The sequence below is a fragment of the Bordetella flabilis genome, assembly GCF_001676725.1.
Lineage (GTDB): Bacteria > Pseudomonadota > Gammaproteobacteria > Burkholderiales > Burkholderiaceae_B > Bordetella_C > Bordetella_C flabilis.
Genome location: NZ_CP016172.1, coordinates 5,578,922 through 5,806,948, shown reverse-complemented (window position 1 = coordinate 5,806,948; position 228,027 = coordinate 5,578,922). Strand labels below are relative to the sequence as shown.

General features: G+C 64.8%; 205 protein-coding genes and 4 tRNA genes (1 of these 209 running past the window's edge). 141 read left to right on the top strand and 68 right to left on the bottom strand.

Going from position 1 to position 228,027, the window contains the following annotated elements; all coding sequences use genetic code 11:
• Positions 1-1,243 precede the first annotated feature (1,243 nt).
• Entirely contained in the window at positions 1,244-2,410 is a 1,167-nt protein-coding gene (locus BAU07_RS25910; protein WP_066664299.1) for a pyridoxal phosphate-dependent aminotransferase, read from the bottom strand.
• 351 nt (positions 2,411-2,761) lie between these two features.
• Between BAU07_RS25910 and BAU07_RS25905 the strand changes: the two genes are divergently transcribed.
• The 7 genes from BAU07_RS25905 (at position 2,762) to BAU07_RS25875 (ending at position 11,553) form a co-directional block, all read left to right on the top strand.
• Positions 2,762-2,968, top strand: coding sequence for a cold-shock protein (locus BAU07_RS25905; RefSeq protein WP_066664296.1), 207 nt, complete (start codon positions 2,762-2,764; stop codon positions 2,966-2,968).
• Positions 2,969-5,379: 2,411 nt separating this feature from the next.
• Entirely contained in the window at positions 5,380-7,296 is a 1,917-nt protein-coding gene (gene mnmG, locus BAU07_RS25900) for a tRNA uridine-5-carboxymethylaminomethyl(34) synthesis enzyme MnmG (RefSeq protein WP_066664293.1), read from the top strand.
• Entirely contained in the window at positions 7,293-7,967 is a 675-nt protein-coding gene (gene rsmG, locus BAU07_RS25895) for a 16S rRNA (guanine(527)-N(7))-methyltransferase RsmG (protein WP_066664289.1), read from the top strand. Before mnmG ends, rsmG begins: the two co-directional genes overlap by 4 nt.
• Positions 7,968-7,979: 12 nt before the next feature.
• Complete coding sequence (locus BAU07_RS25890; protein WP_066664286.1) at positions 7,980-8,780, top strand: ParA family protein; 801 nt, start codon at positions 7,980-7,982, stop codon at positions 8,778-8,780.
• Between the two features lie 28 nt (positions 8,781-8,808).
• The gene (locus BAU07_RS25885) at positions 8,809-9,585 is read left to right on the top strand and encodes a GNAT family N-acetyltransferase (protein WP_232338211.1); all 777 of its coding nucleotides are present in this window, start codon (positions 8,809-8,811) and stop codon (positions 9,583-9,585) included.
• Positions 9,586-9,617: 32 nt separating this feature from the next.
• Positions 9,618-10,538 (top strand): ParB/RepB/Spo0J family partition protein, encoded by a 921-nt coding sequence (locus BAU07_RS25880; protein WP_066664280.1) that lies wholly within the window; start codon positions 9,618-9,620, stop codon positions 10,536-10,538.
• Positions 10,531-11,553 (top strand): asparaginase, encoded by a 1,023-nt coding sequence (locus tag BAU07_RS25875; protein WP_066665759.1) that lies wholly within the window; start codon positions 10,531-10,533, stop codon positions 11,551-11,553. The genes BAU07_RS25880 and BAU07_RS25875 overlap by 8 nt, the downstream gene beginning before the upstream one ends.
• 157 nt (positions 11,554-11,710) lie before the next feature.
• On the opposite strand, the gene BAU07_RS25870 is transcribed toward BAU07_RS25875, so the two are convergent.
• Complete coding sequence (locus tag BAU07_RS25870; protein ID WP_232338210.1) at positions 11,711-12,463, bottom strand: DeoR/GlpR family DNA-binding transcription regulator; 753 nt, start codon at positions 12,461-12,463, stop codon at positions 11,711-11,713.
• 172 nt (positions 12,464-12,635) lie between these two features.
• On the opposite strand from BAU07_RS25870, the gene BAU07_RS25865 reads away from it, so the two are divergent.
• The 16 genes from BAU07_RS25865 (at position 12,636) to rpoC (ending at position 31,190) form a co-directional block, all read left to right on the top strand.
• Positions 12,636-14,021, top strand: coding sequence for a glutamine synthetase family protein (locus tag BAU07_RS25865; protein ID WP_066664273.1), 1,386 nt, complete (start codon positions 12,636-12,638; stop codon positions 14,019-14,021).
• Positions 14,022-14,063: 42 nt separating this feature from the next.
• Complete coding sequence (locus BAU07_RS25860; protein ID WP_066664270.1) at positions 14,064-15,452, top strand: aldehyde dehydrogenase family protein; 1,389 nt, start codon at positions 14,064-14,066, stop codon at positions 15,450-15,452.
• A 64-nt stretch (positions 15,453-15,516) separates the two neighbouring features.
• Complete coding sequence (locus tag BAU07_RS25855; protein WP_066665758.1) at positions 15,517-16,707, top strand: iron-containing alcohol dehydrogenase; 1,191 nt, start codon at positions 15,517-15,519, stop codon at positions 16,705-16,707.
• Positions 16,708-16,811: 104 nt separating this feature from the next.
• Positions 16,812-16,898 (top strand) — tRNA-Tyr (locus tag BAU07_RS25850).
• 270 nt (positions 16,899-17,168) lie between these two features.
• A tRNA-Gly gene (locus tag BAU07_RS25845) sits at positions 17,169-17,242 on the top strand.
• 115 nt (positions 17,243-17,357) lie between these two features.
• Positions 17,358-17,432: transfer RNA gene (locus BAU07_RS25840), tRNA-Thr, on the top strand.
• 52 nt (positions 17,433-17,484) lie between these two features.
• Entirely contained in the window at positions 17,485-18,675 is a 1,191-nt protein-coding gene (gene tuf, locus BAU07_RS25835) for an elongation factor Tu (protein WP_066664267.1), read from the top strand.
• 452 nt (positions 18,676-19,127) lie between these two features.
• Positions 19,128-19,203, top strand: a tRNA-Trp gene (locus BAU07_RS25830).
• 72 nt (positions 19,204-19,275) lie between these two features.
• Positions 19,276-19,656, top strand: a complete 381-nt coding sequence (secE, locus tag BAU07_RS25825) for a preprotein translocase subunit SecE (protein WP_066665750.1) — start codon at positions 19,276-19,278, stop codon at positions 19,654-19,656.
• A 10-nt stretch (positions 19,657-19,666) separates the two neighbouring features.
• Complete coding sequence (gene nusG / locus BAU07_RS25820; RefSeq protein ID WP_066664264.1) at positions 19,667-20,191, top strand: transcription termination/antitermination protein NusG; 525 nt, start codon at positions 19,667-19,669, stop codon at positions 20,189-20,191.
• Positions 20,192-20,261: 70 nt separating this feature from the next.
• On the top strand, positions 20,262-20,693 hold the full coding sequence (rplK, locus tag BAU07_RS25815; RefSeq protein ID WP_066664261.1) for a 50S ribosomal protein L11: 432 nt from the start codon (positions 20,262-20,264) through the stop codon (positions 20,691-20,693).
• A gap of 2 nt (positions 20,694-20,695) precedes the next feature.
• Positions 20,696-21,400, top strand: coding sequence for a 50S ribosomal protein L1 (rplA, locus tag BAU07_RS25810; RefSeq protein ID WP_066664260.1), 705 nt, complete (start codon positions 20,696-20,698; stop codon positions 21,398-21,400).
• A gap of 277 nt (positions 21,401-21,677) precedes the next feature.
• Positions 21,678-22,202 carry a 50S ribosomal protein L10 gene (rplJ, locus tag BAU07_RS25805; protein ID WP_066664257.1) on the top strand — a complete coding sequence of 175 codons (525 nt, stop codon included), beginning with the start codon at positions 21,678-21,680 and terminating at the stop codon, positions 22,200-22,202.
• A gap of 76 nt (positions 22,203-22,278) precedes the next feature.
• Positions 22,279-22,659, top strand: coding sequence for a 50S ribosomal protein L7/L12 (gene rplL / locus BAU07_RS25800; RefSeq protein ID WP_066664252.1), 381 nt, complete (start codon positions 22,279-22,281; stop codon positions 22,657-22,659).
• Positions 22,660-22,830: 171 nt separating this feature from the next.
• Complete coding sequence (gene rpoB / locus BAU07_RS25795; protein ID WP_066664249.1) at positions 22,831-26,943, top strand: DNA-directed RNA polymerase subunit beta; 4,113 nt, start codon at positions 22,831-22,833, stop codon at positions 26,941-26,943.
• On the top strand, positions 26,943-31,190 hold the full coding sequence (rpoC, locus tag BAU07_RS25790) for a DNA-directed RNA polymerase subunit beta' (protein WP_066664247.1): 4,248 nt from the start codon (positions 26,943-26,945) through the stop codon (positions 31,188-31,190). The genes rpoB and rpoC overlap by 1 nt, the downstream gene beginning before the upstream one ends.
• A 120-nt stretch (positions 31,191-31,310) precedes the next feature.
• Here the strand turns inward: rpoC and BAU07_RS25785 are convergent, their stop codons facing one another.
• The 3 genes from BAU07_RS25785 to BAU07_RS25770 form a co-directional block, all read right to left on the bottom strand.
• Positions 31,311-32,858, bottom strand: coding sequence for a hypothetical protein (locus tag BAU07_RS25785; RefSeq protein WP_157122454.1), 1,548 nt, complete (start codon positions 32,856-32,858; stop codon positions 31,311-31,313).
• Between the two features lie 236 nt (positions 32,859-33,094).
• Positions 33,095-33,556: an MEKHLA domain-containing protein gene (locus tag BAU07_RS25775; protein ID WP_066665746.1), complete on the bottom strand. Its 462-nt coding sequence runs from the start codon at positions 33,554-33,556 to the stop codon at positions 33,095-33,097.
• Between the two features lie 32 nt (positions 33,557-33,588).
• Positions 33,589-33,984 (bottom strand): TssQ family T6SS-associated lipoprotein, encoded by a 396-nt coding sequence (locus BAU07_RS25770; RefSeq protein WP_066664240.1) that lies wholly within the window; start codon positions 33,982-33,984, stop codon positions 33,589-33,591.
• A gap of 251 nt (positions 33,985-34,235) precedes the next feature.
• On the opposite strand from BAU07_RS25770, the gene BAU07_RS25765 reads away from it, so the two are divergent.
• Both BAU07_RS25765 and BAU07_RS25760 read left to right on the top strand, forming a co-directional pair.
• The gene (locus tag BAU07_RS25765) at positions 34,236-35,132 is read left to right on the top strand and encodes an NAD(P)-dependent oxidoreductase (RefSeq protein ID WP_066664237.1); all 897 of its coding nucleotides are present in this window, start codon (positions 34,236-34,238) and stop codon (positions 35,130-35,132) included.
• Between the two features lie 132 nt (positions 35,133-35,264).
• Positions 35,265-36,233 (top strand): Bug family tripartite tricarboxylate transporter substrate binding protein, encoded by a 969-nt coding sequence (locus BAU07_RS25760; protein WP_066664234.1) that lies wholly within the window; start codon positions 35,265-35,267, stop codon positions 36,231-36,233.
• A 79-nt stretch (positions 36,234-36,312) separates the two neighbouring features.
• Here BAU07_RS25760 and BAU07_RS25755 read toward each other — a convergent pair whose 3' ends face one another.
• On the bottom strand, positions 36,313-37,056 hold the full coding sequence (locus BAU07_RS25755) for a GntR family transcriptional regulator (protein WP_066664232.1): 744 nt from the start codon (positions 37,054-37,056) through the stop codon (positions 36,313-36,315).
• Positions 37,057-37,260: 204 nt separating this feature from the next.
• Between BAU07_RS25755 and BAU07_RS25750 the strand changes: the two genes are divergently transcribed.
• The 4 genes from BAU07_RS25750 to BAU07_RS25735 all read left to right on the top strand — a co-directional run bounded on the left by BAU07_RS25750 (position 37,261) and on the right by BAU07_RS25735 (position 43,232).
• A complete protein-coding gene (locus tag BAU07_RS25750; RefSeq protein WP_066664229.1) occupies positions 37,261-39,627 on the top strand; it encodes a type VI secretion system Vgr family protein in 2,367 nt (788 codons plus the stop codon).
• A gap of 36 nt (positions 39,628-39,663) precedes the next feature.
• Complete coding sequence (locus BAU07_RS27430; protein WP_066664219.1) at positions 39,664-40,068, top strand: hypothetical protein; 405 nt, start codon at positions 39,664-39,666, stop codon at positions 40,066-40,068.
• Between the two features lie 118 nt (positions 40,069-40,186).
• On the top strand, positions 40,187-42,826 hold the full coding sequence (locus BAU07_RS25740; protein ID WP_066664217.1) for a DUF2169 family type VI secretion system accessory protein: 2,640 nt from the start codon (positions 40,187-40,189) through the stop codon (positions 42,824-42,826).
• Positions 42,827-42,839: 13 nt separating this feature from the next.
• The gene (locus tag BAU07_RS25735) at positions 42,840-43,232 is read left to right on the top strand and encodes a DUF4150 domain-containing protein (protein ID WP_066664215.1); all 393 of its coding nucleotides are present in this window, start codon (positions 42,840-42,842) and stop codon (positions 43,230-43,232) included.
• A gap of 83 nt (positions 43,233-43,315) precedes the next feature.
• Here BAU07_RS25735 and BAU07_RS25730 read toward each other — a convergent pair whose 3' ends face one another.
• Positions 43,316-44,041 carry an FHA domain-containing protein gene (locus BAU07_RS25730; RefSeq protein WP_066664214.1) on the bottom strand — a complete coding sequence of 242 codons (726 nt, stop codon included), beginning with the start codon at positions 44,039-44,041 and terminating at the stop codon, positions 43,316-43,318.
• A gap of 452 nt (positions 44,042-44,493) precedes the next feature.
• Between BAU07_RS25730 and BAU07_RS25725 the strand changes: the two genes are divergently transcribed.
• The 17 genes from BAU07_RS25725 (at position 44,494) to BAU07_RS25645 (ending at position 57,605) form a co-directional block, all read left to right on the top strand.
• Complete coding sequence (locus tag BAU07_RS25725) at positions 44,494-45,780, top strand: serine/threonine-protein kinase (RefSeq protein ID WP_157122452.1); 1,287 nt, start codon at positions 44,494-44,496, stop codon at positions 45,778-45,780.
• Positions 45,781-46,125: 345 nt separating this feature from the next.
• Complete coding sequence (gene rpsL, locus BAU07_RS25720) at positions 46,126-46,503, top strand: 30S ribosomal protein S12 (RefSeq protein WP_066641807.1); 378 nt, start codon at positions 46,126-46,128, stop codon at positions 46,501-46,503.
• Between the two features lie 153 nt (positions 46,504-46,656).
• Positions 46,657-47,127, top strand: coding sequence for a 30S ribosomal protein S7 (gene rpsG, locus BAU07_RS25715; RefSeq protein WP_066664213.1), 471 nt, complete (start codon positions 46,657-46,659; stop codon positions 47,125-47,127).
• 20 nt (positions 47,128-47,147) lie between these two features.
• Complete coding sequence (gene fusA / locus BAU07_RS25710) at positions 47,148-49,253, top strand: elongation factor G (RefSeq protein ID WP_066664210.1); 2,106 nt, start codon at positions 47,148-47,150, stop codon at positions 49,251-49,253.
• A 75-nt stretch (positions 49,254-49,328) separates the two neighbouring features.
• The gene (tuf, locus tag BAU07_RS25705) at positions 49,329-50,519 is read left to right on the top strand and encodes an elongation factor Tu (protein WP_066664207.1); all 1,191 of its coding nucleotides are present in this window, start codon (positions 49,329-49,331) and stop codon (positions 50,517-50,519) included.
• A 66-nt stretch (positions 50,520-50,585) separates the two neighbouring features.
• On the top strand, positions 50,586-50,897 hold the full coding sequence (rpsJ, locus tag BAU07_RS25700) for a 30S ribosomal protein S10 (RefSeq protein ID WP_066357409.1): 312 nt from the start codon (positions 50,586-50,588) through the stop codon (positions 50,895-50,897).
• A 369-nt stretch (positions 50,898-51,266) separates the two neighbouring features.
• Entirely contained in the window at positions 51,267-51,956 is a 690-nt protein-coding gene (rplC, locus tag BAU07_RS25695) for a 50S ribosomal protein L3 (RefSeq protein ID WP_066664205.1), read from the top strand.
• A 3-nt stretch (positions 51,957-51,959) separates the two neighbouring features.
• Positions 51,960-52,577 (top strand): 50S ribosomal protein L4, encoded by a 618-nt coding sequence (gene rplD / locus BAU07_RS25690; protein WP_066664202.1) that lies wholly within the window; start codon positions 51,960-51,962, stop codon positions 52,575-52,577.
• On the top strand, positions 52,574-52,870 hold the full coding sequence (rplW, locus tag BAU07_RS25685; protein ID WP_066664199.1) for a 50S ribosomal protein L23: 297 nt from the start codon (positions 52,574-52,576) through the stop codon (positions 52,868-52,870). Before rplD ends, rplW begins: the two co-directional genes overlap by 4 nt.
• A complete protein-coding gene (rplB, locus tag BAU07_RS25680; protein WP_066664196.1) occupies positions 52,871-53,698 on the top strand; it encodes a 50S ribosomal protein L2 in 828 nt (275 codons plus the stop codon).
• 12 nt (positions 53,699-53,710) lie between these two features.
• Complete coding sequence (rpsS, locus tag BAU07_RS25675; protein ID WP_066664193.1) at positions 53,711-53,986, top strand: 30S ribosomal protein S19; 276 nt, start codon at positions 53,711-53,713, stop codon at positions 53,984-53,986.
• A gap of 3 nt (positions 53,987-53,989) precedes the next feature.
• Positions 53,990-54,319, top strand: a complete 330-nt coding sequence (gene rplV / locus BAU07_RS25670; RefSeq protein WP_066664190.1) for a 50S ribosomal protein L22 — start codon at positions 53,990-53,992, stop codon at positions 54,317-54,319.
• Positions 54,320-54,328: 9 nt separating this feature from the next.
• Positions 54,329-55,120, top strand: a complete 792-nt coding sequence (gene rpsC / locus BAU07_RS25665) for a 30S ribosomal protein S3 (protein ID WP_066664187.1) — start codon at positions 54,329-54,331, stop codon at positions 55,118-55,120.
• A 2-nt stretch (positions 55,121-55,122) separates the two neighbouring features.
• A complete protein-coding gene (rplP, locus tag BAU07_RS25660) occupies positions 55,123-55,539 on the top strand; it encodes a 50S ribosomal protein L16 (RefSeq protein WP_066664184.1) in 417 nt (138 codons plus the stop codon).
• A 10-nt stretch (positions 55,540-55,549) separates the two neighbouring features.
• On the top strand, positions 55,550-55,741 hold the full coding sequence (rpmC, locus tag BAU07_RS25655; protein WP_066664182.1) for a 50S ribosomal protein L29: 192 nt from the start codon (positions 55,550-55,552) through the stop codon (positions 55,739-55,741).
• 2 nt (positions 55,742-55,743) lie between these two features.
• Positions 55,744-56,025 (top strand): 30S ribosomal protein S17, encoded by a 282-nt coding sequence (gene rpsQ / locus BAU07_RS25650; RefSeq protein WP_066664180.1) that lies wholly within the window; start codon positions 55,744-55,746, stop codon positions 56,023-56,025.
• 593 nt (positions 56,026-56,618) lie between these two features.
• Entirely contained in the window at positions 56,619-57,605 is a 987-nt protein-coding gene (locus tag BAU07_RS25645; protein WP_066664177.1) for a hypothetical protein, read from the top strand.
• Positions 57,606-57,826: 221 nt separating this feature from the next.
• On the opposite strand, the gene BAU07_RS25640 is transcribed toward BAU07_RS25645, so the two are convergent.
• Positions 57,827-59,254: an NAD-dependent succinate-semialdehyde dehydrogenase gene (locus BAU07_RS25640; protein WP_066664171.1), complete on the bottom strand. Its 1,428-nt coding sequence runs from the start codon at positions 59,252-59,254 to the stop codon at positions 57,827-57,829.
• 254 nt (positions 59,255-59,508) lie between these two features.
• Between BAU07_RS25640 and BAU07_RS25635 the strand changes: the two genes are divergently transcribed.
• The 22 genes from BAU07_RS25635 to BAU07_RS25530 all read left to right on the top strand — a co-directional run bounded on the left by BAU07_RS25635 (position 59,509) and on the right by BAU07_RS25530 (position 72,871).
• Complete coding sequence (locus tag BAU07_RS25635; protein ID WP_084025997.1) at positions 59,509-60,264, top strand: aspartyl/asparaginyl beta-hydroxylase domain-containing protein; 756 nt, start codon at positions 59,509-59,511, stop codon at positions 60,262-60,264.
• 408 nt (positions 60,265-60,672) lie between these two features.
• A complete protein-coding gene (gene rplN, locus BAU07_RS25630) occupies positions 60,673-61,050 on the top strand; it encodes a 50S ribosomal protein L14 (protein WP_066664168.1) in 378 nt (125 codons plus the stop codon).
• A 10-nt stretch (positions 61,051-61,060) separates the two neighbouring features.
• Complete coding sequence (gene rplX / locus BAU07_RS25625; RefSeq protein WP_066664165.1) at positions 61,061-61,381, top strand: 50S ribosomal protein L24; 321 nt, start codon at positions 61,061-61,063, stop codon at positions 61,379-61,381.
• Between the two features lie 12 nt (positions 61,382-61,393).
• Complete coding sequence (gene rplE, locus BAU07_RS25620) at positions 61,394-61,933, top strand: 50S ribosomal protein L5 (protein ID WP_066664162.1); 540 nt, start codon at positions 61,394-61,396, stop codon at positions 61,931-61,933.
• An 11-nt stretch (positions 61,934-61,944) separates the two neighbouring features.
• The gene (gene rpsN / locus BAU07_RS25615; protein ID WP_066664157.1) at positions 61,945-62,250 is read left to right on the top strand and encodes a 30S ribosomal protein S14; all 306 of its coding nucleotides are present in this window, start codon (positions 61,945-61,947) and stop codon (positions 62,248-62,250) included.
• 10 nt (positions 62,251-62,260) lie between these two features.
• Entirely contained in the window at positions 62,261-62,656 is a 396-nt protein-coding gene (rpsH, locus tag BAU07_RS25610) for a 30S ribosomal protein S8 (protein ID WP_066664155.1), read from the top strand.
• 10 nt (positions 62,657-62,666) lie between these two features.
• Complete coding sequence (gene rplF / locus BAU07_RS25605) at positions 62,667-63,200, top strand: 50S ribosomal protein L6 (RefSeq protein ID WP_066664153.1); 534 nt, start codon at positions 62,667-62,669, stop codon at positions 63,198-63,200.
• A 21-nt stretch (positions 63,201-63,221) separates the two neighbouring features.
• Entirely contained in the window at positions 63,222-63,581 is a 360-nt protein-coding gene (rplR, locus tag BAU07_RS25600) for a 50S ribosomal protein L18 (protein ID WP_066664143.1), read from the top strand.
• A 15-nt stretch (positions 63,582-63,596) separates the two neighbouring features.
• Positions 63,597-64,118: a 30S ribosomal protein S5 gene (rpsE, locus tag BAU07_RS25595; protein WP_066664136.1), complete on the top strand. Its 522-nt coding sequence runs from the start codon at positions 63,597-63,599 to the stop codon at positions 64,116-64,118.
• Positions 64,119-64,121: 3 nt separating this feature from the next.
• A complete protein-coding gene (gene rpmD, locus BAU07_RS25590; RefSeq protein WP_066664134.1) occupies positions 64,122-64,307 on the top strand; it encodes a 50S ribosomal protein L30 in 186 nt (61 codons plus the stop codon).
• Positions 64,308-64,316: 9 nt separating this feature from the next.
• Positions 64,317-64,757: a 50S ribosomal protein L15 gene (rplO, locus tag BAU07_RS25585; RefSeq protein WP_066664132.1), complete on the top strand. Its 441-nt coding sequence runs from the start codon at positions 64,317-64,319 to the stop codon at positions 64,755-64,757.
• Between the two features lie 13 nt (positions 64,758-64,770).
• A complete protein-coding gene (secY, locus tag BAU07_RS25580) occupies positions 64,771-66,102 on the top strand; it encodes a preprotein translocase subunit SecY (protein ID WP_066664130.1) in 1,332 nt (443 codons plus the stop codon).
• An 8-nt stretch (positions 66,103-66,110) separates the two neighbouring features.
• Positions 66,111-66,329 carry a translation initiation factor IF-1 gene (infA, locus tag BAU07_RS25575; protein ID WP_066664128.1) on the top strand — a complete coding sequence of 73 codons (219 nt, stop codon included), beginning with the start codon at positions 66,111-66,113 and terminating at the stop codon, positions 66,327-66,329.
• A gap of 33 nt (positions 66,330-66,362) precedes the next feature.
• Positions 66,363-66,476 (top strand): 50S ribosomal protein L36, encoded by a 114-nt coding sequence (gene rpmJ / locus BAU07_RS25570; RefSeq protein WP_066357345.1) that lies wholly within the window; start codon positions 66,363-66,365, stop codon positions 66,474-66,476.
• Positions 66,477-66,516: 40 nt separating this feature from the next.
• Positions 66,517-66,882, top strand: a complete 366-nt coding sequence (rpsM, locus tag BAU07_RS25565) for a 30S ribosomal protein S13 (protein WP_066664125.1) — start codon at positions 66,517-66,519, stop codon at positions 66,880-66,882.
• 15 nt (positions 66,883-66,897) lie between these two features.
• Positions 66,898-67,299, top strand: a complete 402-nt coding sequence (gene rpsK, locus BAU07_RS25560) for a 30S ribosomal protein S11 (protein ID WP_006216516.1) — start codon at positions 66,898-66,900, stop codon at positions 67,297-67,299.
• 11 nt (positions 67,300-67,310) lie between these two features.
• Positions 67,311-67,934: a 30S ribosomal protein S4 gene (gene rpsD / locus BAU07_RS25555; RefSeq protein WP_066664123.1), complete on the top strand. Its 624-nt coding sequence runs from the start codon at positions 67,311-67,313 to the stop codon at positions 67,932-67,934.
• A gap of 234 nt (positions 67,935-68,168) precedes the next feature.
• The gene (locus BAU07_RS25550; protein WP_066664122.1) at positions 68,169-69,155 is read left to right on the top strand and encodes a DNA-directed RNA polymerase subunit alpha; all 987 of its coding nucleotides are present in this window, start codon (positions 68,169-68,171) and stop codon (positions 69,153-69,155) included.
• Between the two features lie 140 nt (positions 69,156-69,295).
• The gene (gene rplQ, locus BAU07_RS25545) at positions 69,296-69,691 is read left to right on the top strand and encodes a 50S ribosomal protein L17 (RefSeq protein ID WP_066664120.1); all 396 of its coding nucleotides are present in this window, start codon (positions 69,296-69,298) and stop codon (positions 69,689-69,691) included.
• 161 nt (positions 69,692-69,852) lie between these two features.
• The gene (gene cutA / locus BAU07_RS25540) at positions 69,853-70,197 is read left to right on the top strand and encodes a divalent-cation tolerance protein CutA (protein ID WP_066664118.1); all 345 of its coding nucleotides are present in this window, start codon (positions 69,853-69,855) and stop codon (positions 70,195-70,197) included.
• Between the two features lie 9 nt (positions 70,198-70,206).
• Positions 70,207-72,288, top strand: a complete 2,082-nt coding sequence (gene dsbD / locus BAU07_RS25535) for a protein-disulfide reductase DsbD (RefSeq protein WP_084025996.1) — start codon at positions 70,207-70,209, stop codon at positions 72,286-72,288.
• Positions 72,289-72,568: 280 nt separating this feature from the next.
• The gene (locus BAU07_RS25530; RefSeq protein ID WP_157122448.1) at positions 72,569-72,871 is read left to right on the top strand and encodes a hypothetical protein; all 303 of its coding nucleotides are present in this window, start codon (positions 72,569-72,571) and stop codon (positions 72,869-72,871) included.
• Between the two features lie 84 nt (positions 72,872-72,955).
• On the opposite strand, the gene hemB is transcribed toward BAU07_RS25530, so the two are convergent.
• Together hemB and yihA are read right to left on the bottom strand one after the other, a co-directional pair.
• A complete protein-coding gene (gene hemB, locus BAU07_RS25525; RefSeq protein WP_066664106.1) occupies positions 72,956-73,981 on the bottom strand; it encodes a porphobilinogen synthase in 1,026 nt (341 codons plus the stop codon).
• Positions 73,978-74,601, bottom strand: a complete 624-nt coding sequence (yihA, locus tag BAU07_RS25520; RefSeq protein ID WP_066664104.1) for a ribosome biogenesis GTP-binding protein YihA/YsxC — start codon at positions 74,599-74,601, stop codon at positions 73,978-73,980. The genes hemB and yihA overlap by 4 nt, the downstream gene beginning before the upstream one ends.
• Before the next feature lie 216 nt (positions 74,602-74,817).
• On the opposite strand from yihA, the gene BAU07_RS25515 reads away from it, so the two are divergent.
• The 3 genes from BAU07_RS25515 (at position 74,818) to ccsB (ending at position 79,035) form a co-directional block, all read left to right on the top strand.
• Entirely contained in the window at positions 74,818-75,519 is a 702-nt protein-coding gene (locus BAU07_RS25515) for a c-type cytochrome (RefSeq protein WP_198168852.1), read from the top strand.
• An 85-nt stretch (positions 75,520-75,604) separates the two neighbouring features.
• Positions 75,605-77,683, top strand: a complete 2,079-nt coding sequence (locus BAU07_RS25510) for a cytochrome c biogenesis protein ResB (protein ID WP_066664102.1) — start codon at positions 75,605-75,607, stop codon at positions 77,681-77,683.
• Between the two features lie 8 nt (positions 77,684-77,691).
• The gene (ccsB, locus tag BAU07_RS25505) at positions 77,692-79,035 is read left to right on the top strand and encodes a c-type cytochrome biogenesis protein CcsB (protein ID WP_066664100.1); all 1,344 of its coding nucleotides are present in this window, start codon (positions 77,692-77,694) and stop codon (positions 79,033-79,035) included.
• 127 nt (positions 79,036-79,162) lie between these two features.
• Here the strand turns inward: ccsB and lysA are convergent, their stop codons facing one another.
• Together lysA and lptM are read right to left on the bottom strand one after the other, a co-directional pair.
• On the bottom strand, positions 79,163-80,455 hold the full coding sequence (gene lysA, locus BAU07_RS25500) for a diaminopimelate decarboxylase (protein ID WP_066664098.1): 1,293 nt from the start codon (positions 80,453-80,455) through the stop codon (positions 79,163-79,165).
• Positions 80,452-80,679: an LPS translocon maturation chaperone LptM gene (gene lptM / locus BAU07_RS25495; RefSeq protein WP_066664097.1), complete on the bottom strand. Its 228-nt coding sequence runs from the start codon at positions 80,677-80,679 to the stop codon at positions 80,452-80,454. Before lptM ends, lysA begins: the two co-directional genes overlap by 4 nt.
• Positions 80,680-80,710: 31 nt before the next feature.
• Here lptM and cyaY point away from each other — a divergent pair, with 31 nt between their 5' ends.
• On the top strand, positions 80,711-81,040 hold the full coding sequence (gene cyaY / locus BAU07_RS25490; RefSeq protein WP_066664093.1) for an iron donor protein CyaY: 330 nt from the start codon (positions 80,711-80,713) through the stop codon (positions 81,038-81,040).
• A 43-nt stretch (positions 81,041-81,083) separates the two neighbouring features.
• On the opposite strand, the gene BAU07_RS25485 is transcribed toward cyaY, so the two are convergent.
• On the bottom strand, positions 81,084-83,525 hold the full coding sequence (locus BAU07_RS25485) for a penicillin-binding protein 1A (protein ID WP_066664091.1): 2,442 nt from the start codon (positions 83,523-83,525) through the stop codon (positions 81,084-81,086).
• 113 nt (positions 83,526-83,638) lie between these two features.
• Here BAU07_RS25485 and BAU07_RS25480 point away from each other — a divergent pair, with 113 nt between their 5' ends.
• Genes BAU07_RS25480 through BAU07_RS25470 form a run of 3 tightly spaced genes read left to right on the top strand, consistent with a single transcriptional unit; the run spans position 83,639 to position 86,509 of the window.
• On the top strand, positions 83,639-84,265 hold the full coding sequence (locus BAU07_RS25480; protein ID WP_066664081.1) for a shikimate kinase: 627 nt from the start codon (positions 83,639-83,641) through the stop codon (positions 84,263-84,265).
• Complete coding sequence (gene aroB / locus BAU07_RS25475) at positions 84,262-85,338, top strand: 3-dehydroquinate synthase (protein ID WP_066664078.1); 1,077 nt, start codon at positions 84,262-84,264, stop codon at positions 85,336-85,338. Before BAU07_RS25480 ends, aroB begins: the two co-directional genes overlap by 4 nt.
• Positions 85,339-85,381: 43 nt before the next feature.
• Positions 85,382-86,509 (top strand): deoxyguanosinetriphosphate triphosphohydrolase, encoded by a 1,128-nt coding sequence (locus BAU07_RS25470; protein ID WP_066664075.1) that lies wholly within the window; start codon positions 85,382-85,384, stop codon positions 86,507-86,509.
• Positions 86,510-86,580: 71 nt separating this feature from the next.
• On the opposite strand, the gene BAU07_RS25465 is transcribed toward BAU07_RS25470, so the two are convergent.
• Positions 86,581-87,243, bottom strand: a complete 663-nt coding sequence (locus tag BAU07_RS25465) for a glutathione S-transferase family protein (protein ID WP_066665741.1) — start codon at positions 87,241-87,243, stop codon at positions 86,581-86,583.
• A 29-nt stretch (positions 87,244-87,272) separates the two neighbouring features.
• Complete coding sequence (uvrA, locus tag BAU07_RS25460) at positions 87,273-90,170, bottom strand: excinuclease ABC subunit UvrA (protein ID WP_066664072.1); 2,898 nt, start codon at positions 90,168-90,170, stop codon at positions 87,273-87,275.
• Between the two features lie 110 nt (positions 90,171-90,280).
• On the opposite strand from uvrA, the gene BAU07_RS25455 reads away from it, so the two are divergent.
• Together BAU07_RS25455 and ssb are read left to right on the top strand one after the other, a co-directional pair.
• Positions 90,281-91,465: an MFS transporter gene (locus BAU07_RS25455; RefSeq protein WP_066664070.1), complete on the top strand. Its 1,185-nt coding sequence runs from the start codon at positions 90,281-90,283 to the stop codon at positions 91,463-91,465.
• 303 nt (positions 91,466-91,768) lie between these two features.
• Positions 91,769-92,290, top strand: a complete 522-nt coding sequence (ssb, locus tag BAU07_RS25450; protein ID WP_066664068.1) for a single-stranded DNA-binding protein — start codon at positions 91,769-91,771, stop codon at positions 92,288-92,290.
• A gap of 220 nt (positions 92,291-92,510) precedes the next feature.
• On the opposite strand, the gene BAU07_RS25445 is transcribed toward ssb, so the two are convergent.
• Positions 92,511-93,434: a LysR family transcriptional regulator gene (locus tag BAU07_RS25445; RefSeq protein WP_066664066.1), complete on the bottom strand. Its 924-nt coding sequence runs from the start codon at positions 93,432-93,434 to the stop codon at positions 92,511-92,513.
• 334 nt (positions 93,435-93,768) lie between these two features.
• Here BAU07_RS25445 and BAU07_RS25440 point away from each other — a divergent pair, with 334 nt between their 5' ends.
• The 5 genes from BAU07_RS25440 (at position 93,769) to BAU07_RS25420 (ending at position 105,422) form a co-directional block, all read left to right on the top strand.
• Positions 93,769-96,975 carry an efflux RND transporter permease subunit gene (locus BAU07_RS25440; RefSeq protein WP_066664058.1) on the top strand — a complete coding sequence of 1,069 codons (3,207 nt, stop codon included), beginning with the start codon at positions 93,769-93,771 and terminating at the stop codon, positions 96,973-96,975.
• A complete protein-coding gene (locus BAU07_RS25435; RefSeq protein WP_084025995.1) occupies positions 96,972-98,066 on the top strand; it encodes an NADH:flavin oxidoreductase in 1,095 nt (364 codons plus the stop codon). Before BAU07_RS25440 ends, BAU07_RS25435 begins: the two co-directional genes overlap by 4 nt.
• A gap of 82 nt (positions 98,067-98,148) precedes the next feature.
• On the top strand, positions 98,149-99,024 hold the full coding sequence (gene yghU / locus BAU07_RS25430) for a glutathione-dependent disulfide-bond oxidoreductase (protein ID WP_066664052.1): 876 nt from the start codon (positions 98,149-98,151) through the stop codon (positions 99,022-99,024).
• 671 nt (positions 99,025-99,695) lie between these two features.
• Entirely contained in the window at positions 99,696-100,565 is an 870-nt protein-coding gene (locus tag BAU07_RS25425; RefSeq protein WP_066664049.1) for a hypothetical protein, read from the top strand.
• Positions 100,566-101,417: 852 nt separating this feature from the next.
• The gene (locus BAU07_RS25420) at positions 101,418-105,422 is read left to right on the top strand and encodes an NEL-type E3 ubiquitin ligase domain-containing protein (protein WP_198168851.1); all 4,005 of its coding nucleotides are present in this window, start codon (positions 101,418-101,420) and stop codon (positions 105,420-105,422) included.
• On the opposite strand, the gene BAU07_RS25415 is transcribed toward BAU07_RS25420, so the two are convergent.
• Positions 105,414-105,938 carry a DUF2569 family protein gene (locus tag BAU07_RS25415; protein WP_157122446.1) on the bottom strand — a complete coding sequence of 175 codons (525 nt, stop codon included), beginning with the start codon at positions 105,936-105,938 and terminating at the stop codon, positions 105,414-105,416. The genes BAU07_RS25420 and BAU07_RS25415 overlap by 9 nt on opposite strands.
• Before the next feature lie 322 nt (positions 105,939-106,260).
• Between BAU07_RS25415 and BAU07_RS25410 the strand changes: the two genes are divergently transcribed.
• Together BAU07_RS25410 and BAU07_RS25405 are read left to right on the top strand one after the other, a co-directional pair.
• Positions 106,261-106,614, top strand: a complete 354-nt coding sequence (locus BAU07_RS25410; RefSeq protein ID WP_066664041.1) for a helix-turn-helix domain-containing protein — start codon at positions 106,261-106,263, stop codon at positions 106,612-106,614.
• Positions 106,614-108,020 carry a HipA domain-containing protein gene (locus BAU07_RS25405; RefSeq protein WP_066664040.1) on the top strand — a complete coding sequence of 469 codons (1,407 nt, stop codon included), beginning with the start codon at positions 106,614-106,616 and terminating at the stop codon, positions 108,018-108,020. Before BAU07_RS25410 ends, BAU07_RS25405 begins: the two co-directional genes overlap by 1 nt.
• 62 nt (positions 108,021-108,082) lie before the next feature.
• On the opposite strand, the gene BAU07_RS25400 is transcribed toward BAU07_RS25405, so the two are convergent.
• From BAU07_RS25400 to BAU07_RS25380, 5 genes are all read right to left on the bottom strand, one after another.
• Positions 108,083-109,399: an NAD(P)/FAD-dependent oxidoreductase gene (locus BAU07_RS25400; RefSeq protein ID WP_066664038.1), complete on the bottom strand. Its 1,317-nt coding sequence runs from the start codon at positions 109,397-109,399 to the stop codon at positions 108,083-108,085.
• 27 nt (positions 109,400-109,426) lie between these two features.
• The gene (locus tag BAU07_RS25395; RefSeq protein ID WP_066664035.1) at positions 109,427-110,218 is read right to left on the bottom strand and encodes an ABC transporter ATP-binding protein; all 792 of its coding nucleotides are present in this window, start codon (positions 110,216-110,218) and stop codon (positions 109,427-109,429) included.
• A complete protein-coding gene (locus BAU07_RS25390; protein WP_066664032.1) occupies positions 110,206-110,976 on the bottom strand; it encodes an ABC transporter permease in 771 nt (256 codons plus the stop codon). Before BAU07_RS25390 ends, BAU07_RS25395 begins: the two co-directional genes overlap by 13 nt.
• 64 nt (positions 110,977-111,040) lie before the next feature.
• Complete coding sequence (locus BAU07_RS25385) at positions 111,041-112,042, bottom strand: ABC transporter substrate-binding protein (RefSeq protein ID WP_066664031.1); 1,002 nt, start codon at positions 112,040-112,042, stop codon at positions 111,041-111,043.
• Positions 112,043-112,068: 26 nt separating this feature from the next.
• Positions 112,069-113,040, bottom strand: coding sequence for a LysR family transcriptional regulator (locus tag BAU07_RS25380; protein ID WP_066664030.1), 972 nt, complete (start codon positions 113,038-113,040; stop codon positions 112,069-112,071).
• A gap of 218 nt (positions 113,041-113,258) precedes the next feature.
• On the opposite strand from BAU07_RS25380, the gene BAU07_RS25375 reads away from it, so the two are divergent.
• On the top strand, positions 113,259-113,654 hold the full coding sequence (locus BAU07_RS25375) for an MAPEG family protein (protein ID WP_066664029.1): 396 nt from the start codon (positions 113,259-113,261) through the stop codon (positions 113,652-113,654).
• Between the two features lie 122 nt (positions 113,655-113,776).
• On the opposite strand, the gene BAU07_RS25370 is transcribed toward BAU07_RS25375, so the two are convergent.
• From BAU07_RS25370 to BAU07_RS27000, 5 genes are all read right to left on the bottom strand, one after another.
• Positions 113,777-114,451 carry an antibiotic biosynthesis monooxygenase family protein gene (locus BAU07_RS25370; protein ID WP_066664027.1) on the bottom strand — a complete coding sequence of 225 codons (675 nt, stop codon included), beginning with the start codon at positions 114,449-114,451 and terminating at the stop codon, positions 113,777-113,779.
• A gap of 70 nt (positions 114,452-114,521) precedes the next feature.
• On the bottom strand, positions 114,522-115,436 hold the full coding sequence (locus tag BAU07_RS25365) for a LysR family transcriptional regulator (RefSeq protein ID WP_066664026.1): 915 nt from the start codon (positions 115,434-115,436) through the stop codon (positions 114,522-114,524).
• Between the two features lie 81 nt (positions 115,437-115,517).
• Positions 115,518-116,249 (bottom strand): maleate cis-trans isomerase family protein, encoded by a 732-nt coding sequence (locus BAU07_RS25360; RefSeq protein WP_084025992.1) that lies wholly within the window; start codon positions 116,247-116,249, stop codon positions 115,518-115,520.
• Entirely contained in the window at positions 116,249-117,226 is a 978-nt protein-coding gene (locus BAU07_RS25355) for an ABC transporter substrate-binding protein (protein WP_066664024.1), read from the bottom strand. The genes BAU07_RS25360 and BAU07_RS25355 overlap by 1 nt, the downstream gene beginning before the upstream one ends.
• An 82-nt stretch (positions 117,227-117,308) precedes the next feature.
• Complete coding sequence (locus tag BAU07_RS27000) at positions 117,309-117,482, bottom strand: hypothetical protein (protein WP_198168850.1); 174 nt, start codon at positions 117,480-117,482, stop codon at positions 117,309-117,311.
• Between the two features lie 56 nt (positions 117,483-117,538).
• Here BAU07_RS27000 and BAU07_RS27290 point away from each other — a divergent pair, with 56 nt between their 5' ends.
• Both BAU07_RS27290 and BAU07_RS25350 read left to right on the top strand, forming a co-directional pair.
• Positions 117,539-117,706, top strand: coding sequence for a type 2 periplasmic-binding domain-containing protein (locus BAU07_RS27290; RefSeq protein ID WP_157122443.1), 168 nt, complete (start codon positions 117,539-117,541; stop codon positions 117,704-117,706).
• A 301-nt stretch (positions 117,707-118,007) separates the two neighbouring features.
• Positions 118,008-118,874 carry a Bug family tripartite tricarboxylate transporter substrate binding protein gene (locus tag BAU07_RS25350; protein ID WP_335617542.1) on the top strand — a complete coding sequence of 289 codons (867 nt, stop codon included), beginning with the start codon at positions 118,008-118,010 and terminating at the stop codon, positions 118,872-118,874.
• Here BAU07_RS25350 and BAU07_RS25345 read toward each other — a convergent pair.
• Complete coding sequence (locus tag BAU07_RS25345) at positions 118,865-119,791, bottom strand: LysR substrate-binding domain-containing protein (RefSeq protein WP_066664019.1); 927 nt, start codon at positions 119,789-119,791, stop codon at positions 118,865-118,867. The genes BAU07_RS25350 and BAU07_RS25345 overlap by 10 nt on opposite strands.
• Before the next feature lie 149 nt (positions 119,792-119,940).
• On the opposite strand from BAU07_RS25345, the gene purU reads away from it, so the two are divergent.
• The 9 genes from purU (at position 119,941) to BAU07_RS25300 (ending at position 131,228) form a co-directional block, all read left to right on the top strand.
• Positions 119,941-120,786, top strand: coding sequence for a formyltetrahydrofolate deformylase (purU, locus tag BAU07_RS25340; protein WP_066664017.1), 846 nt, complete (start codon positions 119,941-119,943; stop codon positions 120,784-120,786).
• Entirely contained in the window at positions 120,761-121,699 is a 939-nt protein-coding gene (locus tag BAU07_RS25335; RefSeq protein WP_084025989.1) for a bifunctional 5,10-methylenetetrahydrofolate dehydrogenase/5,10-methenyltetrahydrofolate cyclohydrolase, read from the top strand. Before purU ends, BAU07_RS25335 begins: the two co-directional genes overlap by 26 nt.
• Positions 121,696-122,940, top strand: a complete 1,245-nt coding sequence (locus BAU07_RS25330; RefSeq protein WP_066664014.1) for a sarcosine oxidase subunit beta family protein — start codon at positions 121,696-121,698, stop codon at positions 122,938-122,940. The genes BAU07_RS25335 and BAU07_RS25330 overlap by 4 nt, the downstream gene beginning before the upstream one ends.
• Positions 122,941-122,952: 12 nt before the next feature.
• Positions 122,953-123,252: a sarcosine oxidase subunit delta gene (locus tag BAU07_RS25325; RefSeq protein WP_066664012.1), complete on the top strand. Its 300-nt coding sequence runs from the start codon at positions 122,953-122,955 to the stop codon at positions 123,250-123,252.
• Positions 123,249-126,260 carry a sarcosine oxidase subunit alpha family protein gene (locus tag BAU07_RS25320; RefSeq protein WP_066664010.1) on the top strand — a complete coding sequence of 1,004 codons (3,012 nt, stop codon included), beginning with the start codon at positions 123,249-123,251 and terminating at the stop codon, positions 126,258-126,260. Before BAU07_RS25325 ends, BAU07_RS25320 begins: the two co-directional genes overlap by 4 nt.
• Positions 126,250-126,876 (top strand): sarcosine oxidase subunit gamma, encoded by a 627-nt coding sequence (locus BAU07_RS25315; RefSeq protein ID WP_066664008.1) that lies wholly within the window; start codon positions 126,250-126,252, stop codon positions 126,874-126,876. The genes BAU07_RS25320 and BAU07_RS25315 overlap by 11 nt, the downstream gene beginning before the upstream one ends.
• A gap of 17 nt (positions 126,877-126,893) precedes the next feature.
• Positions 126,894-128,660 carry a gamma-glutamyltransferase family protein gene (locus tag BAU07_RS25310; RefSeq protein ID WP_084025988.1) on the top strand — a complete coding sequence of 589 codons (1,767 nt, stop codon included), beginning with the start codon at positions 126,894-126,896 and terminating at the stop codon, positions 128,658-128,660.
• Positions 128,660-130,066: an L-serine ammonia-lyase gene (locus BAU07_RS25305; RefSeq protein WP_066664005.1), complete on the top strand. Its 1,407-nt coding sequence runs from the start codon at positions 128,660-128,662 to the stop codon at positions 130,064-130,066. Before BAU07_RS25310 ends, BAU07_RS25305 begins: the two co-directional genes overlap by 1 nt.
• A gap of 130 nt (positions 130,067-130,196) precedes the next feature.
• The gene (locus BAU07_RS25300; RefSeq protein ID WP_232338208.1) at positions 130,197-131,228 is read left to right on the top strand and encodes a proline racemase family protein; all 1,032 of its coding nucleotides are present in this window, start codon (positions 130,197-130,199) and stop codon (positions 131,226-131,228) included.
• A gap of 10 nt (positions 131,229-131,238) precedes the next feature.
• Here BAU07_RS25300 and BAU07_RS25295 read toward each other — a convergent pair whose 3' ends face one another.
• On the bottom strand, positions 131,239-132,255 hold the full coding sequence (locus tag BAU07_RS25295) for a GlxA family transcriptional regulator (RefSeq protein WP_066665737.1): 1,017 nt from the start codon (positions 132,253-132,255) through the stop codon (positions 131,239-131,241).
• Positions 132,256-132,414: 159 nt separating this feature from the next.
• On the opposite strand from BAU07_RS25295, the gene BAU07_RS25290 reads away from it, so the two are divergent.
• The 7 genes from BAU07_RS25290 to BAU07_RS25250 all read left to right on the top strand — a co-directional run bounded on the left by BAU07_RS25290 (position 132,415) and on the right by BAU07_RS25250 (position 140,539).
• Positions 132,415-133,386 (top strand): Bug family tripartite tricarboxylate transporter substrate binding protein, encoded by a 972-nt coding sequence (locus BAU07_RS25290; RefSeq protein WP_066664000.1) that lies wholly within the window; start codon positions 132,415-132,417, stop codon positions 133,384-133,386.
• Positions 133,387-133,568: 182 nt separating this feature from the next.
• Positions 133,569-133,763 carry a hypothetical protein gene (locus tag BAU07_RS25285; RefSeq protein ID WP_066663998.1) on the top strand — a complete coding sequence of 65 codons (195 nt, stop codon included), beginning with the start codon at positions 133,569-133,571 and terminating at the stop codon, positions 133,761-133,763.
• Positions 133,764-134,576: 813 nt separating this feature from the next.
• Positions 134,577-135,320: an SDR family NAD(P)-dependent oxidoreductase gene (locus tag BAU07_RS25275; protein ID WP_066663994.1), complete on the top strand. Its 744-nt coding sequence runs from the start codon at positions 134,577-134,579 to the stop codon at positions 135,318-135,320.
• Positions 135,321-135,463: 143 nt separating this feature from the next.
• Complete coding sequence (locus BAU07_RS25270; protein ID WP_198168848.1) at positions 135,464-136,426, top strand: branched-chain amino acid ABC transporter permease; 963 nt, start codon at positions 135,464-135,466, stop codon at positions 136,424-136,426.
• The gene (locus BAU07_RS27625; RefSeq protein ID WP_232338207.1) at positions 136,423-138,510 is read left to right on the top strand and encodes a branched-chain amino acid ABC transporter ATP-binding protein/permease; all 2,088 of its coding nucleotides are present in this window, start codon (positions 136,423-136,425) and stop codon (positions 138,508-138,510) included. The genes BAU07_RS25270 and BAU07_RS27625 overlap by 4 nt, the downstream gene beginning before the upstream one ends.
• On the top strand, positions 138,503-139,210 hold the full coding sequence (locus BAU07_RS25255; protein WP_066663993.1) for an ABC transporter ATP-binding protein: 708 nt from the start codon (positions 138,503-138,505) through the stop codon (positions 139,208-139,210). The genes BAU07_RS27625 and BAU07_RS25255 overlap by 8 nt, the downstream gene beginning before the upstream one ends.
• A 105-nt stretch (positions 139,211-139,315) precedes the next feature.
• The gene (locus BAU07_RS25250; RefSeq protein ID WP_066663992.1) at positions 139,316-140,539 is read left to right on the top strand and encodes an ABC transporter substrate-binding protein; all 1,224 of its coding nucleotides are present in this window, start codon (positions 139,316-139,318) and stop codon (positions 140,537-140,539) included.
• 195 nt (positions 140,540-140,734) lie between these two features.
• Here BAU07_RS25250 and BAU07_RS25245 read toward each other — a convergent pair whose 3' ends face one another.
• The 3 genes from BAU07_RS25245 to BAU07_RS25235 all read right to left on the bottom strand — a co-directional run bounded on the left by BAU07_RS25245 (position 140,735) and on the right by BAU07_RS25235 (position 144,032).
• On the bottom strand, positions 140,735-141,457 hold the full coding sequence (locus BAU07_RS25245; RefSeq protein WP_066663990.1) for a GntR family transcriptional regulator: 723 nt from the start codon (positions 141,455-141,457) through the stop codon (positions 140,735-140,737).
• A 113-nt stretch (positions 141,458-141,570) separates the two neighbouring features.
• The gene (locus BAU07_RS25240) at positions 141,571-143,049 is read right to left on the bottom strand and encodes an aldehyde dehydrogenase (protein ID WP_066663988.1); all 1,479 of its coding nucleotides are present in this window, start codon (positions 143,047-143,049) and stop codon (positions 141,571-141,573) included.
• 20 nt (positions 143,050-143,069) lie between these two features.
• The gene (locus tag BAU07_RS25235) at positions 143,070-144,032 is read right to left on the bottom strand and encodes a Bug family tripartite tricarboxylate transporter substrate binding protein (RefSeq protein WP_066665734.1); all 963 of its coding nucleotides are present in this window, start codon (positions 144,030-144,032) and stop codon (positions 143,070-143,072) included.
• A gap of 377 nt (positions 144,033-144,409) precedes the next feature.
• Here BAU07_RS25235 and BAU07_RS25230 point away from each other — a divergent pair, with 377 nt between their 5' ends.
• From BAU07_RS25230 to BAU07_RS25210, 5 genes are all read left to right on the top strand, one after another.
• Positions 144,410-144,805 carry a carboxymuconolactone decarboxylase family protein gene (locus BAU07_RS25230; protein ID WP_066663986.1) on the top strand — a complete coding sequence of 132 codons (396 nt, stop codon included), beginning with the start codon at positions 144,410-144,412 and terminating at the stop codon, positions 144,803-144,805.
• Between the two features lie 68 nt (positions 144,806-144,873).
• On the top strand, positions 144,874-145,275 hold the full coding sequence (locus BAU07_RS25225) for a cupin domain-containing protein (RefSeq protein WP_066663985.1): 402 nt from the start codon (positions 144,874-144,876) through the stop codon (positions 145,273-145,275).
• An 88-nt stretch (positions 145,276-145,363) separates the two neighbouring features.
• Complete coding sequence (locus BAU07_RS25220) at positions 145,364-146,305, top strand: LysR family transcriptional regulator (RefSeq protein ID WP_066663980.1); 942 nt, start codon at positions 145,364-145,366, stop codon at positions 146,303-146,305.
• A 735-nt stretch (positions 146,306-147,040) separates the two neighbouring features.
• Positions 147,041-147,322 (top strand): hypothetical protein, encoded by a 282-nt coding sequence (locus BAU07_RS25215; protein WP_066663977.1) that lies wholly within the window; start codon positions 147,041-147,043, stop codon positions 147,320-147,322.
• A 293-nt stretch (positions 147,323-147,615) separates the two neighbouring features.
• Positions 147,616-148,584 carry a hypothetical protein gene (locus tag BAU07_RS25210; protein WP_066663974.1) on the top strand — a complete coding sequence of 323 codons (969 nt, stop codon included), beginning with the start codon at positions 147,616-147,618 and terminating at the stop codon, positions 148,582-148,584.
• 134 nt (positions 148,585-148,718) lie between these two features.
• Here the strand turns inward: BAU07_RS25210 and BAU07_RS25205 are convergent, their stop codons facing one another.
• The 4 genes from BAU07_RS25205 to BAU07_RS25190 all read right to left on the bottom strand — a co-directional run bounded on the left by BAU07_RS25205 (position 148,719) and on the right by BAU07_RS25190 (position 153,252).
• On the bottom strand, positions 148,719-149,630 hold the full coding sequence (locus tag BAU07_RS25205) for an NAD(P)-dependent oxidoreductase (protein ID WP_066663971.1): 912 nt from the start codon (positions 149,628-149,630) through the stop codon (positions 148,719-148,721).
• 94 nt (positions 149,631-149,724) lie between these two features.
• Positions 149,725-150,693: a Bug family tripartite tricarboxylate transporter substrate binding protein gene (locus BAU07_RS25200; RefSeq protein ID WP_066663969.1), complete on the bottom strand. Its 969-nt coding sequence runs from the start codon at positions 150,691-150,693 to the stop codon at positions 149,725-149,727.
• A gap of 155 nt (positions 150,694-150,848) precedes the next feature.
• Positions 150,849-152,216 (bottom strand): MmgE/PrpD family protein, encoded by a 1,368-nt coding sequence (locus BAU07_RS25195; RefSeq protein WP_066663967.1) that lies wholly within the window; start codon positions 152,214-152,216, stop codon positions 150,849-150,851.
• A gap of 40 nt (positions 152,217-152,256) precedes the next feature.
• A complete protein-coding gene (locus BAU07_RS25190) occupies positions 152,257-153,252 on the bottom strand; it encodes a Bug family tripartite tricarboxylate transporter substrate binding protein (RefSeq protein WP_066663965.1) in 996 nt (331 codons plus the stop codon).
• Positions 153,253-153,418: 166 nt separating this feature from the next.
• On the opposite strand from BAU07_RS25190, the gene BAU07_RS27285 reads away from it, so the two are divergent.
• Positions 153,419-154,312 carry a LysR substrate-binding domain-containing protein gene (locus tag BAU07_RS27285; RefSeq protein WP_066663962.1) on the top strand — a complete coding sequence of 298 codons (894 nt, stop codon included), beginning with the start codon at positions 153,419-153,421 and terminating at the stop codon, positions 154,310-154,312.
• A gap of 22 nt (positions 154,313-154,334) precedes the next feature.
• On the opposite strand, the gene BAU07_RS25180 is transcribed toward BAU07_RS27285, so the two are convergent.
• A complete protein-coding gene (locus BAU07_RS25180) occupies positions 154,335-155,180 on the bottom strand; it encodes an IclR family transcriptional regulator (RefSeq protein WP_066663960.1) in 846 nt (281 codons plus the stop codon).
• Between the two features lie 197 nt (positions 155,181-155,377).
• Between BAU07_RS25180 and BAU07_RS25175 the strand changes: the two genes are divergently transcribed.
• From BAU07_RS25175 to BAU07_RS25135, 9 genes are all read left to right on the top strand, one after another.
• Positions 155,378-156,448 carry an ABC transporter ATP-binding protein gene (locus tag BAU07_RS25175; RefSeq protein WP_066663958.1) on the top strand — a complete coding sequence of 357 codons (1,071 nt, stop codon included), beginning with the start codon at positions 155,378-155,380 and terminating at the stop codon, positions 156,446-156,448.
• A complete protein-coding gene (locus BAU07_RS25170; RefSeq protein WP_084026116.1) occupies positions 156,445-157,344 on the top strand; it encodes an ABC transporter permease in 900 nt (299 codons plus the stop codon). Before BAU07_RS25175 ends, BAU07_RS25170 begins: the two co-directional genes overlap by 4 nt.
• Positions 157,345-157,372: 28 nt before the next feature.
• Entirely contained in the window at positions 157,373-158,167 is a 795-nt protein-coding gene (locus BAU07_RS25165; RefSeq protein ID WP_066663956.1) for an ABC transporter permease, read from the top strand.
• Positions 158,168-158,189: 22 nt separating this feature from the next.
• Complete coding sequence (locus tag BAU07_RS25160; RefSeq protein ID WP_066665730.1) at positions 158,190-158,483, top strand: (2Fe-2S)-binding protein; 294 nt, start codon at positions 158,190-158,192, stop codon at positions 158,481-158,483.
• Positions 158,480-159,988 carry an FAD/NAD(P)-dependent oxidoreductase gene (locus tag BAU07_RS25155; protein WP_066663954.1) on the top strand — a complete coding sequence of 503 codons (1,509 nt, stop codon included), beginning with the start codon at positions 158,480-158,482 and terminating at the stop codon, positions 159,986-159,988. Before BAU07_RS25160 ends, BAU07_RS25155 begins: the two co-directional genes overlap by 4 nt.
• Positions 159,985-161,157: an NAD(P)/FAD-dependent oxidoreductase gene (locus BAU07_RS25150; protein WP_066663953.1), complete on the top strand. Its 1,173-nt coding sequence runs from the start codon at positions 159,985-159,987 to the stop codon at positions 161,155-161,157. Before BAU07_RS25155 ends, BAU07_RS25150 begins: the two co-directional genes overlap by 4 nt.
• Complete coding sequence (locus BAU07_RS25145) at positions 161,157-162,227, top strand: ABC transporter substrate-binding protein (RefSeq protein ID WP_066665728.1); 1,071 nt, start codon at positions 161,157-161,159, stop codon at positions 162,225-162,227. The genes BAU07_RS25150 and BAU07_RS25145 overlap by 1 nt, the downstream gene beginning before the upstream one ends.
• A gap of 25 nt (positions 162,228-162,252) precedes the next feature.
• A complete protein-coding gene (locus BAU07_RS25140) occupies positions 162,253-163,032 on the top strand; it encodes an SDR family NAD(P)-dependent oxidoreductase (RefSeq protein WP_066663951.1) in 780 nt (259 codons plus the stop codon).
• Positions 163,033-163,150: 118 nt separating this feature from the next.
• Positions 163,151-163,828, top strand: a complete 678-nt coding sequence (locus tag BAU07_RS25135) for an RraA family protein (RefSeq protein ID WP_066663949.1) — start codon at positions 163,151-163,153, stop codon at positions 163,826-163,828.
• A 16-nt stretch (positions 163,829-163,844) separates the two neighbouring features.
• Here BAU07_RS25135 and panB read toward each other — a convergent pair whose 3' ends face one another.
• Positions 163,845-164,687: a 3-methyl-2-oxobutanoate hydroxymethyltransferase gene (gene panB, locus BAU07_RS25130; RefSeq protein ID WP_066663947.1), complete on the bottom strand. Its 843-nt coding sequence runs from the start codon at positions 164,685-164,687 to the stop codon at positions 163,845-163,847.
• A 228-nt stretch (positions 164,688-164,915) separates the two neighbouring features.
• Between panB and BAU07_RS25125 the strand changes: the two genes are divergently transcribed.
• Entirely contained in the window at positions 164,916-167,465 is a 2,550-nt protein-coding gene (locus BAU07_RS25125) for an NEL-type E3 ubiquitin ligase domain-containing protein (RefSeq protein ID WP_066663944.1), read from the top strand.
• Here the strand turns inward: BAU07_RS25125 and BAU07_RS25120 are convergent.
• The 4 genes from BAU07_RS25120 to BAU07_RS25110 all read right to left on the bottom strand — a co-directional run bounded on the left by BAU07_RS25120 (position 167,429) and on the right by BAU07_RS25110 (position 170,921).
• Positions 167,429-169,162 (bottom strand): GMC family oxidoreductase, encoded by a 1,734-nt coding sequence (locus tag BAU07_RS25120; RefSeq protein ID WP_084026115.1) that lies wholly within the window; start codon positions 169,160-169,162, stop codon positions 167,429-167,431. The two genes, BAU07_RS25125 and BAU07_RS25120, sit on opposite strands and share 37 nt — an antisense overlap.
• A gap of 59 nt (positions 169,163-169,221) precedes the next feature.
• Positions 169,222-170,148: a 4-hydroxy-tetrahydrodipicolinate synthase gene (dapA, locus tag BAU07_RS25115; protein WP_066665723.1), complete on the bottom strand. Its 927-nt coding sequence runs from the start codon at positions 170,146-170,148 to the stop codon at positions 169,222-169,224.
• Between the two features lie 121 nt (positions 170,149-170,269).
• Positions 170,270-170,392 (bottom strand): hypothetical protein, encoded by a 123-nt coding sequence (locus BAU07_RS27685; protein ID WP_257739323.1) that lies wholly within the window; start codon positions 170,390-170,392, stop codon positions 170,270-170,272.
• Positions 170,393-170,432: 40 nt separating this feature from the next.
• Complete coding sequence (locus BAU07_RS25110; protein ID WP_066663942.1) at positions 170,433-170,921, bottom strand: GAF domain-containing protein; 489 nt, start codon at positions 170,919-170,921, stop codon at positions 170,433-170,435.
• A 403-nt stretch (positions 170,922-171,324) separates the two neighbouring features.
• Here BAU07_RS25110 and BAU07_RS25105 point away from each other — a divergent pair, with 403 nt between their 5' ends.
• Together BAU07_RS25105 and ubiA are read left to right on the top strand one after the other, a co-directional pair.
• Positions 171,325-172,530: an aminotransferase-like domain-containing protein gene (locus tag BAU07_RS25105; protein WP_066663939.1), complete on the top strand. Its 1,206-nt coding sequence runs from the start codon at positions 171,325-171,327 to the stop codon at positions 172,528-172,530.
• A gap of 11 nt (positions 172,531-172,541) precedes the next feature.
• Entirely contained in the window at positions 172,542-173,471 is a 930-nt protein-coding gene (gene ubiA, locus BAU07_RS25100; protein ID WP_066663937.1) for a 4-hydroxybenzoate octaprenyltransferase, read from the top strand.
• A gap of 33 nt (positions 173,472-173,504) precedes the next feature.
• On the opposite strand, the gene BAU07_RS25095 is transcribed toward ubiA, so the two are convergent.
• The 13 genes from BAU07_RS25095 to BAU07_RS25035 all read right to left on the bottom strand — a co-directional run bounded on the left by BAU07_RS25095 (position 173,505) and on the right by BAU07_RS25035 (position 187,703).
• A complete protein-coding gene (locus tag BAU07_RS25095; RefSeq protein WP_084025986.1) occupies positions 173,505-175,010 on the bottom strand; it encodes a DUF1254 domain-containing protein in 1,506 nt (501 codons plus the stop codon).
• Between the two features lie 124 nt (positions 175,011-175,134).
• Positions 175,135-177,519, bottom strand: coding sequence for an NEL-type E3 ubiquitin ligase domain-containing protein (locus tag BAU07_RS25090; RefSeq protein ID WP_157122439.1), 2,385 nt, complete (start codon positions 177,517-177,519; stop codon positions 175,135-175,137).
• Positions 177,520-177,595: 76 nt separating this feature from the next.
• A complete protein-coding gene (locus tag BAU07_RS25085; RefSeq protein ID WP_084025985.1) occupies positions 177,596-178,318 on the bottom strand; it encodes a TetR/AcrR family transcriptional regulator in 723 nt (240 codons plus the stop codon).
• 129 nt (positions 178,319-178,447) lie between these two features.
• Positions 178,448-179,668: an FAD-dependent monooxygenase gene (locus tag BAU07_RS25080; protein ID WP_066663931.1), complete on the bottom strand. Its 1,221-nt coding sequence runs from the start codon at positions 179,666-179,668 to the stop codon at positions 178,448-178,450.
• Between the two features lie 76 nt (positions 179,669-179,744).
• Complete coding sequence (locus BAU07_RS25075) at positions 179,745-180,401, bottom strand: isochorismatase family protein (RefSeq protein ID WP_066663927.1); 657 nt, start codon at positions 180,399-180,401, stop codon at positions 179,745-179,747.
• A gap of 56 nt (positions 180,402-180,457) precedes the next feature.
• Positions 180,458-181,504 carry a 2,5-dihydroxypyridine 5,6-dioxygenase NicX family protein gene (locus tag BAU07_RS25070; protein ID WP_066663924.1) on the bottom strand — a complete coding sequence of 349 codons (1,047 nt, stop codon included), beginning with the start codon at positions 181,502-181,504 and terminating at the stop codon, positions 180,458-180,460.
• A 3-nt stretch (positions 181,505-181,507) separates the two neighbouring features.
• Positions 181,508-182,401: an alpha/beta fold hydrolase gene (locus BAU07_RS25065; RefSeq protein ID WP_269465834.1), complete on the bottom strand. Its 894-nt coding sequence runs from the start codon at positions 182,399-182,401 to the stop codon at positions 181,508-181,510.
• A gap of 9 nt (positions 182,402-182,410) precedes the next feature.
• The gene (locus tag BAU07_RS25060; RefSeq protein ID WP_066663920.1) at positions 182,411-183,163 is read right to left on the bottom strand and encodes a maleate cis-trans isomerase family protein; all 753 of its coding nucleotides are present in this window, start codon (positions 183,161-183,163) and stop codon (positions 182,411-182,413) included.
• A 35-nt stretch (positions 183,164-183,198) separates the two neighbouring features.
• Positions 183,199-183,918 (bottom strand): ABC transporter ATP-binding protein, encoded by a 720-nt coding sequence (locus BAU07_RS25055; protein ID WP_066663913.1) that lies wholly within the window; start codon positions 183,916-183,918, stop codon positions 183,199-183,201.
• On the bottom strand, positions 183,915-184,673 hold the full coding sequence (locus BAU07_RS25050) for an ABC transporter ATP-binding protein (protein ID WP_157122438.1): 759 nt from the start codon (positions 184,671-184,673) through the stop codon (positions 183,915-183,917). The genes BAU07_RS25055 and BAU07_RS25050 overlap by 4 nt, the downstream gene beginning before the upstream one ends.
• Positions 184,666-185,628: a branched-chain amino acid ABC transporter permease gene (locus tag BAU07_RS25045; protein WP_232338206.1), complete on the bottom strand. Its 963-nt coding sequence runs from the start codon at positions 185,626-185,628 to the stop codon at positions 184,666-184,668. The genes BAU07_RS25050 and BAU07_RS25045 overlap by 8 nt, the downstream gene beginning before the upstream one ends.
• Complete coding sequence (locus BAU07_RS25040; protein WP_232338205.1) at positions 185,625-186,500, bottom strand: branched-chain amino acid ABC transporter permease; 876 nt, start codon at positions 186,498-186,500, stop codon at positions 185,625-185,627. The genes BAU07_RS25045 and BAU07_RS25040 overlap by 4 nt, the downstream gene beginning before the upstream one ends.
• A gap of 69 nt (positions 186,501-186,569) precedes the next feature.
• Positions 186,570-187,703, bottom strand: a complete 1,134-nt coding sequence (locus BAU07_RS25035; protein WP_066663902.1) for an ABC transporter substrate-binding protein — start codon at positions 187,701-187,703, stop codon at positions 186,570-186,572.
• A 606-nt stretch (positions 187,704-188,309) separates the two neighbouring features.
• On the opposite strand from BAU07_RS25035, the gene BAU07_RS25030 reads away from it, so the two are divergent.
• Positions 188,310-193,571 carry an autotransporter outer membrane beta-barrel domain-containing protein gene (locus BAU07_RS25030; protein WP_066663900.1) on the top strand — a complete coding sequence of 1,754 codons (5,262 nt, stop codon included), beginning with the start codon at positions 188,310-188,312 and terminating at the stop codon, positions 193,569-193,571.
• Between the two features lie 36 nt (positions 193,572-193,607).
• Here BAU07_RS25030 and BAU07_RS25025 read toward each other — a convergent pair whose 3' ends face one another.
• The 9 genes from BAU07_RS25025 to BAU07_RS24985 all read right to left on the bottom strand — a co-directional run bounded on the left by BAU07_RS25025 (position 193,608) and on the right by BAU07_RS24985 (position 202,600).
• Complete coding sequence (locus tag BAU07_RS25025) at positions 193,608-194,609, bottom strand: HpcH/HpaI aldolase/citrate lyase family protein (protein WP_066663898.1); 1,002 nt, start codon at positions 194,607-194,609, stop codon at positions 193,608-193,610.
• Positions 194,606-195,523, bottom strand: a complete 918-nt coding sequence (locus tag BAU07_RS25020; protein ID WP_198168847.1) for an HpcH/HpaI aldolase/citrate lyase family protein — start codon at positions 195,521-195,523, stop codon at positions 194,606-194,608. Before BAU07_RS25020 ends, BAU07_RS25025 begins: the two co-directional genes overlap by 4 nt.
• Positions 195,516-196,304: an ABC transporter ATP-binding protein gene (locus BAU07_RS25015; RefSeq protein ID WP_066663895.1), complete on the bottom strand. Its 789-nt coding sequence runs from the start codon at positions 196,302-196,304 to the stop codon at positions 195,516-195,518. The genes BAU07_RS25020 and BAU07_RS25015 overlap by 8 nt, the downstream gene beginning before the upstream one ends.
• 38 nt (positions 196,305-196,342) lie before the next feature.
• Positions 196,343-197,536, bottom strand: a complete 1,194-nt coding sequence (locus BAU07_RS25010) for an amino acid ABC transporter substrate-binding protein (RefSeq protein ID WP_066663894.1) — start codon at positions 197,534-197,536, stop codon at positions 196,343-196,345.
• 81 nt (positions 197,537-197,617) lie between these two features.
• Positions 197,618-198,325: an ABC transporter ATP-binding protein gene (locus BAU07_RS25005; RefSeq protein ID WP_066663893.1), complete on the bottom strand. Its 708-nt coding sequence runs from the start codon at positions 198,323-198,325 to the stop codon at positions 197,618-197,620.
• Positions 198,322-199,332, bottom strand: a complete 1,011-nt coding sequence (locus BAU07_RS25000; RefSeq protein WP_066663892.1) for a branched-chain amino acid ABC transporter permease — start codon at positions 199,330-199,332, stop codon at positions 198,322-198,324. Before BAU07_RS25000 ends, BAU07_RS25005 begins: the two co-directional genes overlap by 4 nt.
• Positions 199,329-200,192: a branched-chain amino acid ABC transporter permease gene (locus BAU07_RS24995; RefSeq protein ID WP_066663889.1), complete on the bottom strand. Its 864-nt coding sequence runs from the start codon at positions 200,190-200,192 to the stop codon at positions 199,329-199,331. Before BAU07_RS24995 ends, BAU07_RS25000 begins: the two co-directional genes overlap by 4 nt.
• Positions 200,193-200,362: 170 nt before the next feature.
• A complete protein-coding gene (locus BAU07_RS24990) occupies positions 200,363-201,577 on the bottom strand; it encodes a CaiB/BaiF CoA transferase family protein (RefSeq protein WP_066663887.1) in 1,215 nt (404 codons plus the stop codon).
• A 138-nt stretch (positions 201,578-201,715) separates the two neighbouring features.
• A complete protein-coding gene (locus tag BAU07_RS24985; protein ID WP_066663885.1) occupies positions 201,716-202,600 on the bottom strand; it encodes an HpcH/HpaI aldolase/citrate lyase family protein in 885 nt (294 codons plus the stop codon).
• 122 nt (positions 202,601-202,722) lie between these two features.
• On the opposite strand from BAU07_RS24985, the gene BAU07_RS24980 reads away from it, so the two are divergent.
• Positions 202,723-203,511, top strand: a complete 789-nt coding sequence (locus BAU07_RS24980) for a GntR family transcriptional regulator (RefSeq protein WP_066663883.1) — start codon at positions 202,723-202,725, stop codon at positions 203,509-203,511.
• A 15-nt stretch (positions 203,512-203,526) separates the two neighbouring features.
• Here BAU07_RS24980 and BAU07_RS24975 read toward each other — a convergent pair whose 3' ends face one another.
• Positions 203,527-204,480, bottom strand: coding sequence for a hydroxymethylglutaryl-CoA lyase (locus tag BAU07_RS24975; protein ID WP_066663880.1), 954 nt, complete (start codon positions 204,478-204,480; stop codon positions 203,527-203,529).
• A gap of 12 nt (positions 204,481-204,492) precedes the next feature.
• On the bottom strand, positions 204,493-205,731 hold the full coding sequence (locus BAU07_RS24970; RefSeq protein WP_084025982.1) for a CaiB/BaiF CoA transferase family protein: 1,239 nt from the start codon (positions 205,729-205,731) through the stop codon (positions 204,493-204,495).
• Positions 205,732-205,957: 226 nt separating this feature from the next.
• Here BAU07_RS24970 and BAU07_RS24965 point away from each other — a divergent pair, with 226 nt between their 5' ends.
• From BAU07_RS24965 to BAU07_RS24930, 8 genes are all read left to right on the top strand, one after another.
• A complete protein-coding gene (locus tag BAU07_RS24965; RefSeq protein WP_066663878.1) occupies positions 205,958-207,223 on the top strand; it encodes a putative Na+/H+ antiporter in 1,266 nt (421 codons plus the stop codon).
• Between the two features lie 213 nt (positions 207,224-207,436).
• On the top strand, positions 207,437-207,814 hold the full coding sequence (locus BAU07_RS24960) for an FmdB family zinc ribbon protein (RefSeq protein WP_066663877.1): 378 nt from the start codon (positions 207,437-207,439) through the stop codon (positions 207,812-207,814).
• A 15-nt stretch (positions 207,815-207,829) separates the two neighbouring features.
• Positions 207,830-208,498 (top strand): DUF502 domain-containing protein, encoded by a 669-nt coding sequence (locus BAU07_RS24955; RefSeq protein ID WP_198168949.1) that lies wholly within the window; start codon positions 207,830-207,832, stop codon positions 208,496-208,498.
• Between the two features lie 95 nt (positions 208,499-208,593).
• Positions 208,594-210,381 (top strand): aspartate--tRNA ligase, encoded by a 1,788-nt coding sequence (gene aspS / locus BAU07_RS24950; RefSeq protein ID WP_066663875.1) that lies wholly within the window; start codon positions 208,594-208,596, stop codon positions 210,379-210,381.
• Positions 210,382-210,400: 19 nt separating this feature from the next.
• The gene (locus tag BAU07_RS24945; RefSeq protein WP_066663872.1) at positions 210,401-211,261 is read left to right on the top strand and encodes an endonuclease/exonuclease/phosphatase family protein; all 861 of its coding nucleotides are present in this window, start codon (positions 210,401-210,403) and stop codon (positions 211,259-211,261) included.
• Entirely contained in the window at positions 211,258-212,478 is a 1,221-nt protein-coding gene (clsB, locus tag BAU07_RS24940) for a cardiolipin synthase ClsB (RefSeq protein ID WP_066663869.1), read from the top strand. The genes BAU07_RS24945 and clsB overlap by 4 nt, the downstream gene beginning before the upstream one ends.
• A 144-nt stretch (positions 212,479-212,622) precedes the next feature.
• On the top strand, positions 212,623-214,977 hold the full coding sequence (locus BAU07_RS24935) for a 3-hydroxyacyl-CoA dehydrogenase/enoyl-CoA hydratase family protein (protein ID WP_066665715.1): 2,355 nt from the start codon (positions 212,623-212,625) through the stop codon (positions 214,975-214,977).
• A 143-nt stretch (positions 214,978-215,120) separates the two neighbouring features.
• Entirely contained in the window at positions 215,121-216,320 is a 1,200-nt protein-coding gene (locus BAU07_RS24930; RefSeq protein ID WP_066663867.1) for an acetyl-CoA C-acyltransferase, read from the top strand.
• Between the two features lie 150 nt (positions 216,321-216,470).
• Here the strand turns inward: BAU07_RS24930 and BAU07_RS24925 are convergent, their stop codons facing one another.
• Together BAU07_RS24925 and BAU07_RS24920 are read right to left on the bottom strand one after the other, a co-directional pair.
• Positions 216,471-217,352, bottom strand: a complete 882-nt coding sequence (locus BAU07_RS24925; protein WP_066663864.1) for a DMT family transporter — start codon at positions 217,350-217,352, stop codon at positions 216,471-216,473.
• A gap of 108 nt (positions 217,353-217,460) precedes the next feature.
• Positions 217,461-218,030: an SRPBCC family protein gene (locus BAU07_RS24920; protein ID WP_066663856.1), complete on the bottom strand. Its 570-nt coding sequence runs from the start codon at positions 218,028-218,030 to the stop codon at positions 217,461-217,463.
• A gap of 576 nt (positions 218,031-218,606) precedes the next feature.
• Here BAU07_RS24920 and BAU07_RS24915 point away from each other — a divergent pair.
• The 10 genes from BAU07_RS24915 to BAU07_RS24870 all read left to right on the top strand — a co-directional run.
• Positions 218,607-219,713 (top strand): MraY family glycosyltransferase, encoded by a 1,107-nt coding sequence (locus tag BAU07_RS24915; protein ID WP_066663849.1) that lies wholly within the window; start codon positions 218,607-218,609, stop codon positions 219,711-219,713.
• Positions 219,710-220,708, top strand: coding sequence for a glycosyltransferase family 2 protein (locus BAU07_RS24910; RefSeq protein WP_232338204.1), 999 nt, complete (start codon positions 219,710-219,712; stop codon positions 220,706-220,708). Before BAU07_RS24915 ends, BAU07_RS24910 begins: the two co-directional genes overlap by 4 nt.
• A 2-nt stretch (positions 220,709-220,710) precedes the next feature.
• Positions 220,711-221,781, top strand: coding sequence for a dTDP-glucose 4,6-dehydratase (gene rfbB / locus BAU07_RS24905; protein ID WP_066663847.1), 1,071 nt, complete (start codon positions 220,711-220,713; stop codon positions 221,779-221,781).
• Positions 221,778-222,677 (top strand): dTDP-4-dehydrorhamnose reductase, encoded by a 900-nt coding sequence (gene rfbD, locus BAU07_RS24900; protein ID WP_066663845.1) that lies wholly within the window; start codon positions 221,778-221,780, stop codon positions 222,675-222,677. Before rfbB ends, rfbD begins: the two co-directional genes overlap by 4 nt.
• An 8-nt stretch (positions 222,678-222,685) precedes the next feature.
• The gene (rfbA, locus tag BAU07_RS24895) at positions 222,686-223,576 is read left to right on the top strand and encodes a glucose-1-phosphate thymidylyltransferase RfbA (RefSeq protein ID WP_066663843.1); all 891 of its coding nucleotides are present in this window, start codon (positions 222,686-222,688) and stop codon (positions 223,574-223,576) included.
• Complete coding sequence (gene rfbC, locus BAU07_RS24890) at positions 223,573-224,118, top strand: dTDP-4-dehydrorhamnose 3,5-epimerase (RefSeq protein WP_066663842.1); 546 nt, start codon at positions 223,573-223,575, stop codon at positions 224,116-224,118. Before rfbA ends, rfbC begins: the two co-directional genes overlap by 4 nt.
• A 64-nt stretch (positions 224,119-224,182) precedes the next feature.
• Positions 224,183-225,196 (top strand): glycosyltransferase family 2 protein, encoded by a 1,014-nt coding sequence (locus tag BAU07_RS26985; RefSeq protein WP_084025979.1) that lies wholly within the window; start codon positions 224,183-224,185, stop codon positions 225,194-225,196.
• Between the two features lie 193 nt (positions 225,197-225,389).
• A complete protein-coding gene (locus tag BAU07_RS24880; RefSeq protein ID WP_232338203.1) occupies positions 225,390-226,412 on the top strand; it encodes a glycosyltransferase family 4 protein in 1,023 nt (340 codons plus the stop codon).
• A gap of 4 nt (positions 226,413-226,416) precedes the next feature.
• Positions 226,417-227,481: a rhamnan synthesis F family protein gene (locus BAU07_RS24875; RefSeq protein WP_084025978.1), complete on the top strand. Its 1,065-nt coding sequence runs from the start codon at positions 226,417-226,419 to the stop codon at positions 227,479-227,481.
• A 51-nt stretch (positions 227,482-227,532) separates the two neighbouring features.
• A protein-coding gene (locus tag BAU07_RS24870) for an ABC transporter permease (RefSeq protein WP_066663833.1) crosses the window boundary here: on the top strand, positions 227,533-228,027 show its 5' portion. 324 nt of this gene lie beyond the right edge of the window; the window shows 495 of its 819 coding nt (coding positions 1-495); it begins with the start codon at positions 227,533-227,535; its stop codon lies off the right edge, out of view.

Genomic DNA, 228,027 nt, shown 5'->3' with positions numbered 1-228,027 from the left:
GTATACCGGGACGAGGCCTCGGCACGGCTTGCGGCGGCGCGCATCCATGCCGAACCGGTATGCCATCCATATCCGGCCGCTGCGATCCTCCTGTGGACAGCCTCTATGACGTGGGATTGTGCACACCCTGTGGACCCAATGGGTATAAGACCGGCCCCGGCAGCCTCGCGCGAAAGTTGCTCATGGTGGCGCGTACCCCCAAACAGAGTTGGTACACATGCGAAAAACCTCGCAAGGCCTTGATGACGCGCGATTTTGCCGGGTTATGCCACTTGTCCACAGTCCTTATCCATTACCAGTCTTTTTATATAGAAAAGAAGACGTGAAAACATCAATAAGCCATCGGCGCGCGCGCCTTTGGATTGGCGAATCCCGGGCGCGCACGGGCGCCTCTTGGGAGCGGAGATTCCGATACGCCGGCCCCCAGGAAGCGTTTTGCGGCCCCAGGAGGGCCGAACAGCCCCGAACAGGGGTGCGGATAGGCGATGGTCGTCCGGAGCCGCCCAGGAGGCTCAGAGGCTGTTGAGCGACAGACGACGCGTGTTGTGCTGGCGCGGTCGGTTCTTCGGAGCGGCGCGTCGTTGCCACGGACTTCGGAGTTCCTGCACATCGCTTGGGGTACGTCATGCAGGAATACTCCGGCTCGCCTCACGGTCCCCGTTGCCATTCGCTGCGCTCTCCGTCCCTTTGACACGTCGTCAGCGAAGTCCGATGGACTGTATGGTCCCGGGTCGAGTAGGCGCCAGAAAAGCGCCCAGGAGCTGTCCGCGCTGTTTGATGGACCGTGGCAGTCCAGCGATGTCGGGATGCTGCTTCGGAGGAGGAGCCTGTCTCCATTGGCGTTCTGCGGTGATTGGGAAACCGGCAGATGGCGCGCCAGCTTGTTTTTCACTTCTTCTTTTCTATATAAAAAGAGTGGTAATGATTAGGACTGTGGATAACTGCACAACGTCAAAATTGCGAGGCCGGCCTTGGGCTTAGGCTCGATACGGCTTGTGCATTAAGTCTGTTCTCGTGGATACACCAAACTGGACAAGTTCTCCGCGCCGGCGTTTTCGGGCTCTTGTTCCGGACGCATCCACACACTATGCACAACCGGCTGCCCAGCGCTTATGCACAGGGGCCAGTGCCATGGTCCGCCGCGTCCGAGCCCCGTATCGAGCTTGCCATTCCAACCTGAAATAAAAAGGGACAGCTATATGCTGTCCCTTTGAGGCCGCTCAGGATGCGGGTATACAGCGGGCTATACGCTGCGCAATCGTTCAAGCGCCTGGTCCAATGTCTCGTCGCGCTTTGCAAAGCAGAAGCGGATGAGCTTGTGGTTGGAGTCAGGTGCGTCGGGTGCGCCATAGAAAGCCGATATGGGAATTACCGTGACGCCGTGTGTGGTCGTCAGCCACCTCGCGAACTCTGCCTCTGGCCGGTCGGAGATCGCGCTGTAGTCGGCCATCATGAAGAACGTACCGGGGCTGGGCAGCGCGCGGAAGCGCGTCGACGCGAGGCCATCGCGCAGCCGGTCCCGCTTCGCTTGGTAAAAAGCCGGTAGCTCCAGGTACGGTCGCGGGTCTTGCATATATTCGGCGAATGCGAACTGCATGGGGGAAGACACGGTGAACACCATGAACTGGTGCACCTTGCGCAGTTCCGCCGTCAAGTGACGTGGCGCGCAGCAATAGCCGATCTTCCATCCGGTGGTGTGGTAAGTCTTGCCAAAGGACGAAATGACGAAGGCGTGTTCGGCGAGCAACGGTCTGCGGGCCAGGCTGGCGTGCGGTTGGCCGTCGAACACGATGTGTTCGTACACCTCGTCCGACACCAGCAATATTCCCGTATCGCGTACGATTTTCTCCAGCGCATCCAGATCCTTTTCGCCCAGGATCACGCCAGTGGGGTTATGCGGGAAATTCAGCATCAGCAGGCGCGTCTTCGGCGTGATGGCGTCGCGCACGCGCTGCCAATCGATACGGTAGTAAGGATCCTCTGCCGTGGGCGCGCGCAGCGGTACCGGCACAGCAGTGCCTCCGGCGAGACGGATGGCCGGTAAATAGGAGTCGTAGCAGGGTTCGATGACGACGACTTCGTCGCCGCTGTCGACGGCGGCAAGTATGGTGGCCATCAGCGCTTCGGTCGCGCCGCTGGTGACCGTGATCTCCGTTTCGGGGTCGTATGCGTGGCCGTATAGTTCGCGCGTCTTGGCGGCAATGGCTTGCCTCAATGGCGCCACGCCAGGCATATAGGGGTATTGGTTGTGCCCCTGAGCCATGGCCTTGGAAACGAGATCAAGCAGCGCGGGAGCGGGGTCGAAGTCCGGAAAACCCTGCCCCAGATTGATGGCCTTGTGTTCGAGCGCGAGGCGGCTCATGACGGTGAAGATAGTGGTACCGACGTCAGGCAGCTTGGAGCGGATCATATTGCGTGCTTAGGGTTTACGGTCGAGGGTGTGAAAGTATCCCACCATCCTGTGCCCTGCTGTCGTGCCATGTCTGCCCATGCACCCGATTAATTAGGGACGTAACGTTATCGACGCAAACTTGTGAGCCAAGTTAAAAAAAAACGACATACGGGTAAACAACTATTTGTCCGCGGATCGGCGGCTGAGTATGCTCTTTTCGCTGTTGTATTCAAGTCAGCGCTGTCTCGTTTCGCTTCAGACCACCGGCTCGCACCGCGTTGCTGGGCACTGTGGATCCCCACACGGTTCGCCTCAGCGTCCTTGAATCACACCGCGCATAGCTTTGTGTTTTTATAGGACGCTATACAAATGGTTCAGAAGGGCAAGGTGAAGTGGTTCAACGCCGATAAGGGTTATGGGTTTATTACCCCCGAGGCCGGTGGCGTCGACGTCTTCGCGCATTTCTCGGCAATCCAGGGGCGCGGATACCGTAGCTTGAACGAAGGCCAGGATGTGGAGTTCGAAGTGAAGGACGGCCCCAAAGGTCCGCAAGCCGCCGAAATCCGGCCGCTCTAAGCGCTTAAACCTATACCGTTATTGCTCGGGTGGCAGACGCCGCCCTTTCCGCCCCAGTGGCCCTGCCCGGCTATTGGGGCGTTCTGTTTGGCCTTGGATAATTCTGTGGATAATCACTGGACAGTATGGGAAAACCGTGCGTCTGGGATGGCCAGATCAGGGCGACGCCCTTGATGTCGGCCTCGCCCCCCGAAGGTTATACACAGCACCGCTTGACATTACTTAGCATCGCGTTTGCACCGGTGATGACCCGCCCGCTCGTGGACGCGTAGTTCTTATATCTCCCTTGTAAAACTGCCGCGGTGAACGGGCGTTTTATTGTAGTTTTGGCATGCCCTTACAGGCTGCTCCACACGGGATGCTCGCTGCGTAGCGAGCGGCTGGGCGAATGTTGTTCACAACTCTATCCCCAGTTTCTGGCGTCCTGCGATTCTCATATGAGAGAAGCGGCGTGCCTGTGGATATATCCCCTCTTCGGTAGTACCGGGTGCGCCCCAGGGGCTGATATATGTCGCGACGCGCGGCAATCGGGCAACACGCTCGACATCCGCTCTGTGGCGGGATGCCCATCTGTAGGCCGTGCGTCCTAGGGCTAAGGTGTGAGAGGGTTTCACGTGGAACGTTTCCCATCCCGACAGGTCTGATCGAATTGACGCACGCCTTGCTTTGCGCGTAGATCCTGGGGTCAGGCGCCGGCGAAGAATCAAGCTAGCGTCGTGCGGGTGTGCGGCCCGTGATTTCAGTGCCAAGGCGAGGTTGGTCGCCCGAAGCTTGCAGCGCGTGATGTGATTCGTGATGGAATGCTATCGTTGAGGCGTTCGGGACCTGCCTATTGGAAGCTGGCTGACCACGACGGTTGAGCCGGCGTCCGGGGTACTACCCGGCACCCCATGTCCGTCTCCACTGAATCGTACCGCCGGCTGGGCGGCGACGCAGCGAGACAGCGCGTTCTTCCGAAGCGGCAAGGTATCGTTCGAAGTCTGCAGAGTTTCGAACTACACACTGCGGAGCGTGCTCTCTTAACCTTCCTGGCTCGAAAACGGCGAGCGTGCGTGCCGGAGCATTGTTTAGGAGCTTGGGGCATACGCGAACAACTGTAGTTTCTGTGGCCATGGCCCGATCGGAGAATCCTCAGTAGCTCCCCGTGCCTGCGCGATGCGAACCTTGGCCGTCAGAGGATCCGACCATACTCGCCACGGTTTCGTATACAGCGGTGCTGCAAGGCGGAGACCTGCAATCCCTTATCTTTCAGCTGGGTTACGAGAAATACTCTCCTTGGCCTTGGGCTTGGGACCACGCTCGTCGTCGGCCGCGTATAGCCTGTTCGGGGTTGGAATTGGCCTCGAATGGACCTGCTTGCCACACCCGCAACGGTCGCAAGGCGGCGTTCGCCCCGGCCTTCGCCGAAACCGCTGCGGTTGGCCTTTCAAGAAAAGTCGACTGTCTATGGTCTTGCGTGTATGCCTTGGTGGGGTTGTTGCTTTGGGCTGCGAATTGCCTGGATGCTGCCGGAGTATCCCGCCCCTCTCTGGACGATCCACCTCCACACCGCGGCTATGCCCGGCGGGTCACATAGCAAATTCAGTGGTGCCGGTTCCACGGCTGGTAGGCGTTCTCCGGAGCCGTGTCAGGTCGTTGAATTGAGGTGGCCTTGCAGCGGTTGGTACGTTCCACGTGAAACAATGCCACTGTTATTGAATGTGGCGTCAGAGCATCGTTCTTGCAGAGCCTTTGTCTACAGGTGGCCGGCCTGTTCCACGTGGAACATCAAGCCCAGTGGCAGAAGCTGTCTCGCAGTCGGCCCACCGTGGCGCTGAGCAATGGCGGCAATCGCAGCCTGACTGAGAGAACATTTCCCGTTGCACCGCCGTTAGCCGACACCGAGCAGTGCCTTAAGGAGCCACGGCTACCACCATGGCGTGCTCAGGCTCGTACGCCTCTGGTGATTTCGGAGGGAGAGTCTTCACGGAGACGGGATGGAGCGCCCGCCTCCATTCTTTGACCAGGTACATGCAGTCGTCGTACGGAAGTGCTGACCGAACGCCCGAGGTGACCTTGGGACGGCAATCCGAAGCAACGTACGTCTTGTCTCTGGATACGTAGTCTCCATATGCGATGCGATGATATGGTGGGGTAAGGCCCCCAATGGCCATACACTGCTTAGCGCTTTCCGCCGGCGTCACTCCGGCCAGGTTTCATGCCTTTGCCGCTCGCTGTGAGGGCGCGCGTTTGGCAGCCGGCGGCGCACTGGGCTCGGCAATGCTCAAGGGCGATGTTTCACGTGGAACATCGTGCTCGGTTCAAGCTATTGCTGAATTACCAACATCCGACCCCTCGCTGTTTCACGTGAAACACCCGTGTGCCGGCCAACCTTTATAATCCCGACTCAAGCTCTTTTTCCTGCATATCCCATGGATTATCCCCGCGAGTTCGACGTCATTGTGGTGGGCGGTGGCCACGCCGGCACCGAGGCAGCCCTGGCGTCCGCGCGCATCGGCGCCCGCACTCTCTTGCTTACCCACAACATCGAGACCCTGGGACAGATGTCCTGCAATCCCTCCATCGGGGGTATTGGCAAGGGACATCTGGTCAAGGAAATAGATGCCCTGGGTGGCGCGATGGCGCTGGCCACGGATGAGGCGGGAATCCAGTTCCGCATATTGAATGCCTCCAAGGGTCCAGCGGTACGGGCGACGCGTGCGCAGGCCGACCGTGTTCTATACCGGAAGGCCATACGTTCCAGGCTCGAAAATCAACCGAACCTGTGGATATTCCAACAAGCCGTGGATGACCTGATGGTGGAAGGAGACCGCGTGGTCGGTGCGGTCACCCAGATCGGTCTCCGATTCCGCGCACGCAAGGTCGTGCTCACGGCCGGAACTTTCCTGAACGGGTTGATCCATGTGGGCCTGCAAAACTACTCGGCTGGCCGTGCCGGAGATCCTCCCGCCACCTCGCTGGGACAAAGACTCAAAGAGCTGAAGCTGCCGCAGGGTCGCCTGAAGACGGGCACCCCGCCCCGTATCGATGGCCGAACCATCGACTACAGCGTATTGGAGGAGCAGCCTGGCGACCTCGATCCGGTTCCGGTATTTTCGTTCATGGGTAGCGCGGCACTGCATCCTCGGCAACTGCCTTGCTGGATCACCCATACCAATGCCCGCACCCACGAGATCATTCTCGGCGGCCTGGACCGTTCGCCGATGTATAGCGGCGTTATCGAGGGTGTCGGTCCGCGCTATTGTCCGTCGATCGAGGACAAGATTCATCGATTCGCGGATAAGGCGTCACACCAGGTTTTCCTCGAACCGGAAGGGCTGGATACCCACGAGGTCTATCCCAACGGCGTTTCCACCAGCCTGCCGTTCGACGTACAGCTCGATCTCATCCATTCCTTGCCCGGCCTGGAGCACGCACATATTCTGCGTCCCGGCTATGCCATCGAATATGACTACTTCGATCCACGTGGATTACGTACGTCGCTCGAAACGCGCGCGATTTCCGGTCTTTACTTCGCTGGACAGATCAACGGAACTACCGGTTACGAGGAAGCCGCCGCCCAGGGCCTCTTGGCAGGGCTGAATGCCGGACTTGCCGCCCTGGACCGCGAAGGCTGGACACCGCGGCGCGATGAGGCATACCTGGGCGTATTGGTCGATGACTTGATCACGCGGGGTGTGACGGAGCCGTATCGCATGTTCACCTCGCGTGCGGAGTATCGGTTGAGTCTGCGCGAAGACAATGCAGATATGCGTTTGACTGAAATCGGCCGCAAATTAGGCTTGGTCGATGATAGGCGTTGGGAAGCTTTCGAACGCAAGCGCGATATCGTTGAAAACGAAATCCAGCGCTTGCGCGCGACGTGGGTCACGCCACGCGTTCTACCTCCGGAAGTTGCGGAGCCGCTACTGGGCCAGCAGATAGAGCGTGAGTACTCACTAGCGGACCTGTTGAAGCGTCCCAACGTGAGTTATCGTTCCCTGATGGACGCCGCGCTGCCGGATGGCACACCCGTCGCCGGTCCGGGCCTGGACGACCCCGAGGCGGCTCAGCAGGTCGAAATCCAGGTGAAATACGCCGGCTACATCGCCCGCCAGCAGGACGAAGTGCAGAAGCACATGGCACACGAAAGCCAGGCCATTCCCGACGACCTGGACTACGACACGGTCCTGAGCCTGTCTTTCGAAGTGCGGCAGAAGCTCAAGACCCATCGGCCCGGAACCATAGGGCAGGCGGCGCGGATATCGGGCATCACGCCTGCAGCGATTTCCTTGCTCCTCATACATCTCAAGCGCCTGCACTACGGCTCGCGCAAACGCGCGGCATGAAGCCGCAGCAGGCCCCGCCCCACGGCCCCGAGGACGCGCGGCTTCGGCGTGCGTGCGCGGCGCTGTCGCTCGCCGTCACGAACGATCAGGCCGACAAGCTGTTGGCCTACCTTGCGCTGTTGCAGCGCTGGAACCGCACGTACAACCTCACCGCCATACGCGACGCCGGCCAGATGCTGGTGCAACATGTCTTCGACAGCCTGGCCGTGGTGAACCCGCTGGATGCCGCCATGCCGGCCCAGGGCCGGCTCTACGATATCGGGGCGGGCGCCGGGCTGCCCGGTGTGATCCTGGCGATCATGCGGCCCGAGTGGGAGGTGACCTGCATCGACGCCGTGGACAAGAAAACCGCCTTCATACGGCAGGCTGCCGCGACCCTCAAGTTGCGCAATCTCACGGCCGAACACGCACGGGTGGAACAATTGCCGCCAGGGGGCTGCAATGTCGTCACCTCGCGCGCATTCGCCGCGCTGGACGACTTCGCCCGCCTGGCAGGACAGCACGTGGCGCCAGATGGTACCCTCGTCGCCCTGAAGGGCAAGGTTCCGGACGACGAGATCGCCCAGCTGCATGCCGCGGGCCGGTGGCAAGTCGCCCGGATAGACCCCATAGACGTGCCCGAGCTGGACGCGCAGCGATGCCTCGTCTGGATGCGCCGCGCCGGCGCGTAGTCAAGGAAATCCATGAACCAAACAGTGCCCCGCAAATCCGCCCGTGTTTTTTGCATCGCGAACCAGAAGGGCGGTGTCGGCAAAACCACTACCGCCATCAACCTGGCGGCGGGCCTGGCCACGCACGACAAGCGCGTACTGCTGGTGGACCTGGATCCGCAAGGCAATGCGACCATGGGCAGCGGCATCGACAAGGCCGGCCTGCAATCGAATCTTTACCAGGTACTTATCGGCGACGTCACCATCGCCGAAGCGCGTGTGCGGTCCGAAGTGGGCGGCTATGACGTATTGCCGGCCAACCGCGAACTCGCGGGCGCGGAGATCGACCTGGTGCAGATGGAGGCTCGCGAACGGCAACTGCGGACGGCCCTGGAAACGGTCATGGAGGAATACGACTTCATCCTGATCGACTGCCCGCCAACGCTGTCGTTGCTCACCTTGAACGGCTTGGCCGCGGCGCATGGTGTCATCATTCCCATGCAGTGCGAATACTTCGCCCTCGAAGGATTATCCGACCTGGTCAATACCATCAAGCGCGTGCATCACAACATCAATCCGCAGCTGCGCGTCATCGGTTTGCTGCGCGTGATGTTCGATCCGCGCATGACGCTGCAGCAGCAGGTTTCGGCACAGCTGGAAGCGCATTTCGGCGACAAGGTGTTCGCCACGGTCGTGCCGCGCAATGTGCGTCTGGCCGAGGCGCCTAGCTACGGGATGCCGGGCGTGGTGTACGACCGCACATCGCGCGGCGCACAGGCTTATATTTCGTTCGGCGCGGAGATGATCGAACGGGTCAAGGCGTTGGCCGACTGAAGCCATGCAGAGCCACGCATCGGCGAAGATGGAATCCGTCTCCTTGGCCGCGGCAGCCTTGTCGGCTCGTGTCGAGGAAGCCGCGCTGAACGCGACCGTGGTGCGCGAGCAGATGCTCTATGACGGCTGGCTGGTACGGTGGGCCCCGGCCAAGGCCCGGCGGGCGCGCAGCATCAATGTGATCGGCCCTGCCCGACGCGAGCTGGACGAAAAGCTGCGCTTCTGCGCGGGCGTCTATGCGCGCGCCGCGCAGCCGCTCATCTTCAGGCTGACTTCGGCCGGACCCGATGACGCCTTGGACGGCCAACTCGCGGCACGCGGATTCCAACGCACCGACGAAACCTGCGTCATGGCCCAGTCCCTGCCGCAGCCCGCTCCCGCTCCGGCGCGTCAGACGCTACGATACGAACAAGCCGATCCCGCGCGGTTCGCGCGGGTAACAGGGACGTTGCGCGACTATGCGCCCGAGCATGTCGCCGAGCATGCGCAGCGTCTCGCCTCTATTGCCGTGCCCTGCGTCCGTCTGCTGGCAAGCGACGAAACGGGTGCCTGCGTGGCTGCGGGCATGGCGGTGATGGACGGCGATCTCGTCGGCATATTCGACGTGGTGGTGCGCGAAAACGTACGGCGGCGCGGCTATGCGCGCCAGTTGGCGGACCGGCTCCTGGGCATCGGCCGCGACGCCGGCGCGCGTACCGCCTACCTGCAAGTCGAATACGCCAATACGGCAGCACGGTCGCTGTACGCGACGCTGGGTTTCGTCGATCAGTACGCGTACTGGTATCGGACGCATCAACATAACTGAGCGGCCCGCAAGGGCACGCTGGGAAACTATATATGGCCACCAAGAAACCGAAAGGACTGGGACGCGGACTGGACGCGCTGCTGGGCGCGGATATGCCCGCCATCGAAACGCTGGGCAAGTCCGCGCCGAAAGAGGACGGTCCGCCCAATGTCCTGCCGGTATCCAGGATGCGCGCCGGCAAATACCAGCCGCGCACCCGCATGGACGAGGGCGCGCTGAACGAACTGGCAGAGTCCATACGCACGCAGGGCATCATGCAGCCCATCCTGGTGCGGGCACTGGGCGACAACGCCTCCGGCCAATATGAAATCATCGCGGGTGAACGCCGTTTCCGGGCGGCGCAGCTCGCCGGGCTGAAAGAGGTTCCCGTGCTCGTGCGCGATGTTCCCGATGAGAAAGCCGCCGTGATGGCGCTCATCGAGAACATCCAGCGCGAAGACCTGAACCCGCTCGAAGAGGCGCAGGGCGTCCGCCGGCTGTTGGATGAGTTCGGCCTGACCCATGAGCAGGCGGCGCAGGCGATCGGGCGATCGCGCTCGGCGACCAGCAATCTGCTGCGTCTGCTCAATCTTGCACCGGCCGTGCAAACAATGCTGCTGGCTGGCGACATCGACATGGGGCACGCCAGGGCATTGCTGGCGGTGGACGGCGCCACGCAGATACAGCTGGCAAACCAGATCATCGCCAAGCGACTTTCGGTGCGCGATGCGGAAAAGCTGGTGACCAAGACCGCCAAGGAAAGCGAAACCACGCTGCGCAGCAAGAAAGGCCTGAACGGCTCGCGCGACGTCGCGCGGCTGGAGGAAGCCATGTCGGATTTTCTTGGCACACGGGTGAGCCTGAAGGTGGGCGCACGCGAACGCGGGCAGATCATCATCGACTTCCACGGTTGGGAACACCTGAACGCCTTGCTGGAAAAGCAGGGGCTGTCGGGCGTATTGGATGATGCCTGAGGCAGAACGCACCGCATCGCGCCTGCCGCGCATCGCCGTTCTGGCAACCGGCGGCACCATTGCCGGCACGTCGACGCCGGGCGACGGTACGAGCTATGCCGCCGGGGCCTTCGGCATCGACCAGCTGCTGGCGGCCGTGCCGGGATTGGCGGCGATCGCCACCTTGCAAGCCGAGCAGATCGCCAGCGTGGGCAGCCAGGACATGCGACACGATATATGGCATGCCCTGGCAACGCGCGTGGCGGCGTTGTGCGAAGACGAACAGGTCGACGGTATCGTGATCACCCACGGTACCGATACGATCGAAGAGACGGCGTATTTCCTCGACCTTGTCATTCCTCCAGGCAAGCCCTTGGTCCTGACGGGCGCCATGCGACCCGCCACCGCGTTGGGGGCCGACGGTCCGGCCAATCTGTACGCCGCCGTGGCACTGGCCGGACATGCCAGTGCACGCGATCGCGGCGCGCTTGTCCTGATGAACGAACACATTCATGACGCCCTCCGCGTGCAAAAAATCGCGGCCTCGGGCCTGGCCGCCTTTGCTTCGCCCGATCGTGGCATTGCGGGGGTCATGGAAGGTGACATGCCGCTGTTCTACCAACCGCCGCGTTCGCACGGCGGCGTATGGGGAGCGCGGCCGCGCATGCCATTGGCAGAGCCCGCGCAATGGCCGCGCGTGGGCGTCCTGCATGCGCATGCCGATATGCAGGCCGACGTGGCCGAATTCATGGCGGCTCGTTACCAGGGCGTGGTGCTGGCCGGCGTCGGCAACGGCAATGCCAGCGCCGCGGCGATGCGCGCGCTCGCGGACGCAGCCGCGCGGGGCGTGGCCGTCGTGCGTGCTTCGCGCACGGGACGCGGATATGTCGGACGCGGCGTCGAAGTGGACGACGATGAACTTGGCTTTATCGCCGCGGCCGCACTAAGCCCCCAGAAAGCACGCGTACTGCTGATGCTGGCGCTCATGTCCACCAACGACCGCGCGACGCTGCAGTCCTGGTTCGACGCGCAGTAGCGATCAAGCCGTGTGCGGCGCACCGGGCAGCCTGTGCCCTGCCGGGTCCATGACTCGCAGCCCGCTATGCCAGGCTCAGCCTGGAGGATCGGCTGCGCTACGACGATGACGCGCAAACCGGCTTCAGCGACAGGCGCCGCGCTGCTCGCGACCGCTGCTACGCCAGTACCACGTTGCCCACCGCGGCCGCCAGGCCGTCATAGCCTTCCGTGGCCTCGGCTTTGCGGTTTGTCACCAGCGTGGTCACACGATCGGCGGCGCAGTACGAAACCCTGCCGCTGCGTCCTATCCGTTCATCGTCGGCCAGCACGATGACGCGATGCGCATTGGCCGCCATGGCGCGCCCCGCTTCCGCGCGTTCCAGTTCGCCATGGGTCGCGCCATGCCGGGCTTCCACCCAGCTAGGGAAGAGCAGGGCCGCATCGACGGTGTAGCGGTGGATTTCGTTGATTGCCTGGTCTCCCAGCGTGGCGGCCAGCGGACCGTACGCCACGCCGCCCAGCACCACGGCCCGATTGCCATGCGCGGCATGCTGCGTACTGGCGCAGACCCGCATCGCGGCCTCGAACGAATTGGTGATCAAGGTCAGGCCGTGCAGCACAGTCAGCGCATCCGCCATGTGCAGCGCCATGTCGCCGGCTTCCATGAACAGCGTCTGCCCGTTCGACAGCAAGCCGGCCGCGGCACGCGTAATGGCGCGGGGGTGACGTCCATCGCCGCGCGGCGCCAGCGAAACCGGTTGCGCCAGCGGCGTCGCATCCGCCGGGTCGGTGGACGTCGCGCCGCCGTGCGTACGGCGCAAAGCACCCGTCTCTTCCAGGGCGATGAGATCCCGTCGTACCGTCTCGCGAGAAACGCCCAGTTCACTGGCGATACGGTCTGTCGACACGCTGTGCAGGGCCGCGAGCATCTTCCTTATCCTTTGGTACCGCTCTTCCTGCCACATGGTCGTTCGCTGCCTCCGCGTCGCGCGCTATGTTTGCAAACTTGAGCCAAGGTGTCTAGACTCGATTGGACGACGCGCCGGGCTCCATGCCCGCCGACGCTTAGCGGTTTTGACTCAACGTAAAGGTGGTCGGGCCATGCAAGCAGAAGGGGTGAGAACAGCGGACGATGCCGCGCGGCTGGTGCAGGCCAGCCCACTGACGCATATCAAGGTGGGCTTGTCGGATATCGATGGGCTGATGCTCGGCAAGTACCTGCGCAAGGATAAGTTCCTTTCCGCGCTGACGTCGGGTCTGGCGTTCTGCGACGTAGTTTTCGGCTGGGATATCGACGACCAGCTTTACGACAACGGCAAGTACACCGGCTGGCATACTGCCTATCCGGATGCCCAGGTGCAGATCGATCCCGCTTCCTGCCGGCGGTTGCCATTGGAAAAAGGCCCCGGCGGGCAGGACATGCTGCTCTTCCTCGCTGATTTCACGGGTCCGGCCGCTGAAGTCTGTCCGCGCCGACTGCTTCATCGCGTCATCGACCGCGCGCAGGGCATGGGTTACGACGCCTTCGCCGCGCTCGAGTATGAATTCTTCATGTTCCGGGAAACGCCGCAATCGGTGCGCGAGAAAGGCTATCGCAACCTGCAGACCTGGACCGAAGGCAACTTCGGCTATTCCATGCTGCGCAGCACCGTCAACGGCGACTTCTATCGGCAATTGCTGGATCTCTGCGAACGCATGGACATGCCGATCGAAGGGCTGCATACCGAGACCGGCCCCGGCGTACTCGAGGCCGCGCTCGGTGTGGACGGCGCGGCCGCCGCGGCGGACAAGGGATTCCTGTTCAAGACCTTTGCGAAAGCGCTGGCGCAGCAGAATGGATTGATGGCCACCTTCATGGCGAAATGGTCGCCGAGGCATTCCGGGCAGAGCGGCCATATCCATGTATCGCTGCGCGATCGCGCCACCGGGAAATCGGCTTTTCATGATGCCGAGCAGCCGCACGGGATGAGCGCCACGCAAGCGGCCTTCCTGGCCGGCGTGCAGCGTTATATGCCGGAATTCATGGCGATGTACGCGCAGACCATCAATAGCTACTCGCGGCTCGTGCCGGGGTTCTGGGCGCCACTGGACGCGACCTGGGGCGTGGAAAACCGCACGACCGCCATACGGCTCATTCCCGGCACGGACAAATCGCAGCGCGTCGAAGTACGCATCGGATCGGCCGACGCCAATCCCTATCTCGCGCTCGCGGCCGCACTGGCGTCCGGCTTGTATGGCATCGAAAAGGATTTGCGCCCGGAGCAGCCTGTACAGGGCAACGCTTACGAGCAGCGCTTTCCCGAGGCGCTCAAGCTGCCGACCACTTTGTGGGAAGCGGCCCAGCGCCTGAAGGGGTCCGAGGCCGCGCGCGGGCTGTTCGGCGATGCCTTCGTGGAGCACTACGCCGCCACGCGCGAATGGGAAGAACGCATGTTCCGCCGCCATGTGACCGACTGGGAACTGGCGCGCTATTTCGAGATCATCTGACTCGACGTCATTGCAGTCTCGCGTATCCCGGAGCCGGCCCGTATGTCACAGGAATTCATCACCATCAGCCCCATAGACGGCCGCGAAGCCGTGCGCAGGCCATACGCGAACGAGCAACAGATCCAGGCGATACTGCATCAGGCGTGCGCGGCGCAACGGCAATGGCAGGACGTCGACGTCCTTGAACGTGCCCGCGTGCTGACACAGGCGGTGGAGCGATTCGTCGCCGCCAAATCCGACATCGCGCAGGCCATCACGACGCAGATGGGACGGCCCAGCCGTCACGCGCCGCTCGAAGTGGACGGCTTCGCCGCACGCGCCCGGCATATGATCGCAATCGCACCCTATGCCCTGCAGCCGGTGGCCGCGGCGCCCGGCAGCGACCGCGAGCGGTTCATCCGGCGCGAGCCCATCGGCGTCACGCTGACGATCGCACCCTGGAACTACCCATTGCTCACCGCCGTCAACAGCATCGTTCCCGCGCTGATGGCGGGCAACGCGGTGATCCTGAAGCACTCCGAGCAAACGCCATTGTGCGCCGAGCTCATGCACACGGCATTCATGGAAGCGGGCCTGCCTGCCGGCGTTTTTTCGTACGTGCATGCCGATCATGCCACCACGCAGCGGCTGGTGCGCGCGCCGGAGGTCGGTTTCGTATCCTTTACCGGCTCGGTCCGCGGCGGGCGTGCCGTGGAAGAGAGCGCGGCGGGCCGGTTCATCGGGGTCGGCCTGGAGCTGGGCGGCAACGATCCCGCATACGTCCGCGGAGACGCCGATATCGAGGCTGCTGCGGAATCCCTGGTGGACGGCGCATTCTTCAATGCCGGCCAGTCGTGTTGCGGCATACAGCGCATTTATGTGGCGCGGCGCGTGCACGATGCCTTCATCGAACAGGCGGCGGTGCTGACCAACCGCTATGTGCTGGGCGATCCCCGCGACCCCGCCACGACGTTGGGACCGGTAGTTCGTGCGGCTGCCGCGCAGGGTGTGCGAGAGGTGGTGGAACAGGCGGTGCGCCAGGGCGCGCGCAATGTCGCCGATGCCGCCTATTTCCCGGCGGCGCGCGCGGGCAGCGCCTATGTCGCGCCGGCCTTGCTCACCCACGTCGACCACACCATGCGCATCATGCGCGACGAATGCTTCGGACCCGTCGTGGGCGTGATGCCGGTCGACAGCGATGATGAAGCGGTGTCGCTGATGAACGACAGCCCGTATGGCCTGACCGCCGCGGTCTACACGCGCGATCGAGAGGCCGCCATCGGCATCGGCCAGCGAGTACACACCGGCACGTTCTTCATGAACCGCTGCGACTACCTGGATCCCGGTCTGGCATGGACAGGTGTCAAGGACAGCGGACGCGGTGTGTCGCTATCCGTGCTGGGCTACGAACAATTGACCCGCCCGAAATCCTTCCATCTGCGCATGGCCTGAGCGACGCGCGTTGCCTGCTGTCATGTCCGGCATGGCAGGCGCCGCCGCCCACGAGGAAACCATCATGGACCTGCCTCACGTGAACTGGAACTATCCGACCGCCATCAAGGTGGGGCCCGGGCGGATATCCGAACTGCCCGAACACTGCGCCGCGCTCGGCATGAAGCGGCCACTGATCGTCACGGACCCCGGTATCGCGGCGCTGCCGATGGTGGAGCAGGCCGCGACGGCCTGTCGCGCCGCCGGCCTGGGTTGCAGTGTGTTCCACGAAATCAAGGGCAATCCGACGGGACGCAATGTCGAGGCCGGCGTGGCGGCCTATCGCCGTGGTGGCCATGACGGCGTGGTCGCCTTCGGCGGCGGGTCCGCGCTGGATGCTGGCAAGGCCATCGCACTCATGGTTGGGCAGGACAGGCCACTATGGGACTTCGAAGACGTCGGCGACAACCATATGCGCGTAAAGGTCGAAGGTATGGCGCCCGTGGTGGCCATACCCACCACGGCCGGGACCGGCTCCGAAGTGGGACGGGTGGCCGTCATCATGGATGAGGACGCGCGGCTGAAGCGGCTGATCTTCCATCCCCGCGTGTTGCCGGCCATTGTGATCCTGGATGCGACGCTTACGACCGGACTGCCCCCCTCGGTCACCGCCGCCACCGGCATGGACGCACTGTCCCACTGCCTGGAAGCCTATTGTTCTCCGTTTCATCACCCGATGGCGGCAGGCATCGCGCTGGAGGGCATGCGCCTGGTCAATCATTATCTGCCCCGCGCCGTGGCGGACGCCGGCGACCTGGCGGCGCGCCACCATATGCTGGTGGCGTCCTGTATGGGGGCGACGGCGTTCCAGAAGGGACTGGGCGCCATGCACGCGCTGGCGCATCCCCTGGGCGCGCTCTACGACGCGCACCACGGGCTGCTCAATGCCGTCCTGATGCCATACGTGGTGCAGGCCAACGCGCATGCCCTGCAGGCCCCGCTGGCAGCGCTGGCGCGGTACCTGGCCTTGCCCGGCGCCTCGGCCGAGGGCGTACAGGCCTGGATCCTGGAACTGCGTGAACGCATCGGCATTCCGCACACGCTCGCCGATATCGGCCTGCATGACGGCGACGCCGACCTGGTGGGCCGCATGGCGCAAGCCGACCCTTCGGCGGGGACCAACCCGGTGGCTTTCGACGCGGCGCAGTACGCGGCCATCTTCCGTGCCGCCATCGCGGGCCGGGCGGATGCGCGCGTTGCCCCCGATCCACGCTGACCAGTCGGACCGGACCAGTACCGCCGCCGGTCCCCTTGGCCCATTTCTTGCGGGGCCAATTTGACATCGGTTTCGAAAGTCACCATAATTTCAAGTTCTCCGCTGGAGGGGTGCCCGAGTGGTTAAAGGGGGCAGACTGTAAATCTGTTGGCCTTGCGCCTACATTGGTTCGAATCCAATCCCCTCCACCAGAGACCGCGCCAGGACCGGTCTCCCTGACAGGTGACGGTCCCGTCGGATCATTCAGTCGATTCTTCGTTCGCGCAGTGATTGACGCAGCAGTAGCCAGGCCGGTGCCCGGTCGCGCAAGCGGCAGGCACTTCTCCAAAATCCAGGCGCAGTTGGCCTGGATTTGCAGTGTCTGGGGGTATGCATCGATCGCGCAGGTCGAATCTGGCGGTATGCCGCGGGCGGTAGACGCGAGTCTGATGTAGGCGGGGCAGGATGGGAAACGGTACGCCGCGGGTGTAGCTCAATGGTAGAGCAGAAGCCTTCCAAGCTTACGACGAGGGTTCGATTCCCTTCACCCGCTCCAGGTTATAACGGATGCGCAACAGCGGGACGCGCATCTCGCAGGACAAGGTGTCAGGTCGTGCCAGGCACGGCGGGCGCCAGGTAGTACGGCAGGAAGCAGTAAGCCAAGATTTACCGCCCATGTGGCTCAGTGGTAGAGCACTCCCTTGGTAAGGGAGAGGTCACGCGTTCGATCCGCGTCATGGGCACCACGCATTTGTCTTCACTTCGAGTCAGATCCGCACATCCAGTCAGGAGTCAGCCATGGCAAAAGGCAAGTTTGAACGTACCAAGCCGCACGTGAACGTGGGTACGATCGGTCACGTGGACCACGGCAAAACGACGTTGACGGCGGCGATCACGACGGTGCTGTCGACGAAGTTCGGTGGCGAAGCCAAGGGCTACGACCAGATCGATGCGGCGCCGGAAGAGAAGGCGCGGGGGATCACGATCAACACGGCGCACGTGGAGTACGAGACGCAGAACCGTCACTACGCGCACGTGGACTGCCCGGGTCACGCGGATTATGTGAAGAACATGATCACGGGCGCGGCGCAGATGGACGGTGCGATCCTGGTGGTGTCGGCCGCTGACGGCCCGATGCCGCAGACGCGCGAACACATTCTGCTGAGCCGCCAGGTTGGCGTGCCGTACATCATCGTGTTCCTGAACAAGGCGGACATGGTGGACGACGCCGAGCTGCTGGAGCTGGTGGAGATGGAAGTGCGCGAGCTGCTGAGCAAGTACGATTTTCCGGGCGATGACACGCCGATCGTTAAGTGTTCGGCCAAGCTGGCGCTGGAAGGCGACAAGGGCGAGCTGGGCGAGCAGGCGATTCTGAAGCTGGCCGAGGCGCTGGACACGTACATTCCGACGACGGAGCGCGCGGTTGATGGGACGTTCCTGATGCCTGTGGAAGACGTGTTCTCGATGTCGGGCCGTGGCACGGTGGTGACCGGTCGTATCGAGCGTGGCGTGGTCAAGGTTGGCGAGGAAATCGAAATTGTCGGGATCAAGCCGACGCTGAAGACGACCTGCACGGGCGTGGAAATGTTCCGCAAGCTGCTGGACCAGGGCCAGGCCGGTGACAACGTGGGTATTTTGCTGCGCGGGACCAAGCGTGAAGAAGTCGAGCGTGGCCAGGTGCTGGCCAAGCCGGGTTCGATCACGCCGCACACGGACTTTGACGCCGAGGTCTACATTCTGTCCAAGGAAGAAGGCGGCCGTCATACGCCGTTCTTCAACGGCTATCGCCCGCAGTTCTACTTCCGCACGACGGACGTGACGGGGACGATCGAGCTGCCCAAGGACAAGGAAATGGTCCTGCCGGGTGACAACGTGTCGATGGTGGTCAAGCTGCTGGCGCCGATCGCCATGGAAGAAGGCCTGCGCTTCGCGATCCGCGAAGGCGGCCGTACCGTGGGCGCCGGCGTCGTCGCCAAGATCCTCAAGTAATCCACGCCGCCGCGGCGGGGTCCCCCGGGATCCCGCCAAGATTTCTCTGTACAAAGCGGCGAGAAAAGTAGTATTATGGATGGTTCCGCAAGGTTCCATCCTTCGTTTTTGGGCTCGTGCCGCGCCGCCGTCCTCTTGGACCCGATTTCTGGCTCAGTATCAAAGTGCTGGGTCGAAGCCAGGTCAAACTGCCAGGCCGACTGCGAAACGACTGGCCCCGGCATAACGCCGGGTTTGGTCAAGTCAGGCTCAGGCAAGTGGCGAGCAGGGAATCGAGCGAGGCGAGTAGGTTCCAGCCACCAGGCTGCCCGTTCGTAAGCCGACAGGCTGTCGGAAGGGGTGGACCCGGACCGGTTGAAACCCGCTTTTGGGCTTCATAGCCTGACCAGGAAGCGAGGGTAAAGGGTCTCTAGCGGTCGTATGCAAGTAAAGATACGGTCGTGCGTGACTAGAGGGGTATAGCTCAATTGGCAGAGCGTCGGTCTCCAAAACCGAAGGTTGTAGGTTCGATTCCTACTGCCCCTGCCAACCCGCATTCCTCTACCTGGCCTGCCGGAAATCATCGCAAGCTGCGCGTTCATGGCGGGCTTGCTGCGCAAAATGTCTAATACCAGCGTCGAAACCGTAACCAGTACCGCCGATCGTGTAAAGCTCGGTTTGGCGGTGCTTGTCATCATTGCTGGCATCGTTGGCTTCTCCGTGCTCAGCACCCAGCCCATGGCCGCCCGGATCGGGGTATTCGTGGGCGGGCTCGTCCTTGCCGCCGTCATCGCGTGGTTCAGCGAGCCGGGCCGGCGCACGTTGAGCTTTGCCAACGAGTCCTACAACGAAGTCAAGCGTGTCTCCTGGCCCACCCGCAAGGAAACGACCCAGATGACGGGGATCGTTTTCGCGTTCGTGGCCATCATGGGCATCTTCATGTGGGTGCTCGACAAGGGGATCGAATGGATCATCTACGGCCTGCTGCTGGGCTGGAAATAAGGGACGGCGAATGAGCAAACGTTGGTATGTCGTCCATGTGTATTCCGGCATGGAGAAAAGCGTCCACAAGGCACTGCTCGAACGTATCGAGCGCGCCGGCCTGCAAACGTCCTTCGGCGAAATCCTCGTGCCTTCCGAGGAAGTCGTCGAAATGAAGGGCGGCCAGAAGTCGATTTCGGAACGTCGCATTTTCCCGGGCTATGTCCTGGTCGAGATGGAGTTGACGGACGAAACCTGGCACCTGGTCAAGAACACCAACCGCGTCACCGGCTTCCTGGGTGGCTCGGGCAACCGGCCGACCCCGATCTCGGATAAAGAGGTCGAGAACATCCGCAACCAGGGCGTCGAGAAGCCTCGTCCCAAGGTGCTGTTCGAGGTCGGCGAAATGGTTCGCGTCAAGGAAGGTCCGTTCGCAGACTTCAACGGCAACGTCGAAGAAGTGAACTACGAGAAAAGCAAGGTGCACGTGTCGGTCACCATTTTCGGCCGCGCGACACCCGTCGAACTCGATTTCAGCCAGGTCGAAAAGACCTGATCCCGTAGTCCTCAACACCCCGGGGAGCCCGCCGCGTGCGGTGGGCGTTTGAACCCGCAAGGAGCAAAGCATGGCGAAGAAGATCGTCGGCTTTATCAAGCTGCAAGTGCCGGCTGGTAAGGCGAATCCCTCTCCCCCGATCGGTCCGGCGCTGGGTCAGCGCGGTCTGAACATCATGGAATTCTGCAAGGCGTTCAACGCCAAGACGCAGGGTATGGAGCCCGGCCTGCCGATTCCCGTGGTCATCACGGCGTTCGCGGACAAGAGCTTCACCTTCATCATGAAGACCCCGCCCGCGACGGTCCTCATCAAGAAGGCCGCCGGCGTGCAGAAGGGTTCGCCCAAGCCGCATACCGACAAGGTCGGTACGCTGACGCGCGCCCAGGCCGAGGAAATCGCCAAGACCAAGGAACCCGACCTGACGGCGGGGGATCTGGACGCCGCGGTGCGCACCATCGCTGGCAGCGCCCGCAGCATGGGCATCACGGTTGAGGGGATCTGATCATGACAAAACTGTCCAAGCGTACCGCCGCCCTGCGGGAAAAAATCGACCGTACCAAGCTGTACCCGGTCGCCGAGGCCCTCAGCCTCATCAAGGAAACCGCCACCGCCAAGTTTGACGAATCCGTCGACGTGGCTGTGCAGCTGGGCATCGACCCGAAGAAGTCGGACCAACTGGTCCGCGGTTCGGTCGTGCTGCCCGCCGGCACCGGCAAGAGCGTGCGTGTGGCCGTGTTCGCCCAGGGCGACAAGGCCGAGGCCGCCAAGGCCGCCGGCGCCGATATCGTCGGCCTGGAAGACCTGGCAGACAGCATCAAGGCCGGTCAAATGAATTTCGACGTGGTCATCGCGTCCCCCGACACCATGCGTGTCGTCGGCGCCCTGGGCCAGATCCTGGGCCCCCGCGGCCTGATGCCGAACCCTAAGGTCGGCACGGTCACGCCCGACGTGGTCACCGCGGTGAAGAACGCCAAGGCTGGCCAGGTGCAATACCGTACCGACAAGGCCGGTATCGTGCATGCCACCATCGGCCGCGCCTCTTTCGGCGTGGAGCAGTTGCAAACCAACCTGTCCGCGCTGGTCGACGCCCTGCAAAAGGCGCGTCCTGCCGCTGCCAAGGGCGTGTACCTGCGCAAGCTCGCCGTGTCGTCCACGATGGGTGGCGGTGCGCGCGTCGAACTCGCTTCGCTCACGACGCCTGCTGCCTGATCGGGGCGTCGCGAGCAAACAGAACTTTGGGCTGCGTCCGGTTTTTTACGGACGTTGCTGTCAAAGACCGCTGGAGCAAGTCGCCGATATCCGGGTGTCTCCGCAAGGAAATGCCATCCCATCGGCGCCGCGCTTAATCCCGAAGCCTTTCCGGTTCGGATCCAGCGTAGACGGCGTCCCATGGAAGATTTCTTTTCTGAAGAACTCGACCAGGCGCCGCATTCGGTTGACGTTTCGGAATCCCTTCCAGAACGTCTTTTGATGGAGTGTTCAAACCGTGAGTCTCAATCGCCAAGAGAAAGCGGTGGTAATCGAGGAAGTCTCGGCGCAAGTCGCCAAGGCCCAATCGATTGTTATCGCCGAGTACCGTGGTCTGGACGTCGCCTCCGTCACCGTACTGCGCAAGAATGCGCGTCAATCGGGCGTGTACCTGCGGGTTCTCAAGAACTCGCTGGCTCGTCGCGCTGTAAACGGCACGGCTTTCGAGTCGCTGTCCAAGCAGCTTACCGGTCCGCTGATCTACGGTATCAGCGCTGATCCGGTTGCGTCGGCCAAGGTGCTCGCTGATTTCGCCAAAACCAACGACAAGCTGGTCATCAAGGGGGGCTCGCTGCCCAACAACCTGTTGAACCAGGAAGGCGTGAAGGCCCTGGCCTCCCTGCCCTCCCGCGAAGAGTTGCTGGCGAAACTGCTGGGCACCATGCAGGCCCCGATTGCGCAATTTGCCCGTACGCTCAACGAAGTTCCGACCAAGTTCGCCCGCGGCCTCGCTGCCGTGCGCGACCAGAAGGCGGCGGCCTAGGCCCCCGTTTTCACGGACTTCGCTGTACGACGAGCGACACCGAACCTGGCATTACCCTATCTGGAGTTCTTAGAAAATGGCACTTAACAAAGCTGAAATCCTTGACGCCATCGCTGGCCTGACCGTTCTCGAACTGTCGGAACTGATCAAGGATCTGGAAGAGAAGTTTGGCGTGTCGGCTGCTGCCGCCGCCGTGGCCGTGGCTGCCCCCGCCGCCGGTGGCGCTGCCGCGCCCGCCGAAGAGCAGACCGAATTCAACGTCATGCTGCTCGAAGCTGGCGCGAACAAGGTCAGCGTCATCAAGGCCGTGCGCGAGCTGACCGGTCTGGGTCTGAAGGAAGCCAAGGACCTGGTCGACGGTGCTCCGAAGGCCGTGAAGGAAGCCGTTGCCAAGGCTGACGCCGAAGCTGCGAAGAAGAAGCTGGAAGAAGCTGGCGCCAAGGTCGAAGTCAAGTAAAACCTTCTGCCAGTTGCCCGGGGACAGCGAAGTCTGCAGTCCCCGGGCTTTTGCGTTTCCAGGAAACCCTAGTTGGAAGTGGGGTTCAGTGGGGTTTCCTGGAGTCGTATCAGAATCCGTATCACCCCGGGCCGTGGTTGACGGCCCATGCAACCTCGAGTCGGAGTGCTCATGCCTTACTCGTACACCGAAAAAAAGCGCATCCGCAAAAGCTTCGCGAAGCGTGAGGACGTACAGAACGTCCCCTTCCTGCTGGCGACGCAGCTTCAATCCTACCTAACTTTTCTGCAGGCGGATACGCCTGCGTCGCAGCGAGCCAACGATGGTCTGCAAGCGGCGTTCACGTCGATCTTCCCCATCGTCAGCCACAACGGAATGGCGCGTCTCGAATTCGTCAGCTATGTGCTGGGCGAGCCGGTGTTCGATGTCAAGGAATGTCAGCAGCGCGGCCTGACCTATGCGTCGCCTCTGCGTGCCAAGGTGCGCCTGGTCCTGCTCGATCGCGAAGTCAGCAAGCCGACCGTCAAGGAAGTGAAGGAGCAGGAAGTCTACATGGGCGAAATTCCGCTCATGACGGGCACGGGCTCCTTCGTCATCAATGGCACCGAGCGCGTCATCGTATCGCAGTTGCACCGTTCGCCGGGCGTATTCTTCGAACATGATCGCGGCAAGACGCACAGCTCCGGAAAACTGTTGTTTTCCGCGCGCGTGATTCCTTACCGCGGCTCCTGGCTGGATTTCGAATTCGATCCGAAGGACGTGCTGTTCTTCCGCGTCGACCGTCGCCGCAAGATGCCGGTCACCATTCTGCTCAAGGCCATCGGCATGACGCCGGAATCGATCCTGGCCGAGTTCTTCGACTTCGATCGATTCGAGCTCAAGAGCGAAGGCGCGATGATGGAATTCATCCCCGAGCGCTGGAAGGGTGAAATGGCCCGTTTCGACATCACCGACCGCTCCGGCAAGGTGATCGTCGAGAAGGACAAGCGCATCAACGCGAAGCACCTGCGCGACCTGGCCGCGGGCGGCATCGAGCGCATCTCCGTGCCCGAGGAGTTCCTGTACGGCCGCGTGCTGTCCAAGAACATCGTCGACGCCGACACCGGCGAAGTCGTCGCGCACGCGAACGATGAAATTACCGAAAGCGTGCTGAGCGCGCTGCGGGCCGCCAACGTCAGCGAATTCCATACGCTGTACACCAACGACCTGGACCGTGGTCCGTACATTTCGCAGACCCTGCGCACCGACGAAACCGCCGACCAGATGGCCGCGCGCGTGGCGATCTATCGCATGATGCGTCCTGGCGAGCCGCCGACCGAGGAAGCGGTCGAAGCCCTGTTCCAGCGCCTGTTCTACAGCGAGGAAACGTACGACCTGTCGCGCGTCGGCCGCATGAAGGTCAACAGCCGCCTGGGCCGGGGTGATGACATCACCGGTCCCATGACGCTGACCAATGACGACATCCTGGCCACCATCAAGGTGCTGGTCGAGCTGCGTAACGGTCGCGGCCAGATCGACGATATCGACCACCTGGGCAATCGCCGCGTGCGCTGCGTGGGCGAACTGGCCGAAAACCAGTTCCGCGCCGGCCTGGTGCGCGTCGAACGCGCCGTCAAGGAACGTCTGGGCCAGGCCGAGACGGAAAACCTGATGCCGCACGACCTGATCAACTCCAAGCCGATTTCCGCGGCGATCAAGGAGTTCTTCGGTTCCAGCCAGCTGTCGCAGTTCATGGACCAGACCAACCCGCTGTCCGAGATCACGCACAAGCGCCGCGTCTCGGCACTGGGACCGGGCGGCCTGACGCGCGAACGCGCGGGCTTCGAAGTGCGCGACGTGCATCCCACGCACTACGGTCGCGTGTGCCCGATCGAAACGCCGGAAGGTCCGAACATCGGTCTGATCAACTCCATGGCGCTGTACGCGCGCCTGAACGAGTACGGCTTCCTGGAGACGCCCTATCGCAAGGTGATCGACGGCAAGGTCAGCGACCAGATCGACTACCTGTCGGCTATCGAGGAAAGCCACTACGTCATCGCGCAGGCGAACGCGGCGCTGGACGAGGAAGGCCGTTTCGTCGACGACCTGGTGGCCTGCCGCGAAGCGGGCGAAACCATGCTGACCTCGCCCAGCAACGTGCACTACATGGACGTTGCTCCGTCGCAGATCGTGTCGGTCGCTGCCTCGCTGATTCCGTTCCTGGAGCACGATGACGCCAACCGCGCGCTGATGGGCGCCAACATGCAGCGCCAGGCCGTGCCTTGCCTGCGTCCCGAAAAGCCGCTGGTGGGCACGGGTATCGAACGCACCGTTGCGGTCGACTCGGGCACCACCGTGCAGGCGCTGCGCGGCGGCGTGGTGGACCACGTCGATGCGGACCGCATCGTGATCCGCGTCAACGACGACGAGAACGTCGCCGGCGAAGTGGGCGTGGACATCTACAACCTGATCAAGTACACGCGTTCGAACCAGAACACGAACATCAACCAGCGTCCCATCGTCCGTCGCGGCGACCAGGTCGCCAAGGGCGATGTGCTGGCCGACGGCGCGTCGACGGACCTGGGCGAACTCGCCCTGGGCCAGAACATGCTGATCGCGTTCATGCCCTGGAACGGCTACAACTTCGAAGACTCGATCCTGATCTCCGAGCGCGTCGTGGCCGATGACCGCTATACCTCCATCCACATCGAGGAACTCACGGTCGTCGCCCGCGATACCAAGCTGGGACCGGAGGAAATCACGCGCGACATCAGCAACCTGGCCGAGACGCAGCTGAACCGCCTGGACGATTCCGGCATTACGTATATCGGCGCCGAAGTCGGCCCCGATGACGTGCTGGTCGGCAAGGTCACGCCGAAGGGCGAGACCCAGCTGACGCCTGAAGAAAAGCTGCTGCGCGCGATCTTCGGCGAGAAGGCGTCGGACGTGAAGGACACCTCGCTGCGCGTGCCCTCGGGCATGACCGGCACGGTGATCGACGTCCAGGTCTTCACCCGTGAAGGCATCGTGCGCGACAAGCGCGCCCAGTCCATCATCGACGATGAACTGCGCCGCTATCGCCAGGACCTGAACGACCAGCTGCGCATCGTCGAGAACGACCAGTTCGATCGTATCGAAAAGATGCTGATCAACAAGCCGGTCAACGGCGGTCCGCGCAAGCTGGCCAAGGGCGCGACCATCACCAAGGCCTATCTGGCCGACCTGGATCGCTGGCAGTGGTTCGACATCCGCCTGGCCGATGAACAGCACGCCCTCGTGCTGGAACAGGCCAAGGAGTCGCTCGAACAGAAGCGCCACCAGTTCGACCTGGCCTTCGAGGAAAAGCGCAAGAAGCTGACGCAGGGCGACGAACTGCCGCCGGGCGTGCTGAAGATGATCAAGGTGTACCTGGCCGTCAAGCGTCGCCTGCAGCCTGGCGACAAGATGGCCGGTCGTCACGGCAACAAGGGCGTGGTGTCGCGCATCACGCCGGTGGAAGACATGCCGCACATGGCCGACGGTACGCCGGTGGACATTGTGCTGAACCCGCTGGGCGTGCCTTCCCGGATGAACGTCGGGCAGGTGCTCGAAGTCCACCTGGGCTGGGCTGCCAAGGGCGTGGGCCAGCGCATCGGCGACATGTTGCGCGATGAGCGCACCGCCCAGGCCAAGTCGCTGCGCAACTATCTGGAAAAGGTCTACAACACGACCGGGACCGGCGCACGCGTGGCTGACCTGACCGATGAGGAAGTCATCGAGATGGCGCGCAACCTCAAGGAAGGCGTGCCCTTCGCGACCCCGGTGTTCGACGGCGCGACGGAAGACGAAATCGGCAAGATGCTGGAGCTGGCCTATCCCGACGATGTCGCCAAGCGCATGCAGCTTACCGATTCGCGCACGCAGGCGTGGCTGTTCGACGGCCGTACCGGCGAGAAATTCGAGCGCCCGGTCACCGTCGGCTACATGCACTACCTGAAGCTGCACCACCTGGTCGACGACAAGATGCACGCCCGTTCGACCGGCCCGTACTCGCTCGTTACCCAGCAACCGCTGGGCGGCAAGGCGCAGTTCGGCGGCCAGCGTTTCGGGGAAATGGAAGTGTGGGCACTCGAAGCCTATGGCGCTTCCTACACCCTGCAGGAGATGTTGACGGTCAAGTCCGACGACATCACCGGCCGGACCAAGGTTTACGAGAACATCGTCAAGGGCGACCACGTCATCGATGCCGGCATGCCGGAGTCCTTCAACGTGCTGGTCAAGGAGATCCGTTCGTTGGCCCTGGACATGGATTTGGAGCGTAACTAATGAAAGCGCTACTCGACCTCTTCAAGCAAGTCTCGCAAGACGAGCAGTTCGATGCCATCAAGATCGGCATCGCCTCGCCCGAGAAAATCCGTTCGTGGTCTTACGGCGAAGTCCGCAAGCCCGAAACCATCAACTACCGCACCTTCAAGCCGGAGCGCGATGGCCTGTTCTGCTCGAAGATCTTCGGGCCGATCAAGGACTACGAGTGCCTGTGCGGCAAGTACAAGCGCCTGAAGCATCGCGGCGTCATCTGCGAAAAGTGCGGCGTTGAAGTCACGGTCGCCAAGGTGCGCCGCGAGCGCATGGGCCATATCGAACTGGCCAGCCCCGTCGCGCACATCTGGTTCCTGAAGAGCCTGCCGTCCCGCCTGGGCATGGTGCTCGACATGACGCTGCGCGACATCGAGCGCGTGCTGTACTTCGAAGCCTGGTGCGTCATCGAACCTGGCATGACGCCGCTCAAGCGCGGCCAGATCATGTCGGACGACGACTTCCTGGCCAAGACCGAGGAATACGGTGACGACTTCCGCGCCCTGATGGGTGCGGAAGCCGTGCGCGAGCTGCTGCGCACCATCGACATCGACCGCGAAGTGGAAACGCTGCGTGGCGAATTGAAGGCCACCGGTTCGGAAGCCAAGATCAAGAAGATCTCCAAGCGCCTGAAGGTGCTGGAAGGCTTCCAGAAGTCCGGCATCAAGCCGGAATGGATGGTCATGGAAGTGCTGCCCGTGCTGCCGCCGGACCTGCGTCCGCTGGTGCCGCTGGACGGCGGCCGCTTCGCGACCTCCGACCTGAACGACCTGTACCGCCGCGTCATCAACCGGAACAACCGCCTCAAGCGCCTGCTCGAACTGAAGGCGCCGGAAATCATCCTGCGCAACGAAAAGCGCATGTTGCAGGAAGCCGTCGACTCGCTGCTGGACAACGGCCGCCGCGGCAAGGCCATGACGGGCGCCAACAAGCGCCAGCTCAAGTCCCTGGCAGACATGATCAAGGGCAAGAGCGGCCGCTTCCGCCAGAACCTGCTGGGCAAGCGCGTCGACTATTCCGGCCGTTCGGTCATCGTGGTGGGTCCTCAGCTCAAGCTGCACCAGTGCGGCCTGCCCAAGCTGATGGCGCTGGAACTGTTCAAGCCGTTCATCTTCAATCGACTGGAGATGATGGGCCTGGCCACGACCATCAAGGCCGCGAAGAAGCTCGTCGAAAGCCAGGAACCCGTCGTGTGGGACATCCTGGAAGAAGTGATCCGCGAACACCCGGTCATGCTGAACCGCGCGCCGACGCTGCACCGCCTGGGCATCCAGGCCTTCGAACCGGTGCTGATCGAAGGCAAGGCGATCCAGCTGCATCCGCTCGTCTGCGCGGCGTTCAACGCCGACTTCGACGGTGACCAGATGGCCGTCCACGTTCCGCTGTCGCTGGAAGCGCAGTTGGAAGCCCGCACGCTGATGCTGGCTTCGAACAACGTGCTGTTCCCCGCCAACGGCGAACCGTCGATCGTGCCGTCCCAGGACATCGTGCTGGGTCTGTACTACACGACTCGCGAACGCATCAACGGACGCGGCGAAGGCATCTTCTTCACCGATGTCGCCGAAGTGCAGCGCGCCTACGACAACGGCGAAGTCGAACTGCAAAGCCGCATTACCGTGCGCCTGAAGGAGTTCGAGAAAGACGAGCAAGGCGAATGGCAGCCGGTCGTGCGTCGCTACGAGACCACGGTGGGCCGCGCCCTGCTGTCCGAGATCCTGCCCAAGGGCCTGCCCTTCACCGTCCTGAACAAGGCGCTGAAGAAGAAGGAAATCTCGCGCCTGATCAACCAGTCGTTCCGTCGCTGCGGCCTGCGCGATACGGTGATTTTTGCCGACAAGCTGATGCAGTCGGGCTTCCGCCTCGCTACGCGCGGCGGCATCTCGATCGCCATGGACGACATGCTGATTCCGTCGGCCAAGGAAGGCATCCTGGCCGAAGCCAGCAAGGAAGTGAAGGAGATCGACAAGCAGTATTCGTCGGGTCTGGTCACGTCGCAGGAGCGCTACAACAACGTCGTGGACATCTGGGGCAAGGCTGGCGACAAGGTCGGCAAGGCCATGATGGAACAGCTCGCGACCGAGCCGGTCACCAACCGGCACGGCGAGGAAGTGCGCCAGGAGTCCTTCAACTCCATCTACATGATGGCCGACTCGGGCGCCCGTGGTTCCGCCGCCCAGATCCGCCAGCTGGCGGGCATGCGTGGCCTGATGGCCAAGCCGGATGGCTCCATCATCGAAACGCCCATCACGGCGAACTTCCGCGAAGGCCTGAACGTACTGCAGTACTTCATCTCGACGCACGGTGCGCGCAAGGGCCTGGCCGATACCGCGCTGAAGACCGCGAACTCCGGCTACCTGACGCGTCGCCTGGTCGATGTGACGCAGGACCTGGTCATCATCGAAAACGACTGCGGCACTTCGCAGGGCTACTCGATGAAGGCCCTGGTGGAAGGCGGCGAAGTCATCGAACCGTTGCGCGACCGTATCCTCGGTCGTGTGGCGGCGGTGGACATCGTCAATCCGGACACCCAGGAAACCGCGATCGACGCCGGCACGCTGCTGGACGAAGACCTGGTCGACATGATCGACCGCATCGGCGTGGACGAGGTCAAGGTGCGTACGCCGCTGACCTGCGAAACGCGTCATGGCCTGTGCGCGCACTGCTACGGTCGCGACCTGGGCCGCGGCTACATGGTCAACGTGGGCGAAGCCGTCGGCGTCATCGCGGCCCAGTCCATCGGGGAACCGGGCACGCAGCTCACGATGCGGACCTTCCACATCGGTGGTGCGGCCTCGCGTTCGGCGCTGGCCAGCGCGGTGGAAACCAAGTCCAACGGTACGGTCGGTTTCGCCAGCACCATGCGCTACGTCACCAACGCCAAGGGCGAACGAGTGGCGATCTCGCGTTCGGGTGAAATCGCGATCTACGACGACAACGGACGCGAGCGCGAACGTCACAAGATCCCGTACGGCGCGACCGTGCTGGTCGGCGATGGCGAAGGCGTCAAGGCCGGCGCCCGCCTGGCGACCTGGGACCCGCTGACCCGTCCGATCGTTTCCGAGTACGCCGGCCAGGTGCGCTTCGAAAACATCGAGGAAGGCGTTACCGTCGCCAAGCAGGTGGACGAAGTCACCGGCCTGTCGACGCTGGTCGTGATCACGCCCAAGACGCGCGGCGGCAAGATCGTCATGCGTCCGCAGATCAAGCTCATCAACGAGACCGGCGAGGAAGTGAAGATCGCCGGCACCGACCACTCGGTGAACATCTCGTTCCCGGTGGGTGCGCTGATCACGGTGCGTGACGGCCAGCAGGTGGCGGTCGGCGAAGTGCTGGCCCGTATCCCGCAGGAATCGCAGAAGACCCGCGACATCACGGGCGGTCTGCCGCGCGTGGCCGAGCTCTTCGAAGCCCGTTCGCCCAAGGACGCCGGCATGCTGGCCGACGTCACGGGTACGGTCTCGTTCGGCAAGGACACCAAGGGCAAGCAGCGTCTGGTCATCACCGACCTGGAAGGCGTCAGCCACGAATTCCTGATTCCTAAGGAAAAGCAGGTGCTGGTGCACGACGGCCAGGTGGTGAACAAGGGCGAGATGATCGTGGACGGCCCGGCCGACCCGCACGACATCCTGCGCTTGCAGGGCATCGAGAAGCTGGCGACCTATATCGTCGACGAGGTCCAGGACGTCTATCGCCTGCAGGGCGTGAAGATCAACGACAAGCATATCGAGGTGATCGTCCGCCAGATGCTGCGTCGCGTGAACATCGTCGATGCCGGTGATGCGGAGTTCATCCCGGGTGAACAGGTCGAGCGTTCGGAGCTGCTGAACGAAAACGATCGCGTGGTTGACGAAGGCAAGCGTCCGGCCATCTACGACAACGTGCTTCTCGGTATCACCAAGGCTTCGCTGTCGACAGACTCGTTCATCTCGGCTGCTTCGTTCCAGGAAACCACGCGGGTCCTCACCGAAGCCGCCATCATGGGCAAGCGGGACGACCTGCGCGGGCTGAAGGAAAACGTCATCGTTGGCCGACTGATCCCGGCGGGTACCGGCCTGGCCTATCACCTTGCCCGCAAGGACAAGGAAGCGCTGGAAGCGGCCGAACGCGAAGCCGCGCGCCAGCTGGCCAATCCTTTCGAGGAGCCGGCTGTCACGATAGGTTCGGACCACGAAGGCGAAAGCGCGCCGGAGGCCAGCGAAGGACCGATCGCCGAGTAAGGCACCCCCTGACCGGACACGACTGCAATGCGGTCGTGTCCCGGTACCGACCCACCTGTGTGGGCTGCATTCAAACCCGGACATACGTCCGTGCTTGGGTCGGCCGCCAGGTGGGTTTTTTTATCGCTGGTGCCGGAACGCGCCTTTCAGGGTGCGGGTATCCGGCGCGATGCGCGCGGTATAGGTAAGGGAAACCGGTTGGTCGGCGAAACCGGGGTCCAGCTGCGTGGTCACCGACACGTCGAAATCGCCGTTCGCGTGTGGCGTGATGTTCAAGGACATGCGTTTCAGCGTCTGCATGCCGAACCTTGCCGTGTAATGGGATGCCAGCGCGGGGTCCGGAGGTGGCGACTGCGGCACGGACTCGGTACGCCGCCGGGCGAGCAGCCGGGCCAGGATGCGCGCCGCCTGCATGCTGATGCCTTCCATCGCGGGGAAGCCGGGGCCGGCTTGCGGCCGGGGCATGGGTACGCCGCGGGCACGGCTGCGGCGCACCGAATCGATGGCCTGCTGTACCTGCCTGCGTCGAGCGCTGGTCAATGCTGGCAGGTGCGCTTCGAAGGCGTCGAGCTGCGCGGGGTCCAGCACGCCGGTGTACGGGCGCACGTCCACACTGCCGTCTCCGGCAAGGGCTTTGGCAAACAGCACGGCCACTTGGCCGGAAAGGGCCGCGCTGCCGGACACGGACTGTCCCTGCATGGCCGTCGCTCCCTGCAGCAGCTCCTTCAGCACCGCCTGCACGACCAGCGCCGGAGGGCGAGCGGTTTCCAGGCCGTCCTTGAAGGCCAGTCGCGCCCGGACCACCAGACGTGACCGCATGCACGCGTCGACGGCGTCCTTGAGGGCACGCGCACAGGCCTGGGCGCCGCCATCCGGCGCCGAGATCGCGACACTGGTATGGCCGCCGGAATGCGGAGGAAGGGCTGGCCATGTCCGGACGGAGGGCCCCGCCAGCGCCGCCGCGATGGCGGCAAGTTCTTCGTTTGCCAGCCTGCCGATCAGGCCGCCGAGAAAGCGCGCGGGATGTTCGCCGTGCCGTTCGCGCCGGCTGACCGCAGTGGCCAGCGCGCGCAGCGCCGGATCCAGTTCTGTTCTGGACGGAGTGCTATGCAAGAGCAATGCGATTACCGCGCGGAACGGTCGTTCGCGTATCGCGATCTCCTGCTCGATGGCGTCCCGTGCGTACGCGACGATGGCGTCGCCGTGCGGGTCCGGTACCGCGGCCTGAGGCAGGCGCTGCCGCAGCGCCAGCAGGTCGGTGAAGCTGAATGCCTCCAAGGGTGGCCGGTATGCCACCGCATCGGCATTCGGGTGCAGCGTGGCCAGGCGCCCGCCGGCAGCGCCGTATGCTTGCTCGGCCTGCAGCAGGCTGGCCAGCGCGGCGATCGCGCGGGGGCCGTACACGTGGTCCGGCTCCAGCATGGTCTTCAGGAACCGCTCGTAGCCATCGTCCAGGCAACGTCGCGCCTGCCGCAAGGGCGCGCCGGCGCGAGGCAGGGCGGGTTGCATCGCCGCCCGGAACAGGCGCTTTACACCTCCCATGACGCTGCCTTTGAGCCGACTCCCGGCCGAGGCGGGCGGCCTGATCGGGGACTCGGCCGTTGTCGTGAACCGTTTGCTGCCCACCTTGCCGATGGCCGGGGACGGCGGGACTGAGGGGTTTGTCATGGTCGGGTTACCGTACCGTCGCGTTGCCGGCACCCGAAGATGGCGGGTGGCGGTAGGGGTCGCCGAGGATGCCGGCGACCAGCGCGGGATTGCTGCGAGGTAGGCCCGAGTCTATGCAGGCGGGTCGATGTCGTCTGTCGGCGTCCTTCCCATACGGTGGGCGGCCCGCGCGGGTGTCCGCGTGGGAATATTCCTCGTCGCTGGCTGGACAGGCGCGCCGGCGCACCTGCTTGTGCTCAAAGGTCGGCGGTGCGCGGGATGATCACCGCCTGGCCGTGCAGCATGCCGCTATCGTCGCGCAACTGCCACAAGGTGGCCTGCTCGATCATGAAGCGTTTGCCCGACTTGGTAATGCGCACGCCGCGATAACCCTCTTCGTAGCCAATGCGTTGCACGCGCTCCAGGAAGCGCTGCCGTTCCTCGCGGTTGGGCGCCTCGGCCGACAGCCGGGACGGCAGGCGTGTGATCTCGTCCCAGGAATATTCGAAGCGGCGCTGCGCGGCCTTGTTGCCGTAGATGAAGCGCGGATCGGCATCGGTGTTGTGCGCGAGCACGGCAAAGGGGGCTTCCTCGTACAGCCAGTGGCTGGCAGCCTCGGCGGGCAGAGGTTCAGCGACCAGCGGACGGCCCAGAAGGCGAGCATAGCTGCCGGCCAGCAGCTGAAAAAAAGCCGGATCTGCGTACAACGGTAAATCCACGTCCAGGTCCTTCCATGAAGCGGGCGCGCCGGTCAACGTCCTTGGGCGGCCTTGGCCCGCTGGAAGGCAGGGCCCCACAGCGGATGCCCGATCTCCGCCGGCGCGAGTTCGAATTTCGGGTCGACCTGAAGAATGCGCGCGAAGTCTTCTTCGCACAAGACCCGGTAGCCGGCCACGCAATAGCTGAAAGCCTGCAGTTTCCAGGCCTCGACGCGAACCTGTGCAGGCGCTTCGGCCAGCGCGTCGGATGTCGCCACGCCGCGGATCACATCGCCGTACTTGCCGGCCAGGTAGGCCTGCCGGACCTGGGCCAAGGCATCCAGGGCGGCTTGGCTGGGCGGGCCGGACGGGGTGGCGGCCGGCGGCGTCGTGCAAGCGGCCAGGACGGCGGCCAGGGAGAGCGCGGCGAGGCGGAATGGAACGGTCATGTCGTAGATCCCAGTGAAGTGCGCCACGGCGGCCGTGGGTGTGTAAAACGCGACATATTGTGTCTTGCCCCTTGGGCGCAGACAAGGCGTGATTCGATGCTCTATTGTCGCCCCCTGGCGTTGCAGGGTAGAGACGCAGCGCCTGGCCTCGCAATGTATAAATTTTGTATCTCCTATAAGGGTTACACCCGGTGGCGAGCTCGGAGTGCGCGGGGATATAAAACGGATTGTTTTATTAATGTACTTTTGACATGAAAATCGCCCTCATTGGATGTGGAGAGGTAGGCCAGTGCTACGCGGCGGCCTGGCGCAAGGCGGGGCATGCGATCTACGCCATCTGTGAAATCCGCCAGGACCCTGACATGCAGGCCCTCGCCCGCGGCTTTGGCGCCGCCTTGCATGCGGCGCCGGGCGCCTGGCTGGCCGACGCCGATATCGTCGTCTCGGCTGTCTACGGCCATGCCGCACGCGGGGTGGCGGAACAGGCGCTGCCTTACCTGCGCGCGGACGCGCTGTACGCGGACTTCACCACCGCGGGCGCGGCCGACATGCGTGCGGCCGCGACCGTCGCGGCCGGCGACGGCATACCTTTCGCCGACGTGGCGATCATGGGCGCCATTGCGCTATTGGGCGATCGCACACCGCTGCTGTGCGCGGGAACGGGCGCCGAAGCCGCCGCCGCCTTCGCACGCGACAGCGGCGCCCCGGCGCGTGCCATTGCCGGCCAGGCCGGCGACGCGGTGCGCCTGAAGCTGCTGCGCAGCATCATGACCAAGGGCATGGAAAGCCTGACCGTCGAATGCCTGGTGGCCGCCGAAAGCATGGGCCTGCGTGATGCGCTGTACGAGGTGCTGGCCGATATCGATCGCACGCCCCTGACGACGTTCATGGACTCGTTCCTGCGCTCGCACGTCCTGCACGCGCCGCGCCGCCTGGCCGAGGTGCGCGAGGCGCGCGAGCAACTGATCGACGCGGGCCTGCAGCCCCTGGTCCTCGACGGCGTGGAACGCCTGTTCGCCCGTACGACGCATGGCATCGAAGCCGCTCATGCAGCCGGCGCGCGGCTCGACCTCCCGGACACCGTTCCCGCGCGGCTGGAATGGCTGGCGACGCTGGCCAGCGGAAAATCTGGGCGGGCATCCGCGTAGGGCTGCCCTGGAGCTGCGATGATCCCGACTTCAGGTTCCGGCGGGGCTGGCCAGTCCGGGTCCATGCACTGGATGTCGAAGCGTCCCAACCAAGTACAGAAACAAGTACAGAAACGCACAGTGAGGAAGACAATGCGCGCATTCAAACGGATGGCCGCCACCGCGGCGCTGCTGGCCTGCACGGCGACCGCCGGCGCGGCCGACCTCGGGAGCGGCCCCATCACTTTCATCTCGCCGTTCCCGCCTGGCGGCGGTACGGACACATTGACGCGCATGGTCGGTACAGCCATCGGCCAGGACACTGGCTGGAATATCGTCGTGGAAAACAAGCCTGGCGCCGGCGGCAACCTGGCGCTGGACGCGACGGCGCGCGCGAGGCCGGATGGCCACACGCTGGTCATGGCGCAGACCGACAACATCGTCCTCAATCCCTGGCTGTACAACAAGCTGCCCTACGACACCTTCAAGGACTTCAAGCCCGTCGGTCTTGTCGCATCCTCGCCCAGCGTGTTCGTCGTGCTGCCTGACTCGCCGTACAAGACCGTGGATGATGTGGTCCAGGCGGCCAAGGCGAAACCCGGGCGTGTGTCGCTGGGCATTCCGGGCATCGGCGGCAGCGGCGATCTCATCGGCTATCTGTGGCGCAAGGCGGCGGGCATCGAGCTTATGCATGTCCCGTATCGTGGCTGGGCGCAGGCTTTCCCCGACCTGATGAGCCACCGCATCGATCTCTACACCGGCTCGGTCGCATCCCTGTTGCCGCAGATCCGCGGCGGCAAGGTTCGCGCCCTGGCCGTTGTGGCCGAAGAGCGCTCGCCCGCGTTGCCTGACGTACCGACCTTCGCGGAGAGCGGTTTCAAGTCCATCACGCAAACCATCTGGTGGGGCCTGATGGCGCCGGGCCAGACCCCTGACGATATCGTCGCTCAACTGAACACCGCCCTGAACCGCACGCTGGACAAGCCCGAGGTCACGCAGAAGCTGCAGGATGCCGGCTATAGCGTAATGAAGGGGACGCCGCAGGATCTGGCCAGGCGCTATCGCGCCGACTACGAAACCTTCGGCAAGGTGGTGCAGGAAGCGGGCATTCCCAAGCAGTAAGGCGTGGACAGGCGCATGCGGATTGCCCGGCCCGGCTATTGCGGCGAGGCATGCGGCCGTAGATGGAGCGCCGGGCCCGTCAGGTCATCGGCGCGTCACTATCGGCGGGAGCGCCCGGGTGCGCCGGCGTATTGCGCTGTCTGCGGAAAAGCAGGTGCGTGGCGGTCAGGTGCAAGCGCATCGCGGCTTCCGCGCAGGCCGGGTCGCTGGCCCGCAGGGCCGCGATGATCTGCCGGTGATGCTCCACGCTGCGTAGCATGTCCTCGCGCGTGTAGAAATAGAACGAGCCGATGGTGATCGGCATATCGAGCAGGTTGTCCACCAGCGCGCGCACGCGCGCCGACTGCGCGGCCTCGATCAGCGCATGGTGGAAACGATTGTTGTAGTACTGAATCCGGGCCACGCGGTCGTCGCCGGCGGACTCGGCCAACGGGCCCGACTCGTCCAAGCCGCCCGGCTGCTGCGGGTCATACGACTCGACTGCCTCGAGCATTCCCTGGTTCAGGTCTTCCAGGGCATCGATCTGCGCGGGCGTCGCCTGCACGGCGGCCACGCGTGCGGCGTAAGGCTCCAATAGCAAGCGCAGCTCGAAGGCCTCGTTGATGTCGCGATCCGACCATCCAAGCACAACCGTGCCGCGCCGGCCGTCGCGCTTGACCAGGCCCTCTGCGGCGAGACGTCCGATGGCATTGCGCACGGGCGTACGGCTGACCGCCAGTTCGCTGGCGATGTGCTCCTCGCGCAGGCGCTGACCGGGCAGGAAGGCGCCTGACATGAGGCGGCGGCGGAGTTCCCCGTACACCAGATCGCGGGCGCTGGGCATGGTCGTCGGCTCGTGAACGCGTCGTGAAGTGGCCGACTATACCGGAACGCACGGCCCAGGCTCCCAGAGGTAAAAAATGATAAGGATTGTTAATGAAACACCGCTGACATTCCCGGCTCCTAGCATCACCGGTCCAAAGCCATCCATGGCTTGAACCAGGACCGGGGTCGCCGCGCATGGCGGTGCGGTCCGTTGGGAGTCGGAATGGATCGTACCGTTATTGCCCATACGCCCCTTCCCGGGGACACGCTGCGTTTTCGTTCCATGGCCGGAACGGAAGCGTTGTCGGAGTTGTTCGAGTTCGAGGTGACGCTGTTGGCCGACACCTATGCGCTCGATATGAGGCAGCTCCTGGGCAAGCCGCTGACGCTGGAAATCGCCGCCGTCGCCGGCCCGCGTTATCTGAACGGCCAGATCGCCCGCTGCACCCTGGTGGGCCGCGAGAGTGCGACCTCGCGCGACTACATCTACCGTGCCACCGTGCGGCCCTGGCTTTGGTACCTGACACAGACGTCGGACAGCAAGATATTCCAGAACAAAAGCGTCCCCGACGTGCTCAAGGAGGTATTGCGCGACTACGCCTTCCCGGTGGAATGGCGCTTGTCCGGCACGTACCGGCGCTGGGAATATTGCGTGCAGTACCAGGAAACCGACTTCGCCTTCATCAGCCGGCTGATGGAACACGAGGGCATCTATTACTGGTTTCGCCATGAGCAGGGCCGGCACACCCTGGTGCTGACCGACGACATCATGCAGCACGACGCCTGCCCCGGATGCGAAGCGCTCCCCTACTACGGGCCGGACCGCGTCACGGTGCCACGCGAGGAATATGTCAGCGCGTGGGAGCCCGCGCAGCAGATCACCCCGAGCGGCTTTGCAACCAGCGACTTCGACTTCAAGCGGCCGGCGGCCAGCCTGGACGCCAGGCGGATGAATCCCGGCGCCTACGACGACGGCAAGCTTGAGATGTATGAATGGCTGGGCGGCTATTCCGATCCGGACCAGGGCGAGCACTACACCCGTGTCCGGCTGGAGGATCTGCAGTGCCGCCAGGAGCAGGTGGCAGGCCGCTGCAATGCGCGGGCCATCGCCCCGGGTTATCGCCTGCAACTGCGCAACCATCCCCGCGCGAGCGAGAACCGCGACTACCTGATCGTCGCGGCGCGCTACCACATACGCGAAGCGGGCTATGCCACGGGCGTGTCCGAACCGCTGGTGTTCGACGTCGCATTCACTGCCTTGCCGTCCAGCGTGCAGTTCCGCGCGCCGCGTACTACGCCACCCGCCTACACGCACGGTCCGCAGACCGCCACGGTCGTCGGTAAGGAAGGCCAGCAGATCTGGGTGGACCAGTATGGGCGTATCAAGGTCCAGTTCCATTGGGACCGGTACGGCCAGAAGAACGAAAACAGCTCATGCTGGGTGCGTGTGTCCAGCCCCTGGGCAAGCGGCGGCTTCGGCGGCCTGCAACTGCCGCGCCGCGGCGACGAAGTGGTGGTGGACTTCATTGGCGGCCATCCCGACCGGCCCATCGTCATCGGCCGGGTGTTCAACGGCGCCAACATGCCACCCTGGGATTTGCCGGCCAACGCCACGCAAAGTGGCTTTCTGTCGCGTTCGCAGGATGGCACGCCCGTCACCGCCAATGCCTTCGTATTCGAAGACAAGCCGGGCCAGGAAGAGATCTGGGTGCATGCGGAGCGCAATATGCGCACCGAGGTCGAGGCCGACGAACAGCGTACGGTCGAAGGCAGCCGCGCGACGACCATCGGTGTCGACGACACGACCCTGATCGGCGGCGCGCGCGTGACCCATGTGCAGGGTACCGACCTGCTGACGGTCGGCAAGACCCGCGAGGTCACCGTAACCAACGACGAGACCTATACCGTCAACGGTGCCCGCATCCTGCATGTGTCGGGCGGTATGACCACCGAGAAGTTCGACCAGGGCCTGGATACCACCATCGCGGCCGGCGGCGAGCGCCGCAACGTGACGGGCGCCTTCATCGAAACGCTGAACGACGGCGAAGAGGTGCAGGTGACGTCCGGAGACGCGTTGCACCAGGTGCAGACCGGATCACTGACGGAGAAGGCGCAAGGCCAGGTCCACGTCGAATCCGTGGGGGCGGGCATGGACCTGAAGGCGCAGGGCCAGGTCACGATGGCGTCGACGGCCGCCGGCATGGATGCGACGGCGGCCAACCAGATCACGATGACTTCGTCCAGCGCCGGTATCGACATCACCGCGCCGCAGCCCATCACCATTACCAGCGACACGGACGTGGTGCTCAATGGCAAGCAGGTCAAGGACCTGTCGACGAAAAGCTGGCTCAAGGCCACGCCGTTCGGCCTGAACCTGACCGTGGCGCAGGCCACGATGGGACTGGCCAACGCCGCGATCTGGCGCTCCAACCTGGGGGTGACCATCTCCAAGGTCGACCTGACCACCGTCAAGATGGACATCTTCGCGACCGCAACCAAGATGGGCGCGGTCGAGTACCGCAACACAGGCCTCACGACCGAAACCGCGGGCGCCAAAAGCCTGCTCACCGGCCTGTTCACCATCATCTGACCGTACGGCAGGACCGACACGGGAGGCGCGACAACAATGGGCATCATGGAACGCTGGGGATTGCCTGACTGGGCGGGGTGGTCGATCGCGGTCGCGATCGTGATCGCGGCGGAAGCCGCCCTGGCCATATATTCGGTATGGCGGCACAACGACCGCAAGGCCCAGGCGGCGCGCGCGCAGCATGCCATCCAACGCAATGGAATGCCCGCCACCGCGCGTATCCTGCAGTCGCTCGATACCGGCGCGCGGCTCGGGGCGGAGCAATACTTCATCTGGAAGCTGCGGCTGTCCGTGCACCCGATGGCGGCCACGCCGTTCGAAACGGAAATCAGCGTGCCGCTATCGCCGACGCGTTTCGGTGACTTCTCCGAAGGCCGCGACATCCGGGTCCGCATGGACGTGCGAACGCGCGAAGTGGTCGTGGACCAGCACACGGAATGATGCGCGCAGGCGGTCGTCCAATGGTCCGGCGTTTGTCGTCGCAGTGCCGGAAACGGCAGGCGATGGTGGCGCGGACAGCACAACCCCGGATTGGGGTCGAACTACTTCAGGCGGTTGCATGCGTGTCGTAAAACCCGCCAGGCTCAGCCTGCTGATGCGGCCGTATCGCTGGCAAGGCGTCGATATGCTGGGTACCGCCGTGCTCGCCATGGCAACACTGGACGCGCAGCCTGTACTTTTGACCGAGCAGGCGCTGTGGCAGCTCGCGGCCGAAGAGGCTGGCGGTCTGCTGGACCTCGGTATCCCGAAGCCGTGCCCGGAGTTCCTGGTCAGCGGCCAGGGCTATACCGCCCATCAGGCCGACAAGACCGCTTGCGCGGTGCGCGCGCACGTCGGGGGCCTGGAGAAATCGCTGCTGGTATTCGGCGATCGGTACTGGCTGGACGGGCATGCCACGGCGCCGGCCCCTTTCGATGCGATGCGCGTGGATTGGCGGCACGCACGCGGCGGTCCGCAATGCGCCGAAAATCCGCTGGGCATCGGCAGCGCGCCACGGCGGATCAACGGCATGGATGTCGTGCCCTTGCCCAACGTGGAGTCGCCGAGGCAGCGCATATCCAGGCCGGATGCCAATACGCCGCCGGCCGGCTTCGACGCCATTCCTCCGGACTGGCCGCAACGCATGGCGCGCATGGGGTCCGCCTACGGGCAGGCCTGGCTGGAGCAGTCTTTTCCGGGATTCCCGGCGGATATGGACCTCCGCTTCTTCAATGCGGCGCCCGAGGACCAGTGGTGGAGCGAACGGCGGGAGGTCCCCGCGCGGGCCGCTTACGAAATCCATAACATGCATCCGCATCGTGCCGTGCAGCACGGGCATCTTCCGGACTGGCGCGCACGCTGTTTCGCCAGCCGCCATTCCGGCGGTGCGCTGGAGGAGATCGACCTGCGGCTGACCACCGTGTGGTTCTTTCCGCATCGCGATCGCGTCGCGATGATCTGGCATGGCGCGCTGCGCATCCAGGAAGACGATGCGGCCGATATCGCGCATCTGATGCCGGCGATCGAACTCTCCGGAGAACATCGCGACAAGGGGCACTACGACAACGTATTGCGCCGCCGTGTGCATACGCGTGAGGGCGCCTTGCATGCGTTGCGGGAGTCGGATCTCGTCGCGGCAGCACTTTACGAACGGGCGCCGGATGCCGCGCTGCCGGATGTCATGGCGCGGCCCGCCGCGAGCAACATGCTTGCGGGCGCGGCACGCCGGCGCGACGCGCATCGGGCGACGCTGGCTGCGGAGGGCCTGGACCCGGACCTGTATCTGCCCGCGTTGCAAGCCGACGAGGGTCCACCGCCTGTCCAGGACCTGGCCGCGCGACTGGAATGGCTGGAGCGCGAGCGCGCGCAGGGTGAGGCGCTGCTGGCGCGCGGCCGCGCCGAATTGCTGGCCGATGCGGATATGCGCGCCTTCGCGGTGCGCGCGGACATCGATCTGGATGCGGTCGCGCAGGCCAGGCAGGGCGCAACCCCCAGCGGCTTCGACGTGCGTACGCTCAGGCGCCAGCTGCGTGACTACGATGCCCACGCCGCCATGATGACGGCGCCCGCAGGCGGATCTGCGGGTGATCCCAGGACGCCGGCACGCCCGGGATTGCATGACCGGTTCAGTGCGTCGCTCGACCGCATGTACCTGCTGTCTGCGCACACCAACGATCGGCCGTCCGGGCTTGCGCCGCATCGCGCGCAGCGCACGCGCCGCCGCGTCGCCGCGCGCTATCAGCGCGACCGCGACTTCAGCGGCGCAAGCCTGGTCGGCGCGGACCTGTCGGGCATGGATCTGCGCGGCAGTTGTTTTCGCGGGGCGTCGCTGGAAGGCGCGACGCTGGATGGCGCGTGCCTGGATGACTGTGACTTCACGCAAGCCGTACTGGCACGCGCGTCGATGAAGCGCGGGTCCCTCGCGCGTGCGCGCCTCGTGCAGTCCAGCCTCGCCCAGGCCAGGCTCGAAGGCGTCGAGATGGCTGGCGCGGCGCTGCAAGAAACGCAATTGGAAGGCGCGCATTTTCTTGCATGTTCATTCGCCGGCGCCGCACTGCGGCGACCGCGCATGAATGAAAGCCGCTTCGAGGCGTGCGATTTCCAGGCGACGTCGTGGGCCGACGTGCTGGCGGTTCGCGCCACGTTTCATGACAGCGGTTTCGAGGATGCCGTTTTCGATGGCTGCGGCTGGATGGAATGCGCCTTCGCATCGCTGGCGCTGCGTCGTGCGCGGCTGACGCGCTGCGCCTTCATCAATACGCGCTGCGCCGGAATGGATTTTTCGCATGCGCGGCTGGAGGCCTCCTCTTTTTCCAGCGGCACGGCGCTCGAAGCGGTGGTGTTCGAAGGGGCCGAGTTGCGGCACTGTGGCATGCGCGGGGTGAAGCTGGACGGCGGCCGCTTCTCCCACGCACGGCTGTACGGCAGCGATTTTTCCGAATGCACGTTCGTCGATGCGCGTCTGGACCATATCGAGGCCGCCGAAAGCCTGTTCACGCGCGCCGATTTCAACGGCGCGTCGCTGCGCGGCGCCAACCTCGTCAACGCCATTCTGACGAAGGCGGTTTTCACGCGTGCCGACCTGGGCGAGGCCAACCTGTTCCGCGCCGATCTCGGCCAGGCCCTTCTGGACGATACGACGGCGATGCACGGAGCCTATACCGCCGGCGCCAAGCTATGGCCGCGACGGCGCGCGCCTGTCCCGGACGCAACGCAATGACCTGGAGCACATCATGTTCGCGAACTGCCAATTGATGGGTGTCGACCTGGCCTTTCCCGACGTCTGCAAGACGCCGCCGGCAGCCATGGCGCCCCTTCCATACCCCAACATCGCCGTGGGGCCGACGGCCATTCCAAACGCCTGGAACATTCTGTTCATGGCCGCACCCGCGCATAACATGGCCACGCTTACGCCCATTACCAACGGCGACACGCCAGGGGCGGGCGGCGGGCTGCTGTCGCAGACTTTCATGAGCCAGTCACGCCACCTCACCGGCGCGTTCACTGTCTTGATCCGTGGCACACCAGCGACGCGCTTGACCAGCCTGACGCTGCAGAATCGCGTCAACGCCCTGGGCATGCGTATCGTGCCGAGCCAATTCAAAGTATTGATGCTGGCGCCCTGATCGAGCACGGCAGCCAGCAACCGTGTAGGCGTGCCGTTGTGGCATACGGCAAGGGCGCTGCGCCGGACGTGCCGGCGCGGAGTTCAGCGGCGTATTTTCGGCGGCGGCAACGGGTTGCCATACTCCGGCGTGTCGTCGCGCATGGGCGCATCCCGCCAGGCAGGACTGTCGGAGCGGAGCGCGTCCGCAATGGCGCCGGTGCGTCGGCTCGCCAGTGGGTCTTCGGCGGGCAGCATGGCGGGAGTCGGGTCGGACAGAGGCTGATGCGTCGCTTCACCGGTATGCGGGAACAGCGCCAAGGGGTCGCGTGGCAATCCATCGCCGTGCCAGTCCGCCACGGGCAGCTGTGTCAGCGGATCGTCGGGATTACGCACCGCCGCGCTTTCCATGTCAAAGGGATGCATGGTCAGGTCGGAGACACTGGCCACCGGCAATGTGCCGGGGCCGATCAGGTCGCCGAACACATCGGACGTGGAACATGCCGCGCCATCGCCCGTCGCTTCGTCGTGGGCCTGCAGAACGTAATTGCCGATCGTCACCTTGTCGCCATGGCGCAAGCGGGCGTCGTCGCGGCGGCGCAGGGGCTGGCCGTTGACGGTCACCGCTGCCATCTCGCTGAGGTTCGCCAGGTGCCAGCCGTTATCGTCCTGCCTGACCACCGCTTGTACGCGGCACAGCGGCGGCTGCGTATCGGGCAGGATCATCCGGTTGTGCTGGCCACGGCCTATGGTGCCGCCAGGGGCTTGGAAGGTGGCTTCCAATGGGTGGGTCGGCTGGTTGTCGGTGCGACCGATCAAGGCGAGCTTCATGGCGTCGGGCCTCCGCAGCAGAGTGGCAGGACTTGGGCAAAGCGTGATGCCTGGCGCCCGCGACCCGGCCGGCAGGACGGAATGGACGCCGCCGACGATGATAGTGAAGGAGATCCACGCATGGGCGTCGTGCTGCGTCTAATCGTTGCAAAACATAACTGAATCGCTCATCCTGCGGTGGCCGCGGGGCCCGTCTGAGGGCTTCCGTCCCTCGGCGCCCATGCGGGAACGCATGATGTCATTGGGCGACAGCGGATGTAAAAAGTACGCCGGAGCGTGTCAGCACGTTCACTTCATGCTTCAATTCATTTCATACGAAAATTTTGGCAGCCGGGGCCCGATACGGCCGAAGCGCCTGATATGCGCGCCGGCACGCCATGCCAGATCGTTGCGTGCTGCGCCGAAGCGCACACCGGCGGGAGATGCAGTGAATGGGATTCGGAGTCAAGACGATGTCTGTATCCAGGGCGTTCGTGCCTGAGGTCGGCCACCCGGCACCCGAGCCGTTCGGGTACAGGCCTTTGGCCGCGATCGCCGCGGCCGCCGCGGGAGGCGTGCCCCAGAAACGGATCGGACGTGTGCTGGCGGAACTGGCGCCCGGCCTGATCGCCGTGCATCAGCAGGGCAAGGTCCATGGGGCCATCTCCGTGCAGACCGTCGGCCTGGACGAGTTCGGCCATGCCCACCTGCTGGTGCCGGCCCTGTACCCGGATCACTCCGGCGCGATGGAGCCGGCGTCCTGCTTTGCCGCGGCAGAGCAGTTCGATCCGGAGCCGGCAAGCGCCTGCGGCCCGTGGACCGATGTCTATGCGCTGAGCGCAGTCGCCTGCTCGCTGATCAGTGGCTCGCCGCCGCCTCATGCGCTGGCGCGGCGCGCGCAGGACAACTACGTGCCGCTCGCCATCCGCAGGCCGAAGGGCTATGACGAAGCCTTCCTGGGGGCGGTGGACCGCGGCTTGTCCATGACCCCGGCGCAACGTCCGCAATCGATCGCCGACCTGTATACGGCCCTCGGCGTTCCCTATGCGGCCGAGGTCGGCGTGGCGCCCTTGGCGCCCAGCGACAAGGCCTTCGTACCGGCCGCCAATGACGGGGTCCGGCAAGGTGGTGCGGGCATGGAGCGCCGGCGCCGCGCGGCCGGCGTGCTGGCGGTGGTCGCCGGCGTCGTCGCGGTGGCAGGCGTCTGGGCCTGGATGAACGGCGACGATGCGCCCGAGGACGCTGGATCGAGCCCCATCGTGATGGCTTCCCGCCCATCCACGGGGCCGGGCAATCCGGCCGTTCCCCGCATCGGCCACCCGGCCGCGTTGCCGGTGGCCCCGGCTGGCCAGGGCGTGCCGGGCGTTCCCGCCGTCCCCGTGCCTGGTACGGCGACCGCTCCGTTGCCCGGGCCGGCGCCGGGCGCAGGGGTAAGCGCCGGCGGCATGCCGGCGAGTCCCCCTTCCGGCGCCGCACCCCTGCAGGAAGGGGCGAACGGCGGCGTGGCGGAGAATGCGCCGGCGACCGCGCCCGCCAAGCCGGCGCGGCCAGTCGCCGTCACCGTGAACCTCGATGTGCGCCCGTGGGGCGAAATCTTCGTCGACGGCAAATCGCGCGGTGTCAGTCCGCCGTTGAAGACGCTGTCGCTGCCCGCCGGGCGGCACACGGTGGTGGTGCGCAACGCCGACCTGCCGGCGTACCGAGTGGTCGTGGACCTGAAGCCGGGCCAGCCCCTGACCCTGCGGCACGTATTCCAGTAGCGCCCTGGGGGTTTCCCCGGATAAAGCCTTTGACAGTGGCACGGAACTGCGCTAAATTCATGGGCTTACTGATTTATCCGCGCGCAAGCCGGCCAGATCACGCTCAAGTTGTCGCAGGCAATGATTCGCAGGCGATGATGTTCGAGCAGTGATCCTGGGTTACCGGGTTGTGCGCTTTATTTGTCTGCAAGACCCGCTCTTTTACGTATACGTTTGAGGCGGTTTTGCGCGAACTGCCTCCCCTGCGAGCCGCGGCCACAGCCCGCCGGAGCGGAGGGTCAGCTAGTACCAAAGTACATAGTACGGAAGTACTTACCGTAGTACGTAAAAGGGATTCCAAAGGTCATGCCTACCATCAGCCAGCTCGTGCGCAAGCCGCGCGAAGTCAGCATCGTGAAGAGCAAGAGCCCCGCGCTCGAAAACTGCCCTCAGCGACGCGGCGTGTGCACCCGTGTGTACACCACCACCCCCAAGAAGCCTAACTCCGCCTTGCGTAAAGTGGCCAAGGTTCGCCTGACCAACGGCTACGAAGTCATTTCGTACATCGGCGGCGAAGGCCACAACCTGCAGGAACACTCTGTCGTGCTGGTGCGCGGCGGCCGTGTGAAGGATCTGCCCGGTGTGCGCTACCACATCGTTCGCGGTTCCCTCGACCTGCAAGGCGTGAAGGATCGCAAGCAGGCTCGTTCGAAGTACGGCGCCAAGCGCCCGAAGAAGGCCTGATCGACGCGTCGTCGATTTCACCGGCGAGCGTCCGCGCTCGCCATCCGTGCAGCCGCGCCCGGTCTGGCGCGGCACGTAAGTGGCCTTCCCCCTGGATGGCCGTGGCCGCGGCGACAGTCGCGGTTCAACTGAACTGACACAAGGAAGCAAGCAATGCCCCGTCGTCGCGAAGTCCCCAAGCGCGAGATACTGCCCGATCCCAAGTTCGGCAGCGTCGAGCTCGCCAAGTTCATGAACGTTGTGATGCTGGACGGCAAGAAGGCCGTCGCCGAGCGCATCGTCTACGGTGCGCTGGAGCAGGTCCAGACCAAGACCGGCAAGGATCCGATCGAAGTCTTTGGTACCGCCATCAACAACATCAAGCCCATCGTCGAAGTGAAGAGCCGCCGTGTCGGCGGCGCGAACTACCAGGTGCCGGTTGAAGTGCGCCCCGTGCGCCGCCTGGCCCTGGCCATGCGCTGGCTGCGCGAAGCCGCCAAGAAGCGTGGCGAAAAGTCGATGGATCTGCGTCTGGCCGGCGAGTTGATCGATGCGTCCGAAGGTCGCGGCGCCGCGATGAAGAAACGTGAAGACACCCACAAGATGGCCGAAGCCAACAAGGCCTTCAGCCACTTCCGCTGGTAATTAAAGGATTTCAAGCAATCATGGCTCGCAAAACCCCCATCGAGCGCTATCGCAATATCGGCATCTCTGCGCACATCGATGCAGGGAAGACCACCACGACCGAACGCATCCTGTTCTACACCGGCGTCAATCACAAGATTGGCGAAGTCCACGATGGCGCTGCCACCATGGACTGGATGGAACAGGAGCAGGAGCGCGGCATCACGATCACGTCGGCCGCGACGACGGCGTTCTGGCGCGGCATGGCCGGCAATTATCCCGAGCACCGCATCAACATCATCGACACCCCGGGACACGTGGACTTCACCATCGAAGTCGAACGGTCCATGCGCGTGCTCGACGGTGCCTGCATGGTGTACTGCGCGGTGGGTGGTGTGCAGCCGCAATCCGAGACCGTATGGCGCCAGGCCAACAAGTACGGCGTGCCGCGTCTGGCCTTCGTCAACAAGATGGACCGTACCGGCGCGAACTTCTTCAAGGTCTATGACCAGCTGAAGACGCGCCTGCGCGCCAATCCCGTACCCATCGTCATCCCGATCGGCGCCGAGGACACCTTCACGGGTGTGGTCGACCTGGTCAAGATGAAGGCCATCCTGTGGGATGACGCCAGCCAGGGCACGAAGTTCGACTACGTCGACATTCCGGCCGAGCTGGAAGCGTCGGCGCAGGAATGGCGCGAAAAGCTGGTCGAGTCGGCCGCCGAGTCGTCGGAAGAGCTCATGAACAAGTACCTCGAAGAGGGCGAGCTCACCGAGGAAGAAATCACCCAGGGCATCCGCACCCGTACCATCGCCGGCGAAATCCAGCCGATGCTGTGCGGCACGGCGTTCAAGAACAAGGGCGTGCAGCGCATGCTGGACGCCGTCATCGACTACCTGCCTTCCCCGGTGGACATTCCCCCGGTCGACGGGCAGGACGACGATGGCAATGCGATCACCCGCAAGGCCGACGACGGCGAAAAGTTCTCCGCACTGGCATTCAAGCTGATGAGCGACCCGTTCGTCGGGCAGCTGACCTTCGTGCGCGTGTATTCGGGCGTGCTGAAGTCGGGCGATACCGTCTATAACCCCATCAAGGGCAAGAAGGAACGTATCGGCCGCCTGCTGCAGATGCACGCGAACAACCGCGAGGAAATCAAGGAAGTGTTGGCCGGCGACATCGCCGCCGTGGTGGGCCTGAAAGAAGTCACCACCGGCGAAACGCTGTGCGACGTCGATTCCCCCATCCTGCTGGAACGCATGGAGTTCCCCGAGCCCGTGATTTCGCAGGCCGTGGAGCCCAAGTCCAAGAGCGATCAGGAAAAGATGGGCCTGGCGCTGTCGCGCCTGGCCCAGGAAGATCCGTCGTTCCGCGTGCGTACCGACGAAGAGTCCGGCCAGACCATCATTTCCGGCATGGGCGAGCTGCACCTGGAAATCCTGGTCGACCGCATGAAGCGCGAATTCGGCGTGGAAGCCAACGTTGGCAAGCCGCAGGTGGCATACCGCGAAACCATCCGCAAGAGCTGCGACGAAGCCGAAGGCAAGTTCGTCAAGCAGTCCGGCGGTCGTGGCCAGTACGGTCACGTGGTCATCAAGCTGGAGCCGCTGGCCCCGGGCGGCGCGGGCTTCGAGTTCGTGGACGCCATCAAGGGCGGCGTGGTGCCGCGCGAATACATCCCGGCGGTCGAAAAGGGTATCGTCGACAGCCTGCCCTCCGGCATCCTGGCTGGCTACCCGGTGGTGGACGTCAAGGCAACGCTGTTCTTCGGCTCCTACCATGACGTGGACTCGAACGAAAACGCCTTCCGCATGGCCGCTTCGATGGCCTTCAAGGAAGGCATGCGCCGGGCCAGCCCGGTGCTGCTGGAACCGATGATGCACGTCGAAGTCGAAACCCCGGAAGACTATGCCGGCACGGTGATGGGCGACCTGTCGTCCCGTCGCGGGATGGTCCAGGGCATGGACGATATCCCCGGGGGTGGCAAGGTCATCAAGGCCGAAGTTCCGCTGGCCGAGATGTTCGGTTATTCCACCAGCCTGCGGTCGCAGACCCAGGGCCGCGCCACGTACACGATGGAGTTCAAGCAATACGCCGAAGCTCCGAAGAACGTGGCCGACGAGGTCATTGCAGCCCGTACCAAGTAAATCATCCGCGACGCCCTGGCTATGCCAGGACGTCGCACACCACAGTTTCCTTGAAAGTTCAAAGGATGGAAGATCATGGCAAAAGGCAAGTTTGAACGTACCAAGCCGCACGTGAACGTGGGTACGATCGGTCACGTGGACCACGGCAAAACGACGTTGACGGCGGCGATCACGACGGTGCTGTCGACGAAGTTCGGTGGCGAAGCCAAGGGCTACGACCAGATCGACGCGGCGCCGGAAGAGAAGGCGCGGGGGATCACGATCAACACGGCGCACGTGGAGTACGAGACGCAGAACCGTCACTACGCGCACGTGGACTGCCCGGGTCACGCGGATTATGTGAAGAACATGATCACGGGCGCGGCGCAGATGGACGGTGCGATCCTGGTGGTGTCGGCCGCTGACGGCCCGATGCCGCAGACGCGCGAACACATTCTGCTGAGCCGCCAGGTTGGCGTGCCGTACATCATCGTGTTCCTGAACAAGGCGGACATGGTGGACGACGCCGAGCTGCTGGAGCTGGTGGAGATGGAAGTGCGCGAGCTGCTGAGCAAGTACGATTTTCCGGGCGATGACACGCCGATCGTCAAGGGTTCGGCCAAGCTGGCGCTGGAAGGCGACAAGGGCGAGCTGGGCGAGCAGGCGATTCTGAAGCTGGCCGAGGCGCTGGACACGTACATTCCGACGCCGGAGCGCGCGGTTGATGGGACGTTCCTGATGCCTGTGGAAGACGTGTTCTCGATCTCGGGCCGTGGCACGGTGGTGACCGGTCGTATCGAGCGTGGCGTGGTCAAGGTTGGCGAGGAAATCGAAATTGTCGGGATCAAGCCGACGCTGAAGACGACCTGCACGGGCGTGGAAATGTTCCGCAAGCTGCTGGACCAGGGCCAGGCCGGTGACAACGTGGGTATTTTGCTGCGCGGGACCAAGCGTGAAGAAGTCGAGCGTGGCCAGGTGCTGGCCAAGCCGGGTTCGATCACGCCGCACACGGACTTTGACGCCGAGGTCTACATTCTGTCCAAGGAAGAAGGCGGCCGTCATACGCCGTTCTTCAACGGCTATCGCCCGCAGTTCTACTTCCGCACGACGGACGTGACGGGGACGATCGAGCTGCCCAAGGACAAGGAAATGGTCCTGCCGGGTGACAACGTGTCGATGGTGGTCAAGCTGCTGGCGCCGATCGCCATGGAAGAAGGCCTGCGCTTCGCGATCCGCGAAGGCGGCCGTACCGTGGGCGCCGGCGTCGTCGCCAAGATCCTCAAGTAATCCACGCCGCCGCGGGGCGGCACCGCCTGCACGGTGCGCCCCGTTCCTCGTTCTTTAGGAAACACCATGAAAAACCAGAAGATCCGTATCCGCTTGAAGGCGTTCGACTACAAGCTGATCGATCAGTCGGCTGCTGAAATCGTCGATACCGCCAAGCGTACCGGTGCGGTCGTGCGTGGTCCGGTCCCGCTGCCTACGCGTATCCGTCGTTATGACGTCCTGCGTTCGCCGCACGTCAACAAGACGTCGCGTGACCAGTTCGAAATCCGTACCCATCAGCGCCTGATGGACATCGTCGATCCCACCGACAAGACCGTCGACGCGCTGATGCGCCTGGACCTGGCCGCCGGCGTGGACGTCGAAATCGCGCTGGAGTAGGCGTACACGTTGCCGGCGTCTTCCGTGTGAAGGGCGCCCGGCGATCACGCCGGCGTTGCCGGCGTCGCGCAAATGCAATGACCGCAGTTCTCATGGGCTGCGGTCATTGCATTTGTGGCTCGCGCCATGCTATAGTGCAAAGCTTGCCATTTTGGTTTGCCCGATGCCTGGACGGTTATGTAATGTCCGGGCGCGAAGTGTCCGGGTGCCGCCATGTGGCGAGAATGCTGAATTTGAAGTGCCTGCCTGGTGATTCCATGCCCGACGCAATTTGTGGCATGGGCCTGCCAGAGCAGCAAATAACTGTAGGGCAAGCCGTTACCTTGCCTGATTAGCCCCGACCAATCGCAGTCGGGAATGGAGAAAACGATGTCGAATTCGACACCCACGCCCGCCGCGTATCGGCTCGGGCTGGTGGGTCGCAAGGTCGGCATGACCCGCATTTTCACCGAAGACGGCGTGTCCGTCCCGGTGACCGTGCTGGACGTGTCCAACAACCGTGTGACCCAGGTCAAGTCTCTGGAAGCCGACGGCTACGCCGCGGTCCAGGTGGCTTACGGCACGCGCCGTCCCTCGCGCGTGGCCAAGGCTCAAACCGGCCACTATGCAAAAGCCGGCGTCGAAGCCGGTAGCATCCTCAAGGAATTCCGTCTCGACCCCGCCCGTGCCGCCGAATTCGCGGCCGGCAGCGTGATCGGCGTGGAAAGCCTGTTCGAAGTCGGCCAGCAGGTCGATGTCACCGGCACCACGATCGGTAAGGGTTTCGCCGGTACGATCAAGCGCCACCACTTCGGTTCGCAGCGTGCTTCGCACGGTAACTCGCGTTCGCACCGCGTGCCTGGCTCCATTGGCCAGGCGCAGGATCCGGGCCGCATCTTCCCGGGTAAGCGCATGTCCGGTCACCTGGGCGACGTCACGCGTACGGCCCAGAACCTGGACGTCGTGCGGGTCGATGCTGAGCGCGGCCTGTTGCTGGTCAAGGGCGCTGTTCCCGGCCACAAGGGCGGGGATGTCGTCGTGCGTCCGGCCATCAAGGCCCCCGCCAAGAAGGGGGCATAAGCCATGGAACTCAAGCTCCTGAATGACCAAGGTCAAGCCGCCACGTTCAGCGCGCCCGACACCGTTTTCGGCCGCGACTACAACGAAGCGCTGATCCACCAGATCGTCGTGGCTTTCCAGGCCAATGCCCGTAGCGGCAACCGTGCCCAGAAGGATCGTGCCGAAGTCAAGCACTCCACCAAGAAGCCCTGGCGCCAGAAGGGTACTGGCCGTGCGCGTGCCGGTATGACCTCGTCGCCGCTGTGGCGTGGGGGTGGTCGGATTTTCCCGAACTCGCCCGAAGAGAACTTCAGCCAGAAGGTCAACAAGAAGATGTACCGTGCCGGGATCCGTTCGATCCTGTCGCAGTTGGCCCGCGAAGATCGTATCGCCGTCGTCGACGCCTTCACGCTGGATACGCCCAAGACCAAGCTGGCCGCGGCCAAGCTGAAGGACCTGGGCCTGGATTCGGTGCTGATCATCACCGACAGCGTCGATGAAAATGTTTACCTCGCCACCCGCAACCTGCCGCACGTTGCCGTGGTCGAACCGCGTTATGCCGATCCGCTGTCGTTGATCCACTATCGCAAGGTGTTGATCACCAAGCCGGCCATCGCGCAACTCGAGGAGATGCTGGGATGAACCGCGAACGCTTGATGCAGGTGCTCCTGGCTCCGGTCGTGACCGAAAAGGCCACGTTCGTCGCCGAGAAAAATCAGCAAGTCGCTTTCCGCGTGGTCGACACGGCCACCAAGCCGGAAATCAAGGCTGCCGTCGAACTGCTCTTCAACGTGCAGGTCGAATCCGTGCAGGTCCTCAATCGCAAAGGCAAAGTCAAGCGCTTTGGCCGCTTCATGGGCCGTCGTCGCAACGAGCGCAAGGCCTATGTCTCGCTGGCCGAAGGGCAGGAAATCGACTTTGCGGAGGTGAAGTAAATGGCCCTCGTAAAAGTTAAACCGACCTCCGCGGGCCGCCGCGGCATGGTGAAGGTGGTCAGCCCGAATCTGCACAAGGGCGCCCCCCTGGCCTCGCTGCTCGAAAAGAAGAAGCGTGGTTCCGGCCGCAACAACAACGGCCACATCACCGTCCGCCATCGTGGCGGTGGTCACAAGCAGCACTACCGTATCGTCGACTTCCGTCGCGACAAGGACGGCATCCCGGCCAAGGTCGAGCGCCTGGAATACGACCCCAACCGTACGGCGCACCTGGCACTGTTGTGCTACGCCGACGGCGAACGTCGCTACATCATTGCGCCGCGTGGCCTGGAAGTGGGCGCGTCGCTGGTGTCGGGTATCGAGGCGCCGATCCGCGCCGGCAATACGCTGCCGATCCGCAACATCCCGGTCGGTACGACGATCCACTGCATCGAGATGCTGCCGGGCAAGGGCGCCCAGATGGCGCGCTCGGCCGGTGCGTCGGCCGTGTTGCTGGCTCGTGAAGGCACGTACGCCCAGGTGCGCCTGCGCTCCGGCGAGGTGCGCCGCGTTCACATCGAATGCCGCGCCACGATCGGTGAAGTCGGCAATGAAGAACACAGCCTGCGCCAGATCGGCAAGGCCGGTGCAATGCGTTGGCGCGGTGTCCGCCCGACGGTTCGTGGCGTGGCCATGAACCCGGTCGATCACCCGCACGGTGGTGGTGAAGGCCGCACCGGTGAAGCACGCGAACCGGTCAGCCCTTGGGGCACTCCGTCGAAGGGTTACAAGACCCGTCGCAACAAGCGGACGAACAACATGATCGTCCAACGGCGCAAGCGCAAGTAAGAGGCGAACACTATGTCACGTTCGATCAAGAAAGGCCCGTTTGTCGATTCGCACCTGATCAAGAAGGTCGATACGGCGACTGCGGTCAAAGACAAGAAGCCGATCAAGACCTGGTCGCGCCGTTCCACGATCCTGCCCGAGTTCATCGGGCTGACGATCGCTGTGCACAACGGCCGTCAGCACGTTCCCGTTTATATCAACGAGAACATGGTCGGTCACAAACTGGGCGAGTTCGCGCTGACCCGTACGTTCAAGGGCCACGCGGCGGACAAAAAGGCCAAGAGGTAAGCGATGGAAACGACTGCCATTATCCGTGGTGTTCACATCTCGGCTCAGAAGACCCGTCTGGTCGCGGACCTGATCCGCGGCAAGTCGGTGGCGCAAGCCCTGAACATCCTTACCTTCTCCCCGAAGAAGGCCGCCGGCATCCTGAAAAAGGCTGTCGAGTCCGCCATCGCCAACGCCGAGCACAACGACGGTGCCGATATCGACGAGCTGAAGATCACCACGATTTACGTGGACAAAGCCGAGTCGCTGAAGCGCTTCTCCGCTCGCGCCAAGGGCCGCGGCAATCGTATCGAGAAGCAGACTTGCCATATCACGGTCAAGGTCGGCGCCTAAGGAGTCACGATGGGTCAGAAAATTCACCCCACTGGGTTCCGCCTTGCGGTCACCCGTAACTGGTCCTCGCGTTGGTACGCTGATGACAAGGCCTTCAGCGGTATGCTGGCCGAAGACATCCGTGTTCGCGAGTACCTGAAGAAGAAGCTCAAGAGCGCGTCCGTCGGCCGTGTGGTCATCGAGCGTCCCGCCAAGAATGCCCGCATCACGGTGTACTCGGCGCGTCCGGGCGTGGTCATCGGCAAGCGCGGCGAGGATATCGAAAACCTGAAGGCCGATCTGCAGCGTCTGATGGGCGTGCCCGTGCACGTCAATATCGAGGAAATCCGCAAGCCGGAAACCGACGCGCAACTGATCGCCGATTCGATTTCGCAGCAGCTGGAAAAGCGGATCATGTTCCGCCGCGCCATGAAGCGCGCCATGCAGAACGCCATGCGTCTGGGTGCCCAGGGCATCAAGATCATGAGCTCGGGCCGCCTGAACGGCATCGAAATTGCCCGTACCGAGTGGTATCGCGAAGGCCGTGTGCCGCTGCACACGCTGAAGGCGAACATCGACTACGGCACTTCCGAAGCCCACACCACCTACGGTGTGATCGGCATCAAGGTCTGGGTCTACAAGGGCGATATGCTGGCCAACGGCGAACTGCCGCCCGAGACCGCGACGCCTCGCGAAGAAGAGCGTCGCCCCCGTCGCGCCCCGCGCGGTGACCGTCCTGATGGCGGTCGTCCCGGACGCCCCGGCGGTCGTGGCCGCGGTCCCCGCAAGGCGGATGCAGCCCCGGCGCCTGAAGGAGAATAACCATGCTGCAACCCGCACGCAGAAAGTATCGCAAAGAGCAGAAAGGCCGTAATACCGGCCTGGCCACGCGCGGCACCAACGTGTCGTTCGGCGAGTATGGGCTGAAGGCGACCGGTCGCGGCCGCCTGACCGCTCGCCAGATCGAAGCCGCCCGTCGTGCCATCAACCGCCACATCAAGCGTGGTGGTCGCATCTGGATCCGTATCTTCCCGGACAAGCCGATTTCCCAGAAACCTGCGGAAGTCCGTATGGGTAACGGCAAGGGCAACCCGGAATATTGGGTCGCCGAAATCCAGCCCGGCAAGGTGCTGTATGAAATGGAAGGGGTCAGTGAAGAGCTCGCTCGCGAAGCTTTCCGCCTGGCCGCCGCCAAGCTGCCGATCTCGACGACGTTCGTCGCGCGTCATATCGGTGCTTAAGGAGTCCTAAATGAAAGCCAGCGAACTCCGTTCGAAAGATGACGCCGAGCTGCGCAAAGAGCTCGAAAGCCTGCTCCGGGCCCAATTCGGCTTGCGCATGCAGAAGGCCACGCAGCAACTTGCCAACCACAGCCAGCTGCGCAACGTGCGCCGCGACATCGCGCGCGTCCGTACCTTGCTGACCGAGAAGGCAGGGAAATGATCATGAGCGAAACGCAAAACACCCAACAAGCCAAGCGTCAGCGTACGCTGGTCGGCAAGGTCGTCAGCAACAAGATGGACAAGACCGTTGTCGTTCTCGTCGAACGACGCGTGAAGCACCCCATCTACGGCAAGATCGTCATGCGCTCGAACAAGTACAAGGCGCACGACGAGACCAACCAGATCAACGAAGGCGACACCGTGGAAATCGCGGAAGGCCGTCCGATCTCCCGCTCGAAGTCGTGGAGCGTGGTGCGTCTGGTCGAAGCCGCTCGTATCATCTGATCGCAATGGCGGCCGCGCTCCGTGTGCGGCTTGCAGGGTGATACCGGCCTGGTGCCGGAACCTCACCCGGGCGTGTCCCAGTTACGACGGGCCGCCGTGCCGCTGCAGCAAAAAGCCGAGGCTACCCGCCTTGGCTTTTTTTTGCTTGTGCATGGGGGACCGCGCCACGCATCGGCGCAACCGCCCATGGGAACCGCAATCCCGCAGTTCGTACCAAGGAAAATTCCCACGCATGGCTTTCAGGATGCCACCGCATCCCCCGGCCCGCATGGCTTGCACACAACGCTTGTTCCAGGGAGTGCCTTGTGCTGACTGCTTCGCCCGATCCAACTCGCGGCCTACCCGAGGCCGGCCTCAACTCGGGTTCCGGGCCAGGTCCCAAATTCCGCGCCCAGGCCGCCAGCCCGCGTGCGGCCGGACGCGGACGGTTCCCATCGACTCCCCGGGCGATCCCGAGCAAGGTGCGGCCCGGCGTCCCGCGCGCCGTTCCACTGCCGCCGCCCCGCCCCAGTGTGGCGCCGCTCGTAGCGCCCGGGCACCCGGCGCACGCGGACGCCCGGGGCTTCGATTACATCATTCCGCACGAAACGCGGATGGGGCGCACGCCCTATATCGATGTCGATGGTGTGCAGCGGCATCCCAACGGCCGCATATCGCAGTCGGAAACGGTGTGGACGGCGCTGCAGGTGCTCTGCGCCGCGCAACGGGCGCCTGTGCCACCGGGCGGCGACAGTCCGCTATCGTCGTATCTGGACATCGAGGTGGAGCCCGTCGGGAACCCGATATTCCCGCCTCCGGCCGAGTATGGGGACTTCCTGCGCAACCATGCGGCGCGGGCCAAGGCGGCGCTTGAAGCGGAGTTCGCCGTGTTGGAGCGTTCCGCAACATTGCGCCAGTTGATCCGGTTTGCGGTTCATGCGGGGCGCCTCGGCACGGACGCGGACCATCGCTGGACGCTACGCGTTGTCCCGCCGGCGGGTTTTCGGGACGGCCTTTCCGTGTTCCGCGCGGACTTCGTTCCGGACAAGGTGCAGCGGGCGCTGATCGTGCCGTCGATCGAAAGCCCGTTGATCGCCGGACGCTATTTTCTGGCCGCGGAAGGTGCCGTTACGGCCGTGGGAGCGAGTTGCGCCACCATGCATGCCATCATTTCGATACTTGCCGGGATCGAGCCGCGCAAGCATGCCGCCTGGATGGACGGCGCCGGGGGTATCGATCCGCGGCGGATACGGGAATGGGGAGCGGGGGAGCGCGGTGCGGTCGCGTATCTGGTGCAGCGGATGGTACGGGAGCTATTTCCCAGCGGGGCACCGTGGCTGTCGGCCTTGCCGTTCGGGGACAGCAACCTCGCCAGCGGGCCGCATCCTCGCCTGGGGCTGGGCCGCCTGAACGACGAAACCCGGCGTGCCTTGAACGACATCGGCGGCGTGAACGGGGTGGCGCGCTATGTCAGATGGCAGGATGAATATCTGGAGGGCCGCTGTCCGCTTGCCGAACCCCTGCCGGCTCCCGGTTCGGCATCCGCTCCGGCGGACGCTCCCACACCGGCGCCCCGCCGCAAGCCCGGGGCAGGCCAGTAATCGCGGCCAGGCTGCTCGGCGCGCGCCGTGTCCATATCCAAGCCCATACAGACCCATATCCGGACCCACACCCGACGCCGCTGACCCTGCGCGCACTGCCCGAGCGCGCGTTTGGTTGCCTGCCGCCGTGTCGGAGCTCGTGCGCGCCGACATGAAGAAAAATCGGCCAACACGGCGAGCCGCCGCGTTGGCCGATATGGGCAGGGCGTTTCCAGGCCCGCTCAGATATGCGTGATGAACTTGGTCACCAGGTAGCCGTCGAAGGTCTCGGTGCCGCCTTCGCTGCCGATGCCGCTGTCCTTGACCCCCCCAAACGGCGTTTCCGCCAGGGCGCTGCCGAAATGGTTGATGTTCACCATCCCGGCCTCCAGCGCATTGGAGACCTTGGTCGCCGTTTTCAGCGAATTGGTGAATACATAGGACGAGAGGCCGAAGGGCAGGCTGTTCGCGCGCTTGAGCACGTCGTCGGTGTCCGTGAAGGGCACGACGGGCGCCAGGGGGCCGAAGGGCTCTTCCGTCATCAGCATGGAGTCCTCGGGCAGGTCCGTGATGACCGTGGGCGCGAAGAAGTGGCCGGCGCGCTCCAGCGGCGCACCGCCCAGCACGACCTTGGCGCCCTTCTCGCGTGCGTCCTCGACGAAGCGCGTCATGCTGGGCACGCGGCGCTCGTGGGCCAGCGGCCCCATCTCCGTACCGGCCTCCAGGCCGTTGCCGACCTTGATGTTCTTCAGCACGTCGGTGAACTTGGCCAGGAACTTGTCATACGCGCCCTTCTGCACGTAGAAGCGCGTCGGTGAGACGCAAACCTGGCCGGCGTTGCGGATCTTGAAGCGCGCCAGCATTTCGGCAGCGCGATCGATATCCGCGTCGTCGAATACCAGCACGGGCGAGTGTCCGCCCAGCTCCATCGTGCAGCGCTTCATGTGCGCGCCCGCCAGGGCGGCCAGGTGCTTGCCGACCGGCACGGATCCGGTGAACGACACTTTGCGCACGATCGGCGAGCGGATCAGGTACTCCGAGATCTTGGGCGGCTCGCCCCAGACGATATTCAGGCAGCCCGGCGGCAGGCCGGCGTCATGGAACATGCGGGCGATGGCCATCACGGCGCTGGGAGAATCCTCCGGGCCCTTCAGGATGATGGTGCAGCCTGCGCCCAGCGCCGCGGCCACCTTGCGGATCGCCTGGTTATAGGGGAAGTTCCAGGGCGTGAAGGCGGCGCATACGCCGATGGGCTCGCGCACGACGAACTGCCGGACGTCGGGGTTGCGCGGCGGAATCACGCGGCCGTAGATGCGGCGGCATTCTTCGGCATGCCATTCCGCATGTTCGGAGCAACTGACGATCTCGGCCACGGCCTCGGCCAGGGGCTTGCCCTGGTCCATGGTCATGTTGCGGCCGATTTCCTGGGCGCGTTCACGCGACAGCTCCGCCACCTTGCGGAGGATGCGGGAACGTTCCATCGGCGAGGTACGGCGCCACGATTCGAAGGCGCGTTGCGCGGCCTGCAGGGCGCGGTCCAGGTCCGCTTCCGTCGCGTGCGGCAACTGGCCCAGCACTTCCAGAGTGGCCGGGTTGGTGATGTCCTGCGTCTTGCGGCCGTCGCCGGACAGGAATTCACCGTCGATATACAACGCCAACTGTTCGTACATGCTCGTGTCCCTCGTTGGAAAATTGGATCGTGGCCGTAGCCTCGACCGCCAGTCTAACGCCTGCCGGGGCCGGGCGAAACGCCGGAAGGCCGCGCGTCCAGGTCGGGCAGGCGACGGCGCTGGCGCTGGCGCACAAAGCGCCGGACACCGCGTCGCGCTATTATCCTCCCGGGCCTGGAACCTTGCCGGGTGGCGGCAGTCAATACCGGGCATGCAAGGCAGCTCCATCGATCGATCCGATACCCGCGACGAAATTGCAACCCCTCGACTCCCTCCCGCTGAAAACCGACCAGACTCTGTTTTCGCGTATCTTTTTCGGCGCCATCGACGCCTTGCGCAACGGCATCGCGCGGGCCTCGCTGGTCGGGGACCGTCCCATCTTCGATAACGCGGCGTTTCCCTGGGTCCCGGCCCTGGAAGCCCAGGCGGACGCCATCCGCGCCGAGCTGGACGAGGTCCTGCGCGAGCGGGAAAAGCTGCCCGCCTTCCATGAGCTGTCCCCCGACGTGGGCACGATCACGCGTGACAGCCAGTGGAAAACCTTCGTATTCATGGGTTATGGCATGCGCTCGGAACGCAACCTGGCCCGCTGCCCCGCCACGGCACGCGCCATAGGCGGCATCCCGGGGCTGCGCACCGCCTTCTTTTCCATCCTGGAGCCCGGCAAGCGCATACCGATGCACCGCGGCCCCTATAACGGCGTGCTGCGCCTTCACCTGGCGCTGGTCGTGCCGCGGGAACGGGAGCGTTGCTGGATCGAGGTGGACGGCCGGCGCCACGTCTGGGAAGAAGGCAAGGCAGTCGTCTTCGACGACCTGTACCCGCACCAGGTCCACAACGATACCGACCAGCTGCGCGCGGTGCTCTTCATTGACTTCGAGCGCCCCTGCAGGGCGCCCATGCGCTGGATCAACCGCCTGATCCTCGCGCTGGCGCCGCTGACGCCGGAGATCCGGCGCTCCAAGGCAAACCACGATATGTGGGAAAAAGGCTACTACGGGGCCGATTGAAGTTTCCCCTTGCGCGGGTTGCCCCAAGGCGATAGAATAGCCAGCTTTCCCAAAGAATCTCTTTGGCGAATCGCCCGGATTGCGACCGTACTTCAGAGTAGTGGTGTACGCGTCAGTCCATCGTGCAGCTTTCCGCATCGAGTGCGGGGGTGTGCAAGGTAGTGCGGGTGTTCGGCGAATGGGAATCGGTGGGAAGAATCCGCAGGATATCAACCCTGGTTCGCGCAGTGCGATCCAGATTCGGGCGGCCGCGGCAGGCGGTTCGGTCGGGTCGGTTCACTAGGCAGACCGGGGTATCAAACCCTTACGGGACCAAAACTGACGGAAAGGGCAGTACCGCTTGCCCCCATCGCGGCAACCCGCAGGGGTCGGTACCAAGCTTTCCGTTAAGTTGGAACAGGAAAAATCATGATCCAAATGCAGACCACGCTGGACGTGGCCGACAACACCGGTGCGCGCCGAGTGCGGTGCATCAAGGTGCTCGGCGGTTCCAAGCGCCGTTATGCCGGCATCGGCGACATCATCAAAGTCAGCGTCCTGGACGCCGCGCCGCGCGGACGCGTCAAGAAGGGCGAAATCTACAACGCCGTGGTGGTGCGTACCGCCAGCGGCGTACGCCGCCCGGACGGCTCGCTCATCCGTTTTCCTGGCAAAAACGGAAATGCCGCCGTTCTGCTGAATGCCAAGCTTGAACCGATCGGTACCCGCATCTTCGGACCCGTGACGCGCGAACTGCGTACCGAGCAGTTCATGAAGATCGTGTCGCTGGCGCCCGAAACGCTGTAAGGAGCCCTCGATGAACAACATCCGCAAAGGTGACGAAGTCATCGTCCTGACCGGTCGCGACAGGAAGCGTCGCGGCACGGTGCTGCAGGTCGTGAGCGCCGACTATGTGCTCGTTGAAGGCGTGAACGTCGTCAAGAAGCACACCAAGCCGAACCCCATGGCGAACAATCCCGGCGGCATCGTCGAAAAGACGATGCCCATCCACATCTCGAACGTCGCGCTGTTCAACCCGGCAACGGGCAAGGGCGACCGCGTGGGCGTCAAGGAAGCCGACGGCCGCAAGGTTCGCGTCTTCCGTTCCAATGGTGCCGAAGTCGGCGCCAAGGCGTAAGGAGCGAAGGACATGAGTCGTTTGCAAGACATCTACCGCAACAAGATCGTCGGCGATCTGAAGACCCAGTTCGGGTACAAGAGCCCGATGGAAGTGCCGCGGATCACGAAGATCACGCTGAATATGGGCGTGTCCGAAGCCGTGGCCGACAAAAAGGTCATCGAGCATGCCGTGTCGGATCTGACCAAGATCGCTGGCCAGAAGCCCGTGATCACCAAGACGCGCAAGGCTATCGCCGGTTTCAAGATCCGCGAGAACTATCCGATCGGCTGCATGGTCACGCTGCGCGGCGTCAAGATGTACGAATTCCTGGATCGTCTCGTGGCGGTGGCCTTCCCCCGCGTGCGTGACTTCCGCGGGGTGTCGGGTCGCGCCTTCGATGGCCGCGGCAACTACAACATCGGGGTGAAAGAGCAGATCATTTTCCCCGAAATCGAGTACGACAAGATCGACGCGCTGCGTGGGCTGAACATCAGCATCACGACCACTGCCAAGACCGACGAAGAAGCCAAGGCGCTGTTGACCGCCTTCAGCTTCCCGTTTCGTAATTAAGGGACGATGACGTGGCCAAACTCTCACTCATCAATCGCGACATCAAGCGCGCCAAGCTGGCTGACAAATATGCTGCGAAGCGCGTCGCACTGAAGGCGATCATCGACGATCAGTCGAAGACCGACGAAGAACGTTACCAAGCTCGGCTCAAGCTGCAACAGCTGCCGCGCAACGCCAATCCCACCCGCCAGCGCAATCGCTGCGCGGTCACGGGACGTGCGCGTGGCGTGTTCAGCAAGTTCGGCCTGACGCGCCACAAACTTCGCGAAATGGCGATGAAGGGTGAAATCCCCGGCATCACCAAGGCCAGCTGGTAGGAGAACGAATATGAGCATGAGCGATCCGATCGCCGATATGCTGACCCGCATCCGGAATGCGCAGCAAGTTGACAAAGTCACGGTGACCATGCCGTCCTCGAAGCTGAAGGCGGCCATTGCCTCCGTGCTGAAGGACGAGGGCTACATCGATGGCTTCGAGATCAAGGGCAGCCAGGCCAAGCCTGAGCTCGAGATCTCCCTGAAGTACTACGCGGGCCGTCCGGTCATCGAGCGCATCGAACGCGTCTCGCGCCCCGGTCTGCGGATCTACAAGGGCCGTACCAGCATCCCCGAGGTCATGAATGGCCTGGGCGTGGCCATCGTGTCGACTTCGCGCGGCGTGATGACCGACCGCAAGGCTCGCGCCACCGGCGTGGGCGGCGAAGTCCTGTGCTACGTGGCCTAAGGAGAGTCGAATGTCACGTATTGCCAAATACCCGGTCGAAGTGCCGAAGAATGTCGAAGTGACCCTGGCCGAAGACCAGATCACCGTGAAGGGCCCGCTCGGTACGCTGAGCCAGGCGCTGACGGGCGACGTCACGGTCAAGCTCGACGAAGGCAAACTCACGTTTGTCGCCGCGAACGAAAGCCGTCATGCGAACGCCATGTCGGGCACCGTGCGCGCGCTGGTCGCCAACATGGTGACGGGCGTCAGCAAGGGTTTCGAACGCAAGCTGAACCTGGTGGGCGTGGGTTACCGCGCCCAGGTGCAAGGCGACGTCGTCAACCTTCAACTTGGTTTCTCCCACGACCTTAAGCACAAGCTGCGCCCCGGGATCAAGGCGGAATGCCCGACCCAGACGGAAATCATCATCCGTGGCGCCAGCAAGCAGGTTGTTGGTCAAGAGGCGGCCGAAATCCGCGCCTACCGCAAACCCGAACCCTACAAGGGCAAGGGCGTGCGCTATGCGGACGAACGCGTCGTCATCAAAGAAACCAAGAAGAAGTAACGGCGGACGCAAGGACGAATCATGGACAAGAAAACATCCCGTTTGCGTCGTGCGGTTCCCACCCGCCGGAAGATCAACGAACTGCGCGTTCATCGCCTGTCGGTCTTCCGCTCGAACCTGCACATCTACGCGAACATCATTTCGCCGGAAGGCGATCGCGTGCTGGTCAGCGCTTCCACCGTCGAGCCCGAAGTGCGTACGCAGCTGGCCGGCCAATCGGGCGGCAACAAAGCTGCCGCGGAAATCGTCGGCAAGCGCGTGGCTGAAAAGGCCAAGGCCGCCGGTATCGAACTGGTCGCCTTCGATCGCTCGGGCTTCCGTTACCATGGCCGCGTGAAGGCGCTGGCCGATGCCGCGCGTGAAGCCGGCCTCAAGTTCTAAGCGAGGATCAGTCAAATGGCTAAACCACAAGGCAAAGGCGCCGTGGAAAAAGAGAACGACGACGGCCTGCGCGAAAAAATGATCGCGGTAAACCGCGTCAGCAAGGTGGTAAAGGGTGGTCGCACCATGAGCTTTGCCGCCTTGACCGTGGTCGGTGACGGCGATGGCCGTATCGGCATGGGCAAGGGCAAGGCGCGTGAAGTGCCGGTGTCGGTGCAGAAGGCGATGGAACAGGCCCGCCGCGGCCTGTTCAAGGTTGCCCTGAAGAACGGCACGCTGTATCACACCGTGGTGGGCAAGCATGGCGCCTCCACCGTGATGATCTCGCCCGCTCCTGAAGGTACCGGCGTGATCGCTGGCGGCCCGATGCGCGCCATTTTCGAGGTGATGGGCGTTCGCAACGTGGTTGCGAAGAGCCTGGGCTCGAGCAATCCGTACAACATGGTTCGCGCCACGCTGAACGGCCTGCGCGCCTCCATGACCCCGTCGGAAGTTGCCGCCAAGCGTGGCAAGACCGTCGAAGAGATCTTGGGGTAAATCATGGCTCAGAAGCAGATCAAAGTCACCCTGGTGCGCTCGGTCATTGGTACCAAGCAATCCCACCGCGACACCGTGCGCGGCCTGGGCCTGCGTCGTATCAACAGCACGAGCATCCTGCAGGATACGCCCGAGGTGCGCGGCATGATCCGTAAAGTGGATTATCTCGTCACCGTCACGGAAGTCTAAGGAATCGCGATGTCGGATATTCAACTCAACTCGCTGAAGCCCGCCGAAGGCGCCAAGCATGCCAAGCGCCGTGTCGGCCGCGGCATCGGCTCGGGCCTGGGCAAGACCGCCGGTCGCGGTCACAAGGGCCAGAAATCGCGTTCGGGCGGCTTCCACAAGGTCGGTTTCGAAGGCGGTCAGATGCCGCTGCAGCGTCGCCTGCCCAAGCGTGGGTTCACCCCGCTCGGCCAGCACCTGTATGCGGAAGTCCGCCTGTCCGACCTGCAGAAGGTCCCGGTCGACGAAATCGACGTGCAAGTGCTCAAGCAGGCCGGCGTGGTCGGCCAGCAGGTTCGTTACGCCAAGGTCATCAAGTCTGGTGAACTGTCGCGCAAGGTGGTGCTCAAAGGCATTACCGCGACGGCGGGCGCTCGCGCCGCCATCGAAGCCGCGGGCGGCTCGCTCGCTTGACGTGAGGTGAAGATTGGCTAACGCACAGGCACTGGGCAAGACCGGCACGCGATACGGCGATCTGAAGCGCCGTTTCGTGTTCCTCGTGCTCGCCCTGGTGGTGTACCGCCTGGGCACCCATATTCCCGTTCCGGGCATCAATCCGGACGCGCTTGCTGATCTGTTCCAACAGAATCAGGGCGGGATCCTGGGCCTGTTCAACATGTTCTCGGGCGGAGCGCTGTCGCGTTTCTCCATCTTCGCCCTCGGGATCATGCCGTACATCTCGGCATCCATCATCATGCAGCTGATGTCGGTGGTCGTTCCATCGCTCGAAGCGCTGAAGAAGGAAGGCGAGGCCGGCCGCCGCAAGATCACGCAGTACACGCGCTACGGCACGGTCGTGCTGGCGCTGGTGCAGGCGGTGGGTATTTCGGTGGCGCTGGAATCGCAGCCGGGCCTGGTGACGGACCCCGGCATGTTGTTCCGTTTCACCACGGTCGTGACGCTGTTGACCGGCACCATGTTCATCATGTGGCTGGGCGAGCAGATCACCGAACGGGGATTGGGCAATGGTATTTCCATCCTGATCTTCGCCGGTATCGTGGCGGGGCTGCCCTCGGCGTTGGCGGGCTTGCTGGACCTGGTGCGGACGAACTCGATGTCGGTGCTGTCGGCCCTGTTCATCGTGGCCCTGGTGGTGGTGGTGACGGCGTTCGTCGTGTTTGTCGAGCGCGGTCAGCGCAAGATCACGGTGAACTACGCCAAGCGCCAGGTGGGGAACAAGGTCTACGGCGGCCAGAGCTCGCATCTGCCGCTCAAGCTGAACATGGCCGGCGTGATTCCGCCCATCTTCGCTTCGTCGATCATCCTGTTCCCGGCGACGATCACCAGCTGGTTCTCCAGCAGCGAGCACATGCGCTGGCTGGGTGACCTGGCCGCGGCGCTGTCGCCGCGCCAGCCGCTGTACATCACCTTGTATTCGGCCGCGATCATTTTCTTCTGCTTTTTCTATACGGCCCTGGTGTTCAACAGCCGCGAAACTGCAGACAACCTGAAGAAGAGCGGTGCCTTCGTTCCAGGCATCCGCCCCGGCGAGCAGACCGCACGCTATATCGACAAGATATTGATGCGCCTGACGCTGGCGGGAGCGTTGTACATCACGCTGGTGTGCCTGTTCCCCGAGTTTCTGGTCATGCGTTGGAACGTGCCGTTCTATTTCGGCGGTACGTCGCTGTTGATTATTGTCGTGGTGACAATGGACTTCATGGCTCAGGTCCAGGCCTACATGATGTCCCACCAGTACGATTCACTGCTCAAGAAGGCGAACTTCAAGGGCTCGAACTCGAACCTGCCGATGCGTTAGCGAAGAGAATGTCAAAGGACGACGTCATACAGATGCAAGGCGAGGTTGTGGAGAACCTGCCCAACGCGACGTTTCGCGTCAAGCTCGAAAATGGCCACATGGTTCTTGGCCATATATCCGGCAAGATGCGCATGCATTACATCCGGATCCTGCCGGGCGACAAGGTCACAGTGGAGCTCACGCCCTATGATCTGTCGCGAGCCAGGATCGTCTTCCGCGCGAAGTAAGCGGGCGGTTTACGGAATAACAGGGAGTCACCCATGAAAGTATTGGCATCGGTTAAGCGGATCTGCCGCAACTGCAAAATCATCAAACGCCACGGCGTGGTGCGGGTCATCTGCACCGACCCGCGGCACAAGCAGCGTCAGGGCTGAGCGCCAGCCATAACGCAACAGATTTATTCAAGGAATAGTCATGGCCCGTATTGCTGGCATTAATATCCCGCCGCATCAGCACGCCGAGATCGGCCTGACCGCCATTTTTGGTATCGGTCGTACGCGCGCCCGCAAGATTTGCGAAGCTGCTAATGTGCCGCTGTCCAAAAAGGTCAAGGATCTCACCGACGCCGAGCTGGAGCGTATCCGCGAACACGTCGGTGTGTTCACCGTCGAAGGTGATCTGCGTCGCGAGGTTCAACTGTCGATCAAGCGCTTGATCGACCTGGGAACCTATCGTGGCATGCGTCATAAGCGCGGTTTGCCCGTGCGCGGCCAGCGCACCCGCACCAACGCCCGTACCCGCAAGGGTCCGCGTCGTGCTGCGGCGTCCCTGAAGAAATAATCGAGGAACAGGATTATGGCGAAAGCTTCCACCAGCGGCGCCTCACGCGTGCGCAAAAAGGTAAAGAAGAACGTTTCGGACGGCATCGCGCACGTCCACGCGTCCTTCAACAACACCATCATCACCATTACCGATCGCCAGGGCAACGCCTTGTCCTGGGCGACCTCGGGTGGTGCGGGCTTCAAGGGTTCGCGCAAGTCGACTCCGTTCGCGGCTCAGGTTGCCGCCGAAACGGCCGGCCGCGTCGCGCTGGAATACGGCATCAAGACCCTGGAAGTGCGCATCAAGGGACCCGGCCCCGGCCGTGAGTCGTCGGTGCGTGCGTTGAATGCGTTGGGCATCAAGATTTCGAGCATTGCCGATATCACGCCCGTTCCGCACAACGGCTGCCGTCCGCCCAAGCGTCGTCGTATTTAAGGGGAATCCTCGTGGCACGTTATATTGGACCCAAATGCAAGCTCTCGCGGCGCGAGGGCACCGACCTGTTTCTGAAGAGCGCTCGCCGTTCGCTGGATTCCAAGTGCAAGCTGGACTCCAAGCCCGGCCAGCATGGCCGTACCTCGGGCGCTCGCACGTCCGACTACGGTCTGCAGCTGCGTGAGAAGCAGAAACTCAAGCGTATGTACGGCGTGCTGGAAAAGCAGTTCCGCAAGTACTTCCAGGAAGCCGACCGCCTGCGTGGCAACACCGGCGAAAAGCTGATCCAGCTGCTGGAATCGCGCCTGGACAACGTGGTGTATCGCATGGGCTTCGGCTCCACGCGTGCCGAAGCGCGCCAGCTCGTCAGCCACCGCGCCATCGAGCTGAACGGCCATACCGCCGACATCGCTTCGATGCTGGTCAAGGCCGGCGACGTCATCACGGTTCGCGAGAAGGCCAAGAAGCAAGGCCGTATCCGCGAATCGCTGGATCTGGCGACCAGCATCGGCCTGCCGCAGTGGGTCGAAGTCGACACCAGCAAGATGGCCGGTGTCTTCAAGCAGGCCCCCGATCGCGCCGACGTCGCTCGCGACATCAACGAATCGATGGTCGTGGAACTGTACTCGCGCTGATAAGGTCGCGCTGCGGCGACGCAGCGCTGCCGGCGCGACGCGCATTCCCGCGTTCGTCCGTATTGCCCGTTCGATCGACCCGCAAACGTCCTTCCGGACGCTGCGGGTCTACGGGTTTTTGAAAGTGGTGCTTTTCGTGGGGCAAGTCCTGCGGAAGAACCGCCATATTCCATATCCACTTCCATCAGCCTTATCGGTGTAACGAGCCGAGGGTATTGAAAAGGAAACAAGGCAATGTCCACTCAAGGTTTTCTGAAACCGCGCTCCATCGAAGTCGAGCCCGTTGGGACCCACCATGCGAAGATCGTCATGGAGCCCTTCGAGCGCGGTTACGGCCATACGCTGGGCAACGCCCTGCGCCGCATCCTGCTCTCGTCCATGACGGGGTATGCGCCGACCGAAGTACAGATGACCGGTGTGGTCCACGAATACTCCACCATTCCGGGCGTGCGCGAGGATGTCGTCGACATCCTGCTGAACCTGAAAGGTGTGGTCTTCAAGCTGCACAATCGCGATGAAGTCACCCTGGTGCTGCGCAAGCAGGGCGAAGGCGCGGTGCTGGCCAGCGATATCGAACTGCCCCACGACGTCGAGATCATCAATCCGAATCACACGCTGTGCAACCTGACGGAAGCCGGCAAGATCGAGATGCAGATCAAGGTCGAGAAGGGGCGCGGCTATGTGCCGGGCAATGTGCGCGCGCTGTCGGAAGACCGCACGCATACCATCGGCCGCATCGTCCTGGACGCGTCCTTCAGCCCCGTGCGCCGCGTCAGCTATGCCGTGGAAAGCGCGCGTGTTGAACAGCGCACCGACCTGGACAAGCTGGTGCTGGACATCGAGACCAACGGCGTGATCTCGCCCGAGGAAGCCGTGCGGCAAGCCGCGCGCATCCTGATGGACCAGATCTCCGTGTTCGCCGCGCTGGAAGGTGCGGGCGATTCGTACGAAGCCCCGGTCCGCGGCACGCCGCAGATCGACCCGGTGCTGCTGCGTCCGGTGGACGACCTGGAGCTGACGGTGCGTTCGGCCAACTGCCTGAAGGCCGAAAACATCTACTATATCGGCGACCTGATCCAGCGTACCGAGAACGAATTGCTGAAGACGCCCAACCTGGGCCGCAAGTCCTTGAACGAAATCAAGGAAGTCCTGGCGGCGCGCGGCCTGACGCTCGGCATGAAGCTGGAGAGCTGGCCGCCCCTGGGCCTGGAACGTCCCTGATCGTTTGTTGTTTCGTACAGGCGGGACCGCAAGGGCGGTCCTGCTTCCCGCACCGGACCGCGACATGCCTGCATGCCGATAGAAGATCCGGATAACCCGGCAGCCGCAAGGCCGTCTTTAGATTCAAAAAGGAAGTCGTTATGCGTCACGGTAATGGTTTGCGCAAGCTCAACCGCACCAGCAGCCACCGTCTTGCCATGTTCCGCAACATGGCTGTTTCGCTGATCACTCACGAAGCAATCAAGACCACGCTGCCCAAGGCGAAAGAACTGCGCCGCGTCATCGAGCCCCTGATCACGCTGGGCAAAGAGCCCACGCTGGCGAACAAGCGGCTGGCATTCGCCCGTCTGCGCGATCGCGACGCCGTGGTCAAGCTGTTTGCCGAAATCGGCCCGCGCTACGCTGCCCGCAACGGCGGCTACACCCGTGTGCTGAAGATGGGTTTCCGTCAGGGCGACAACGCTCCCATGGCCTTCATGGAGCTGGTGGACCGTCCCGAAGTCGCGGAAACGGAAGCGGAAGGCTCCGCCGAGTAAAACCGGCTGGTGTCTGCACGACAAAGGGCGAGCCTGGCGGCTCGCCTTTTGTTTTTGCGGCGCGCCACGTCATGCCACGCCGCGGCGGCCGGGCCGCGCCAGCCGATAAAATGCAGTCGTGGCCATGACCGGCGCCGGCCGGCCCCAGTGAACAGGAGAGTGTGATGTCCGACGACGATATAGTGCTGGTGATCAGCAATGCACCCGATCTTCTGTTGGCCAAGCGCATTGCGCACGTGGTGGTCGAGGACGGGCTTGCCGCGTGCGTGAACCTCGGTGCGCCGATGCTGTCTATCTACACCTGGAAGGGCGAGGTTGAAGGCGCGGAAGAGGTGCCCATGTGGTTCAAGACCACGGCGGCGCGCATGGACGCGTTGATGGAGGCGATCACCCGCCTTCATCCTTATGAAGTACCGGAGATCATCGCGGTGCCGATAATCGGCGCCGCCCAGCCGTATCGCGACTGGGTGCGTGAGCAAACTGCCTTGCGCGAGACCGGCCATTGAGGGGTACCCATGCGGTTTGCGTTGACCAGGGCTAGTCACGGATGCGCCGTCCGCTCACGGACGCGGACGCGGCTTATGCTATGGCTCTGGCTGATGCTGGCAAGCCTGGCCATGCCCTTGCAGGCCGCGCGCGCCGCCGACGACTTCCTGCCGCCGGAGCAGGCTTTTGTTTTTTCGGCCACGATGGCGTCGCCAAATACCCTCCGCATCGACTACCAGGTGGCGCGGGGCTATTACATGTATCGGGAGCGGTTCGCCTTCGCCGTGCAGCCCGAGGGCGCGGTGACGCTCGGCGAGGCGGTCTTCCCGCCAGGCGAGGTGAAGTACGACCCGACCTTCGAAAAAAATATGGAGGTCTATCACCGTCCCCTTTCGATACAACTGCCCTTGGGCCCGGGCGCCGGGACCTTCACCCTCGCGGTGACGGGCCAGGGCTGCGCCGACAAGGGCGTGTGCTATCCGCCCATGACTCACACGGTGGCGCTGCGCGCGGTGGCGGGGGGCTACCAGATCGCCGGAACGCAGCCGGGCGGCTTCTCCGCCGCACCGTCGAGCGGCACCGGTCTTGGGCTGACGTCGGCCAGCGGCAGTGCGGCTCTTGCCTCGTCCGCCGGGCCCGGCTCGGCCAGCGCAGCGCCGGGCGCTACCACGTCCGGCGGCCTCGCCGCCCTGGCGCGCAGCGACGATGTGGGCCTGGCGGGGGCCATCGCCGGGATGGGCTTGCTGAAGACCGCGGCGGTATTCCTGGTGCTGGGCGTGTTGCTGTCCCTGACGCCTTGCGTCCTGCCCATGATTCCCATCCTGTCGTCGCTGGTCGTTGGAGGCCACGCGCATGGTGGACCGTCGCGGCGCCGTGGCCTGGGCCTGGCGGCCGCGTATGTGCTGGGCATGTCGATCATCTACACGGCGCTTGGCGTGGCCGCCGGGTTGAGCGGCGCCGGCCTGGCTGCGTGGCTGCAGACGCCCTGGATACTGATGCTGTTCGCGGCCCTGCTGGCCGCGCTGTCGCTGGCGATGTTCGACGTGTATACCTTCCAGGCGCCGGCCTGGCTGCAGAGCGGCCTGTCGGCGCGGGCGGGGCGTATTCCGGGCGGCCGGGCCACGGGGGCGTTCCTGATGGGGGCGGTGTCCGCGCTGATCGTCGGGCCGTGCGTGGCGGCGCCGCTGGCCGGGGCGTTGCTGTATATCTCGCAGACGGGCGATGTGATGCTGGGCGCCGTGGCGTTGTTTGTGATGGCGTGGGGCATGGGCGTTCCCCTGCTGGTGGTTGGGGCGTCGGCGGGCAGCGTGCTGCCGCGGGCAGGGGCGTGGATGGATGGGGTCAAGCGGCTGTTCGGCATGTTGCTGCTGGGCACTGCATGGTGGATGTTGATCCCCTTGCTGCCCGTCTGGGTCCAGATGGTGGGTTGGGGCTTTCTTGCCATTGTCGGCGCGGTGATGTTGCGCGCCTTCGAAGCGCTGCCGGCCGGGGGCGGGGCGGGAAGAATGTTCGCCAAGGGCCTGGGGCTGCTGCTGGCCCTGGTCGCAGTCATCTGGGTGGTGGGCGCCGCCAGCGGTGGCCGCGACGTATGGCGGCCGCTGTCGCACCTGGCGCAAGGCGACGCACGCTACGTCGTGGCGGGTGCCAGCGGGCTACCCGCCAGCGCCGGTGCGGGACCGGCGCTGGCGGGCGCGCGTGGCGATATCCCGGCGGCGACGGCCCACGGCCTTGCCTTCGCGCCGGTGCGATCGGTGGCCGAGCTGGATGCCATGCTGGCCAATGCCGACCGCCCGGTTCTGCTGGATTTCTATGCGGACTGGTGCGTGTCCTGCCGCGAGATGGAGCAGTTCACCTTCACCGATCCGGCAGTGGCGGCACGCATGTCCGGCATGCTGCTGTTGCGTGCCGACGTGACGGCGAATAACGCCGACGATCGCGCGCTGCTGAAGCGGTTCCGTCTTTTCGGGCCGCCCGGCATCATGTTCTTCAGTGCCGGAGGCCGCGAGCTGAGCGATATCCGCGTGATCGGTTTCCAGGACGCAGGGCGGTTCGTCGAATCGCTGGATCGGGTCGCGCGCGCTTCCCCGGCCGGAGACGGTGGGCCGAAATAGCGTTGCCGTGCGGGCATGGCTCGCGCATGAGGCTTTTCTGGTAGCGGCGGCAAGACGGGCTCGCTATCTTGCGGGGCTTTCGAGGTTCGAATGATGTGCCGGCCATCGGTCGCATACGGACAGCGAGACGCACACAGCCACACCGCATCCAGGAGCCCTTTTGCGCCGAGTCAGCACGCCCACTTCCCACCGGGTCGCTTTCGACCTGACTCGCAACACCGTACATCCCGTGGCGGGCCGGAGCGAGTATGACCGCACGGCGTTTCCGGGGCGGCCGCCCTTGCCGACCGCGCCGCCCGAAACCTTGCGGGACCATGTGGCGGGTCTCATCTACATTGCCGGCGATCTTGCCGACAAGGCGGCGGATCCCCGCCTTGCCCACAGGCCCGGCCTCAAGGAAAAAGCGGATCGCGCACGCGACCAGGCCTGGGAGTATCTCCGGAGGGTCGAGCCGAGGATGCTGGCAAGCCCCAATCCCGCGTTGAGGAAAGACGCCGAGGACTTCACCAAGCGCCTTATCGAAGTGGACCGTAAACTGCGCGGGCGCAAAGGCGCGTCGATATGGACAAGCTGCTGGCGCTAGCAGCAGGCCCGCCAGCGATCCACGGCCAGCCCCCCGAAACCAGCGCGGGAAACGGTAGCCTCGAAGAAGCCGGCCCCCCGGACGCTAGCCCTTCTGCTCCTGCCCCTTGAGCAACTGTGCCGCCTCGATGGCGAAATAGGTCAGCACGCCGTCCGCGCCGGCGCGCTTGAAGCCCAGCAGCGATTCCATCATCACCTTGTCGTGGTCCAGCCATCCATTGGCCGCGGCGGCCTTCAGCATGGCGTATTCGCCGCTGACCTGGTAGGCGAAGGTCGGTACGCGGAAAGCGTCCTTGACCCGCCGCAGGACGTCCAGATAGGGCATGCCGGGCTTGACCATCACCATGTCGGCGCCTTCGTTCAGGTCGGCGGCGACTTCGCGCAGCGCCTCGTCGATGTTGCCCGGATCCATCTGGTACGCGGCCTTGTTCGACTTGCCCAGGTTGGATGCCGAGCCGACCGCGTCGCGGAACGGGCCGTAGAAGGCGCTGGCGTACTTGGCCGAGTACGCCATGATGCGCGTATGGATGTGCTGGGCGTCTTCCAGGCCCTGGCGGATGGCGCCGATACGGCCATCCATCATGTCGCTCGGCGCGACGATATCGACGCCGGCGTGCGATTGCACCAGGGCCTGCTTGGTAAGGATCTCCACCGTCGGTTCATTCAGCACATAGCCGGACTCGTCGATGAGCCCGTCCTGTCCATGGCTGGTGTACGGATCCAGGGCCACGTCGGTCAGGATGCCCAGCTCCGGAAAGCGTTTCTTGAGCTCCGTCACCACGCGCGGGATCAGGCCGTCCGGGTTGGTCGCCTCGATACCGTCGGGCGTTTTCAGCGCGGCATCGATAACGGGAAACAGCGCCATCACGGGGATTCCCAGGCTGACACAGCTTTCCGCCACCGGCAGCAGCGTATCCAGCGAATAGCGCACCACGCCGGGCAGCGACGAAACCGGCTGGCGCAGGCCCTTGCCTTCGGCGACGAAGACCGGATAAATGAGATCGTTGGCCGTCAGCGTGTTCTCCCGCACCAGGCGGCGCGTGAAATCGTCACGGCGCAGGCGACGCGGACGGGAAGCGGGAAAACCGGCGGATACGATGTAAGGGTTCATGGGACTACCTTGGGTGAGATCCAGTTTTCGATATGCTCGCCGGCCTCTTCCAGGCCGATGCGGTTGGGCGCCGAGAAGGGCACAGTATGCAGCGCGCCGATGTCCGCCAATTCTTTCTTGACCGCGAATACCGCCCGCATGCGCTGTCCGTAGGGCAGCTTGTCGGCCTTGGTCAGCAAGGCCAGCACCGGCCGGCCGGTGGGAGCGATGAAGTCCACGAGCCGGCGATCGAGGTCCGTCACGCCGCGCCGGATGTCCACCAGCAGCACGACGCCGACCAGCGACGTGCGTGTGGCCAGGTAGCCGCCCAGCAGCTCCGCCCATTTGTCGCGCTCGTCGTGGCTGATGGCCGCGTAGCCGTAGCCCGGCAGGTCCACCAGGAAGCCCATGGGCCGCTCGGGATCATAAGGGTCCGGCAGGCCGAACATATTGATCAGCCGCGTGCGTCCCGGCGTCTTGCTGGAGAAGGCCAGCCGGCGCTGGTTGGTCAGGACATTGATGGCGGTGGACTTGCCCGAGTTGGACCGGCCCACGAAACAGACTTCCGGCGCACCGGGGGCGGGCAGCTGGTCTATGCGGGCTGCCGAAACGAAGAAGGAGGCGCGATGAAGGAGGGACACGGGAGAGGGGTCAAGGAGGGCTGTGGGCCCTATTGTATAATCCGGCGTTTGCAAGGGTGGGCGCCAGCCCCCTCGGTGTAGCACGCCGCGTCGCATCACCAATCTCGGAAAACACCGCGGAACACCGACAGGTGGCAGGCGAATGGAAAACATAGGCAAATCATAAGCGGCGCGCATCGAGCGCCGTGTATCGATGCTGCGAACGTCGAGGTTTTCATGAAGCGTGTGCTGTCCCGGATGTTGGTAGTAGGCGGGTTGATGCTGGGTACGACCGCCGTTTTCCCCAGTTTCGCGGCCGATGCAACGGCGCCCGCGGCCAAGCCGGACGCGGCCAAGGGCGAACAGCTCTACACCAATGGCGATCCCTCGCGCGGCGTCCTGGCCTGTGTCAGCTGTCATGGGGCGGGCGGCAATAGCACCATCCCCGCCAATCCGAATATCGCTGCCCAGCCGCACGAATACCTTGCCAAGCAATTGAGCGACTTCCAGCTCAAGGAAGGCGCCAAGGTACCCGTTCGTAGCGGACCGGAAGGCAACCCCACGCCGATGACCGCCATCGTCCAGCAGCTCACGCCGCAGGACATGGCCAACGTCGCGTTGTACCTGTCCACCCAGCAGTTGAAGGAGCCCGCCACCGCCGGGCAGAAATCGCTGGTCGAACGCGGCGAACGTATCTGGCGCGCCGGCCTGGCCGATCGCCAGGTGCCCGCCTGCGCCAGCTGCCACGCCGCCAACGGGGCCGGTATCCCGGCCCAGTATCCGCGCCTGTCGGGCCAGTTTCCTTCGTATATCCAGGAACAACTGGTCCTCTTCCAGAACGGGTATCGCAACAACAGCGAACCCATGCACAGCATTGCCAGTCGCATGACCGCCGACGACATCAAGGCCGTCTCGGACTACGCCGCGGGCTTGCGCTGACCGAAACCGCCGGTCCCGAACCATCCCGGGATCGCACTGTCTGAAGGAAGGGGGCCGTCGGGTTCATCGGCGACCCCCTTTTCGTATGCATCCGAACCAGCCGTCCCACCGCCATTCCCTGCGCACCCTGCCCGCCGACGCTTTCGAGCTGATGGGTTCCATGCGCTTTGCCGTCAGCCTGCTGATGTTCATCTGCGTGGCGAGCATCGTCGGGACGGTGTTGGTGCAGAACCAGTCGTCGTCGGCCTATATCGACCAGTTCGGCCCCTTCTGGTACGCCGTCTTCGATAAATTCTCGCTCTGGCACGTCTACAACAGCTGGTGGTTCCTGCTGATCATGACCTTCCTGGTGGTCTCCACCGGGGTATGCCTGACGCGCAACGCGCCGAAGATGCTGCGGGACGCCGTATCGTTCCGCGAATACGTGCGCGTATCCAGCCTGCGCGCCTTTCCGCAACGCGTGGAGTTCGACAACGCCGCGCCGGCCGCCGACACCGCCGGGCGCGTCCGCGAACTGTTGAAGCGGCAAGGCTACGCGCTGAAGGAACGCCAGGACGGCGACGGCGTGCTGCTGGCTGCGAAAAAGGGAAGCGCCAACCGGCTGGGCTATGTGTTCGCGCATACCGCGATGATCGTGATCTGCGTGGGCGGCCTGCTCGATAGCGAGATGCTGGTGCGGCTGCAAGTCTGGCTGGGGGGCAAGCATCCCATCGTGGAGAACATGCTTATAAGCGAGGTTCCCCCCAGCGGCCGGCTTTCGATGAACAACCCCAGCTTCCGGTCCAGCATGATGATCCCGGAAGGGGGGCGCGCCAACAACGCGGTGGTGATGGTAGGCGACGGCGCGCTGGTGCAGCCGATTCCCTTCACCCTGACCCTGAAGAAGTTCATCGTCGACTATTACTCTACCGGCATGCCGAGCCGTTTCGCCAGCGAAGTCGAAGTGCGCGATCCCGACACCGGCAAGACCTTCGACCAGACCATCGAGGTGAACGAGCCGCTGCGCTACAAGGGCGTGACCGTGTACCAGTCCAGCTTCGATGATGGCGGCAGCACGGTCAAGCTGCTGGGCTACCCCTTGAAGGGCGCGAGCGCGCAGCCCTTCAGCGTGTCGGGCACGGTTGGCAAGGCGGCCGAAGAGGGCAAGGACGTGCCGGCGGATGTCCGCGACCTGCGCGTGGACATCACGGCGCTGCGACCCATCAATGTCGAGGACCTTTCCGGCGGCACGCCGCAGGCGCCGCGCGACTTCGCGCAGGACGTGGCCTCGGTGGCGGGCAGCGCGGCAGGCAAGAAGAACGAGCACCTGCGCAATGTGGGACCCAGCGTCGAATACCGCCTGGTCGATGCCAGCGGCCAGTCCCATGAGTTCCGCAACTACATGCTGCCCGTGGTCCTGGACGGCTTCCCGGTGTTCCTGGCCGGGGTGCGCAACAACGCCGGCGAGAACTATCGCTACCTGCGCCTGCCGGCGGACGACGACAACTCCGTGGCCGAATTCATGCGTGTGCGGGCCTTGCTGGCCGACCCGCAGGCCAGGGTGGAAGCCGCGCGCCGTTTCGCCGACAAGAACGCGGCGCCAGGCACCGACCGCCAGCCCCTGCAGACGGCGGCGGAGCGCGCCCTGCAGACGTTTTCGGAAGGCGGCCTGCAGGCCGTGGCCGGTTTCCTGCAAAGCAATGCGCCGCCCTCCGAGCTGGAACGCGCCGCCGATATCGTGGTGCGCCTGATCGGCGCGACGGTTGCCGAACTGCGCGTCATGGAGCGCGAGCGCGCCGGCCTGGCGCCGCTGCCCGTGGACGGCGAGGCCGGCGAACGCGCCGCGGTCTGGTCGCGGGTGGCCGTGGCGGCGCTGTCCGACCTGGCCATGTACCCGGCACCGGTTTTCTATTCGCTGGCGGATTTCAAGCAAGTGCAGGCCAGCGTGTTCCAGGTCAGCCGCACGCCCGGCAAGCGCATTGTCTACCTGGGCTGCCTGCTGCTGATCCTTGGCGTGTTCAGCATGTTCTATATCCGCGACCGGCGAGTGTGGGTGTGGGTCGCGCCGGGGCCGCAGGGCCAGGGCAGTACGGTACACGCGGCCATGACGTCGCAGCGGCGTACACTGGACTTCCATCGTGAATTCGAAAGACTCCAAGCGGCGCTGCTGCGCCTGAAGCAGTGAGGTAGCACATGTCCCAATCCGCACTATCCTCCTCGTCGCACGATACGCTCTGGGAGCAGGACATCGCCGAAAGCGGCGACGCGCGTATCCGGCGCGGCCGCCCCGACTGGACGGACGCGGTGTTCTTCCTGCTGCTGGCCGCGGGCGCCGGCTACGCGCTGACTCGCTTCGCCGGGTCCATGGACTATTACGAGAAGCTGATCCTGGGCGGCGCCGTGGTGGTGTTGACGTGGCTGGGGTGGCTGTGGCGCCCGCTGCGCCGGTTGATGATTGCCGTGGCGCTGGCCGCCGGCCTGGCCGTAATGCTGTACGGGCAGGACCTGGCGCGCGCCGAGCAGGTGTTTTTCCTGAAGTACCTGCTGTCGTCGCAGTCGGCCATTCTGTGGATGTCCGCGCTGTTCGTCCTGGCGACGGCCTGTTATTGGCTGGGCCTGTTCAGCCCGACGGCGGCCTGGCTGGGTACGGCGCTGACCTGGGCCGCGGTCTTCGCCGGCGTGACCGGCATGCTGGTGCGGTGGCGCGAAAGCCACATGATGGGCCCCGACCTGGGCCATATCCCGGTCAGCAACCTGTACGAAGTCTTCGTGCTGTTCTCGCTGATCACCGCCCTGTTCTACCTGTACTACGAGCGCCGCTACGCCACGCGCGCGCTAGGCGGCTTCGTCCTGCTGATCATCTCGTCCGCCGTGATGTTCCTGCTGTGGTACGCCTTCACCCGCGACGCCGCGCAGATCCAGCCGCTGGTGCCGGCGCTGAAAAGCTGGTGGATGAAGCTGCACGTGCCGGCCAATTTCATTGGATACGGCACCTTTTCGCTGGCGGCCATGGTCGGCTTCGCCTACCTGGTGAAGGAGCACGGCGAAACCACGTCCTGGCGAAAATTGACGCCGCTGTTCGTGCTGGGCGTGCTGCTCTGCGCGGAGCCCATGGTGTTCCGTACGGGCGGCCTGTCGGCGGCCTGGATGCTGTACTTCGGCGTGGGCGCCGTCATCGTCGGCGCCATTCTGCTGGGCCGGCGCCGGGTCGCCGCCGCGCTGCCGCCGCTGGCCGTGCTGGACGACATCATGTACCGCGCGATTTCCATCGGCTTCGCGTTTTTCACGGTCGCGACGATACTGGGCGCGCTGTGGGCGGCCGACGCCTGGGGCGCCTACTGGCAGTGGGACCCCAAGGAGACCTGGGCCCTGATCGTCTGGCTGAACTATGCCGCCTGGCTGCACATGCGGCTGATCAAGGGCCTGCGCGGCGCCATGGCGGCTTACTGGGCGCTGGTCGGGCTGCTGGTCACCGGTTTCGCTTTCCTGGGGGTGAACATGTTCCTGTCCGGCCTGCACTCGTACGGACAGCTGTAGCGGCGTAGGCGCGCTTTGAGCGCGCCTTCGTCCCTGCCATAGGGAAAAAAGGCGCTTCGGCGCCTTTTCCTTTCATGGCTTGGAGGGGCGGCGGCCTTGCAACGGCGAAGCGTCCGGCCGCACCGCGTCAAGGCAGCGTGGATTCCCCGCGCAGCAGGTCCGTCACCGTTTCGCGCTGGCGGATCACGTGGTACTGGGCGCCGTCGACCATGACCTCGGCCGCGCGTGGACGGGTGTTGTAGTTGCTTGCCATCACCATGCCGTAGGCGCCGGCGGATTCCACGGCCAGGACATCACCGCGCTCGATGGCCAGCGCGCGGCCCTTGGCCAGCCAGTCGCCGCTTTCGCAGACCGGGCCGACCACATCGTATTCGAGCGGCACGCCGTCACGCGGGCTGACGGGCAGAACCCCATGCCAGGCGTCGTACAAGGTCGGACGCAGCAAGTCGTTCATGGCTGCGTCCACGATGGCGAAGTTGCGTGCTTCCGCATGCTTCAGGAACTGCACCGTCGTGAGCAGCACGCCTGCATTGCCGACCATCGAACGCCCCGGCTCCAGGATGAGCTTCAGATGGTCCAGGCCGCGGGCCTGGAGCCGCGCATAGACCTGGTCGAGCAAGGTGGCCGGCGCGAGCGGCGTTTCGTCGGTGTAGCGGATGCCCAGCCCGCCGCCCAGGTCCAGATGCTCGATCTCGATATCGCTGGCCTTCAGGGTGTCGATCAGGGCCAGCAACTTATCCAGCGCGTCCAGATAGGGCGCGACTTCGGTGATCTGCGAACCGATGTGGCAATCGACGCCGGTCAGCCGCAGACCGGGCAGCGCGCCGGCGGACTGGTACACCCGCAACGCATCGGCGATGGCGATGCCGAATTTGTTCTCTTTCAACCCCGTGGAAATATAGGGATGCGCGCCCGCGTCGACGTCCGGATTGACGCGCAGCGACACATTGGCCTGTTTGCCGATGGACACCGCCACGTCGGAAAGCAAATGCAGCTCGGCTTCCGATTCCACGTTGAAGCACTTTACGCCGGCGTCCAGGGCCTGGCGTATTTCCCAGGCCTGCTTGCCGACGCCGGAGAAAACGATCTTGGCCGGGTCACCGCCCACGGCCAGTACGCGCTGCAGCTCCCCGCCCGATACGATGTCGAAGCCGGCGCCCAGGCGCGCGAATTCTTTCAGCACCGCCAGGTTGGAATTGGCCTTCATGCCGTAGCACACCAGGATGTCGCGGCTGCCGATGGCGTCGCGATACGAAGCCCAGGCGGCCTGCAGCGCGGCGCGCGAATAGACGTACAGGGGCGTGCCGAGCCGTTCGGCCAGCAATTGCAGCGGGACGCCTTCCGCGTACAGCGCGCCGTCCTGGAAATGGAAATGCGGGTGGCCGGCCGGCAGGGCGGCCCCGGATAGGGAGGGCGTCATTGTTGGGAGGCGGACGGCGGATAATCGGGATAGGCGGTGGTGATGTGGACACCGGGCGCCGCGCCGAAGCTGAGCGGGGCGATCACCTTGGGCAGGCGGTCGGAATCGGCCGGCCCCGTCGGCAGGTAGAGCGGGCCTTTGTACCCGCATGCCGCCAGCGACGCGGTGCTCGCCAGCGTAGCTACAATGCGAAGAGCGGTACGGCTGAATGCCGGATAGGACACTGGGAACTCCGTAATTCTTGCAGACTGGATTATGAACGAAACCGAATTCCTTGCGTTGGCGGGGCAGGTACTGGACCGCATCGAAAGCCAGGCGGACGACTGGGCGGGGTCGCTCGACGTCGACGTGGAGGCCAGCCGCAGCGGCAACGTGCTGACGCTGGTCTTCGAGGACGACACGCACGTCGTCGTCAACAGCCAGGCCGCCATGAAGGAAATGTGGGTGGCGGCGCGCAGCGGCGGCTTCCATTACCGCTACGATGGCCAGCAATGGCTCGACACCCGCGGCGGGCCGGCGTTGCCGGACGCCTTGTCGCAGATCTGTTCGGACGCGGCCGGCGTACCGATCAAAGTACAGGTATAGCGCCGCAGCGGTGCAAGCGCGCGGGCCCGGCCCGCGCGGCGCCTTACTGCCCCGGGACCGAACCTTCGCCGAAACTCGTCCCCGCGGGGCGGCGGTTCGGATCCCCGTCGTTGTTCGACGTGCGCAGGGCGTTCAACAGATCGCCCAGGCCGTCCGGCGCGGGCAGGCCCAGGCGGGCAACGGCCTGGCCGGGCGGGAATTCGGCGAAATAGTAGTCGCCGCCCTCGGCGATCAGGCCATCCGGCTTGGGCCGCTGCTTCTGTTCCGGCACGCCTTTCAGCATGTCCTGCATATAGTTCAACCAGATCGGCATCGCCACGCCGCCGCCGGTTTCGCGCGCGCCGAGCGAGCGTGGCTGGTCATAACCCAGCCAGGCCGTCGCGACCAGGCTCGGCGTATAGCCCGAGAACCAGGCGTCGACGGACTCATTGGTGGTGCCCGTCTTGCCGGCGATGTCGTTGCGCTTCAGGACAACGCGGGCGCGTGCGGCGGTGCCATAGGTGGCGACACCGCGCAGCATGTCGTCCATGATGAACGCCGTGCGGGGGTCGATGGCGCGCGCCGCCGAGTCGCCCGCGATCAGCGGTTTGGCCTGCATGATGATCTTGCCGCTGCCGTCGGTGACGCGGTCGATCAGGTACGGCGTGATGCGGTAGCCGCCGTTCGCGAAGACGGCGTAGGCGCCGGCCAGCTGCATCGGCGTCACTGACCCCGCTCCCAGCGCCAAAGGCAGGACCGCCGGCTGGCGCGACTTGTCGAAACCGAAACGGGTCAGATAGTCCTGCGCATACTGCGGCCCGATGGCCTGGATGATGCGGATGGAGACCATGTTCTTGGACTTGTACAGCGCCTGCCGCATGGTGAGCATGGGCTCGTACTCGTTGCCGTAGTTCTTGGGGTTCCAGGCCTTGGAGCCCGTCTGGGCGGCGCTGAGCGAAAACGGCTGGTCGGAGATCTGCGTGGCCGGCGTCAGGCCGCGCTCCAGGGAAGCGGCGTACACGAAGGGCTTGATATTCGACCCCGGCTGGCGCCAGGCCTGCGTCACGCGGTTGAAATTGCCGCGATAGAAGTCGAAGCCGCCGACCATCGCGCGGATGCCGCCATCCTGCGGCGACAGCGACACGAAGGCCGCCTGCACCGACGGCATGTTGATGACTTCCCAGTCGTTGGCGCCGAGCTTGTGGATGTACACCACGGATCCGCGGCGGATGCGCAGATCGTCCTTGGCCTTGGGATTGAGCGCACGGGCGACGATGGACAGCGTTTTCTTGTCGTTGATGGTGATGACTTCGCGCGAGCTGCGCACCAGCTTGATTTCGGTGGGGCTGGCCGACAGCACCACGGCCACCAGCAGGTCGTCGCTGTCGGAATACTTGTCCAGCACGCCATCGAGCAGTTCGTCCAGGGCCTGGGGGTCTTTTTCGATCCCGGCCGGCAGGTCGAGCTGGGCTTCCGGCCCCGGATAGGGCGCGCGGCGCGTGTATTCCAGAACCCCCTCGCGCACGGCGCGATACGCGGATTCCTGGTCCTTCGACTGCACCGTGGTGTAGATGTTCAGGCCGCGCGAATAGACATTGTCCTGGTAGACGCCGTACAACAGCTGGCGCGCCAGTTCGGCGACATATTCGCCGTGGATGGCATAGCCGCCCGCCGGCGTGCCTTCCGCCGACTTGATGACGATGGGCTGGGCCATCGCCTGCTGGTATTCCGTGTCGGTCAGATAGCCCAGGCTGCGCATCCGCCCCAGCACGTAGTGCTGGCGCAATTCGGCGCGCGGCAGGTTCGACATGGGATTGAAGCGGGAAGGGGCCTTGGGGATGCCCGCCAGCATGGCGGCTTCGGCCGGTGTGATCTGCGAGAGCGGCTTGCCGAAATACGTGCGGGAGGCAGCCGCGAAACCGTAGGCCCGATGACCCAGATAAATCTGGTTCATGTACAGCTCGAGGATCTGGTCCTTGCCGAGGCTGGCCTCGATCTTGAACGTGAGCAGCAGTTCGTAGAACTTGCGGGTGTAGGTTTTTTCGGAGGACAGGTAGAAGTTGCGGGCCACCTGCATGGTGATGGTGCTGGCGCCCTGAGACTTCGACATATTGACCAGGTTGGTCAGGCTGGCACGCACCACGCCCATCCAGTCGATGCCGCCATGCTGGTAGAAACGATCGTCCTCGGCCGCCAGCACGGCGGATTTCATGACATCCGGGATCTCGTTGAAGCGCAGCACATTGCGCCGCTCGTCGCCGAATTCACCGATGAGCACCTTGTCGGCGGTGTACACCCGCAGCGGAATGCGCGGACGGTAGTCCGTCATGGCGTGCAGGTCGGGCAGATTGGGCCAGGCGAGCGCGAGCGCCATCCCTCCCAGCAGCAGTCCGCACAGGACCAGACCACCGCAAAAGATGCCTAGCTTGACGAAAAAACGGAAAAAGGGGGAGCCGCTCGAATCGGGCTTTTCTTTCTTCGACGGGGGAGTCTGGGGCTTACTCATCGCCGCGATTTTACGGGCAACTGGGCACGCGGCCTGCGCCGGGGGCCCGGTTTCTGTAACAGCGTGGTTCAGTGTGGCGCCCCGGCAACTGATCCGGATGGGATAATACGCAAATGAACGCGCCCCGACCCGATTGTGCGGCCGCCATGCCAGCCGCCGAACGTGAATCCGATGCCTGCGCCCCCGTATGCGCGCCGCAGCGGGTCACCCTGCCTTACGACACGCCCATCTTCCTGGTGGGCATGATGGGGGCCGGCAAGACGACCATCGGCCGTTCGCTGGCACGCGTGCTGGGCCGCGAATTTGTCGACCTGGATCACGAACTGGAATCCCGCTGCGGGGTACGCGTGCCGGTGATCTTCGAGATCGAAGGGGAAGCCGGATTCCGCAAGCGCGAATCGACCGCGCTGGCGCATTGCGCGGCGCGCCGCGGCATCGTGCTGGCCACCGGCGGGGGTGCCATCCTGGCGCCCGAGAACCGCGCCGTGCTGCGCGAACAGGGCATCGTCGTCTACCTGCGCGCCAGTGTCGACGAGCTGTATCGCCGCACCTGCCGCGACCGCAACCGGCCGCTGCTCGCCACCGCTGATCCCCGCGGGACCCTGCGGGACCTGCTGACGCTGCGCGAACCGCTCTATCGCGAAGTCGCGCACCTGACCATGGAAACCGGCTGCACGCCCATCAGCACGCTGGTCAAGCACCTTCTGCCCAAACTGCAAGCCTACGAGAAGCAAGCATGAATCTTGTCGATGTCGATGTGCCCGGCGCACGCTACCCCATACGCATTGCACCGGGAAGGCTCGACCATTTGAACGAGGCCGTGCCCGCCGACGCCACCACGATCGGGCTGGTGACCAATCCCACCGTGGCGGCGCTTTACGGCGATCGGGCCGAGCGCGCGCTGGCGGCGACAGGGCGCCGGGTGGTGCGCATCGAACTGCCCGACGGCGAGGCGCACAAGGACCTGGAGACGCTGAACCGGATCTTCGACACGCTGCTGTCCAGCGGCTTCGACCGCCGCTCGGTGCTGGTGGCGCTGGGCGGCGGCGTGATCGGCGACATGACGGGATTCGCCGCGGCCGTCTATATGCGCGGTATCCGCTTCGTGCAGGTGCCTACGACGCTGCTGGCTCAGGTGGATTCATCGGTTGGCGGCAAGACGGGCGTGAACCATCCGCTGGGCAAGAACATGATCGGCGCTTTCCACCAGCCCGTGGCGGTGGAGATCGACACGGACGTGCTGGCCACCCTGCCGCCGCGCGAGGTATCGGCGGGGCTGGCCGAGGTCATCAAGTACGGCATGATCCTGGACGAGCCGTTCTGGGCCTGGTGCGAGGACCATGCCGCGCAACTGCGCGCCCTGGATCCCGAGACCCTGGGCCACGCCATCCGCGTGTCCTGCGAACTGAAGGCGCAGGTGGTTGCCAAGGACGAGCGCGAATCGGGCCTGCGTGCCATCCTTAACCTGGGCCACACCTTCGGTCATGCCATCGAGTCCGGCCTGGGGTATGGACAATGGCTGCACGGCGAAGCGGTCGGCTGCGGCATGGTGCAGGCCGCCGAACTGTCCGCGGAAGTGGTGGGCTTTCCGCACGCCGATGTGGAACGCGTCAGGAAGCTGGTCGCGGCCATCGGCTGCCCCACCACGGCGCCCGACCTCGGCGTCGAACGCTGGCTGGCCCTGATGCGGGTGGACAAAAAAGCGGAGGGCGGCGAGATCCGCTTCGTGATGACGCCACGTATCGGCCACGCCATCACCGGCGGCGCGCCGGAAGACGCGGTGCGCCGGGTGCTGGCCCGCACCGTCGGCTGAAGCACGCCGGGGCCCGTCCGAACCAAGGAGAAAGCGGTCCGTCATGGAAGAACTCGCATCGTACGCCGTGCATTCCGCGCGCAGCCAGGGCCGCGCGCATGCGGAAGCGCCGCCGCAGAACCGCACCGAATTCCAGCGCGATCGCGATCGCATCATCCATTGCGGCGCCTTCCGCCGCCTGGAGTACAAGACCCAGGTCTTCATCAACCATGAAGGCGATCTCTTCAGGACGCGGCTGACCCATAGCCTGGAAGTCGCGCAGATCGCCCGCACGGTGGCGCGCAGCCTGCGCGTGAACGAGGAACTGACCGAAGCGATATCCCTGGCCCACGACCTGGGACACACCCCCTTCGGCCATGCCGGGCAGGACGAGTTGAATGCCTGCATGCACGAGCTGGCGCCGCGCGCCGGGGGCTTCGAGCACAATCTGCAGAGCCTGCGCGTGGTGGACGAGCTGGAAGAGCGCTACGCCGCCTTCAACGGCCTGAACCTGTGCTTCGAAACGCGGGAAGGCATACTCAAGCACTGCTCGCTGGCGCACGCCCGCCAACTGGGGCCCGTGGCCGAACGCTTCCTGCGCAAGCGCCGTCCTTCGCTTGAAGCGCAGGTGGCCAACCTGGCCGACGAAGTGGCCTATAACAATCACGATATCGACGACGGCTTGCGCTCCGGCCTGCTGACGGTGGAGCAACTGCAGGAAATCGACATGTTCGCCCGCCACCATGCGGACGTGGTGCGCGCGCATCCCGACGTCGCGCCCCGGCGCCTGCTGGCCGAGACGATACGGCGCATGATCAATACGTTGATCGTCGACCTGACCGCCACCACGGCGGCGCGCATCGCGCAGTACCGGCCGCAGACGGTGGACGACGTGCGCGATGCGCCGCCCCTGGTCGGTTTCTCCGAAGGCATACGCGCCGAGGCGGACGAGCTGAAGCGTTTTCTCTTCGAAAACCTGTATCGGCACTTCCGCGTACTGCGCATGACGACCAAGGCGCGCCGCATCGTGCGCGACCTGTTCACCGCGTTTCTATCCGATCCGCGCCTGCTGCCGCCGGATTACCAGCGCCGTTTCGACGGCGGCCAGGCGCGCGCCATCGCCGACTACATCGCCGGCATGACCGACCGCTACGCCATACGGGAACACAGGCGGCTGTTCGATATGTCGTGAGCGCCGCGGCGTGAGCCGCGGTGTCGGCCGATGCTTCAGCGGATTACCTGGCTGCTGCTTCAGCCGATGTTTCAACGGTGCGTGCGGTACGGCTCGTCCTCCGGGACGAAGATGTGTTCTTCCTTGGCTTCCCGCATCCACGCCTGCATCGCGGGCAAGGACTGCACGGCCTCCATATAGTCCCGCACCGGACCCGCCGCCGCCACGCCGTACGTCACGAAGCGCGACACGACCGGCGCGAAGAACGCATCGGCGACGCTGAACGCGCCGAACAGGAAGGGTCCGCCGCTGCCGAACTCGGCGCGCGTGTCCTGCCAGATCGCCTGTACGCGCGAGATATCCTGCTGCGCTTCAGCCGGCACGGCAATGCCCGGCAGATGGGCCTCGATGTTCATCGGCAGGGCATTGCGCAGATGCGGAAAGCCGCTGTGCATCTGCGCCGCCAGCGAACGCGCGCGGGCGCGCGCCCGGCTATCGGCCGGCCAGAGCTGCGCTTGCGGATTCCGTTCGGCGACGTACTCGCAGATCGCCAGCGAATCCCAGACCGCGAAGTCGCCATCGAGCAGCACGGGCACCGTGCCGGATGGCGTAAGCGGCGCCAGGCGCTCGACGAAGGCCGGGCTGAACAGGGTCAGCTTTTCCTCGCGGAACGGAATGCCGGCGGCGCTCAGCGCCAGCCAGGCCCGCAAGGACCACGACGAGTAATTCTTGTTGCCGATCAACAGGGTATACATCATTGCTCCACGTTCGTCCGGTATCCGTTTTACTTTGCCTTCTTGCGCAGCGCTGCGGGCGGGTCCTCGTCCGCCAGGCGCGCTTGCAGCACGCGTTGCAGGTAGCGGCCGGTATGGCTTTCGACCACGCCTGCAACCGTTTCGGGAGTGCCCTCGGCGACCACGCGGCCGCCGCCATCACCGCCTTCGGGTCCCATGTCGACGATCCAGTCGGCGGTCTTGATGACATCCAGATTGTGCTCGATGACCAGCACCGTATTGCCGGCTTCCACCAGCTGGTTCAGGACCTCGAGCAGCAATTCGATATCGCGGAAATGCAGGCCCGTGGTGGGTTCGTCAAGGATATACAGCGTGCGGCCGGTGCTGCGGCGCGACAACTCAAGCGAGAGCTTCACGCGTTGCGCCTCGCCGCCCGACAGGGTGGTGGCGCTCTGCCCCAGGCGCAGGTACGACAGGCCCACGTCCATCAGCGTGTGCAGCTTGCGCGAGATGGCCGGCACCGAGTCGAAATACTCCAGGGCCTGCTCGACAGTCAGGTCCAGCACCTCGCTGATGTTGCGGCCGCGATAGCGGATCTCCAGCGTTTCGCGGTTGTAGCGCTTGCCCTGGCACACGTCGCAGGGTACGTACATGTCGGGCAGGAAGTGCATCTCCACTTTCACCACGCCATCGCCCTGGCAGGCCTCGCAGCGGCCGCCCTTGACGTTGAAGCTGAAGCGGCCCGGGTCGTAGCCGCGCGTGCGGGCTTCCGGCACGCCGGCGAACAATTCGCGGATGGGCGTGAACAGGCCGGTATAGGTCGCCGGGTTGCTGCGCGGCGTGCGGCCGATGGCGCTCTGGTCGACCGTGATGATCTTGTCGAAATGCTCCAGGCCTTCCAACGCCACATACGGCGCCGGCTCGCTCTGCGCATGGTGCAACTGGCGCGACACGGCCACCGCCAGGGTGTCGTTGACCAGCGTCGACTTGCCGGAACCCGACACGCCCGTCACGCACACCAGGCGGCCGGCAGGGATGCGCAGGTCCACGTCCTTAAGGTTATTGCCGCTGGCGCCGCGCACCACCAGCCAGGGCAGGCTGTCCTCGACCGGCCGGCGCTGCGGCAGTGCGATGGCGCGGCGGCCGCTCAGGTACTGGCCGGTCAGCGAATGCGGATCTTCCTGCACCTGCGCCGGCGTGCCCTGCGCGACCACCTGGCCGCCGTGCTCGCCCGCGCCCGGCCCCATATCCACCACCCAATCGGCAGACCGGATCATGTCCTCGTCGTGCTCGACCACGATGACGCTGTTGCCCAGGTCGCGCAGGTGCTGCAGCGTGCCGATGAGCCTGTCGTTGTCGCGCTGGTGCAGCCCGATGGAGGGTTCATCCAGCACATACATCACGCCCGTGAGCCCCGAGCCGATCTGGCTGGCCAAGCGGATACGCTGCGCTTCGCCGCCGGAAATCGTGTCCGCGCTGCGGTCCAGCGACAGATAGTTCAACCCCACGTTGTTCAGGAAACTCAGCCGTGCCTCGATCTCGCGCACGATGCGCTGGGCGATCTCCTGCTTGGCGCCGGCCAGGGTCAGGTCCTGGAACCAGTCCAGGCAGTCGGACAGCGGCATGCCTTCCACCTCGTAGATCGCCAGGCCGCGGCGTTCGCTCTCGTCGCGCTTCTCCGTGCCGATCAGCACGTGGCGCGCTTCGGCGCGCAGGCGCGATCCCTTGCAGTCCGGGCAGCTCTTGATATTGCGGTACTTGCCCAGCTCTTCGCGCACGGTGGCCGAATCGGTTTCCTTCCAGCGGCGCTCCAGGTTCGGAATCACCCCTTCGAAAACGTGCCGCTTCACCGTGCTGCGGCCTTTCTCGTTCAAATAGACGAAGGCGATTTCCTCGTCGCCCGAGCCGTAAAGCACCTTGTTGCGCAGCGACTCCGGCAGGCTTTCGAAGGGCGCCTCGATATCGAAATCGTAGTGCGCCGCCAGGCTGGTCAGCAGGGAATGCGTGAAGGCATTGCGGCGGTCCCAGCCGCGGATCGCGCCGGCCGCCAGGCTGAGCTCCGGAAACTGCACCACGCGCTTGGGATCGAAGAACCCCACCTGGCCGATACCGTCGCAGGTCGGGCAGGCGCCCATCGGATTGTTGAAGCTGAACAGGCGCGGCTCCAGTTCCGGGAGGCTATGGCTGCACACCGGGCAGGCGTAGCGGCTGGAGAAGACCTGCTCGCGCTCCGCATCCATGTCCAGGGCCACCACGCGGCCGTCGGCCAGCGTCAGCGCCGTCTCGAAGCTTTCCGCCAGGCGTTGTCCGCTTTCCGGGCGCACCCGCAGGCGGTCGATCACCACGTCGATGTCGTGCTTTTCCGTTTTCTTCAGCGGCGGCATATTGTCGAGTTCGACCATCTGCCCATCCACGCGCAGGCGCACATAGCCCTGCGCCTGCAGGCTGGCGCATTCGTCCTCGAAACTGCCCTTGCGGCCACGCGCCAGCGGCGCCAGGATGGCCAGCCGCGTATCGGCGGACCAGCCCAGCACGGCATCCACCATCTGGCTGACGCTCTGCGCCTGCAAGGGCAGGCCGTGGTCCGGGCAATACGGCGTGCCCACGCGGGCGAACAGCAGGCGCAGGTAGTCGTGGATCTCGGTGATGGTGCCCACCGTCGAGCGCGGGTTGTGGCCCGCGGCTTTCTGCTCGATGGAAATCGCCGGCGACAGGCCCTCTATGAGGTCGACATCCGGCTTGTCCATCAGTTGCAGGAACTGGCGCGCATAAGCCGACAGGCTTTCAACGTATCGACGTTGGCCTTCGGCGTACAAGGTGTCGAAGGCCAGGGAGGACTTGCCCGAACCGGACAGGCCGGTCATGACGACCAGCTTCTGCCGGGGCAGATCCAGCGAGACGTTTTTGAGATTGTGGGTGCGTGCACCCCGAATGCGTATCGCTTCCATCGGGTTTAAGCAGTTCCAAAGGCCAACTTGGTACTATAGCGCGCCGAATTCCTTCCCGTACGGGGCATGCCAGGCGCGCGCCCAACCCCGCACCCACACGACATCCCCGCATGCCGTCCCAACCCAGACTTCAGCTCACCCCCACCGAACGTCGTACCAGCATCGCCTTGGCGGGTTTGTTTGCCTGCCGCATGCTGGGGCTTTTCCTGCTTTTGCCCGTCTTTGCCGTGGCGGCGCACGGTTTGCCGGGCGGCACGGACCCGGCCAAGGTCGGGCTCGCCATGGGCATATACGGGCTGACGCAGGCCTTTTTGCAGATTCCCTTCGGCCTGGCGTCGGACCGCTGGGGCCGCCGTCCCGTGGTGCTGTTCGGGCTGGTGCTGTTCGTGATCGGCAGCGTGATCTGCGCGTTGTCGCCGGATGTCTTCTGGATCACCATCGGGCGCGCGGTGCAGGGGGCAGGGGCCATTTCCGCCGCCGTCACGGCCTGGCTGGCGGATGCCACGCGGGACGAGGTGCGCACGCGCGCCATGGCCATGGTCGGCGCGTCCATCGGCGTGTCCTTTGCCGTATCGCTGGTCGCCGCGCCCGTGCTGGTGGGCTGGTGGGGCCTGCCGGGACTGTTCTGGACCATTGCGTGCCTGGGCCTGCTGAGCCTGGCCGTCGCGCGCTGGTGGGTGCCGGTGGCGCCGCACGGGGGCGACCGCGACATGCGGGGCGCCAGGCCCATGCAGGTGCTGCTGCATGGCGACCTGCTGCGGCTGAATTTCGGGGTGTTTTGCCTGCACCTGATCCAGGTATCGCTGTTCGTCGTCGTCCCGGCGATGCTGGCCCGGCTGCGTGGGTTGAACGCGGATCAGCTGTGGGAAGTTTATCTGCCGGTGATCGTGGCGTCGTTCGTCTTCATGGTGCCGGTGGTGTTCGTGGCAGAGAAGCGGCGCGCGCATCGCGGGGCGCTGCGGGCCGCCGTGGCGGGGTTGATCGTGGTGCTGGGGCTGATGGCCTGGGGCCAGGCAAGCTTCGAGGCCATGGTGATCCTGCTGACCGGGTTTTTCGTGATGTTCAATGTGCTGGAGGCGCTGCAGCCGTCGCTGGTGTCGCGGGTGGCGCCTGCCGGGTACAAGGGGCTGGCGCTGGGGTTCTATAACACCTCGCAGGCGGCGGGATTGTTCTGCGGCGGCGCGGTGGGGGGTGTGCTGGCGGCGCATGCCGGGCCGGGTGCGGTGTTTCTGGCGGTGGCGGGGTTGTCGGTGCTGTGGCTGGCGACCAGTTGGGGCATGAAGCCCTTGCCTTGAGGGGCGCGGTTGGCGGCGGTCCGGATCTGGCCGGCGGATCGGTTGCCGAAGGCCGACGTCTTGGCGCGCCGGGTGGCGGGTAGGGGCTGCGCAGGCGCGGGCTGAAGAGGTTTATGGGGCCGCAATGGGGCCGCACAAGGCCCGGATGTGCTCCGGCGGCGGCCGGCCCTGCAGGGGCCCTTGCATGAGCCTAACGGCCCTTCACGGCCCCGCGCCGTTCAAGGGACAAATCCATCCGGGAATCGGCTTGGTAGGCTCGGCGTTATCGCTGATAATGACGGTTAATCTTGAAGGGAAATCAGCATGGCATCGGTCAATAAAGTCATCCTCGTCGGCAACCTCGGGCGCGATCCCGAAGTGCGCTACAGCCCCGAAGGCAGCGCAATTTGCAACCTGTCCCTGGCCACCACCTCGCAGTGGAAGGACAAGGCATCCGGCGAAAAGCGCGAGGAAACCGAATGGCACCGCGTCGTCATGTACAACCGCCTGGCCGAGATCGCCGGTGAGTACCTGAAGAAGGGGCGCTCGGTGTATATCGAAGGCCGCCTGAAGACTCGTAAATGGCAGGACAAGGATACGGGTGCTGATCGCTACAGCACCGAGATCGTTGCCGACCAGATGCAGATGTTGGGCGGACGTGAAGGCGGCGGCGAAGGCGGGTATGGCGGCGGTGGCGGCGGCGGGTATGAGGATGCGCCGCAGCAGCGTCCGGCACGGCAGCAGCAACAGCGACCCGCGCCGCAGCGGCCGGCGAGTCAGCCGGCTGGCGGTGGCGGCGGTGGCGCGGCGAATTTGACGGATATGGATGACGATATTCCGTTCTAAGGCGTGGGTTGTAGAAGCGCCTGAAAGGGAACAGAAGCAGGGAAAGAGAAGCGGGGCCAGTAACTTGGCTCCGCTTTTTATTGTGCGTGGAATGCCGGGAAGGGGCCGGGATCGATCACTCGCTTCGATGTCCGAAAACGGTCAACAGACTTAAGCGGCGATGTGACCTACGCCTGGGCCGGGCGTACTCCGAACTGGGCCGTGTCGCCCTCGATGAACATCAAATGCCTTCAAGCCGCCATCCCGCTTCCGCCTTGCGCACGACGTCGCCGACCCAGTCCACGAACGCACGCACGGTCGGTGAGAGATGCCGGTTCCTGGGGTACAGCACCGACAGCGGCGCAGCGGGCGCCGCGTAGTCGGCCAACACGCGCCGCAAGCGCCCGCTGGCCAGGTGCTGCTGCACCATATAGCTGCCCGGCCGTATTAGCCCCAAGCCTTCCAGGCCGCATGTCACGTACGCATCGGTATCGTTGACAATAAGTCGTTCGCGCATCCTGATCGAACGGTTCTCGCCGTTCACGACGAAGTTCCACTCCAGGGATCGCCCCGTCCGACTCCACAGGTAGCCTACGGCATGGTGGTCCGCCAGGTCCTCCAGCGATGTCGGCGTGCCATGATGCTCAAGGTATTCCGGCGAGGCGCAGGTTACCCAGTCGAATGCGCCGATGCGCTTTGCGACGAGCGTGGGCGAGTCTTCGGGAGTGCCGGCCCGGATAACGCAATCGACACCTTCCTGGACCAGCTCGACGGTTCGGTCGGACATCGTCAACGTGAGCTCGACGTCGGGGAAGCGCGATTGGAAGTCCTTGATGGAAGGCAGGACCACCAGACGTGCAAGGGAGAGTGTCATGTCGACGCGCAGGCGACCGCGCGGCTGTCCGGCGCTCCCGGGGAAGCTGGCCTCGACTGCTTCGATGTCGGCTAGCAACCTGCGGCAGTGGTCGTAGTACAGCGTGCCGTCTGCCGTCAGGCTGATGTGGCGCGTGGTTCGCTGCAGCAGGCGCACGCCCAGGAACGCCTCCAGTTCCTTCACCGCGCGCGTTACCCGCGAAGGCGGCAGAGAAAGGCTTTCGGCGGCTCGGCTGAAGCTCTGCATGTCGACGACGCGGGCGAAGATCTGCATCCATTGCAGGCGGTTCAACGGTCATTTCCTTAATGGCGAATCTATTGCAAGAAAGGCAATAAATCGTTGCATCTGACGATGAGGATCATCGCGCCATGAAGCGAAAGTTCTCTAACGGCTTCTAGAGGCACAACGGACCGCCCTCTGCTACCTGGGCATGTATTTTTCCAAGAAAGGCAATAATCATAGCCAATTTTGGGGCTGGATAGTCATGCGCCGCAAGCTCAGACTGCGGGCTGCATAACTATCGTCAAGCACGTCCCATGAACCTCCCCAACGAGCATTCGCCGGCCGCCCAGGCGGCCGCAATCGCGCCGATCGGCCCGCGCCGTGCCGGCAACGGGGGCCGATCGTGAACATCTCGAAGTTCTTCATCGACCGGCCCATCTTCGCCAGCGTGCTGTCCGCGCTGATCCTGCTGGCCGGCATCGTGGCGGGACTCAATATGCCCGTGTCGGAATATCCGCAGGTCATTCCGCCTTCGGTTGTCGTCCATGCCCAATATCCCGGCGCCAATGCGAAAACCATTGCCGAGACCGTCGCGGCGCCGTTGGAGCAGGCCATCAATGGAGTCGAGGGCATGCTCTACATGGAGTCGAAGGCAAGCGGCGACGGCCACCTATATCTGACGGTGACCTTCAAGCTGGGCACCGATCCGAACATCGCCCAGCAGTTCGTGCAGAACCGCGTGTCGCAAGCACAACCGCGGCTGCCCGAGGATGTGCAGCGCCTGGGCGTAACGGCGATCAAGAGTTCTCCCGTCATCAGCATTACCGTGCACATGGTGTCTCCGAGGGGCACCTATGACGGCAACTACCTTAGCAACTACGCCATCCTGCACGTGAAGGATCGCCTGGCCCGCATAGCAGGCGTAGGCGACGTCGCGCCGTGGGGGCCTGGCGGCTATGCCATGCGTGTCTGGCTGGATCCCGCCGCCATGGCTGAGCGGGGCTTGAGCACGAGCGACGTCGCCGGCGCCATCCGGCGCCAGAACATCCAGGCCGCGGTTGGAACCATCGGCAGTTCGCCATCGTCTGCCGAGACGGCCTTCCAGTTGAACGTCAACGCCGACGGCCGCCTGAAGTCGGCAGAGGAGTTCAGGCGTATCGTCATCAAGTCCGATGCCAAGGGAGCGATTACCCGCCTGGGCGATGTGGCGCGGGTCGAACTGGGCGCCGAAGACTACGGCCTGCGCGCCACGCTGAACAACGAACCCGCCATCGCGTTGGCGGTGCAGGAATCGCCGGGCGCGAACTCGCTTCAGATTTCCCGCGAGGTGCATCGGGTGATGAAGGAGCTGGAGAAGGATTTTCCGCAAGACCTCGCCTATCGCGTTGTGTATGAACCCACCCGGGCGGTGCAGGCCGGCATCGATGCAGTCGTCCAAACCCTGCTTGAATCCGTGGCGCTGGTCGTGCTGGTCGTGTTCCTCTTCCTGCAGACCTGGCGCGCCTCGATCATTCCGCTGCTGGCGGTGCCCGTGTCGATCGTCGGCACCTTCACCTTCCTGTACCTGGCGGGGTACTCCATCAACACGCTGTCGCTGTTCGGCCTGGTGCTTTCCATCGGCATCGTCGTCGATGACGCCATTGTCGTCGTCGAGAACGTCGAGCGAAACATCGCGCGGGGCCTGAGCCCTCGCGAGGCAACGTACAGGGCTATGCGGGAGGTGAGCGGGCCGATCATCGCCATTGCGCTCACGTTATCCGCCGTCTTCCTGCCGCTGGCCTTCCTTAGCGGCCTGACCGGGGAGTTCTACAAGCAGTTCGCGGTCACCATCGCCGTCTCCACGCTGATCTCGGCGGTGAATTCACTGACGTTGTCGCCGGCCCTGGCCGCCTTGTTGTTGAAGGCCCATGGCGCCGCTCCCGACGCGGTCACCCGGGTGACGCAGAAGGTGTTCGGCCGCTTCTTCGGGCGCTTCAACCGTGCGTTCGATAGAGCCTCCGAAGGATACGGAGTAAGGCTTGCAGGCCTGCTGAAGCACAAGGGCGCCTTGCTGGCCGTGTACGCGGGCCTGCTCGCCGCTACCTGGTGGCTGACGGGCCATGTTCCGGGCGGCTTCGTTCCGGCACAGGACAAGGAGTATGTCGTCAGCCTGGCCCAGTTGCCCGAGGGCTCGACGCTGGACCGCACCGAAGCGACGATGAAGCAGATGAATGATGCCGCGCTGAAGCATCCAGGCGTCGCCGAAACCGTGACCTATAGCGGCCTGTCGATCAACGGGGTTACGAAGAGTTCGAGCACCGCCCTGACTTTCGTGCTGCTGAAGCCGTTCAAGGACCGCCGGGGAATTACGGCCGACCAGGTTGTGGCCGACCTGAATCGTGAATACGCCGGCATACGCCAGGCGTTCACCGCGGTGTTTCCCGCGCCGCCGGTATACGGCTTGGGTACGACGGGCGGTTTCAAGCTGCAGATCGAGGATCGGGCGGACCGGGGCTACGACGAGCTCTACAAGGCGACCCAGGCCTTCATCCGGAGGGCGTCTGAAGCGCCGGAGCTTGGCCCGCTCTTTTCGACATACACCGTGAACGTTCCCCAGTTGAAGGTCGACGTCGACCGTGAGAAGGCGCAGCAGTTGGGCGTGGATACGCTGGCCGTGTTCAACACGCTGCAGGCCTTCCTGGGTTCGTATTACGTGAACGACTTCAACTTCCTCGGCCGCGTGTACCAAGTGCGGATGCAGGCCGACAGCAAATTCCGCTCGGCGCCGGACGATATCGGACAGCTGCATGTTCGCAACGAGTCCGGCAGGATGGTGCCGCTCGGTTCATTGCTGAAGGTCAACCAGACCTACGGCCCCGACCAGGTCGTCCGCTACAACGGTTTCACGGCCGCCGACCTTAGCGGAAGCCCCGCGTCAGGCTATTCGTCGGACCAGGCGATGGCGGCCATCGAACGAATCGCCGCCGAGACCTTGCCGTCCGGGATGGGGTACGAGTGGACGGACCTGACCTACCAACAGATCATCGCGGGCAACTCGGCGGTCTGGATTCTTCCGCTGTGCGTCCTGCTGGTTTTCCTGGTCCTGGCAGCGCAGTACGAAAGCGTGACGCTTCCCCTGGCCGTCATCCTCATCATCCCGATGAGCATCTTCTCGGCGCTGCTTGGCGTGTGGCTGACGAAAGGAGATAACAACATCTTCACGCAGATCGGTCTCATCGTGCTGGTTGGCCTTGCATCGAAGAACGCCATCCTGATCGTGGAATTCGCGCGCGAGCTGGAGATCGCCGGCATGCCCACGCTGAAAGCGGTCATCGAGGCCGCACGCCTGCGCCTGAGGCCCATCCTGATGACCTCGATGGCCTTCATCATGGGTGTGATTCCCCTGGTCCTGTCGGTGGGCGCGGGCTCGGAGATGCGGCACGCAATGGGCGTTTCGGTGTTCTTCGGCATGTTGGGCGTAACGCTGTTCGGCCTGTTCCTGACGCCGCTGTTCTACGTGCTTGTGCGCGCGTTGGGCAACGGCAAGCCGTTGCACTCTGCCGCGCATCATGCGGCACCGGTGCCCGTTGAAGGCGGTGCTGAGCCAGAGCAGCAGAAGGACAGGTCATGACCTCTCCGGTTTCCGATCTGTTCAAGCCGCTGACGCTCTTGCATGGCCCGGCAATGAGGAATCGTTTCGTCTTGGCTCCGCTTACGAACCAGCAAAGCGAGCACGACGGCTCCGCGTCCCAATTCGATCTGGATTGGATCGGCCAGGTTGCACAGGGCGGCTACGCATTGGTCACCACCGCCGCCGCGCACGTCGAGGCAGGCGGCATCGCCTTCGCCAGGCAGATGGGCATACACGACGACGCGCATCTGCCTGGCCTGGCCCGCATGGCCACGTCGATCCGGGAGGGCGGGGGCCTGTCGGCGGTGCAACTGCATCACGCCGGACACCGGGCGCGCCCGGAATCGGGGGGAATTCCATCTCCCGCTTCCCGCTTCACCTTGCCCGGTATCCAGGCGCTGACGACGGAGCAGGTGGAGCGAATCCGCGACAGTTTCATTGCCGCCGCGATGAGGGCGGAACGCGCGGGATTCGACGGCGTCGCCATCCATGGAGCCTTCGGATGGATATTGTCCGAGTTCATGTCTCCGCTTCTGAACGATCGTACGGATAAGTATGGCGGCAGCCTGGAAAAGCGGGCGCGCTTCACCATCGAGGTCATCGAAGGCATCCGCCGTTGCTGCGGGCCTGACTTCCAGATCGGCTGGCGCCTGTCGGTCGAGCGTTATGGGCTGCGGCTGGAAGAACTGCGTGAAGTCACTGCCGGCATACTCGATCGGGAGCTGATCGACTATCTGGACCTGGCCCTGTGGGATTCCGCGCAGATCGTGCGAGATGGGACGTACAAGGGGCGGACCCTGCTGAGTATTTTCACGACCATTCCCCGCAAGGGTGTGCGTGTCGGCACCGCCGGCAGGATCATGAGCGCCCAGCGTGCGGCGCAGTTGCTGGAAGAGGGCTGCGACTTCGTGCTGATTGGCCGCGCAGGCATTCTTCAACGGGATTTCCCGTTGCAAGTGCAAGCCGACCCGTTCTATGACAGCCCAAGGCTTCCCGTGACTGCTCAATACCTGCGCTCGGGCGGGTTGAGCGAGCGCTTCATCACCCACATGCGTGGCTGGCAGAACTTCGTCTTGCCAGGATCCCCTTAAGCCGCCATCGCGCGACCCTTCCTTGGCCTGTGGCCTTCCAATCGTCCCGATATCCCGGATACCCCGGATCCCAGGAGAAATCATGTCCCACCCCAAGCCCGAAAACCAGCCGGCGTCCTACACGCCACCCAAGGTCTGGACGCCGAAGGCCGCCCGTGGCGGCGCGTTCGCCAGCATCAATCGTCCGGATTCGGGGCCTCGATTCACGCAGGCGTTGCCGGTGGGAAACCATCCGTTGCAGCTCTATTCGCAGGGAACGCCCAACGGTCAGAAGGTAACGATCCTGCTGGAGGAGTTGCTGGCGGCAGGGCACTCGGGTGCGGAGTACGACGCCTGGCTTATCGACATCTTCAAGGGCGACCAGTTCGGTAGCGGCTTCGTCGGCGTCAATCCCAATTCGAAGATCCCGGCGTTGGTGGACCACTCTACGGACCCCGCCACTCGCGTGTTCGAAAGCGGTTCGATCCTGGTCTACCTGGCCGAGCGGTTCGGTGCTTTCCTTCCTGCCGATGCTCGTGCGCGCACCGAGACAATCAATTGGCTGATGTGGCAGATGGGATCGGCTCCCTTCGTGGGTGGCGGACTGGGCCACTTCTACGCCTACGCGCCGTTCAAGATCGAGTATGCGATCGACCGTTACGCAATGGAGACCAAGCGGCAGCTGCACGTGCTCGACACGCACCTGGCGTCGCATGAATTCCTCGCGGGCGATGAATACACGATCGCGGACATGGCGGTGTGGCCGTGGCATCCCGGCAGTCTCTACGGCGTGTACAACGCACACGAGTTCCTTGCCGTAAAGGAATACACGCATCTGCTGCGCTGGTACAAGGCGATCGCCGCGCGCCCTGCGGTGGCGCGGGGCAGGGTCGTCAACCGTACGTCCGGTGCGCCAGGCGAGTTCCTGCGCGAACGCCACGCGGCAAGCGACTTCGAGTCCTTGTCGGGAACCAGATAGGCGCGCGTCCGCGGCTCATTCCATGCGGCTGCGTTGACCCGAACCCGAAACCGGTCCGTCTGAATCCACGCGGATCAGAGGTAGAAATTTCCGGCTCATTGGAGACAGCGTTTTGGCCCTCGGCCGAGCGCTGGCGCGCGTATTCGGCAGGTGCCTGCCACTTCAGCGCGGAGTGGGGACAAATCTCGTTATAGTGGGTCCGCCAAGCAATGAAGCGCCTTGCCAACACTTTTGGTGGGCATAACCGTTCTGAGGCGTGGATTGTATAAACGCCCGAAAGGGAAAGGGAAGCGGGGCCTGTAACCGGGCTCCGCTTTTTTGTACGTGCCGCGCCGGAAGGGGCGATCCCGGATCGATTGATCGCTTCGACGATCCGCGTGCTCGTGAACGTCGACCTCTTCATGCGGTAGAACTGCCCCAACAAGAAAATTCCATTTCGGGCTTCACCGCGTTCGCGGAGGCCTGCCGCATGGGCGATGCGGAGGCCAAGAAATTTCGGGTATGCAGGGTCGGAGGCTGTTCCTAAGATCGAAGCTTACGTGGCGGGATAACCAGAATTCCGATGTCCACGCTGTTCATTGATCAACGTAGTAAAGGTAAAGGCATTGCCGCACATTGATAACCAGGCCCTCCATGCAGGGACGCAGGGCAGGAAAGATACGCAAAGCTGGATGGCAGCTCAACAACGCTGGAAGAACGCGTATAACAAGGTGCGAGGTCAGTCTACGCCCCTCTTCAATGGGGACGATACTCCGCCGGGGAAGGTCGAAGAAGAGGCGCGCCTCGCCGTTGCGACAGAACTGCTCGACCACATAAGAAGATTCGAACCGTCCATCACCCAAACCCTCAGGAACATAGCCACGGAGCTGGGAGCTGAACTCTATGGGCTGCAGCATCGACTCAAAACCGCAAAGTCATTGGCTGACAAGCTGACAGCCTCCAGGCCTGACGAAATCAAGGACGCATTGCGTTATACGGTGGGCTTTCGCTATGGAGAAAAGGGCGAAGCCATCTCGATAGAACACCAGCAGGAATTCATTGAGAAAGTCACCTATACGTTCTACACATTGTCGCGTAGAGGGATCAAAGCTGTCCGCATAAAGAACACGTTCCACGACAGGCTCGGCTACAGGGGAATCAATGCCAATTTCCTGCTTCCCGATCGGTCCTCCCAATTTGAAATACAACTACATACGGCCCAGAGTTTCAGGCTCAAGTCCGCTGAGCACGGTCTCTACGAGGAAGCAAGAGCGATCGAGCGCGGGATCGAGTCAGGGGCATACGCCAAGAATGATGAAAGCGTCAGGACCAACCTATTGAAGCTTCAGGAGGCCCAGCGGAACGTGTACAAGCAAATTGCTACCCCGTTGGGCATCCACGAGTGGGTGCGATCCATAGGCGCAGAGAATCTGAACTTCGCGTGGGAGGGTATGGACTTCGAGACGTTCAGGAATAAAAGAAAGTTGTCACCCGCCGAGTATCGCTTCTTCACAGAGCGGGTAAAGACGAATTTGCGAAAGCTCCAAGCCATAGGCGCATGAGATGGACGGGAACTCCGCCCGCCTTGCAGGTATTCAGGAGACAGGCCGTCGGCGGATTCTGTAATGTTGCCGGGCGTAAGAGCCGTCGGGCAAGGGAAAATAAGGTGGAATACGGAAACGACTTCCATGTCCTGCGGCTCGTCCTATAAGCAGGCGGCGTTCCAGCATGTAAACGCAAGGCGCATCGCGGTGAACCATCCGGATGGTACTTGTACATAGCTGCCTTTTCGTGGTCGGTGCTTTTTGCACTGGCGAACGCGCTTGTCTTCTTGTGGAAGTATCCCCGTCATGGATGTTTCGAGTTCCACCGCGCTTACGGCCGCGCCCGTTTCCCTCCCACCCATTGATATCCCAGCCCCGGCATCAAACAGGGCTACGCCGCTGGCCTCCGGGCCATACGTCGACAACGCCGCGCTCTTGCCGGTGGGCCAGAATCCCCCTTTGCGCAGGCGGCAGCAATTGGCGCTTATCCTGGGCGGGAATGCGCTCGAGGAACTGGGCGGCACCCCAGCTTTGCACGCGCCTCGGGAGCTCGCGGCACTGGGCGAGCGGCTGATCCTGGAACACAGCCTGCACGGCGATGCCGATATTCGAACCGGCCTGCTCCTAGCCCTGGCCAACGTCGTCCAGCAGATGGACGGCCAAGCCCCGGCTTGCGGCGATTACAACGAACTTGCCGAGCAGCTCCATGCCTTCCTGAAAACCGAATTCAAGGACGAGTTTGCCGTCGCCCAGGCCGCCAAGGAACTGGCCTGCCTGTGCATGCCCACCCCCCGGGCGCTGGCGCGCGAGCTATCGGAACGGGTCGACCCGGATGCCGGGCTTTCCCAGCGCTTCGACAGGTATATCGAAGTGGCAGCCGACAAGACGGTTGAATTGGTCGATGCCTGGCTGTCCTGTATCGCCGCGCAACACGGGCTGGACCTCGGCACCGCATTGGTGGAGATCGCCACCGCCCGGCTGCGATACTACCGGCGCGAAGCCCAGGCATCGCCCGGCGCGGCCTTCATGTACGTCGACGTGGACGAGGCACCGGCCCCCGGCTATATCGCCACCCTCCATGCGTCGACCGGATTGCGCCATTTTTTCCTTTACGCTGGGGACGGCAGCGTGCTGCCTATGGTTAGCCGGGGCGCGGGTACACATGGCGCAGCCGCATATGAAGTTGCTGCACATGACGTAGCCGTATACGGCAGCGGTGCGACTGAGGGCATAGCGCATGGAAACACCGAAAGCGGCGGCGCGGCAAATGACAGCGCCGCAAACCATGCGATCAGCGAATGGCTGCAGCGCCATGCGCCCACTGTTTTCGGCCCCCTGGACACCGGGCGACGTCCCAGGGGACACGCCCGCGTGGTGCTGGAGCCCCTGGCTCAGGGCCGGTGCAATGAGCTCGCGCAGTGGCTTACACCCGTACTCCGCAGCTATTTCGATAAAGCATCCGGGGCCGCCCGCGGGGATATTCAGGCCGCGCAGCCGACAGACACTCCGCCGCATTTCATTCCGTTCCGGCGCGCGCTCATCGCCATGCAGAACGACGACATCGACGGCGCGCTGTCGTCCGGTGGCGTCGATGTCGTAGCCTTTAGCATCCCCATGCTGTGTTCCGCGCTGTGTCAGGCCGCGGATGCTGGACGGGCGACCGGGCCGCGGGCGCGTGCGCTCGGCGGCGAGGTCGCCGTGAATGTACGGCGCGGCGACCTGGCGGCCGCCGCCGGTCCGGCCGACCTGCGCACCGGCATCAGTGCCGTGCTACAGGCGGCGCTCAAGGCTGTGAATACCACTGTGAGTGATTGCTTCCCGCTCCCGCTGGATGTCGGCGCCGTGGCGGAAGCGCTGCGGCCGTGCTATCCCCAGCTGGCGTTCGCTTTGCAACAGGCTGCGCGCCGCGAGAGCGGTCCCAGCCTGGCCGACGGCTGGTGGCGCGTACCTGCCGGACGCAGTGCTACCGTATCCGGCGACGACGAAATCGAAGTGCCGACAACCGTCCAGGCCGAAAGCCGCGACGGAGGCACCATTGCACTGCGTCCTTATGGCGGCAGCGGTCGCGCCTATACCCGCATGGACCCCGACACCGGAGACGCCAAGGGCTATGTTCTACTGGCCGACCGCAACGGCGCGCTCTTTCCCTCGCTGCCCGTGGAGACGCTGCAACGCTATGGCATCGGCGATCCGCGCATGTTGAATGCGATCGGTACGCGCCAGCCGGCGGCCAACGGCACCATTACGCTGGACGACAGAACCTACGCGCGCATCGCCGATAGCTATGTGGAGATCGCCATCGAACATGCCGCCACTGCCGAGTGTCCTGTGTGGCGCGTGATCGGCCCACCGGGGGTACGACGCGACACCGTCACCCATCGCATCGCCTACAACAAGGCCGCGGGGCTATGGCGGCGGGCCGATCTGCCAGGCCTGAATGGCGGCAGCACGCGCGGTGGCGGCACAAGCGCGTTGTCCGAATTGCGACACCGAAGCTCTACGCGAAGCATTTTCCACGATCTCTTGGCAAGCCGTATTCGCGGCAACGCTTCGCCTGGGCAGGTCCAGTCCTTTCGCCAGCTATTGGAAAAACTGCAGGCAAATCCGGGCGGGAAAGCCATCCTGCGCGCGATGCAAGCGCAGCATGAGCTGCTGGGCGAAGTGCCGGAGATCGAGCTACGCAGCGGTAACATTCCGGCGGCCCGCCTCTCCCGGTCTACCTGGTCGCTCGACCCGGATACATTGAACGCGGGGTCCATCGATGATGCGGTGCGGGAACTGGCCGCCGTCTACAACAACATGACCGGCGTACTGCGCGACGTAGACTGCTTCGCGGGATTGATTGCAAGCGGGAAACCTGAGCTCGATCCGCAGCTGGAGCAAGCCTGGCAACGTTGGCTGGCCCTTGATTGCGGCGAACCGCGCCGTCAGGCCATCGATAAATTGCGGCTGGACCTTCGAACAGCTCGCTGCTACGGCGGCATGGACAAGGACAAGTTACGGAGTCTGCTATCACTGGGCTACATCGACGATGAAGCGTCGCTTGGCCTGGACGTGCGGCTGCCTCCAGGATCCTTCACCGCCGTTCCACCGTTGCCCGACGAAGTCGAAGTGTTGGACGTCTCTTCCAACCCTATTCAGGAGTGGAGCAATCTTCCCCGTGGCCTGAAGGTTCTGATCGCCAGGAAGACCAGCGAGAGCGTGCTGGAACACTTGCACCTGACGCCCGGCTTGATAAAACTGGACGTATCGGACAATGCCCTGCATCAGTTTCCCGCAAGCTTGGGCGGGCTGCGCGGGCTCAAGCAGCTGCGAGCGAACGACAACTATCTTTCCGCATTGCCCGCTCTGCCTGGCACGATCGAAACACTGGTCCTGCGCCACAACCGTTTCCGGAACATTCCGGGGAACCTGCCCGAGAAGTTGAAGGAGCTCGATCTGCTGCGCAATCAGATAACCGGCGTGCAAGCGACCGACCTGCCTTCGTTCCTTGAAAGCTTGAATCTGTCTATCAATCGCCTGAGCGGCAGGATGGATCTATCGGGCACCAGGCTCAAGTCCGTGAACCTGAGCTTCAATGATGGCCTTACGGAGTTGCCCGTTTCGCCGCCGACGCTGACTTCCGTGGACGCCGAGGGGTGCGCACTGGAAACGCTGCCTGAAAACCTCCCTGGCCTGGAAAGACTCCATGTTCCATACAATCGCATACGGCGTTTGCCCCGTAACCTGCCCGGCACATTGCGGGATCTGCACCTGGCCCACAATCGGATAGAAAGCCTGCCGGACGACCTGGACCGGCTAACCCGCTGTGAAGTCTCGCTGGAAAACAATCCCGTTCTTTTCCGAAATCTTCCAAGCTTGGCGGAGGGCCGGCCAGCGCCGCGTATCCATTTCTCCATGCCGGGCGGCTGGTTGCCTGCGGCATCTGTTTCGAGCACGCTGGCGCAAGCGGTGGCGCACTGGCTGGGCCATGACAGCGCAGCCGCCGCCAACTGGGCGAATATAGGCGGGACGCTCGAAGGCGTCTCCGGCGACGCCCACGCGGCGCAGGCGTTCCGGCTCTTCCTGGACCGCCTGCGCGCCACCATCAGTTTCAAGAACTCCGATTTCCGCGCCGGCGTCCGGGAATGGCTCGTGGAATTGTCCCTGCCGGAAAGAAAATCGCTTCGGGAAAGCAGCATGCAGGTCTGCATCGGCGCGACTGAACGGTGCGAAGACTACGTCGCGCGAGTCCTGAACGATCTCAAGGAAGTTCGCCTGCATGACGACATTCGCCTGGGACGCTACGACGAACGTGTAGACGAGGCGCTCGATGCGATGCGCCAGATCTTCCGCAGGGCGCGCCTGCAAGATATCGCGTATCGCAAGATCAAATCGCTGCAGGCCGTGGACGACGTGGAAGTTTATCTGGCGTATGAGGTCAAGTTGCGCGAGCAGCTGGGACTTTCGACGGTCGTGCCCGACATGCGTTTCTTCAACGTGTCGTCGGTTGACTCGGAGGATCTGAAAGCGGCCCTGAAAGAGGCACGGGAAGCCGAACGCACTGGCTTCTATAAATATCTGGTCCTGGACGACACCTGGCACACCCTGCTCGAACGCAAGCTCGGCGCGCGCTATCGGGAAGCAGAAAGCCGGCTGGAAGGCCTGGTAAATGACGGGTCGTTGCAGGAAAGAATCCGCGCCGAAGTGCGAAAGAAAGGCCAGAATCCCGACAGTCCCCAAGCGCGACTCTATAACGATCCGAAACTGGAGCGCGCCATCTGGGACGAGATGCGGTACGACGTCCTGGAGCCGCTTACCCGCGATCTGCTCGCCAACGCCGGCGTGCCGCTGTCCGCGGACGGGGTCGCAGGTGCAAGCGCGGGCTTATATTGAGCGTGGAGGCAAGTTCCGCTGGCCGCCGCTTGTCGTTGAGATACTCTCCATGCGGTAGCGCGCTCTGACAATCCGAGACCGATACAGATAGAGGCTCCACAGGCCGGCGACAATGACCGAACGGAGCAGGGAAAACGGTGCACTGCTGTCCCAGACCTTCGCAAACGTCAAGTCGAGGGCAACGGCAGTTGCGGACAATATGACCAGGCCGGTTACGGGACCGCCTATCCATAGCGCGGAATAGAGCGCTTTGACCGTGAAGGGTCGTCGCCGCGCGAACAGCATGATCCCGGCGAGCAAACTGAGCAGGCATGAACACGCCAACACTATCGCAACGACCGATTTGAAGATCAACATCGATGGGTGTAGTTCGGCGATCGCACGAATCAGTCGCACGCCTTCGCTGCCTTGAAACAGAACCTGCATCAGCAGTTGTACGCCGAGCAACATTAGCCACGCATTCAGCGCGCCGGGGTCTGATTGCTCGTTTGCCGCCTCGACTGTGCTTTGTGCCATTCAGGTGTCTCGCTGTTTATTGGGCAACTTCTCTACGGCCGGGCAGGACGTTTCTTAAGCGCCTAGAGGCGCGCGGCCCGCGCCTCCCAGCCTGCACAGCGCACGTTTCCGCAACGAAGGTCACTCTCGATCGCCCCCTGATTCCAGGGAAGGAGCACGTTGTTTCCGCATTCGGAAACAACGTGCTCAATTTGCTCGCGAGCCCTATTTGTTTCCGAATAAAGAAACTATTGACTTCGCGCCCCGCTTCGCGCTATATATTTCTATATCTGGAAACTAAGGCTTCATAAGCCGCCTTCATATCTGTAAATAAGAGGAGCCTATGGCGCGCGCGCTTTCCCTACCGGGAGACCGGCCGAGCCCGCACGTTCATGACATGTCGACGCTCGGGGCGATCGTCCGGCATCGGCGCCTGGGGTTGGCCCTACGCATCGACGATGCGGCGCATGCATGCGGCGTGGCGCCTAGTGCGCTCTCACGCCTTGAGAACGGCGGTGCGGTCGGGTCCGACCGCCTGCTTCGCATCCTCGCTGGGTTGGGGCTGACGATGGCGGTCGTCCCGACTGATGAAACGGTGGTCCTGCAGCCAAACGCCCGGGCGCAGAGCTTCAGGACCTGGGGCCAAGCGGTAGACCATTTCGCGTCCTACGCTTCATCTTCCAAGGAGTCAGAGTAATGCCGCAGCATGTCCTGCACGTCTGCATGCAGCAGCGGCCGGTGGGGCAGCTTACGTTCGATCCACTCGAAAACCGTTACGGGTTTCGCTATTACCCATCTTGGACCGCAAGTCCGGACGCGTTCTACCTGTCTCCGGCTATCCCCTTCGACGCGGAACCGGATGGCCCCGGCTCCGTGCAACGTTTTTTAGGCAACCTTCTTCCGGAAGGTCGTGTCCTGGACATCGTGTCGACCAGCGAGCAGGTTTCCAAGAGCAATACCTTTGGGCTGATCCGTGCATTGGGAAAGGAACCGGTTGGGGCTTTCAGCTTCGTGGCGTTCAATGGCGACGAGGGACAGTTTGGCCGCCAGATCCGGGAACAAAAGCAAGAGCCAATTCGTCGTCCGGTCTCAGACGAGGAGCTGAGCGATCGTATCAAGAAGCGTGACCTGATTCCCTTTCCAATCTGGGACGGCAAGGTCCGACTGTCTCTTGCAGGCTATCAGGACAAGCTGCAGGTGCTGGTCGAAGGCGGCAATATTTCACTGGTTGATGGCGGTTTGAGCTCGTCCCATCTGCTCAAACCGGAATCCGTGAATGCCAACAGTCCACATCTGGTCGCCAATGAGCATTTCTGCATGACGCTGGCCCGCCAGATGGGGCTGCCTGTCGCGCCTGTCGCGATACGGCGCCTCGCCGACCCGATTCTGCTTATCGAACGGTTCGACCGGCAAGTCGTGTGGGATAAGGAGAGACCAAATACCGCAAAAGCTGTCTTGCGCCGGCATGTGATCGATGGATGCCAGGCACTGGACCTGCCTGTCGAGTACAAGTACGAGCGTAATCTCGGTCGTAATCGAGACGTGCGCGACATCCGGGAAGGCGTCAGTTTCGCTCGGCTATTCAGCTTGTTGGATAAGACCACTTCCGACAACAGGAAGGTGGTGAGCACCTCGGCAGTGGCACGCCGGTTCATGCTCCAATGGGCTGTATTGAACCTGCTGCTCGGCAACAGCGATGCGCACGGGAAGAACATATCGTTCTTCGTGCGACCAGCGGGGCTGGAGCCAGCGCCGCTCTATGACTTGGTCTCTGTTTGCATCTACGACGGGAACTCAATTTCCCACGAGCTTGCCATGGCCTATGGTGACGATTTCAAGATCGAGCAAATCACGCCATTCTCGCTTGCGGACTTTGCTTATCGAACCAAGACGCCGCCCGCACAGCTCGTGCGTGAGATACGTAGCTTGGCGTCATCGGCACTGAATCTGGCGCCACAGCTGGCCAAGTCCGACGTCTATGTTGGCGAAGAGAGGGACCTGGTGCATGACATCTCCAGCTTCATCGTGCGGCAAGCCGAACGCCTTATCGCCATGGCGCCTGAAATTCCGAAAGTCGACAAGAAACTGCTGCGGGATGAATGACATCACCGGCTGTCGATGAAGTCCAGACGCTCGGTGATCGATCCTGCGGCCAGCGACTTCGCTTATCTTTCCAGCCCCGCCTTACGCGCCTGCAAGGCAATAGCGCTCAGCACCCCAAGCCGGCGCAGTGGATCGGGTGGCAACCAATTGGGCCTTTCGAACGCGGCCAGATCGTCCAGCATGGCGCTGCCCTGTCCAACTATCTGTTCGGCGAGCAGCTTTCCATAAATCGTCCCCTTGATCACGCCGGCGCCATTGCACCCCACGGACGCATACAGACCCGTTTGCACCTGCCCCACGAAGGAAGCTCCATTGCCCGTCAAGGCGGTGCTTCCACCCCAGACATACTCGAAGTCGTACGCACCCAGTTCCGGATACCGGCGCTGGAACGCATCCCGGAGCAGTCTGGCCATGCGACCCAGGGGCTGCTCGGTTTCGTACGAATAAGCGCTGCGCACCATGAAACGTCCGCCGCGGATGCGGCGCAGCGTTGTTCCGAGGCGATTCGCTGGAATGACCCCCCACTGGTCCCGCTCTCCCAGCTTGGCCAGCCGTTCGCCCTCCAATACCGGAGTCACGCCTGCGTAGGTAAAGATAGTGATCAAACGGCTGCGCAGGAACCCCAACCGCCGCGCGAAGGCGTTGTTGGCCAGTATGACGTTATCCGCCTCGTATTCGCCCGCCCGGGTGTGCACGCGGTACGGACCGGTGCCGCCGATGGACGCCACGGGGTTGTCCTCCATCAGCCACACGTTCTCCGGCAACGTATCTGCCAGGCCACGTATCAGCGCCGCCGGCTGCACGAATACGTTGTTCATCGAGTGATAGCCGTACCGGTAATACGATGTGCCCAACCGCGCATGCAGCGCGTCGCGATCCAGCTCGGAGTAATCGACTCCCCATGCGCGATACTGTTCCAGCCCATGGCGCAGGCCGCGTTCTCCTTCTGGCGTCGCGGCGGCGTGGTATTTACCGGCGATGTCCCAGCCGCAATCGAAGCCGCCCTGCTGCGACAGTCGCGCCAGCCAGTCCAGCCCGGCCTGGTACATGGCGATCTGCTTGCGCGCGATCTGTAGCGGGCTGCTGTGGCCGCTCATGCGCGTGTTGTGGGGCAGGTTGATCAGGAAGCCGGAATTACGTCCGGCCGATCCTTCGCCCGCCACGGTGGCGTCCACGACCAGCACGCGGTCCTGCGGGCGCAGTTCGGCCAGCCGCCGGGCCGCCGCCAGGCCGGTGTAGCCGGCACCGATAACCAGGTATTTGACGCGACGCTCGGGAAGCGGCGCGGTGCGAGCCACGCGCGGCGGCAGCATGGCGTTCCAGCCGGAACCGCTCTGGTAGTGGGGATAAGTGCGCGATTGCCCTGTGGGGGATGACATGATGGATGCGATGTGGCGTTGAAGGAATCACTGGTCGGCACGGGCCTGCATGCTGCGCATGACTTCGCTTTGCACGGTGTCCCAGATCTGCGACTTGAGCTCGATATAGCGTGGCGATAGCTGCACGGCGGCATTGCGCGGATAGGGCAGGTCGTTGGGCATGTCGCAGGCGACGCGGCCGGGACGCGCGCTCATGATGACCATGCGGGTGGACAGCAGCAGCGCCTCGTCGATGGAGTGGGTGATGAAGACGATGGTCTTGCCGCTTTGTTCATAGATGCGCGTAAGTTCTTCCTGCAGCACCTGGCGAGTCATGGCGTCCAGCGCGGCGAAGGGTTCGTCCAGCAGGATGACATCGGGGTCGTTGGCCAGGACCCGGGCAATGGATACCCGCTGGCGCATGCCGCCGGACAACGCTTTCGGATAGGCATCCTCGAAGCCTTTCAGGCCGACCATTTCGATGAACTGCTGCGCGGTCTGGCGTCGCGCGCTCGCCTTGATGCCTTTCATTTTCAGGCCGAAGGCGACGTTCTCGGCGACGGTAAGCCAGGGGAACAGCGCGTACTGCTGGAACACCATGCCGCAATGGGGATCGACATCGCGCACTTCGCGGTTGTTGACGACAATGCGTCCGGCGGTCGGTTGCTCGAAGCCGGTGATCAGGTTCAACAGCGTCGATTTTCCGCAGCCCGATGCGCCCAGCACCACCAGGAACTCGCCGCGCGGAATGCGCATGTCCACGCCGTCCAGGGCCTGGAAAGAGCCGAAGGCCTTGGAGACGCCTTCGATGGAGATCATGGAACCATTCAACGCGACCATGCGAGCACCCTGTTTTCGATGAATCGGAAGACGACATCGGTGATCAGTACCGTGACGCTGATCAACACCATGCCGAGCACCACGGTGTCGGTCTGGAAGAACTCCTTGCCGTTCATGATCAGGAAGCCCAGCCCTTCTTTCGCGGCCACCAGTTCGGCCGAAATGACGCAGGTCCAGGACAGGCCCAGGATTACCTTGAAGCCGCTGAATATCTGCGGCAGACTGGCCGGCAGGATCACGGAGCGCATGACCTGCGCATTGCTGGCCCCGAGGTTGCGGGCGGCGCGGATCAGCAGGGGGTCGATGTTGCGGGTGGCCTCGATGACGTAGAGCAGCGCGGGCGCGAAGGTGCCCATGAAGACAATGCTGTACTTCTGGGTTTCGGTAATGCCGAACCACAGCAGCGACAGCGGGATCCAGCTCATGGAGGGCAGGGGCCGCAGGAACGAAAGGATGGGGTCGAAGGCCGCACGGGCGCGTTGCGAGGTGCCCAGAAAGATGCCCAGCGGAATGGCCAGTGCCGTGGCGGCCGCGAAGCCGACCATGACGCGGCGGGCCGAAGCCAGGACATGGCCGACCAGCGTATCCTGGCCCCACATGGCGACCATGCGCCCGAACACCGCCGACGGCGGCGGAAGGAATAGCGGGTCCATCCATTGCAGCCGGCAGACCATTTCCCAGAACAGCAGCAGCGCGATTACGGACACGCTGCTGATAAGCATCAGGTCCGGACGGCGTCCGGCGTTTTGTGCGTTCATTGCTTGATTCCAGACAAGGCGGCGGCGGGTGCGCCATCCGCCGCCGGTAAGGGATCCTGGCGCGCTACAGGGAAGAGGGATCGACCCAGTCGCGCACGGGGGGCGCCTTGTCGATCTGGCCATACCGCACCATCATCTCGGCCAGTTTCTGCAGGCCGTCGATGAACTTGCTGCCCGGCGCGAGCAGGCCCTGCTGTTCGGCCGATCCATACCAGTCGGCGCCCTTGATCATCTCCAACTGCTCGGACGGCGACAGCTTGGTCAGCTCGATCAACGGGGCCACCGCGCTGTCGGGTTGCGACTTCAGTTGCTCGTTGGCGCGGAAATACGCTTTCAGGAATCGCTTTACCGCCTCGGGATGCTTCTCCAGGAAGGCACGACGCGCCACCAGCAGGTCGGGCCCTGGCGTCACGCCATAGTCACGGTACAGCGAGAACTGGGTATCGTCGGCAAGGACCTTCACGCCGGGCATGGCCTGGATGGCATTGAACTGGGGCGTCCATGCCGCGGCCGCATCGATCTGCCCCGACTGGAAAGCGGCGGGCATTTCCGGGGCGGGTACGTTCAGCACGGTAATGTCCTTGTCCACCTTCATGCCGGCCTGGTCCAGCAGGTTCAGGACCAGCAGGTGCGCGCTCGACGCGAAGGTGACGCCGATCTTCTTGCCCTTCAGGTCCTGAAGCTTCTGCACGCCGTCGCGCACGATCAGGCCTTCGACGCGGCCGAAGTTTTCCGGGACGCCGATGATGGCGAAGTGGCGCGAGCCGCGCGACATCACGGCCAGCGCGGCCGGCGCCGCCGTGACCGCCATGTCGATGTTGCCCGACAACAAGGCGCTGACGCGCGCCGAGGTCGTGCCGAACGAATCCCAGCCCACGTCCAGGTTCTGTTCCTTGAAGTAGCCGGTCTTGATGGCCAGCCAGGCGGGGTAATGGCCCAGCCAAGCCGACCCGCCGTAACGCACGGCCTGCATACCGGCGGCCCAGGCGCCGCCTGACGCTGGCAGCGCCAGCGTCGCCGCGCCCAGCGCCATGCCCTTTATGAATTGCCTTCTTGTGCTCCGCACCTGTGTCTCCTTATCGTTGGTCGTTTTCAACAAAGCCGCATCTGCCGGCCCAGCCAAGGCAGCCGCGCCGTCATCTGCGGAAAAATCTCCGTTTCCAGCGCGCTGCGGCTGAACTGCCAGCACATCTCCGCCATCTCCTCGAATTCGCGGTGGCGCGATACCTGGTGCAGCGTGCGCGCCAGCCCGGGTCCGGGCAGGGGCAGCACCGCCACCTGGTCCAGCCACGCTCGCCCTTGCAGCAGGCACAGCGGCGTCGCCAGCGCCCAGCCGAGGTTGGCTGCGATCATCGCCATGACGACGTCGCTGGTGTCGATCTCCAGGTAGGGCGGCGCGCTGACGCCGCAACGGCGTAGGTGGCGCTCGATCATGGCGCCGAAGTGCGAACGTCCGCTGAAGCGGATCAAGGGCGCGGCTTGCGCCAGTTGGCGCAGGTCCATGGCGGCGAAGGTATCGGCACGCGCGGCTGGCACCACCAATACGAAAGGTTCGGTCAGGATGGGCCGGCGCGCCAGGTCGTCCACGTCTTCCAGTGCATCGGTGGTGACGATGATGTCAACCTGGCGGTTCAGCAGCGCCTGCGCATGGCCGTAGGCCAGCCCTGACCACACGAGTACCTGGCTGGCGCTCTGCGTCAGCCGTTTGACGATGGACGGGCCGGTGGTCGCGGCAAAGGAATCGATCATGCCGATACGGATGGCCGGCCGGTTCATCAGGTCGGCTTCGCGCACCTGGGCGATCAGCCGGTCTACGTCGTCGACGATCTGGCGCGAATGGCGTTGCAGCGCAACACCGGCGGGTGTGAGCTTGTACGGACGGCATGAACGGTCCAGTACCCGCATGCCCAGAATCTGTTCTATCTGGCTGACCACCTGCGATACTGCCGACTGCGTCACGTTCAGCGCCTGCGCGGCGGCGGACAGGCTGTCGGCGGCCGCCACAGCGGCGAAAATGCGCAGCATGCGTACATCGAGGCTGGAATCGTTTTTTAGCGCGCCCATGCGGTCTCCTATTGAAAATGCTAAGGAACCGCTTGAATCTATGCCAGAAATACGCTTTGTTTAAGTGATTCTTATAGTCAGTATTACGTTTTCTGAAATCCGCATTCAGGCGACGGCGATCCGGATCGCGATATGCTGCCGCGGATGCCGCCCCAGGCAATCCGGTCATGGACCCCCTAAGGCTGGTGTCCCGGCAGAATCCAGGAAGGGAGGATGGGATGGAGGCTTACTACAGCGTCGCGATCGTTACGCTCTTGTCCGGGCTGCTTTGCTTTGCTATGGCTCTGGCATGCGCGCGCGCCCATGTGAAAACAGGTATATACGCTCCCAAGATGAGCGGGCATCCGCTGCTGGATCGCACGGTAAGGGCCCACCTGAACACGCTGGAATGGATGCCCATTTTCCTGCCAGCGATGTGGCTGTTCGCCATCTATTGGAGCCCATCATGGGCCGCCATCCTGGGCGGGCTGTGGATCGCAGGCCGGATCGTCTATTTCATCGGCTATGTGGCCGCTACCGACAAGCGCCGTCCAGGTTTTGCAATCCAGGCACTTGCGGCCATTATTCTCGTGCTCGGCGCGCTGGGCCGGATCATCTATCTGATGCTGGCGTAAGGCAGCGCGGCTGTCCCGCGGGAAAATTCGCATGCCTATCTACATTGCCTACGTGCCCTGAAGATACGTGGGTAAATGAGAGAACGATGTCGCCTATGGCACGGGATGGCAGATTCGCGCCATTACCGGCGCGGCACGTCGGGATAGTATTGGGGCGCCTCGGCACGATCGAACATGCCGTACTCGCGGATACTGCGCATGCAACGGTGACGCTGCTGCTTGGCGCCGGGAAGCAAGGCGGGCTGCCATCCAGCGGCATCCCGCGCCGTCCGCCAGCCTGCCAGCAGAAGCATCTTTCCAGGGTTATAGATGCTCTCGTACACCTCGTATTCGACGAGACCGGAACGCCCGGGATCGAGTCCAAGCTGCGCGGGTATCCGTTGGGGATCGGCCGAAATGTCCACCCCGTCGCCCGGCACCAGTTCCGTGATGCTGAGCGCCTTGGCGGTCCCTTTCTCGCTTTCGTCCAGGCGGTGCTGGACGATGTCCAGGCCTGCCGGCGGCATGTTGTCCGCCGTGATTTCACAGACGCGCAGGCGATAGTCGGAGAACACATGCTCGCGCCCTTGCCGCTGGATCCTGTGGTGTTCGCCCGTGCTACGCCACCGGACGACAGATTTCTCGTCCCGCCAGGTTGAAAGCGAAAGCACCCAGCCATTGCGGCGCTTGCTTTCGAAGCGTTCATTGTCGAGGAAACCATCGGTCTTTTCGAGTAGCGGCTTCAGGTGCCGGGCGTGCTGCAGGTACTCGTCCTTCTTCCCTGCGCCTGGATGGACTTCGAATACGACGGCGAACATGGGTGGGCTCCTTTGGTAGCTGCCTTGCCGGCCAGAGTCGCCCGACCAGGCCTGGCAGGGAAAACTACAGCTATTGCAATGCTGGCGACGGTTGGAAAACCCGCTGCACGATGCCGCGGAACCAGGTATGTGCCGGGTCGGTTTCATCCTTGGGATGCCATACGAGGTCGATGGCCAGCGAGATATGGGGCAGTGGCAAGTCCGCGGAGCGGAAGGCGCTGAATTCCTTCGCCTCCAGCCAGTGGTGCGGCACCACGGCGACCAGGTCCGTGGTTTCGATGACCTGGCGCATCTCCAGCCAGCTTGGCACCGTCATGGCGATCTTGCGCGCCAGGCCCATGCCCGCCAGCGCTTCATCGATGGCATTGGTTCCCACGCCGGCCACCGATATTTTCAGATGATGCAGGTCCAGGTAGCGCGCCAGGTCCATGGCGTGGCCAGCCGCCGGATGCCGGGGGTTCATGATGACGACGAATCGGTCGTCCAGCAGCCGGGTGCTGGACGACTCGCCTTCGTGCCGCAGGTTCATGGCCAGGCGGATCTGCACTTCGTCCTTGGCGATGCGCTGTTCGTAATCCCTTCTGTCGAAATGCCGCACTTCCAGTTGTGCGGAAGGCGCCGCCCGGCGCATCTCGCGGCACAGCCGTGGCAGGAAGTAAACGGCGGCATAGTCGGACACGCGCATGACGAATTTGCGGTCGGTGGTGGCAGGGTCGAAGTGGCGGCCGCTTTGGATGGCGTCTTCGATCTGGCGCAGCGATCCCTCTATGGTGTGGGCCAGCGACGCGGCATATGCGGTGGGCGTCATGCCGTCCGGAGTGCGGATAAACAACTCGTCGTTGAACGTCATGCGCAGCCTGCGCAATGCATGGCTGATGGCCGACTGGCTGACGCCGATCTTCTCGGCGGCGCGAGTCGCGTTGCCTTCTTCGACGAGCACCTTCAGGATGACCAGCAGGTTCAGGTCTATGCAGCGTAGATTCATGGCCGTGGCGCGGGTGTGCGCGGATAGGAGAGCGGAACTCCCCTAGCATAAGCCACGGGCGACGCTATGCCGGCTAAGCCATCAGCGCGCCGAAGCCGGGGACGGCGTCGCCGACGCCACAGGCACGCAGCGCGTGCCAGACCATGGCCTGGTGCTTGTCAGCACCGGCCGCTGCAGCAGGGTCTCCAGCATATCGATGATCTCGGCCGACCGGATGGCGGTACAGCTGAGGAAATAGGCATCGGCGTCATCGCGCCGGTTGCGCTGCGCCATGTCCACGAAGGTCTGCGGCGCCAGGCGCGCCATTTCGGTATTGGTGTCGATGCCCAGGCTGTCCTGTTGCAGCACCTGCACGCCGTGGTCGGCAAGGAAGCTTACCTCGCGCGCCGTCACGGCTTCGATATACGGCGTCAGCAACCCGATCCTGCGGGCGTGCATGACTTCCAGGGCGCGGATGATCGCGTCCGAAGTCGCGAAAGACGGAAGGCCGGCGGCCTGCGCGATCTGCCGCGTGATGGTGTCGCTCAAGGCCCGGCTGTACGTGGAGACCGCGGTGCAGTGAAACACGATGGCGTCCACCCGCGCATGGGCGAGCAGCCGGGCCGCCGATTCCACATGCGCCGGCATGGCCAGCAGTTCCGCCTCGCCGCTGCCCTGCAGCGGCAGCCGGGTGATGTACGCCGCCACGCCGGGCGGGAGCATGGCATGGATTTGCGGTTCGGCGATCACGTTGCCGGACGGCACGATAATGCCCAGGCGGGCCCGCTCGCCGTAGTCGATGGTGCGGAGGGCCGGCATGGCGGCGGGTTGCATCAACGCGCTCCGGTGCGCGGATCGCGGTCCGCCTGGCCGGGGGCACGCAGGTCGCGCTGCTGCTCCTCGGCGGCCCGCAGTTCGCGATGCGCCTGCTCGAGATAGCAAGAATTGATGTATTCGCCGGCGGTCGTCTTGGCGCGCGAGGGCAAGGCGCGGATCAGCGCGCCGACGTCGATCAGCGCCTGGATGGATTTTTCGTTGGCGGCGCCGTCACGGGGGAATATCTCGTCGCGGGTGTAGTCCTCCCACGCCCGGTCGGCATAGTCCGGGCTGATCCCGCTATGCCGCATGGCGATGTCGCGGCATCCTGCCTTGTTGGCGTAGAACCAGTCGTGCGCCTGGATCAAGGCCATCAGGAAGGCAACCGTCGTATCGGCGTTCTGGCTGGCCCATTGGGCGGCGACGTTCACGGAGGTGAATTGGAACCAGGGAAACTCGTCGCGCGGCTCGCACAACGACACATAGCCGGCGTCCAGCGCGATGTAGTTCAGCGGAATACCTTGCAGGCCGGCGTCGATCTCTCCGTTCTGCAGCTTCTCCCAGCGAGCCAGGATGGGACCGACCGCCTCGATGCGGTAATCGCGCGGACATTCCAGGCCGTGCGCCGCCAATATCTTCTTCACCAGCGAGGAACTGCCCGCTTGCAGGGATGAAACACCCACCACGCCGCCGCGCAACTGGTCCATGTTGCGGATATGCGGCCGCGCGATCAGGGAGAAGGGCAAGCGGTTGACGTTGCCGGCGATGATTTCCAGTCCATTGCCGCGCTCGCTGCCCAGGATGACATGTTCCGTGACACCGAAGGAAAGATCCAGGCGTCCGTCGACGAGCCGGTCCGTCACCTCGTCGATGGGCTCGTAAAGTTCGATGGCGACGTCCAGGCCGTGCCGTTCGAAAAAGCCCTGGTCTTGGGCGACCCAGAGCGGCATATTGAAATAGTTGCGCGACACCGCGCCGACCTTCAATCGGTTCAAGACTGGCTCCTTTCGATAGCGGGCGGTGGCGCCGGTATGGCGCCCACCCATTCAAGCGTATTGGGTGGCGTGGGGCGGCGGCTCAATCCAGCGCGACCGCCACGCCTTCCGGCGCGGCATCGCCGCCGACGGGCGGCCGGTCGATGGACGCACGCGTCAGGACAACGCTGGCAAGGGCGCCCGCCAGCAGCAGCACGCCCGCAATGGTGAACGCCGCGGCAAAACCGCCGGAGGCGGCGACCGCATACCCCGTCACGATCGGTGCGGCCAGCCCGAAAAGATTGCCGCCCAGGATCAGGAAGCGTCAAGGACGTGCTGGCCTTGCCCGATGTCGTGTTTCGTCAGGTCGTGGGCGCGGAAATCCCGTCGTCCATCGCCGCGATATACCGGCGCCATGAGCGCTCGCCCACGGTGCGGCATTTCATCGAGCAGATCTTGCAGACTGAACCAGTACTGGTCTCGCCTTTTCCATTGGGCTGATCGCGGCTGCGCTATCCAGCGTCGGCTCGGTCTAGGCGAAGCCGAATAACACATTTCTCCTGGGAATGAGTCGTGCGATTCTTTCATTAGTCCTGCCGACCCGGCGTTTGTATGCTGTCTCCACGACATAAAGAAAAGATCGCATTGGGCGCCAACGACCCGACATGCATGCACACAAGAGGTTATCTTGGTCGTCCATATTTCAAAATTGCTGGGTGGCGCGCTTGCATTCGCCATCCTTGGCCTGTCCTCTATCGCGCGCGGCGAGCCAGCCTATCCTGCCCGTGCGATCACCGTCGTCGTGCCGTTTTCGGCCGGTAGCGCGAGCGACACTTACGCCCGTTTGATAGGCGCCAGGCTGGGTGAGGCCGTAGGCCAGCCGGTCGTCGTGGAAAACAGGGACGGCGCCGGCGGCTTCATCGGCGCGCAGTACGTGCTGCGCGCCAAGCCGGATGGCTATACGCTGCTGTTCGCTGCCTCTCCCTGGGCGTATACGCCTTATTTCTTCAAGCGGATACCGTACGAACCTAACGAGGATTTTGTCGCGGTCGCCAAAGTCGGCGCGGCGCCCAGCGTTCTCGTGACCGCGGTTGACGCACCCTTTGGAGACATCGCCGGCATGGCGGCGTACGCCAAGCAGCATCCTGGAAAGCTGACCTATTCGAGCGCTGGCATAGGCACCTATTCCCACCTTATAGGGGCCCTGGTGGATAAGCGGCTTGATATCGACATCATGCATGTGCCCTACAAATCCGCGGCGCAGGCCATGAGCGATGTCGTGAGCAATATGATCAGCCTCAATTATCCCAGCCTGTCGGCAGCGCTGCCGCTTATCAAGTCAGGCAAGCTCAAGGCGCTCGGCGTGACGAGTTTGGCGCCCGCGTCCATCGCGCCCGACATTCCGTCGATTGCATCCCAGGGCCTGCCGGGCTTCGAGGTCATGCAGTGGTTCGGTTTCGTTGCGCCGGCGGGCAGTCCCCCGGAAGTGGTGGCGCTGCTCAACGCAAAGATCAATCGGGTGCTGGCGGATCCAGAAATTGCCAGCCGGTTTGCCCAATTGGGTATTCAGCTGACGCCGGAATCATCCGCCGAATTCACGGCCGACATCGACACGGAAATCAAGAAATGGGTGCCGCTCGGCAAGGAACTGGCGATCACCTACGAGTGAGTCCAAAGAGGCTTCCTTTGCAGCAGCCAATCCCGGAACAAGCGGGCCGTGGGGCTGAGCGTCCTGTGGCGCGAGTGCACGAGATAGTCATAGCGGCCCGTACGGCAGGCGAAATTGCCGATTGCACGCAATTGCCCCCGGTCGATCGATTCGCGCACCATGTAGTCCCACCCCAGCCCTACGCCGAGTCCCTGCAGGGCGGCGTTGAACACCAGCGTGACTTGGTTGAACGTCAATGCGCGAGTCGGTGCGGTGTAATCGACGCCGAACTGCTTGAACCATGCCGGCCAATCCATGCAATTCCATTCTCGGGAGTCGAGCTGGATGAGCGGCGCCTCCCGCAGCTGTTCGACGGTTTCAATGGACGGCAAAGGAAGATCCGGCCGGCAAACTGCGTATACGACTTCCTGAAAGAGCGGGGTCGCGTCCAGCGAACTCCAGTCGCCGTCGCCGTACAGGATGCCGAACGATCCATCGCCGCAGCTCTCCTCGTTGATTGAGTTGCTGGCGATGATATTCACATTGATTTCGGGATGGTCCTGGTTGAAATAAACCACCTGGGGGAACAACCAGCTATGTGCCACGGCTTGTGTGCACCGGACAGTGACGGTTTGCTCGGCATTCGCGCTGCGCAGCTGCGCCACCACATCGTTCAGCCTGAGAAGCAGCGGCTGCAGTTCCGCCTGCAGCTCCCGGCCCTTCGCGCTCAAGCGTATGCCGCGGCCTACACGGTCGAACAGCGAGGTCTTGAGGCTGTCCTCCAGCATGGCCATCTGCTTGCTGACCGCGCTTTGGGTCAGGGCAAGCTCCTGGGCGGCACGGGTGAAACTGCCGCAGCGCGCAACCGCTTCGAAACAGACCAGATTTTCCATGGAAGGCAGTCTGGAGAAGAGGCGGGGACCGTTGATATCAAGCATGGCAAGCGTCCGAAACTGATTCCTGAGAGGAATGAATGGTGCCCGCAATTCGCTGGCGATTCGAAGCGGATAAGCCCATCATAACCGAGTCAATCCAAATAAAAAGATTGATAAGGCATTCTCGCCAGGAATAAATAAGCCACGGTGCCATGAAGAAATTCGTACTCAAGGTGACATGCCAGGATCAGCGCGGCATCGTCGGGACGGTAGGTCAGTGCATTGCCGCGCTGGGCGGCTGCATCACGGAATGCGGCCAGTTCGTCGATCCGACCACCGACCGCCTGTTCATGCGTGTCTGTTTCCAGTTCGACAGCGACGTGTCGCATGAAATGCTCGACAGCCATCTCGAACCGGTCGTGCAGCGTTATCAAATGCGGATGGAGACATTCGATTTGTCGCAAAGGCCCAGGGTTCTCATCATGGTTTCCCAGTTGGGCCACTGCCTTAACGATCTGCTCTATCGGAATAGCGTTGACCAGTTGCCTTTGCAACTGGTGGGCGTCGTTTCCAACCACACGGTATATCGGTCCCGGGTGGAGCACGAGGGGATCCCATTCCACCATCTGCCCGTGACGCCGGATAACAAGACGGAGCAGGAGCGGATCCTTATGGATTTGCTGGAGAGCCTGGAAGTCGATCTGGTCGTGCTGGCCAGGTATATGCAGATTCTCTCCGATGACCTGTGCCGCCGGTTGCCGGGAAAGGTCATCAATATCCATCATTCTTTCCTGCCCAGTTTCAAAGGCGCGAAACCCTACCACCAGGCCTACGATCGCGGGGTAAAGCTTATTGGCGCGACGGCGCACTACGTGACCGCCGATCTGGACGAAGGGCCGATCATCGAGCAGGACATACGGCGCGTGGACCATGCCACCAGTCCCGACGAAATGGTCGCGATCGGAAGGGACACCGAATGCCAGGTGCTGGCCAAGGCCGTCAAGACCCATGTGGAACACCGGATCCTGCTGAATGAAAACCGCACCATCATTTTCTGACGCCCGGCCGGCCGTCGCGCTCAGCGGCACCGAAGCCGCGGCCGAGGTGACCGCCGAAGTCGCCAGGCAGATGCGCGAGTCGGGTGTAGTCCCGAAACTGGCGGTCGTCCTGGTGGGCGAGGACGCGGCAAGCGCGGTCTATGTCGCGAACAAGGCCAGGCAGGCCGAACGTATCGGATTCGCGTCACTGCAGGTCCGTCTTCCCGCGCGGACTTCCAGCGCGGAGCTCTCCGCCGTGATACAGCGCTTGAATAATGATGCATCCGTGCACGGCATCCTCGTTCAGTTGCCGCTGCCGCCGCATCTTTCCGCGGAGGCGGTGGCTTGCGAGATCGCGCCCGAGAAAGACGTCGACGGTTTTCATGAGGTCAACGTCGGCCGCATGACGATTCGATCGAGCCGCAGCGCGTTCGTCCCATGTACGCCATTAGGCTGCATGCATCTGATCCATCGGGCCATCGGGCAGGAGCTCAAGGGCCTGAACGCGGTCGTCGTCGGCAAGTCGAATATCGTGGGCCGACCGATGGCGACGCTATTGATGCACGCCGAATGCACGGTCAGTGTCGCTCATATACATACCCGGAATATCGAACAGCTCTGCCGCACCGCCGACATTCTGGTGGTAGCCGCGGGCTCTCCGGGACTGGTCAGGGGACATTGGATAAAACCCGGGGCGGTCGTGATCGACGTCGGTATCAACCGTCTCGCCGGCGAGGCCGGTGCGTACAGGCTTGCCGGCGATGTGGCATATGACGAGGCGGTCGAAGTCGCATCCTTTATTACCCCGGTGCCTGGCGGCGTCGGGCCCATGACCATCGCCATGCTGATGAAAAACACTTATGTCGCCGCGCTGCGGGCCAAGCGCGCGGATTCCCAACGGCATGTCGGCGTGCAGCCCAGGAGTTACGGCTGATGAAATACTCGATTTTCAGTATCGTCAGGAACGCCATGTCCTATCACGAGCGATGGGAACGGCAATGGCGCAGTCCCGACCCTCGTTCCGAATACGACGTGGTGATCGTCGGCGGTGGGGGGCATGGCCTGGCGACCGCCTACTACTTGGCGAAGAACCACGGGATCACCAATGTCGCGGTCGTCGAAAAGGGATGGCTGGGCGGCGGCAACACCGCTCGAAATACCACGATCGTCCGGTCCAGTTATCTATGGGAAGAATCGGCGGCTTTGTACGACGCGGGCATCAAGCTGTGGGAAAACCTGTCCGCCGAATTGAACTACAACGTCATGTTCAGCCAGCGTGGCGTGGTAAGTCTGGTTCATTCGCAGAAGGATTTCCGCGACGTGCAGCGACGCATGCATGCGAACCGGCTGCTTGGCATCGATGTGGAATATCTCGACCGGGAAGCGCTCAAGCGTGAAATCCCTATTCTGAATCTGGATTGCCGCTTTCCCGTATGGGGCGGAGCCATGCAAAGAAAGGCGGGCGTGGCTCGTCACGATGCCGTGGCGTGGGGGTATGCCAGGGCAGCGGATCGGGCCGGCGTGGACATCATCCAGAACTGCGCGGTCCTGGGCATCGAGAGGAATGGCGACCAGGTGACCGGCGTGAGAACTGAAAAGGGCACGATCAAGGCCAGAAAGGTCGCGGTGGTCGCGGCGGGGAACACCACCGTCCTGGCGGATATGGCGGGGATACGACTGCCTCTGGAAAGCCATCCCCTGCAAGCCCTGGTCTCGGAGCCGATCAAGCCTGTGCTCGATACGGTGGTGATGTCGAACGCCGTGCACGCCTATATCAGCCAATCGGACAAAGGTGACCTGGTTATCGGCGCCGGCGCGGACCAGTATGTGGGATATGGCCAGCGCGGGAGCTTCCAGACCATAGAAAGCACGGTCACCGCCATCGTGGAAATGTTTCCCGTCTTTTCCCGGGTGCGCATGAACCGGCAGTGGGGTGGCATTGTCGACCTGAGTCCGGATTCGTGCCCGATCATCACGAAGACACCCGTGAAGGGCCTTTATTTCAACTGCGGCTGGGGCACCGGGGGCTTCAAGGCCACCCCTGTATCCGGCATGGTCTTCGCGCACACGGTGGCGCTGGATCGCCCCCACGGATTGAACGCGCCGTTCGGGCTGGACCGGTTTACCACCGGCAGGCTGATCGACGAGTACGGCGCCGCGAACGTCGCGCACTGACGGAGGATAGACGTGCTATTGATCGAATGTCCCTGGTGCGGGCCTCGCGCGGAAATCGAGTTTTCCTGCGGTGGCGAGGCCAACATCCGCCGTCCCGCGCCGTCGGCCGAAGTGACGGACAGCGTATGGGCCGACTACCTGTTCATGCGCAAGAACCCCCGCGGGCCGGGCGAGGAGCAATGGCTGCACGCCCAGGGCTGCCGCCGCTGGTTCAAGCTTGAGCGGGACACGGTTACTTATGAAATCCTGCGCACATCGCGATTCGGCTCCGGCCCGGCCGCGAGCGACGGCGCCCCGGAAGATAAACAATGAAGCAGCAGAATCGAATCCAGAACGGCGGCAACGTCGACAGGGCCCGGCCCATTTCGTTCACCTTCAATGGCAAGCGGTATGTGGGCTTGCAGGGGGATACCCTGGCCTCGGCCCTGCTGGCGAACGACGTGCATTTCGTCGCGCGCAGCTTCAAGTATCACCGGCCGCGGGGTATCGTCTCGGCCGGTCCCGAAGAACCCAATGCGATCGTGCAGCTGGAGGACGGTCCGCATACCGTGCCGAACGCCAAGGCCACCGAAATCGAACTGTATGAAGGGTTGACCGCGCGCAGCGTCAATGCATTCCCGTCGCTGGAGAAGGATCGCATGGCGTTCAACCAGCGTATCGCGCGCTTCCTGCCTGCTGGCTTCTACTACAAGACGTTTATGTGGCCGCGGTCCTTTTGGCCCAGGTACGAACGCCATATTCGCGATGCGGCCGGCCTGGGGACATCGCCGGCGGCGCGCGACCCGTCGCGATACGACAAGCGGTTCGCGCATTGCGATCTGCTGATCGTGGGGGGCGGCGTGGCGGGGCTTTCGGCCGCGCTCGCCGCGGCGGGTACGGGCGCACGAATCATTCTGGTCGACGACCAGGCGGAGCTGGGTGGCTTCCTATTATCCAGTCCGCGTCCGATAGGGGAGCAGTCATCCGCGGCGTGGATCGCCAGGGCGCGGCGGCAGCTGGCGGCCTCGACCTCGGTCACGATTCTTAACCGTAGTACCGCGTTTGGCTATCACGACCACAACCTGGTCACGGTGACTCAGCGGCTGCACGACCATCTGCCGCTTGACGATCGCATCGGTACGCGGGAATTGCTGTGGAAGATCCGCGCCAGGCGCGTCATCCTGGCGACGGGCGCCCACGAGCGTCCTATCGTGTTCGGGAACAACGACCTGCCCGGCATCATGCTGGCATCGGCCGTGTCGTCGTATATCCATCGCTACGGCGTGCTGCCCGGCCGTAACGCCGTGGTGTTCTGCAATAACGACGAAGGCTACCGTACCGCAATCGCACTGGCCGGAGTGGGTGCGACCGTGGTCATCGTCGATGCCCGCAAACCGGGGCACGGGGCACTGATCGACGCGGCGCTGCGGGCGCGCATCAGGGTTTGCCACGAATCCGTGGTCGTCGCGGCCGCGGGCGATAGGCGCGTCAGCACCGTGAAGGTGCGCCGGCACGCCAACGGCGGAGACAGCGAGGACATCGTCCTGCGATGCGACCTGGTCGCCGTATCGGGCGGCCTCAACCCCACCATACATCTGTTCAGCCAGTCGGGCGGAAAGGCGCGGTGGGACGACGTCCGGTCGTGCTTCGTTCCGGGCTCCAGCAGACAGGCCGAACAGAGCGTAGGCGCGGCCAAAGGCACCTTCGGGCTGGCCGCCGCGATGGACGAGGGCGTCACGGCGGGCAGGGCGGCGGTGACCGCATGCGGCTTCGAACCGCCGGCGCAGGCATCGCGGACAGGTATCGACGCAGACCAGGGAATGCCGATTCTCCCGCTGTGGCAGGTGACCGACGACATCACGGCAAGCCGGGGCCCCAAGCAATTCGTGGACTTCCAGAATGATGTGACCACCGCCGACATCATGCTGGCCGTGCGCGAGGGCTTCGAATCGGTCGAGCATGTGAAGCGGTACACGGCGCTCGGCTTCGGTACCGATCAAGGGAAACTCGGCAACATCAACGGCATGGGGATCCTGGCCGGATTGCTGGACAAGCGCATCGCCGATGTCGGCACCACGACGTTTCGCCCGAATTACACGCCGGTATCCTTCGGCGCGTTCTCAGGCCGCGATCTGGGGCTTCATCACGAACCCGTCCGCAAAACCTGCCTGCACGATTGGCACGCCGAGCACGGAGCTGTATTTGAAGACGTCGGAGCGTGGAAGCGCCCGTGGTATTACCCCAGGAACGGCGAGGATATGCATGCGGCGGTGGCGCGTGAGTGCCTGGCCGTGCGGCGCTCGGTCGCCTTGCTGGATGTGTCCACGCTCGGAAAAATCGACATCCAGGGCTCGGACGCGGTCAAGCTGCTGAACTGGGTCTATACGAACGATTGGAGCAAGCTCGCCGTCGGGCGCGCCCGCTATGGTTTGATGCTCAACGAAAACGGCATGATTTTCGATGACGGCGTGACGGTGCGGTTGGGCGAGGAACATTTCCTCATGACCACGACCACCGGTAATGCGGCGACCGTCATGAATTGGCTGGAGCTGTGGTTGCAGACCGAGTGGCCGGATATGCGCGTGCGCCTGACTTCCGTGACCGACCACTGGTGCACGATCGCGGTACCGGGGCCGCGCAGTCGCGACGTGCTGCGCAAGGTTTGTGATGACATCGACTTCGGCAATGCGGCCTTTCCCTTCATGAGCTACCGCGAAGGCACTGTCGCCGGCGTATCCGCCCGCGTCATGCGCATCAGCTTCTCGGGCGAGCTGGCCTATGAGGTCAACGTCCCGGCGGACTACGGCCGGGTGGTATGGGAAGCGCTCATGGCCGCGGGGGCGGAATACGGCATCGTTCCCTACGGTACGGAAGCGTTGCACGTACTGCGCGCGGAAAAGGGCTTCATCATCGTCGGCCAGGATACGGACGGATCGATGACGCCGGCCGACATGGGCATGGGCGGGATGGTATCGAAGAACAAGGAATGTCTGGGAAAGCGATCGTTGTCCCGTTCGGATACGGCAGGGCAGGGAAGACGACAGTACGTCGGCTTGTTGACCGAAGACGCTGCCTTCGTGCTGCCAGAGGGTAGCCAGATCCTGCCGGCGAAAGGCCGGGATCGCTGCGCCGGACAAGCCTTCAAGTCGGCCGGCCATGTCACGTCCAGCTATTTCAGCCCGATATTGCATCGTTCCATCGCCCTGGCCATGTTGCGCGATGGATCAAACATGAAAGGCCAGACCGTGAGGGTCGGTCTGGCGAACGGTAGCAGCGTTGCCGCGACAGTCTGCGATACCGTGTTTTTCGACAAAGAGGGGCTGCGCCAGAATGTTGAATGAACAGAAAGTCGTTTCGCCGGCTCCCCGGCACGAATCTCCGTTAACGGGTATTGGACAGCTGCTGGCGGAACACGGCTCGCCAAATGGCGAATTCGCGGTGGATGCCCGTCCGCAGGTCGGCCTCTGCATATTCCGCGCCTCGCCGGAGGACGCCGCGCTCCACGCCGCCGTCGCCTCCGTCATGGGCATCAGATTGCCGCTCCCGCCGAATACTTTCACGCAAGGCGCCGATGTGCGCGCCATATGGCTGGGGCCGGACGAATGGATGCTGGCGTCCGCCGTCTGGCCGGCTCGCGATATGGAAGCCAGGCTCCGGCATGCCTTGGGTCCGGGGCACTATTCGGTGGTCGACGTGACCAGCGGCTATACCAGCGTGACCCTGAGCGGCAGGAAAGCGCCGCTGGTCCTCGCGCGCGGTTGCCCGCTGGACCTGAGTGCCCGGGCGTTCGCCATGGGCGAGTGCGCACAGAGCGTTTGCTTCAAGGCGCCAGTCATAGTCTGCGCCGGCGGCTCCGGGATATATGAGCTGATCATCAGGCGTAGCTTCGCGGAGTACGTCATGCTGATGTTGCGCGACGCCTACAAGCCCATCCAGCAGGCTGACCTTCGCTACTGAACTCCAGGGGTTGAACCATGCAAGATCCCAAGCAAACCGAAAGCGGGCCTGTGTCGCTGGCGATCCCCGCCGTCAGTATGCGGCCCACTCCCATGGGCAGGCAGCATGCGGTGTCGTCCGGACATTATCTTGCAAGCATTGCCGCCAATCGCGTACTGGACGCCGGCGGCAATGCAATCGATGCGGGCGTGACGGCCGCTTTCGCGCTGGCGGTGCTGCAGCCCGATATCGTATCGATCGCCGGGGTGGCACCGACCCTGATCTATGTGCATAAGCTGGGCCGCGTCGTATCCTTGCCCGGCCTGGGACACTGGCCGGCCGCCACGGATATCCGGCGCCTGCTCGCAGAAGGTGACGGGTTTTCCGTGCCGGACGGGGTGCTGCGCACGGTAGTGCCAGCTGCCCCGGCCACCCACATAACCGCGTTGCGCAGATACGGAACGATTTCGTTCGCCGAGGCCGTGGCGCCCGCCCTGGAGCTTGCGCGGGACGGCTTCGCCACCTACCCCTTTCTGGCCGAAAGCCTGCGCCAGGCCAAATGGCGCTACGAGCGCTGGCCTTCCAGCAGGGAGATCTTCGTGCCGGGTGGGCGTACGCCCGATGTCGGCGAGCTGTTCGTTCAGCGTGATCTTGCGCGGACATTGCAAAGCCTGGCCGAGGCCGAGCGTGACGCGCATGGCGACCGCGACAAGAAGCTGCGGGCCGTGCATGACCATTTCTACCGCGGGCCGATCGCCGCTTCCATCGTCCGGTTTCAGCAGGAAAGCGGGGGATTCCTTCGCCATGAGGACCTGGCCGCATTCGAAGTGGAGCCGGAAGACAGCATTCACGCCGTCTACCATGGCACGGAGGTGCACTCCTGCGATACCTGGTGTCAGGGCATCGTACTGCTGCAAACGCTCAAGCTACTGGAGCATGACGATCTGCGGGCGCTGGGCCAGAACTCGCCAGCCTATGTGCACCTTCTGACCGAGGCCCTGAATCTGTCCTTCGCGGATCGGGAAGCGTACATCGGCGATCCGAAATTCGTCGACGTCCCGACGGCGACGCTGCTTTCGGATGCCTATGCGCGGGCGCAGCGTGCGCGTATCCGACCTGATGCGTGTTTCGGCGAAATGCCCGATCCGGGCGACGTCCATGGGGTGTGGAAAGGCAATCCCGGCACGAACCAGCCATCATCCGGGCATGTGGGCATGTCGCCGGACACCATCTATGCCTGCGTGATGGACAAGTATGGCAACGCCTATTCGGCGACATTGTCGGATACCTCGCATGATGCGCCGGTGGTGCCGGGATTGGGCATGGTCGTTTCCACGCGTGGTCATCAGTCGCGGCTGCAGGACGGCCACCCGGCCAGGGTCGAGCCCGGCAAGCGACCGCGCCTGACGCCGAGTCCCGGCATGGCGCTGCGCGATGGCAAACCTTACCTTTGCTTCGGCACCCCGGGCGGCGATGTGCAATCGCAGGCAATGCTGCAGGTCTTTCTCAATATCACGGAGTTCGGCATGCAGGTGCAGCAAGCCGTCGAGGCGCCCCGATTCTCCAGCGCGAACTTTCCCAACTCGTTCGCGCCGCACCACTATATGCCGGGCCGCCTCTGCCTTGAGGGAAATATGCCGCGGACGGTCTTCGACGCGATGCGGGCGCTGGGACATGATGTGCAGACAATTCCTGTCCTGCCCGCGATGGGCGGCGCGGTATGCGCCGTGCTGCGGGACCCGCATACCCGCTTGTTCCATGCCGGCGCCGACCCGCGTCGGGAAGCCTACGCGCTGGCCTGGTGATGCGAACTTCGGCTTCCCCGTCCGGCGGTCCGGCGATAGCGCGTTTCAGCGTTTTCGATATCTTCCATATCGGCATCGGTCCGTCCAGTTCGCATACGGTCGGCCCGATGCGCGCCGCGGGCGCCTTCGTTCGTGAATTGCAGGCCTCTGACCTGTTGCCGCGCGTCGCCCGTGTGCGCATCGTGCTGTATGGATCGCTAGGTGCCACCGGCAAGGGGCATGGAACTGACCGGGGTGTCATCCTGGGCCTGGCCGGCAAGATACCCGAAACCGTCACCGCGGCGGATATCGGCGCCATTCTGGACCTGTTGCGCACGACATCTTCCCTGGCGCTATCGGGATGCAGGCGGATAGCCTTCGAGCCGCGCTCGGATATCGTCTTTCGCGTCAGGCCGCTGGACAGACACCCCAACGGCTTGACGTTCCACGCATTCGATATCGAGGGCGCCGAATTGATGCAGCGGACGTATTACTCGGTCGGTGGAGGCGCGCTGCTCCATGGCGACGATAAGCGCAACGAGGGACCGCCGCGTGTGCGCGTTCCTCATCCCTTCGGCTCGGGCCGCGAGTTGCTGCGCTTGTGCCAGGATCGGCAATGTCCGATATCGGAAATTGTCTACGCCAACGAAGCCTGCATGACGCCCGCGGACGAAATCCATGCACGCCTGGACGCGATTTGGCGCGCGATGGAGGATTGCGTTCGCCGGGGTGTCATGGCCGAGGGCCAATTGCCCGGCCCGCTCAAGGTGAGCAGGCGCGCGAAGGATCTTCACGACCTTCTCCTTGCCGGAGGCGCAGGCGCAAAGGATGCGCTGCATGCCATGGACTGGTTGAACGTTTGGGCGATGGCGGTGAACGAGGAAAACGCGTCCGGAGGGCGGGTTGTGACGGCGCCCACCAACGGCGCCGCCGGCATCATCCCTTCTGTCCTCCATTACTACATGCGCTTCATCCACGGCGCCGATATCGGAGGCGTTCGCCGTTTTCTCTTGACCGCCGCGGCCATAGGCATGCTCTACAAATTGAATGCATCGATTTCGGGAGCGGAGGTCGGTTGCCAGGGCGAAGTGGGGGTGGCGTGCTCCATGGCCGCGGGCGGCTTGTGTGAGGTGCTCGGCGGTACGCCTGAACAGGCCGAGCAGGCCGCCGAGATCGCGATGGAGCATCATCTTGGCCTGACCTGCGATCCGGTGGGCGGGTTGGTCCAGATCCCGTGCATCGAGCGCAACGCGGTGGCAAGCGCGAAGGCGGTGAACGCGGCCCGGTTGGCGCTGCGCAGCCGCGTTTCCCACCATGTATCGCTGGACGCGGTCATCCAGACGATGTGGCAGACCGGCCAAGACATGAAGACCAAATACAAGGAAACGTCGCGCGGCGGATTGGCTATCAATATCAAGCAGTGTTAGGCCGCATCGCGGCGTCCCGGCAGTACTTGCATATGGCCGGAATCTACCGGCGCGAACAGTGCCGAGTCTCTTATCCTGAGGGCAGTTCAATGAATCGCGATGGAGATCTGGAGCCATGCGTTGGAACCGAATGGTTTCTGCACTAGGTGTGCATGCGGAAGGCGAAATTGGCCGCGTCATTACCGGCGGGGTGCCGCCTATTCCAGGCAGAACGCTGCTGGAGAAAATGCATCACATCAACTCCGCCGACGATAGACTTCTGCGGTTCCTGTTGTTCGAGCCCAGAGGCGCCGCCCAGATGACGGTGAATGTGCTGTTGCCCGCCGTCCACCCCGATGCCGATGTCGCATTCATCCCCCTGCAACCGGACGGCGCGCACGCCTTGTCCGGATCGAATTGCATGTGCGTCGCCACCGCGCTTCTGGAAACCGGCGTGGTGCCCATGCGCGAGCCGGAAACCCGATTGATTCTAGAAACGCCATCCGGCCTGATCCAGGTGGCCGCGGAATGCAAGGACGGGAAATGCCAGCGCGTTTCACTGGAGATGGTACCCAGTTTTGTCGAGCATCTTGACCATCCGATCGATGTGCCGGGGCTAGGCCGGATCACCGTGGACGTCGCGTATGGGGGCTGCTATTTCGCCTTGGTCGATCCGCGCCCGCTTGGCCTGGCGCTGGATCGGACGGAGGCGCGTCGACTGGTGGAGCTCGGTGCGGCGATCCAGCAGGCAGCGGCCGCGCAGATTGCGGTCCGGCACCCGGTACTGGAGCAGGCAGGTGTAGTCGAGTATGCCCTCTTCGCCGGGGTCCACCCCCAGGGATTCCGCAACTGCAATATCATTTTTCCCGGCCGCATCGACCGTTCTCCCTGCGGCACCGGGAGTGCCGCCCGATTGGCGGTGATGCACGCGCGCGGCCTTTTGGACGTGGGCGAGCTGGCGGCCATGTACAGCCTGATCGATAGCCGCTTCGATTGCCAGATCGCGCGCACGACGCGGGTAGGGTCGCGTGCCGCGGTGGTCTCTCGGATATCGGGACGGGCGTGGATCTATTCGATGGAACAGTATGGCCGCGACCCGGACGATCCCTATCCCGATGGCTACGTGCTGGCCGATACATGGGGGCCGGCTGCGGCCAGGATCGGCGCGCCCAGGCGGCCATAGCCGCGCACTGCTACGTGTCGCCAGGCCCCGAACCCCGACATTGGCTCGGCAACAGGGAGAACTTCGCGCGGAAGAGCCGGTTCATGTGGGAGGCGTCGGTAAACCCACATTCCTGCGCGATCTGCTCGAGCGTATGGCCGGTGTTCTCCAGGAGATAGCGGGCGTAGGTCAGGCGCAATGACCGGTAGTGCTGGGTCACGGTTTCGGCATACTGGCACTTGAAGAGCCTCGCGAGCTGGCGGGGACTCACGTTCACCCTCTTTGCCAGCGCTTCCAGCGATAACGGGGTATGCAGGTGTCTCTCCATCAGGAAGATCGCTTTCCTGAGCCGGGGATCGGAAGGGACAGCGCCCCGTGAGACGGAATGGAACTGCGGGTGAGCCGGAGGCCGGAGCTGGCCGAGAACCAGCTGTCTCATGCATTTCAATGCGCGTTCGGCACCACAGTGGCGGTCCACCAGGTACATGGCCAAGTCGCCCGTCGAGGCGCCGCCCGCGCAGGTGATGATGCGTCGATCCAGGGTGAAAATCTCGTCGGTGACGGGAAGGGCAGCAGGAAAGTTGCCAAGAAAGTCTTCGTAGTGGTACCAGTGAATGCTGGTCCGTACCCCGTCGAGCAGTCCAGCCTTGGCCAGGACGAATGATCCGGTGCAGGCCCCGACAAGGGCGACGCCTTCGCGTTCGGCCCGTTTCACATAAGACAGGATGCGGCCGTCGTACTCCAGGCCGTCAGGCAGCTGCCCTCCGACGACGACGATATAGTCGAAATTGCGGGGGCCGAGCAATCCGCAGGTCGGGGTGATTTGGATACCGCAACTCGAGCGGACCGGCGCGGCATCGTGCGTCATGATGGTCCACGAACAAAGCAGCTGGCCGCTGCGGTCGCCTTTGTCGGCGGCGTGCCTGAGGACTTCGACAAAGCAGCTGAGCGCCATCAGCGTGAAATTCGGAAGAAGGACAAAGCCGACGGCCAGGTCGGGCCGTCCGGTTTCGCATACCGAGTCTTCCAATCGGGTTTCCCAATCCATCGAGCCTCCGTGCCACGAAACCATGCGCGACTCAGCGCCGCCTGTCCCTTTTGTACTGCACGTTGTCACGAATCTACGACGGCGGCGGCCGCCACAATATTTATCCTCGCGATCAGAGGCGGCTCTTGCCCGCCGCCCGATTCATGCAAAGGGGAAATCATGAAACGTCTGATGGCTTGCGCTGCGTTTTCGGCCTTGATGGCCATGCATCCGGCTACCCATGCCGACAACCATTATCCGGAACGGCCGATTCGGCTCATAGTCGGACAATCCCCGGGTTCGGCCGCGGATGGCGTCGCGCGCCTGCTCGCGACCGAGATGGGCAAATACCTGGGCCAGCCCCTGGTCGTTGAGAATCAGGCCGGCGCCGGCGGCACGATCTCCGCCGCCAGCGTCGCGCAGATGAAGCCCGATGGATACACGCTGATGATGGGCATCGCATCCCAGCTGAGCCTCGGGCCTCATCTTTTCAAGAGGACGGCCTATGATCCCTTCAAGGATTTCACCTATATCGCGCCTGCGGCGGACGTCGTCATGGTGCTGACTGCGAGCGCCGGAAGCGGCATCCACGACCTGGATACGCTCGTCAAGAAGGCAAAGGCAGCTCCCGGACGCATTACCTTCGCAAGTTCCGGTATGGGATCGGCCTCCCAGCTGTCGGTGGAAATGCTTGCGCAACGCGCGGGAGTGTCGTTGCTGCATGTGCCTTACAAGGGCACCGCCCCCGCCGTGACCAGCGTCATGAGTAACGAGACAGATCTGCTTTCGAACGTTGTCGGCGCCGTACAGGGCCCTGTCAATGCTGGAAAGCTGGTACCGATCGTGGTTTTTTCGGAGCAGCGCAGTGCCTTGCTGCCTCAGGTGGCGACATCGTCGGAGCAGGGCTATGACTTGCCTCGGATCGCGGGCTGGATAGGTTTGGTGGGGCCGGCAGGGCTGTCGAGCGAGATCGTGGCGAGGCTTGCCAATGCCATGCACAAGGCGCAGCAGGATCCCAAGGTGAAGGCCTTTTATGACGCGCAGGGCCTGGTCCTTTGGCAAGGCGACGCGTCGGGCTTCTTGAGTCGCGCGCGCACGGATAGCGAGGTCTGGGGAAAACTGATCAGGGAAAGAGGGATCGTCGCCGAGTGAGTTCAGCCGCGTCATCTGCGGCGCTCATGCGATACCGCATGAAAAGATCGCAGTGGATCACACGCCATGCTCGAGCAAGGATGGTCGACCGCAACGTTGATGAAATGGCGTTACAGCAGGTTATCGAGGTAGAAACGTTAAGCGGGAAGATTCCGAGCACTGCTGGATCTTCAAGCATATAGATGGGCGCGACGATAATCTCGTCTGTGCCGCTGTTCATGCGTGACGCGTTGGTTATCAAGACTGTGATGATCGACTGGGAACGGAGGAATAACATGCGAATCAGCTATGACGAGCAAGAGGACATCCTCTTCACGATCGTCACCCCGCCGCCCTGCTCTTCCCGAGTGGGCGGCTTTTTTCTGGCTGTTTCCTAAGCATCAACAAAGCCGTGGTCGACATGCGGTCCACGTCTCAGCCACCTCTGAAAAGGTCTTCGCTGAGAACCTAAAGGGCATATGAAACCGAGCTGAAGGCAGGAGTCAACACCAATCAGCTGCGCAAATGGATCGGCCAGAGCCGGCAGGCTTCGCAGGCTGGCAAGGATGCGTTGGTGCCATGCGTTACGGTCCAAACCTGCGCGGTAGGCGACTCGCCGAAGCCGGCGGCGCTGACAGCCGGGCGACGGGCGGTCTTGAGCGCCAGGCCTCCCAATGGCACGTTGATGGAGCTGCCTTGCGGACGACGGCATTACAAGGCCGCGCTGTCCGGATAGCCCGGCCCGGATCAGCGGAAGCGCGTCGACGAAAATGCGCCTATATCGATAGACGGCGCTTCGCCCCGGATAATCTCCGCAATCGTCTTCGCCATGACCGGCCCGGCCGTCATGCCGAAATGCGAGTTCCGCCACGGAGAGATTCGTCCGGTCGGCGTAATTGGCCGTGTTCATCAGGAACAAGGAGGCATAGACGAGATATCGGCGCTTCGCGAGCATTTTGTCTCCAGGTTTCTCCAGCCCCTGGGGCCGGCGCTTCATGGCGCTATGTTCCGGCATTCGTCTGCGCAAATCCAACTCACATTCCTCACGTCGGACATGAATGGAATTCATGTACCGCCCAGGGAATACCCTGTGGTTGTCTAATCGAGAATGCAATAATACAATCATCAACTAATACGATAAGTAAGCCGGAGCGGCCGTCCCGCAGGTTATGCGTGCGTGGCAGCAAGGCTGGACACGAGGCGGAGCAGACATGGGCAGACTCGAAGGCAAGGCGGCCGTGGTCACGGGCGGCGCCGGCGGCATAGGCAGGGAAATCGCGGCCGCGTTCGCACGCGAAGGCGCGCGCGTCGGCCTGCTGGACAACAATGGCGACCTGTTGGCGCAGGCGACGCAGGAGATTCCCGGCGCCACGGCGCTGGTGTGCGATGTCTCCGACCGCGCCGCGGTCCGGCGGGCGGTGGACGGTTTCGTGGCCGGCTGCGGCGGGCTGGACATCCTGGTCAATAACGCCGCCTACTTCTATTACGCGCCGCTGGCCGAGATGCCCGAGGACGCGGTCGACAAGATGATCGACGTGGGCCTGAAGGGAGCGCTGTGGAGTCTGCAGGCCGCCACGCCGCACCTCATCGCACGCGGGGGCGGCGCGGTCATCAACCTGTCCTCCGTGGCGGTATCCATCTCCATCAAGCACGCGGCTGTCTACAGCGCCATCAAGGGCGCCCTCGATACGCTTACGCGGCAACAGGCCGTGGAACTGGGCGGGCATGGCATCCGCGTCAATGCCCTGGCGCCAGGCCCTGTCATTACGCCGGGCGCCAGCTCGGTGATCGACGCGCAGGGGTGGGAGACCCGGCGCCAGCGCACGCCGCTCAAGCGCCTGCCCACGGGCCAGGAAATCGCGGCGGCCGCCGTCTTCCTGGCTTCCGACGACGGCGCGACGATCGCCGGCGTCACCTTGAAGGTGGACGGCGCGCTGACCATCGCGGGCTATTGACGGCGCCAGCCCTCAGGGCCAGGCGCGCCGCAATGGCCGAATGGCGGAATAGCGCGGATAGCTGCATGCGGTAGACAAGACGCGGGACGCCCATGGCGATCCCCGCGCCCATAAGAGATAACGCGTTGCTGCGAGGAGACGCGATGACAGAACTTCAGATACAGCTGGAGGCTTTCCTCCAGGCCCTGGCCGCGGGGCTGCTGGTGGGCGCGCTGTACGGCCTGATGTGCGTGGGCCTGGCGATGATATTCGGCATCATGCGCGTCATCAATTTCGCCCAGGGCGATTTCATGATGCTGGGCATGTACGTCGCCTACTTCTTCTTCATCGCGCTGGGCGCTCATGTGCTGGCCGGATCGCCGCTGGGCGCCTATCTGTCCATCCTGCTGACCGTACCCGTGATGTTCCTGGTCGGCTATCTGGCGCACCGGCTGCTGATCTCGCGGGTGACGGGCGGCAAGACGGCCGCGCTGGAAGGAGAGGGGCACTACGCGCAACTGATCCTGACGCTGGGCATCGCGCTGATCCTGCAGAACGGCGGCATGATGGTCTTCGGCCCGCAACTGGTGTCCATACGCACGCCGTTGTCGAGCAGCGCCTGGGAGATCGGGCCGCTGTGGGGCGATTTCGTCAGCATATTCGTCAACGAAGGCCGCGGTATCGCGGCGCTGATTTGCGTGGTCGCGATCCTGCTTCTGGTCGCGCTGGTCAACCGCAGCCGGCTGGGCAAGTCGCTGCGGGCGGCGGCGGACAATCCCGTGGCGGCGTCGTACATGGGGATAGACGTGAACCGCGCCTATCGGATCGCCTTCGCCCTGGGCACCTGCGTGACGGCGCTGGCGGGCGGCCTGCTGGCCACGAACTTTCCTTTCCATCCCTTCGTGGGCCTGGAGTTCGTCATCATCATGTACGCCGGCGTGGTGCTGGGCGGCATGGGTAGCATCTCCGGCGCGTTCTGGGGCGGAATGGTGATCGGGCTGGTGCAGCAGTTGTCGGCGCTGGTGCTGCCCACGCAGCTGCAGAACGCGGCCATTTTCGTATTTTTCCTGCTGATCGTGACCCTGCGTCCGCAGGGGCTCTTCGGCCGTGTGGCGGAGCGGACATGAACGGGCGCTGGCGCAATCCCCTGCTGTTGTCGGCGCTGGCCGTGGCCTACCTGGCCGCCGCCCTGCTGGTCGACAACACCTATCATCAACTGATCTTCACGCTGGTCCTGGTATGGGCATGCTTCGGCCTGTCCTGGAACATGCTTAGCGGGTACACCGGGCTGGTGTCCTTCGGGCATGCGGCGTTCTTCGGGCTCGGGGCCTACGCGGCAGTGCTGGGCCAGATATATCTGGGCCTGACGCCGTGGCTGATGATCCCGGTTTCGGCCTTGATCGGCGCCGCCGCCGGCCTGCTGGTCGGCCTGCCGACCTTCCGCTTGCGTGGACACTACTTCGCCCTGGCGATGCTGGCCTATCCGCTGGCGCTGCTCTATGTATTCGAGTGGCTGGGCTACCAGGAAGTGACTTTCCCCATGAAGCGGGAGAACGCGGCGGCCTACATGCAGTTTTCCAACCCCGGCATGTATACCGTGGTGGCGATGGCCATGCTGGTGCTGTTCGTGCTGGTGACGCGCTATGTGGAGCGGACACGCTTCGGCATGGCGCTGATCGCGATCAAGCAGAACGAGGCGGCTGCCGAAGCGGCGGGCATCGATACGCTGCGCTGGAAGCTGAAGGCCATTGCGCTGAGCGGGGCCATCGCCGGCGCGACGGGCGCGTTCTATGCCGTGGTGCTGCTGGTCGTGACGCCAGTCTCCGTGTTCGGCATGCTGGTATCGGCGCAGGCCTTGACGGTGACCATGTTCGGCGGCGTCGGCACCGTATGGGGGCCCATCATCGGCGCGGCGATCCTGGTGCCCCTGGGCGAAATCCTTCACGCCGAACTCGGCGCGCGGTACCCGGGGATACAGGGCGTGATCCTGGGGGTGGCCATCATCGCGGTGATCCTGGCGGCGCCGGAAGGGGTGTTCTGGAAGACGCGGGATATCCTCCGCAGGCGCCTGGCGCGGGGAGCGGGCGGCACGGCCGCGCCGGCCCAGGCCGCCGGGCACGGCACGGCAGCGGCCACGTCGGCGAACCCCCCCCGGCCGGCCGCAGGCTTGACCCCACCCCCGGCGGGACCAGCCACGCCCGTCGCCGCGTCATCCGCGTCCGCATCCACATCGGTTGCGCCGGCGCCGGCGGGCGCCACCGCCGCACCCGGCATGGCGGCCCTCTGCGGCATGGCCGACGGCGCGGCCGCCTTCGTGCCCATGGCTTTCGAGACCATGCCGGCGTCCGAAGGCGCGGCCACCCTTGCGGCCCTGGGCCGCCAGGGCATGCCGGGCGGCGCCTCCGGCACGGACGCCGCCACGCCGCGTGCGCCGGCCGTTGGCGCCTTGCCCCGTACGGGCACGCAGGACACCGGCCAGGACATCATCCTTGACGTGCGCAATGTGTCGCGCAGCTTCGGTGGGTTGCAGGCGGTGCGCAATGTCAGCTTCAGCGTGCGCCGCGGCATGATCCTGGGCATCATCGGCCCGAACGGGGCCGGCAAGACCACGCTCTTCAACCTGCTCAACGGTTTCCTGAAGCCGGATACCGGCAGCGTGTTGGTCAAGGGCACCGACATGGCGGGCCGCAAGCCGCACCTGCTGTGCGCCGCCGGCGTGGGCCGGACCTTCCAGGTGATGCGGCCGTTCATGCGGCTGACCGTGCGCCAGAACGTGCAAGTGGGCGCCTACGTCAAGGCGGACAACGAGGCGCATGCGCGCGCGCTGGCCACGGAAGCCGTGCAGCGGGTGGGCCTGAGCGATTGCGCGGACCAGGTGGCCTCGACGCTGACGACACGCCAGCTGCGGCTGATGGAACTGGCCCGTGCGCTCGCCGGCCAGCCCGACCTGCTGCTGCTGGATGAAACTTTGGCCGGGCTGGGGCACGACGAGGTGGAGGACGTGCTGGCGGTCATCCGTGCGCTGTCCGCGCAGGGCATGACCATCGTCATCATCGAACACACCATGCAGGCCATGGTGCGGCTGGTCGACCAGTTCGTGGTGCTGGACCACGGCGAAGTGCTGGTGGTGGGGGATCCGGCGTCCATCACGCACGATACGCGTGTGGTCGAGGCCTACCTGGGCAAGAAGTGGAGCGCCAAGCATGCTTGAAATCCAGGGACTCGTGGCGGGCTACGCGGCGCTGCCGGTGCTGCATGACATATCGATCCAGGTCGAGGCTGGCGAGTTCGTGTCCATCGTCGGACCGAACGGCGCGGGCAAGAGCACCTTGTTCAAGACGATATCCGGAACGGTGGCGGCGATGTCCGGCGCGATCCGTTTCGATGGCCGCGACCTGCTGGCGGTGCCGCCGGCGCAACGGCCGCACCTGGGCATCGCGCATGTGCCCGAAGGCCGGCAGGTCTTCGCTTCCATGACGGTGCAGGAAAACCTGGAGATGGGCGCGTATACGGCGGCGGGCCGGCGTGACTGGCAGCGCAACATGGCGCGCATCTACGAATGGTTTCCCGTGCTGCCGCAGCGCGCGCGGCAGCTCGCGGGCACGCTGTCCGGCGGTGAGCAGCAGATGCTGGCGATCGGCCGCGGCCTGGCCTCGTCGCCGCGCCTGCTGATGCTGGACGAACCCTCGATGGGGCTGTCGCCGGCCATCGCGGATTTCATTTTCGAGCGCTTGATGGACATACGGCGCGACGCCGGCCTGACCATTCTGCTGGTGGAGCAGCGGGTGGCCGAAGCGCTGCAGTTCGCCGACCACGGCTATGTGCTGGAGACCGGCAGGGTGGTATTGGCCGGCACCCATCAAACCCTGCAGGCCGACGACCGCGTGCGCCGCGCCTACCTGGGTATGTGAACCCGGCGCGGCGGGCAGTCACCGGCAAGCCGCAGCATCGCAAGGAATTCGCAGAAGAACCCGCAGAAGAACCGTCCGCGCACGCGGACAACCGGAGGAGACACCATGAAGATCCAGACACTCCCGCGCCTGTTCGGCGCGGCGGCCGTGGCGGGCCTGCTGCTTGCCGGCGTGCCCGCGCACGCGGCGGAACCGACCCCTGTCAGCGTGGGCCTGATCGCGCCGATGTCCGGCCTGTATGCGCGGCCGGGCCAGGTCATGCGCATGGGCGCCGAAATGGCGGTGAAGGACATCAATGCGCAGGGCGGCATCAAGGCCCTGGGCGGCGCGCCGCTGAAGCTGGTCGTCGTCGATTCTGGCGACTCGACCGAAAAGGCCAAGAGCGCCGCGCAGCGCATGGTGGCGGACTACCCCGACCTGGTCGCCGGGACTGGCGCCTACCTGAGCTCATTCACACTGGCCGTGACCGAGGTCACCGAACGCGCCAAGCTGCCCATGTTGACCTTGTCGTATTCCGACCAGATCACGTCGCGCGGCTTCAAGTACATCTTCCAGACCTCCGCGACCGCGGGACGGCAAGCGGAAATCGCCCTGCCGATCATCCTGGACCTGGCCGAAAAGGCCTCGGGCAAGCGGCCCAAGACGGTCGCCATCCTGACCGACAATACCGCGGCATCCCTGTCGTCGGTCAAGGCGATGAAGGACGGTCTGCTGCAGAAGAACAATCTGGAGCTGGTGGTGGACGAGACCTTCACCCCGCCCCTGTCCGATGCGTCCTCGCTGATCCAGCGCGTGCGTTCGCGCCGGCCTGACCTGGTGTTCTTCCTGCCGACCGTGATCTCCGACGCCAAGCTCATCCTGGAGAAGATGAACGAGACCAACGTGCGCGTTCCGGTGATTTCATTCGGCATCGCCATTGCGGAGCCCGATGTGCTGAATACCGTCAGTCCGCAGTTGCTGAACGGCGTGATGTCCGCGGTGGCCAATTGGGGCGCCAAGGGCCAGGAAGGGCTGATCGAGCGCATGAAGACCGAATACAAGGAACCCTGGATGACGCAGAACGCCATATCGACCTACGGCGACATGTGGATCATCAAGGCCGCCCTTGAAAAGGCCGGCAAGGCGGACCGCGAATCCGTGGCGCGGGCGATGCGCGAGTTGAACGAAGGGCCGACTCCTTATTTCCCGGGCGGCGAACTGAAGTTCGACGAAGCCGGCCACCGCCTGGGCGCCTCGTTGACCATCATCCAGTGGCAGAACGGCGTGCCGGTCACGGTCTTCCCCGAAGCCCTGGCCATCGCCAAGCCGATCTGGCCAGGCAAGCGCTGACGCGCTGCCGTGCCATCCCGCCATGGAGCGGGGCCCGTGGCCCTTCGAAGGGGCCACATTCCCGGCCCGATCTCGAGCCTGACGATCCTGCAACGGGGCAGGGCCTGAGAGAAGCGGGAGGCCAGGCGGGCGCGGCGCGGGCCACGCTTGCCAGCGGCCGATCGGGTGCGAAGATAGCAGCCGGGCCGCGGTCGTTCAGGACGCGGCGGAGGATTCTTCCAGCGCCGCGTCGTTGGCCTGGCGCAGGACTTCGATGGCGACCTTGGCGGCATTGCGCACGTGCAGGCTGCCGGCCTTGCGGGCCGCCTTGCCGTCGCGCGCAGCCACGGCTTCCATGACGTCGGCCAGTTCGGCGACGCTTTTCCTGGCGCGCCCGGGCGCCTGCATGGAGGTCGAACGCAGCAGCATGACCCGCGAGTTCAGCAGCCGCAGCGTGGTCGTCAGCGCCTCGTTGCCGGCGCCGTCCAGAAGCTGCTGGTAGAAGAAATTCTTGGCCGTCAGTCGTTCCAGCGCGGTGCCGTGCGTCATGGCGCGCTTGAGGGCCTGGAAGGCTTCCTGCAGGGCCTTGCGCTGGGCTTCGCTCGCGTGTTCCGCGAAGAGCTGGCACGCCAGGCCTTCGAGTTCCTCGCGTACCTGGTAGATGCCTTCGGCCTGTTCGGGCAGCAGGCGGTCGACCACGGGGCCGCGGTGCGGTATGACGTGGATAAGCCCTTCGGACTCCAGCTGGCGCAAGGCTTCGCGTACCAGGGTACGGCTGACGCCGGTCATTTCGCACAGTTCGCGCTCGGGCAGGCGCTCTCCCGGCCGGAAACGGCCCACCAGGATGGCGTTGCGTATGCTTTCGGTAACGCTGTGCCGCAGCACCGAGGCGGCACGCGGCACTTTGAAATCGCCTTCAGGCGCGGCAACGGCTTTCATGCGGTTCTTTTGAAATGGCTGGCCGGATAACGGCGATGTCGTGCATTTTAACTGCTCCCGTGCCGTTTTCCCCGATGCATCGTCAAGCCGGCCGCCCGATGTTGCATGAATGCCTATCGCATGACGAAAGGATTGGGCACGTCGCCGCCCGTGCTTATCCAGACGCTTTTCTCCTGCAGATATTCGCGCATGGCCGACAGGCCGCTTTCGCGCCCGATGCCCGACCGCTTATAACCCCCGAACGGCGACATGAAGCTGGTGGCGCGGTAGGTGTTCACCCACACAGTGCCGGCCTCCAGGCGGCGCGACAGGTTCAGCGCCCTGCCCATGTCGCGCGTCCAGAGCCCGGCGGCCAGGCCGTAGCGGGTGTCGTTGGCGATGCGCAGGGCTTCCTCGTCGTCGCCGAAGGGAATGATGCACAGTACCGGACCGAAGACTTCTTCCTGGGCGATACGCATATCGGGCCGTACTTCGCTGAAGATCGTCGGCTCGACGAACCAGCCTTCGCCGCATTCAGGACGGTCGGCCGCCGCGCCGCCCAGCAGGCATCGCGCGCCGCCGGCGCGCGCCACCTCGATATAGTCCAGGATCTTCGCCATCTGGGCGCGTGTGGTCACCGGGCCGATCTGCGTCTGCGGCTGCGCAGGGTCGCCCATGCGGGCCGTACGGGCGAAGGCCGTCAGCTTCTCCACGAAGGCATCGTGCACGTCGCGGTGCACCAGGGCCCGCGATCCCGCGATGCAGGTCTGCCCGGTCGCGGCGAAGATGCCGGAGACCACGCCCTTGACCGCATTGTCCAGGTCGGCATCCGCGCACACGATGTTGGCCGACTTCCCGCCCAGTTCCAGGGTGACCGGCTTGATCCCGCGCGCGGCCATTTCGTACACGTGCTGGCCCGTCTGGTCGCCGCCCGTGAAGGCCACCTTGGCAACGTCCGGATGGGTGACCAGCTTTTCACCGACCTCGCTGCCGAGGCCGCTGACGATGTTGACGACACCGGGCGGAAAGCCCGCTTCCTCGAACAACCTGCCAAAGACCAGGGCCGACACCGTCGAATGTTCGGAAGGCTTCCACACCACGGTGTTGCCCGCCGCCAGGGCCGGCGCCAGCTTCCAGGTCGCCAGCAGCAGCGGGGAATTCCATGGCGTGATCGCGGCGACCACGCCCAGCGGCTCCTCGCGGGTGAAGTTGAAGCAGTCCGCCTTGTCGATGGGAATGACGCGTCCTTCCACCTTGTCCGCCAGTCCGCCGAAGTAGTAGTACCACTGCGGCATATAACGCAGCTGGCCGCGCATCTCGGAGATCAGCTTGCCGTTGTCGCGGGTCTCGATGGCGGCCAGGTTGTCGGCGTCGCGGGCCACCAGGTCGCCCAGCTTGCGCAGCAGGGCGCCGCGCGCGGTGGGCGTCATGTCGCGCCACGCAGGGTCGTGGAAGGCGCGGCGCGCCGATTCGACGGCACGATCGATGTCCTGCGGCCCTCCTTGCGGCACGCGCGCCCACGGTTTGCCGGTATACGGGTCGTAGGATTCGAGCCAGCGGCCGTCCGCCGCGTCTATCCACTTGCCGTCGCACAGCATCTGGTAATCCTGCATGGTTGCTCTCCCTTTCTATCTCACTGCACCGACAAGCCGTTGTCCTTGACCACCCCGCGCCATTTGTCGGCCTCGGCGCGTATGTAGCGCGCGGCCTCCGGCGGGGAGTCGAGTATGGGGGCAATGCCGTTGCGGTTCATGAATTCGACGATCGCCGGCTGCTTCATGGCCCGCACACTGGCGTCGTAAAGTTTCTGGATGCGGGCCTGCGGCGTGCCGGCCGGGACGGCCAGGACAAACCAGTTCGCCGCGTCGAAACCGGGTAGCGTCTCGGCGATGGTCGGCGCATTGCCGGCTGCGGCCAGTCGTTTCTGGCCTGTCGTGGCGATCAGCTTCAGGCGTCCGGATTGCACGAAAGGCAGGGACGACGCGGGATTGTCGAACATCACGTCGACCTGGCCGCTGATCAGGTCCGGAAAGGCCGGTCCCGCGCCCTTGTAGGGAACGCTGGTCCACTTGACCCCGGCCACGCTGCCCAGCAGTTCCGCCGCAAGGTAATGCACGCCGCTATTGCCGGGGGCCGCGAAGTTGACGGAGCCGCTGCGCGCGCGCGCCATGGCGATCATATCGGCGACGGTCGATGCCTGGAACTTTGTCGACGCGACCAGCACCAGGGGATTGGACGCCAGGATGGTCACCGGCGCGAAGTCCTTGACCACGCTATAGGGCAGGTCATGGTAGAAGGCCGGCGTAATCGCATACGCAGCGGAACTCATCACCATGGTGTAGCCGTCCGGCTCCGCCCGCGCGACCTCGGTCATGCCGATCTGGCCATTGGTGCTGGGTTTGTTTTCGACGATCACGCTTTGGCCCAGGATCTCGCCCAGTTCCTTGGCCAGCGGCCGCGCCAGTGCATCCACGCCACCCCCCGCCCCGAAAGGCACCACCATGCGCAGCGCACGGTCCGGATAGTCCGCCATTGCATGGGCGTTGAAAAGCAGGCCGCATAGCAGCGCGGCAAGAGTCGATGCCGATTTCTTCATGATGATCGCGGACGCCCTCGGACACCCGGCCATGTCACGGCGCGCTGCGATGCCGGGACGCCGCATATCCGTCGGCTCCTCCTCCAGTGCGGGGTGGATGTTGCCTCGCTCACATCGCGAAGCGCGTTTTTTTATGTCGTTATGATTGTATGACTGTATCACCGTGCTTCGCGGCTGCTGGCTAGTGATAACCCTAGCCGGGCCAATTGAACGAGGCGGGCATCGCGCATGCGCGAAAAATCGTCTCCGTGGCATTTACTATATGATTGACAGATTGTATGATCGGCACTAAACCGCGTCGGCTCTATGCGCCACGACGCCATGGGGATAGCGGCACATGTCGGCGCGAGTCGCGCCTGTCAAAGGAAAACACAGCGATGGCTAACGACGAACTTTTCGAGAAGGGTTTCCAGAACCGCAAGGACGTGCTCGGCGCGGCGCATGTCGAAAAATCCTGGAACTCGGCGGACGATTTCAACCGCCCCATGCAGAAACTCGTCACCGAGTACTGCTGGGGCGAGATATGGAGCGATCCCACGCTGCCGTTCAAGACGCGCAGCCTGATCAACCTGGCCATGCTCACGGCGATGAGCCAGCACCACGAACTGGCCGCGCATGTGAAAGGCGCCTTGCGTAACGGCGTCACCAAGGACGAGATCCGCGCGGTGCTGATGCAGGCCGCCATCTATTGCGGCGTGCCCTTGGCGCTGGCTGCCTTCCGCGTGGCGAGCGAGGCCATTGCCGCCTATGAAGCCGAGGCCGCGCGCGGCTGAGGTCCATCGTCAGCCGGCGCGCGCGCCGCTTGTGCCGGCTTCCGCTAGCAAGAAACAGGAGACAGGTAATGAAGGTTTTTCATGGCAGGGCAGAAGGCGTCGCCTCGGAAGCACGCGGTCCCACCTTCACGGGAACGGTGTGGGCGGATCCCATCATGCCGACCACGGACAATGTGACGATCAACAATGTGTTTTTCTCGCCGGGCGCCCGAACCTTCTGGCACACCCATGAGCATGGGCAGGTGCTGCAGGTGACCGCGGGGCGCGGATGGATATGCACCGACGGCGGAGAGCCGCAGATGATCCGGCAGGGCGATGTGGTGTGGATTCCGCCCGATGAGCGGCATTGGCACGGCGCCGCGGTGGACACCTACATGGTCCATGTGGCGACGTCGATCGGCAAGAGTGTCTGGCAAGAAGCCGTGGCGGACGCGGACTACCCTACAGCGCGTATCGGCGCGGCAAGCTGAAGCGGCGTCGCGGGATGGCGGCATCCCGCGTCCCTGCCGACACGGCGCTAGGCCGCACGGCGAATTTCCATCAGGGCGGGGCCGGTCGATGGAACTGCGACAGCTCGAAATGTTCATTGGTATCGCCGACGCGGGGGCGTACTCGCGGGCGGCGATGCGTTTGTCGATCAGCCAGCCTATCCTGAGCAGGCGCGTCAAGGCCCTGGAGCGGGAACTGGGCGTGGCGCTGTTTCACCGCACCGGGCGCGGGGTGCTGCTGACGGAGGCCGGGGCGCTGCTGGAGCAGTACGCCCGCGGCATTGTTGAAAATACGCACACCGCCGTGAAGGCGGTGAAGGCGTCCAGCGCGACGCAGCAGGGGCCGGTGGTGATCGGTATGCCGGCGTCGATTTCCGCCGTGCTGTCCGTGCCGCTGATCCAGGCGTTCCGGCGGGCGATGCCGGGCATATCGCTGAAGTTCATGGAAGGCTATAGCGGCCACGTGCTCGAATGGCTGGGGGCGGGCCTGACCGATATTTCGATTCTGTACGACGCGCCACGGCTGAATATCGCTTCGCTGCGTGCGGAGGCCTTGCTGAAGGACGAACTGTTCCTGCTGGGACCGCGCGACGATCCCGCGGGCGTGGGCAGGGGGCCGGTGCAGGCGGCGCGCCTGAGCTGCATTCCCATGATTCTTCCAGGACGGCCGCACGGCGTACGGGTGCTGGTGGACGAGGCGCTGTCCGCGTTGGGGCTGGAGCCGAACGTGGAGATGGAAGTGGACGCCATGCATGCGATGTTGCAGCTGGTGGAGAGCGGGCTGGGCTACGCGGTGCTGTCGTATGCATGCGTGGCGCCGCAGATCGCGCAGGGCCGGATGCGGATATGGCGGATCGTGCAGCCGGGGATCACGCGGTCGCTGGTTATCGCGACGTCGACGCAGCGTCCGTCGACGAAGGCGGTGCGGATGTTGCGGACGATATTGCGTCGGCAACTGCATGATTTGATCGATCGGGGGCGATGGGCGCCTGATGCCGGGGTGTTTTCGTAAAGGCCGAGGTGGTCGTTGGGTCGGTCGCGGGCTCTATCTGGTTTTCCTGGCTTGTCCGATGGGTTGGTGGCCTGGCTGAGGTTGCTGGCATCGGTTGGTGTGTTTGGGGCGTCCGGCGGGGTAGTCGCCTGCCGTGGCCGTCCCGGTCGGGCGCTGCGGCGCGCGGGCGCCGCAGACCACTTCGCTGGCCTCGTCCGCCGGCCGCTCGCTGCCGGGGTTCTTTTTGATGGGTTGCCGGCTCGGCTTCCTACGGCATCCGCTCGTTCGCCCTCTACGGGCCGTCCCCGGCAGGCGACTACCCCGCCGGACTGCGGCATCTTCAATCCACGGCCGCTGCCTACGTCTGGGTTCTTGCCGCTGCGCTGCACAGCGGGGGGTGGTGGAAGAGTGGTGCGCGCCCGCTGAAGAGCGGCCCGCGGGGGCCGCTCTTCGGCTTACATGCCTGGGATACGCGGAGGGCGCACTTTGGCTGGGGTGCCTGGGATACGTGGAGGCCGGACTTTGGCGTGCGCGCTTGGGATGCGCGGGTTCACTTTGGCATGTGTGCTTGGCATGCGCTCGGGTGCCGGGTGAGAGGGCGGGATATCAAAAGGAAATGCTCGCCCGTAAAAGGGGCTGTCGGCGCGTAGCGATAAGGTGGCTGGGCGCGTGTTCGCCTGCATGGTGGCGGCGGATCGGGAAGGGCCCATTTGCGGCCTTGCAGCGCGATCTCGATATCTTGGGAGACCCCCCGCGTTGCAAAAGCTGGGCGCGGCGGGCTTTGCCAACCATATCGAGCTTCGAATGGCGGTCTGGCCCGAATCCTGGAATGCCGAGGTGCCGATCCAGTCCTACTGGTACGTCGGCGCGGACAAAGGCCAGGGATGGACGAACGCGCGGAAGGACCAGGTGGACTACTACAACGCGACGGGCGAGTTCGTGCCGGTCATAAAGGTAAAGATACCGGCGACCCATAGCGAGGACTATAGCTTCCACTATTACGACGACGACCAGGCCGTCCAACCGCTCAAGACCTAGTGTTGCGTCATGCGGCAGATGGACCGCCGGCCGCCGGCGGCGCCCCTGGGGCGCCGCCGTTTTTGTTTATGGGGTCTGGCGTGCACACGCAGGGGAACCGCGGCTGCAATTCGATACGCATCCCATACATGCAACGGGTCGCATATCAAAAGGGATGGTCTCTCAGGAAAAAGTTGGCATCGATGCGATGGGCAAGGATGGCTGCACAGGGTGGATTCTCCATCGGGAGATCCGCGCTCTGTCGTCGCCTTCGCGGCGTTCCAGCTTTTTTATGACGGACTTGGGAGAGCCCTATGAGATTCCATTCAGGCAATGCCGTGCTCGCGTTGTCCCTGCTCGTGGCCGCGCCGTGGGCGCATGCGAAGGATGAAGGAGGGACGGCAACGAAGGCGAAAGTGCACGCTACCGCGCATACGGCGAGCGACATGACCAGCCTTTATTACGACGACGGCAATACGCAGAGCTGCGGAAAGACGAACGGCGTTACGCTGCCTGCGTTCTACTGCTCCGGCATCATCATACGCGCGGCCGCGCCGGGCAATGGCTATAACTCCTGGAATCCGTCCCCGGCCGACGAACAGGATGGCGGGGTGTCTTTTTCGTACATTCGCAAGGATTCCAAGTTCGGTTCTTTCGTGGCCGGGAAGAGTAGCGGATTCACGCTATATCCCACCACCGGCGCATATGTGTATCGGGGCACCGACCGAAAATACCTGTTGAAGGTGGAATGTGCCTTCCCGCTCGATGGATGGACAGACCATCGGGGTGCGCCTATCGGGTGTGGCAAGCCCAATAACGAACCCGATGGAGGGGCCGCAGGGCAAATATGCCAGCAACAGGGCATCACCACCGCACAGCAGTGGATGACGCATTACCAGGCGTCGACATACAGCAACCCCAAGCTATATCAATGCGGGTTCGACATGAACCTGACCCAAAGTGCCCAGCCGGCGGATGCGTTCATGCAGATGATCGCCGCGATGAAACTGCTGGGTAATACGGCTTTCCAGGACCATAATGAGCTTCGCATCGCGGTGTGGGACAAGAGCTGGAACAAGCAGCTTCCCATCCAGTCTTTCTTCTATGTCGGTGAGCCGAACACCGAGGGCTGGACAAATGCGCGGACGGACCAGCAAGCCTACTACGCGCAGACCGGGGAATTTGTCCCGGTAATCAAAATCAAAACACCCGCGAGCAGCACTGACGAATTCAGTTTCCACTTCTATGCGGACGACCAGGCCGTTCAACCTCCGCCGCAATAAAGGAGTCCCATCGATGCGGAACTCCGTCCGCTCGTAGGCCGGTGGCGGCCAGCGCAAAAGGAAATGCGGCGCGCTGGCCGTACCGCGAGGACAGCACCCCGCGCCGCGCCGCCGATCCGTGCATCAACCGATTTTCATCCCGACGAGTCTTTCCGTTGCCGGATCGCGGTTCCGCTGATCATCTCCACCATCCGCGCGATATGCGTGAAATCCGCGTCTTCACCGCACATCGCGTGCGTCATCACGAGCATCTCGCGCACGGCCGACCCCACCACCATCGGTACGCCGATGGCCTCGGCTTCGTCCACGCACAGCCGCACGTCCTTGTAGGCCAGGCGCGCCGCGAAGCCGATATCGAAAGTGCCCGTCAGTACCGCCTTCGGGAACTTGTCCTGGCTGGCCGTATTGCGGCCGGATCCCGCGTTGATCACGTCCAGCATGACCTTCGGATCCAAGCCCGCCTTCACGCCCATGGCCATCGCCTCTGAGGTAATGGCCACGGCGGACGCCGACATCAGGTTGTTGGCGAGCTTCATGCTTTGTCCCATTCCGGCTTCGCCGCCCAGGTAGAACACCGGCCCGAAATGCCGCAGCACCGGCAGCAGCGCGTCGTAGTCCGCCTGCGGGCACGCCGCCATGACGGCGAGCGTGCCGGCGCGCGCGCCGCCTACGCCGCCGCTGACCGGCGCGTCCACATAGACGATGCCGCGCTTGGCCAGCAACGCACCGACCTGGCGCGCCACGCGTGGACCGATGGTCGACAGGTCCACCACGCGCTTGACCTTGCCGCCGCCCAGCAGCCCGTCCGCCGAGGTGGCGACGTGCTGCACGATTTCCGGCGTGGGCAGGCTAAGGAAAATGGTTTCCGTCGCGTCCGCCACCTCGCGTGCACTGCCGCAAGCCCGGGCGCCCTTGTCCGCCAGCGCCTTAACCGACGCGGCGTTGGTGTCGTAGACCGCCAGGGAGAAGCCCGCGTCCAGCAGGCGCCCCGCCATGGGCCCGCCCATATTGCCCAATCCGATGAATCCATAGCTCTGCGATTGCATGATGACTCCGATGGAAGAAAGTAAATCCCGGACCCCACTCCCGGCCGGTGCTACGGTCGCACGCGAGCGCTCGCCATGATGGCCGGGGGATCTCTCAGCGCGGGGTCAGTCCGATCTGCTGCGCCAGCGTGGCGACCTCCTTGGTGTCCTTGGCCAGCAGGGCGGCGAACGGCGCCGGGCCGCGCTCCGCCGCCGACGGAATACGGGCCGCGAGCTGGTCGATCCTGGCCTTGTACTCGGGACTGTCCAGGACTGCCGACAGCGCGCTCGCCAGTTTGTCCACCACCGGCTTGGGCGTATCCTTTGGCGCCACCACGCCGTTCCAGATCGCCAGGTTGAAGGCCGGCAACCCCCCTTCGGCAAAAGTGGGCACGTCCGGCATTTGCGGCAGGCGCTGCGGCGTGGACACCGCGATCGCGCGGATGCGCTTGTCCTGGTGCAGCGGCATCATCGTGACCGTCTGGTCGATGACGGCGTCGATGGTGCCCGCCATCAGGTCGGACAACGCCGGACCGGAGCCGCGGTACTGGATCAGTTCGCCCTGCGTCTTGGAGATATTCAGGAACAGGCCTTCCGCGAGGTGCGCGGTGGTGCCGGGACCGCCCGAACCGAAGTTCAGCTTGGGACCGCCCGAACGCATGCGCTTGAGCATGTCGGGCAGGCTCGTGATCCCGCTCTTGTTGCTCACCGAAAGCACCATGGGCACCGTCGCCACCGTTCCGATGGGCGACAGGTCCCGCACCGGGTCGACATGGGCGCTGGGATAGAGCTGCGGGATGATGGCCAGCGACATATTGCTGAACATCAGCGTATAGCCGTCGGGTTCGGATTTCATCAGGCGCTGGTAGCCGATCAGTCCACCCGCGCCCGTGGTGTTTTCCACGACGACGGACTGGTTCAGCTTGGTCGTCAGCCCGCTGGCAATCTGGCGCGCCAGTGCGTCCAGCGTGCCGCCCGGCGCGACCGCGACGATCATCACGATGGGGCGGGAAGGAAAGGTGTCGGCCCGGGCTGGCCCGCCGAGCAGCAACGCGGCGGCGCAGCCGATAAGGAATCGCAACATGTCTGTCTCCTGGTGGTGTCGGTAGGTTTGTGCCTACGCTTGCTTGACCGGTCCAGGCACGTGTCCTGGCCGGGTGTGAACCAATACTAGCCACGCGGCATGGCCCGACACCCTCCACCATCGGCATACCAGAGTGCCGATTTTCGGCATAGCGCCTAGCGCCGCGCGGGCAGGGTCAGTCCTTGCAACAGTCCGGCAACATCATCCATATGGTCCAGGTCATGGATGGCATGCAGGCTGCGTTCGATCTGGCCTTGATCCAGCCCGGCGCGGGGCGCCAGGTGCCGGTACTTCGCATCGACGTCGGCCCACTCGATGCCGCGCGAGCCGGCGCCGCGCGGCGCCTGGCAGGTCGCCGAGTGCACTTCGCCGTTCTTCATCCATATGGCGACGCCGCCGCCGTGGCGATGGGGAAACCGGTCGGGCAGCGGCGCAGGGTTCGGGTCGTATTGCACCTTGTCCTGCAAGGCGTCGATGACCGAGTCGCGCATCTTCGCTTCGCTCAGGTTGTCCCAGCCGAAGCCGCGTTCGACAACGGACGCCGCCACGAAATAGGGAAGGCTGTGCGCCGCTTCCACGAGATTGCGCGGATGCGGCTCGCCCGCGAAGCTGGTGTGCTGCACGGCGGCGGAGATGACGATGCGGTCGACGCACGCGGGATCCACGCCGCCTTGCCGTGCTGCGGTCGCCGCCGCCTCGGCCACGGCATGGAAAGGATGGGCGCCCGGCATCAGCTTGATCGCCATATCGGTCACGATGTCCCAACTGGCGCCGAAGTCGCGAGTGATGTCCTCGCGTGCCTGTCCGCCCATGGCGTCCAGGAAGCCGCGGGGTGTTTCCAGGATGGTCGCGTCGCCCTCGAAGCCGGCGTGCGCGGCGAGCGCCGCCTGGATGCCCAGCATGGCGGCCAGGCCGGCATGGTATTCGCGGGCGCAACTGGTGTCGGCCGCGACCGCCATGCCGCTGGCGGAACTGGCCGCCAGCGCCAGCGCGTGCGTCATGGCCTTCACGTCCAGGCCCAGCAAGCGCCCGGCAGCCACCGTCGCGCCGAATACGGTCGATACGGATCCATGGAAACCGCGCTGCATGCGGCCCGGTGTCAGGGATTCGTCGATGCGGCCGGCGACTTCATAGCCCAGTACCATCGCCTCCAGTACCGCGCGGCCGGAGCGGCCAAGTCGTTCGGCCAGCGCCAGCGAGGTGGTGCAGACGATGGTGCCGATATGGGCGATGCTGCGCAGGTCGCTGTCGTCCGAGGCGGCCGCGTCGCTGGCCACCGCATTGACACGGGCGGCGCGCGAGGCAGGCTGGCGGCCGCCCTGGAACCACACCGTGGCCTGCGCGCTGCCGCCATCGGCGGCTTCGAGTTCGCGGACCATGCGGGCGGACGGGATGTCGTAACCCATGGAGGCGCTTGCGATGGTGCTCGCCACGCTCATCTTGGCGTGTTCGAGCGCCAGCGGCGGGATGGCCGATGCCGGCGTCGCCACGGCGTGGCGCGCCAGATCCTGCGTGATGGTCATGCTTATTCCCCTTGGGAGTCTGTCCGGCGCGGCCGCGCGTTCATTGCGCCGTCGCACCCAGTGCCTTGATGATGGGTGGCCACTTTTCCAGGTCGCTGCGGATCAGCGCGGAGAAATCCCGCGACGAGGCCAGCGGCACCGGCGCCATGTCGAAGCCCTGCTCGGTCAGCTTGGTGCGCAGGGCAGGATTGCCCAGCGCGGCGTCCAGTTCCCGGTGCAGGCGCGCGACGCGGTCCTGCGGAACGTTGGCGGGCGCGATCAGGCCGAACCACAGGGTGACCTCGTATCCCTTCATTCCGCTCTCGTCGAGGGTCGGCACATCGGGCAGCAGCGGCGAACGCTGCAGGCTGGTGACGGCCAGGGCCTTCAGCTTGCCGCCGCGTATCAGCCCGATCGCCGCCGGAATGTTGTACAGGCCCATGTCGACTTCCTTCGACATGATGGCCACCATGCCTTGCGGCGCGCCGGTGTAGGCCACATGCATGAGCGGCTTGTTCAGCTGTTGCCCCAATACGACCCCGGCGATGTGATGGCTGGTGCCCACTCCGCTGGAGGAATAGCTGAATTTGTTGGCGGGCGCGGCCTTGATCGCCGCGGCGAGCTGCCCCACGTTGCCATAGGGAGAATCCGGCGCGACGACCAGCACATTCGCGATGTTCGCCATCAATCCGATGTGCGTGAAGTCCTTCAACGAGTCATAGCCGGGTTTTGCGTACAGCGCCTGGTTGGTAATCATGGTGCCCTGGGCAGCCAGGCCGATGGTGTAGCCATCCGGCTGTGCGCGGGCGATGTCCACCGTACCGATGGTGCCGCCCGCACCCCCCTTGTTCTCCACGACGATGGCCTGGCCCAGCTGGCTCGCCAGCTGGTTGGTGACGGCGCGCGACAGCGTATCGGCCGCGCTGCCCGCGGCGTAGGGAACGATCATTTTCAAGGGCCGCGTCGGATAGGCGTCCTGGGCACGGACCGCGGCCGGACCGAGCAGCAGGGCGACGGCCGCAATGGCGGCGCCGCGGCGCAAAAAGGGAACGCGCATGGTGGTCTCCTCCTGGATGTTCCCGATACACCGATGGGTTCCGAGCGTTGAGAATTGTTGTCGCCCGGAACACGACTATAGGTGGCGGTCCAGCGGACGTCATGCGAAATTCTTTGGCGTTTCTTTAGCCAGGCTCAACAATGAATGCGGGCGGACGGAGACATCCATGCACAAGCTGCGCAATATCCTGGGACCCCTGCGGGTGTTGGACGCGGTGCATCGCGCCGGCGGCGTCGGTCGCGCCGCCGAACGGCTGCATGTGACGCCGGGCGCGGTAAGCCACCAGCTTCGGGCGCTGGAGGCCGCGCTCGATACACGGCTATGCCGCAAGACGGGACGCGAGGCCGTCCTGACGCCCAGCGGCTTGCAACTGGCCTTGCGGGTCGCCGAGTTGTTCGACCGTGTCGAAGAAGCCGTGGACGAGGCCCGGTCGCGCGGCAAGACGCGGCGCATCCGGCTGAAGGTGATTCCCAGCTTCGCCATCAAGTGGCTGATGCCGAGGCTGGCCGGGTTCTATGCGCTGCACGCCGACATCGACCTGGAAGTGGCCACCGTCACGCGCGCGGACGATGTCGGCCTGGACGATGCCGACTTCGTGGTGCGGCGCGGCCATGGACGGTGGCCCGGCACGCACGCGGAGCGCCTGTTCGACGATGTGCTGGTGCCCGCCTGCTCGCCCGCGCTGGCGCCGGCCATCCGCTCGCCGCGCGACGTGCTGGCGCACAAGCTGCTGCATTCCATGATCGCGCCCACCAGTTGGGACGCCTGGCTGGCCGCCGCCGGCCTGCCGACGGAACAGGCGCGCCTGCTGCCCTTGGCCAATGCCGCCTTGTGCCTGCAGGCGGCCGTGCAGGGCGTGGGCATTGCCTTGACGCAGCAGGCCTATATGTGGGACGAGATCGAACGCGGGGTGCTGGTCCATCCCCTGACCGCGGCATTGCGCAGCGGCGAAGGTTATTACCTGGTCAGCGCGCCAGGCACCATGGAGCTGCGGCCCTACGCCGACTTCTCGGCGTGGGTGAAGTCGCTGGCCGGATCCACCTGCGCGGACCGGGGATAGCGAAGGCCGCCAAAGCCGGCCTTCACTCGCGATTGCCGGTGCCCAGGAACTGGTTCGGCCGCCGCAAGGCCGGGTCATAGGGATTGACCTGCGCGCCGATGGCGCGGGCCTCCTTGTGCAGCATCTCCACGATCAAGGGCAGGCGTTCGCCACTGAGCCGTTCCGCCGGCGCGGCCACGCTGAGCGCGGCGACGGTGTCGCCGTTACGGTCCTCGATGGGGACGGACAGGCCGGCGATGCCGGGGAAAAGGCCTGGGCCGGTGCTGTAGGCATAGTTGCTTTCCAGGCATTCCTTGATCCGCACCCGCATGGAGATCTCGTCGATGAAGCCAAGGTGGTGCAGGCGCGGGATGTTGAAGCGGATGACTTCCTCGCGTTCCGCGGGCGGCAGGCGCGCCAGCAGCACCAGCCCGGCCTGGCCCAGGCCCAGCGGCACGCGGCCCCCGATATCGCCGGTATGCGAGCGTACCGGGAAGGGGCCGTCGATACGGTCCAGGCACACCGCGTCGAAGCCATGGCGCACCAGGATGAAGATGGTGTCGCTCAGCATTCCGCACAGGCGCAGCATCGACGGACGGTAGACCTCCCGCAGGTTGGAGCGGTGCCGGCCCGCGGCCGAACCCAGTGCATAGAAGGCTACGCTGAGCTGGTATGCCTTGCTGTTCGGCGGCTGCTCCACGGCGTCTTCCTGGATCAGCGCCTGCAGGACGCGGTGCGTGGTGGCCGGCGCCAGCCCCGCGCGCTGCGCGATCTGCGTCAGGCGCAGCTTTTCCCCTTTGGCGTCGGCGAGTACCCGCAGCACGGTGAACGCGCGCTGCAGGACCCCCGTGGAAGATCCGTCGTTGTCCCGCGTATCAGAATCCGTCATATGTCCATTCCATGGGATCGCAACATCCGCGTCCAAAGTCAGGCAGAAATTCTATCAAACGGAATAAATGGAAGAAATAGTCGGTTGTACGGAAAAACCCGGTTGACCATCCAATTGGCCCGCCCATAGACTGGCTGCCAATCCGCGTAGGCCGCCAAGCGCGGCGGGCGGCCCATATCCGGAACGGCAGGGGGCATATGTCTTTTCTACGACTGGAAAAAATCTCCAAGGACTACGGCGACCTGCGCGTGGTGCGGGATCTCGACCTGTCGGTGGAGCAGGGCGAGTTCGTTTCGCTATTGGGGCCTTCCGGCTGCGGCAAGACCACCACCCTGCAGATGATCGCGGGCTTTGCCGAGGTCACGCGCGGCCGCATCCTGCTGGACGGCCGCGATATCACCCATGCCAAGCCCAATACGCGTGGCCTGGGCATCGTGTTCCAGAGCTACGCGCTGTTCCCGCATCTGACCGTGGTCGACAACGTCGCCTTCGGCCTGGCCATGCGCAAGGTGGGCCGCGCCGAACGCATCGAGCGGACGCGGGAAGTCCTGGCCTTGGTGAAGCTGGACCAGCATGCCGGGCGTTATCCGCGCGAACTGTCGGGCGGACAGCGGCAGCGGGTGGCGCTGGCGCGCGCCCTGGTCATACGCCCGCCAGTGCTGTTGCTCGACGAACCCTTGTCGAACCTGGATGCCAAGCTGCGCGAGGAAATGCAGTTCGAGCTGCGCGGCATCCAGCGCAAGACCGGCACCACCACCCTGATGGTGACCCACGACCAGGCCGAGGCGCTGTCGATCAGCGATCGCGTCGTGGTCATGGAAGAAGGCCGCGCCACGCAGATCGACCGGCCCTACCGCATGTACGAGCATCCCGAAAGCGAGTTCATCTCGCGCTTCGTCGGCAAAACCAACTTCCTGGCGGCCACCGTCACGCGCGCCGGGGCGCAGGCCGAAGTGCGCAGCGGCGACCTGCGGTTCGACGTGGATGGGCAGGGGTTGCATCAGGGCGACGCCGTACGCGTTTGTTTGCGGCCGGAGAAACTGCGGTCCGTGGCGCCGGGCCAGGGCAAGCTCAGCGGCACGGTGGCGACGCGCTACTTCCTGGGCAGCCAATGGATGTACGAAGTCGATACGCCGCTGGGCGCGCTGACGGTCCTCACGCCCAATGACGGGCGCGCCCCGCATGCCGACGGCGACCGCATAGGCGTGGATTGGGCGGCCGGCGTGGTGCGCGTGCTGCCGGCCGGCGCACGGGAGCGCGCGGCATGAGCGCGGCGGGCCACACCGAGGCGCCGGCGCGCGCCTTGGGCATGCCGCGGCGCAATGTGGACGGCCTGCCCGCCATCCTCGGTTCGATTCCCGTCGGGCTGCTCTTCCTCACGCTGGTCGTGACTCCGCTGGCGCTGACTTTCGCGCTGACCTTCAGCCCATTCGACTACAACGCCGGCATCCAGCCCGGCTACACGCTGCACCACTATGCGGAGGTGCTGACCGATTCCTACTTCGTCGGCATTTTCTGGCGGACCCTGTGGATCTCGGTGGTGACCACGCTGATCTGCGTGATGGTCGGCGTGCCGGAAGCCTACATCCTGAGCCGCATGCGCAAGCCGTGGCGCTCGATCTTCCTGCTGGCCGTGCTGTCGCCCCTGCTGATCTCCCTGGTGGTGCGCGCGTTCGGCTGGAGTATGTTGCTGGGACCGTCCGGGCTGGTCGGGCAGGCGGCGGAGGCGCTGGGACTTGGGCCGCTGCTGTACACGCCCACGGCCATCGTGATCGGCCTGGTGCACATCATGCTGCCCTTCATGATCATTCCGGTGTGGACGTCGCTGCAGAAACTCGATCCTTCCGTCGAACACGCGGCCTATTCGCTGAATGCGTCGCGCGCGCAAACGTTGTGGCGGGTGGTGTTGCCGCAGTGCATGCCGGGCGTGCTGTCCGGCAGCCTGATCGTGTTCGGGCTGAGCGCCAGTTCCTTCGCAATACCCGCCTTGCTGGGCGGGCGCCGGCTGAAGATGGTCGCCACCATCGTGTACGACGAATTCCTGACCGAGCTGAACTGGCCGCTGGGCGCCACCCTGGCGATCCTGCTGCTGGTCCTCAACGTCATCATCATGATGGCCTACAACCGCGTCATCGAGCGGTCGTACCGCCGCAGCCTGGGCTGACCGCCATGCACCTTCGCGAGGACCTGCCATGTTGAAGAACGGGCCGCTGGCTTTGGCGTTCAATGCGCTGGTCGTGGCGTTCGTGCTGGCGCCGCTGGTGGTGGTCTGCCTGGTGGCATTCACCCCGGAAGCGACGTTGACCGTCCCGACCGCGGATTTCTCCCTGCGCTGGTTCCGCGCCCTGTTCGAGCATGCCGACTTCATGCAGTCGTTCCGCAACAGCCTGGTGCTGGCGACGCTGTCGGCCACGCTGGCCGTATGCCTGGCGCTGCCGGCGGCCAGCGCATTGACCCGCTACCGCTTTCCTGGACGCGAGCTGCTGAACGGGCTGCTGCTGTCGCCGTTGATGATTCCGCATCTCGTACTGGGCGTCGCGCTGATGCGTTTTTTTGCGCTGATCGGCACCAGCGGGAGTCTCGCCTGGCTCGTCGCCAGCCATGTGATCGTCGTCACACCTTACGTGCTGCGCCTGCTGGTCGGCTCGCTGGTGGGTTTCGACCGGTCCATCGAGCACGCCGCATTGTCGCTCAGCGCGAGCCGCGCTGCGGTCTTCTTCAAGGTGACCCTGCCGCTGATCGTGCCCGGTGTTTTCGGCGGCTGGCTGCTTGCCTTCATCAACAGCTTCGACGAACTGACGATGTCGGTGTTCATCACCGCGCCGACCACCGTCACCTTGCCGGTGCGCATGTACATGTATGCCACCGAATCAATCGACCCCATGATGGCCGCGGTGTCGGCCATGGTGATCGGCCTGACCGTGCTCGCGATGCTGTTGCTGGACCGCGTCTATGGCCTGGACCGTGTGCTGGTGGGGCAGCGATGACACTGAAGCGAACGAAGCGACCATGCCCTTGTTGACGCGCTTGTCCGAGCGCCACCGGCCCACGGTGGCCTTTGTCCTGGATGGCCGTCCGGCGCAGGCGCTGGCGGGGGACACCGTGCTGACCGCCGTGCTGACACAGGCCGAACGCCTCCGTCAGACCGAGTTCAGCGGCGCGTCGCGTGCCGGGTTCTGCATGATGGGCGCATGCCAGGACTGCTGGATGCGGCTGGAAGACGGCACGCGGCTGCGCGCCTGCTCCACCTTTATCGCACCGGGCATGCGCCTGGTATCCACGGCGCCGGAGTTCCATTCATGAACGACACGCGCGCCGTCATCGTCGGGGCCGGCCCGGCCGGCATACGCGCCGCGCAGGTGCTGGTCGGCGCCGGCCTGCGGCCCATCGTGCTGGACGAGGCCCCGCGCGCGGGCGGGCAGATCTACCGGCAGCCTCCGCCCGGGTTCGACCGGTCCGGGCGCGAGCTGTACGGCTTCGAGCATCGCAAGGCCCATCGCCTGCACCGCGCCATGGAGGCGCTGCTGCCCGCCATTGATTACCGGCCCGGTGCGCTGGTCTGGAATTGCGAGGACCGCCTGCTGGACGTCCTGCACGGGGGCCGCAACCATGCCATCGGCTACGACCGCCTGATCCTCGCGACGGGCGCCACCGATCGCGTCCTGCCCTTTCCCGGCTGGACCACGCCCGGCGTCTATACGTTGGGCGGCGCGCAGGTGGCGCTGAAGTACCAGGGCTGCGGCATCGGCCGGCGCGTAGTGTTCATGGGAACGGGCCCATTGCTGTACCTGGTGGCCTACCAGTACGCCCGCGCGGGCGCCGGCGTGGCTGCCGTGCTGGACACCGCCGGCACCGCGGACCGCGTGTCGGCCTTGCCCGGGATGCTGCGCGCGCCCGGCGTGCTCGCCAAGGGGCTCTATTACATGGCGTGGCTGCGGCTGCACGGCGTGCCGGTGTACCAGGGCGTGCGCCCGGACCATGTGGTCGGGCACGACCGGGTCAGCGGCATTGCATTCCGCGCCAGGGGCGATGCGGCGGCAGACCTTCGGCGCATTGCCTGCGACGCCGTGGCCTACGGGCTGGGCTTGCGTGCCGAGACGCAGCTCGCGAGCCTGAGCGGCTGCGACTTCGACTTCCATGGCCGCGACCGCGCCTGGCTGCCGCGCCGCGATGTTGCGGGACGGGCGACCGTACCGGGCGTTTATCTGGCGGGCGACGGCGCGGGTATCGCGGGCGCCGACGCGGCCGAACTGGCCGGCGAGCGCGCCGCCCTGGCCTTGCTGGAGGACATCGGCGTGCCGGTGGCGGACCGCCGTATCGCCGTGCTGCAACGCCGGCTGGCGCAGCAGCAGAAATTGCGCGATGCGCTGGAACGGGCCTTTCCGTTTCCGGCGGACTGGGCCGCCACGCTGGGCGACGACGTAATCCTGTGCCGCTGCGAGGAAATCACCGCGGGCGCCTTGCGCGAGTCGGCGCGTGCGCAGGGCGCGGGCGAGCTCAACCGCATGAAAGCCCTGACGCGCGTCGGCATGGGCCGGTGCCAGGGGCGAATGTGCGGCGCCGCCGCGGCCGAATTGCTGGCGCAGGCCAGCGGAGTGGCGCTGCCGCAGGTGGGCCGGTTACGGGCCCAGCCGCCGGTCAAGCCCATCCCGGTGTACCCCTTCCGTGAAGGCACGGCCTGGCCCTTGCCGGACTTGCCGGACCTGGCAGGGCCCCTGGACACCGGGATCGTCTCCAGCCTGCGGGCGGACGGGGTCGAGGCTGGGGCCTACGCGGCCGAACCGCTGTCGCCGCGGGCGGCGCCATGATGGAACGCATCGATACCGAAGTCGCCATCATCGGGGGCGGCATCGTGGGGGCGAGCGCGGCGCTTTTCCTGCGGCGGCGCGGCTTGCCGGTGACCCTGTTGGAAGCGGGCGCGTGCGGCGCCAAGGCCAGCGGCGTGAACTATGGCGGGGTGCGGCGGCAGGGCCGGCCCCTGGAGCAAATGCCCCTGGCGCGGCGCGCGCACCAGTTGTGGGGCCAACTGCCCGCGCTGATCGGCACGGATTGCGAATATGTACGCTCCGGCCATCTCAAGCTGGCGCGCACGGACGCCGATGTCGCCGAACTGGAACGTTATCGGCACGCCACGCGCGGCTTCGGCATGGACCTGGAAATGCTCGACCGCGCGGCGCTGGACCGTCGTTTCGGCTGGCTGGGCGCCAGCGTGATCGGCGGTTCCTTCTGCCCCGAGGATGGCCACGCCAATCCGCGCCTGGTGTCGCCGGCATTCGCCCTCGCCGCGCGGCGCGCTGGCGCGCAGGTCCGCGAGCAGGTCGCGGTCGACAGCGTGCTGCATGACGGCGAACGGTTCGTATTGCGCGCCGGCGCGGCATTGGAAGTGCGCGCCCGCCGCCTGTTGAACTGCGCGGGGGCGTGGGCGCATCGTTTCGCGGCCGCCTTCGGGGAAGCGGTGCCTGAAACCGCCATACATCCGTTGATGATGGTCACCGAGCCGCTGCCGCCCTTCATGACGGTCAGCCTGGGCATGCAGGGCGGCGGCATCTATGCGCGCCAGGTGGACCGCGGCAATTGCGTGATCGGCGGCGGGCGCGGCGTTTCGTCCAGTCCCGACTTCGCCCGGCCTGGCCGCGCGCAGATCGCGGCGTTGCTGGGCAAGGCGGCGGACCTGTTGCCCGCCCTGCGCAGTGCGCACGTCATCCGTTTCTGGTCCGGTGTCGAGGGCAGCATGCCCGACCATAATCCGGTGCTGGGGCCCAGCGCCACCACGCCGGGGCTGTTTCATGGCTTCGGGTTTTCCGGGGCCGGCTTCCAGATCGGGCCGGCGGCCGGCGAAGTGCTGGCCGACCTCGCCGCCACCGGCACGACCGGAATTGCCATCGATGCCTTCCGCATCGACCGTTACGCGGCCGTCGCTCATGCGGCCGGCGATAGCGCGCTTCGTTTCCATGGGCACTCGCTGGAGTCGACATGATGAATCGGAATCGCCGCAGGACCATCCGCCCCGGCCGTGCCAAGTGGCTGGCGGGCGCCATCATGCTGGCCGCGCTGTCGGCCGGCGCCGCCGCGCAACAGAAGACGCTGTATGTCGGCATGAACGGCGGCGATATGGAGCGCGCCTTTACGCAGCACGTCTTTCCGGCCTTCGAAAAGGCCAACAACGTGAAGATCGTCGTCGTGCCCGGGACCTCCACCGAGGTCCTGGCCAAGGCCCAGGCCTACAAGAACACGCCGCAGATGCACGTCATGTTCCTGGACGACGGCGTGATGGCGCGTGCGGTGTCCATGGGGTTGTGCGAAAAGCTGCAGGACAGTCCGGTGCTGAAGGACCTGTATCCCGCGGCGGTCATGAAGGACGGCATGGCCGCGGGCATCGACATGGGCATGACGGGCCTGGGCTACAACACCCGCCTGTTCAAGCAGAACGGCTGGGCGGCGCCGACTTCCTGGGGCGATCTGGCGGACCCGAAGTACAAGGGCAAGGTGGTGTTCCAGTCGGCCGCCAACAGCACCTTCGGCCTGCATGGCTTCCTGATGTTCAATCGCATGCAAGGCGGCGACGACCAGCATGTCGACCCCGGCTTCGCCAAATGGGGCGACACCATCGGGCCCAATGTGCTTGAATACATTCCCAACTCCGCCAAACTGGCCGAGATGATCCAGTCCGACGAGGCGGCCATTTTTCCGTTGACGCCCACCGCCATCGCGCGCCTGAAACGCCGCGGCATCCCGGTGGAGTATGCGCAGCCGAAGGAGGGGTCGGTGATCCTGATGGTGGGCGAATGCGTGGTGGCCAGGAACTCCGAACCGGAACTGGCGCAGAAGCTGGCGCTGTACCTGTTGTCGCCGCAGGCGCAGGCCAGCGCGCTGCAGTACGGCGGCCATTTCCCGTCGAACCGTACCGTGCAGGCCGACGCCGGCAACCAGGACATGCTCAAGCAGTTCCAGGCCTATATGCAGACCGCCAAGGTGCTGGACTGGGATGCCATCAATGCAACGCGCGCGGCGTTCAACGCGCGCTGGAACCGCACGGTGGAGCGGTGAATCCGTCGCCCCGAAGGAGGAAAGTATGAGCGGCACAGTATTCGATTTCCAGGGCAAGGTCGCGGTCGTCACTGGCGGCTCGCAGGGGATAGGCGAGGCCTGCGCCCGGCGTATCGCCCGCGATGGCGCCGCCGTGGCGATCTGGGACGTCGCCGACGGCCCGGGGCAGGCCCTGGCGCAGGCCCTCGAACGCGAGGGCGCACGCGCCGCTTACATCCGCTGCAACGTGGCGGACAAGGCGGCGGTGGACGCCGCCGTGGCGGCCACGCGCCAGGCCTACGGCCGCATCGACTACCTGGTCAGCAACGCCGGTATCGTCCGCACGGGCAACTTCCTGGACATCACCGAGCAGGAATGGGATGAGGTGCTGGACGTCAACCTGAAGGGCGCCTTCCTGGTGGGGCAGGCGGTGGCCCGCGTCATGGTGGAGCAGGGCGGGGGCGCCATCGTGCACATGAGCTCGGTCAACGCCGTCATGGCGATTCCCACCATCGCCGCGTACAACGTGAGCAAGGGCGGTCTCGGCCAACTGACGCGCGTGATGGCCCTGGCGCTGGTGGACCACGGCATCCGGGTCAACGCGGTGGGGCCGGGCACCATCGCCACGGAGCTGGCGCGCAAGGCGGTCCTGGCCGACGAGTCCACGCGCGCCCGGCTGATGAGCCGCACCCCCATGCGGCGCCTGGGCGAGCCGGCGGAAGTGGCCGATGCCGTGGCCTACCTGCTGAGCGACGCCGCCAGCTATATCACCGGAGAGACGCTGTTCGTCGACGGCGGCCGGCTGGCGCTGAACTACACCGTTTGACCGCGCGATTTTTTCCTCTGGACCGGCGCGCGGGCTTTTCTCCGCGCCGGGAACCGCCTACGATGGCTGCTTCCCGACCGTCCGGGCCGGGCCATTCTCGCAACAGAGGAAAAGCACAATGATCGGTTTTGAAATCCACGCGCGCCAACGCGCCGTGTCCGCCGAGGTCGCGCAGCGTTTCGCCGCCATCCCCGTCGCCAATATCAGCGACGTCATGTCGCGCATGGCCGCAGGCGGTACGCGCCTGCGCCCGATGCACGACGGCACGGTCATGTCCGGACCGGCGCTGACCGTCAAGACGCGCCCGGGCGACAACCTGATGGTGCACAAGGCCCTGGGCATGGCCCAGCCGGGCGACGTCATCGTCGTGGACGCGGGCGGCGACCTGACCAACGCCATCATCGGTGAACTGATGGCCGGTTATGCGCAGACCCGCAAGATCGGCGGCATCGTCATCAATGGGGCCATCCGCGATGCGGGCGCCTTGCGTCGCAGCTCGCTGCCCGTGTATGCCGCCGGCGTGACGCATCGCGGTCCCTACAAGGACGGGCCGGGCGAGATCAACTGCGCGATCGCGCTGGACGGCATGGTGATCCAGCCGGGCGATCTGGTCATCGGCGACGAGGACGGGCTGCTGTGCATTCCGTACGACCAGGTCGAAAGCGTCTACCAGGCCGCCGCCGCCAAGCACGCCGCCGAGGAAAAGACCGTCGCCGATATCGCCGCCGGCAAGCTGGACACCAGCTGGATCGATGCGCGGCTGTCGCAGCTGGGCTGCGTCATCCATACGCGCTAGCACTGCCAGTCACGGCCTAGTAGGCGTGCTCCGGCGCCGGGAAGCTGCCATCCTTCACGGCGCGCACGTAGGCCTGCACGGCTTGCTGGATGCTGCCCGCCCCGTCCATGAAGTTGCGCACGAAGCGCGCCTTGCGGCCGGGGAAGATATCCAGCATGTCGTGCAGTACCAGTACCTGGCCTGAACACCCGGCGCCGGCCCCGATCCCGATGGTCGGGATGCCGACGTCCGCGGTGATTTCGGCGGCCAGCGCCGCCGGCACCATCTCGTACAACAGCATATTGGCGCCCGCGTCCCGCATCACGCGCGCCTGCTGCTTCAGGTGCGCCGCCCCGGACTCGTCCTTGCCTTGCACGCGATAGCCGCCCAGGGCATGCACGAACTGCGGCGTCAGGCCCATATGGGCGCAGACCGGAATGCCCCGCTCGGACAGGAAGGCGACAATCTGCGACATCCACGGCGTCCGGCCGTCCATGCCTTCGACCTTGACCATCTGCGCGCCCGCAGCCATCAGCCGCGCCGCGCTGGCGTACGCCTGGGCCGGCGATTCGTGGTAGCTGCCCCAGGGCATGTCGGCCAGGACCCACGCGGTCTTGTTGCCGCGCACGACGCATTCGGTGTGATAGATGATGTGTTCCAGGGTCACCGGAAGCGTGGAGGTCTGCCCCTGGACGACGTTGCCCAGGGAATCTCCCACCAGCAGGATGTCAACCCCGCACTGGTCCAGCAGCGCGGCGAAGCTGGCGTCATAGCAGGTCAGCATGGCGAGCTTTTCGCCGCGCTGGTGCATCGCGGCCAGGGTGGCCAGGGTGATGGGCTTGCGCGGTGCTTGCGGCGCTTGGGCGGCGGTCGGATACATGGCGGGCCTTCGATCTTTCGTTGCGAAATGGCGGAACGCGGCGCACAGCGATAAAGCGCCGCCAAGGCGCATTCTATCGGCTGCAGCCCGGCGGGGCGATGCAGGGGTGACGAGGGCAAGACGGGACGATCCATCCTTCGGTGTGGCGGGTGGTGCGCACGCCAGACCCTGGCGGAACCGCACCGGGCACACCCGGTACTCAAGCGGTCTTTTGGTGAGACAGGCGGTATGTACATTCCAGGTGTCAGCGCGCTTTGGCATTCGATAGGCGCCCGGCCACGCCAAGATCCGTCGCAAACGGCGGGCGCCGGATATACCGGCCTGCTCATCGCGGGAATCCAGGGGGCCGCCAGCCCCCAACAGGTCGACGACGTCAGGACCCTGCTGGGCCGTTTGCAGCAGGACCCGCGCGGGAAAATCCTGCTGAGCGCCATGCAGGCCCTCCATGCGCACCACGGCAGCCTGCCGACGATCGTCCTGGAGCGCGCACCCGGCCTCGGCCGGCCCTCGCTGGCGCGCCCTGTCGCAGGAACGACCTGGTATCTCGACATGCATGCGCTGGACAATGGCGGCATCACCGAGGCCGTGCGCGAACTGGCGGCGGTGTACAACAACATGGCCGGCGCCGGGGCGGCGGTGGGTGCGGCGCACGCGGACCCGTTCCAGTCGTATACGCAGGACTCCCGCCGGCGGCTCGATCCCGATCTCGAAAAGGCCTGGGACAGCTGGATCGGCGCGGTGCGGACGGACGGCAGGCTGTGGCACGTACGGCGCAGCGTCGTGCAGCAGCTGCGTATCGACCTGAAGGAAAGACAGTGCCATGGCGGCCTGAGCCGCGACGACTTCGCCAGCCTGATGCGCGCCATCCAGTTCGGGCGGGACACGCCGCCGCCTTGGTATTCGCCTATCGTCATCCGCGTGCACGCGGATGCGCCCGGCGACCATGTTCCGGATATGGGGCCGTTCCAGGGCAAGCGCCGCGGCCACCCGCCGCCGGCCCATGCCGGGGATGCAACGGCCGCGAACGAAGCCGCCTTGCCCGAGAACGCCTTGCCGCCGCTGCCCGATGACTTGCCGGCCCTGTGCCTCGACGGGATCCGGCGTCCTGACCTGCGCACGTTGCCCAGCGGCCTGCAGCTGCTGCGGGCGCGCAATATCGGCATCAGCCGGGTCCCGGCTTCCCTGCCGCCCTGCCTGAGGGTACTCGACCTGTCGAACAACGACTTGCGGGATGCGCCGCAGACGTTCGCGCTTCCGCCCACCGTCGAGGTGTTGCGGCTGGCCGGCAATCCGCTGGCCGCGCTGCCATACCGCCTGCCGGGCGGCCTGGTGGAGCTGGACGTGGCGCGCACCGATCTCCCGGCTTTGCCGGCGCTGCCGGCCAGCCAGCGGCGGCTGATCGCAAGCGATTGCTGTCTGGAGACGCTGCCGGAGAACCTGCCGCCCGACCTGGAATATATCGACGCCAGCCGCAACCGGATACGCAGCTTGCCCGCCCACCTTCCCCTGTCCCTGCGCATGCTGGATCTGTCGTCCAACGAACTGGACGGACTGCCGGCCTGCATCACGCGGCTCGTATCCTGCACGATCAACCTGGAACTGAATCCGCTGTCACCGCGCGATATCCCGCGGCCGGCGGCGGGCCAGCCCGGGCCGCGCATCCACTATTCCATGACGGACGTGGGCCGGGGCGGCTCCCGCCGGGGGCGGCCCAGGCTGGTGCGGGGGGAGCACCCGCATGCCATACCGCAATCGCAAAGCGGCGCCGTGCAGGCCAGCGTCGCGCGCTGGGTGGGTGGAACGGCGCCACGCATGGCACAGGCGCGGGCGCGCTGGGACGCGCTGGGCGATCTTCCCGACAGCGCCGAATTCGGCCAGCTGCTGGACCGCCTGCATACGGTGCAGGCCGCGCGCGATGCCGCCTTCCGGAACGATGTAGCGGAATGGCTGATGGAGCTCTCCATGCCGGACCGCAAGGCGCTGCGCGACGATACCTTCGCCGCTTGCGCGGAAGCGACCACCCGCTGCGAGGACCGTGTCGCGTGGACCTTCAACCAACTGAAGGCCCTGTGGCAGAACGATGACATCCGCCGCGGCCGGTACGATGGCCGTGTAGCTGAAGTCGTGGACGTGGCGCGGCAGATGTTCCGGCTGGAAGTCCTGACCGGAATCGCGCGGCGGAAGGTCGCCTCCATGACCGTGGTCGACGAGATCGAGGTCTACCTGGCCTACGTCGTGCAGCTGCGCAACGCATTGCAGCTGACGACGGTCGTGCCCGAGATGCGGTTCTACACCGTGTCGCACGTCACGGCGGACGACCTGGCGGATGCCTTGCAGGCGGTCCAGGCGCGCGAGGCCGCCGAGTTCGACGCCTTCCTCGCGCTGGACTACGAGCCTTGGCAGACCTTGCTGGCGCGGCTGCTGGGCGACCGCTATCAGCTCGCCCAGCAGCGCATGCAGCAAGCCCTGGAGACCCGCTTCGAAGCGGACCTGCGCGCGGCCCTGCTGGCGGATGACGTGGATCCGGACGACGCCGACGCCCGCCGCATCGCCGGCGTGGCCGTCATGCGGAATATCCGCTATGGCGTCCTGGGGCCGCTTACGCGGGAATGCCTGCGGAATGTGGACGGCGCTCCGGCGCAAGGGCCGGAACGGGAGAGGCGGGGGCAGGCCGCCACGGCAGCGCCCGATGGCCGCACATCCGACCGGCCTGCGCACACGCCCGGCCTGCCCGAGCCGGCCTACGCGGAACCGGAAACCATGGTGACGTCCCTGTAGGCGTCTTCCGTGTGCCCCCGGACCGCGGACCGGCCCGCGCGCCGGTCCTCCAGGATCATCCGCGCGCCCTTTTCCGCGATCATGATGGTGGGCGAATTTGTATTGCCCGATGTGATCGTCGGCATGATGGACGCGTCGACCACCCGCAGGCCGGCAACGCCGTGCACGCGCAGGCGCGGGTCTACCACCGCTTGCGCGTCCACCCCCATCTTGCAGGTTCCCACCGGATGGAAGATGGTCGTGCCGATATCGCCGGCGGCACGCGCCAGGTCCTCGTCGCTGTCGAAATGCGGGCCGGGCCGGTATTCTTCCGGCTTGTATTCGGCCAGCGCGGGCTGCGCCACGATGCGCCGCGTCAAGCGCACGCTCTGCACCGCGACCCGGCGGTCCTCCTCGGTGGCCAGGTAGTTGCAGAGGATCTCGGGATGGTCGGCCGGGTCGGGCGTGGCGATGCGGACGTGGCCGCGGCTGGTGGGCCGCAGATTGCAGACCGATGCCGTGAACGCCGGGAAGGCGTGCAGAGGATCGCCGAATTTCTCCAGGGAAAGCGGCTGCACGTGATATTGCACGTTGGCTCGCGCGTGCTCCGGTCCAGAGCGCGCGAAGGCGCCCAACTGCGAAGGCGCCATCGTCAAGGGGCCGCGCTTGAGGAAAAGGTATTGCATGCCCATCATGGCCTTGCCCCACAAGGTCCCGGCGATCGCGTTCAGCGTCTTGGCGCCGGTCACCTTGTAGACCAGGCGCAGTTGCAGGTGGTCCTGCAGATTGGCGCCGACGCCGGGCAGATCGTGCACGACCGGCACGCCGCGCGATTGCAGCCAGGCGCCCGGGCCGATGCCGGACACCTGTAGCAGCTGCGCCGAGCCGATCGCGCCCGCCGCCAGGACGACTTCCCCCTCGGCGCTCGCCAATTGCTCCGCGCCGTCCTCGCCCCGGAAGTAAACGCCCACGGCACGGCGTCCTTCGAACGCCAGGCGCGTTACACGCGCACCGGTGATGACGCGCAGGTTCGGGCGGCCCATTACCGGTTTCAGGAATGCCCGCGCGGCGTTCCAGCGCACGCCGCGGCGCTGGTTCACATCGAAATAATCGCAGCCTTCGTTGTCCCCGCGGTTGAAGTCTTCCACCGAGGGAATCCCGGCCTGGGCGGCCGCGGCGCGGAAGGCGTCCAGCAGGCCCCACGACAGCCGCTGGCGCTCGACCCGCCACTCGCCGCCCTCGCCATGCCAGGCGTTGGCGCCCCCGTGGTGGTCCTCCGTCTGCTTGAACAGCGGCAGCACGTCGTCCCATCCCCAGCCCGGATTGCCGGCGGCGGCCCAGCCGTCATAGTCCTGGCGCTGGCCGCGCATATAGATCATGCCGTTGATGGACGAGCTGCCTCCCAGCACGCGCCCGCGCGGATATCCCAGTTGACGGCCATTCAAGCCCGGGTCCGGATGGGTGCGATAGCACCAGTCGGTGCGCGGATTGCCGATGCAATACAGGTAGCCGACCGGGATATGGATCCAATGCCAGGTATCCGGGCCGCCGGCTTCCAGCAGCAGCACGCGGGTGTCGGGATCGGCGGACAACCGGTTGGCGAGCAGGCAGCCTGCCGATCCCGCACCCACGATCACATAATCGAACGCCAGCCCGGTGGGCGTGCGCGCCGTGGCGCCGTGTCCCTGCGCCGTCCCGGCCGGCGGCCTTGCTGCCATATCCATGGCGTGTCTCCGTGTGCGCCCGCTGTGAGCCGCGGGTCATGGGGCGTTTTAGATCACTTGTCCGGCGACGGCAAGCGCCGGATGGCGGCGGCCAGTGCCCGCCTGACCGTCTCGTCGGGCGGTGTCATGGGCGGACGCAGGGTGCCCTCGCAACCATGAAGCGCCGCCAGCGCCGCCTTCAGCGGTCCGGGGTTGGGATGGGCGTACACCAGCCGGATGACGGGCGCCAGCGCATGGAACAGTTGGCGTGCGCGCCGGCAATCCCCGTCCTGCGCGGCCTGGAACATGGCGACGTACAGGTCCGGCCGTATATGGGCCGACGCGACGATGGCCCCCGCGCCGCCCAGGCACAAGGTGGTCAGCGCCTGCATATCCTCGCCGGCCAGGACTGCCAGCCGACCGTCGGCGATCAGCGCAATGGTCTTGTCCAGGGAGCCGCCGCAATCCTTGATTGCAACGATGTTGGGGTGGGCTGCAAGCGCCAGGAGGGTCGACAGGTCCAGGGTCGCGCCCGTGCGATACGGGATGTCGTAGAGCACCACGGGCGCGCGCGCCGCATCCGCCACGGCTTCGAACCATTGCCGCAGGCCGTCCTGGGCCGGGCGCACGTAGCCCGGCGCGGAAACCAGCAGACCGGCGAGCGGCCGGGCGCCAAGCGCCGCGGTGCGCGCCAGGGTATTGCGCAGGTTGTTGCCGGCCAGGCCCATCGCCACCGGCACGCCGCCGGCCTCGTCCAGGATGGCGTCGAGCACCGCCATCTGCTCGCCCGCGTCCAGCGCCGCGGCCTCGCCGGTGCTGCCGCAGGCGACCAGGCCATGCACGCCGGCGTCCCGATAGTGGCGCACCAGCCCGCGCAGGGCCGGAAAATCGACGTCGCCGTGCTTGAAGGGGGTGATGAGAGGAACCCAGATACCGCGAAAGACGGCGGCATCGCGCGCGTCGTGCAGACGCGCGCGGGACGGAAGTTCGGTGGCGGGCATATCCATGGTGACTCCTTGCGAGGACCGTATGAAGTCCGCGAGAAGTGCCCCGGAATACGCAAGCAGAAACGCCCTGGCCTGTCGCCGTTCCGTCGCCCTTCTGACGGAACAGCGGCTCCGGTCAGATGAGCGGCTGTTTTTTGGATTTGGCGCCGTTCACGCGCGCGCCCGCCATGCCGGCGGCATGGACGTGGAAGCTGGGCGTGGCGTAGGGCGTCATGGTGGCGATGATAACCGCAATCACAGATTCGCAGCTTCAGATTCGCAGCCTCATATCCGCGGCTTCAGCCCCGCAGGCTTTCAATGAAAACCGCGCACAGCATCTCCATGCCGCGCCGGTCTTCTTCGTCGAAACGTCCCGGCAGGGGGCTGTCGACGTCCCAGACGCCGACCAGGCGATCCCGGTGTACGAGCGGTACGACGATTTCCGAGCGCGATGCCGCGTCGCACGCGATATGGCCGGGGAAGGCGTGGACGTCGGGCACGACCTGGGTTTGCCGCTGGCGGGCGGCCGCGCCGCAGACGCCGCGATCCAGCGGGATACGCACGCAGGCGGGCTTGCCCTGGAAGGGGCCGACCACCAGCTCCTTGCCGTCGTAGAAGTAGAAGCCGGCCCAGTTCAGGTCCGGCAGCGACTGGAATACCAGTGCGGAAAAATTCGCCGCGTTGGCAATGCGGTCGGGCTCATCCGCCAACAGGGCGCGGGCCTGCGCCGCCAGTTCGGCATAGCGGTCGGTCTTGTTGGCGGCGGTGGAAGGCGTGGCGGAAAACATGGCGGGTCTCGGAAGCAGTCGGCGCCGGGACCTATCGACACTTCCCGTGTAAATAGGTCCTAACCGGGGACGGGCACACACCTGCTGATTGTAGGGCCAGTGGGCTTCCGGGCTGTCGGGGGATCCCCGGCCATGCGGATGCGCAGAGGCCTGCAGGGGTTGCACGACCTGTAGCGGCACTAGCGGCTGCGGGAACGGTGGCGCCGGCAGCACCGCGGGGCCCGTGGCGGCCATCGGTCCGGCATCTGCCCGGCCGCGGTCTGCCAGCCGCATAAAAAGTGGGAGAATATCGCTTTGCCGTACCGGTTACCCTTTCCGCACGATCTCCCGTTTTCACCGCTCCACGCGCCGGCCGGACCGCCGGCCGCGCGCGCCTTTCACCGTTCTTTGACGCACACGCTCCATGGACCAGCCCTTCGAACCCGAATGTTCCTTTTCTGAACGTGCCACCCTGCTGACCAGTTCGGCCATCCGCGAAATCCTCAAGGTTACGGAGCGGCCGGACGTCATCTCTTTCGCGGGCGGCCTGCCCGCGCCCAGCGGCTTTCCGGTGGAAGTGGTACGCGCGGCGTTCGACAAGGTATTGGTCTCCAACGGGCGTGCTGCCCTGCAGTACGGTCCGACCGAAGGCTACGCGCCGCTGCGCGCATGGGTCGCAGAAGACCTGAACCGCAACGGCGCCCGCGTCACGCCGGACCAGATCCTGATCGTTTCGGGCTCGCAGCAGGCGCTGGATCTGCTGGGCAAGGTGCTTATCGACAAGGACAGCAAGGTCATGGTCGAAACGCCCAGCTACCTGGGCGCGCTGCAATCCTTCAGCCTGTACCAGCCGCGCTACGAATCCGTTGCCTCCGACGAAGGCGGCCTGATCCCGGAAGCGCTGAACGAATCCAATGCGCAGGACGCCCGCTTCCTGTACGCCCTGCCGAACTTCCAGAACCCCACCGGGCGCACGCTGGACCGGCAGCGCCGCGAGGCCCTGGTCCTCCAGGCGGCGCGGCTGCGCCTGCCGGTGGTCGAAGACGATCCCTACGGCGAACTGCGCTACGCCGGCGAGCCGCAACCGGGCCTGCTGGCGCTGGGCGGCGATTGCGGCGCCCACGTCATCCGCATGGGTTCGTTCTCCAAGGTCCTGGCGCCGGGCTTGCGCCTGGGCTATATCGCCGCGTCGCGTCGGCTGATCGACAAGCTGGTGCAGGCCAAGCAGGCCACCGACCTGCATACCGCGTCCCTGACCCAGATGGCCGTATACGAAATCGTCAAGGATGGCTTCCTGACGCAGCATCTGCCCACCGTCCGCGAGCTCTACCGCAAGCAGTGCGGCTACATGCTGGATGCGCTGGCGCGCGAATTCCCCGCATCGGTCACCTGGACCCGGCCGGAGGGCGGCATGTTCATCTGGGTCACCTTGCCCGAAGGCATCGACACCACGCAGCTTCTGCAGCAGGCCATCGAACAGAAGGTTGCCTTCGTGCCGGGGCAACCCTTCTACGCATCCGCGTCCGCGCCGCGCAATACGTTGCGGCTGAGCTTCGTCACCGTGCCGGAAGACAAGATCCGCAGCGGGGTCGCCACGCTGGGTCGGCTCATCAAGGCGCAACTGGGCTGAGGTCGCCTGGCATGTCCACGCAGCATCCCACGGGCCACATCGACCTGAACGACATCGTCTTCGACGACTGGGTGGCGCGCTGGCTGCCGCGCTCCTGGGGCCCGTACGCGCGCCTGTGCCGCCTGGACCGCCCCATCGGCACCTGGCTGACCCTGCTGCCGGCGCTGGCCGCGCTGGCGCAGGCCGCCGCGGGCTGGCCCGAGCCCTGGCGCGTGCTGGTGTTCTCGCTGGGCGCATTGCTGATGCGCGGCATCGGCTGCACGATCAACGACATCTTCGACCGCGATATCGACAAGCATGTCGAACGTACCCGCTATCGACCGCTGACCAGCGGCCAACTTACCTTGCGGCAGGCGCTGTGGTTTCTGTTCGCGCAATTGGCGGTGTGCGCTTCGCTGCTGCTGGCCATCAATCCGCTGAGCCGATGGCTGGCGTTGGCCCTGCTGCCCATCGTCGTCATCTATCCCCTGTGCAAGCGGGTGACCTACTGGCCCCAGGCGGTGCTGGGTGTGTGCTTCAACTGGGGCATGCTGATGGCGTGGTCGGATACGCGCAACATGGTGCCGCTGGGCGCCGTGGCGGTGTATGTCGGCACCATCCTGTGGCAGATCGGCTACGACACCATCTATGCCTATATCGACGTGCGCGACGACCGGCGTCTGGGCCTGCATTCCACGGCGCTGCGCTTCGGCGATGCGGGCAAGCGCTGGATCGCCGGCTTCTATATCGCGACGGTCGTGCTGTGGGCCTGGGGCGGCTACGCCATCGGCATGGGTTGGCCCTATGGGCTGGGCATGGTGCTGATCGCGCTGCACCTGGCATGGCAACTGCGCAAGCTGGACCTGGGCCGGCCCGAACTGGGCCTGGGACTTTTCCGCGCAAACCTGTGGGTGGGCGTGATGCTGGTTGCGGCGTCCGTGGCGGGCGGACTGGTCGGCTGACGGGGCTGACCGGCTGACGCGGCTGACGGCCGGCTACTGGATACGCCGTATCGTCGGCGGTACCCACATTCCTTCCACCGCGTCCTCGCCGGGCTGGTACAAGCGCAGCATAAGCATGAAGCGTCCGCTCTGTGGCGCGGGTAGCCAGTTGCGAACCAGCTCGCCGACCGGCTGCGCGTACTGCACATAAGCGGTGGCCGTGCCGTCCAGCCCCGGGACCAGGGGATGGCGGCTGCCTACCGCATACAGGCCGATCCGGTTGTCGTAAAGCTCGCGCCGGTCGTTATACAGCGTCATGGACCAGAACGCGTCCACGGGCGGCAATTGGCCGCGGTCGAACCGCACTTCGTAGCGGAAACTGCCGTCCAGCGGACGGCCGTCGGAATCGGTACTGGCCAGCAGTTCGATCGCGTCTTCCGGCAAGGGCGTCACCAGGGCCGCGCGCGCCGCGCGTGCCCGCAAGGCATAGTCGGTGCCATAGGCGCCGCGTCGCCGGTCCGGCATGCGCCAGGCATCGCCGGGGCGTGGGCGCGGCTGCATGGGCGAACGCACGCTGGCCTGTCCACGCTGCACCCCAGCCTCCACCGCCATCCGCATATCGGCCGGCAGCCGCGACATGTCGAAGCGCGTGCCGGGCGCCAGCCCCAGCCGGGCCATCCTTTGCAGGATGGGATAGTCGTTCGCGTGGGGCGGATACTTTGCAGCCAGTTCGGCGAACGCGGCGAAAAAGGCTTGTGGATTCATGTCCGCGACCTGGTCCACCGGCGCCCGGCGCGACTGCGCGACGTCGAAGTGGCCGGCCTGCGGAGCGTTCTTCCTGCCCCAGCGTGACAGCGGCGTGGCCTGCAGGCCGGCCTGGAAGCTCTGGGCGGCCCCGGCGTCGGCCATGCCTCGATAGGCGACGCGCAGGGTCAGCAATCCCACGCTGGTGGGCGCGCGCAGGGCGATGGCCGGCTTGGGCAGCTTGCCCTGCCAGGTCGGGGCGACGATCGCATAGACCTGCGGGCCGTCCTGCACGGTACGGGTTCCCGGCGCCGCGAATACATCGGTCCACATATCGGCCAAGGTCATCGTGTAGTAGCGCCCGCCCGCGTTTGGAATCTCGATCAGCAGGGGCTCCTTGGTTACGTCGAACCATAGCGATGACCACAAGGTTTCGACGTCGGGATAGGAATGGCCGTGCAGCAGCGCGTCGGCCGGCCTTCGCATGTGGGTGAACTGGTTTACCGGCGCGCCGCCGCCCATTGCCGCATCGGCGGCCTCGACATTGGTCTGCACCTGGCGCGCGACGTCCATCAGCACCAGCGGGTAGGCGTATACATAGGCGTCACTGGCGATGCTGCGGGCCTGGCCGGTATCCATCGGGGGCGCGGCGGCTGCGCCGACGGCCGCCAGGCCGCACAGCGCGGCCAGCCACAGCGGCCGCGCCGGCATCACGCACAGCCGGAGCAAGAGGGCAATCAACACGGACGTCAGCGGGCGCGGACCAGGTGGACGGCGCTCGCGCGCGGCCATGACGAATCGGCGACGCAGCGGCATTGCGGGCTCAGCCTATAGGTGCGCGCGGACCTCCGCGCGACTGCAAAAATTCTACTGGCCGAAAGTCCGAGATCCCATCCCGGAAATGGGGCAAAAAAGGATGAAGCCGGCAAACGCGATGGCATCACGGGCGAGGCATCGCGGCGTCATGGTGCGCCAGGTACTCGGCGACCAAGGGCTCCAGGACGCGATAGCGGATGTCGCGCGATACCGCCAGGCCCACCGTGCGCCGGGCGTCGTCGTCATGGGGATCCAGCCCCACCGCCTGTAGCCTGGACCGCAGTTCCGGTTCCAGGCAGCGCTCCATTTCCTCGTGCGCGCTGGCCTGGAAAGCGTCATGTCGATCCGGATCGCGCCGCCGCAATAGCGTCTGCCACGGCTCGTAGTCCAAGGCCAAAAACATGGGGAACTCCGTCCGCTGGCGGTGCCGCACCGTTTGCAAGGCGTTGTCCACGTCGGCCGGGGTGACGCCGGAAGCCTTGAAGTACAGCATGTCCGCCACGACGCTGGTCAGGCGAAGCGCCTGCCGCAACTGGACCGCATAGGCAAGGTAGACCTCGACCTCATCGATATAGGTCAGCGTTCGCACCTTTTCGCGGGCGATCTGCGCCAACACATCCAGGCTGAACATCTGTCGGCCCAGCTCTATGACATCGCCGACGCGGTCGTCGTAGCGGCCCAGGCGGATGTCGTCATTCAGCAGCAAGGCCCTCAACCGCCCCAGTGTCCACAATACGCGATCGTCGCAGTTCGCGGTGGCGTCCTTGCATAGGGCGTATACATCGACGCGCAGCTCTGCGCGTTCGGGCAAGGATAGTTCGGTCAGCAGCGACACGACACTGGCGCGGAACGCGGCGGTCTCGAAAACGCTTTCCTTGGTGTTCTTCGGGTAGTGCAGCCTGTTCAGGAATTGAACGAATTCCTGCGCCTCGGCGGGATTGGCCTGGGCTTCCCAACGTTGCGCCGCCTCCGGCATGTCCGGCAACAGCCATGCGGAGGTGGCCTCGGTCAGATTGCCGGCCATGCGGACGGGGCGCGGCGCGGCCTGCGGTGCCGCGGCATAGGCTTGCATCGAAACGTGAAAGCGGGGACCGGGCACGCCCGGCGGTAGGCGCGGCAGGTCCTGCAGCGCAATCGGGTTTCCTTCGAGATAGAAATCGCATCCCGAGAGGTTCGCGCAGGCGGGCGGCAGCCGGCGCAGGTCGTTGCCGACGAGGTAGGCGCGTTCCAGAGTAAGGGGCACGTCCACGGGGAATTCGGCAAGGTGATTTTCATCGGCGCTCAGATCGCGCAGGCGCGGCGGCAGGGCGGGCAGCGTCGTCAGGCGGTTGCGGCAGACCGATAGCCGCTCCAGCGATTCCGGTAATGCGGGCAGACGCGCCAGTTGCGCCGCGTCCGCCGCCAGATGCCTGAGTCGCGCGGGCAGGGGCTCCGGCAGGTCGCGCAGGGGATTGTTCGAAACGATCAGCGTTTCCAGTCCGGCCGGCAGGTTGTCCAGGCGGATCAGGGCGTTCTGCGCCACCTCCAGTATCTTCAATCCGGCGGGCAGCCGGGGCAGCTTGACCAGCCCGGCCTGGCGCATACGCAGGACCTTCAAGCCGGGCGGGAGCGCGCTCAGGTCGGGACGGGGATAAGCGTCCAGGCATAGCGCTTCCAGGTCCTGCGGCAGTGGCGGCAGCGAGCTGGCACAACCCTGGGCGATTCGGCCTTTATGCTGGTAGGGACCGATGTCTTCCATGTCGCTTGGGAAGTGGCTGCTGCTGAAGTTCATGCACTGCCTGGTTTGCAGGCTTGCCGCGCGCAGGTTGACCGCCGTAGGTGCGGCCGGCAGGCAGTCCTGGCACCCCCACCGCAGTTCCTTCATAAGGTGGTGGAAGTCCGCATGTGTCAGCCCGCCGTAGCACCGCATCTGCTTCAGGTCGGTGCGCAGGTTCTCGATGACACGGCGCCGCGTCGCGATGCAGCGGTATTGCCCTACGCTGGATCGGTCGTGGACGGACTGCTTGCCGGCGGATATCCATTTTTCCCATGCCTTTTCCAGCAGGGGATCCAGCTTCTGGTCGTCGTCGAAGGTGTATGCCTGGAATACATCGCACTCCATATTGGGCGTACCGGCGAGATCGCAGTAGACGTCCGCGAGCTGGCGTATGGCCTCGAAAGCGGGGCAGGCGCCGAGTTCGCGCAGGTCCAGATGCCAGATGGTCCGGTCCGTCGCCGAACCGGCCGCGGGAGGCCTTGGGGACTCGTAGTCCCGCCGCAGGACGATCTCGGGTAGCTTGCCGAACCACTGGCGATAAGCCTGCATGGAGTCCATCAGGATCTTCCCTTGCGGGTGGGCTTCCAGGCGCTCGAGCAGGGCCTCCAGCTGTTCCAGCTCCCGCGGCAAGACGTCGCCGCGTATCCCGGCGACCAGCGCGTCACGATAGTTCGTTTGCAGGACGGGGGGTGGAGCGACCTGCCGTGAAGGGCTGACGCAGCTCGCCAGGGCGCTTATGCACGATATACGCATGGAGGGGCCTGCTCGGCAAAACAGCCTGGGTGCCCCTCCCGGGTGTCCGGTTCCTGCTGGTCTTCCCGAGCCGTCCTTATCGGACGGGCGGCGCCGTCAGTCCCCCCACGACAAAGGCCGTGATCTGCTCCATGACTTCCTGCGGGTCCTCGGGATTGCAGATGCCCTTGGCAAGGTCGTCCAGCCGGTGCGTATCGGAGAACGCGTACATATAGGCGCCGACCATCAGCGTGACGCGCCAGTACACATCCCGGGCGTCCAGGTCGGGCCGGGCCGCGCTGATCGCGTCCACGTAGGCGCGGGTGGACGCGTCGTAGGCTTCGTTGCGCAGGCTATACGAGATTTCGGGGGGTTCCGTATGCAGCCGCGCCTGCAGTCGGATGAAGGCACGGCCCTTGGCGGTACGCCGCAGGTCCAGCGTGGGTTCCAGGAAGGCGCGCACGATGTCGCGGATGGCGGGAGGCCGCTTGCCTTCCTGCAGCGCCTGCAGGCGCGCCATCCGTTCATCGGATATCTTGCGGCCGCGCCGCAGGAATACGGCTTCGTACAGCCCGTGCTTGGAGCCGAAGTAATAGCTGATCAGGGCCTGCGTGACCTTGGCCTTGTTGGCGACATCGCGCAGCGTCGTGCCGGCGTAACCCAGGTCGGCGAAGCGATTCTCGGCCGCATCCAGGATTTTTTCACGCAGGTTGCCGCTGCTGCCTTCCGGGCGTCCCGGCCGGCCGTGCGGCGACGCGCCGGCGGCTTTGGGCACGGCGGCGCGCGTGCGCGTCGCGGTGGGTTTGGCATCCTGTCGCATGTTGTCCTTTTCGTCTCTGCACACCTGCGCCGAAGGCGTGGCCGTGCCACACCCGCGGCGGCCGCATGCCGACGCCGCATACCTGTTTGTTCTCGTTAGCCGGCCCGTGCGACGCGGAATTGTCCCATATCAGGCGGCGCGTCGTTGCGGCTGGGGCACTGCCCGGAATGCCGTCGCGTCATACTCGTAGACCCAGTTCGCCCGGATACCACCGGCGTGCGGATCGAACAGCCCGCGCCACCAATAGCCGACATCGCGCTTGATCTGCTCCCAGCGCGAAGGCAGGTGATACGTGCGTCCGCGTTCACGCGATTCAAGCTGCACGCGGCTGGTGCGCGGCAGGCGTTCGGCTTCGTAGTCGCGCAAGGCCGTCGGGATATCGTCCCCGTGCCCGGCCAGCGCGGCGGCCAGCACCCAGCTGTCCTCGATGGCCATGGCCGCTCCTTGGGACAGGAAGGGCAGCATGGGGTGCGCGGCATCGCCCAGCAGGCAGATGCGGCCTTCATGCCAGCTTTGCATCGGGTCGCGGTCGAACAGGCCCCACTTGAAGACGGTCTCGGCCCGCTCGAACAGCCGCACCAGGTTCGAATGCCAGCCGGGAAATGCGCTCAGCAGTTCCTCGCGGCTGCTGGGCGCATTCCAGGATTCCTCCACCCATTGCGCCGTTTCATTGACGGCGACGATGTTCACCGCCTTGCCGCGGCTCACGTAGTAGGTCACCACGTGGCCGTGCGGACCCATCCAGAACGATGAATCCGGGCTGACGAACTCCGGCATCTGGTCGAAGGGTACGACCGCCCGATAGCACATGTTCCCCGTGAAGCGGGGCGCCTCGTCGCCGAACAGGTCGCGGCGCACCACCGAGCGCACGCCGTCGGCGCCCACGATCAGGTCGGCTTCGAACTGGCTGCCGTCCTCGAAGGTCGCGACCGCGGTTGCGCCTTCGTTGCGGACGGCGGCGCAGGCCATGGACAGCGACACGGAGGACGCCGGGATACGGTCCACCAGGATCTGGTGCAGGTCCGCGCGATGGACGTGGTAGAACTCCGCGCCGTACAGCCGCGGGCATTCCGTGGCCAGCGGCGTGCGGAATTGCTCGCGCGCGGTCTTCCAGTTGCGGCCGACCAGCGCCTGCGGCAGGAAGGCGATGTCGCGCAGCGCGTCGCCCACGCCCAGCGCCTTCAGCACCTTGACGGCGTTGGGCGTCATCTGGATACCGGCGCCCACTTGTCCGAAGGCCGCGGTGCGTTCGAACAGCCGCACTTCGATGCCGCGCTGCGCCAGGGCGTTGGCCAGCGCGGCGCCGCCGATGCCGCCCCCGATGATGCCCACACGTTGTTTCCTGCTCATGCTCTTCTCCTCGCGCCTCGACGGCGCCGATGTCGTTCTATTGCGCAGCGCGCCTCGTGTGCGCGGCCGCGTTGCGTCATGGGGTGCGATCCGGGGCCTGCGTCGCATGCAAGGCCCGCAGCGCCTGCAGCGCTTCGTCGCGCGGCATGACGGCGGCGTACTTCTGCTGCATGTCGAAGAGATTGGCCTCATGCGGGGCGATTGCGCGGTCGCCGACGCAGTCGCTCAGGACCAGCGGCTTGAAGCCGTGCGACATGGCGTCTACCACGCTGGCGCGCACGCAGCCGCTGGTGGTGCAGCCCGCCACCAGCAGGGTACGCACGCCGCGCTGCGTCAGCCATGGCGCCAGGCCGGTGCCGAAAAACGCCGAAGGCAGCGTCTTTCGTACCACCAGTTCGCCCGCCACGGGCGCCAGCGCAGCGACCACGGCGCTGGCCGCGCCATGTTCCTTCAGCGTCAGCATGCCCGGCACCTTCATGGAGAACACGTTCGCGTCGCTGTCGTCATCGGCGTACACGATGCGGGTATGCGCCACGGGCCATCCCTGTTGCCGCGCGTGCGCCAGCAGCGGCCGCGTGGCCTCGATGGCCGGGCCGATATTGCCGCCGCCGAAGCGCGCCGGATCGGCGAAGCCGTTGACGAAATCCACGATCAGCAGCCCGACGGGGCCGCTAAGGTCCATTTGCGCGCCGAAACCCTGCTGGCGATAGACCGCCTCTTCCTTGTGTGCCATCCTGATTTTCCCGCTGTGTTTCCCATAGGTGGGCGCGCCGGACGGCGCCGCCCGAATCACCCTTGCGACGTTCCGTCCAGCACCTTGCCCTCGCGCACCACTTCCTCGCCGTCCAGGCTTACGGTGCAGCGACGCAGCGGGATGTCGATATGGCATGCGGTGGTGCGGTCGCCGCCGGCTTCGTTGTTGGGGCCGAGCGAGAAGAGGAAGTTGCCCTCATAGGCGCGCGCGTCCATGCCTATGGTGGCCTCGCGGTCGTACAGCGACAGCGTGGTCCAGTGGGCGCGCGGCTGCAGGCCCCAGCCGATATGCGATATCGCGTAGGCCTCCGGGTCGCTGAAGCTGGCCATGTATTCGCGCAGCAGTTCGGCATCGACGCCGCCTTCGATGCGTGTGGCGTAGCCGTTTTCCACGGTGAGCACGATGGGCGCATCGACGTAGGACTTCTGCGGCAGCAGGATGTCGCCGCGGTCGATCACGATGGTGCCGCTGGCGCCGCCTTCGTCCGGCCAGGTCAGGACGAAGCCGCTGGGCCAGTGGTCCCAGCGCCCCGGTTCGTCGACGTAGCCGTATTCGCTGATGGCGGGAAACGCGCCGATGGGGCAGCGCAGCTCGGTGCCGGCGGCCGATGTGACGCGCATTTCGCGGGCGCGGCCGATGCGGGCCGCCGCGGCGGTCACGCGCTCCTTGTCGCGCGCCGTAGGCACCAGGCGCGCCAGCACTTCCGGCGGCTCCACCGCCAGCAGGATCTTCGTGCCCGCCTGCAGGATCTCGTGTTGCTCCGGAGAGAACAGCAGCGTCATCAGGTCCAGCACCAGGTCGCTTTCCTTCAGCGCCGCGATGGCGGCCTTGTTGCCGGTGAGCGGCGTGGTGCCCAGATAGGCCAGCGCGTCGCGGCTCAGCGCTTTCTCGCCATTGACGGGCGGCAGGTCCAGCCGGTTGACGATGGCGCCCATGGACTGCGTGGCGATGAGGGCGGTGGCGAGTGTCTGCGGGTGCGTGTTGGCGCTGGTCAGGATGGTGACCGTCTGCCCGGCGTGCAGCCGGGACAGCTCGAGCACCTGCGTCCAGGCGCGTACCATTTCATAGTCGCTGACGGGCATGGTTCAACTCCTTTGGACAGGGTGCGTATCGCCGGGGTCGGCCTGCAAGGGCACCCCGAGGAAATCGCCGAAGGCGGCGTAGAAGCCGGGTTCGTTATCCCAGGGGATCATGTGGCCGGCGTCTGCAACACACGCATGCAGGGTTCCGGCCTTCAGGCGCTGTATCTCGGCCGCGTCCTCGTCCTTGACGACATCGCCGCGCGCGGCGGTGATGAGCAGAAGCGGCGCGGTCACGCGCGGCAGGTCCGCGTGCATATCCTCGGTATGGAATTCGTCGAAACTCTGCCGGATCGCGCGCTCGTCGCAGGTATGCAGCCACTGCGCGCGCAGGCGCAGTTGTTCCTCGGTCCATGTGGGGCAGAAGCTGCGCATGGCATCGGCGTCCATGCCCTTGCGCGCCATCGCGATGGAGTCGACGTACCACGGCAGTTGCGCCGGATACGGGCGGCGTCCCGGGCCGGACACCGGCGGGTCCACCGCGACCACGCGCGTCAGGCCGGAAGGCTGGGCGGCGGCCGCGCGCAACGCGATGCGGCCGCCCATGGAATGGCCCACCAGGCTGTAGCGGGACAGCCCCAGCCCCTGCGCCAGCGCAATCACGTCGGCGGCTTGCGCGTCCACGCCATAGTCCAGGTCGTCGCCCGCCTGCGTAAGGCCACGCCCGCGCACATCCAGCACATAAGTGTCGAAATGCCGGCCGAATCGCTCGCCCACGAAGCCCCAGGTCACGGCCGGGCTGGTAATGCCGGGAATGATGATGACGGGATCGCGTCCGGGCTGCGTGCCGCCATAGCGCAGGTAGTGCTGGCGTATTCCGTTCGCGTTGATGTTCGCGCCATAGAGGAAGGTGCTGGTCTTGCCGCCTGCTGCCGTGCGGTCCCGGGCCTGCATAGTCATCGGCTCCCCCTAGTAAGCGCCGGACAACAGCGCGCCCGCGCCCGGCACGATGCGTTCGAGCTTCAGCGCTTGCAGCATCGCGTAGGTGGTGGCGATGGCGGCCGTGATGACCGGCTTGCCCGTTTCGGCCTCGACCTGCGCCACGACGGGCAGCGACGGCATCTGCACGCAGGCCGACAGCACGATGGCGTCGACATCGTCGGTCTTCATCTCACGCACGATGCCGGGCAGGTTGCGCGGATCGTGGCGGGCCACCTCAAGGTTGTCGGGAATCTCCAGCGCGCGCCAGTCGACCACTTCGTAGCCTTCATGGGCGATGTAGTCGACCACCACTTCGGTCAGCGGCCGCATGTAGGGCGCGACCACGGCGATGCGCTTGGCCTTGATGACGTCCAGCGCCTGGACCAAGGCGCCGGCGCTGGTCACGACGGGGGCGTCGGCACCGTTGTCGGCCGTGCGCGCCTGCAGGCGCTGTTCCGATACGCGGTGATAGCCGCGTCCCATGGCCATGATCGCCACCAGGCAGGCGTAGCCCAGCACATCGACGCGCGCGTCGCTCAGTTCGACCGCGCAGCGATCCGACTCGCCGTCCATCGCGGCCAGTTCTTCCTTGACCACCTTCTTCATGCGCATGCGGCTGGAATGGTAGGTGAAGCGCTCCGGGCGTATGACCTGCCGCGCATTCAGCATCGCGGGGATTTCGGTTTCCATGGTGGTGTTCGAGCTCGGCACGATCTGGCCGATCCGGTAGATCTTCTGCATGGTTGCTCCAATCATGGTTGTGCGTGTATCGAGGTTCAGGCGCCGAGGTAGGCGTTCAGCAGTTCGGGGTCGCCCAGCAGGGCATCGGCGGCCTTCTCCGCCACGATGCGCCCCGTTTCGACGACATACGCGCGCGCAGCCACCGACAGCGCGTTGTGCACGTTCTGCTCGACCAGCAGGACAGTGACGCCGTGCTGGCTGATCTCGCGCACTACCTGGAAGACTTCCGTCGCCATCTTCGGGCTCAGGCCCAGGCTGGGCTCGTCCAGCATCAGCAGCTTCGGCTCGGACATCAGCGCGCGGGCGATGGCCAGCATCTGCTGCTCGCCGCCGCTGAGCGTGCCCGCCAGTTGCCGCTGGCGTTCCTTCAGCCGGGGAAAGCGATGAAAGGCGATGGCCGCGCGGCGCTGCACCTCCGCACGCGAACGGCACAGATAGGCGCCCAGTTCCAGGTTTTCCTGGACCGTCATCTCGGGCCACACGTGTCTTTCCTCGGGGCAATGCGACAAGCCCAGGCGCAGAATGTCCGGCGCCTGCATGCCGCCGATGGAACGGCCGGCCCACCGGACCTCGCCGGACATGGGTGCGATCAGACCGGAGATCACACGCAGGATGGTGGATTTGCCGGCGCCGTTGGCGCCGATCAGGGCGACCACTTCGCCAGGCATGACGTCCAGCGAAATGCCATGCAAGGCCTTGAGCTTGCCGTAGCCGGCGTGCACGCCGGCCAGCGACAACAATGCGTCCTGCGTCATGCCGCCCTCCCGATATAGGCTTCCAGCACGGCCGGATTGTTCTGGATGTCGCGCGGCGTGCCGGCCGCCAGTTTCTGGCCGAAGTTCATGACGACCACATGGTCGGACACCTGCATGACCAGGTTCATGTTGTGCTCCACCAGCAGTATCGATTCCACCCACTGGCCGGGCAGCTGCTTCAGCAGCCGGGCCAGCACCATCGCCTCGTGGCTGTTCAGTCCGGCCGCCGGTTCGTCCAGCATGAGCAGGCGCGGTCCGGCGCCCAGGGCCACGCCGACTTCGAGCAACCGCAGTTCGCCGCATGACAATGAATGGGCCGGGGCGTCGCAACGCGCCTGCAGGCCCATCAGGCCGGCGATCTGCTCGGCGCGGTCGGCGATCTCGCGCTCGGCCGCGCGTTGCGCCGGTCCGGGCCAGAAGGTCCGCCACAGGGGCGACCGCGCGCGCAGGTACTGCGACGCCTTCAGGTTGTCGCGGACGGTCAGGCTTTTCAGGACGTTGGTCTTCTGGAAGGTGCGCACCACGCCCATGCGCGCCATTTCGTGCGGACGCGTGCCCGTCACGTCGCGGCCCTGGAAACGCACCCGTCCCGCGCTGGGTGCGTAGAAGCCGGTGACCAGGTTGAAGCACGTCGTTTTGCCTGCGCCATTGGGTCCGATGAGGCTTACGATTTGCCCCTGGTCGACGCGGAAGTCGATATCGCGCACCGCATGGATGCCGCCGAAGGATTTGCTCAGTCCCTGTACTTCAAGCATGGCGCTTCTCCGGTTGCGGGCGGCGCGGCGCGATGCGGCGCACATAGCCCATGACCCCGTTGGGCGAGAACAGCACCACGCCCATCACGATCAGGCCGAACAAGGACAGGCGCAACTCCTTGAATTCGCGCAGGTATTCCTCCAGCAGCGTGACCACCACCGCACCGATGACCGGGCCGCTCAAGGTGCCCTTGCCGCCCAGCAGCACCATGATGATCATCGACACGGTGAAGGGAAAGCCGAACACTTCCGGTCCCACGTAGGAGATATACGAGGCGTAATAGGCGCCCGCGATGCCGGCGAGGAAGGCGGCCACGGTGAACACGAACAGCGCATACCGCACGGGGTCTATGCCCACCGATACGGCGACGTAGCGGTTTTCGCGCAGCGTGACCGCGGCGCGTCCGGCGTTCGAGTGCACCAGGCGATAGGCGATGAACAGCGTCACCGCCGTGATCAGCAGGCCCAGCATCGCGTAGCCACGCTTGCCGGCCAGCCATCCCGCGGCATCGAGAAAGGCCGGATGCGGCACGTTGGACACGCCCATGGGGCCGTTGGTCAGGCCGATCCAGTTGTTCGCCAGCAGACGCAGCACTTCGGCGAAGGCCAGGGTCACGATGACGAAGAAGGGCCCTTTCAGCCGCAGCGTGACGCCGCCGATAAGCAGCCCCGCCAGCGCGCTGACGATGCCGGCCACCGGCACCAGCACGCCGGGAGACAGGCCCAGGCGCGTTGCGCCCAGGGCCAGCGTGTAGGCGCCGATGCCGAAGAAGGCGACATGGCCCAGCGGGAATTCGCCGACATAACCGACGATCAGGTTCAGGCTGGTCGCCAGCACGGTGTACAGCAGGATCAGCACCGCGATGTGCAGCAGGTACTCGTCGCCGACGCCCAGCGTGAACGCCAGCATCAGCAGCAGGAAGCCGACCAGGAAATTCCGTTCAGCACGCATCATGCACGCTCCGCCCGCGTGGGGAACAGGCCATAGGGCCGGAAGAAGAGGATCAGGATCACCAGCGCGAAACCCACCAGGTCCACCGAGCCCGTGGATATGTAGCCGCCCCACATCGCTTCGGCCACGCCCAGGATCAGGCCGCCCAGGATGGCGCCGGCGAAGCTGCCCATGCCGCCCAGGATGACGACGACGAACGCCTTCAGGCTGACGAGTCCGCCGATGCTGGCCTGCGCCACATAGATGGAGCCGAGCAGCATGCCGGCCGTGCCGGCCAGCGCGGTGCCCATGGCGAATGTCGCGGCATACACGCGCGCCGTCGGGATTCCCGCCAGCCGCGCCGCCATCGGATCCTGGAAGGTCGCGCGCATGGCCTTGCCCAGGCGGGTATGCCGGATCAGCAGGTGCGCGGCGGCGATCACCACGGCGCAGGCCACCACCGCGAACACGCGTACCTGCGTGATGACGACCGGTCCCAGGAACACAGGGGTACTGGCCACCGGGGCGACGACCTTCTGCGGCGCCGTGCCGACCAGCAGCAGGGCGGTGTTGGTGAGGAAGATCGACAGGCCGATGGTCAACAGGATGCCGGGCTCCTCGCCCTGGCCGCGCACACGTTCGATCAGCACGCGGTCGATCAACCAGCCCACCGCGGCCATCGCCACGATGACCAGCGCCAGTCCGGCGAAGAAATTCAGGTCCAGGGCGGAGGTCAGGGCCCAGCCCAGCAGGCCGCCCATCATGTAGAACTCGCCGTGCGCGAAGTTGACCAGTCGCATCAGGCCGAAGACCAGCGTCAGTCCCAGCGCCGACAAGGCGTAGAACGTGCCGTTGACCAGCCCGTTGACCAGGAATTGCATCAGTAGGTCGAACAAGGGTACCTCCGGGGCTTGAGAAGGGCATGCCCGTCCAGCCAGGCATGCCCCCGCCGCGTCATCCAGCCATCAGGGCGCTTCGACGCGGGTTTGCGACACGATCTCGGGCGTTCCGTTCTTCAATTGCACCAGCACGGCATCGAATCCGTAGGCCTGGTGCTTGGCGTCGAAGCGGAACTGGCCGTTCGGACCGGTGTAGTCGGTCTTCTCCAGCGCCTCGCGGATCTTGGCCGGGTCCGCCGCGCCGGCGCGCTGGATGCCGTCCATGATGATGTTCAAGGCGTTGTAGCCCGCCGCCGAATACTTGCCCGGAGCTTCCTTGTACGCAGCCTTGTAGTCCTTCACGAAGGCCTTGTTGGCCGGCGTGTCCAGCGTGGCCGCGTAGGGCACGGCGGCATGGATGCCCTCGGCGGCGTCGCCCGTCAGCTTGACGAAGTCCGCGGTGGCCCAGCTTCCCACGCCGAACACCTTGCTGGTGAGCCCCAGTTCCTTCATCTGCTTCACGACGATCGAGCCATCCTGCGTTTCGGCGGCCACGAAGATGCCGTCCGGCCGCGCCGCGCGAACCCGGGTGAGCAAGGTATAGAAGTCCGTGGTGCCGTGGTCGAAGTATTCCTTCAGCACCGTCTTGCCGCCCATGGACTCGATCTGGCGCGAAAACTCGTCCACGCCGCCGCGGCCCCAGTCGTCGTTGACGCCGATATACGCGATGGTCTTGAGCTTGAGATTCTTGACCAGGATTTCGGCGAAGGCGTGCGCCATCAGGGCGTCGGTTTCCGCAGTCCGGAAGAACCAGGTGTTGCCGCGCTCGGTCAGGTCCGTCTTGGACGATACGCCGCTGAGCAGGGGGATCTTGTACTTCTCGGCCACGGACATGACCGCGATCGTGGCCGAGCTGCAGAACGCTCCCGAGATGACGGGAACCTGATCCTTCTGGATGAGCTTCTCGGCCGCGTTCACCGACTTGGCCGGCTGGCATTGGCCGTCCTCGACGATCAACTCCACATGTTTGCCCAGTACGCCGCCCTTGGCGTTTCGCTGCGCGACGGCCAGCTTGGCGCCGTTGACATCGGCGATGCCGTTGTAGGCCACCGAACCGGTCAAGGGTTGAATCAGGCCGATCTTCACCGTGTCGGCCGCGTGCGCCATGTTGGCCGCGACCACCGCCGCGATCGCGGCCGTTCCCACAAAACCTCTACGCATGGAAGCCCTCCGTTCCGTTGCCGTACGTCACCCTTGCCGGCGTGGCCCGCCGGCGCGTTGTTCCGGTCGGGCGGTTCGAGAATCTTGCTGAAGCCACGCGCCTGCTGCTCGCGCCCACAAATATTAAATGATTGATTAATAAATTTGGAAGGAAAAATGCGGCAGTCCGGACAGGGGTTTTCCCGAGGCATGGCCAGCCGCACGAGAGGTCCGCGACGGCCTGCGCCGACCGCGCGACGGCCAGGCGCCTGCCCCCAGGCCCGCCCGCAGCGCTGGCGCAACGGTACGGCGCTCGGCCGCATCGCCTAGAGCGAAGGCGGGTCCACTCGCGTATGTCCTAGGCCGCCCGGCCTGACGGCCGGCTTAAGCGCCGCACCGCCTTTCGGATTGCCAGAGGTACGAGCGTGTCGAGCGCGCGCGCGGTTCATCCTCCTTTCCACCTCGCACTTGCGCGGACCCTTCATCCGCACAAACGAGCGACGTTCGCCTTAGTTCGAATCGTCAATTGGTCGCGCGTGGAATCGAACGAATCATGAGTCCAACGCCGCCGCGTACATCCCTACGCCAAGCGGACGCCCTCTAACGCTCGACACCGCAGGCCTGAAAATGAATCTGTTCCACAAGACCATTTGGAATGCCGCCCGACAGCAGTACGTCGTCACGTCGGAACTCGCCCGTGGCAAGACCAAGTCCGCCACGGCATCGCCGGCGCGGGCCGGGCGCGCGACGCGGCGACCGGGCGTCCGGACGAGAGCCGGCGCACTCGCCATGGCTGACGCCTATGCGGTGCCGGCCGTCCTCGCCGGCGCTCTGCTCGTCGCCGGGATGCTCGCGCCGGGTATGGCGCTCGCATCGACCTGCCAGACCGGCACCGCCGGACAGTCCGCGCCCGCCGGCGGAAACTGCACCGTTTCCTCGTACAACCCGCCGGTCAGCAATGGCGGCGTGGGCGCCGCGGTCGTCCGGAACGGCGACACCGTGACGCTGCAGGGCACGTCGCAGGTGGGCACCGGCTATAGCGGCAATACCACCGTGCCGGCGAATACGGTGAACGTGGTATCCGGCAGCTTCGCCACCAGCGCGCTGGTCACCGGGCCGCAGAATGTGGCGGTCAGCGGACTGAATCCGGCGACCGGCACCAATGTCGTCTATCGGACCTACGATTCGACCGCGTTTCTCGACCATTCGAATATCGCCACGCCGGTCAACCAGTTCGAGGATGTCAGCGGGGATATGTACTACGAGGCATCGTTGGGCAAGGTGCAGCAGAGCGGCGGTACCTTGAAGGTGAACCTGGGAGCAGACCCTGCCGGATCGCCATCGACCAACGGGATACTGATGGTGTCCAAGCAGACCTATCTGACATCGGCCGACGGGCGTGGCAACGCCGACAGCAAGGTGTCCTGGCAATCCCGCAACGCGATCGATATGGGCATCGATCCGGGCCTGCCCACGCCGGATGCCAACGGTCTGCTTACGGTCGAGGTGCCGGTGACCACGTATGCGGGCACGGTCACCTTCAATGGCGCAACCTATACGGTAACGAATGCAGCCGAGATGGCGGCCTATAACGACGTGCTGGTGGCGGCGCTGAAAAGCGGCGCGCTGACCTCGCAGCAGGCCTATGACGCCGCATTCGCCCAGGCCTTCGCGACGGTGGACCTGCCGGTCACCTACAAAACCAATACCACCGATGGTGACCTGACACGCACGCCGAACGGCGACCGCTACGCCATCCTGGCGCAGGGCGCGCGCGGGTCGGCGAGCGTGGAGCAGGGCGCGCAGATCGATATCACGCGGGCTTCCGGCGCGGTGAAGGCCACGGACGGCGCCACCATCACCAACCGGGGCACACTGTCGGGCAAGGTAATCCAGCAGGTGGCTAAGGTGGAGAGCGGCGCCCACTTCATCAATGCGGCCAGCGGCGTGGTGTCTTCCGGCTATCTGGTGGGCGACAAGCTGAACACCGCGACGGACGATACCTTCTACTACACGGGCTCCGGCATCATCGCCACGGGCGCCGGCACGACGGTGCAGAACCACGGCGTCATCAACACCGCCGGCTTCGCCTACACCGGAAATACGTCCACGGGACTCGGCCTGGCCAACGGCGCGTCGGGGCACAACGATGGCAACATCAACGTGGGTGTGAATCCCGGCTATGTCACCAAGGTCGTGGGCGTAAACGTCAGCGGCGGCAGCAGCTTCACCAATGCCGCGGACGGCACCATCTATATCGGCCGCGCGGCGCAATACGCGCTGGGCGATCCGTCGGTGGACGTGGCGATCAGCGGCCCGACCTATGGCGTGCGCATCATGGACACGGGCGATACGGCCATCAACAACGGCCAGGTCACCATCGGCTCGCAGGCCCAGAATGCCGTGGCCATGTACTCGACCGCCCCCTTGAGCTCCCTGCTGCTGAACAACGGCACCATCACGATCAATGGCGCGGCGGGCGGAGTGCCGATGAGCAACATCGGCATGCTGGCGGACGATAACGGCGCCGCCGGTACGGGGGCCATCGTCCGCAACGCGGGCACCATCAACGTCAACGGCGTCAATGGCATCGGCGTAATGGTGAACGCGGATCCCGGCATCGCCGCCAACGCCGAGTCCACCGGTACGATCAACGTCAACGGCAATGCCGACCCGGCCAGCGGGACACGCAACTTCGGCGTGTGGGTAAATGGCGCACAGGGGGTGGCCGTCGTCAGTGGGGCGCTGAACCTGGCCGGCACGGGCGCGATCGGTGCATTCGCGCAGAACGGCGGCACGATCCAGGTAGGGGCCGCGGCCATACCGCAGTTCACGGGCGGGACCGACCAGATCGGCTTCTACGCATCGGGCGCGGGCTCGCGTATCGACGTAGGCGCTACGGCCATGACGGTGAACACGGAGCGTTCGACCATGTTCCGCGTGGCCGACGGCGCCGCCTATACCGGCGCATCGACCGCGGGCGCGCTGGACCTGACCATAGCCGGCACGGACGCCCGCGGCGTGGTCGCCACAGGACAAGGCACGACGCTGTCCACGGGATCGTCGGTGTATCGCGTGACGGGCGCGGCCGGCGCGGCGGGGGGGGCCGTGGCGATCATCAACGAAGGCGGCGCGACGGGAACGATAGACGCCGGCACGACGATCTCGCTGGCCAATGCCGGCGCCATCGCCGGCGTGGTGGACGGCCAGGGACATGACCTGACCGGCGCCGCGGCGGGCAACCCCGTGGCCACCTCGTTGACCAACAACGCGGCGATACAGTCCGGGACGGATGGCGTGATCGGCTTCGTGGCGCGCAACCAGGGCACCCTGGTCAATAACAACGCGATCGCTTTGAGCGGCGCATCCTCCATCGGCGTCATCGTGGGACCGCAAGGCACGGTCCAGAACAACGCGACGATCGCGGTGGCCAATGGCGACGGCGCACTGGTGCAAGGCGCGAACGCCAGCCTGGTCAACAACGGCACCATCCGCGCGGACGACGGGCGTGCCGCCGTGCACCTGACCGGAGCGGGCGCATCGGTGGTGTTCTCCGGCAACGGACTGATCCAGGCGCAGGGCACGGCGGACGGCATCCAGCTGGATCCGACGGCGGTCGGCGGCAGCGTGACCGGAACCGCCGGCAGCATCGTCGTGCAAGGCTCCGGCATGGCCCTCAACAATCAGGCCGCCGGCGGCATCATCGCGCTGAGCGACACCTCCATCACCACCAGCGGTGCCGGCGCATCGGGCATCAGTTCTTCGGGGGCGAATGGCGATATCGCGGTCGAGGGCGGCAATATCCAGACCACCGGCGCGAACGCGGTCGGCATCCATGTCAGCAGCGTCGGGCGCCTGCAACTGTCCAACGCCACGGTCGGCACCCAGGGCGACGGCGCGCATGGCGTCATGCTGGATAGCGGCGCCACGGCCACCCTGATGGGCGGCACGATCACCACGGCGGGCGTGGGCGCGGCGGCGTTGCGTGTGGAAGGGCCTGCCGGAGCCGCGACGGCCGCCGGCACGGCGCTGACCAGCGCTGCGGGGCCGGGTGTGCAGGCCAATGCCGGCGGCGCCCTCACGCTGAACGGAGTGGCAATCAGCGGCGCGAGCGCCGCCATCGCCGTCACGGACACCACCGCCAGCGGACAGGCATCGAACATCACTGTCACGGGCGGTTCATTGGCCGCCTCGTCCGGCAATGCCATCGAGGTGACGGGCGCGCGGGCCAATATCACCGTGCGGGGCGGCACCACCATTACCGCCGCGTCCGGCACCTTGCTCAACCTGACCAATGCCAGCGTGGTCAACCTGAATGCCCAGGGCTTGACGCTGAATGGCGACCTGATCGCCGACGCGAGCAGCGGCGGCACGGTGAACCTGCAGGCGGGGACGACGCTGACCGGACGTATCGACCCGCTGTCGGTCAGCGTGGACGGCACCAGCGCCTGGAACGTGACGGCGAGTTCCGAAGTGCAGGACCTGAGCAACGCCGGCACGATCACCTTTATCCCGCCCACCGGCGACCCGACGCAAGCGTCCAGCTACAAGACCATCACCGCCAGCAACTATGCGGGAACGAATGGCAGCGTCGCGCTGAACACCTACCTGGCCGGCGATGGCGCGCCGTCGGACCGCCTGGTGATCAATGGCGGCACGGCCAGCGGCACGACGGGCCTGCGCATCAACAACACGGGCGGACCGGGCGCCGCGACGACGGGCGACGGGATCAACGTTGTGGCCGTCACCGGGGGTGGGACCACCTCGCCGGGCGCCTTCCAACTGGCCGGACCGGTGCAATCCGGCGCCTACGAGTACCTGCTGTACCGGGGCGGCAGTACCAATCCGGACAACTACTATCTGCGCTCGGATCTGGCCTCGCCGACGGGGCCGAACGATCCCACGCCGCCCGGGCCGCCGGCCTATCGTCCGGGCGTGGTCGGTTATGCCCTGATGCCGGCGCTGAACCTGGACTACGGCTTCAACAATCTGGGACGGCTGCATGAGCGGGTCGGCGATGTGTACAGCACCGAGCAGAACCAGAAGGGCAATCGCAACGGGGTGTGGGGCCGCATCGGCGGCTACGGTTTGAACGCGGATTCAGGCGACCGCTTTTCGGTCAACCAGCACACCTTCTTCATGCAATTCGGCAAGGACTGGACGCTGTCGCAGGCGCCGGAAGGCGGCAGCACGCATGCCGGCGTCACGGCCAGCCTGGGCGTGATGAGCGCCAAGTTCCGCGACAGCGCGCGTGACCTGAACGCTACGCTGACGGACAGGGCAGGCGACGGCACCATGCAGGCGCAGAGCCTGGGCGCTTACTACACCAAGTACTGGAACGAAGGGGGCTATTGGGATTCCGTTGCGCAGGTCACGCACTACCGCAACAAGTACGACGACGTCTATGGCGGCAGCGGCAGCCAGAACGGCTTCGGCATCGCCTTGTCCCAGGAAGTCGGCCAGCCCTTCAAGCTGATGCCCAAGCTGGCCATCGAGCCGCAGGCGCAGTTGGTGTACCAGTACCTGAAGCTCGGCAGCTTCGATGACGGCGTGTCCTCGGTATCGGGCAATAGCAGCAATGCGGTGCGGGGCCGCGTCGGCTTCCGCCTGTTCGCGCCCAACCTGCGCACCGAGGACGGCGCCGGCGCCGGCACGCCCTACATGACGGTCGACGTGCTGCACGACTTCGTGCCGCCCCGCCAGGTATCGGTGGACGGCACATCGTTCCGCTCGAACTTCGGCCGCACCTGGGGCGAGCTGGGCTTTGGCATCAACGAGAGCATCGGCAAGGGTGGGCAGTTGTACGCGACGGTGAAGTTCTCCAAGAACCTGGGGGGAGACGACCGGCGCGGGGTCTTCGGGCAAGTGGGATATCGCTACAGCTGGTAGAGCGGGCGGGGAGTGGCAGGCGGACGGCGGCCGGCGTTAGCGCCGCGCCGCCGTCTTGCCGTCGATCAGCGCCTGGCGCCGTGCGATGTGGCCGGCCTGCTTGAGATGCGCCATGTCGACCAGGACGCCGTCATCGCTGGCGGCGCCCTGCCCGCCACGGTTGCTCGCATCCAGGATGCGCGTCACGCGCGCGGCCCATTCCAACTGGTCCGGCGTGGGGGAAAAGGCTTCGTTGGCCATGTCGATCTGGCTGGGGTGGATGGCCCATTTGCCCTCGAAGCCCAACGCTGCCGCGCGCGCGGCGGAACCGCGGTATCCGTCGCTGTCCTTGAAATCGGTGTAGGGGCCATCCACGGCACGCAGTCCATACGCGCGGCAGGCGTTTGCCATGCGCGCCATGGCGAAATGCCACTGGTCGTTCCAATGGCGCTGGCGTATGCCGTCATGACCGGCGTCCGTCAGTACCGCGTAGCGGGCGCTCGGCGTGCCGAACACCGCGTCATAGGTCCGCATGTCGACTGTGTAGTCGCCCACGCCGAAGATCAGTGCTTCCAGGCGCGGCGAGGCCTGGGCGATGGCTTCGACGTTCGCCACGCCCTGTGCCGTTTCGATCAGCGCCTCGATGCCGGTGCGCTTGTCGCGGCCGGTTTCGCGTTCGATCAGCGTGAGCAACTGGTCCACGAACTGGATGTCGAAGGCCGATCCCGGCTTGGGGAGCAGGATCAGGTCCAGGCGCGGGGCCAGGCGCACAACGTCCGCGATGTCGCGCAGCGCCCATGCGGTGTCCAGGCCATTGACGCGGACCGCCATGGTCTTGGTGCCCCAGTTGATCTCGTTCAGCGCCGCCACGGCGTTGGCGCGCGCCTCGTCCTTGGCATGCGGGGCCACGGCGTCTTCCAGGTCCAGGAAAATCACGTCGGCCGCGCTGGCGGCGGCCTTCGCGAAAAAGCGTGGGCTGGTGGCAGGGACGGCCAGCTCGGAGCGCTGCAGGCGCTCGGGCCGGCGCATCGCAAGGGTGTCGGGATGCGGAAACATCATGGTTGCGCTCTCGATGTGGGATTGGGAGCCGTCCGGCGCTCGCGCTGCGCCAGCATCTCGGCCAGTTGCAACAGCCGCCGCGCCGGCGGGACCAGGTCCACCGCGACGAAAATTCCATCGGCGACTCCCGTGCCATGCCCGCGTTGCAGTTGTTCTTCGTGCGCGGCCACGATACGGCGGGCGCGTTCGATGTCCGCCGTGGAGGGCGAGAACACTTCGTTGACCGCCGCGATCTGGTTGGGGTGGAAGACGACCTTGCCGGCGAAGCCCAAGGCGCGTGCCTCCAGCGCGTCCTCGCGCGTGGCCTGGGCATTTTTCACGTCCAGGAAGAAGGCGGCGTCGATGGCTTGCAGGCCCGCGGCGGCCGCGGCCGCCGCGATGACCGCGCGCGGGTGATGCAGCGTAACGGACGACACCGTGGCTCCCAGCGCGGAGGTGTAGTCGCCGGAGCCGAAGAACAGGGCCGTCGTCCGTGGCGAGGCGTCGGCGATCTCGAGCGCCTTCAGGATGCCGCGCGGCGTCTCCACAAGCGCGATGATCTCGATGGGCCGCGCACGGCCGTGGTCGACCCTGAGCCGCCTCAGGCGCGCATCGATATCACGCAATGCATCCGCGGATTCCACCTTGGGCACCATGATGGAATCGATGCGGTCGTAGGGCAGGGCCTGCAGGTCGTCCATGCCATGGGGCGTGTCCAGGGCATTGATGCGCACGCAGCGTTCGCGGCCGTCGTCTGCCAGCGTGCCCAGCACCGCGTTGACGCATGCCCGGGCGCGCGGCTTTTCGGCGGGCGGCACGCTGTCTTCCAGGTCATAGACCAGGGCGTCGGCGGCGTAGGATGCGGCCTTGCGCAGGCGGTCCTCGCGGTTGCCCGGTGTCATCAGCAAGGTGCGGCGCAGGCGCGGCTCAGCCATGCAGCACCTCGTCCTCATGCGCCGCGGCGATCAGCCGGTCGATTTCCTCTGGAACCTCGCCCAGGAACAGCCGTTGTACGTTGGGGTTGTCCAGCAATTCGCGGCCCGGACCGGAATAGACCACCTGGCCGGTATGCATGACATAGCCGCTGTCGGCGATCTGCAGTGCGCGCGAGGCCTTCTGTTCGACCATGATCACCGTCAGGCCGGCGGCCGCCAGTTCGGTCAGTTTGTCGAACACCGTGTTGACGAACTTGGGCGACAGCCCCAATGAGGGTTCGTCCAGGATGACGGCGGTGGGATCGGTCATCAACGCGCGCCCGATGGCCAGCATTTGCTGTTCGCCGCCGCTCATGGTGCCGGCCAACTGGCGCATGCGTTCACCGATGATGGGAAAGGTCGCCACCACGCGTTCCAGCGCCCGGTCGATGCGGGCCCGGTCGTTGCCCAGGATATAGGCGCCGATGTCCAGGTTCTCGCGTACCGTCATCTCCGGCAGCACGATACGGCCCTGCGGCACAAAGGCGACGCCCCGGCCCAGGCGCTTGTGCGGCGCCTCGGCGGTGACATCGGCGCCATTGATCAGGACGCGGCCCTTCCATACCGGCAGCAGGCCGGCCGCCGCCTTGATCGCGGTGGATTTGCCGGCGCCGTTGGAGCCGATCACCGCCGTAATACCGCCGCGCGCGAACGCCATGCTGGCGTTGCGCACCACCGGCACGTCGCCATAGCCGGTGGTCACCGCCTGCATGTCCAGAAAGATATCGGTGCCAGCGATCATCGCGAATCTCCTCTGCGCGGCCGTCCCGGACCTGCACGCTAGCGCTTGTTCCAGGGCGGCATGGGGATGACCGCATCCTGTGTCTTGACGTCCAGCGGCATGACGATCTGCCGCTTGCCGTCGCGCACCTGTACCAGCAGGCCGGTGACGCCGACCTGCTTGCCGGTGTTGGGATCGACCTTGTGGTGGCCCATGACCGTGTCGGTCTCCAGCTTGGTCAGCACCTCGCGCAGTTTCTCCTGGTCCAGCGAGCCGGCCTGCTTGACCGCCGCTTCCATGACGGTGGCGCCGGCGTAGGAGAACGCGGCGTAATAGCCTGGATCCGTCTTGTAGGTTTGCTGGTAAGCCTTGACGAATTCCACGTTGCCCTTGGTCTTGAGCGACGGTTCATACAGCGACATGCCGAAGGCATATTCGCCGTCCTTGCCGGAGGCCTTCAGGAAGTCGTCGATCGACACGCCGTTGTGGATGAATACCTTGGGCAGGTAGTTCGACGCCTTGAACTGCCGCACCATCTCGATCGCCTCGTTCGGATAGCCGACCGATACCCAGATGTCGGGCTGCAACTGGCGCGCCTGCGCGATCATGGACGAGAAGTCCGTGGTGCCGGCCGGGAAGTATTCGGAGGCGACGACCTTGAGGTTGCGCTTCTCGGCGATGGCATTGATGGACTTGGCCATGTCGCGCGCCGCCGGGTAGTCGCGCCCGAAGAAGGCGATGGTCTTCAACTGGTGCTTCTCCGCCAGGGGCCCGATGCTGGCGACATAGGCGCTGATCGGGGCGGCGGTCTGGAACACATACTTGAAGCCGCGCTCCTGGATCTGCTCGGACGCGCCACCGGAATTGAAGAAGATCCGCTTGTGCCGGTTCGCCACCGCCGATGCCGTCGCGGCGGAGGCCGAACCCCACGGTCCGAACAGCAGGTCGACGTTGTCGTCGCTGATCAGCTTTTCATACAGGCGCGCCGCGGTGGCCGGGTCGCTGCGATCGTCGTAGACGATCAGCTCCACCTGGCGTCCCAACAGCCCGCCGCGGGCGTTGACCTGGTCGCTCCATAGCTTCACGCCTTCCCAATAGTGCTTGGCGCTGTCGGCCAGGTTGCCCGACTGGGACAGCGCCACGCCCACGCGTATCGGCTTCTGGTCCGCCGCGCGGGCGGCGCTGGTCATGGCGATGGCGGTGACGCCTGCCACCGCCAGGGTCAGGGCCCATCTTGCGAGTCCGGCTTTCATGTTCGTCTCCTCTCGTTGTAAGGCTTTGCGCGCGCCGCGGGCTGCGGAAACGCACGGCAGCGCACCGCCCCGCGCCAGGGCCTAGAAGTACGCTTCCTTCACGCGATCGTCGGCGCGGATGGCCGCCGCGTCGCCGTGGGCGATGATCTGCCCTTGTGCCAGCACATACAGGTCGTCGCATATCTCCAGCACGATGCGCATTTCGTGGTCGATGAAAAACAGGGTCAGCCCTTGCTGGCGCAGCGCCTGCAGGTGCTCGACGATGCGGTTCTGCAGGCGTGGGTTGATGCCGGCGAACGGCTCGTCCAGCAACATCACGCGGGGCGCCAGCATCAGCGCGCGGGCGATTTCCACCAGCTTGCGCTGTCCATAGGAAAGCTCGGCGCCCCACTTGTCGCGCAGGGGCGTGATCTCCAGGAAGTCGAGCAGTTCCAGCGCGCGCTGCACCGCATCGGCGTCGGACAGGCCATGGGCGATCACCACCAGGTTTTCCAGGACGGTCAGTTCGGAAAACAGGCGCGAAATCTGGAAGGTTCGTCCCAGCCCGCGCCGGCAGATTTCGGCCGGTGAGGAATGCGCCAGGTCCTTGCCGTCGAAGACGACGCGGCCGGCGTCCGGCGACAGGGTGCCGGCGACGATATTGAACAGCGTGGACTTGCCCGAGCCGTTGGGACCGATCACGCCGGTGATGGAGCCCTTGGCGATTTCCAGGCTGGCGCCGTCCAGCGCCACGCGGCCGCCGAAGCTCTTGCGCACGTTCTCGACCAGGAGGATGTTTTCCCGCGTCATGGCTTGAGCAGCTCCTTGGGGGACGAAGGATGCATCGCCTTGCGCGCAGGACCGTCGCGCCGCGCGCGCCGGTCGGCGATACGCCGCAAGTGACCGCGCGCCACCGGCACCCAGGGCCACGCGCGCCGCTGCGCGAAGTTGACGATGCCGCGCGGCATGAACAGCACGGCGATCAGGATGATCACGCCAACCAGGGACAGATAGATCTCGGGCAGGCGCGCCCACAGCACCTCGTTGACCACCGACAGCACGACCGCGCCGACCAGGGGACCCAGCACCGTGCCCATGCCGCCCAGCAGCACCATGGCGATGACCGTGAGCTCCGTCATGGGGGCGAAGGCCGTCGTGGGATCGATGAAGCCCAGGTAGCAGGCGTACAGGCAGCCGATGGCCCCCGGCATGAAGGCCGAGGCGATGAAGGTGCCCACCTTCAGCCGCGTGGTGCGGACACCCAGCGCGGCGGCCGCGGTTTCGTCTTCGCGTATCGACAGCAGTTGCAAACCCAGCCGCGAGCTGTCCAGCCGCCAGGTGGCCAGCAGCAGGACCAGCGCGACGGCGCCGGCCACGTAGTACATGCTGTCCAGGTCCACCGCGGTCAGGTAGAGGCCGGTGCCGCCTTGCGTGATGCCATCCAGCCCCAGCGCCAGCGATTCGCAGACACGGGCGATGCCGAACATGCCGATGGCGAAGAAGGGTCCCTTCAGCCTGAGCATGATCGCGCCGAGCACCGCCGCGCACAGCGCCGCGCATACGGCGGCCAGCAGCGCCGCCCATGGCCACGGCATGCCGTGGCCGATGGCGATCGCGCCGACGTAGGCGCCGATGCCGAAGAAGGCCACCTGGCCGAAGTGGGTGTAGCCCGCATAGCCTCCGATCAGGTTCCAGGAATACGCCAGTCCGATGAAGATAAAGGTCTGCACCAGGAAGGACAGGGGGTACGAGCCGGCGTACAGCGGGACAGTGGCGGCCGCCAGCACGGCCACGCCCAGCAGCAGGATGCCCTTCATGCGCGCGCTCCTATGCCGAACACGCCGCGCGGTCGCACGATGAGAACGACCAGCATGGCCAGGAAGACCGTGGCCGCCCCCAATACCTGTCCGTAGAGATAGCCCGCGAAGACCTCCAGGATGCCCATCAGCAGCGCGGCGACCATGGCCCCGGGATAGCTGCCCATGCCGCCGACGATGATGACGGCGAAGGCCTTGATGCCGAAGCGCGCGCCCAATTGCGCATCGGACGCGAAGGTCGGCGCCAGCAGCACCCCCGCCAGGCCCGCCATGGCCGCGCCCAGCGCGAAGGTCACGTTGCGCACCTGGTTGATCGAAATGCCCGAGATCACGGCCAGTTCAGGCGCCTGCGATACCGAACGGATCGCCTTGCCGTAGCGCGTGGCCTGCAGGAACCACCATACGCCCAGCGTGGCGGCCATCGCGACCAGGAAAGACACCAGGCGCGACAGCGGGATGTCCATGCCCGCCAGCGCCACCGAGCCGCCCAGCACCGTGGGCAGGCCGCGATAGCCGCCGCCCCAGATCAGGATGGACACGTTGACGATGATGGTCGACAGCGCGAAGGTCGCCAGCAGCGACATGATCATGGGACCGTCGGCGATGCGCCGGATCACGATCCACTGCATGGCCAGCCCGATGGCTGCGGTCAGGAGCGGCACGGCCACCAGCGCGGCGATGTAGGGCAGGTGCAGTCCGGCGACGATGGACACGGTGGTCAGGGCGCCGACGGCCAGCAGGTCGCCATGCGCGAAGTTGATGACGCGCATGACGCCGAACACCAGGTTCAGCCCGCATGCCATCAAGGCATACAGGCCGCCCAGCAGGATGCCGGCCACGAGCAACTCGAAAATGGGCACGATGACGTCTCCTCCCTACTGCGCGGCGTCGCGGTCGCCGCGTTTTCGTTCGTCGGGGTCGTTGCCCGCGGCGGCACGCCCCTGTCTTCGTCTCTTCGCTGGTGCTTCGCCTTCCCGCCAAGGCGCCCGTGGCGCCGGCGTGCCGACGCCTGTCGGTGCCGGACCAGGACCTAGATCACGCCGGCTTCCTTGAGCGCCTGGATGCGGGCTTCCGACAGTCCCAGGCGCTTGCGGTAGACCTCGTCGTTGTGCTCTCCCAGCGCCGGCCCGAGCCGGTCGATACCGCCCGGGGTATCGGTCAGGCGCGGCACGACATTGGGCACCGCATACTCGCCGACCCGCTCGTCATTGAAGTAGACGATATTGCCGCGCGCGGCGTACTGCGGATCCTCGAAGATCTCGTCGATCGCATAGACGGGACCGCAGGGAACCTGGTGCTCCTCGCACAGCCGCAGCACTTCATCGCGCGTGTACTGCGCGCTCCATGCCCCCACGTATTCGTCGACCTGCGCGCGCTCGGCCTCGCGCTGCGTGATGGTGCCCCATTTCCCCGTCCCGCCGAGCTCCGGGACGCCCATGGCCACGGCCAGGCGCTCGAAGATCTTGTCGCTGGTGCAGGCGATGGCAACCCAGCGGCCGTCGGCCGTCGGATAGTGGCTGTGCGGCACGACGTTCACCGTGCCCGGGCCCATGCGCTGCCGCACGTAGCCCTTCATGTGATAGGCAGGCGCCAGTTCGTCGAGGATGCGGAAAATCGGCTCGTACAGTCCGATGTCGACGACCTGGCCGCGTCCCGTCTTGGCCAGCGATTGCAACGCCAGCAGCACGCCCAGCGCGCCATACAGGCCGGCCATGTAGTCCGGGATGGTGGCCGACCCCGGCGTGACGGGCGGGCGGTCGGGAAATCCGGCCAGGTAGGACAAGCCGCCGAAGGCATTGCCGATGCGGCCGAAGCCCGGCCGGCCGCTGTAGGGACCAGTCTGGCCGTAGCCCGAGATGCGCACCATGATGAGCCGCGGATTCACTTCCTTCAGCACATCCCAGCCCAGGTTCCATTTCTCCAGGGTGCCGGGCTGGAAGTTTTCAACGAGCACATCGGCGTCCTTGATCAACGCCTTGAGCAGCTCCGCGCCGTCAGGTGTGCGCAGGTCCAGCGTGGCGGACTTCTTGTTGCGGCATTCGGAAAGCCAGGGCAGGGTGTCGCCCGATGGCGTCACGCTGCCGAAGCGCCGCAGCGCGTCGCCCACTTTCGGCAGCTCCAGCTTGATGACATCGGCACCGAATTCGGCGAGCTGCGTGGAGCAGAACGGTCCGGCCAGGAAGCTCGATACGTCGATCACCTTCAGGTGGTCCAGGGGCCGTACGCCGGTCGCTGCGTTTGCCATGGCTAGTCTCCTGTTCGCGCGGGTATCCCGCTTATGCATTCATGCGTTCATGGTCATGCGGTGCTGCGAAATCCAGTGCTGCGAAATCCGGTGATGCGGAGATCCGGTGATACGTGATGTGGCGATGCGACAGCGCGGCTACGCGGCCGGGTTGCTGCGCTGCGCCAGTTTTTCGCTCATCGCCACGACGCGGCGCGCCGCGTAGACGATGGGATAGTCGATGAACTGGCCATCCAGCTGGATGGCCGATGAGCCGGTGGCCTCTGCTTCGGCGAAGGCGTCCAGGACGCGCCGGGCGCGGGCGACCTGGGCCTCGGTGGGAGAAAAGGCGCGGTTCACCATATCCACCTGGTCCGGGTGGATGCAAAGCTTGCCCTGGAAACCCATCTCGCGCGCCTTGCGCGCGGAAGCGGCGCAGCCTTCGGGATCCTTCAGGTCCACCCAGACGGTGTCCAGGGGAGGTTCCAACCCGCCGGCGCGCGAATGCAGCACGACCTGGGCGCGATAGGGCGCAAGCTCGTCCTCGTTGCGCGTCCACGTCAGGTCCAGGTCCAGCGTGAAGTCGCCGGCACCGAAGGCAAGGCGGCGCACGCGCGGGACGGCGGCCACGATCTCGGGCAGGCGGGCCAGGCCGAGAGCCGTCTCGATGATGGGTATGAGGTCGACCTTGCCTTCCGGCATGCCATGCTCCCGTTCGAGCTGGGTCATCAGCCAGTCCGCCGTGCGCAGGTCGGCGGCGGATTCCACCTTGGGCAGGACGACGCCGTCCAGGCCAGGCCGCACGGTCTCCGTCAGGTCGCCATAGGCGAAAGTCGTGGACAGGGGATTGACGCGGACATAACCCAGGCCGCGCCGGGGACGCGCCATGGCTTCGCAGACGCGCGGCCGGCTGGCGGCTTTCTCCGACACGGCGCAGGCGTCTTCCAGGTCCAGGATGACGGCGTCCGCGTCCAGGGTCAGGGCTTTTTCCACGCGGCGCGGGTGGTTGGCGGGTGCGAATAGAAAGGACCTGAACACCGTCATGCGAGTCTCTCCGAAATTTCCACCCGGGGCAGCTGTGCCAAATGTGCGTTTGTACGTACAATACGGGCCGCGCCGGCGACTGTCAACCTGCGGCGTTTACCATCCACCCTTTTGCCGATCCGATGCGTTCTACATCTTCCTTCGCCGATGATCCGTCCCATGCCGGCGCCCTCGCCGGAGGGCGCCATCCCCTCTATGTCACCCTGGCGCAAACACTGGCGGCGGACATCCACGGCGGGCGTTATCCGATCGGCAGCACGCTGCCCACCGAAGGCGAACTCGCGCTGCGCTACGGCGTCAGCCGGCATACCGTGCGGCAGGCGCTGCGTGAATTGAAGGAAGCAGGCCTGCTGTGGTCGCGGCCCGGTATCGGCACCAAGGTGCGCGCGCGGCCGGAAGCGCCGCGCTTCTTCAGCGGCATCCAGAATATTTCCGACCTGCTGCAGTTCGTCGACGCCACCGTCATGCACGTCAAGTCCCGCCGCGAGATCGTTGCCGACGCCGGCTTCGCCGAACTGTTGCGGTGCGCTCCCGGCCAGGCCTGGTCGGAAACCAATATCGTGCGCAAGGTGCCGGGCGGCACGGTGCCGCTGTGCTACCTGCAAGCCTACCTGCGTCCCGAATACGCGGGCGCGATCGGCAAGGCGCGCATCATCAAGTGTCCGATCTATTCGCTGGTGGAAGCCCGCTACGGCGTGCGCATCGTCGAGGTGCTGCAGGAAATCACCGCGGCGACGCTCACGGCCGAGATGGCGCGCGCGCTGAAGGCGGAGGCCGGCCAGGCCGCGCTGCGGATATCGCGGTATTACCTGGACCGCCAGGGTTCGGTCGTCGAAGTGGGAATCGGTCATTATCCGAGCGGGCGTTATACGCAGAGCACCACGTTCCGCGCGCACAGCGCGGAGGAATGAACAGCGCAGGCCCGGTCAGGACGGGTGCTCGTGGGGGTGTTCGCGGCCCCAGCGCATGACGGCTTCGCGCGTGCCGCCCTGCGCGGAATGGCTGCGCGGCGTGATGTCCAGCAGGCGGCCGATGTCGCGCGCCGCGGCCAGCACGGTATCGGGATCGAGGCCGGTCTGCACGCCCATCAGGGACATCATGCGTGTCATGTCCTCGCTGGGGAAGTTGCCCACTGCGCCCAATGATTCCGGCATGGCGATGCCGCCGCCGATGCCGCAGATCGCGCCTTCCAGCCAGCACGCGCCGGCGTCCAGCGCGGCCAGCATGTTCGCCGTCGCCATGCCGCCCAGGTTATGGACATGGAAGCCCAGCTCGACGTCGGGATGGCGGTCGCGCAGGCGCGCGAAAAGCTCGCCGACGTGGCGCGGGTCCTCCATGCCGACCGACCCAGCCAGGTAGAGGCGGCGGATGCCGGCGTTGCGAAACTCGTCCACCATGGCCTGCACGCGCTCCTGCGCGATCCTGCCTTCATATGGGCACCAGAACGCCATGCCGATGGCCAGCACATAGCGCAGCCCCCTGGCGTCGGCGATGCGAAAGGCCTCGATGGCCTGCGCATTGGCCTGCGCCGGCGACATGTTCTGGTTCTTCTTCAGGTACGAGGCACTGGCGATGGTCAACCCCACGATTTCGTCCACGCGCGCCGCGGCGGCGCGCTCCGCGCCCCGGGCGTTGGGCGCGAGGCCGCGGTAGACGATGCCGGGACGCCGGGCGATGCGCTCGCATACCGCCTCGGCGTCCCGCAGGTTGGGGATAACGCGCGGATGCACGAAGCCGGTGACCTCGATAACGGGAAATCCGACCTGGGACAGGCGGTCCACCATGCGCACCTTGTCCTCGGTGGACACCCATTTGCGCAGGCTTTGCAGGCCGTCGCGGGGGCCGACTTCAACGATGTCGATCTGCTCTGGCAGGTACATGCGCGGTCTCCTTCACAATGCCGGCGGTTCGGCGGCGGGCGGCAGGTCCAGGGTGATGCCAGCTTCGGCCAGGGTGGCCTCGCTGTAGCCCAGGCGCTCCACCAGGATTTCGCGGTTGTGCTGGCCCAGCCGGGGACCGGGATGGCGTATCGCGCCCGGCGATGCGGACAGCTTGCCCACGACATCCTGCATGCGCAGGTCGCAACCGAGCTCCTCGTCGAAAACGGCGCGGATGTTTTCGCGGCTCCGGATGTGCGGGTCGGCCATGATCTGCGCCACGTCATTGACAGGGGACATCGTGCAGCGGCGCTCCTCCGACCGGGCCAGCAACTCCGCCAGGCCGAAGCGCGACACCGCGGCCTGGATGGCGTCGTCCAGGGCCTGCACGTTGCGCAGCCGCTGCCGGTTGTCCGAAAAGCGCGGGTCCCGGACCAGGTCGGGAATGCCCAGGGTTTCGCAGATATTGATGAACGCCGACTGGGCGCTGCCGCCTATGGTCACCCATTTGCCATCGCGCGTGCGGTAGGTGTTGCGAGGCGCCGTGAAAGGCAGTCGGCTGCCGGCGCGCTGCTGCACGATACCGAGCTGGTCGTAATTGACGACGTGCGGCCCGATAAGGGTGAGCAGGGTCTCGTAGATGGCCAGGTCGACGTACTGGCCGCGCCCGCTGCGCCGCCTTTCGTTCAGGGCCACCAGGGCCAGGAACGCCGCCATCAGTCCCGTGGTGGAGTCGGCCAGCCCGAAGCCCGGCAGCAGCGGCGCGTCGTCCGGGTAGCCGCTGATATGCGCATAGCCGGCATAGGCCTCGGCCAGCGTGCCGAAGCCGGGGCGATCGCTGTACGGCCCGGTCTGCCCATAGCCCGTGATGCGCATCATGACCAGGCCGGGATTGACCGCGCGCAGCGTCTCGTACCCGATGCCCCACTTCTCCAGGGTGCCCGTGCGGTAGTTCTCGACAACCAGGTCGACGTCGGCGGCGAGGCGCTTGACCGCTTCCACGCCCAAGGGGGTGCGCAAGTCCAGCGTGACGGATTTCTTGCCGCGATTGAGCACCTTGTAGTACAGCCCCACGCCGTTGCGGTTTTCGCCCCAGTAACGGACTTCGTCGCCCTTGCCGGGCTGCTCGACCTTGAGGACGTCGGCGCCGAAGTCCGCCATGAACATCGTGCTCATGGGTGCTGCGAGGAAGTTGGAAAGCTCGAGCACCTTGACGCCGGATAGCGCCCCTTCCATGACATGTGGCGCCGCCATGGTGTCTCCTTATGTGCGTTTGTACGTACATTAGGCCGGCACACGGTCGTCGTCAAGCCTCGATAAGCAGCGGGGCCTTCCAGTGCGCGGCGCGCGCCGTCCAGCGCGCAGCCGGGCCCTCGGACCGTTGATCGTTCGGTATAGTCCGTGCTGCCGCAGCGCGGCACAGCCGCCGGCCGCCAAGGCCGTGCGCGCCTTGCCGCTGAAAAAACAAGGGATCTCGCACATGCCAAACACGATCGACGCGATCGCGACGCTGCTATTCGCCATCGCCGTTCTGCACACCTTTTCAGTTCCGCTCTTCGCGCGCATGGCGCACCGCAATGGGCCACATGCCGGCGTGTGGCACATGCTCGCGGAGGTCGAAGCCGTCTTCGGCGTATGGGCGTTCGTGCTGATCGTCTGCATGGCGTTACTGGGCGGTACTGAGGCGGCGATCGGCTATATGGACACGCGCAATTTCACCGAGCCGCTGTTCGTTTTCGTCATCATGGTGGTGGCCGGCAGCCGTCCCATCCTGGAATTCGTCGATGCGGTGGTGCGCCTGCTGGCGCGCGTGCTGCCGATACGCAACGAATTGAGCACCTATCTGGTGGTGCTGTCCATCGTTCCCTTGGCGGGCTCCTTCATCACCGAGCCCGCGGCGATGACGCTGGCCGCCATCCTGCTGCGCGACGCCTATTTCCGCGAGGGCGGCCGCGCCGGGTTCAAGTACCTGACGCTGGGCGTGCTCTTCGTCAACGTGTCGATAGGGGGGGTGCTGACCTCGTACGCGGCCCCGCCCGTGCTGATGGTGGCTTCCACCTTCGGCTGGGACGCGGCGCACATGGCGACGCACTTCGGCTGGCGCGCGGCGATCGCGGTGTTCATCAACGCGGGCGTACTGACCTTCGTCTGCCGCAAGGCGCTGCTGGAGGGCGGGAATCCGGCGACGCGCGACAACGATGGCCGGCCGGACGTGCCCGTCGTGGTGATGCTCGTTCATCTGGTTTTCCTGGTCGGCGTGGTGCTGAGCGCCCACCATCCGGCGATCTTCCTGAGCCTCATGATGATGTTCATCGGCTACACGGAAGCGTACAAGCGCCACCAGAGCCGCCTGATGATCAAAGAAGGCCTGATGGTGGGCTTCTTCCTGGCGGGGTTGGTGGTACTGGGCGGACTGCAGCAATGGTGGCTGCAAAGCCTGCTCGGCGGTTTGTCGCCGACGGTGCTCTTCTGGGGCGCGACCGCGCTGACCGCCATTACGGACAATGCGGCGCTGACCTACCTGGGTTCGCTGGTGCAGGGCACGGACGAGGTCTGGCGCTACATGCTGGTGGCCGGGGCCGTCACCGGCGGGGGCCTTACGGTGATCGCCAACGCGCCGAACCCGGCGGGCTTCGCCATCCTGAAGAACTATTTTCCGGACGGCAGCATCTCGGCCGGCCGGCTGTTCCTGTCCGCCTTGTTCCCCACGCTGGTGGCCGCGGGGATGTTCCTGCTGCCGGTGTAGCGGCGCGCCGCGCCCGCCAAGCGGCTGGCACGGCACCGTGAACCGTCGCCACGGGGTTTCGGCGGAGCGCCCATGCTCGCCGCCCCCCCGGGAAAAACCCGCTAAAATTCAAGACTTTCCCGTATTTTTGCCGGCCCCGTCCCTGTCGCCTCGTCCCTGTACGGCGGCGCCCGTGGCGGGTTCTTTCGCGCCGGCGGCCCAGGGAGTGGATTCATGCCTATCTATGCTTACAAGTGCAGCACGTGCGGCCATGCCAAGGACGTGCTCCAGAAGATTTCCGACGCGCCGCTGACCGACTGCCCCGAGTGCGGGGCCAGCACCTTTTCCAAGCAGGTCACCGCGGCCGGCTTCCAGTTGAAGGGCTCCGGCTGGTATGTCACCGATTTCCGCAACAACGGAAGCGGCGGCGCTAACGGCGCCAAGAGCGGCGGCAAGGAAGAGGGCACGGCGCCGGCCACGGGCGAAGCTGCCGGCAGCGGCGACGGCGCCGCGGCCAAGGGCGGCGACGCCAAATCGTCTGGCGCGGCCGCGACGCCCGCGGCGGCGCCCGCACCGGCCGCCCCGGCTTCTTCGACGCCCTCGGCGTCCTGATCCAGCGCCATGGCGATGCGCATATTCAAGAAATACTTCATCACCGGCCTCCTGATCTGGGTGCCGCTGGTCATCACCATATGGGTGCTGGGCGTTCTCATCGCCACGCTGGAGGGCTTTGTCCCGGGTTTCCTGTCGGCGCAGTCCCTGCTCGGCATCGACATCCCGGGTTTCCGCTTCCTGCTGGTTATCCTGGTGGTGCTTCTGACGGGTGTCTTCGCCGCCAACCTGCTCGGGCGCACCCTGCTGGAACAGTGGGAAAAGCTGCTCGGGCGCATCCCCCTGGTGCGTTCCATCTACAACTCGGTCAAGCAGGTCAGCGACACCGTGCTGGCGCCGGACGGCCAGGCCTTCCGCCAGGCTGTGCTGGTGCAGTATCCGAGGCAAGGGTCCTGGACCATCGCCTTTCTGACCGGCACGCCCAGCGGCGAGGTGGCCGGCCACCTGCCGCCAGACCATGTCAGTGTGTATGTGCCGACCACGCCCAACCCGACTTCGGGCTTCTTCCTGATGATGCCGCGCGCGGAAGTCATCGAACTGCAGATGAGCGTCGACGCCGCATTGCGCTACGTCGTCTCCATGGGCGTAGTGGCGCCGCCGCCGGGACCGACGGCGCCGCCCGTGCGTCCGGCCGGAATTCCCACGGCGCCGGGTGTCCGGCTGCCGCCAGGAGATGCTCCCTGAATACCGACGGGGCGGGCCGGGCGGCCCGCTCCTTGATCCCTAATCGCGACGCTTTACGTAGCGCCTCAACAAAGTAAGAAACGGAGTCATCCCGCATGCGTACCTGCTACACCGGCCAGGTTTGCCGTGACCACCTCGGTCAGACCGTTACCCTGTTCGGCTGGGTAAACCGCCGCCGCGACCATGGCGGGGTCATCTTCATCGACCTGCGCGATCGCGCCGGCCTGGCGCAGATCGTATTCGACCCTGACAACGCGGCCTTCGCCACCGCGGAACGCCTGCGCAACGAGTTCTGCATTCGTGTGACCGGGCTGGTCCGCCTGCGCCCCGAAGGGACGGCGAACGCCGATCTCGCGTCGGGCGAGGTCGAAGTGCTGTGCAAGGAAGTCGAGATCCTGAACCCGTCCGTCACGCCGCCGTTCCAGCTGGATGACGACAATCTTTCCGAAACCACCCGCCTGACGCACCGCGTGCTGGACCTGCGCCGGCCGCAGATGCAGCGCAACCTGATGCTGCGCTATCGCGTCTCCATCGAGGTGCGCAAGTTCCTGGATACGCTGGGCTTCATCGACATCGAAACGCCGATGCTGACCAAGAGCACGCCCGAAGGCGCGCGCGACTACCTGGTGCCGTCGCGGGTGAACGCGGGGCAGTTCTTCGCCTTGCCGCAATCGCCGCAGTTGTTCAAGCAGATGCTGATGGTGTCCGGCTTCGACCGCTACTACCAGATCACCAAATGCTTCCGCGACGAAGACCTGCGCGCCGATCGCCAGCCCGAGTTCACCCAGATCGACTGCGAGACCTCCTTCCTGAACGAAGTCGAGATCCGCGAAATATTCGAAAGCATGATTCGCCACGTCTTCAAGGTGGTGCAGAACGTCGACCTGCCGGCGCCATTCCCGTCCATGACGTGGACCGAAGCCATGCGCCGTTATGGCTCGGACAAGCCGGACCTGCGCGTGTCGCTGGAGTTCACCGACATCAGCGATATCATGCGCGATGTCGACTTCAAGGTCTTCGCCAGCGCGGCCGCCACGCCGGGCAGCCGTGTCGTGGCGCTGCGCGTGCCGGGCGGCGGCGCGCTGTCGCGCAGCGAAATCGACACCTATACGCAGTTCGTCGCCATCTACGGCGCCAAGGGCCTGGCCTGGATCAAGGTCAACGAAGCCGCCAAGGGCCGCGACGGCCTGCAATCGCCCATCGTCAAGAACATCCATGACGCGGCGCTGGCGGAACTGCTCAAGCGCACCGGCGCGCAGGATGGCGACATCATCTTCTTCGGCGCCGATCGCGAAAAGGTCGTCAACGACGCCATCGGCGCGCTGCGCGTCAAGATCGGCCACAGCGAGTTCGGCAAGCAGAGCGGCCTGTTCACCGCCGGCTGGCGGCCGCTGTGGGTGGTCGACTTCCCCATGTTCGAATACGACGAGGAAGAAGGGCGCTATACCGCCGCGCACCATCCCTTCACCAGCCCGAAGGACGGCCACGAAGACTTCCTGGAAACCGATCCCAGCAAGGCTTTCGCCAAGGCCTACGATATGGTGCTGAACGGCTGGGAGATCGGCGGCGGCTCCGTGCGTATCCACCGCGAGGAAGTGCAGAGCAAGGTTTTCCGCGCGCTGAAGATCAACGCCGAGGAAGCCCGCCAGAAGTTCGGCTTCCTGCTGGACGCGCTGCAATACGGCGCCCCGCCGCACGGCGGCATTGCCTTCGGCCTGGACCGCATCGTCACCATGATGACCGGCGCGGAATCCATCCGCGACGTCATCGCGTTCCCGAAGACGCAGCGTGCGCAGGACTTGCTTACGCAGGCGCCTTCGCCCGTGGACGAAAAGCAGTTGCGGGAATTGCACATCCGCCTGCGCGCCGCCGAAGTGAAGTAGCGCGCGCCAGGCTGCCGCCATGTCCTTGCTGCGCGTCGTCAGCTACAACATCCACAAGGGTCGTTCCGCGCTCGGTGCGCGGGACTCCCTCAAGGAGTTGCGTCTGGGCCTGTACGGGCTGCGGCCCGACCTGGTCTTCCTGCAGGAAGTGCAGGGACGCAACGAAAGCCGCAACGTGCTGGACGCGCAGCACATGTCGCTGGCCGCGGCGCTGCACATGGAGATGTGCTACGGCCGCAATGCCGTCCGCGACCACACCGACCACGGCAATGCGCTGCTGTCGCGCTATCCCATCGTCGACCACGAGAACCAGGATATTTCGGATCACCGGCTGGAACAGCGTGGCCTGCTGCATGCCACCGTCGGCGTGGCTGACCGCGAGGTGCATTGCTTCGTGGTGCACCTGGGCCTGTTCGCCGGCAGCCGCATGCGGCAAATCCAGGCGCTGGTGGACCGGATCGACCGCATGGTGCCGCCCGGCGCGCCCATCCTGATCGCCGGGGACTTCAATGATTGGAGCGACCGGCTCGCGCCGCTGTTCGTGCAGCGGCTCGGCGTGTATGAAGTCTTCTCCCATGCGCCCAAGCTGGTGGGCGGCGAGGGGCCGCGCCTGCGCGAGTCGATGCGCCGCCTCAGCAACGTGCTGCGCGGCGTACCGAACAGCCTGGCCATGCTGGAACGGAACAACCAGTTGACCATGCAGGGCAATTACCGCGTCGCGCCGCCCCCGCGGACGTTCCCCGCCGTGTTCCCCTGGTTCCGCCTGGATCGCATCTACCAGCGCGGTTTCGCCGTGCGCAGCGCGCGCGTACTGCGCGGGCGTGCCTGGTCCAAGCTGTCGGACCATGCTCCCCTGCTCGCGGAACTGGAATTGCCGTGACCCCGCGTCGGCCGCTGGGACTGCACTGGGCGGAAGGAAATGACGTCCGCCTGTTGAAGAACGGCGCCGAATTCTTTCCGGCGCTGTGCCATGCCATCGACACGGCGATGGCGTCGGTCCACCTGGAGACCTACATCTTCACGCTGGACCGCACGGCGCAGCGCGTGCTGGACGCCCTGGCCCGCGCCAGCGCGCGCGGCGTCAAGGTGCGCGTGGTCATCGATGGATTCGGCAGCCAGGAACATTGCGAAGAGGTCCGGCAGCGCATCATCGCGGCGGGCGGCCAGTGCCGCGTCTTTCGTCCCGAACCGCGCTGGCTGCGGCGCCTGCTGTTCTCGCGCAGCCGCCTGCGCCGCCTGCACCGCAAGGTCGCGGTGGTCGATGGCCGCGTGGCGTTCGTGGGCGGTATCAATATCGTCGACGACTACGACGATCTGAACGCCGGTGACGACATACCGGCGAACCCGCGCTTCGACTTCGCCGTCGAGGCCAAGGGTCCGCTCGTGGCCTACGCGGTGCATGCGCAGGAGCTCTTGTGGATCAGGCTGAACCGGCGCGCCGTGGCGCGCAACGATAGGGCGGACGAGCGCCGCCGCCTGCGCCGTCCGTACTTTCCGCCACTCGCCGAGCCGCCCGGCAAGCTGCGCGCCGCCCTGGTGCTGCGCGACAACCTGCGGTGGCGGCAGACCTTCGAGCGGGCCTATCTGTACGGCATTGCCCGTGCGCAGAACGAAATCCTGATCGCCAACGCCTACTTCTTCCCCGGCCTGCGCTTTCGCCGGGCCCTCAAGCGCGCCGTCGCGCGCGGGGTGCGGGTGCGGCTGCTGTTGCAGGGCAAGGTGGAGTATCGCCTGCAGTACTACGCCACCCATGCGCTGTACGCCGACCTGCTGAAGGCCGGCATCGAGATCTACGAGTACATGCCCAGCTACCTGCATGCCAAGGTGGCGGTCATCGACGACGTCGCCACCGTCGGTTCGTCCAACCTCGATCCTTTCAGCCTGCTGCTGGCGCGCGAAGCCAATGTCGTCGTGGATGACCCCGGGTTCGCATCGTACCTGCGCCACAAGCTGGAAGAGGAAATCGCGCGCGGCGGCCGGCTGGTGCGCTCCGCGGATCATCATCGCCGCGGCTGGCCGCGACGCTTCGTGGATAACGCCTCCTACACCCTGTTGCGTCTGGCAGTGGCGCTGACCGGCCAATCGAGGCAGTATTGATGCGACGGCAAGGAGACGGCGGCGATGACTACACCGATACAAAGCGGCGAGCGATCCACCCGGGGGAGTGACGCGTCCCCCGCTGCGGGACAGGTGGGCGACACCGCACGCATCCGCCGCATCGCGGTGCTGGGCGCGGGCGTGATGGGGGCGCAGATCGCCGCCCACTGCGTCAATGCCGGAGTGCCCGTGGTGCTGTTCGACCTGCCGGCCGACGAGTCCGATCGCAGCGCCACCGCGCGCAAGGCCATTGCGGGCCTCGGCCGCCTGAACCCGGCGCCGCTGGCCGCGCCGGAACTGGCGGCCCATATCCGGCCGGCGAACTACGAGGAACACCTGGACCTGCTGCGCGATTGCGACCTCGTCGTCGAGGCCATCGCGGAGCGCCTGGATTGGAAGCAGAACCTCTACCGGCGCATCGTGCCCGCGCTGGCCCCGCATGCCACGCTGGCCACCAATACCTCGGGGTTGTCCATCGACTCGCTGGCCGCCACCTTGCCCGACGCCGTGCGGCCGCGCTTTTGCGGCGTGCACTTTTTCAACCCGCCGCGGTATATGCCGCTGGTCGAGCTTATTCCTGCCGAGCAGACCGACGCCGGCCTGCTCGACCGGCTGGAGACCTTCCTGGTCTCGGACCTGGGCAAGCGCGTGGTGCGCGCCAAGGACACGCCCAACTTCATCGGCAATCGCATCGGCGTCTTCGGCATCCTGGCCGCCATGATCGAAGCCGAAAAAGCCGGCCTGACCTACGACGTGGTCGACCAGCTCACCGGCGAACGCCTGGGCCGCGCCAAATCCGGCACCTTCCGCACGGCGGATGTGGTGGGCCTGGACACCCTGGCCCACGTGGTGCGCACCATGCAGGACGGCCTGCCCGGCGACCCCTTCCGCGCGGCCTTCGCCACGCCACCGGTGCTGGCGGCGCTGCTGGAGCAAGGCGCACTGGGCCAGAAGACCGGCGCTGGCTTCTATCGCAAGGAAGGCAAGGCCATCCTGCGCCTGGATCCGCAGCGCCGCGAGTATGTTGCGGCCGACGGCCCGCTGGACGAGTCCACGGCGGCCGCCCTGGCGGAACGCGACCCGGCGCGCCGGCTGCGCGCGCTGCGCGAATCGACCCAGCCGCAGGGCCGCTTCCTGTGGGCGCTGCTGCGGGACACCTTCCACTACGCCGCCGTGCACCTGGCGGATATCGCCGAAACCGCGCGCGACGTCGACTTCGCCATGCGCTGGGGCTTCGGGCATGCGCAGGGGCCCTTCGAAGTCTGGCAGTCGGCGGGATGGCTGACCGTGGCCGAATGGATACAGGAGGACATCGCGGCCGGGCATGCCCTGGCATCGGAACCTTTGCCCGATTGGGTCATGCAGGGTCCGGTGGCGCAGGCGGGCGGTGTCCATACCGGTGCCGGTTCCTGGAACCCGCGCGCCGGTGAATTCCAGCCACGGCGCGCGCTGCCGGTGTACCGGCGCCAACTGGCCCCGCCGCGCCTGGCCGGCGAGCCGCGCGACCCCATCGGGCGCACGGTGTTCGAGGACGACGCCATCCGGCTGTGGACGCCGCCGGACGGCGCCCGCGACGACATCCTGATGGCCTCGTTCAAGACCAAGATGCGCACCATCAACCCTGCCGTGACGCGCGGGCTGCTGCACGCGGTGGAGCTGGCCGAAGCGCGCTATCGCGGACTGGTCGTGTGGCAGGGCGGGCCGCCTTTTTCGGCCGGGGCCGACCTGCAAGCCATGCTGCCCGCCTATATGCAGGGCGGCGTCGCGGCCATCGAACCCATGGAACGCGAACTGCAACGCGTCGCGCAGCGCTTCCGCGCCGCCCAGGTGCCGACGGTCGTCGCCATCGCCGGCCTGGCGCTGGGCGGCGGCTGCGAAATCTCCGTGCATGCCGCGGCCCGCGTGGCGCACCTGGAGAGCTACGTCGGCCTGGTCGAAGTCGGCGTGGGGCTGGTGCCCGGCGCCGGCGGCCTGGCCTATTGCGCCCGCCGCGCGGCCGAACAGCGCGCAATGACGGCGCCCGACCAGCCCTTGTTGCCCTTCCTGCAGAAATTCGCCGAAGCGGTCGCCACGGCCAAGGTTTCACGCTCCGCGCTGGAAGCGCGGCAGATCGGCTATCTGCGGGAAAGCGACCCCATCGTCATGCAGGAAGACGAACTGCTTTACGTTGCCATCCAGCATGCGGGCGCGCTGGCCGATGCCGGGTGGCGACCGCCCTTGCCGGCGCCTTTCCCGGTGGCCGGTCGCGACGGCGCGGCGACCTTGACCGCGCAACTGGTCAACCTGCGCGACGGCGGTTTCATCTCCGCCCACGATTACGAGCTGGGCCGCAGCGTGGCCGAGGTGATATGCGGCGGCGATGTCGATCCGGGCACGCTGGTCGACGAGGAGTGGATGCTGGCGCAGGAGCGGCGCGCCTTCCTGCGGCTGCTCGCCAATCCCAAGACCCATGAACGCATCATGGGCATGCTGAAGACCGGCAAGCCGGTGCGCAACTGAGGCCCATTCCGGATGGCCTGTCCATTTCCTCTCGCGCCGGCTCTTCCCGGAACTGAAGGCGCGCGGCGTGGCGCTCACACGCTTGCCGGGCGCCAACGTGGATCCTATGCAATCGTCGGACGGCAACGTCCCGGAGTCTCGCCATGAGCCGTATCCTGCAAGACGCCTACATCGTCGCGGCCACGCGATCGCCGGTCGGCAGGGCGCCCAAGGGCGCCCTGCGCCATACGCGTCCGGACGAGTTGCTGGCCCATATCCTGCGCGCCGCCCTGGCGCAGGTCCCGACGCTGGACCCGGCCGCGATCGACGATGCCATCATCGGCTGCGCGCGCCCGGAAGGCTCACAAGGCCTGAATGTCGCGCGCATCGCCGTGCTGCTCGCGGACCTGCCCGCCAGCGTGGCGGGCATCACCGTCAACCGCTTCTGCGCCTCCGGCCTGAGCGCCATCGCCATGGCCGCCGACCGCATCCGCGTCGGCGGGGCCGATGTCGTCATCGCCGGCGGCACGGAATCGCTCAGCCAGGTCCCCATGATGGGCCATGCCCCATCCTTCTCCCCGCAGGTTTTCGCCAATGACGAGGATATCGGCATTGCCTATGGCATGGGCCTGACGGCGGAGCGCGTGGCCCAGCAATGGAAAGTCTCGCGGGAAGCGCAGGATGCATTCGCCCTCCAATCGCACCAACGCGCCATCGCGGCCCAGGATGCCGGGGAGTTCGCCGACGAAATCACGCCGGTGCCGCTGCTCGGCCGCCAGCCCAACCCGCAATCGCTGGACGTCGATACGGTGCGCCGCGATTTCAGCCAGGACGAGGGGCCGCGGCGTGACACCTCGGCCGACGCGCTGGCGCGCCTGAAGCCGGTGTTCGCGGCGCGCGGCAGCGTCACGGCGGGCAACAGCTCACAAACCTCCGATGGCGCGGGCGCGCTGATCCTGGCTTCGGAGCGCGCCGTGCGCGACCATGGGCTGACGCCGCTGGCGCGTTTCGTCTCGTTCTCCGTGCGCGGCGTGCCGCCGGAGATCATGGGCATCGGGCCCAAGGAAGCCATACCCGCGGTGCTGCGGCAGGCGGGATTGCAGCTGCGGGACATCGACTGGATAGAGCTGAACGAAGCCTTCGCCGCGCAATCGCTTGCCGTCATCGGCGATCTGGGCCTGGATCCGGCGCGTGTGAACCCGCTGGGCGGCGCCATCGCGTTGGGGCATCCCTTGGGAGCGACCGGCGCCATCCGCGCCGCCACCGTGGTACATGCCCTGCGGCGCCGGCAGCTTCGCTATGGGATGGTGACGATGTGCGTGGGGACCGGCATGGGCGCGGCGGGGATCTTCGAGCGGCTGTAGGATCGTCCCAGGCGCCGGGAGGTTCCGGTCCCCCGCGAAGGCCCGTCCTGGCGTAACCGCGGCGGTGGTTGACCGCGCGGCGCCGCCGATGCGTCGCCCCCGCGCCTCGCAATAGACGTCACCGTGACGAGGGCGCCTTGCCCTGCGGCTTTACGCACGCACCGCGCGCGGGCGTTCGATCAAGCCCAGCGACAGCGCTGTACCGAGCAGTATGATGGGCGAACCCAGCAGGATATTGGTGGTCACGGCCTCGTCCAGCAGCAGCGCGCCCCAGAACACCCCGAACACCGGCACCAGGAACGTCACGCTCATCGCCCGCGTCGGCCCTACGCTGGCGAGCAGGCGGAAAAAGATGATGTAGGCGATGCCCGTGCATACCAGCGCCAGCAGCACCGTTGCCGTCCACGCTTGAAGCGACACCGGCTCGGACGGCCAGGTCCAGATGGCGAAGGGGAGGAGCAGCACGGATGCGCTGATCATGCTGCCCGCGGCGTTGCTCAGGGCATCCACCCCGACCAGATAGCGCTTGGTGCAATTGGCCGATATGCCGTAGCACAGGGGCGCCAGCAGCGCCGCGACCACGGCCGGCCCGGTGCCGCCTTCACTGAAATCGAACTTGTCCCAGGCCAGCACCACGATACCGGCAAAGCCGATCGCCAGCCCCAGCACGCGGCTACCCGGCAGCCGGTCGCGCAGCCACAGCCAGCCGATCACCGCGCCCCACATCGGCGCACAGGCATTGGAAATGGACAGGAAGCCCGCACCCAGCCCTTGCGCCGCATAGCCGTAGAGCAGGAAAGGCAGGGCCGCGTTGAACGTGCCGACCAGCAGGATGGCCTTCCAGTGCCGGCCCAGGACCGGTAACCCTGCGCGCCACAACACCACTGGCAACAGCGCCAGGGCCGCCAATCCGACACGCAGCGCCATCAGGGGTGCAGGGCCGAATTCCGGCACCGCGATCCGCATGAACAGGAAGGAACCGCCCCAGACGGCGGCCAGAATCAGCAGATCGATCAGGTCACGGCGGCGCATGGACAAGCAAGCCTATGCTGCGAAGGGATGCAGCATACACCGGCGGCGAGGCCGCGCGGCACTCCGGTTCTTGCGCCGGCGGGTAACAAGCGCGACGCGATTTTCGGGTCAGGTGAAGAAGGCGTGGTAGCCCACGAAAACCAATACCAGCACCATGACCACGGCCCAGGACCAGGGCGAATTGCGCAGCCCATGGGGCTCCGGCGCCGCCGGGGGAGGCGGGGGAGCCAGGCGGGGTTGCGTCGCCATGTGATCGATGAAGGACGCGAAGAATTTCTCCACGATCTTCTGCCCCGCCTTCAGCAGCGCCGCATCGCCGATCTCCCCCAGCTTGCCGCCGGCCATCGCCGCCAGCGTGTAGGAGAGCCGCGTTCCGTCATCCTTGGGCATCAGGTTCACCTGTGCCGTCCCGATCGCCAGTCCGGCGGCGTTCCCCTTGCCTTCGAAGACCAGGGTACAGCCGTGCGGCGGGTTCACGTCCGAGAGGAGGACTTCCCCCTGGTAGTCGGCCGCCAGTCCCGCCACCTTGGCGCGCACGGTGAAGGCGTACTCCGTCGGGGACCGGCATTCCACGTCGACACAGCCGGGGATGCATTTGCGCAGCACAGCGCAGTCGGTCAAGGCGTCCCAGGTCTGATGCTGGGTCGAAGGTATCCACTGAGCATCCGAAAAGCGCATGGCTGTCTCCTTGATGGCCTTCAGATAGGACCTTTTGAAGCCATTGTGGACCTGATTACAACGAATGGCTACTGGGGGAAATCGACGGGTAGGTACCGGTTTGCAACTGACAAATGGTTGACGGCCGCGGGGCGCAGACCTGGGACATTTGCGCGCTCGCCGGGTGATGGCCCGGTAAGCGGCCGCCCAGGATGGCGCGGCACTGTAGCGTGGCGCCGTGTAGCAGGCCAGGGCGGGTGGAATCCTCCCGAGGCGGACTGCCGTGGCGGGGCTTGCCGCTGGATCTACGCCTCAGCCGAACCGGCATCCTTCTGAAGTCGGACGATTTCCATGGCCGCCGTGCTGGCTCATCCACCATGACGCTTATATCCGGGCTCAGGAATTTGTTTTATATCAGTGACATACGGTAAGTTACGTTGCGGGAAAGGACTGTAGGAAAAGCGCTAAAATCGCCATGCCATCAAGTGGGGTAGCGATGAGCTGCGCGCCGGATCCGTCCCGCCGCATCGCCTGAGTTATGCGTAGCCGACCCTCGATAAACCGGAAAAGAAGAGTCCCAGGGTAGGTCCAACCTATATGCTTTACGTGTCCATCGCCTTTATCGCGTCGACCATATTTACGCTATTGACGCTTCGATATGGGCATTTGCACGCGCGTTATACGTCCGACACGGATATGACGGGTGTGCAGAAATACCACGTACGTCCCGTGCCGCGCGTCGGCGGCATCGCGCTGGTCGTTGGGATGCTGTTCGTGTGCGGCGCGGCGGCGTGGCGCGAGCCCGGGCTGCTGAAGTCCCTGCTGCTGCTGCTGCTGGCCAGCACGCCGGCCTTCCTGGGAGGCCTGGCGGAGGATCTCTCCAAGCGCGTGCGCGCCAGCGTGCGCCTGCTGCTGGCCATGCTGGCGGGGGCCCTGGGTTATTACCTGCTGGGCGCGGCGGTCGTACGCCTGGACATCGTCGGCGTGGACTGGCTGTTGCAGTTCTGGGTGATATCGCTGGTCTGTACCATGATCGCCGTCGGCGGCGCAGCCAACGCCATTAATATCATTGACGGGTATAACGGGCTGGCGGCAGTCGTTTCGGTGATGATCCTGGCGGGGATGGCTTACGTTTCCTATTACCTTGGCGACCGCCTGCTGCTGGTCGCGGCGGTGGGCATGATGGGGGCAATAGGCGGATTTTTGATCTGGAACTACCCTCGCGGGCTGATCTTCCTGGGGGATGGCGGCGCTTATTTCATTGGTTTCATGATCGGCGAGCTTTCGGTGCTGATGTTGTTCCGTCACCCGAATGTCTCCGCCTGGTTCCCCTTGCTGCTCTGTATTTATCCGGTTTTCGAGACCCTGTTTTCGATTTATCGGAAGCGTTGGCTGCGCGGTCGGTCGCCGGGGATGCCGGACGGGGTGCATTTGCATATGCTGGTCTATAAACGGCTGGTGCGGTGGGCGATTGGGTCCAGCCTGGCCAGGCATAAAACACAGCGCAACGCGATGACGTCGCCGTATTTGTGGGTGCTGTCGTCGCTGGCGGTGATACCGGCTGTGCTGTTCTGGCAGTATGAATATGTACTGATGGGGTTTGTCGCGCTGTTCTCCATCGTTTACCTGGCCTTGTATCGCACGCTGGTGCGATTCGCCTCGCCGAGGTGGCTGATGGTCAAGAAAGAGGCGGATGGCGATTGAGCACGAGCGTTCTTGATATGCCCGTTCAGGCCGATTCCGTCCATCCTGCCTCCGGAGATCACCCGGCCAGGGCATCGACTCACGTCGCTATCCTGCTGTGTTCGTACAACGGCGCCCGATTCATTCGCGAACAACTCGATTCCATCCAGGCGCAGTCGCATGGAGACTGGAAAGTCTGGGTGTCCGACGATGGTTCCAATGACGGCACGCTGGATATCCTGTCCGAATATCGCCGCACGTGGGGCCCGGATCGCCTGGGAGTTCTGCGCGGACCATCGCGCGGCTTCGCGCCGAATTTTCTGTCTTTGGTCTGCCGCCCGGAGATTTCGGCGGACTATTTTTCCTATGCCGACCAAGATGATGTGTGGGAGCCGCGCAAACTAGAGCGTGCTATCGACGCGCTGCGGATAGCCGGGTCGGATGGCCCCGCGTTGTATTGCACGCGCACCACGCTGGTCGACGAAGGGGGCGCGCCGCTGGGGCTTTCACCTCTCTTTACACAAAAGCCAGACTTTCGGAACGCGCTTGTGCAAAATGTGGGAGGCGGCAATACCATGGTGTTCAACGCCTCCGCCCGGCGCCTGTTGCTTGCCGCCGGACCCAATCTGGAGGTGGTCGCTCATGACTGGTGGACTTATCTGGCGATCAGTGCCGCCGGGGGGCGCATCATCTATGATCCTCGGCCCTCGCTGTTGTATCGTCAGCATGGCGGCAACCTGATCGGTTCCAACCAGGGGCTGGGCGCCAGACTGACGCGCCTTCATCTGCTCATGCGCGGACAACTGCGGCGGTGGATTGACGCCAATGTGGCCGGATTAAGGCGCATCCTTGCCGAACTGCCGGTGGAGCAGCGGCAGATATTCCTGGAATTTGACGCATCGCGACACGGTGGTATCGTTCGCCGCCTTGTCGGATTGAAGCGGTCTGGCGTATATCGACAAACGCTGGGCGGCAATCTCGGTCTAATTGTGGCCGCTTTTTTTAAGAAACTATAGCTATGACGATCTTGGTAACGGGCGGCGCCGGTTTCATTGGCGGGAATTATGTGCTGGATTGGTTTGCGCAGACCGACGAGCCGTTGGTTAACGTCGACAAACTGACATATGCCGGAAATCTCGAGACGCTCGCTTCGGTGGCGGAACGGCCGGGGTATACCTTCGTCAAAGCCGATATTGGCGATAGGGTCGTCATTTCGCGACTTCTGCGCGAACACAAAGTGCGCGCCGTGGTCAATTTCGCCGCGGAGTCCCACGTCGACCGTTCGATAGAAGGGCCCGGCGAATTCATTCAGACGAATGTAGTGGGCACGTTCAATCTGCTGGAAAGCGTACGGGGATACTGGGCCGACATGCCGGAAGCGGAGAAGTCGGCGTTTCGTTTCCTGCACGTCTCGACGGACGAAGTCTACGGGACGCTGGCGGCCGACGATCCGCCTTTCAGCGAAACGAATCCCTACGAGCCGAACAGCCCTTACTCGGCCAGCAAGGCGGCGTCGGATCACCTAGTGCGCGCGTGGCACCATACGTACGGACTGCCCGTGCTGACCACCAACTGCAGCAACAATTACGGGCCGTACCATTTTCCGGAAAAGCTGATTCCGCTGGTTATCTTGAACGCGGTCCACGGCAAGCCTCTGCCCATATATGGCGACGGCCAGCAGATACGCGACTGGCTGTACGTGAAGGATCACTGTTCGGCCATCCGTACCGTGCTCGCCGCGGGCAAGCTCGGAGAAACCTATAACGTGGGCGGCTGGAACGAAAAGCCGAACCTCGAAGTGGTCAAGACGATCTGCGCCATCCTGGACGAATTGAAGCCGCGTGCCGACGGTCGGCCCTATGCCGAACAGATCACGTTCGTGCGCGACCGGCCCGGCCATGACCGTCGCTACGCCATCGATGCCCGCAAGATCGAGCGCGACCTCGGTTGGAAGCCCGCGGAAACCTTCGAGTCCGGTATCCGCAAGACCGTCGCCTGGTACCTGGACAATACGGATTGGACGTCCAACGTACAAAGCGGCGCCTATCAACAGTGGCTGGACAAGAACTACGCGAGCCGGGACCAGTGAAAATACTCCTACTCGGCAAGAACGGCCAGGTCGGTTGGGAATTGCAACGCGCATTGGTCCCGCTGGGCGAGGTCATCGCCATCGGCAGGGAGGGTGACAACGGCCTATGTGGTGATCTGGCGGATGCCGCCGGCATCTCGGCAACGGTGAAGCATGTGGGGCCCGATGTCATTGTCAATGCGGCCGCCTATACCGCCGTCGACAAGGCAGAAAGCGAGCCGGATGCGGCCCACGCCATCAACGTCGCAGGACCGCGCGTATTGGCCGGTGCGGCGGCGGAGGCCAACGCACTGCTGGTCCATTATTCGACCGACTATGTCTTCGATGGCAGCGGTACGCGACCTTGGCGGGAAGGCGATGTGCCGCACCCCTTGAGCGTCTACGGCCGGACGAAGCTGGAGGGCGAGCAAGCCATCCTGCGATCCGGGTGCGCGCACCTGATCTTTCGTACGAGCTGGGTATATGGAGCGCGCGGAGGCAACTTCGCCAAGACAATGCTGCGCCTGGGACGCGAGCGCGACAGCTTGTCGGTGATCCAGGACCAGGTCGGCGCGCCGACCGGAGCCGACCTGATCGCGGACGTGACGGCCCATGCCATCGCGCACGCACGCCAGGCGAAGGGCCTGAGCGGCATCTATCATCTGGTAGCCCGTGGCGAAACGTCCTGGCATGCCTACGCCACATTCGTCCTGCAGTGGGCGGCGGATGCCGGCGTGGAACTCAAAGTGAGGCCGGATCAGATCACGCCCATTCCGTCCTCCGCGTATAAGATCGCGGCTCAGCGCCCATTGAACTCCCGGCTCGACACATCGCTGCTGGAGCAGTCCTTCGGCTTGTTCCTCCCTCCTTGGCAGGACGGCGTCGCTCGCATGCTTACCGAAATTCTGGAAAAGTGACTTCAACCATGCAACGTCAACGAAAAGGCATCATCCTGGCAGGGGGCTCGGGTACCCGGCTATACCCGGTGACCAAGGCCGTATCCAAGCAATTGCTGCCAATCTACGACAAGCCGATGATCTACTATCCGCTGGCGACGCTGATGCTGGCCGGGATACGGGATATCCTGATCATATCCACGCCACAGGACACGCCGCGGTTCGAGCAACTGCTCGGCGACGGCAGTGAATGGGGAATCAACCTGCAGTATGCGGTCCAGCCCAGTCCGGACGGGCTGGCGCAGGCCTTCATTATCGGCAAGGACTTTCTGAACGGTTCACCGTCCACGCTGGTGCTGGGCGACAATATCTTCTACGGGCATGATCTTCACGTGCAGCTCGAGCGGGCAATGGGAAAAACGTCGGGTGCGACGGTTTTCGCATATCACGTCCACGACCCCGAACGTTACGGCGTGGTTGCCTTCGACTCGCAGGGCCGCGCCACGTCCCTGGAAGAAAAGCCGAAGCAGCCGAAGTCCAGCTATGCCGTGACCGGCTTGTATTTCTACGACGAACAGATCGTCGATATCGCCGCCAGTCTGCGCCCTTCGCCGCGCGGGGAACTGGAAATCACCGATGCGAATCGCATTTACCTGGAGCGCGGGGAGTTGTCCGTCGAGATCATGGGTCGCGGCTATGCCTGGCTTGACACCGGCACGCACGAAAGCCTGATCGAGGCCAGTAATTTCATCGAAACCATCGAGCACCGCCAAGGACTGAAGGTGGCGTGTCCCGAGGAAATAGCCTACCGCAAGGGGTTCATTGACGCTGAGCAGGTGCAAAGACTGGCGGCTCCTCTGTCGAAGAACGGGTACGGGCAATACTTGCTTCGCATGCTTAAAGATGAGGTTCGATCGTGAAAGCAATTCCCACCGCAGTTCCGGAAGTAATCGTCATAGAACCCAAGGTCTTCGGTGACAATCGGGGGTTTTTCTTCGAAAGTTTCAACCGCCGCCAATTCGCAGATGCAGTCGGTCGCGACGTGGATTTCGTTCAAGACAACCATTCCCGTTCGATACGTGGCGTGTTGCGTGGGATTCACTACCAGATTCATCAACCGCAGGGCAAGCTGGTGCGCGTCGTTTCCGGTGCGGTCTATGACGTCGCCGTGGACTTGCGCAAATCCTCGGCGACCTACGGTCAGTATGTCGGTGAAGTACTCAGCGCTGAAAACAAACGGATGCTCTGGGTGCCCGAGGGTTTCGGCCACGCATTCCTGGTCCTGACCGAGAGTGCGGAATTCCTGTACAAGACCAGCGATTACTACGCGCCTGAGGCGGAGCGCTGCATCGCTTGGGACGACCCCACGCTCGCCATCGAGTGGCCACGCGGCATTACGCCCGTTCTTTCCGAGAAGGACAAGAGGGGCGTGCGCTTGTGCGATGCGGAGCTGTTCGCATGACCCGTGTAGTCCAGAGTGCCGCCTATGCGCGGCTCGTTACTCGTTCGCAGAGAAAAGTTAGGTGATGGGAGCGCACACGGTCTCAGTTATCATTCCAACCAAGAACCCGGGTAGTGGCTTTGTATCGGTTCTTGCGTCGGTCTGCGAACAGAAGACCGGATTTCCATACGAGGTGTTAGTCGTTGATTCCGGCTCCACCGACGGTACGATCGAACATGTACAGCAGTTAGGAGACCACCGCGTACGCTTGCACCGGATTGCGCCTCACGAGTTTGGGCATGGTAGGACTCGCAATCTTGGCATCAGTTTATGCGACGGTACCTACGCGGCGTTTTTGACGCATGATGCCCGACCGGCACGAGACGACTGGCTGGCCACGCTGGTCGCAATCGCCGAGATGGATGCGAGTGTTGCCGGCGTGTTCGGGCGCCATTTGGCTAATCCAGACGCTAATCCGTTCACCGTCCGTGATTTGATCTCGCATTTCGAGCAGTTCGAGCATGATCCCGTACACCAGTTGCAAGATCATGCCGTCTATGCACGGAGCGTTGCGTGCCGCCGTCGACTCCGCTTCTTTTCAGACAACAACGCCTTAGTGCGCCGTGCGGCGTGGGAACGCATACCTTATCCGGACGTGGAATTTGCAGAGGACCAGTTGTGGGCGCAGCAGGTAATCGAAGGGGGATGGAAGATTGCCTATGCGCACAATGCATGTGTCTATCACTCCCATGACTATGGTTTCCGCGAGCGCTTGCGCCGCAGTTTTGACGAAGCTTATGCCGTGCATGAGTTATTCGGCGATCAGTTGCTTCGCTCGGCTGGGCACGCGTTTTACTTCTACGCTCATCGTACGCTGGCTGACTTCGCCTATGCGCGCCGACAGAACCTCTGCCGCTCCAACGCCGTTGCTGTGAGAAAAATGCCGTTAGACAACTTGATGCGCGCCTGCGGATATTACCTTGGCGGACGCGGAAAATTGTTGCCTCGTTCTGTGCGTAACTGGTTGTCCTTAGATCGGCGGCTGCTGCTCGGCTTGGATAATCGCATGTCTGGAGCTGCGGACCGTGGGCGTATATAAGGTCATGTGGCGGATTCGGGCGGCAGCACGTTACGGGCGCGAGCACGGCGTGATCGCGTTAGTGCGTCGTTCGCTTTTGGCGGTGCGACGTTCCGAAGGGCTGACACGGCGGAGACCGTTAGAGGGTCTTAGCTTCTTACAACAACGTCATGTCGGGACGCCGCCAAGGCCGGGCGAGGTCGCGCCGGAAAGCGTGAACTGGTTCATCCCGCTCGTTGGCCGGGGTTCGGGCGGCCACTTGAACATCTTTCGCTTCATCCACATGCTGGAGCAGGAAGGATACGATTGTCGAATCGTAATCGCGGACCGGGCACCCTATATGACGGCCGACGATGTACGGGCCGAGATTCAAGCATGGTTCATGCCGCTGCGTGCGGCGGTCTACATGAGCCCCGACGAGGCTCCGGCCGCTGCGATCTCTATCGCGACGGGGTGGCAGACCGCGTACTACCTTCGGGCGTTCCATCGGACGTTATACAAATGCTATTTCGTGCAGGATTACGAGCCTTGGTTCTATGCAGCCGGCGACGTGGCGAGCTTAGCGGAAGATACATATCGCTTCGGCTTCATCGGTATCACAGCGGGATACTGGTTGGCGGACAAACTGCGGCATGACTTCGCCATGGAGACACATCCCGTCGGATTCTCCTGCGACCGGAGGCTATATCGTCCGACTTCGTCGAGTGCCGACAAAGTGGCCGGGCCTAAGCGGATATTTTTCTATGCGAGGCCTGCCACGCCTCGGCGTGGCTTTGCCCTCGGCGTGGCGGTGCTCGCCGAGGTCGTGCGCCGCCTTCCCCAAACCATCGTGGTTTTCGCTGGCAGCGATCTGGCCGCATACGAGATTCCATTTCCTCATGAAAACAAGGGTGTGATGGATGTTCAAGATTTGCCGCACGTCTATGGCCAGTGCGATGCGGCTTTGGTACTGTCGTTCTCTAATGTCTCGCTATTGCCCCTTGAATTGATGGCCTGCGGCATACCGGTGGTGAGCAACCGCGCACCGCAAACCGAATGGCTTCTAAACGACTCGAATGCTAAGCTGGCCCGGCCCAATGTAGATGATTTGGCCAACGCCATTTGTACTGTCCTGACGGACGCCGGGGAGGCGAAGCGGCTCTCGGTAGGCGGGCGAGCCGCCGCCGAGGCGACTGATTGGGAATTAGAGGGCCGCCGCATGAGTAGCTATCTGCGCGCCCTTACTCGGAAACGGTGAACCAATGATCCACTATATTCGAGGAGTGAAGCGAGCGGTATCGTCCGCCGCGCAAGGTCGCGGTCTTATGACGGCCGCCGGAAAGTTACTGAGTATCTATCGTAGAGAGGGCATGGGAGGGATCACGCGGCGCTTAGCGTTGTACTGCCGGCGCAGCGTGACGCGTAAAACCAATCGCCCGCATGTTAGGCGTGATTTTGCGTTGTGCATACCGTTCAACTATCCAGTGGAGCGGCCAGCCGGAATTAAGGCCGCCGCGATCATCCATATCTATTATGTCGACTTGGCCTCTGAGATACTAAGCTATCTGCAGAATGTGCCGGGCCAACTGGATGTCTACATTTCAACGGTTTCACCATTAGCTCGCGACGTGGTCAGGACGGTGTTCGCTGTCTATACCAAGGGGAGTGTAGACATTCGCGTATTTGAAAATCGGGGGCGGGACATCGCCGCGAAGTTGGTTGGCTTCAGAGATGTTTATGCTAGCTACGATTACATATTGAGCTTGCACACTAAGAAATCGCCGCATGGTGGCCATGAACTTGCGCGCTGGCGCAACTATCTTTACGAGAACCTGCTGGGTTCACCGGAGATCGTGGCGTCGATTTTCAGCATAATGCACAAGCAAAACGTTGGGATGGTGTTTCCTCAGCATTTTTATTTTTTGCAAGACATCTTGGAGTGGGGTGAGTCGTTTGACCAATTCTACGAGGTGGCGCAACGAATGGGGATACAGATAGACCATAAGACGGTGCTGGAATGTCCTAGTGGGTCGATGTTTTGGTGCCGCGGCGACGCACTGCGACCCATCTTGGACCTGAATCTGCAGGTGGGCGATTTCCAAAAAGAGGCGGGTCAGATCGACGGCACCCTTGCCCACGCCATCGAGCGCGCATTCTTGTTTGCAGTCGAGAAGCAGGGCTATCGATGGGCCAAGGTGGTGAAAAGCGACCTGTATCCACTGCCGTCAACTGTGCTGCCTATCAATGATCCTTCCGACTTACCCGACAGGCTGCGGCGGGTCTATCGACCGCTGTTGCATTCCCGTTCGCACATTCTGCAATCGTGATCGGGCGAACTCGGTTCCGTGTTAACCGGTAATTTATGGACTGATTCATACATGCAGGCATTTCCTACCACTCCGCGTGCGATGTACACCGGTTTTTGCATAAACCGTGCGCTTATCATGGTGTTGATTAAGCGCGAGGTATTAGGTCGATACCGGGGCTCTATCATGGGTGTACTCTGGTCATTTTTCAACCCAATGTGCATGCTGGCTGTGTATACCTTCGTGTTCGCCTACGTCTTTAAGGCTCGTTGGGGTACTACAGAAGGGTCGCGCGCTGAGTTTGCTTTGATCCTTTTCGCAGGGCTGATTGTGTTCAATTTCTTCGCCGAGTGTGTGACCCGCGCGCCCGGCTTGGTCCTCGCCAATGCCAATTATGTGAAACGTGTCATCTTCCCGCTCGAGGTCCTGGCATGGTCCAATGCAGGCGCGGCCCTCTTCCATGCCGGTGTGAGTCTGCTTGTGTGGATTATTTTCTATTGCATCGGGTGGGGGATACCGCACTGGACTATCGTTCTGTTGCCCGTGGTGGTACTGCCCCTGGGAATG

Excerpts from the sequence above, each read along its gene's own strand:
- BAU07_RS25910 (WP_066664299.1), bottom strand. The coding sequence starts at position 2,410 with ATGATCCGCTCCAAGCTGCCTGACGTCGGTACCACTATCTTCACCGTC.
- BAU07_RS25905 (WP_066664296.1), top strand. The coding sequence starts at position 2,762 with ATGGTTCAGAAGGGCAAGGTGAAGTGGTTCAACGCCGATAAGGGTTAT.
- mnmG (WP_066664293.1), top strand. The coding sequence starts at position 5,380 with ATGGATTATCCCCGCGAGTTCGACGTCATTGTGGTGGGCGGTGGCCAC.
- rsmG (WP_066664289.1), top strand. The coding sequence starts at position 7,293 with ATGAAGCCGCAGCAGGCCCCGCCCCACGGCCCCGAGGACGCGCGGCTT.
- BAU07_RS25890 (WP_066664286.1), top strand. The coding sequence starts at position 7,980 with ATGAACCAAACAGTGCCCCGCAAATCCGCCCGTGTTTTTTGCATCGCG.
- BAU07_RS25885 (WP_232338211.1), top strand. The coding sequence starts at position 8,809 with ATGGAATCCGTCTCCTTGGCCGCGGCAGCCTTGTCGGCTCGTGTCGAG.
- BAU07_RS25880 (WP_066664280.1), top strand. The coding sequence starts at position 9,618 with ATGGCCACCAAGAAACCGAAAGGACTGGGACGCGGACTGGACGCGCTG.
- BAU07_RS25875 (WP_066665759.1), top strand. The coding sequence starts at position 10,531 with ATGCCTGAGGCAGAACGCACCGCATCGCGCCTGCCGCGCATCGCCGTT.
- BAU07_RS25870 (WP_232338210.1), bottom strand. The coding sequence starts at position 12,463 with ATGCTCGCGGCCCTGCACAGCGTGTCGACAGACCGTATCGCCAGTGAA.
- BAU07_RS25865 (WP_066664273.1), top strand. The coding sequence starts at position 12,636 with ATGCAAGCAGAAGGGGTGAGAACAGCGGACGATGCCGCGCGGCTGGTG.
- BAU07_RS25860 (WP_066664270.1), top strand. The coding sequence starts at position 14,064 with ATGTCACAGGAATTCATCACCATCAGCCCCATAGACGGCCGCGAAGCC.
- BAU07_RS25855 (WP_066665758.1), top strand. The coding sequence starts at position 15,517 with ATGGACCTGCCTCACGTGAACTGGAACTATCCGACCGCCATCAAGGTG.
- tuf (WP_066664267.1), top strand. The coding sequence starts at position 17,485 with ATGGCAAAAGGCAAGTTTGAACGTACCAAGCCGCACGTGAACGTGGGT.
- secE (WP_066665750.1), top strand. The coding sequence starts at position 19,276 with ATGTCTAATACCAGCGTCGAAACCGTAACCAGTACCGCCGATCGTGTA.
- nusG (WP_066664264.1), top strand. The coding sequence starts at position 19,667 with ATGAGCAAACGTTGGTATGTCGTCCATGTGTATTCCGGCATGGAGAAA.
- rplK (WP_066664261.1), top strand. The coding sequence starts at position 20,262 with ATGGCGAAGAAGATCGTCGGCTTTATCAAGCTGCAAGTGCCGGCTGGT.
- rplA (WP_066664260.1), top strand. The coding sequence starts at position 20,696 with ATGACAAAACTGTCCAAGCGTACCGCCGCCCTGCGGGAAAAAATCGAC.
- rplL (WP_066664252.1), top strand. The coding sequence starts at position 22,279 with ATGGCACTTAACAAAGCTGAAATCCTTGACGCCATCGCTGGCCTGACC.
- rpoB (WP_066664249.1), top strand. The coding sequence starts at position 22,831 with ATGCCTTACTCGTACACCGAAAAAAAGCGCATCCGCAAAAGCTTCGCG.
- rpoC (WP_066664247.1), top strand. The coding sequence starts at position 26,943 with ATGAAAGCGCTACTCGACCTCTTCAAGCAAGTCTCGCAAGACGAGCAG.
- BAU07_RS25785 (WP_157122454.1), bottom strand. The coding sequence starts at position 32,858 with ATGACAAACCCCTCAGTCCCGCCGTCCCCGGCCATCGGCAAGGTGGGC.
- BAU07_RS25770 (WP_066664240.1), bottom strand. The coding sequence starts at position 33,984 with ATGACCGTTCCATTCCGCCTCGCCGCGCTCTCCCTGGCCGCCGTCCTG.
- BAU07_RS25765 (WP_066664237.1), top strand. The coding sequence starts at position 34,236 with ATGAAAATCGCCCTCATTGGATGTGGAGAGGTAGGCCAGTGCTACGCG.
- BAU07_RS25760 (WP_066664234.1), top strand. The coding sequence starts at position 35,265 with ATGCGCGCATTCAAACGGATGGCCGCCACCGCGGCGCTGCTGGCCTGC.
- BAU07_RS25755 (WP_066664232.1), bottom strand. The coding sequence starts at position 37,056 with ATGCCCAGCGCCCGCGATCTGGTGTACGGGGAACTCCGCCGCCGCCTC.
- BAU07_RS25750 (WP_066664229.1), top strand. The coding sequence starts at position 37,261 with ATGGATCGTACCGTTATTGCCCATACGCCCCTTCCCGGGGACACGCTG.
- BAU07_RS27430 (WP_066664219.1), top strand. The coding sequence starts at position 39,664 with ATGGGCATCATGGAACGCTGGGGATTGCCTGACTGGGCGGGGTGGTCG.
- BAU07_RS25740 (WP_066664217.1), top strand. The coding sequence starts at position 40,187 with ATGCGTGTCGTAAAACCCGCCAGGCTCAGCCTGCTGATGCGGCCGTAT.
- BAU07_RS25735 (WP_066664215.1), top strand. The coding sequence starts at position 42,840 with ATGTTCGCGAACTGCCAATTGATGGGTGTCGACCTGGCCTTTCCCGAC.
- BAU07_RS25730 (WP_066664214.1), bottom strand. The coding sequence starts at position 44,041 with ATGAAGCTCGCCTTGATCGGTCGCACCGACAACCAGCCGACCCACCCA.
- BAU07_RS25725 (WP_157122452.1), top strand. The coding sequence starts at position 44,494 with ATGTCTGTATCCAGGGCGTTCGTGCCTGAGGTCGGCCACCCGGCACCC.
- rpsL (WP_066641807.1), top strand. The coding sequence starts at position 46,126 with ATGCCTACCATCAGCCAGCTCGTGCGCAAGCCGCGCGAAGTCAGCATC.
- rpsG (WP_066664213.1), top strand. The coding sequence starts at position 46,657 with ATGCCCCGTCGTCGCGAAGTCCCCAAGCGCGAGATACTGCCCGATCCC.
- fusA (WP_066664210.1), top strand. The coding sequence starts at position 47,148 with ATGGCTCGCAAAACCCCCATCGAGCGCTATCGCAATATCGGCATCTCT.
- tuf (WP_066664207.1), top strand. The coding sequence starts at position 49,329 with ATGGCAAAAGGCAAGTTTGAACGTACCAAGCCGCACGTGAACGTGGGT.
- rpsJ (WP_066357409.1), top strand. The coding sequence starts at position 50,586 with ATGAAAAACCAGAAGATCCGTATCCGCTTGAAGGCGTTCGACTACAAG.
- rplC (WP_066664205.1), top strand. The coding sequence starts at position 51,267 with ATGTCGAATTCGACACCCACGCCCGCCGCGTATCGGCTCGGGCTGGTG.
- rplD (WP_066664202.1), top strand. The coding sequence starts at position 51,960 with ATGGAACTCAAGCTCCTGAATGACCAAGGTCAAGCCGCCACGTTCAGC.
- rplW (WP_066664199.1), top strand. The coding sequence starts at position 52,574 with ATGAACCGCGAACGCTTGATGCAGGTGCTCCTGGCTCCGGTCGTGACC.
- rplB (WP_066664196.1), top strand. The coding sequence starts at position 52,871 with ATGGCCCTCGTAAAAGTTAAACCGACCTCCGCGGGCCGCCGCGGCATG.
- rpsS (WP_066664193.1), top strand. The coding sequence starts at position 53,711 with ATGTCACGTTCGATCAAGAAAGGCCCGTTTGTCGATTCGCACCTGATC.
- rplV (WP_066664190.1), top strand. The coding sequence starts at position 53,990 with ATGGAAACGACTGCCATTATCCGTGGTGTTCACATCTCGGCTCAGAAG.
- rpsC (WP_066664187.1), top strand. The coding sequence starts at position 54,329 with ATGGGTCAGAAAATTCACCCCACTGGGTTCCGCCTTGCGGTCACCCGT.
- rplP (WP_066664184.1), top strand. The coding sequence starts at position 55,123 with ATGCTGCAACCCGCACGCAGAAAGTATCGCAAAGAGCAGAAAGGCCGT.
- rpmC (WP_066664182.1), top strand. The coding sequence starts at position 55,550 with ATGAAAGCCAGCGAACTCCGTTCGAAAGATGACGCCGAGCTGCGCAAA.
- rpsQ (WP_066664180.1), top strand. The coding sequence starts at position 55,744 with ATGAGCGAAACGCAAAACACCCAACAAGCCAAGCGTCAGCGTACGCTG.
- BAU07_RS25645 (WP_066664177.1), top strand. The coding sequence starts at position 56,619 with ATGGGGCGCACGCCCTATATCGATGTCGATGGTGTGCAGCGGCATCCC.
- BAU07_RS25640 (WP_066664171.1), bottom strand. The coding sequence starts at position 59,254 with ATGTACGAACAGTTGGCGTTGTATATCGACGGTGAATTCCTGTCCGGC.
- rplN (WP_066664168.1), top strand. The coding sequence starts at position 60,673 with ATGATCCAAATGCAGACCACGCTGGACGTGGCCGACAACACCGGTGCG.
- rplX (WP_066664165.1), top strand. The coding sequence starts at position 61,061 with ATGAACAACATCCGCAAAGGTGACGAAGTCATCGTCCTGACCGGTCGC.
- rplE (WP_066664162.1), top strand. The coding sequence starts at position 61,394 with ATGAGTCGTTTGCAAGACATCTACCGCAACAAGATCGTCGGCGATCTG.
- rpsH (WP_066664155.1), top strand. The coding sequence starts at position 62,261 with ATGAGCATGAGCGATCCGATCGCCGATATGCTGACCCGCATCCGGAAT.
- rplF (WP_066664153.1), top strand. The coding sequence starts at position 62,667 with ATGTCACGTATTGCCAAATACCCGGTCGAAGTGCCGAAGAATGTCGAA.
- rplR (WP_066664143.1), top strand. The coding sequence starts at position 63,222 with ATGGACAAGAAAACATCCCGTTTGCGTCGTGCGGTTCCCACCCGCCGG.
- rpsE (WP_066664136.1), top strand. The coding sequence starts at position 63,597 with ATGGCTAAACCACAAGGCAAAGGCGCCGTGGAAAAAGAGAACGACGAC.
- rpmD (WP_066664134.1), top strand. The coding sequence starts at position 64,122 with ATGGCTCAGAAGCAGATCAAAGTCACCCTGGTGCGCTCGGTCATTGGT.
- rplO (WP_066664132.1), top strand. The coding sequence starts at position 64,317 with ATGTCGGATATTCAACTCAACTCGCTGAAGCCCGCCGAAGGCGCCAAG.
- infA (WP_066664128.1), top strand. The coding sequence starts at position 66,111 with ATGTCAAAGGACGACGTCATACAGATGCAAGGCGAGGTTGTGGAGAAC.
- rpmJ (WP_066357345.1), top strand. The coding sequence starts at position 66,363 with ATGAAAGTATTGGCATCGGTTAAGCGGATCTGCCGCAACTGCAAAATC.
- rpsM (WP_066664125.1), top strand. The coding sequence starts at position 66,517 with ATGGCCCGTATTGCTGGCATTAATATCCCGCCGCATCAGCACGCCGAG.
- rpsK (WP_006216516.1), top strand. The coding sequence starts at position 66,898 with ATGGCGAAAGCTTCCACCAGCGGCGCCTCACGCGTGCGCAAAAAGGTA.
- BAU07_RS25550 (WP_066664122.1), top strand. The coding sequence starts at position 68,169 with ATGTCCACTCAAGGTTTTCTGAAACCGCGCTCCATCGAAGTCGAGCCC.
- rplQ (WP_066664120.1), top strand. The coding sequence starts at position 69,296 with ATGCGTCACGGTAATGGTTTGCGCAAGCTCAACCGCACCAGCAGCCAC.
- dsbD (WP_084025996.1), top strand. The coding sequence starts at position 70,207 with ATGCGGTTTGCGTTGACCAGGGCTAGTCACGGATGCGCCGTCCGCTCA.
- hemB (WP_066664106.1), bottom strand. The coding sequence starts at position 73,981 with ATGAACCCTTACATCGTATCCGCCGGTTTTCCCGCTTCCCGTCCGCGT.
- BAU07_RS25515 (WP_198168852.1), top strand. The coding sequence starts at position 74,818 with ATGAAGCGTGTGCTGTCCCGGATGTTGGTAGTAGGCGGGTTGATGCTG.
- BAU07_RS25510 (WP_066664102.1), top strand. The coding sequence starts at position 75,605 with ATGCATCCGAACCAGCCGTCCCACCGCCATTCCCTGCGCACCCTGCCC.
- ccsB (WP_066664100.1), top strand. The coding sequence starts at position 77,692 with ATGTCCCAATCCGCACTATCCTCCTCGTCGCACGATACGCTCTGGGAG.
- lysA (WP_066664098.1), bottom strand. The coding sequence starts at position 80,455 with ATGACGCCCTCCCTATCCGGGGCCGCCCTGCCGGCCGGCCACCCGCAT.
- cyaY (WP_066664093.1), top strand. The coding sequence starts at position 80,711 with ATGAACGAAACCGAATTCCTTGCGTTGGCGGGGCAGGTACTGGACCGC.
- BAU07_RS25485 (WP_066664091.1), bottom strand. The coding sequence starts at position 83,525 with ATGAGTAAGCCCCAGACTCCCCCGTCGAAGAAAGAAAAGCCCGATTCG.
- BAU07_RS25480 (WP_066664081.1), top strand. The coding sequence starts at position 83,639 with ATGAACGCGCCCCGACCCGATTGTGCGGCCGCCATGCCAGCCGCCGAA.
- aroB (WP_066664078.1), top strand. The coding sequence starts at position 84,262 with ATGAATCTTGTCGATGTCGATGTGCCCGGCGCACGCTACCCCATACGC.
- BAU07_RS25470 (WP_066664075.1), top strand. The coding sequence starts at position 85,382 with ATGGAAGAACTCGCATCGTACGCCGTGCATTCCGCGCGCAGCCAGGGC.
- BAU07_RS25465 (WP_066665741.1), bottom strand. The coding sequence starts at position 87,243 with ATGTATACCCTGTTGATCGGCAACAAGAATTACTCGTCGTGGTCCTTG.
- uvrA (WP_066664072.1), bottom strand. The coding sequence starts at position 90,170 with ATGGAAGCGATACGCATTCGGGGTGCACGCACCCACAATCTCAAAAAC.
- BAU07_RS25455 (WP_066664070.1), top strand. The coding sequence starts at position 90,281 with ATGCCGTCCCAACCCAGACTTCAGCTCACCCCCACCGAACGTCGTACC.
- ssb (WP_066664068.1), top strand. The coding sequence starts at position 91,769 with ATGGCATCGGTCAATAAAGTCATCCTCGTCGGCAACCTCGGGCGCGAT.
- BAU07_RS25435 (WP_084025995.1), top strand. The coding sequence starts at position 96,972 with ATGACCTCTCCGGTTTCCGATCTGTTCAAGCCGCTGACGCTCTTGCAT.
- yghU (WP_066664052.1), top strand. The coding sequence starts at position 98,149 with ATGTCCCACCCCAAGCCCGAAAACCAGCCGGCGTCCTACACGCCACCC.
- BAU07_RS25425 (WP_066664049.1), top strand. The coding sequence starts at position 99,696 with ATGGCAGCTCAACAACGCTGGAAGAACGCGTATAACAAGGTGCGAGGT.
- BAU07_RS25415 (WP_157122446.1), bottom strand. The coding sequence starts at position 105,938 with ATGGCACAAAGCACAGTCGAGGCGGCAAACGAGCAATCAGACCCCGGC.
- BAU07_RS25410 (WP_066664041.1), top strand. The coding sequence starts at position 106,261 with ATGGCGCGCGCGCTTTCCCTACCGGGAGACCGGCCGAGCCCGCACGTT.
- BAU07_RS25405 (WP_066664040.1), top strand. The coding sequence starts at position 106,614 with ATGCCGCAGCATGTCCTGCACGTCTGCATGCAGCAGCGGCCGGTGGGG.
- BAU07_RS25400 (WP_066664038.1), bottom strand. The coding sequence starts at position 109,399 with ATGTCATCCCCCACAGGGCAATCGCGCACTTATCCCCACTACCAGAGC.
- BAU07_RS25395 (WP_066664035.1), bottom strand. The coding sequence starts at position 110,218 with ATGGTCGCGTTGAATGGTTCCATGATCTCCATCGAAGGCGTCTCCAAG.
- BAU07_RS25390 (WP_066664032.1), bottom strand. The coding sequence starts at position 110,976 with ATGAACGCACAAAACGCCGGACGCCGTCCGGACCTGATGCTTATCAGC.
- BAU07_RS25380 (WP_066664030.1), bottom strand. The coding sequence starts at position 113,040 with ATGGGCGCGCTAAAAAACGATTCCAGCCTCGATGTACGCATGCTGCGC.
- BAU07_RS25375 (WP_066664029.1), top strand. The coding sequence starts at position 113,259 with ATGGAGGCTTACTACAGCGTCGCGATCGTTACGCTCTTGTCCGGGCTG.
- BAU07_RS25370 (WP_066664027.1), bottom strand. The coding sequence starts at position 114,451 with ATGTTCGCCGTCGTATTCGAAGTCCATCCAGGCGCAGGGAAGAAGGAC.
- BAU07_RS25365 (WP_066664026.1), bottom strand. The coding sequence starts at position 115,436 with ATGAATCTACGCTGCATAGACCTGAACCTGCTGGTCATCCTGAAGGTG.
- BAU07_RS25360 (WP_084025992.1), bottom strand. The coding sequence starts at position 116,249 with ATGCAACCCGCCGCCATGCCGGCCCTCCGCACCATCGACTACGGCGAG.
- BAU07_RS25345 (WP_066664019.1), bottom strand. The coding sequence starts at position 119,791 with ATGCTTGATATCAACGGTCCCCGCCTCTTCTCCAGACTGCCTTCCATG.
- purU (WP_066664017.1), top strand. The coding sequence starts at position 119,941 with ATGAAGAAATTCGTACTCAAGGTGACATGCCAGGATCAGCGCGGCATC.
- BAU07_RS25335 (WP_084025989.1), top strand. The coding sequence starts at position 120,761 with ATGAAAACCGCACCATCATTTTCTGACGCCCGGCCGGCCGTCGCGCTC.
- BAU07_RS25320 (WP_066664010.1), top strand. The coding sequence starts at position 123,249 with ATGAAGCAGCAGAATCGAATCCAGAACGGCGGCAACGTCGACAGGGCC.
- BAU07_RS25315 (WP_066664008.1), top strand. The coding sequence starts at position 126,250 with ATGTTGAATGAACAGAAAGTCGTTTCGCCGGCTCCCCGGCACGAATCT.
- BAU07_RS25310 (WP_084025988.1), top strand. The coding sequence starts at position 126,894 with ATGCAAGATCCCAAGCAAACCGAAAGCGGGCCTGTGTCGCTGGCGATC.
- BAU07_RS25305 (WP_066664005.1), top strand. The coding sequence starts at position 128,660 with ATGCGAACTTCGGCTTCCCCGTCCGGCGGTCCGGCGATAGCGCGTTTC.
- BAU07_RS25300 (WP_232338208.1), top strand. The coding sequence starts at position 130,197 with ATGGTTTCTGCACTAGGTGTGCATGCGGAAGGCGAAATTGGCCGCGTC.
- BAU07_RS25295 (WP_066665737.1), bottom strand. The coding sequence starts at position 132,255 with ATGGATTGGGAAACCCGATTGGAAGACTCGGTATGCGAAACCGGACGG.
- BAU07_RS25290 (WP_066664000.1), top strand. The coding sequence starts at position 132,415 with ATGAAACGTCTGATGGCTTGCGCTGCGTTTTCGGCCTTGATGGCCATG.
- BAU07_RS25285 (WP_066663998.1), top strand. The coding sequence starts at position 133,569 with ATGGGCGCGACGATAATCTCGTCTGTGCCGCTGTTCATGCGTGACGCG.
- BAU07_RS25275 (WP_066663994.1), top strand. The coding sequence starts at position 134,577 with ATGGGCAGACTCGAAGGCAAGGCGGCCGTGGTCACGGGCGGCGCCGGC.
- BAU07_RS25270 (WP_198168848.1), top strand. The coding sequence starts at position 135,464 with ATGACAGAACTTCAGATACAGCTGGAGGCTTTCCTCCAGGCCCTGGCC.
- BAU07_RS27625 (WP_232338207.1), top strand. The coding sequence starts at position 136,423 with ATGAACGGGCGCTGGCGCAATCCCCTGCTGTTGTCGGCGCTGGCCGTG.
- BAU07_RS25255 (WP_066663993.1), top strand. The coding sequence starts at position 138,503 with ATGCTTGAAATCCAGGGACTCGTGGCGGGCTACGCGGCGCTGCCGGTG.
- BAU07_RS25250 (WP_066663992.1), top strand. The coding sequence starts at position 139,316 with ATGAAGATCCAGACACTCCCGCGCCTGTTCGGCGCGGCGGCCGTGGCG.
- BAU07_RS25245 (WP_066663990.1), bottom strand. The coding sequence starts at position 141,457 with ATGAAAGCCGTTGCCGCGCCTGAAGGCGATTTCAAAGTGCCGCGTGCC.
- BAU07_RS25240 (WP_066663988.1), bottom strand. The coding sequence starts at position 143,049 with ATGCAGGATTACCAGATGCTGTGCGACGGCAAGTGGATAGACGCGGCG.
- BAU07_RS25235 (WP_066665734.1), bottom strand. The coding sequence starts at position 144,032 with ATGAAGAAATCGGCATCGACTCTTGCCGCGCTGCTATGCGGCCTGCTT.
- BAU07_RS25230 (WP_066663986.1), top strand. The coding sequence starts at position 144,410 with ATGGCTAACGACGAACTTTTCGAGAAGGGTTTCCAGAACCGCAAGGAC.
- BAU07_RS25225 (WP_066663985.1), top strand. The coding sequence starts at position 144,874 with ATGAAGGTTTTTCATGGCAGGGCAGAAGGCGTCGCCTCGGAAGCACGC.
- BAU07_RS25220 (WP_066663980.1), top strand. The coding sequence starts at position 145,364 with ATGGAACTGCGACAGCTCGAAATGTTCATTGGTATCGCCGACGCGGGG.
- BAU07_RS25210 (WP_066663974.1), top strand. The coding sequence starts at position 147,616 with ATGAGATTCCATTCAGGCAATGCCGTGCTCGCGTTGTCCCTGCTCGTG.
- BAU07_RS25205 (WP_066663971.1), bottom strand. The coding sequence starts at position 149,630 with ATGCAATCGCAGAGCTATGGATTCATCGGATTGGGCAATATGGGCGGG.
- BAU07_RS25200 (WP_066663969.1), bottom strand. The coding sequence starts at position 150,693 with ATGTTGCGATTCCTTATCGGCTGCGCCGCCGCGTTGCTGCTCGGCGGG.
- BAU07_RS25195 (WP_066663967.1), bottom strand. The coding sequence starts at position 152,216 with ATGACCATCACGCAGGATCTGGCGCGCCACGCCGTGGCGACGCCGGCA.
- BAU07_RS25190 (WP_066663965.1), bottom strand. The coding sequence starts at position 153,252 with ATGCGCGTTCCCTTTTTGCGCCGCGGCGCCGCCATTGCGGCCGTCGCC.
- BAU07_RS27285 (WP_066663962.1), top strand. The coding sequence starts at position 153,419 with ATGCACAAGCTGCGCAATATCCTGGGACCCCTGCGGGTGTTGGACGCG.
- BAU07_RS25180 (WP_066663960.1), bottom strand. The coding sequence starts at position 155,180 with ATGACGGATTCTGATACGCGGGACAACGACGGATCTTCCACGGGGGTC.
- BAU07_RS25175 (WP_066663958.1), top strand. The coding sequence starts at position 155,378 with ATGTCTTTTCTACGACTGGAAAAAATCTCCAAGGACTACGGCGACCTG.
- BAU07_RS25170 (WP_084026116.1), top strand. The coding sequence starts at position 156,445 with ATGAGCGCGGCGGGCCACACCGAGGCGCCGGCGCGCGCCTTGGGCATG.
- BAU07_RS25165 (WP_066663956.1), top strand. The coding sequence starts at position 157,373 with ATGTTGAAGAACGGGCCGCTGGCTTTGGCGTTCAATGCGCTGGTCGTG.
- BAU07_RS25160 (WP_066665730.1), top strand. The coding sequence starts at position 158,190 with ATGCCCTTGTTGACGCGCTTGTCCGAGCGCCACCGGCCCACGGTGGCC.
- BAU07_RS25155 (WP_066663954.1), top strand. The coding sequence starts at position 158,480 with ATGAACGACACGCGCGCCGTCATCGTCGGGGCCGGCCCGGCCGGCATA.
- BAU07_RS25150 (WP_066663953.1), top strand. The coding sequence starts at position 159,985 with ATGATGGAACGCATCGATACCGAAGTCGCCATCATCGGGGGCGGCATC.
- BAU07_RS25145 (WP_066665728.1), top strand. The coding sequence starts at position 161,157 with ATGAATCGGAATCGCCGCAGGACCATCCGCCCCGGCCGTGCCAAGTGG.
- BAU07_RS25140 (WP_066663951.1), top strand. The coding sequence starts at position 162,253 with ATGAGCGGCACAGTATTCGATTTCCAGGGCAAGGTCGCGGTCGTCACT.
- BAU07_RS25135 (WP_066663949.1), top strand. The coding sequence starts at position 163,151 with ATGATCGGTTTTGAAATCCACGCGCGCCAACGCGCCGTGTCCGCCGAG.
- panB (WP_066663947.1), bottom strand. The coding sequence starts at position 164,687 with ATGTATCCGACCGCCGCCCAAGCGCCGCAAGCACCGCGCAAGCCCATC.
- BAU07_RS25125 (WP_066663944.1), top strand. The coding sequence starts at position 164,916 with ATGTACATTCCAGGTGTCAGCGCGCTTTGGCATTCGATAGGCGCCCGG.
- BAU07_RS25120 (WP_084026115.1), bottom strand. The coding sequence starts at position 169,162 with ATGGCAGCAAGGCCGCCGGCCGGGACGGCGCAGGGACACGGCGCCACG.
- dapA (WP_066665723.1), bottom strand. The coding sequence starts at position 170,148 with ATGCCCGCCACCGAACTTCCGTCCCGCGCGCGTCTGCACGACGCGCGC.
- BAU07_RS25110 (WP_066663942.1), bottom strand. The coding sequence starts at position 170,921 with ATGTTTTCCGCCACGCCTTCCACCGCCGCCAACAAGACCGACCGCTAT.
- BAU07_RS25105 (WP_066663939.1), top strand. The coding sequence starts at position 171,325 with ATGGACCAGCCCTTCGAACCCGAATGTTCCTTTTCTGAACGTGCCACC.
- ubiA (WP_066663937.1), top strand. The coding sequence starts at position 172,542 with ATGTCCACGCAGCATCCCACGGGCCACATCGACCTGAACGACATCGTC.
- BAU07_RS25095 (WP_084025986.1), bottom strand. The coding sequence starts at position 175,010 with ATGCCGCTGCGTCGCCGATTCGTCATGGCCGCGCGCGAGCGCCGTCCA.
- BAU07_RS25090 (WP_157122439.1), bottom strand. The coding sequence starts at position 177,519 with ATGCGTATATCGTGCATAAGCGCCCTGGCGAGCTGCGTCAGCCCTTCA.
- BAU07_RS25085 (WP_084025985.1), bottom strand. The coding sequence starts at position 178,318 with ATGCGACAGGATGCCAAACCCACCGCGACGCGCACGCGCGCCGCCGTG.
- BAU07_RS25080 (WP_066663931.1), bottom strand. The coding sequence starts at position 179,668 with ATGAGCAGGAAACAACGTGTGGGCATCATCGGGGGCGGCATCGGCGGC.
- BAU07_RS25075 (WP_066663927.1), bottom strand. The coding sequence starts at position 180,401 with ATGGCACACAAGGAAGAGGCGGTCTATCGCCAGCAGGGTTTCGGCGCG.
- BAU07_RS25070 (WP_066663924.1), bottom strand. The coding sequence starts at position 181,504 with ATGCCCGTCAGCGACTATGAAATGGTACGCGCCTGGACGCAGGTGCTC.
- BAU07_RS25065 (WP_269465834.1), bottom strand. The coding sequence starts at position 182,401 with ATGACTATGCAGGCCCGGGACCGCACGGCAGCAGGCGGCAAGACCAGC.
- BAU07_RS25060 (WP_066663920.1), bottom strand. The coding sequence starts at position 183,163 with ATGCAGAAGATCTACCGGATCGGCCAGATCGTGCCGAGCTCGAACACC.
- BAU07_RS25055 (WP_066663913.1), bottom strand. The coding sequence starts at position 183,918 with ATGACGCAGGACGCATTGTTGTCGCTGGCCGGCGTGCACGCCGGCTAC.
- BAU07_RS25050 (WP_157122438.1), bottom strand. The coding sequence starts at position 184,673 with ATGCTTGAAGTACAGGGACTGAGCAAATCCTTCGGCGGCATCCATGCG.
- BAU07_RS25045 (WP_232338206.1), bottom strand. The coding sequence starts at position 185,628 with ATGATGCGTGCTGAACGGAATTTCCTGGTCGGCTTCCTGCTGCTGATG.
- BAU07_RS25035 (WP_066663902.1), bottom strand. The coding sequence starts at position 187,703 with ATGCGTAGAGGTTTTGTGGGAACGGCCGCGATCGCGGCGGTGGTCGCG.
- BAU07_RS25030 (WP_066663900.1), top strand. The coding sequence starts at position 188,310 with ATGAATCTGTTCCACAAGACCATTTGGAATGCCGCCCGACAGCAGTAC.
- BAU07_RS25025 (WP_066663898.1), bottom strand. The coding sequence starts at position 194,609 with ATGATGTTTCCGCATCCCGACACCCTTGCGATGCGCCGGCCCGAGCGC.
- BAU07_RS25020 (WP_198168847.1), bottom strand. The coding sequence starts at position 195,523 with ATGGCTGAGCCGCGCCTGCGCCGCACCTTGCTGATGACACCGGGCAAC.
- BAU07_RS25015 (WP_066663895.1), bottom strand. The coding sequence starts at position 196,304 with ATGATCGCTGGCACCGATATCTTTCTGGACATGCAGGCGGTGACCACC.
- BAU07_RS25010 (WP_066663894.1), bottom strand. The coding sequence starts at position 197,536 with ATGAAAGCCGGACTCGCAAGATGGGCCCTGACCCTGGCGGTGGCAGGC.
- BAU07_RS25005 (WP_066663893.1), bottom strand. The coding sequence starts at position 198,325 with ATGACGCGGGAAAACATCCTCCTGGTCGAGAACGTGCGCAAGAGCTTC.
- BAU07_RS25000 (WP_066663892.1), bottom strand. The coding sequence starts at position 199,332 with ATGAAGGGCATCCTGCTGCTGGGCGTGGCCGTGCTGGCGGCCGCCACT.
- BAU07_RS24990 (WP_066663887.1), bottom strand. The coding sequence starts at position 201,577 with ATGGCAAACGCAGCGACCGGCGTACGGCCCCTGGACCACCTGAAGGTG.
- BAU07_RS24985 (WP_066663885.1), bottom strand. The coding sequence starts at position 202,600 with ATGACGGTGTTCAGGTCCTTTCTATTCGCACCCGCCAACCACCCGCGC.
- BAU07_RS24980 (WP_066663883.1), top strand. The coding sequence starts at position 202,723 with ATGCGTTCTACATCTTCCTTCGCCGATGATCCGTCCCATGCCGGCGCC.
- BAU07_RS24975 (WP_066663880.1), bottom strand. The coding sequence starts at position 204,480 with ATGTACCTGCCAGAGCAGATCGACATCGTTGAAGTCGGCCCCCGCGAC.
- BAU07_RS24970 (WP_084025982.1), bottom strand. The coding sequence starts at position 205,731 with ATGGCGGCGCCACATGTCATGGAAGGGGCGCTATCCGGCGTCAAGGTG.
- BAU07_RS24965 (WP_066663878.1), top strand. The coding sequence starts at position 205,958 with ATGCCAAACACGATCGACGCGATCGCGACGCTGCTATTCGCCATCGCC.
- BAU07_RS24960 (WP_066663877.1), top strand. The coding sequence starts at position 207,437 with ATGCCTATCTATGCTTACAAGTGCAGCACGTGCGGCCATGCCAAGGAC.
- BAU07_RS24955 (WP_198168949.1), top strand. The coding sequence starts at position 207,830 with ATGCGCATATTCAAGAAATACTTCATCACCGGCCTCCTGATCTGGGTG.
- aspS (WP_066663875.1), top strand. The coding sequence starts at position 208,594 with ATGCGTACCTGCTACACCGGCCAGGTTTGCCGTGACCACCTCGGTCAG.
- BAU07_RS24945 (WP_066663872.1), top strand. The coding sequence starts at position 210,401 with ATGTCCTTGCTGCGCGTCGTCAGCTACAACATCCACAAGGGTCGTTCC.
- BAU07_RS24935 (WP_066665715.1), top strand. The coding sequence starts at position 212,623 with ATGGGGGCGCAGATCGCCGCCCACTGCGTCAATGCCGGAGTGCCCGTG.
- BAU07_RS24930 (WP_066663867.1), top strand. The coding sequence starts at position 215,121 with ATGAGCCGTATCCTGCAAGACGCCTACATCGTCGCGGCCACGCGATCG.
- BAU07_RS24925 (WP_066663864.1), bottom strand. The coding sequence starts at position 217,352 with ATGCGCCGCCGTGACCTGATCGATCTGCTGATTCTGGCCGCCGTCTGG.
- BAU07_RS24920 (WP_066663856.1), bottom strand. The coding sequence starts at position 218,030 with ATGCGCTTTTCGGATGCTCAGTGGATACCTTCGACCCAGCATCAGACC.
- BAU07_RS24915 (WP_066663849.1), top strand. The coding sequence starts at position 218,607 with ATGCTTTACGTGTCCATCGCCTTTATCGCGTCGACCATATTTACGCTA.
- rfbB (WP_066663847.1), top strand. The coding sequence starts at position 220,711 with ATGACGATCTTGGTAACGGGCGGCGCCGGTTTCATTGGCGGGAATTAT.
- rfbA (WP_066663843.1), top strand. The coding sequence starts at position 222,686 with ATGCAACGTCAACGAAAAGGCATCATCCTGGCAGGGGGCTCGGGTACC.
- BAU07_RS26985 (WP_084025979.1), top strand. The coding sequence starts at position 224,183 with ATGGGAGCGCACACGGTCTCAGTTATCATTCCAACCAAGAACCCGGGT.
- BAU07_RS24875 (WP_084025978.1), top strand. The coding sequence starts at position 226,417 with ATGATCCACTATATTCGAGGAGTGAAGCGAGCGGTATCGTCCGCCGCG.